The sequence below is a fragment of the Parvibaculum lavamentivorans DS-1 genome, from assembly GCF_000017565.1.
Classification (GTDB): domain Bacteria; phylum Pseudomonadota; class Alphaproteobacteria; order Parvibaculales; family Parvibaculaceae; genus Parvibaculum; species Parvibaculum lavamentivorans.
In genome coordinates this window covers 3149587-3377386 of record NC_009719.1, presented here as the reverse complement: position 1 = coordinate 3377386, position 227800 = coordinate 3149587, and the positions used below count along the sequence as shown (strand labels likewise).

Here is a 227800-nt window from a genome sequence, read left to right as displayed (position 1 = left end):
AGCGGGAAGGGAGCTGGATCATCATGGCGCTGGTCGGCGTGCTCGGCGTCGTCGGAATGCATGATGAGGAAAAAGTCCAGATCCTGGAAATCGGCGCGGGCGAGTGGATCGACATAGGGGCGGGGCTGCCCCGTTCGTGAGGCGCACGCGTAGACGGCCCCCGGGCGGAGGGCGCCGGGGACCGTCCGGTGCAAGCGCGCGAACTGCCCGAACACAACTCACGCTACTCGCCGCTGAGTGCGTCGCATCGGCAGTTACATATTGCCGCCGCCCTGCATCTGCTGGAGATAGGCCGTCACCTTTTCGCGTGTGGCTTCATCGCTCTGCGCCTGCGCGGTGATGGCGTTGTATTCCTCGACGGAAAGGCCGTTGGACGCGATGACGGCTTCAAGGTCGGTATAGGCCTGCTTCTGCACGGCCTCCTTGTCGGCCGGGTCCTGCGCGGCCTGCATCTCCTGCTCCATCGACATGTTGATCTGCTGCACTTCGATCACCGACTTTGCATAAGCCTGGAGCTGCTGATCGGAAAACGCGCCTTCCTGCGGCTGCGCTTGCGCCATGCGATCCATCGCAACGGCGGGCGCGGCGGCCATCGTCGCCGACAGTCCGAGAATGACGGCGCCGAGAACAGTCGTGCGGGCGGTGCCTGGCTTCTTTCGCATAAGATACTCCTTGAATTCATCCCATAGATGCGCCGCCGCAATCTGGCGGTTTGCCGGCGCTGTGAACCAGACAGCAGCGCGAGGGCGAAAGTTCCCGTGCGCGAAAAAAGAATTTCAAATCCTTGCGAACTTTTTCTCGCCATATGTGTCTGTTGGCTTGACGGCATATGAATGACCGGAGCCGCCGCATGGACGATCTCGGCTGGTATGTCGAAAAGGAAATCCCGCATCTGCGGCGATTTGCGAAATCGCTCTGCCGCTCGGCGGAAGAGGGCGACGATCTTGTGCAGGACACGCTGGAGCGCGCCTGGAGCAAACGTCATCAATGGCGGCGCGACGGTTCCGTGCGCAGTTGGCTCTTCCGCATTCTCTACCGCCTGTTCCTGAACTCGCGGCGCGGAACGAAACGGAGCCCGGAAGAAATCGACGACGAGACACTGGCGGATCCGAAACATGCGCATACAACGCCGCAGGAAGCGCAGTTGATGGCGAATGAAATGTCGCGGGCGCTGGCGGCACTGCCGCACGAACAACGCGCGGCGGTGGTGCTGATCGCACTCGAAGGCGCAAGTTACGACGAGGCGGCGTCGATGCTCGACATTCCGATCGGCACACTTCGCTCGCGGCTGTTTCGCGGACGTGAAGCATTGCGCGAAACGATCGACCGCGACGCAATCGACCGCGAGGAGACGGATACCGTCCGCCCGATGCCGGCGCGGTTGAGGAGAGTGAAATGACGGATGAGAGACCGGTCCCGGAAAGGATATTCACGGAAGACATGCTGAAGGCGGGACTTCATGCCTATGCCGACGGAATGCTGGACGACGACCCGGCATTGCGGGCAGCGGTGGAAGCGCGCCTCGCCTCCGATCCCGCTGCGCGGCAAGAGGTCGAAGACTGGCAGGCGATCAACGCCGCCATACGCGCATCCCTCCCGCCCATGCACACTCTGCCGCCACGTCTTGCCAACGCTTTCGGACCGGGGAGGGGACGGAAGCCCCGATATCGTGTCATGGCGGCGGCCTCCGCGATGGCGGCGATGCTGGCGCTTGGTTTCTTCACCGGCCAACATGCGGGCGATGTGCGCGGAAGCGGACCGGAAATGGCTGCGGGCCTGCCCGCAGACGTCGTGGCCGCGATGAGCGAGGAGCGGGGCCTCACCGCGCGGCCGGTCGCAGATGCGGCAATGGCCGGCATGGACGCTGCGCGCGCCGAAAGGATTGGTCTGCCGCGCCTCGAAATGCTGCGCGCCGCGCCAGACCTTTCCGGCGCCGGATTTGGCCTGAAACATTTCTCGCGGATGGCGGCCGGAGACGGACAGCCGATGCTGAGGGCGACTTATGTCAACGCTGATGGCGAGGAGGTGGAACTGCTCGTGATGGCGATGCCGAGCCGGGAGGTTGCACCCGCAGGCGATGGCGGCCGGGTCTTCTGGTCTGACGGACACCTCGCCTATGGCCTCACGGCAGCGCATGGCGCGCCTGACCTCGATATACTCGCCAAGCTGGCCGCCGAGCCGCATAACTGGGACATTGCCCTTGAAACCCGCGAAGCGGCCAATGGCCCCATTCTCTCTTCTCCGGCGGCCAGTTCTCCCGGAATTCAGCCGATCACCACTCCCGGCCCGCCTTCATGAGTGCCGCCTGAAAGAATAATCGGGCCGATCCGGGCCTGTTTTCTCATATTCCTTGTAAGTGTGCGGAGAACGGCCTATATACCCAAAATCGAATTTTACTGGTTCGGCTGCTCTCCACGCTCGCGATCGAGCGCCGGACCTGTCTTTCCCGATCCCGCAAAATTTTGATCTGTTATTCGCGCGTGCGAAGGCAGCACTATCTCAACCTACCTACAAGGAATGCCAAACATGGCGAACGGAACAGTTAAGTGGTTCAACTCCCAGAAGGGCTTCGGCTTCATTCAGCCGGACGGCGGCGACAAGGACGTTTTCGTCCACATCTCCGCAGTTGAACGCGCGGGCATGAGCTCGCTCAACGAAGGTCAGAAGATCGGTTACGATCTGGAGACCGACCAGCGCAGCGGCAAGGTCTCGGCCGCCAACCTGCGCAACGCCTGATTTTGAAGGGGCGCTCCGGCGCCCCTTTTTATTTGCCGGAGAAGAACCCATGGCGAAGAAAAAGCCAATGGATGCGGATTTTATCGCGTTCAACGTCGTCTACGAGGACGGCTCGCTGAGTTCAAACCGGAAAGTCCCGACATCGAAGCTCGAAGGCGCCGACGACACGGCGAATGCGCGCGCGATCATCGAGGCCCAGGATCGCGAAATCGGTGAGAAGTCCGGCAGGCCGCGCAGCCGCGTGAAGACGCTCAACCGTGTTGGCGCCCGGAAATAACCCGACCCGCGACCGAAAGAAGCGAGGACCGGATGGCTTTCAAGCCTAACTACAATCACGAACGTGCGGAACGCAATCGCGCCAAGGCGGCGAAAGCGCAGCAAAAGCTGAAAGACCGCGAGGAGAAGGCCGCGCAACGCAAGGCATCTCCCGATGGCGATGCAGGCGATACCGCCGCACCCGAAGATACGTCCGAGGAATAGATCATGCAGCAGAAGCACAAATTCGAAATCGGCGAGACTGTCGAGTTCAGCCCGGGCGGTTCCTATCCGCCGGCGGCACGCGGAAGCTATGTGGTTCTGCGCCAGTTGCCCTCGGAAGGGCTCGACTATCAGTACCGCATCAAGAGCGTTGCCGATGGTCAGGAGCGTATGGTCCGCGAAGGCCAGCTCGGCTAATCCGCCGGAACCGGGACAGGGCTTGCTGCAATACTCCAAACGGCAATAATCCCAGTACCTTCCAGCCGATTTTTTCAAAGATGCATGAACGCCGGCCGGGCGCTCCCGGCGCGCTTTGAGCTTTTTCGCGGCCAAGCGGTAAAGGGCTGGAAACGCGCGCCCTCATGCGGTACAAACCGCCGCGACCGGCCCGGCCCGCAACGACGAGGCCGGGGCTTTTCTTTTTGCCTGAGGTATCATGGCGACCATCATCCTGATTATCCACCTGATCCTCGCGCTGGCACTGGTCGCGACCGTTCTGCTGCAGCGCTCCGAGGGCGGCGCGCTGGGCATTGGCGGTGGCGGCGACGGCTTCATGTCCGGCCGCGGCGCCGGCAACGCATTGACGCGGGCCACCGCTGTACTGGCGGCGCTGTTCATCACGACGAGCCTGGTGCTCGGCATTCTCGCCTCGCGGGGCGGCTCCGCGGATGGAATTCTCGACCGGATCGCGCCGCCGACGGCGGGTGGCGACGAAACCGTGCCGGACGTGCCGGCGCCGCTTGGCTCGGAATTCCCGGATTTAGAGCAGACGCCGGCCGCAAACCAGCCGGAAACCGCGACGGACGAGGCCCCCGCGGCCCCCGTGCAAGCACCGGAACCGGCTGAACCCGGCGTTCCGCGCGCTCAATAAAGGACAAGGCAGGCCGCCGCCGGGACCGGTGTGAGGCCTGCTTCATTATTTTTCGCCGAAGCTGCGTTTGCCGCTTCGAATCGTTTTGCTTGGTGTAATCTAGGGGCCCATGACGCGGTACATTTTCATCACCGGCGGCGTGGTTTCCTCCCTCGGCAAGGGTCTCGCTTCCGCAGCGCTCGGTGCGCTCCTGCAGGCGCGCGGCTATTCCGTGCGTTTGAGGAAACTCGACCCTTATCTCAATGTGGATCCCGGCACGATGTCGCCGATCCAGCATGGCGAAGTCTATGTGACCGATGACGGGGCGGAGACGGATCTCGACCTCGGCCATTACGAGCGCTTCACCGGCGTACCGGCGAGCCGCGCCGACAACATCACCACCGGCCGCATCTATCAGGAGATCATCCAGCGCGAACGGCGCGGCGATTATCTCGGCGGCACGGTGCAGGTGATTCCGCATGTAACGGACGCCATCAAGGAATTCGTGCTCTCCGGCAATCTCGACGTGGACTTCGTGCTGTGCGAAATCGGCGGCACGGTGGGCGACATCGAGGGCCTGCCTTTCTTCGAGGCGATCCGCCAGCTCGGCAACGAGCTTGACCGCGGCCAGACCTGCTACATCCATCTGACGCTGCTGCCGTTCATTCCCTCGGCCGGCGAGATGAAGACCAAGCCGACGCAGCACTCCGTGAAGGAGCTGCGCTCCATCGGCATCCAGCCCGACATCCTGATGTGCCGCTGCGACCGCCCCATCCCGAAGGACGAGCGCCGCAAGATCGCGCTGTTCTGCAATGTGCGCGAGACGGCCGTCATCCAGGCGATGGATGTCGACACGATCTACGACGTGCCGAACGCCTATCACCTCGAAGGGCTGGACGACGAAGTGCTGTCGGTCTTCGGCATCAAGGGCTCGAAGGAACCGAACCTCGCCAAGTGGCAGACCATCGCCCACAACATCCGCGAGCCCGAAGGCGATGTGACGATTGCGATCGTCGGCAAGTACACAGGGCTGAAGGACGCCTACAAGTCGCTTTCCGAGGCTCTGGTGCATGGCGGCATCGCCAACAAGGTGCGCGTGAACGTGAAATGGGTGGAGTCCGAAGTCTTCGATACCGAGGACACGGCTTTCTATCTGGAAGATGTCGACGGCATTCTTGTGCCGGGCGGTTTCGGCGAGCGCGGCTCCGAGGGAAAGATCCGCGCGGCGCAATTCGCGCGCACGCGCAACGTGCCCTATTTCGGCATCTGTTTCGGCATGCAGATGGCTGTGATCGAGGCGCTGCGCAATGTCGGCGGCCTCGAGGGCGCGAGCTCGACGGAGTTCGGCCCGACCAACGAACCGGTCGTCGGCCTCATGACGGAATGGATGCGCGAGAACGAACTGGTGAAGCGTGCCGCGCATGGCGATCTCGGCGGCACCATGCGGCTCGGGGCCTATGACGCCATGCTGGCGGAGGGAAGCCGCGTCGCGCAGATTTACGGATCGACCGTCATCAGCGAGCGCCATCGGCACCGCTACGAAGTGAACATGACCTATCGCGAACAGATCGAGGCGGCGGGACTTCTGATGTCCGGTGTCTCGCCTGACGGGCTGCTGCCGGAGATCATCGAGATACCGGATCATCCCTGGTATATCGGCGTGCAATATCATCCGGAGCTGAAGTCGAAGCCGTTCGAGCCGCATCCGCTGTTCCGTTCCTTCGTGGAAGCGGCGGTCGAGCAGAGCCGTCTGGTGTAGGCCGACATGCCCGCGAACCAGACCGTCAGGATCGGCAACCTCGAAATCGCCAACGACAAGCCCTTCGTGCTGATCGCGGGACCCTGCCAGCTCGAAACGCGGCAGCATGCTTTCGACATGGCGGGCGCGGTGAAGGAAATCACAGACCGGCTGGGCATCGGCTTCATCTACAAGACGTCATTCGACAAGGCGAATCGCACGAGCCGCAACGCGACGCGCGGCCTCGGCCTCGAACTGGCGCTGCCGATCTTCGAAGACCTGAAGAAGGAACTCGGCCTGCCGGTGCTGACGGACGTACATGAACGCGATCAATGCGCGGAAGTGGCGAGTGTTGTCGACGTGCTGCAGATCCCGGCCTTTCTCTGCCGCCAGACGGACCTGCTGGAAGCGGCAGCGCAGACAGGCAAGGTCGTCAATGTGAAGAAGGGCCAGTTCCTCGCGCCCTGGGACATGAAGAACGTCGTCAACAAGGTGGTGGATGCGGGCAATCCGAACGTGCTCGCGACCGAGCGCGGCGTGAGCTTCGGCTACAACACGCTGGTGAACGACATGCGCGCGCTGCCGATCATGAAAGAGCAGTGCCGGTGCCCCGTCGTGATCGACGCGACGCATTCCGTGCAGCAGCCGGGCGGGCAGGGCACGGCATCGGGCGGCGACCGCCGCATGGTGCCTCATATTGCCACCGCCGCCGTATCGCTCGGTGTCGCCGCCGTCTTCATCGAAACCCACCAGGACCCGGACAATGCACCGTCCGACGGGCCCAACATGGTGAAGCTCGACGAGCTTGAGGCGCTGCTCGCGCGCCTCAGGAAGTTCGACGAGTTGGCGAAGGTGGCCTAGGCCGTCTGCTTCTCGCCCCTGATTTCGTCACGGATGCTTTCGAGCAGGTCCGCGCTGCCAAGCGTGGAGATGGCGGTCTCCGTGTGACCGAGGGCATATTCGGGCGGCACGCTTTCGGGGCCTTCGCCGGGGGCGCCCGGCGGCGAGTAATAGCCAAGCGCATAGCCCCCCATCGAATAGCCGATCAGCGCCTGCAGCTCGCGCGGAAGCGTTCTCGCGATTTCAGGCGGGCAGGAGAGATACTGGTTCTCTTCCTGACGCAGCCAGCCAAGCGTGTAGGTGATGTTGATGCCGATGCGGTCGCCATTGGAGACGTTTGCGCCGCCGCCATGGAAGACGCCGCCGGAATAGACCAGCACTGAACCGGCCGGCATTTCCGCATAACCGATCTGATCTTCCGTCGGCTGATAATCATCCGGCCAGCCGAGGCTGCCGGGGCAGACCTGTGTGGCGCCGTTTTCCTTCGTGAAGTCGCTGATCGCCCAGATCGTATTGAACTGCGGTTCTACATTCTTCAGGTGCGTGCCCCAGGCCCAGCGGTCGCGGTGGATTGCCTGCGCCGTCTGGCCGGGACGAATGCGGATTACCTGCGTCAGATGGAGCTGGATGCGCTCGCAGAAGGGCTTCAGGAAGGTTTCCGCCGCCTTGACGATCATCGGGTGGGAAACGAGGTCGCGGCACTTGGCCGAACGCGCCACGAGCGCGCCGGTGCGCGTCGTCTTGTGACCGACGAAATCATCCGCACCGTTCGGCGTCGCGTCGATATAGGGCATGGTCTCGGCGAGAACCTGATCGAGTTCCTGGCGGCTCAGCACGCCCGTCAGAATGAGGGCGCCGTCGCGTTTCAGCACGTCGAGGATTTCATCGGTAGAGGCGCCCGCGGGCAGCATCTGAAGTTTCGGCATCGGTTCCTCCCTCAGGACTTTCGGCGCGCCGGCAGCAGCGGACGCCGCTGAATGCAATAATTGGCTTTTCAGATATGATGGATAAACAGCTCTTTGGTCCCCTGGGCGATCGCCGATATGCGGAATACATTGTCGACATCAAGGGCGCCGGCATGCATTTATTGTCGTTGGTAAATGATATTCTGGATCTCTCTCGCATTGAACTCGATGGATTGAATCTCAGCCTTCAGGAAATTGATATCGACGGAATCTGCAACAATTGCCTCGCGATCATTCGCGGCCGCGCCGAAGAAAGTAAGATCCGGTTGAATTTTCTGGCGGAAACGCCCTATCCGGAAATCGAAACGGATGAGCGCAGATTGAAGCAGATACTCATCAATCTTCTGAACAACGCGGTCAAGTTTACGCCCGCCGGCGGGACAGTTACGCTTGAACTGCAAGCCAATCCTGATGGTGGCGCCATTATTCGAGTTCGCGACACCAGCATAGGCATGACCCACGAGGAAATCGAGAGGGCGTTGCAACCCTTCTGGCACGCCGATACAGGTCTCGATCGCTCGTTCGAGGGTGCCGGCCTTGGCTTGGCTCTGGTAGGAAAACTTCTGGAGCTGATGCACGGAAACCTGCACATTCAAAGCGAAGTGGGTGTGGGCACCGTGGTTTCGGTGACATTGCCGCAATCGATTGTCCCGAAGGAAGGCGAGTCACCGGCTCTGGCAGCCGTCGCCTGACTCGCCCGCCAACCCTAACCGCAAGCAAGCCCGACATACCGCGCGGTCAAGCGACCGCAGTGCGGGCCGAGGCAGGAATGCTGGGAGGAAGCCCGACTGTAACGAGAGTGCCGGCGCCGCGCTCGCTTTCGATGGTAATGCTGCCGCCCATCAGTTGAAGAAGCTCGCTGACGAGAGCGAGACCAAGCCCCGCGCCCTCGAAAGAGCGGTCGAGCCCGGCATCCGCCTGCCAGAAGGGCCGGAGGGCCTGTTCGACCTCCGTCTCGCTCATGCCGATTCCAGTATCGCGGATACGTATGATTCCCCCGCCATCGGGCGCCGGCCTGACATCAAGGGAGACCGTGCCGCCGGCGGGCGTGAACTTGACAGCATTGCTCAGCAGATTGATCAGAACCTGCTTCAGCCGCCGCTCATCCGTTTCGACTTCCGGAAAAGGCGGCGCGCATTCAAATATTAGCTGAACGCCTCCGCGCTCGGCGCGGCCGCGAACGATGGCAAGGCAGTTGTGGCAGACACCGGAAAAGTCGATCCTCTGCGGCGTGAGGCTCATGCCTTCGAGTTCAATGCGCGACAGGTCGAGAATGTCGTTGACGAGGGATAGGAGGTGCGTACCGGCATGGTGGATATCGTGCATGTATTCGACATAGCGCGGATGACCAAGCGGTCCGAAAAGCTCCATCTGCATGGCTTCGGAGAAGCCGAGGATGGCGTTCAGCGGGGTACGAAGCTCATGGCTCATGTTTGCGAGGAATTCCGTTTTCGCCTTGTTCTCTCGTTCCATTGACGCGTAGAGGCGCGTCTTGGCAAGTGCCTGGGCAAGGCTCCGCTCGCGTTCCGCCGCTTCCTCGCGCATGGAAATCACGCGCCGGTATATTCGTACACGAATTTCCTGCGCCAGAATGGCTATCACCATGCCGAGGAACATCATGAAAGCGAAATGAAAGCCTTCGCCGTTCAGCCCGCCCATGAAGTGGGCTGTGCCGGCCCAGACGCCGAGGATCAGGACAAAGGAAAGCGCGAGATAGAGGCGGGACAGAAAAAAGAGACCCATCGCAACCAGAAGCAGTCCGTAATTGGTCGACTGGTTCTCATCGCCGGTGAGATACATATGCGCTGTGGAATTCAAGAGGCAGAAGGCAACGAGGACGAAACCCGCAACCGGCGCATATGGCGCCGCGATCAGATTTCGTCCGGCAAGAAACGCGATAATTGCCGAGGCTGCCGATCCGGAAAGCGCGACACCGACCATCCAGAGCCGCAGCTCCGGCGGAAGAATGAAGGGATGAATCGCGGCGAAGATGGCAAAGAGAACTGCGATGCAGATGGAGATGGGAAAAAGCGAGTCACGAAAGGTCACGGCCAGATCGCGGGTGACCTCCTCTTCCGTTTTTCTCGCGAGCCGAGCTTCTTGCGACACCGCGGATACTCCAATCGCGCGGCGTTCGAATGCCACGCGGGTCGCCCCCTCGGAGAATAACCTAGGATGTCTGCGTAAAATAAAACTTAACGGAAGGTAAAATGCCTATCCTCGCCCGCGATAGGGCGCAACGCCCTGATCCGGGACCCAAACACCCGCAGGCAGCTTGCCTTTTTGCCAGAAAACGTCGATCGGGATGCCGCCGCGCGGATACCAGTAGCCGCCGATGCGCAGCCATTTGGGAGCCAGGGTTCCGGCCAGGCGCTTGCCGATGGCGAGAGTGCAATCTTCGTGAAACGCCCCGTGATTGCGAAACGATTGCAGATACAACTTCAACGATTTCGACTCGATGAGCCATTTGCCCGGCACATAGTCGATGACAAGGTGTGCAAAATCCGGTTGGCCGGTGACGGGGCAAAGGGACGTGAATTCCGGTACGGTGAAGCGCGCGACGTAGTTGGCGTCCGGATGCGGATTTGGCACGCGCTCCAGCGTGGCTTCTTCCGGCGAGGCGGGAACCGGCGTTGCATGGCCGAGCTGCTTCAAGTCTTTCACGGGCTTCTTTGCCATCACTCTGCCTCCGGACCATCGTAAATGCAGCCTTCGCGACAGGAGGCGCGGTGAACCTCGACGCGCGCAATCTCCGGCAGCGGCGTCGCGAGCGCATCCCATATCCAGGCGGCGATCCGCTCCAGCGTCGGGAATTCAAGGCCTTCGATTTCGTTGAGGAGGTGATGATCGAGCTTTTCGCGCACGGCCATGATCTCGCGCTCGACATCCTCGAAATGGCGTACGATTCCAGTCTCCGCTGCAGGCTTGCCCTTGAGCCAGACGACGACGCGGAACGAATGCCCATGCATGCGCCTGTTCGGATGCCCTTCCTCTGCATAGGGGAGGAAATGCGCCGCGTCGAAAAGGAACTCTTTATATATCTTCATCACGGGATACCGATCAGCTTATGGGTCTGGAGGCTGAGCCGCCATTTCGGGTGCGCGAGACAATAGGCTGTCGCCGCGCGTGTATTCTCCTCCGCATCCGCGCCGTCCATAGGCTGCAGGTAGAAGTACCGGAAATCGAGTTGCTCGAAACGCTCCGGCTGCGCCTTGTGCTGCGGATAGACGAGCTTGAGCTCGTGCCCGCTTGTCTGCTTCAACTCGGCGTCTGCTTTCGGGCTGACGCAGATCCAGTCGATACCTTCCGGCGCCACGATCGTGCCATTAGTCTCGACCGCAATTTCGAAACCGCGCGAATGGAGCGCGGCGATGAGGGGCGCATCGAGTTGCAGCAGCGGCTCACCCCCGGTGCAGACGACGAAGCGGTTATGCGCCGCGCCGCTTTCCCAGGTCTTTTCTATCGCGTCGGCCAGTGCCGCAACATCGCGGAACTTGCCGCCACCTTCACCGTTCGTGCCCACGAAATCCGTGTCGCAGAAGGTGCATACGGCATCCGCGCGGTCCTCTTCGCGGCCCGACCACAGATTGCAGCCGGAGAAGCGGCAGAAGACCGAAGGCCGTCCGGCATTCGCGCCTTCGCCCTGGAGCGTATAAAAAATCTCCTTAACCGAATACATGGGCTTACGCCTTACCCGCCAGATAGGCGGTGTAACCACGGGCCCGCAGCTCGCATGCCGGACAGGTGCCGCAGCCATAGCCCCAGTCGTGACGTTTCGAACGGTCGCCGCGATAGCAGCTGTGGGTCTCTTCTATAATAAGGTCGACCAGTGCGTCGCCGCCAAGCTCGTGAGCCAAGGCCCATGTCGCCGCTTTATCGATCCGCATCAAGGGCGTTTCAAGCGTGAAAGCGCGATCCATGCCGAGACATATTGCCCGCTCAAGCGCGGCGATGGTGTCCGCACGGCAGTCCGGATAGCCGGAGTAATCCGTCTCGCACATACCACCAACGATAACGCTGGCGCCGCGGCGATAGCCGAGTGCTGCCGCATAGGTAAAGAAGAGCAGGTTCCGGCCCGGCACAAAGGTGGTCGGCAGGCCGTTTTCGCCCATCTCGATCTCGACGTCGCGGGTGAGGGCTGTCTCGCTGATCCTTCCGAGTTCCGGCAACGCGATCATGTGGTCCGGCCCGAGCTTCGCCCCCCAGCCTGGAAAGCGTGTGAGCGCGTCGCGCAGCTTCGCCCGGCAGCCGAGTTCCACGGCATGGGCCTGGCCGTAATCGAATCCGACCGTCTCAACCTCGTCATAGCGGGCAAGCACCGAGGCGAGGCAGACAGTCGAATCCTGTCCGCCCGAAAAGAGCACGAGTGCCTTTGTCTTTTCCGTCGTCGCCATATCGTATCGCTCCGTTCCGGGGTGTTGAACAGGAGCCGCCCCGTTGCGTCAAGCGGTCAAACAAAAGCCCCGGAAAGCGTTGGCTTTCCGGGGCTTTGCCTGGGGTCTCAAGCTTTCATCAGAACGAGTAGGAAACGCTCGCCATGACAAAGTCGCGGTCTGTCGTAGCCGGTTCGAAGCCGCCGCCAAAGCTGTTCGTGTAGCTGATATTGCCACGCCAAGTGCTTTGGTAGTCGACGTTCACGCCAAGCGAAACCTGCTTGAGGCCACGAATATAGCCGGCAGTAATCGGACCGGGGGAATAACCGCTCACGTCATGGCGCCAAGAAATGTTGGGGCTGAGGGTGATTGGCAGATTCCACGGGTTATTATAGTCCAACGAGAAGATCGCCCGATAACCGGTGGAGAAGCTGGTGGCATAGACCGGATTGGTCGCACCGTTGGCGAGGACGCCTGCCGCGAAGGGGTTCTCGATACCCGCAACTCGTCCTGAATGGCTCAACGGCCAGTCTCCGGCATCCGGTACATATACGAAGCCAGCATTGACGACGAACACACCACCCTGCGCATTGACGAGAGACGGAATGAGGTCGCTGGTCGAGAGCGAAGTAATCGTGTTGAACTGACCCTGATACGTATCCAGATTAATGTATCGGATTGTGGATTGACCGGGCAGCGTCGACGGCAGATTTGTCCACCGCGGCGAGAGCCCGCCCGACATCGGACCGGAGGCGCCGAGGCCATCGAACTGGCTGGCGTTCATTTGGACGTCCGGGATGGCGAGCGGCATGTCCGGTGAGAAAGAAAGCTCACCGGCAACGGCCAAGCCCGCAATATTGGTGTTGACGCTTGCTCCGATCGTCTCGATACCGTCCGGGAAGTCGTAGAAGTAAGCCCCGTCTCCGGCACCGGCGATGAATGCTGCCTGGATCAAAGGTGCCGTGTTGCACGGGCTCAAGAGATCAGCGCAGACCTGAGCGAAGGTGCGGGGCCCGTTCTGGAAACCCAGATACGGAAGACGGCTCGTATAGCGGACATAATAAGCGCCGAGGTCCAGGCCCGTGCCGATATTCGCCGCGAAGTACCGAACGGCTACACCGAACTGGCCATCATCGTTCTGTCCACGATCGGCCAAACGGGGCAGGGCGATTGCAGCCAAACCCTGGCTGTCATCGATGGGAACAGAATAAGCTGGAAATGAACCGGGGCCGGTGATGTCGTTTACCGAGAAGAAAGAGCCAGGCGCATCCAGCTCGGTCTGTTCATAAGCAAACTGCCAAAAGGCCTCCACAGTGACGTCAGGTGTGACGCCTGCCGAGACGTAGACCATCGGCATCGGTGTCAGAGCTTCGCGAAGCTCTGAACCCGGAAGACGCAATGCAGTCACGTCCACGGCTTGAAACGAGTTGATGCCGCCCGGAATAAGAAGGCTCTCGCCCCAGTTCAGCGCCTGCTTGCCGAAGCGCAACGAGACGGGCATCTCGGCAACGTCGAAATTCGCATAGACAAATGCGTCGAGAATTTCGAAATCATAGGCCGCTGCGCGACGACCGGAATCCGTGAGTTTACGGAAGTCCATGTTGTTCTGGTCGTAGACATAGTCATAGAAAGCGCGCGGACGAATGTAAGGCGCCGTAATTCTGCCAGGTGAGCTGAATGTCGGACGTTGCCTTCACGATGGCGTTCGTGATGTCGCCTTTGTCAAAATTCAGATTGCCGTTGTCGGAGTTAACCCCGGTGGCCTTAGTGCCGGCGGGAGCGCAACCACCATTTGCCACGGAAACGCGCTGGCAATCGCGGTCGCTTGTGCGCATCGTGGCGCCAGCGGAGACTGTCGAATCGATCGTCAGCTTTGCGTCGCCGAAAACGAACGATTCGGCAGATGCCGCTGTCGAAAAGAGAAATGAAGACACGAAAAGGGTGGCGATAGCAGTTGAAGCCCCCAACCGGCGAATGCGTACCGCCGGTTCATTCGTGACAGGCTTGAATCCTGTCGATACTATCATTTTGCTAGTTCCTCCCGATGGATGGGTTTTGTGGTTCTTTGCCCCGAAAAGCTGTTCGGCGGATGGAAGTAGCGACCGGCCCCGCCGGAACCGGCCACAAGTTGGTGAGGGATGCCGACCTTTCGCTGGATCGAGGAGGGAGTTGCGAGGGTCAGTCTTTTATGAGGGTCTCTTATAGGTAAAAATAACCTAATAAAAAACGGGATATAATGAAACGGCACATGAGGCAAGTGCCGTAATCTGCTCTTGGGGAGGAGGCGGATTGAATACCAAGGAACTGTTGCTCAGTGTCCTCATGGCCGGACCGGCCACGGGGTATGACATCAAGAAGATCATGGAGAACGAGGTTTCGACGCTGCTCGATGTGAGCTTGTCTAATCTTTATCCGGCGCTGAACGAACTCGCGGAGGAGGGCCTGGTTACTTGCCGCAAGGTCGAGCAGGACAATCGGCCGAATAAGAAGATTTACGAGCTGACGGAGGCAGGGTGTGCGGCCTGTATGAAAGCGCTCATGACGGGCGAGGCTAAACATCGCCTGCGGTCCGAGTTCTTCTTCATTCTCAGTTTTGCGCCCTTCCTGCCTCGCTGGCGGGTGAAAGAGCTGCTGGATCAGCGGCTGGCCGAAACGGACGGTATCCTGAGGGATCTCGACCGGCGGGAAGCTGATGGCGGACTTTATGAGGGCGCCAGGTTCTGCATCGGTCTCGGGCGCGCGATGATGGAGGCGCAGCGAGACTATCTTCTCGCGCATCGGGCGGACCTGATCAAGGCCTCGCCCGAGGAGGTGTCGGCGTCGATGGTTACCCACGCGTTAGGATGAACGTATCGGGTCGAAAAAAGACGCCCGGGCTGGCACGGCCCGGGCGTCCCGTTCGACGCGGTCTGCGGGACCGCGTCAGAAGGTCAGTTCGAGACCGACCTTCACGAACCTTCCGTAACCAACCTGCAGTTCAATCGGATTGAGCCGTTGAACCGCCAATGTCGCATCGGTACCGATCGGGAAACCGGCGTTGCCCGCAGCGAAATATCGCTGGTCGAGAAGGTTGTAGGCATCGGCCCGCAACTTCACGCCGGGCACGACTTCCCATGACGTCAGGAGATCAAGGATTGCATAGCCGCTCGGTGCAAAGTCGGTGGCGCGATCTTCGACGCGCGTGGTTGCCTTCTGCAGGGTCGACACCAACTCGATGTCGAGACCGTAGGCAGGCTCCACATAATTGAGGCCGATGACGACATTGAGCGGCGGCGCTCCGTTGAATGTTGTTTCCTGCGCGCCCGCCGTGACCTGCTGGCTGCCGCGCATGTGCGCGGCAGAAAAGTTGGTACGCCAGTTAGGTGTGAACTGGTAGCCGCCGGAAGCTTCTATGCCCCAGACATTCACGCGGGAAAGATTGGCATAGGTCAAATCCGTTGCCGATCCTGCCACCGGCACGAAGTTCTGTATGAAATCTTCGTAGTCGGCCTTGAAGTAGTTGATGGAGAAATAGCCGCGCTCGAACGAGCCGCGCAGGCCGGCCTCGTAGTTCTTCACGGATTCGGGACGGAGATTCGGGTTTGGCACCAGGGCGAAAAAAGGCAGACTATTGAGCGACTGGTAGAGCTGCTGCGCGGTAGGCATCTTGAAGCCCTCGCCATACGCACCATAGACGGAATAGGGGCCCCACACGTCGTAGATGGCTCCAAATTTCAGCTGCAGGTCCGTCTCTTCCATCTCGCGCGGTTCGGCGCCGGGTACAATCTGATAGCCGGGGCCGGGGTCTGGTGTGATCTTGTAAGTGGAAAGGCGCGCTCCAGGTGTCAGTGTCAGGCGCTCGCCGAACAGGCCGATTTCATCCTGAACGTAAATGTCGGCGCGGGTGGTTTCTGCATCTGCGAAGTTGAAGCCACCCGCAACTGCAGTTGTCGATGTGCCAGTCGTCAGGTTGTTGGTGATATCGCGGCGAAAATATTCCGTTTCGGCATAGTCGCCATCGAACCCGTAGGTGAGTGCGTGCGAGCTGGCTCCAATATTGAAGCTGGAGTTGAGCTGGATGTCGGCTTCGTAAAAGGTTTCGGAATAGTCCAGCGTATAGAGCAATTGCTGATCGTCGTTGGACGGCAGCAATATCCTCCGCCTGTCGCCCCTATGTTTGATCTCCTGAGGCGAATAGCTGAGCTGCCACTTCAACGCGTCGAGCCAAGGGAGACCAACCTGCCAGTCCTGATCCAGCGCGATGCGCCAACGCTGGATGTCCTGTACCCGGCGATACCCTGTCTGCGTGTATGTCGCGGTTGTTTCCCTGGATGAATTTTGGTCGACCGTTGTTTCCCGGGTGAAGTATTCGCCCGTCAGCCGGAGCTGATTATTCGCCGACGGTGACCAGACAAGCTTTGTGAGAAGATTGTTTGAAGTGATATCTCGCGGATCGAATTCATTGCACGGCGTTGCGGCCGGGTCGCGCGGGCAGGTGGTGCCGTCAGGCGTCGCCACATTGCGCGCGTTGCTGAGTTCAGGTTCTTCCGCGTCGCGCCGCGTGAAAGTGAACAGAGCCTCGAGAGGATTCGGCCCAGTCGTCAGGCGAAAGGCGCCGGTAACGGATTCGACATATGAATTGTCGAGCGAGCTGTAATGAGCGCTTGCATTCCCCGCCACCATATCGTCTGCGTCTTTGAAATAATCCACCGGGTCTTTTGTTATGAAATTGACGACACCGCCGAGGCCATCTGATCCCCATAAAACGGAAGTCGGTCCACGGACGATCTCGACAGCCTTCATGTTGCTTGTGTCGACAACGTCACGCGTGTTGTCGGTGATGCCCTCGAGCGTGCGCGACCCGTCGACGATGATTTGCGTTCGATTGCCGCCGGCACCGCGAATCTGGATGCCGCCATTGCTATCGAACGGATCGGCGCCGCTTACCTGCCGCGGCACGACAATGCCGGGCTCATAGCGGAAGGTTTCGGCGATGGTGTTGTCCATCCGCTTGTCGAGATCGTCAGACGTGATGCGGGTAATGTTGCCGGCCGTATCCAGCAGGGAGCGTTCGTTGCGGGTCGCGGTCACGGTGACTGGCGTGAATTTATAGGCGGGCGAGATCGGCTTTGTGCTCGCCTCAGTCTCCTCGTTCGCTTCGGATTTTTCCTGCTCGTCGTCGATGGCCGCAGGCTCAGCTTCCTGCGCCCAAACGGTTTTTGAAAAGGCGCCGAGCGTGAGGCAAAGCGCGATGGCGGTTCCGGCCAGAAGGCCGGGCGTGAATCTGCATGTGTAGCTTGGTGACATGGAACGCCCCCCGGGGTTCTCTCGAAATGAAGAAATGCCGCCAGTGAGACCGGTGGCCGGGTTGCGGATCGGCGTGCCATTCGAAGCGCGGAAGGACTCATATTGCAATTGAGAATCAATAGCAATTATAAATTGAGAACCAATCGCAACTAAATCATGGCATGTTGCGGCGCCGACGGGGCAGCCGAGAGAAGGTGAGCGTGATGACTTTGATGAAACGTGTGACGAGCAGCGTCCTGAAGAAAGCCGGATGCCGGGATATGCTGCTGCTCGCCGCTGCGCTGACGTTTGCACCATATGGAAGCGCGAACGCGGCGACCGACCTGTTTCACGTAATGGCTTCAGAGGCTCCTGCCTACCCGGCACTCGCAATCGGCCGCGAGCCGCTATACGGCGAGAGCTTCACGCACTTTCCCTGGGCCAATCCGGATGCGCCGAAAGGTTGCCGTCTGACCGAGTCGGCGCGCGGTTCATTCGACAGCCTTAATCCCTGGATCGTGAAAGGCCGCTCTCCGACGCCCATTCACGGGGTCCTCTATGACAGCCTTCTCGCCGGCTCGCCCGACGAGGACATGGTGGCTTATGGCCTGATCGCGAACCGCGTCGAGGTCTTCGAGGATGGACGGCGGGTTGTCTTTCACATCGATCCCCGCGCTGTCTTTCATGACGGCCATCCGGTGACGGCGTCGGACGTTCTCTTTTCCGCGCAGGCCTTTGAAAAGAACGCGCGACCGTTCTGGCAGTTGATGTTGAAACGCCTGGAGGTGCGGGCGCTGGACGAACGGACCGTCGAACTGCGGCTTCCAGCCGACATGGAGAAGACAGCCATTCTGGAATTTGCGGAAATGCCCGTGATCCCCGAGCATTATTGGCGCCAGCATGATTTCGGTGCGACGACGCTCGACCCCTTTCTCGGCGGCGGGCCCTACAAGATCGGCAAGGTGGATGCCGGGCGTCGAGTGATCCTCTCGCGCGTGGAAAACTATTGGGCGCGTGATTTGCCTGTGAACAAAGGCCGCTTCAATTTCGACGAACTTGCCTACGAGTATTTCTTCGACGAGATCAGCGGCTTTCAGGCGTTTCTCGCCGGCGACATCGACAAGTTTGTGGACGGCAATGCACGACGCTGGCAGACGATGTATGACACTCAGGCTGTGCGCGACGGGCGCATTAAACGGTATCTTGTTGAGGCTTGGTGGCCACTCGGCATGAACGGTTTTTTCTTCAATTTACGGGATCCGCGCTTTGCCGACATTCGCGTGCGGCAGGCATTGTCGCTGCTGTTCGATTTCGAATGGCCGAACAAGAACGTGTTCCACGGCGCATATAATCGAACGGAAAGTTATTTTCAGAATTCCGAGTTCGCCGCCACCCAACCTCCTATGAAAAAAGAGAAGGCGCTGATGGAGCGCTGGAGAGATGATTTGCCGGAAGAGGCATTCGAGGAAGCGTGGAAAGCGCCGGTGACGGATGGCAGCGGCCGCGACCGTGAGAATTTTCGCCGGGCGCTCGATCTCTTCGCCGAAGCTGGCTGGCCTTATACGAATGGCGCCATCCGCAACCGGGATACGGGCGAGGTGCTTTCCTTCCGTATACTTACGAACAGCCAGTCGCAAGAGGCGGTGCTTAATCCGTTCTTCAACAATTTAAAACGGGCAGGTGTGGATGCAGGCCTCGAGGTGCTGGATAATTCGGCCTATGAGGCACGACTGAGGGAGCGTCGCTTCGACATCGCCTACCGTTTCTATATTCCTCCGGTCAGTCCCGGCGAAGAACAGCTCCGCATGTGGGGATCGCCCGCGGTGCAGCGCGACGGCGTGGAAAACCTGATCGGCCTCGACAGTCCGATGGTGGATGAATTCGCGGAGAAGCTTTCAGAAACCCGCACGCTCGACGACAAGCGGCTATACGCCCGCCTTCTCGACCGGGCACTCCAGTGGGGTGTCTATGTGATTCCGTCATTTTACGACCCGCACGCCATGGGAAGGATCGCCTATTGGGACCGCTTTGCCATGCCCGCCACCCGCCCGAAAAGCGGCACCGGGGCCGAGACCTGGTGGTGCAAGGCGGCGGAACAAAAGGCGGCGTCCTACCCCGTTGAAAATGACCGCTTCTGACGCTGGAATCCGGAATTGACCCTTTCGCCCACCGCTCCTCTCCGCTATGAAACGGCCATCGGGCGAGTGCCTGGTTGAGCTCACCAACCTGAATCAAAGACGGGACGACATGGCCGCCATCATCGACATCATCGGGCGCGAAATTCTGGACAGCCGGGGCAATCCCACGGTGGAAGTGGATGTATTGCTGGAAGACGGCTCGCTCGGCCGCGCCGCGGTTCCTTCCGGCGCTTCGACCGGCGCACACGAAGCTGTAGAGCTGCGCGATGGCGGTTCCCGTTACAAGGGCAAGGGCGTTCTGAACGCGATCGCAGCGGTCAATGGCGACATCTTCGATGCGATCGGCGGCATGGATGCTTCCGAGCAGATTCAGATCGATCGCACCATGATCGCGCTGGACGGCACGTCCAATAAATCGAACCTCGGCGCGAATGCCATTCTCGGCGTGTCTCTTGCGATAGCGAAGGCGCAGGCCGCCTCGCTCGGCCAGCCGCTTTTCCGTTATATCGGTGGTCCTGCCGCGCGCGTGCTGCCGGTGCCGATGATGAATATCGTGAATGGCGGCGAGCATGCCGACAATCCGATCGATATTCAGGAATTCATGATCATGCCTGTCGCGGCAGGTTCGCTTGCAGACGCGGTGCGAATGGGTTCGGAAGTCTTTCATACGCTGAAGGCGGAACTGAAATCGGCCGGCCATAACACCAATGTCGGCGACGAAGGCGGCTTCGCACCCAATCTCGCTTCGACCGAGGAAGCCATCGGCTTCATCATGAAGGCGATCGAGAAGGCCGGCTACAAGCCTGGCGACGACATCTACCTCGCGCTCGACGCTGCTTCGACGGAGTTCTTCAAGAACGGCGTCTATAATCTCCAAGGTGAGGGCAAGAAGCTCGATGCCGGCGGCATGGTCGACTACTGGGCAGATCTCGTCGGCAAATATCCAATCATCTCCATCGAAGACGGAATGGCGGAAGACGACTGGGAAGGCTGGAAGGCGCTGACGGACCGGATCGGTAGCAAGGTGCAGCTCGTGGGCGACGATCTCTTCGTGACCAACAAGCGCCGCCTCGCGGACGGAATCGCAAAGGGAACGGCGAATTCGATCCTGGTGAAGGTGAACCAGATCGGCTCGCTGACCGAGACGCTCGAATCCGTCGAGATGGCTCACAAGGCAAGCTACACCGCCGTCATGTCGCATCGTTCCGGCGAGACGGAAGACGCAACAATTGCCGATCTCGCGGTGGCGACGAATTGCGGACAGATCAAGACAGGATCGCTCGCGCGCTCCGACCGGCTGGCGAAATACAACCAGCTCATCCGCATCGAGGAGGCGTTGGGGCCGTCGGGAGAATACGCGGGCAAGTCGGTCCTGAAGGGCTGAACCTCATAAAGCCGGAGAGTCGTTCAATTAGCTTGACCGTTGGAATCGCTATGTGATTCCCTCTCATTCATGGATAGTCAGGTCTTGATTCGCACCTCTGAGCCGCTCCGCCTTCGCCAGGCGTTGATCCCGTTCGTCTGCATCATCGTGCTTGGCTATTTCGCCTATCATGCCGTCTATGGCCGCCATGGATTCATCTCCTGGCTCGACATCCAGAATCGTATCGACACGCTGGAACACCAGCTGACAGAGGTCGAAACGAAACGGATGCAGCTCGACCGGCAGGTGGCATTGCTTCGTCCGGAAAGCCTCGATCCGGATTTGCTGGATGAGCGCGCCCGGGCTGCGCTCGGCTATGGCGGCGCGAACGACGTGACCATTTTTCTCGATCGCCAGCAGGATCGGCGGCCAAATCCTCGCTAAGGGATCGGAGGCTGTCAGCGCGCCTCCGGCATAACGCCTGCGTCAGTTAACCGATATCCGGTTAATTATCGATTTTTTCATTGAAACCAAACCTTTAACATACACTTCTAAAGTGTGGTGGACCCGTCCGCGCACTGCCCTATGTATCTGCGGATACCTTAACCTTCGACGTCGAGGCCTCCGGAATGGCGACCAAACCTCCCCAGAAAAAGCCGGCCAAGAAAAGCGACAGCCCAGCCCCGCTCTCCGAAGAAGACGATCTGAGAGCCTATCGCGACATGTTGCTGATCCGCCGGTTCGAGGAGAAAGCGGGCCAGATGTACGGCATGGGGCTCATTGGAGGTTTCTGCCACCTCTATATCGGCCAGGAAGCAGTCGTCATCGGCATGCAGATGGCGATCGAGGAGGGCGACCAGGTCATCACCGGCTATCGCGATCACGGACATATGCTCGCATGCGGCATGGACCCCAAGGGCGTCATGGCGGAACTCACTGGACGTGACGGCGGCTACTCGCGCGGCAAAGGCGGTTCGATGCACATGTTCAGCCGCGACAAGAACTTCTTCGGTGGCCACGGCATCGTGGGAGCCCAGGTGCCACTCGGCACGGGCCTCGCCTTCGCCAATCGCTACCGCGAAAATGATCGTGTCTGCCTCGCCTATTTTGGCGACGGCGCCGCCAACCAGGGGCAGGTCTATGAGAGCTTCAACATGGCGGAGCTCTGGAGCCTGCCGGTCGTCTATGTGATCGAGAACAACCAATACGCAATGGGAACAAGCGTTGCTCGTTCGTCCGCGCAGACGGATCTCTCGAAACGCGGCGCAAGCTTCAACATTCCAGGCGCACAAGTGGATGGGATGGACGTGCGCGCCGTGCGTGAAGCGGGGGCCCGTGCCGTCGAATGGTGCCGTGCCGGAAAAGGCCCCTACATCCTCGAAATGAAGACCTACCGCTACCGCGGGCATTCAATGTCCGATCCGGCGAAATATCGGGCGAAGGAAGAAGTGAGCAAGATGCGCGCCGAGCACGACCCCATCGAGCAGGTGCGAATGCGCCTGCTGGAGTCGAAGTCGCTTTCGGAGGATGACCTGAAAGCTATCGACAAGGAGATCAAGGCCATCGTCAACGAAGCGGCGGAATTTGCCCAGTCGAGCCCTGAGCCCGATCCAAGGGAGCTTTGGACGGACATACTTACCGACGTGGAGGCATGAGCGATGTCGATTGAAGTGCTCATGCCCGCGCTCTCGCCCACGATGGAAGAGGGCACTCTGACGAAATGGCACGTGAAGGAAGGCGACAAGGTGAAATCCGGCGACGTTATCGCCGAGATCGAAACCGACAAGGCCACCATGGAAGTGGAGGCGGCCGATGAAGGCACGGTCGCCAGCATCCTGGTCGCGGAAGGCACGGAGAATGTGAAGGTGAACGCCGTGATCGCGCTTTTGGCCGAAGAAGGCGAAGACGCATCCGAAGCCAAAGCCGCGCCGAAAAAGGAAGCCGCGACGAAAGAGAAGAAAAAGACAGAGCCGGGACAAGGTGAGGCAACAAGCCGGGAGACCGGCGAAAAGACGAAGAAGGAGCAGGATGCGCCGAAGGTCGAAATGAAAAGCGATCCTGATATTCCAGAAGGAACGAAGTTTACGACCAAAACGGTGCGCGAGGCTCTTCGAGACGCGATGGCCGAGGAAATGCGTCGCGACGAACGCGTCTTTGTGATGGGCGAGGAAGTGGCGCAGTACGAAGGCGCCTACAAGGTCACACAAGGATTGCTCGCCGAGTTCGGCGAAAAACGTGTCGTCGACACGCCGATCACCGAGCATGGCTTTGCGGGCCTTGGAGTAGGCGCTGCAATGGCCGGTCTTCGTCCCATCGTCGAATTCATGACATTCAATTTCGCCATGCAGGCGATGGACCAGATCATAAACTCCGCCGCCAAGACGCGTTACATGTCCGGCGGACAAATGTCTTGTCCCATCGTCTTCCGTGGCCCGAATGGGCCCGCCGCCCGCGTCGCCGCCCAGCACAGCCAGGATTATGCCGCGTGGTTCGCGCATATACCCGGCCTCATCGTCATCGCGCCTTATTCCGCATCAGACGCGAAAGGCCTGCTCAAGGCGGCGATCCGGAATCCGAACCCGGTCATCTTCCTCGAAAATGAAGTGCTCTATGGCAAGAGCTTCGAGGTACCGGAACTTGAAGATCACGTGCTGCCTATCGGAAAGGCGCGGATCATGAAGGAAGGCTCGGACGTGACAATTGTCTCGCATAGTCACGGCCTCACCTATTGCCTCGAAGCCATCGGCAAGCTCGAAGAGGAAGGCCTGGACGTTGAACTGATCGACCTCCGTACGATCCGCCCGCTCGACATGGAGACAATCATTCAGTCGGTGAAGAAGACCAACCGGCTCGTGACCGTCGAAGAGACCTGGCCAGTCTGCGGCATCGGGGCAGAGATTGCAGCGGAGGTCCAGGCTAAGGCTTTCGATTATCTTGACGCGCCCATCCTGCGGGTGGCCCAGAAAAACGTGCCTATGCCCTATGCGGCCAACCTGGAAAAGCTCGCGTTGCCGAGCGCCGAAGAAGTGGTAGAGGCGGTGAAAGCCGTCTGCTACCGCTGAGGGGGCGCCGATGCCGACGAACATACTGATGCCCGCGCTCTCGCCGACCATGGAAGAGGGAACGCTTGCCAAGTGGCATGTGAAGGAAGGCGATGAGGTAAAATCCGGTGACGTGATTGCCGAGATCGAAACCGACAAGGCGACGATGGAAGTGGAAGCGGTCGACGAAGGCCGTATCGGAAAGCTGCTCGTAGCCGAAGGCACGGAAGGTGTCGCCGTCAACAAGCCCATTGCCATTTTGCTGGAAGAGGGCGAAGAGGCAGCGGACATCGACAATGCGCCGCCACCGAAAAAGGATGAACCAAAGACATCCGCGAAACCGGAAGCAAAAGAAGTCGAGAAGCCACGGTCCAGCGCAACCCCGTCTTCGGATGGTAACGCTCGTCCCACGCAGGCGACCGGCACGGGGCATCGCGTTTTTGCGTCCCCGCTTGCGCGGCGCATTGCGGAACAGCAAGGCATCGATCTTTCCGCCATCAGCGGCTCTGGTCCCAACGGCCGCATCGTAAAGGCGGACCTGGAAGGTGCGGCGAAGGCCGCGCCGAAGAAGCAAGCGGCGGGCGCTGTTGCCCAGGGTGCGGCACAGAGCATCGACCCCCGTGCATATTATGCGGAAGGAACCTTTGAAGAGGTTTCACTCGATGGAATGCGGCGGACAATCGCCCGCCGCCTCACGCAGTCAATGCAGGAGATACCGCATTTCTATCTGACGATAGACTGCGAGCTGGACGAGCTGCTGAAAGCGCGCAAGAAGTTGAACGACGAAGCAGGCGAGGGCGTCAAGCTCTCGGTAAACGACTTCCTGATCCGCGCTGCCGCGCTCGCCCTCATCAAGGTGCCGGATGCGAATGTGAGCTTTGCCGGCAACGCTCTCCTGAAGCACAAGAGCGCCGACATAGGTATCGCGGTCGCTCTTGAAGGCGGCCTCATCACGCCGATTATTCGCAACGCGGACAAAAAAGGCCTCGCCGAAATATCGAATGAGGCCAAAGAACTTGCCGAGCGAGCGCGTAACAAAAAGCTGAAGCCGAACGAATACGAAGGCGGCTCCTTTTCAATTTCCAATCTCGGCATGTTCGGCATCAAGCATTTCACCGCTGTCATCAATCCGCCCCAAGCCGCCATCCTCGCGGTCGGCAAGGGCGAGGAGCGCCCGGTGGTGAGAAATGGCAAGGTTGAAGTCGCCACAATAATGACGGTCACCATGTCCTGCGACCACCGCGCCATCGATGGCGCACTCGGCGCACGCTTCCTCGAAGCGTTCAGATCATTCGTGGAATACCCGGCAAGGATGCTGCTCTGATGGCGGATCAATACGATGTAGTTGTAATCGGCTCCGGCCCCGGCGGCTATGTCGCCGCTATTCGCGCCTCACAACTCGGATTGAAGACCGCCATTGTGGAGCGCGATGCGCTTGGCGGCATCTGCCTCAACTGGGGATGCATCCCGACGAAAGCCCTGCTGCGCTCCGCTGAACTCTACGAAACGCTGCAAAGGCTCGATGAATTCGGCCTGAAGGCCGACAAGATCGGCTTTGATGCGGATGCCGTCGTGACACGAAGCCGCAAGGTCGCCGAGCAGCTTTCGGGCGGCGTGAAATTTCTGATGAAGAAGAACAAGATCGACGTCATCGAAGGTAGCGGTCGTCTCGCCGGCGCCGGGCGCGTTACGATCGAGAGCAAGGACGGAAAGAAAAACGAGATCGGCTCAAAGAACATCATTCTTGCAACAGGTGCCCGTGCACGAACCATTCCCGGCTTGGAGCCGGATGGAAAACGCATCTGGACTTACCGCGAGGCGATGGTGCCGAAGGAAATGCCGAAATCGCTGATCGTCGTCGGCTCCGGTGCCATCGGTATTGAGTTCGCCAGCTTTTATCGTGCATTCGGAGCGGACGTAACTGTCGTCGAAGTGCTCGACCGGATACTTCCCGTGGAAGACGAAGAAATTTCGAAGGAAGCGGCAAAGGCTTTCAAGAAGCGCGGTATCAAAATTCTTACAGGCGCCAAAATCGATAAAACCGACAATGGCGCAAAAGGCATTGCCGTGACGGTAACAGCCGGCGGCAAGACGGAAACAATAGAGGCCGACGTCGCGATTTCCGCCGTCGGCATCGTCGGCAATGTCGAAAATCTGGGGCTGGAAGAAGCAGGCGTCAAAGTCGAAAAGACGCATGTGACCGTCAATGAATGGCTGGAAACCGGCGTCAAGGGCATCTATGCAATCGGCGATCTCGTTGGTCCGCCCTGGCTGGCGCATAAAGCAAGCCACGAGGGCGTGCTGGCCGCAGAGCGGATAGCGGGCCTCAAGGACCTGCATCCTCTCGATACGACGCGCATTCCCGGCTGCACCTATTCTACGCCGCAGATCGCAAGTGTCGGGCTGACCGAAGCGAAGGCAAAAGAGAAGGGCCACGAGGTCAAGGTCGGCCGCTTTCCATTTCGGGCGAATGGCAAGGCCATCGCCCTTGGCGAAATGGAAGGTTTCGTGAAAACGGTCTTCGATGCGAAGACAGGTGAACTGCTCGGTGCTCATATGATAGGCGCGGAAGTTACCGAACTCATTCAGGGCTACGGCATCGCCATGACATTGGAGACCACCGAGGCGGACCTGATCCGCGCGGTCTTCCCGCATCCCACTCTCTCGGAAATGATGGGTGAAGCAGTACTCGATGCCTATGGCCGGGTGCTCCACACCTGATCGTCCTTTTTTGTGCGTGCTTTCATGAGCTATGCTCCGCGCCGGGCAGCTCGCTGTGCAAGCTGTGGATACCGAAAGTGGAAGTCAAAGAATGACCAATGCGGAAGACGGAACCGGGGATCAACCCAGGAATGCGGTCGTCATACTTCTCGATAGTCTCAACCGGCATATGATTGGCGCCTATGGTGGACGGGAATTCGCAACGCCGAATCTCGATCGCTTCGCCGCCCGCTCCACCCGATTCACGAGGCATTTCACGGGTTCGCTTCCCTGCATGCCCGCGCGCCACGACATCCTGTGCGGCGCGCTTGACTTTCTCTGGCGGCCCTGGGGCTCGGTCGAACTTTGGGAAGACGCGATTACCTACGAGCTGCGAAAAAAGGGCGTGGTGACGCAGCTCATTTCCGATCACCCGCATCTCTTTGAAACGGGCGGTGAAAATTATCACGTCGATTTCACGGCCTGGGACTATCAGCGTGGTCATGAAGGTGACCCATGGAAGACGCGGCCGGACCCGAGCTGGGCCGGGGCGCCGAACTTCATGCGCAAACACATGCCGTATGATGACTCGCGCGGCTATTTCCGCGGAGAGGAGGATTTTCCCGGCCCCCGCACGATGGGTGCGGCAGCACGCTGGCTGAACGAGAATGCTGGCCACCACGGCCGCTTCATGCTGTTCGTGGACGAGTTCGATCCGCACGAGCCCTTCGACACCCCCGAGCCCTATGCTTCAATGTACGACCCGGATTGGGAAGGTGCTCATCTCATATGGCCGCCTTATGTGAATGGCGGTATCGAGAAGAGCGTCATCACCGAGCGTCAGGCCCGCCAGATTCGGGCTTCCTATGGCGGCAAACTCACCATGATTGACAAGTGGTTCGGTAAAATTCTGGATGAGCTCGATGCCAAGGATCTCTGGAAAGACACGCTTGTCATTCTTTGTACGGATCATGGCCACTATCTGGGTGAAAAGGATATATGGGGGAAGCCGGGCGTGCCCGTCTATGAACCCCTCGGGCATATTCCACTGATGATCGCGCATCCAGACGTCGCTCCCGGCACATGCGATGCCCTCACCACAAGCGTGGATCTCTTTGCGACGCTGGCTGAGTTGTTTGGTGTGGAAGCGCGCCAGCGTACACATGGCCGCTCTCTGCTGCCGCTGATGAGGAAGGAGAAGCCGGGTATCCGCGATTGGCTGCTTACCGGCGTATGGGGCCGCGAGGTCCACTACATCGACAATCGCTTTAAATATGCCCGCGGGCCCGCTGGCGACAACGCGCCGCTCACCATGATGTCGAACCGCTGGTCGACCATGCCGACGCATTTTCTGACGCGGGAGCAGGAATTGCCATTGCCGGATGACCGCGCTTTTCTGGACAGAATGCCGGGCAGTGGCGTTCCGGTCATTCACCAGCAATGGGACAGGGATGATCCAGTGCCATTCTGGGCGCGAACACGCTTTGCAGGCCATCATCTTTATGACCTGACCGAGGACCCCGCCGAAGAGCGCAATTTGGCAGGAACGTCAGCCGAAGCGGATTTAGCGGAACGGCTGCGGGCCGCACTCGTCGAAATCGAGGCGCCCAAAAGCCAGTTGGAACGGCTAGGGCTCAACTGAGCACGTTGGTAGCGTTTGTTTAGTGGTGCCGGCTTAAGTTATGATCGAATTGAATATGGAAACTTACCGCCCGGTACATGGGGACGAACAGCGCCGATTTGCTTGAATCGGGTCAAGCGTCTATCCATGTCCTGACAGGAACAGTCGACTGAGTTCATGGTCACGATATTAGACACGCTGAAGCCGGGTGCGGCCAAACCCCGGCACCCGGAAAAGGCGCATCGTCCTGATACGCCCGTACTCCGCAAGCCGGAATGGATTCGCGTCAAGGCGCCGGGCTCCGCCGTCTATGCGGAGACGAAGCAAATTGTCCGCGAGAACAAGCTCGTGACCGTTTGCGAAGAGGCGGGCTGCCCGAACATCGGCGAGTGCTGGACCAAGAAGCACGCGACCATGATGATCATGGGCGATACCTGTACGCGTGCCTGCTCCTTCTGCAACGTAAAAACCGGCCTTCCGGCCCCACTTGATGTGGATGAGCCGGAAAATGTCGCCAATGCCGTTGCGAAGCTCGGCCTCCGTCACGTCGTTATCACATCGGTCGACCGGGATGATCTTGCGGATGGCGGCGCCGCGCATTTCGTCGAGGTGATCGAGGCGATCCGCCGCCGCTCACCCGGCACCACCATCGAAATCCTGACGCCCGACTTCCTTCGCAAGGATGGGGCGCTGGAAAAAGTCGTCGCCGCACGGCCGGACGTGTTCAATCACAATCTGGAAACGGTGCCCCGGCTCTATCTGAACATCCGCCCCGGCGCCCGCTATTTCCATTCGCTGCGTCTTCTCCAGCGCGTAAAGGAAATCGACCCGACAATCTTCACCAAATCGGGCATCATGGTGGGGCTTGGGGAAACGCGTGAGGAAGTCCTCCAGGTCATGGACGACATGCGTTCGGCGCAGATCGACTTTCTGACCATCGGGCAGTATCTGCAGCCAACCAGAAAGCATGCTGCAATAGATCGTTTCGTGACGCCTGATGAGTTCAAGTCGTACGAAACCATCGCCCGGTCCAAAGGCTTCCTGCTTGTCTCGGCGAGCCCGCTTACTCGCTCGTCCTATCACGCGGACGAGGATTTCGCCCGGCTTCGGGATGCGCGAAGTTCCGCGCTCTCGCGAGGATAAATCGCTCGATGGCTGCGCATGAACATGTCCGTGACGTACCCTACGCGCCGGAGGAAATGTTTTCGCTCGTCGCGGGTATTGACCGTTACCCGGAATTTCTGCCGTGGTGTTCCGGCGCGCGCATCCGCCGCCGTGAGATGGAGAATGGCAAGGAAGTTCTTCTTGCCGATCTTATCGTCTCCTACAAGGTTTTTCGCGAGCAATTTACCAGTCGTGTAACGCTCGACAGGGAAGCCTTTATTATCGACGTTGGATATGTGCAGGGGCCATTCAGCTACCTGCACAATAACTGGCGCTTCGAGCCCTTGCCCGATGGCGGAACGCGCATTCATTTCTGCATCGATTTCGAGTTTCGCAGCGCAACGCTGCAGAAGATGATTGGCGCCGTCTTCTCCAAGGCTTTCGGGCGGATGATGGAAGCCTTTATTGCCCGGGCCGATGAACTCTATGGAGTGCGGGAAACATCGGCCGGTATCGTTGCCCCCGCCGGATAAAGCTAGATCATCCGCCGGATCAGTCCGAGCGCAACCTCGATACTCTTCATCCGGACTTCATCGCGCCCGATATCGCCGAGGCGGTGCACCTCATGAAGAATGCTGCGTCCTTTCCGTGCGGCGCCGAAGTGAACGAGTCCCACGGGCTTCATCGGCGTGCCTCCGTCAGGGCCCGCGATACCGGTAACGGATACGGCGAGGTCCGCTCTCGAATTCTTCAGCGCTCCCTCAGCCATCGCCCGCGCGACAGGTTCGGAGACCGCACCGAAATCCGCCAGCATATCCCCCGGCACGCCCAGCATGTCGCGCTTCGCATCGTTCGAGTAAACGACATAGCCGCGTTCAACCACTGAAGAGCAGCCCGGAATTTCCGTAAGCAGCCCGGCAATCAGTCCGCCCGTGCAGCTTTCGGCTGTAACGATGCGGAGTTCAGCTTGACTCGCTTCAGAAAGCGTCAGTTCGGCGAGATGAACAAGGCGGCGAGGGAAAATGCTCATGTCACAACCATCCAGAGAACATCCATCAAGATGAAAGCAAAAACGGCAAGAATTGCGGCGATGATGTCATCGATCATCACGCCGAATCCGCCTTTGAAGCGCCGTTCGACGGCGCTGATGGGCCATGGCTTCAAGATGTCGAACGTACGAAACAAAAAGAAACCGAGCGTCCATGCAACCGGTGTCATCGGCAGGGCGGCGAGGACTAGCCATACGGCCGCCACCTCATCGATCACAACTTCTGCCGCATCGTCCTTCAACGCGGCATTGCAATAGACGCCCGCCGCCCAAAGGCCGGCGGCGAAGGCAATTCCCGAGGCAAGCAGGAGCAGCCAGGGGCCGCCCGCCCAGGAGATAACGAAAGCAAAGGGAAATGCTGCGAGCGTTCCCCATGTGCCGGGTGCGGGGCGCAGCAGACCGGCACCGAAGCACGTAGCCACCAGAACGGCCGGATGTCGGAGTTTGAGGGAAACGGGAAGGTTAGAGAAGCGGATCATGATTTACCCGATGATCAGGGTGACGATTGCCTGTGCGGCCAGTCCCTCGCCGCGTCCGGTGAAGCCGAGACCCTCGGTTGTCGTTGCCTTAACGCTGACGCGTCCCTTTTCGATCCCGAGTATGTCGGCAATCCGCGCTCGCATCGCATCGGCGTGAGGTCCGATTTTCGGCAACTCACATATCAAGGTGACATCGACATTCGACACGCGTGCTCCGGCCTCCGTCGCCAGCTTGGCCGCGTGAGCGAGAAATATCTCTGAAGGCGCGCCTTTCCACTTGGGATCGCTCGGCGGAAAATGCCTTCCGATGTCGCCCGCTCCGATCGCTCCGAGCACAGCGTCGGTTATCGCGTGAAGTCCGGCATCGGCGTCGGAATGGCCGACAAGGCCGGCATCGTGTGGAACCTTCACGCCGCAAAGCCAGACGTAATCGCCTGGGCCGAAGCGGTGAACGTCATATCCAAGGCCTGTTCGCGTCTCGCCGCTCCGCATCAGAATACGTTCCGCCTGCTGAATGTCCGCTGCGCTTGTGATCTTGATATTGTCCTGATCTCCCTCGACCATAGCCACCTTTACCCCCGCCGCCAGCGCCACGGATACGTCGTCGGTATGTTCCCCGCCCGAAGCCTGCCGGTGCGCGTCGAGGATAGCGTTGAACCGGAAAGCTTGCGGTGTCTGCGCGCGCCAGAGCGTATCTCGCGCTACCGTTTCTGCCGCCATGCCCTTATCCGTCCGGCGTATCGTATCGGTAAGGGAGAGGCCTGCCTGAGCCCCCTCGTGGGTGGAGAGGGCGGCGATGCAGGCCGAAATAACCGGAGCGGAAATCAAGGGCCGCGCGCCATCATGGATGAGAACAAGGTCGGGTGCGTCCGCATTGAGCGCCTCCAGCCCGGCGCGCACGGAGTCCTGCCGCGTTGAGCCTCCGAAAACCGGTTCGAGAAGCTTTGGCAGTCCGCCGGATGCAGCTTCGAATGCTGACGCGTCCTCGGGATGGATCACCGTCAGGACCGTCATGATCTCTGGATGGTTGGCAAAAGCGGCGAGGGTGCGCCGAAGGACGGGCTGACCGGCCAGAAGGCGGTATTGCTTGGGCGCGCCCGGTCCCGCGCGGCTGCCGCGGCCGGCCGCCACAATCAGCGCGGCGACTTTCATATTTGCTCATTTCGCACCCCGCGCGGCCGGAGGCAAGCGATTTGCCTTGCCGAAACTTTAGGCAGGCGCTAAATTGGACAAAATTTGTGCAGTATCAGTTGGTGCCTAAAGTTTGACCATATCCCTCGGATCTCATTCTCTGAAAAACCCGGTTTTGCTTGCCCCGATGGCCGGCGTTACCGATCTCCCTTTCCGGCGGGTCGCCCATCGCCTGGGAGCGGGCCTTGTCGTCTCCGAAATGGTGGCGAGCGATGAACTGGTCCGGGCCCGTCCCGATGTCGTTCGCCGTGCCGCCGGCGCGGGCGAGTTTGCGCCCCTCGCAATCCAGCTCGCCGGCCGGGAAGCCCATTGGATGGCGGAAGGCGCTCGCGTCGCCGCCGCTGCCGGCGCCGACATTATCGACATCAATATGGGCTGTCCGGCGAAACAGGTCACAACGGGGCTTTCCGGCTCCGCTCTGATGCGCGATCTCGATCACGCGGAAAGCCTGATCGAGGCGACGGTGGGCGCGGTTTCTCTCCCGGTTACGCTCAAGATGCGGACAGGTTGGGATGATACGAAGCGCAATGCGCCCGAACTCGCGCAAAGGGCTGAGGCCTTGGGCGTGAAAATGGTGACTGTGCATGGCCGAACACGCTGCCAGTTTTACAAGAGCAGGGCCGACTGGAACTTCATTTCCGAAGTGAAGAAGGCCGTCTCGATACCGGTGATCGCCAATGGCGACGTTACGAGCGAGGAAGACGCGCGCGCGATCCTCGATGCCTCCGGCGCAGATGGCGTGATGATCGGCCGTGGCGCCCAGGGGCGGCCCTGGTTCCTTGCGCAGGTCGCGCAATTTCTCTGGACCGGAGAGAAGCGCGCCGCGCCGGCATGGGAAACACAGGCGGAAATCGTTGCCGGCCACTACCGGGACATGCTGGATCACTACGGCGAGGCGCTGGGCATTCGCGTCGCGCGCAAGCATCTCGTCTGGTATCTCGAGGAAGCGTCGCGGCGTCTGCCCGAGGAAGCGATGGCAACGAAGCGCGCAATCGTCCGCATGACGGAGCCACAGGCCGTCCTTGCCGCCATGGGCGCGTTCTACGCACATGCGGCTGAAGTCGCGCCTGCGGATGAAATGGACAGGGAGGCCGCGTAATGTCGCAAGTGGCTCACGCACTTGGCACAGGCGTGCCACCCGAGGCGAATGTAATCCTCAAATCGATGCCGCATCCGGTCATCCTCGTGGACCGCGAAAGCCGTATTGAATATGTGAACGACAGCGCCGAAGAGTTCTTTGCGGCAAGCTCTGCAATGCTGCTCGGCCATCGGTTGAGTGAGGTGGTGGCCTTCGGCAGTCCCGTGCTGGCGCTGATCGAACAGGTGTTCGAGCGCGGCGTATCCGTTAATGAGTACGGTGTCGAAATCGGAACGCCACGCATCGGCGACCGGCAGGTCGACATCCAGGTAACGCCGCTCGCGGAATATCCGGGCCACGTCCTCTTGCTGCTCCAGGTCCGCACCATGGCGCAAAAGATGGACCGGCAGCTTACCCATCGGGGGGCGGCTCGCTCCGTTACCGGCATGGCCGCCATTCTTGCGCATGAAATCAAAAATCCACTGTCCGGCATCCGCGGCGCCGCGCAGCTTCTCGAATTGTCGGGTTCACCGGACGACAAGACATTGACCCGCCTTATTTGCGAAGAGACGGATCGTATCTGCAAGCTGGTCGACCGTATGGAAGTGTTTTCGGATGAGCGCCCCGTGCCGCGCGAGCCGGTAAACATTCATCTGGTTCTCGGCCACGTGAAACAGTTGGCTACCACCGGTTTCGCGAGAGGCATCCGCATTGTCGAGGAATATGACCCCTCGCTTCCTCCCGTACTCGGCGATAAAGACCAGTTGATTCAGGTCTTTCTCAATCTCGTGAAGAACGCCGCGGAAGCGATCGGAAACCCCGATGGCGAGATTGTCCTGACGACGGCCTATCGTCCGGGCGTAAGGCTTTCGATGCCCGGCAGCCGGGACCGTGTCAGTCTGCCTCTCGAAATCTGTGTGATCGATGATGGTCCAGGCGTCGCTGATGACCTGATGGAGCATCTCTTCGATCCGTTCGTCACGACGAAATCTTCCGGAACAGGTCTGGGTCTGGCGCTGGTCGCCAAGATCATTGGCGATCACGGCGGCATCATCGAATGTGAAAGCCTGCCGCGCCGAACAATTTTCCGCGTGTTGCTGCCGATGCATACCGGCGCGACCGCAAATCACAATTAGATTGCTACTAACAGGAGCGTCATAGATGCCCAGCGGAACTATTCTCCTAGCAGACGACGATGCGGCAATTCGTACGGTGCTCAATCAGGCCCTCGGCCGGGTCGGATACGAAGTTCGCTCGACAGGCAATGCGGCAACCTTGTGGCGCTGGGTAAGCCAGGGAGAGGGTGATCTCATTATCACCGACGTCGTCATGCCGGATGAGAATGCCTTCGATCTGATACCGCGCATCAAGCGCGCGCGTCCGGACCTTCCGATCGTCGTGATGAGTGCGCAGAACACGCTCAAGACCGCCATCATGGCGGCTGAGCGCGGCGCTTACGAATATCTTCCCAAGCCGTTCGATCTGAACGAACTGATCCGCGTCGTCGACCGGGCTATGACAGCACCACGCGAACCGGCAATCGGGCGGCAGCAGCCGGAAGAGGGCGAGAAGATTCCCCTGATAGGCCGCTCGCCCGCGATGCAGGATATCTACCGTGTTCTCGCCCGGTTGATGCAGACAGACCTCACCGTCATGATCTCGGGCGAAAGCGGCACCGGTAAGGAACTGGTGGCCCGCGCGCTGCATGATTATGGCCGCCGCCGGAACGGACCGTTCGTCGCCGTTAACATGGCGGCGATACCGCGCGAATTGATCGAGAGCGAGCTTTTCGGCCATGAGAAGGGGGCCTTCACGGGCGCCAGTCAGCGCGCCACCGGCCGCTTCGAGCAGGCCGAAGGCGGCACGCTCTTCCTCGACGAAATCGGCGACATGCCGATGGAGGCGCAGACACGCCTCCTTCGCGTTTTGCAGCAGGGCGAATACACAACCGTCGGCGGACGCACGCCGATCAAGACCGATGTGCGCATTGTCGCGGCGACCAACCGGGACCTTCGGCAGCTCATCAACCAGGGATTGTTCCGCGAGGATTTGTTCTTCCGCCTGAACGTCGTGCCAATCCGCCTGCCGCCCCTGCGCGAACGCACGGAAGATATTTCAGACCTGATCCGTCACTTCCTTGGACAAGCGGAAGACGAGGGCCTGCCGCCGAAGAACATCGACTCCGAAGGCATGGAATTGCTGAAGCGCTACCGGTGGCCCGGCAATGTGCGCGAGCTCGAAAATCTCGTCCGCCGCCTCGCTGCCCTCTACACGGAGGAAACGATCGGCGCCTCGATCCTCGAAACGGAGCTTGCCGAGCCGGACTTTGGAAAGCCCTCCGAGCAACCCTCCATGGATGAGCCTCTCGCTCAGTCGGTGGAGCGGACGCTCAACCGGATTTTCTCTGGCCATGGTGACGACCTGCCGCCTCCCGGTCTTTACGACCGGCTGCTGAAGGAGGTTGAGCGCCCGCTGTTCAGTATGAGCCTCGCCGCGACGCGCGGAAACCAGATCAAGGCGGCGCATCTCCTCGGGATCAACCGCAACACATTGCGAAAGAAAATCCGGGAACTGGACATCCAGGTCATACGCGGACTGAAATAGCCATTTCTCAAGTTTCAGCGGCTCTTCAGGGTGATGTAAACAGGCAACATTGTTGTTGAACGGTATCGCCCGCCGATACAGAATGCGCCCTGCCGCAGAGGGAGCGTGGCGTATTGGGCACAGGACCGGGTGCCGGAAGGGCTGGACCCTTCGATTGTCCTCTGCCGCCCGCAGGAACAGGCATGGTACCGACAGAGCAACCGAGCGAGGCCCGAGAAGCAAGGGCCGAAAGTTGGGAAAGCCGCCTTTGGCAGCTGGTGAGCCGTCGCGGCTTTTCGACCACGCTTTCGGTCGGTCTGGTGGTCGCCGCTATCTGCCTTGGCTCCTTTACCTACATGCTTCTGACCGGACTGACGCCGTTTTCGCCAACACGGCCGGTTCTCATCTCGCTCCTTCTGGCGAACCTGACAGTCGTCCTCATTCTCTTCGCGCTGATCTTCTGGCGCATGATCCGCATTATTCTGGCCCGGGTCAGCGGAACGGCGGGAGCGAAGCTTCATTCCCGGCTCGTCACGATGTTCGCGATCGTCGCGGTCATGCCCGCCATTATCGTGGCCGTCTTCGCCGCGGTCACCTTGAACCGCGGCCTCGATACCTGGTTCGGTGAACGGGCGCAGCTCATCATCTCAAACGCGGAAACCGTCGCTGAGGCCTACCTCAACGAGCATCGTCAGGTGCTGCGCGGCGATACGCTCGCCATGGCAACCGACATCCAGCGCGAGGCCGAATTGCTGACCACGGACCCGGCAATTTTCCAGCGGCTGATCACCGGGCAGATGCGCCTGCGGTCGTTGCAGGCGGCTTATGTCGTCAAATCCGATGGGCGCATTCTCTCCAAGGCCAGGGCGAGCGTCGAGGTCGGGATGCCGGCTGCAGAGTATTTCGAGGTCGCACGCGCGGGCGACGTCGCTCTTTTCATCATGGACGACTACAACCAGATCCGTGCTCTGGTCGCGCTTCCGGCTGTGCCGGATACCTATCTCTACGTGGCGCGCTTTGTGGACGCGCGGGTGCTCAACCACCTTGCCGAGACGCGAGCTGCCGTCAGTGAATATGAAAGCCTCGAAAGCCGCCGCAGCCAGTTCCAGGTTACCTTCGCGCTCATTTATGTAACCGTCGCCTTGATCACGCTGCTGGCGGCGATCTGGCTCGGCCTCTGGGCGGCCAATCGTATCGTGGACCCAATCTCTCATCTCGTCCGCGCAGCCGAGCGGGTCAGCGTCGGCGACCTGCGCGCCCGCGTTCCCGTCGGCGGTAGCGGCGACGAACTCGATATGCTGACCGGTGCCTTCAACCGGATGACCAGTCAGCTCGAAAGCCAGCGCAACGATCTCATCGAAGCAAACCACCAGCTCGACGAGCGCCGCCAATTCACGGAAGCGGTTCTCTCCGGCGTCAGTGCTGGTGTTCTCGGCCTCGACAATGAAGGGCGCATCACCCATGCCAATCGCGCCGCCTTGCGTTTCTTCGCTCTGACGGAAGCCGAACTCATAGGCCGGATGATAGCGGCGGCCGTGCCTGAAATGGCTCTTGCCGTCGCAGACGCCCGCGCGCATCCCGATCGCACGGCGCAGGCGCAGGTAGTAATTCCCCGTGCCGGGCAGGACCGGACGCTCAATTTGCGCGTCACCCGCGAAATGACGGATTCGGGGCAGGGCGGTTTTGTGCTTACCTTCGACGACATAACCGAGCTTGTGCGTGCGCAGCGAACCTCTGCCTGGGCGGACGTCGCCCGCCGCATCGCGCACGAGATCAAGAACCCGCTGACGCCTATTCAGCTTTCGGCCGAGCGGCTGCGCCGTAAATACAGCAAGGAAATAACGACGGACCCGGACGTCTTTGAGCAATGCACGCAGACAATCATTCGTCAGGTGAACGATATCGGCCGGATGGTGGATGAATTCTCATCCTTCGCACGCATGCCGTCGGCGTCGATGAAGCCGCTCGACATCAACGAAATTCTGCGGCAATCGGTATTCCTGCAGCGCGTCGGCCATCCGGACATTGAATATCAGCTCACAATGCCGGAAACGCCGACCATTCTCGAATGCGATGGCCGTCTCGTAAGCCAGGCGCTTACAAACATCCTGAAAAATGCGGCGGAGGCCATCCGCGGGCGCGAAGAGGATGAGGAAGAAGATTCGGCCGGGACAAAAGGCCACAAGCAGGACGATGTCAAACTGGGGCGCATACACATTGCCCTGGCAGCGGACGAGAATAATGTAACCGTCACGGCGACCGATTCCGGTTGTGGTCTCCCTGAAACCGGCAGGTCCCGCCTGACAGAACCCTATATGACGACGCGGGCCAAAGGCACGGGGCTTGGCCTCGCGATTGTGAACAAGGTCATGGAAGATCATGGCGGTGAACTTGTCCTTGAGGACGCGCCGGTGAGCGAAGGCTGGGAAAGCGGTGCGCGTGTGCGGCTCGTATTTCCGCGCAAGCGCGCCGCGGCGAGCGGGTTGGAAAACGGTGCGCATGAAGGCGCCGGTGTAATCGAAGAGGCGGTCGATGGCGTCTGATATTCTGATTGTCGATGATGAAGCCGATATCAGGGAGCTGGTGTCGGGCATTCTGAACGATGAAGGCTATGACACCCGCAGCGCGGGCGACAGCGATCGTGCGCTCGCGGCGATAGAGGCGCGCCGGCCGGGGCTCGTCATCCTCGACATCTGGTTGCAAGGCAGCAAACTCGACGGGCTGGAGGTTCTCGACGTTATCCGTGAGCGGCATCCGGACCTTCCCGTCATCATCATCAGCGGTCACGGCAATATCGAAACGGCCGTCTCCGCCATCAAGAAAGGCGCCTACGACTTCATTGAAAAGCCCTTCAAGGCGGATCGCCTCATTCTGGTCGTGCGCCGCGCGATTGAAACTTTCCGCTTGCGCCGGGAAAACAGTGAGCTGCGCGTCCGGGTCGGTGACGACACCACCTTGATCGGTTTTTCTCCCGCCATGGCGCAGGTGCGTCAGACGATTGACAAGGTTGCACCGACAAACAGCCGCGTCCTCATCACGGGTGCCTCCGGTGCGGGCAAGGAGGTGGTCGCCCGCCTTCTGCATGCCCGCTCTCGCCGTGCGGGTCATTCCTTCGTCGCCATCAATGCGGCAAACATGGCGCCGGAGCGCATGGAGATCGAGCTTTTCGGCACGGAGGAAAGCGCCGCCGGTCCGAGAAAGGTCGGCGTTTTCGAGCAGGCGCATGGCGGCACACTATTCCTCGATGAAGTTGCCGAGATGCCGGTGGAGACGCAGAGCAAGATCCTGCGTGTGCTGGTCGATCAGACATTCGAGCGCGTCGGCGGCGGCTCGCGCGTCAAAGTGGATGTGCGCGTCGTTTCCTCGTCCAGCCACGACCTGCTTGAGGAAATCGCAAAAGGCCGCTTCCGCGAAGACCTTTATCATCGCCTGAACGTGGTGCCGATTTTCGTGCCTCCGCTCGCCTCGCGGCGCGAGGATATCCCCGCGCTTGTCGAGTACTTCATGGAATTGATTTCCAAGGGAACAGGCCTGCCAGCCCGCCGCGTGTCGGAAGACGCCATGGCGGCACTCCAGGCGCATGACTGGCCGGGCAATGTCCGGCAGCTGCGCAATAATATCGAGCGCCTGCTGATCCTGACATCCGGCGATCCGACGGCCGTTGTCACCGCCGATATGCTTCCCTCCGAAGTGGGCGCATCCGCGCAGATGACGGTCAACGGCGCCGGCGGCGAGCACATCATGGCATTGCCGCTGCGCGAGGCACGGGAAACCTTCGAACGCGAATATCTGATAGCGCAGATAAGCCGGTTTGGCGGCAACATTTCACGCACAGCCGCCTTTATCGGCATGGAGCGTTCGGCGCTCCATCGCAAGCTGAAATCGCTCGGCGTCGCCGCCGCCAGCCGCCCCGACGTGCCGGCATGACCTACGCCTTGTCCGAAACGTTGAGAGTTTCATCATGAAGGTAATTGTTTGCGGCGCCGGGCAAGTCGGTTTCGGCATCGCCAGGCAGCTCGCCGCCGAGCAAAACGATGTGACGGTCATCGATCAGTCGCCGCAACTCGTTCACCGGATTTCGGATGCGCTTGATGTGCGCGCCATCGTCGGCCACGGCGCTCATCCAGATGTTCTCGAACGCGCCGGGGCCGCCTCGGCCGACATGCTCATCGCCGTCACCTTTTATGACGAAGTGAACATGATCGCATGCCAGGTCGCGCATTCGGTCTTCCAGTTGCCGACCAAGATCGCACGCGTCCGGGCGCAGAGCTATTTGCAGCCCGGTTTCCAGGATCTTTTCTCGCAGGATCACCTGCCGATCGACGTAATCATTTCGCCGGAACTCGAAGTCGGCAAGGCCGTGCTGCGTCGGCTCGCGGTGCCGGGCGCTTTCGATATTCTGAATTTCGCGGATGGAAAGGTCAGCGTCGTCGGCGTGGCGCTTGAAGAAGATTGTCCGATCGTCAACACGCCGCTCCGCCAGTTGACGGACCTGTTTCCGGATCTGCGGTCGCGCGTTGTCGGTATCGTCCGCAATGGTGAGCTCTTCGTGCCGCAGAGCGACGATTCGATGCTTGTCGGCGATGAAGCCTATTTCGCTGCCGATGTGCGCGACGTAAAGCGCACGCTCGGCATTTTCGGCCACGAGGAAAAGGCCGCCCGGCGTATCATCATCGTGGGGGCGGGAAATATCGGTCTTCACGTGGCGCAGGAGCTGGAGACGAACCATCCCGGTACACGCGTCAAACTGATCGAACGCGACAGGGATCGCGCCGTCCAGGCCGCGGATCGTCTGAAGCGGTCGATCGTCCTCCATGGCGACGGGCTCGATCCGGAACTGCTGCAGGAAGCGGGAATTTCCGAAACTGAAACGCTCGTCACGCTGACCAATAACGACCAGGCAAACATTCTCTCCTGCGTCGTCGCGAAGCGCGAGGGCTGCCAGCGCACAATGGCCCTCATCAACAACAATACCTATGCGCCGCTCATGCGCTCGCTCGGCATCGATGCCTTCATAAACCCGCGCGGCACGACGGTGTCGACCGTGCTCCAGCATGTCCGCCGCGGCCGTATCCGTGGCCTCCAGTCGGTGCATGATGGGGCAGCCGAGGTGATCGAAGCCGAAGCGCTCGAGACATCGACTCTGGTCGGAAAGCCGCTGCGCGAAGTCAACCTCCCGGACGGAATCCTCGTCGGCGCGGTTATCCGCGATGGAGAGGTCATCATTCCGCGCGGGAATACCGAGATCGAGGCAGGCGACCGTGTGGTGCTGTTCGCACGTTCCGATCAGGTCAAGAAAGTCGAACAGATGTTCCGCGTCAGTCTCGAATTCTTCTGAGCGTCCGAAGGATCTCCCGTGTCACGTATCGCCTATGTCAACGGCCGCTACCTGCGCCACGCGGAGGCGAGCGTCCATATCGAAGATCGCGGCTATCAGTTCGCCGACGGCATCTATGAAGTCTGCGGTGTTCGCGGCGGCATGTTGATGGACGAAACGCTGCACCTGGAGCGGATGCAGCGCTCGCTCGGAGAGCTGCGCATCGCCTTGCCGGTAAAGCTCCCCGCCCTGCGGCACATTCTGCGCGAGGTCGTTGCCCGAAACCGGATAAAGAACGGCATGGTCTATTTCCAGATCACCCGTGGCGTGGCGCCGCGCGATCATCCGTTTCCATCCGCCGCAACCCGGCCGGCCCTTGTGGTCACGGCAAAGCGTCTCAACGAAGCCCGTGTCGCAATCGCGGTGGAGAAGGGCGTCGCTGTCGTCACCATGCCGGACCTGCGTTGGGCGCGGCGCGACATCAAGTCAGTGGCGCTGCTGCCGAACATCCTGGCAAAGCAGGCGGCGCGGGAAGCGGGCGCCTACGAAGCCTGGCTTGTCGATGCTGAGGGCTATGTGACGGAGGGCTCTTCCACCAATGCCTGGATCGTGGATGCGGAAGGCCGTCTGGTCACGCGCCCTGCCGGTCCGGATATCCTGAACGGCGTTACCCGGCGGGTTCTGCTTGAGGCGGCAAAGCGGGAAGGGATCGAAGTCATTGAGCGGGCGTTCACCCCCGAAGAGGCAAAAACCTCGCGAGAAGCATTCATCAGCGCCTCATCGGCCGTCCTGATTCCGGTGGTCCGGATCGACGGCGAGCCAGTAGGTAATGCCGCGCCCGGGTCCACCACGCTCCGGCTGCGCGATGCCTATCGGCAGATCGGCGAGCTTTCCTGAGGCGCGACGGTATGCACCGGCGGAAATCGTGCCGATTTGCATGTGCGAAGTGAATTTCGCACTTGCAGCATGAAATGAAACGGCTGACTGTATGAGTTGAGAGCCGCAGCTTCTTTCCCGTCTATGCCGGGAAGGGGTGCAAACAAAAAGCCGGTCCGCGCGGCGAAGGTCCGGTCCACCCAACTCGACAAATGGGGTTTACCCATGAATGAGAAGACCCATAACCTGCAGGATACGTTCCTGAACCACGTTCGCAAGAACAAGACGACCCTCACCATCTTTCTGGTAAATGGCGTCAAGCTTCAGGGCGTGGTCACCTGGTTCGACAACTTTTGTGTGTTGCTGCGCCGGGACGGCCATTCGCAGCTCGTGTATAAGCACGCGATATCGACCATTATGCCGGCCCAGCCCGTTCAGCTTTTCGAGCCTGAAGCCAACGGGGAGGAGGGCTGAAGGACCGTAATTGACTGAAGAACCCAAGGAAGAAGGCGCCGAAAAGCGCGGCGAGCGTGGCTTTCGAGTGAAGCCCGCCGAGTTGACGCGCGCTTTCGTGGTTGTGCCCTGGCTCAAATCCGTCGCGAAGCAGGCAAAGAGAGGAGGGGGCGGACGTTCCCCCGAATCCCGTCTGGACGAGGCCGTCGGTCTCGCTGCCGCCATTTCGCTGAACGTTGTGGGAAGCGTCGTTGTCCCGCTTGCGAGCCCGCGGCCGGCAACGCTTTTCGGCGAAGGCAAGGTCGACGAAATCAAGGGTCAGATTGCGGAACTTCGGGTCGATCTCGTCATCGTCGACGGGGCCCTCGGTCCGGGTCAGCAGCGCAATCTCGAAAAAGCCTGGAACGTGAAGGTGCTCGACCGCACCGGTCTTATCCTCGAAATCTTCGGCGAGCGTGCGCGAACGCGCGAAGGCTCGCTCCAGGTTGAACTGGCGCATCTCAATTATCAGAAGAGCCGCCTCGTCCGCAGCTGGACCCATCTGGAGCGTCAGCGCGGCGGCTTCGGCTTCCTCGGCGGCCCCGGCGAAACGCAGATCGAAGCCGACAGGCGCCTCATTCAGGAGCGCATCGCGAAAATCGAGCACCAGCTCGAAACCGTGAAACGGACGCGCGAACTTCATCGCAAGAAGCGCCGCGAGGCGCCATATCCGATTGTCGCGCTGGTCGGCTATACCAATGCCGGCAAGTCGACTCTGTTCAACCGGCTTACGGAAGCCGGAGTCTTCGCCGAAAACCTTCTCTTCGCGACGCTCGACCCGACAATGCGCGCCCTCGTTCTCCCGAGCGGCCGCAAGATCATCCTGTCGGACACAGTGGGCTTCATTTCGGACCTGCCGACGCATCTCGTCGCCGCCTTCCGCGCCACGCTCGAGGAAGTTCTGGAAGCCGAAGTGATCCTGCATGTCCGCGACGCCGCGCATGAGGAAACCGCGATCCAGAAGACGGATGTCGAAAAAGTTCTGACCTCGCTCGGCGTCACCAGGGAAAGCACAGCGGCGAACGGTCAGCACGTCGTGGACGTCCTGAACAAGATTGACCTGCTGGAAGGCGAGTTCCGCGACGCCGCCGTCAATCTCGCCATGCGCGAGCCGATGACGGTTGCCGTCTCCGCCCTGACCGGCGACGGAACGGAAAACCTCCTTAACCTCATCGACAGCCTGATCGTCGATGACGAACGGCCCGTACATTTCGATGTGCCGGCGAATGAGGGAGAGGCCATCGCCTGGCTTCACGCCAACGCGCATATCCGCAACCGTGTCGATGGAGACGAGGGCATCGTCCATCTCGATCTCGGCTTGACCCCCATCGTTGCCGGCCGTTTCGAAAAGCGGTTCCCGGCGCTCGCCCGGCAGCTCGGTGAAGCCGCCGCTGCGGCCGCAGCTGCGGCGGAATAGCATGGCATCTGTCCGGGAAAAGGTCGCCGCCCTGATGCGGGAAGTGGCCGCGCAGGAAATCATGCCCCGTTTCCGTGCCCTGGCCGAGCATGAGATCGAGGAAAAGACCAAGGGCGACCTGGTCACGGTGGCCGACCGGAACTCGGAACTCTGGCTCGCGCCGCGTCTCGAGGCATTGGTGCCCGGCTCCCGCGCGCTGGGCGAGGAGGCGGTCGCCGCCGACCCTTCGCTTCTCGTCCGCCTCGATGACGACACGCCCCTATGGACCATCGATCCGGTGGACGGCACGAGCAATTTCGTCGCCGGGCGCGAGACATTCGGTGTCATGGTATCGCTGGTCGAAAAGGGCGAAACGACAGGTGCCTGGATATATCTTCCGGTCACGGATGAATTCGTCATTGCCGAGAGTGGCGCTGGAGCGTTCCTGTACGCCGGCGGCGAAACGAAACGTCTAGATGCGGGCGAGGCCGCGCAGGACCCCTCCGGCCAGACGGCAAGCTTCTACGTCCGTTTCATGCCGGATGACTGGCGCAAGGGCATCGAAACCCATGCTGCCACGGTCGGCGGCAAAACCGCCACTCTCTGTTCCGCCTGGGATTACACCAGCATTGCGCGCGGCCGCCACGATTTCGTCACCTACTACCGCATGCTGCCATGGGATCACGCGCCCGGTGCGTTGATCCTCCGCGAAGCGGGTGGCGTCGCTCGCGACATTGAAACCGGCCTCGACTATTCGCCGCGCACCTTGAAGGGCCCGCATCTTCTCGCGCGCGATGAAGAGAGCTGGCAGCGCACGGCGGAACTTATCCGCGCTCACGTGGCCGCCGCCTAGCCTCCGCGCTCCTCGCGCTTCGCCTCGTTCCAGAGCGCGTCCATTTCTTCCAGCGTCGATTGCTCCGGCTTCCGTCCTTCCGCCGCCAGCTTCTCCTCGATCCGCCCGAAGCGCCGGCGAAACTTCGCATTCGCCCGCCTGAGCGCCGCCTCGGGATCGATTTTCAGGTGCCGCGCCAGATTGGCATAAACGAAAAGCAGGTCGCCCATCTCGTCTTCCAGCCGGTCGGCATCGCCGCCCTTGGCCACTTCCGCCGAGAGTTCGAGCATTTCCTCGTTGAGCTTGTCGATGACCTGGCTCGTATCCGGCCAGTCGAAACCGACGCGTGCGGCACGGTTCTGCAGCTTCACGGCGCGTGACAGCGCGGGCAGGGCGAGGGGCACATCGTCGAGGATGCTCGCTTCCGCAGGCTTTCCCTTCGCCGCTTTCTCCTCCGCCTTGATCTCTTCCCAGCTTCCCTTGACGGCGCCCGCGTCGCGTGCCGCCTTGTCGCCGAAGACATGCGGATGCCGCCGGATCATCTTCTCGCAAATAGCGCGCACCACGTCGGGAAAGGCGAAGGCGCCTTCTTCCTCCGCCATCCGCGCATGGAACACGACCTGCAGCAGCAGATCGCCCAGTTCGTCCTTGAGGTCCTGCCTGTCGCCGCGCTCGATAGCGTCGGCGACTTCGTAGGCTTCCTCGATCGTATAGGGCGCGATCGTTGCGTAGGTCTGTTCAAGGTCCCAGGGACAGCCGCCATCGGGCGCCCGCAATTGCGCCATGATGGCGAGCAGCGCGTCGATCTTCCCGTTCTCCGCCTCGCCCAATCCGCTTCTCCGCTAGTCGCCGGATGGATCGATAACGCCGCCCGCCGTGCCGACTGCTGCCACGGCTGCCGCCGCGTCGCTTGCCTCATGCGCTCGGTGCTTGCCGTCCCGCTCCTCGATCTTCCGCCGCAGGGCGAGCTGTGCGGCCCGGTCGAGCGGAAAGCGCCACATCACAAACGCCGCCGCCAGCATCACAAGTGCCGGCATGGCCACATAGAGCGCCATGAACTGGTTGAGCGTCTCCGGCGAGTTTTCGCCGCCAGGCGTAAACTGAATGAGGTCGAGCAGCGGATAGGTGATGCCCACGGCCAGCGCCGCGCCCACCTTCGCTGTCATGCTGAGCAGCGAATAGTAAAGTCCGGTGCGCCTCTGTCCTGTCTCCAGATAATCCGTGTCGATGACATCGGCCATGATGGAGCGCAGCAGAAACGATCCCGCGCCATAGGCGACGCCATAGAGCGAATTGCCGACAAAGAGCCACCAGAATTCGCCGCGCGGAAAAAACACGACGAGGGGCAGGGTGACCGCGCCATAGACCATGGCAATGGCGAGCGTCTTGTGCTTGCCCGCAATGTGGCTCATGCGGATCCACGCCGGAATGCCGACAAAGCCTGCAATGAAATAGATCAGCAGCAAGAGGCTCGCCGATTTCGGCAGCCCCATGACGTGCGATGCGAAGAAGATATAGAGCGAGCCGGTGATCGCGGGCGCAATGTTCACCAGCAGGTCCGCCACCAGCACGCGTTGCAGCAGCCGGTTGCGCATGATCATGCCCCATGCGCGCTTCCACGGGATCTGTTGATGCGGCGCGCTGGGAAATTCAGGCGTCACCCACACAGCAAGCCCGATCGTGATCGGCAGCAATATGATGATGAACCATCCCATCGCCGCGACTTTCTCCGCGCCGCCCGCGCCGGCCTCGGACACGCTTTCGATAATGGCGGGCAGGGCGAGCACGGTGAACATCCCGAAGATCAGCAGGAATTCACGCATCCCCTGAATGGTCGAGCGTTCGTCGTAATCCGCCGACAATTCCGCGCCCCACGACATGTGAGAAATCGTGATGAGCGTCCAGCCGATATAGAGAAAGAACATCCACCCCGCTAGATAGACCCAGGTCACAGGCGGCGTCGGCATGAAAAGCATGTAGGCGGAAATGAGCAGCAGCGGCGCGGAAATGACGATCCAGTGCCGCCTGCGGCCCCAGCGGCTCGGAAACCGGTCGGACACCATTCCGAGCACCGGGTCGGTAATCACGTCCCAGAACCGTGCCATCATGAACACCGTGCCGACAACCGTCAGGCTCAGCCCCATGTCATGGGCATAGAAGGGCGGCAGATAAACGACGATGGGAAGGCCAAGTGCCGAAATCGGAATGGACGGCAATCCGAAGGCCGCGATCTGCCACCGTGTGACCTTGTGCTTCTCCACTCGTTCCCCCATGCCATGTCATGCGCCGGGGCGCCGTTGCGCCCGCTGCGGCGACCGCCCTTTGCGGGCCTTTTATTGACTATTTGTCAGTTGCGTAAGGAAGCCGATTGGGCGCCTTTTGTCCATCGTCTTTCGCAACGGAAAGGCCGGTTTCGTCAGGCGAAATTCTCGTCGGCCACAAAGGGGTTTGTGCGCCGCTCGACGCCAAAGGTCGAAAGCGGCCCATGTCCGGGTACAAAGGTCACATCGTCGCCAAGCGGCCAGAGCCGTTCGCGGATCGAGCGGACAAGCGCGCCATGGTCGCCGCGCGGAAAATCCGTGCGCCCGATGGAGCCCTGAAACAGCACATCGCCGACAATCGCCAGCCGCGACGGTTCATGGAAGAAAACCACATGGCCGGGCGTGTGGCCGGGGCAGTGGCGCACATCGAATGTGAGCCCGGCAAACGTCACCTGGTCGCCATCCTTCAGCCAGCGGTCCGGCCGGAAGGCACCGACCGGCGGAAACCCGTATTTGGCCGCCTGGTCCGGCAGCGCCTCGATCAGGAACAGGTCGTCCTCATGCGGGCCTTCGACCGGCACGCCAAGCTCACGCGCGAGATCGCCGGCCGCCGATGCATGATCGAGATGGCCATGGGTCAGCAGGATTTTCTCGATGGTGACGCCGGCCTCGGCCGCCGCAGCCTTGATGCGCTCCAGATCGCCGCCGGGGTCGCTGACCGCGCCGCGCATGTTTTCATCGTTCCACATCAGCGTGCAGTTCTGCTGAAACGGCGTCACGGGAAGAATGGCGGCCTTGAGACCCATGGAAAACTCGCTTTGTCGGAAATGCCTGTTGCCGGAAAGGTAGGGGCTGCGCCACGCCTTGTCGACGCTGCACTGGCTATGGCAGCGGAGGAGCGCCCATGGCCGCAAGCCACCCCGTATCCAGATAGCCGATAATATATATTATGGAAATAAAACGAACATCCCGGATATCAGCCTGAGCCGCTCTCCAGCCACCGCGCTTCCTCGACATTTCAAGGGGTTGCGCGCTTCCCCAGGGCCTGCAGCCGCCCCAAGCGCCAAGTTTTTCAGCATTTCGTGGACCCGAAATGCACGGTATCCGTTGTTAGGACACATGAGGCTTGGCGGGCACGGACGTATATCTGGAGGAACGATCAGATGACGCGGTTCAAGAAAATTCTCCTCGCCGGCACGGCGACATTCGCCCTGATGGCGGCCCCGGCGATGGCGATCGACGCTCTCAATGGCGCAACCTCGGGCGTTTCCGGCGCCGCCACGGGCGTAACCGGCTCGACCTCCGGCGCGGCCGGCGCCGGTAGCTCCATCGACCCGGGCCGCACTGTGGGTGGCGCTGGCGGCTCGGTTGGCGTGGGCGCCGGTGCTGGCGCTGGGTCCAATGGTGCTTCCGCGGGTGCCGGGGTCACGGGCGCTGGCAATGTGGGCGACAATTCGCTGACCGGCCAGACCGGCATTACCGGCGCCTTCGATACGCCAAGTCCGGCCCAGACCGAAAGCAATGTGCGCGGCGCAGCGGAAGCCGCGCGTGAAACCACCCAAGGCATGACCGGCGGTGCCGCCGCCGGCGTCTCCGGCAAAGGTGCCGTGAGCGCGGATACCGAAGCCGATGACAATCTCGGCGATGGCGCTTCGCTGCCCAATGCCGCAAACGACACGCTCGCACAGGTCGGCGGCACGGGCGGCGCCATGGACACGCTCGGCAGCGGCGGTACAACCTCCCCCGCCAACACGGGCGTCACGGGCACGACCGGCGGCTCCACCGACCGTATCGTTGGCGATGAAGGCGCCGGCAGCGCGGCTGGCGGCGCGGCGGTCCCCGAGATCGATCCGACAAGCGAGCTGACTGGCCAGGGCTACACGAATATCAAGCCGGTTGAAGGCGCGGCGGCGACTGAAGGTCAGGCGATCTACAGTGCCACCAATGCGGATGGCGAGCCCGTGGAAGTCACGGTCGACAGCCGCACCGGCGCCGTCATCAGCGAAACGGGTGCCGATGCTGGTGCCAAGGGCACGATGGAAGCCCGGTAAGCACCTTGGGCTTTAGCGATCTGCGGCACGGGATTTTACGATCCCGTGCCGTCTGATTGTCTTAACCCCTGTGGCAAGTAAGGGGCTCAAGCCGTTTCACCACAAGGCATAACCGGCCCCTCTTCTCTCCAAGGATGAGCCGGAACGCATCGTCTTCGACGGGCGCATGGAGGCAAACGGAACCTGGAGGAAATCCAATGCGCCGCAATTCAGCGCGGCGGCGGCGCGGCCTGCTCCGCACCGCTTCTTTCGGGATTTCCTTATGAATTCCACCTTTCATATGGAGCAATCCACGCGCCGGGGCGTTCTTTCAGCAGACTGCAACAGCAGCATTCGTGATCGAAATCACGGGGCACCGGGGTGCTTGAAAAAAATCTGGAGGATCAGATTCATGAACCATTTCACCAAGGCTCTCCTCGCTGGCGCCGCAAGTGTCGCCCTGATGGCGTCTCCGGCTCTCGCCGAAGGCACGACCGACACGACCACCCCGGGCGCAGCGGGTACGGTCACAGGCACTGGAACGGCCGGCGCCACGACAGGCGCGACGGGCACGACGGGCGCCACCGGCTCGATGGGTGCCACGATCACAGGCCCCGCCGCCGAGCAGCTCACCCAGCGGGGCTATACGGACGTGCAGGAAAAGGCCGGCGCCACCGAAACCGAAGGCCAGGCCACCTACACCGCGCGTGACTCTTCCGGCACCGAGGTTGAGCTGGTGGTCGACACCGAGACGGGCGATGTCATCAGCGAGACGCCCAAGCAGGCGAAAGACCAGTAAGGCTTCTCCGGATTGCACAATAAGAGCGGCGCGGAACTTCGGTTTCGCGCCGTTTTTCATAGTGTACGCTCCTGTTATTTCACATGAGAGAAATGCTGAAAGCCGTTACTGAGAAACGGTTTCTTTTCATATTTCTGTGTCGATATGGAGCGAATGCCTCCGCCGCGCGTTGTTTGTCCGATGGGTTCGGGTGGGCGCAGCAACTGGAGGAATGGACTGATGATTCAGTTGAAGCACGCACTCCTTGTCGGCGCGGCTGGCGCCGCCTTGTTGGCCGCTCCCCTCGCGGCCACGGCTCAGACAAGCACCACGATCGTCACCAATAGCGGCACAACCGTCTATCCCGCTCCCGCGACGACGGGGTCGATAACGACCGTCACCACGACGACCACCATGCCCGGTTCGCCGCACCTCGCGGATCCGGTCGCGCATCTGGAATCGCTGGGTTACTCGGATGTCGAGCAGACCCCCGGCGTCGCGCTTGAAAGCGAGATGGCTTTCAAAGCCGCCAATGAATGGGGTCACCCGGTAACTGTCGTGATCGACAAGGAGACGGGCGATGTTGTGAGGGAAACCTCGAGCCGCACGCTCAACAAACCCTCGAAGCAGTAAAAATCGCTGATGGCAAATGGCAACGGGACGCAATCGCGTCCCGTTTGCCCGTTTGGAAATCGAACTGTTCAGAACTCGAATTCGAGCCGCATCCCGTCATAGCCCGGCTCGACGCCTTCAGGCAGCTCCGCCTTCAGCTTCGCATAATCGAGATCGACATGAAGGTTCGTCAGTACGCCATGTTTCGTGCCGGCGCGCTTCAGCCAGTCGAGTGCCATCTCGACATGTGCATGGGTCGGGTGCGGCGCATAGCGCAGCGCATCGACGATCCAGCAATCTATTCCGTCGATTAGCGCGAAACTCTCATCCGGTATGCCCACCGCATCGGCCGAATAGGCGAGTGGCCCGAAGCGGAAACCGAGCGAACGGATATTGCCGTGATCCTGGTCGAAGGCGACCGCCCTCACTTGTCCGCCCGGCCCGTCGATAACGATCTCCTGGCCGCTCCGCGAAATCAGGTGATCGTTGAGAATGGCCGGATAGCCCGAGCCCGGCTTCTCCCGGAAGCAATAGCCGAAGCGCGTCATCAGCGTGTCATGCGTCGCCGCATCCATCCAGCAGTCCACGCGCCGCCGCTTGTTCAGCGCCACCATCCGCAAATCGTCGATGCCGTGGCACTGGTCCGCATGGTCATGCGTGAAGAGCACCGCATCGACCCAGCCCGTATCCGCGTCGATAAGCTGGTCGCGCATCTCGGGCGCCGTATCCACCAGCACCACGGTCTTCGCGGTCGGGTCGCGGTCCCATTGCTCGATCAGCAGCGAGCAGCGACGCCGCCGGTTCTTCGGCTCCTTCGGGTCGCAGGCGCCCCAGAAGCCGCCGCCCGCGCCGATGCGCGGCACGCCGCCGGAGGAGCCGGAGCCGAGTATCGTCGCCCGCATCTTCATCCGCGCAACACCGCATCGGGCGGCACGCGCGAGAACAGCCTGAGGAAATTGGCCGTCGTCGCCGCCGCCAGCTCTTCCACCGGCACCGCCTTGATCTCCGCCACCTTCGCCGCCGTATGCACCACGAAGGCGGGTTCGTTCCGCTTGCCGCGCTTCGGCACCGGCGCCAGGTAAGGCGCATCCGTCTCCACCAGCAGCCGGTCCATCGGCACCGTCGCCGCCGTCGCGCGCAATTCTTCGGCGCTCTTGAAGGTCACGATGCCGGAAAGCGAGATGTAGAGCCCGAGTGCCAGAGCCTTTTCAGCGAGTTGCGGGCTGGAGCTGAAGCAATGCAGCAGCCCCGGAAAAGCCCCCTTCCCCGTTTCTTCATCCAGTATCTGAGCCATGTCCTCATCCGCGTCGCGCGTATGCACGATCAGCGGCAGCCCCGTCTCGCGCGCCGCCGCGATATGCGAGCGGAAATTCCGCTTCTGCGCCTCGCGGGGGCTGTGCTCATAGTAATAGTCGAGCCCCGTCTCACCGATGCCGACGACCTTCGGATGCTTCGCCATTTCGATCAGCGTCGCCTTATCCGTCTCCGGCTCGCTCGCCGCCTCATGCGGATGGATGCCGACCGTGCAATAGACATGGGGAAACCGCTCCGCCACCGCCCTCACCCGGTCGAACTCGCTCACCTTGGTCGAGATCGTCACCATCAGCCCCACGCCCGCCTCATGCGCGCGCGCCACCACCTCCTCGACCTCCGCCCCGAAATCGGGAAAGTCGAGATGGCAATGGCTGTCGATGAGAACGGGCAGCGTCACGACGACAGGGCCTCCGGCTCCACATAGCGCGGGAACACGCCCGCGGGCGCCGGCAGCGCCGTCCCGGGTGTCAGCGATGCGGCAATGTCGGAAAAGGCCCGCGCGCCTTCCGGCACCGCCAGCAGGTCGAGCAGCTTTGCGATCGACGCCGGCATCACCGGCTGCAGCATCAGCGCACAGCGGCGCACCACCTCCGCCGTCACGTAGAGCACCGTGCCCATGCGTTCGGGGTCGGTCTTCTTCAGCGCCCAGGGTTCCTGGCCGGCGAAATAGCGGTTGGCCTCGCTGACCACCGCGAATACCTCGCCCACATAGGAGTGAATCTCGAGCCGCTCCATCTGCTCGCGCGTCTTCTCCGGCAGCGCCGCCGCAGCATCGAGCACGGCTTTGTCCTCGGCCGTGAACGCGCCATAGGCAGGCACTTCCCCGCCGCAGTTCTTGGCGATCATCGAAAGCGAGCGTTGCGCCAGGTTGCCGATATCGTTGGCGAGATCGGCATTGATCCGGTTCACCACCGTGTCATGGCTGTAACTTCCATCCGCGCCATAGGTCACCTCGCGGCAGAAGAAATAGCGTATCGGATCGACGCCGTAAGTATCGGTGATCGTGAACGGATCGATCACGTTCCCGACCGACTTCGACATCTTCTCGCCGCGGACGTTGAGAAAGCCGTGCCCGAACACGCGTTTGGGCAGCGCCACCTCCGCCGCCATCAGCATCGCCGGCCAGATGACCGCATGAAAACGCACGATATCCTTGCCGATGATATGCATATCGGCCGGCCAGTACCGCTTGAAAAGATCGCCGTCCATATCCGGGTAGCCAAGGCCCGTGATGTAGTTGGTCAGGGCGTCGATCCAGACATACATCACATGGTTCGGATCGCCGGGCACCCCGACGCCCCAATCGAGCTTGGTCCGCGCGCGCGAAATGGAAAGATCGTTCAGCCCGCGTTTGACGAAGGCGAGGATTTCGTTGCGCCGCGACGCCGGCTGGATGAAGTCGGGCTGCGACTCGTAAAGCGCAAGCAGCTTTTCCTGATAGGCGGACAGGCGGAAGAAATAGGTTTCCTCCTCCATCCATTCGACCGGCGTGCCCGTTCCCGGTGCAAGCTTCTGTCCGCCTTCGCCGGTGGTGAGTTCGTCCTCGTCGTAGAACGCCTCGTCGCGCACCGAATACCAGCCCGAATAGGTGCCGGTATAGATGTCGCCCTTCGCCGCGATTTTCTCCCAGAGATGCTGGCACGCCTTTTCATGCCGCGCCTCGGTGGTGCGGATGAAATCGTCATTGGAAATGTTGAGCCGCTCGTCCATTGCAAGGAACTTCGGAGCCATCTCGTCGGCCAGCGCCTGCGGGGTCGTGCCCTTTGCCTTCGCCGTCTGCGCCATCTTCTGGCCGTGATCGTCCACGCCCGTGAGAAACCGCACGTCGTAGCCGTCGAGCCGCTTGTAGCGCGCGATCACATCCGTGGTGATGACCTCATAGGCATGGCCGATATGAGGCGGACCGTTGGGATAGGAAATTGCCGTCGTGATGTAGAAGGCTTTGGGGGCACTCATTAGTCTCTCGAACCTGTACTTCTGTTTCTCCACCCTCCCCCTGCGGGAGGGTCAAACGGCTGCAAGCCGTTTGGGGAGGGGTTACGGAGGGAATCCGGTAACGGACGTTAGCGGATTTGTCGTCGCCCGGCGATCTGCCCTCACGCGCCGGCGCGCTCGCTCGCGGCTGCTTCGAGCATCGAAAACACGTTCAGGATCACGAGCTTGCGATCCGTGTTCAGCGCCTCGCCGCGGGCCGTTGATTGATTGATCTTTTCCCATACCTCGACCCAGCGATCAAGGCTGCCCCCGGCGGCAAGCCGCGCCATCGCCGCGCCCTCGCCGGCCACGATGTCGGGGCCGGGATGAAGCCCCGCGCCCGTCCGCACCAGCCGCTGCAGCCAGTGCGTCAGCAGCTCGATCATGGTCTCATAGGCATCGTCCGCCCCCTTGCGGCCCGCCTTGTCGGCAAAGGCGTGAACCGCCGCAATGTCGAGGCGCGGCAGCCCGGCAAGCAGGCCCGCCAGTTCCTTGTAGAGCCCGAGCCCGCCGCCTGCCGCAATGGAAAGCGCCCTCCCCGCGCTGCCTTCGGCCAGTTGGGCGATCGGTTGCCGCTCCGCCGCCGGCGTCATGGCGAATTTCCGCTTCGCTTCCTTCGCTCGCGCTTCCGCCTGCCGCTCGGCGGGTTCCATCATGCTCACGATGTCGCCCTCCGCCAGCGGCGTCATCCGCAGCGTCCGGCAGCGTGAGCGGATCGTCGGCAGAAGCTGACCCGGCTGATGGCTCAGCACGAGGAAAAGCCCGTTCGGCGGCGGCTCCTCCAGCGCCTTCAAAAGCGCATTGGCCGAATTGGCGTTCATCTCGTCGGCGCTGTCGATGATGACGACGCGCCAGGCCCCGCGCTCCGTCGCCGTCAGCCCGAAGAAATGTCCGATCCGGCGCACCTCATCCACGGGAATAACGGTCTTCAGCTTCTTCGTCTTGTCGTCCCACGGGCGGCGTACGGTAAGCAGGTTCGGGTGGCTCCCCGCAGCTACCTGATGGAACACCCCCTCATCCGGGCTGATGTTCAGATCCCGTGCTCCTGCCGCCCTTGCGGCCTCCGCCGTTCCGTAATGCAGCGCAAATCGCGCCATCCGATAGGCGAGCGTCGCCTTGCCGATACCCTTAGGCCCTGTAAGCAGCCAGGCATGGTGCATCCTGCCGCTCATGAAGGCTTCAAAAAGGGCGCGCTCCGCCGCCTCCTGCCCGACAAGCGCCGCCGCCTCGCGCGGATGCGGGAAGTCGCCAAGCCGGTCGCTTTCGGGAATCTCGGTGTCGCTCATGTCTTTTGGTAGCACGCGCGGGCGCCGCCCGTCATGCCCGGCGGTCCGGGACCGGAATGGCCGAACGAACCCCTCTTTCGTTCGGCAAATGAAATCGCCGGCCGAGTTTGTTCAGGAAGCCGACCTTATTGAGCTTCGGTCAGCCCGCGCGTTCCGGCAACCTTGCTGCTGGGACGGGGTGCCCGCGCGGCCAATATGTTGACCTGCTCGTTGAGATCGTCCGCCAGCGGATCGACGCGCTCGCCGTTGATCGCCACCTCGTAATAGAGATGATTGCCGGTCGCGAGACCCGTCATGCCGATATAGCCAATCACGTCGCCCTTTTTGACCTTCGCTCCGGTTTTGATGCCGGGCGCATAGCCGGAGAGATGCGCGTAGTAGGTTTCGACATGTTCGGCATGCTTCACCGTGACGAGCTTGCCGTAATTGCCGCGCCATCCCGCCATGCCGACAACGCCGTCTTCGGTCGCATAGACCGGCGTACCCTTCGGGGCGGCATAATCGACGCCCTTGTGCATCTTCTTGGTCTTGAGGACGGGGTGCATCCGCCAGCCGAAGCCGGAGGTCATCCTCGCCTTGGTCACGTCCACCGGGTCGATGAAATGAAGGCCGCGCACCGTCCGCTCTTCCGGTTCCACGATCGGCTTCATCAGCGGCACCGACGCCATCTCCGTGATGCCCGTTTCGTTATTGCGGGCCGCTGCAGGAGAAGCTGGAAGGAAGAAGAGAGCTGCGAGAAGGATGGGAAGGGTCGCCTGAAGCAAGGACGGCAAAAATCGGGTCGTGAGGTGTCGTCGTTTCATCGGCGATCCTTGTTGTGGCCGGCGCGGTCGCCGGTTTCTCTTCCGCTGTTAAGTATGTCCCGCTCTCTATAGCGACCAAGCCGGGTCCGGCCAAGTTGTTTAACGCGGCAATTTGTGACGGTTTGTTTGCAGTCTCATGACAGTCGAGGTTTTACTTCTGCCCATATGGCTTCCGCGACCTCGTCTTCGGTCTGGCTCGCATCCACCATGACGCACCGTTCTGGTTCATTTTTGGCAATGGTTTCAAAGGCTTGGCGAAGCGTTTCATGGAAGCGCAAGTCCATTCGCTCATAGCGGTCCTCGGCTCCCTGCCCCCGGCTTCCCGCCCGCGCAAGCCCCGTCTCGACCGGCAAATCGAGGATAAGCGTCAGCCCCGGCATATCGTCGCCGATCACTATCTCCTTCAATTCATTGACTAATTCAGGCCCGAGCCCCTGCGCGAAACCCTGATAGGCCATGGTTGAATCGACAAACCTGTCGCAAATCACCCAGTCCCCCCGCTCCAGCGCGGGCCTGATCGTGCGGGAAAGATGGTCCTCGCGCGCCGCAAAATGCAGCAGCATCTCGGCCTTCGGCGTCCACCGCGCCACGTCGCCCGTGACCAATAAATGGCGGATTGCCTCGGCTCCCGGCGCCCCACCAGGCTCACGGGTGATCGTCACCCGCTGACCGGCCGCCTCCAGCCGCGCCGCCAGCCGCCGGACCTGTGTGGATTTCCCCGCCCCCTCGCCGCCCTCCAGCGTGATAAATCGCGCGCGCGGCACCGTCAGCCGCCAAGGATCATATGCTTCAACGCACCCATCGCACGGCCAAAAATCCCTTGCCGTTCAACGGCTCCGCCCGCAACGAGAGGAAATTCGCGCACCGGCATGTCGGGTGCTTCGATCCGAATGGTGCCGATCCGCTGTCCCGCCGCGACGGGTGCAGCGACGGGCGTGTCATACAGTACGGACACCTTCATGTTCCTGCGCTGCTCGGTCGAAAGGATCACGTCGATATCCGTCTGGCTCACAAGTGGCACTTCTCCATAGGTGCCCTGCCATACAGGCGCGTTCTCAACCGGCGTTCCGGCGGTGAAGAGCTTGTAATGCTTGAACGAACGGAAGCCCCAATCGAGCAGCCGCACGCTCTCATCGGCTCGCGCCCTTTCGCTCGGCAGACCGTTCAATACGAGGATGAGGCGCTGGTCGCCACGTTTGGCGGAAGCGACAAGACCATACCCGGAGGCTTCTGTATGTCCTGTTTTCAATCCGTCCACGGACGGGTCCAGATAGAGCGCCGGATTGCGGTTGCCCTGCTTGATGCCGTTCCAGGTGAAGTCGGTTTCCTTGAAGATCGGGTAGAACTCGGGAAATTCCATGATGATGTGCCGGGCAAGCACAGCCAGATCATGCGCCGTCATCAAATGGTCTTCGTCGGGCCAACCGGTTGAGTTGGTAAAGTTGGAGTTCGTCAGACCGATTGCCTTGCCGCGTTCCGTCAAGGCCTCTGCAAAGGCAGATTCCGAACCGCTGAGCGCTTCGGCAGTTGCGATGCAAGCATCGTTGCCGGATTGGACGATGATGCCGCGCAAAATAGCATGCACAGGAACAACGGTATTGAGATCGGCAAACATGGTCGAAGAACCGGAAGCCGCCCCGCCCTTGCGCCAAGCATTCTCGCTCACCTTGAATTCATCATCGAGCGAAACACTGCCATCGCGGATTGCACCGAACAGCATGTCGAGCGTCATCAGCTTGCTCATGCTCGCCGGATGCATTTGCTCATCGGCATTTTTTCCCCAGAGAATGCTGCCCGATTCATAGTCCATCAGAACCGCGTATTCGGCCGCCGTTTCAAAGGCGAAAGCCCCGCGCGGCAGGGCGACTGCCGTCAGAGCGAGCGAAAGGGCGAATGCGGTAGCGGAAATAAATCGGTTCATCGTCTCACTCTTTTTCCGGCATTTTGTGAACGCCGCCTCAATCGACGACAATTCGGGCGCCTTTATGTCCTTGGGCAATCACATTCTGCAGCGAACTGTCGGCGGCGGGGATATCCGAAAGCGGTCCGACGCGAACGCGGTAAAACGACGTGCCGTCGACCATCGTGGTCTGTATCTCCACGCGTCCGAGACCGGCCAGTTGCTGCCTTACGGATTCAGCATTCTGGAGATTCTGGAATGAACCGGCCTGGACATAGAGATTACCGGTTCCCGTCACCGGCACACGCTGCACCGTCTCAGGTCTTGCTGCGGGATTATCCGGAATAGGATCCATATTCGAGGCGGGAGGCGTCGGCGCGGGAGCGCTTGCAAGCGGCGCGCTCACGGTGCCCGCAGGCGGCGGCAGGCCGGCTGTGGCAACGGTCGCGACTTTTGTCACAGGCGCTGTTCCCTCTACGCGTCTTTCCTCAGGCGGTGTGTCGACGCGCGGGGCGATAAAACTCTCGGCTACGCCCCTGCCATCGCCGAGGCCGCCCTCCAGAGGGGCCCGCCCGACATACTGGACGCGAACCTTGGCCGTTCCCTTCGTCATGAAGCCAAGTTGCTCCGCGGCGTGCTTCGACAAGTCGATTTCGCGACCGGCGGCGAAGGGGCCGCGATCATTGATCCGAACGATAATCGACTTGCCATTTTCCAGGTTCGTAACGCGCGCCAGAACAGGCATTGGCAGCGTCGGATGTGCGGCCGTCATTGCGTTCTGGTCGAATATTTCTCCATTCGCGGTTTGCTTCCCATGGAATTGCGGGCCGTACCACGAGGCAATGCCGGTCGCGTCGTATTTGTCGTCTTCATGCGGGTAATACCAGATGCCGGCGATCTGATAGGGGTTTCCAACCTTGTAGATGCCTCCACCGGTCTTGAGCGGCGCGGGAGATTGCGACGAGGTGCTGGTCCCGCAAGCCGCCAGCGACAATGCCAGCGGAAAAAGCACTGCGTAGATCAAGGCGCGCGGCGCTGCCTGGCAGCGACGATCCATTCTTGGTATTGATACAGACATCGGAAACCTCTGTTCGGAGACTTTGCGGCCGCACACCGGCAGCGAATCACCCCGCGAACACCACGAAATCCTTATAATCAGGGCCGCTTTCGGCGGCAAGGAGCCGAAGAGGCAAGCCGGATTTGCCGGCTAAGGCCGATAGTTACATCATGCGCGGAATATTGCGTCGATCTTCGAAAGAGCTCCCTAGTGAACCATGTCTCTCCCTCCGCTGCCGCACCGGTTTCCCTGACCGGGCAGCTGGTCAAGCTGATCCGTGAAAAACCGGTAACGGCAGCCGATCTCGAAGCCGCCGCCTTGTTTACCCTTGATGCAGTGGCAAACAGCCTCGCCGGCCGGAATTCCGATCCAGGGCGGATCCTGCTCAAATGGTGGCAATCATCGGCTTCATCGAATGCCGCGCCCGAGCCCGAACGGCTGGCTTTTTTGATGGGTGCGCTCTGCCACATTCTCGAAACGGATGATCTGCATCGCATGTCGGTAGTTCATCCCGGCTGCGTCGTCGTTCCCGCAGCCTGGGCGCTTGCGGCCCGGCGGAATGCCGGCGGCCGCGCATTGCTGATTGCGATCCTGCATGGCTTCGAAGCGGCAACGCGCATCGGCATGGCTGTTGGCCCCGCGCATTACCGCATCTGGCATAACACCGCCACTTGCGGACCCTTTGGCGCGGCAATGGCGGCAAGTGAGCTCTTGAAACTCAACAACGAGGCTGCGGTTGACGCGCTCGGAAATGCAGGCAGCCAATCCTCCGGCCTCTGGCAGTTTCTGGAGACCGGCGCCATGACGAAACATCTTCACGCCGGGCACGCCGCGCAGGCGGGCATAAAGGCTGCCGAGCTTGCGGCGTTCGGCTTTACCGGCCCGCCGAAAATACTCGAAGGTGAAAAAGGCTTTTTCCGCGCCGCCTGCCCCGATGCCGATGCGGATGCTGTCATTCGCGATCCCGGCTCACCTTGGCAACTGGTGCAGACATCGATCAAGCCTTGGCCTTCCTGCCGCCACACCCATCCGACGATAGACGCAGGCGAAGAGCTACGCGCGCGGCTGCAGGCAAATGGAGTTGAACCGGGCCGGATCAGGAAAATCGAAGTGGCCACCTATAGGGCGGCGATCGACGTCTGCGACCGGCCGGTGGCTTCCAGCGATTATGAAGCGAAATTCTCTCTGCAGCATGCGGTAGCGGCATCGCTGCTCTGCTCACCGGTGGACTTCGATGCCTTTGGCGCCTCGGCGCGGGAGCGGTGTGCAGCCTTGGCATCGCGCGTCGAAGTGAGTGCGGCAGAGCCATGGGCATCGGCTTATCCCCGGGCGTGGGGAGGCCGCGTTCGCCTGCAACTCGACGACGGCACAGAGTATGTAGCTGAGAGGGCTCACGCGAAAGGCGACCCGGAGGCACCTCTGAGCCGGGACGACATGATCGCGAAAGCCGAAATGTTGTTCCGGCACGGCGGCGTTACCGAGCCGCGCCGGATCGTGGACGATATTCTGGCCATGGCCGCGGACGGCGCTATGCCCGAGCTCGACCTCGTTTAAGACGCAGACGGCAGATCTAGCCTGCGTTGTCGACCATTGGCTTGATGAAGCTCAGATAGGCCTGTCCGAAGAAGCCGATCAGGAACGGCAGCCATATCCATGCCGTCCGCCAACGGAGCTTTCTTTTCTTTTTTTCCGCCGGCTTGCTTTCGACCGCCGCCGGCGTTGGCGCCACAATCACGGGCGCAGGCTCGGCCTCGACGGGCGCGGTGGCCGGTGCGCTGGCTTCGGCGACAGCCAGCACGCGCGCGTCCCGCCGCTCCTGGATAAATTGGCGAACCATAAAAATGCCGAGCAACATAATGATGCCCAGCGGAATCCACGGCGACGTTAAATCAACCGGCACAACGACACTCCCCCCGAAACAACTTCCCCGCAGCCTTTTGACCGCTTTTGTGCCATTTTGGCAAGCCCCGCCCGCACTTGCAAAAGAGATTTCACGTTAACCATACGGAGCAGCCCGGAGAGCCGTTCTGAGTCATCAGAAAAATATGGAAAACTCAGGTTTTGAATGAGCGGCGTGATTTTGGGGCGATGCCGACTCTATTTGCCAGAGATGCTGCGTCGACTGGAGCCCTGACTTTCATGTCATTGTCGAAATAGACAAAGACATCTCGCCCGGTCTTCCGCGGCTTGCTGGCTTTGACAACGCGCGTAGCATCGGCCGGCTCGCTGCCGCGGGCCCATGCCTTTACCCTGCGTGCCCAGTTCCGTAGGTCCTTGTCGCCATAGCCGCTTGCATACAGCTCTTCCGATCCGTGCAATCGGCAATAAACAAAATCGGACGTGATATCCATCAGGCGAGGCCACTCGACGGTATCCGCACAAACCAACGCCACTTTGTAGCGACGCAACAGCTTGATGAACTCCGGCGTGCAAAAGCTATCGCTCCTCACTTCCACTGCGTGCCGCAACGGTCTTTTGGCATCGGTTTTTGTCCAGTTGCGTCCCTTTAACCGCCGGTCGTGGTGCCGCGCCAGAGCGGCCGCATCCTCTGTGTTACGCGGCAGAAGGGCGAGAAAGGCTTCGAAGGTGCCGGGGTCGAATTTCATTCTGGCTGGAAATTGCCAAAGAATGGGACCGAGCTTGGGTCCAAGTTTCAGAACTCCCGACGCGAGAAAATTGGCCACAGGCTTCTCGATATTCTTCAGCCGGCGCATATGCGTAATGTATCGAGGTGCCTTCACGGCGAAAACGAAATCATCGGGCGTATTCTCAGCCCAGCGGGTGAAGCTCTCGGGCCGCTGCAGCCTGTAGAAAGTGCCGTTGATCTCGATCGAACTGAAACGCTCGGCTGCATAATTCAGCTCTCGCTTGTGCGCGAGACCTTCCGGATAGAAGGCCCCGCGCCATGGCGCATAAGTCCATCCGGATATGCCGATGCGAATCTTTCCACCTTTTGCCATCAGCTGCCCGTCTTAGATTTCCTGCCTTTGGGAAAACGGGGCAACACCGGCATCGTTCCTGCGCAGCCGCGCAGCAAATGGAAAGAGGTGGCGGATGGGGTGGGATTCGAACCCACGGTGGGCGTGAACCCACGCCGGTTTTCAAGACCGGTGCCTTAAACCACTCGGCCACCCATCCAGTCTCACTGGTTAGCGGGTGGCGCGCCGTTACTCAACCGGAAACAGCAGCTCTCTGCGTCATATGCCGATCTTGAACGTGGCGCTGCCCTTCGCGACGAGTTCGCCGGCCTCGTTTCGAAGCTCGGCTTCCGCGAAGGCGATCGACTTGCCTCGATGGCGTACCCAGCCTTCTCCGACCAGCTTTCCCTTGTCGGCGCGGCCGACAAAGCTCGTTTTCAACTCGAGTGTCACCTGCGGCGTTCCCGGCTTCTCATGCGTGAGCCGAACAGCATGGCCACACAGCCCGTCCAGCATCGCGGAAAGGAAGCCGCCGAAGATGCGCCCGCCGCGGTTGAGAAACCCGTCGCCTGCTTCAAAAGAGGCGCGGATGTAGCCGCGAGCTGCATCCTTTTCCAACACCTTCTTGCCGAGAGTGACGGCGGCAGGCGATTCCCAGTCGTCGTCCAGAGGTACTGTGTTGCGTCCCGTTGAGCTCACCCGGGTTCTCCTTTGCTTGTCTCAATAAGCGCCGGACGAACCCTTCGCGCACATCAGGACGCGCTGGGGAACGGCGGCGAGAATGTCTTTTTAAAGTCTTCCTTGCATGCCGCATGTGCCTCGCTGAGAAGCGCGTGGCCCTTCTCTGTGCAGGCCTTATCGGCGCGATACTCGGCAACCCCCTTGTTGGTACAGCCACGAAGGTCCGGCTCATAGAGGAAGACACAAACCATTGGAATGTAGCGTTCCTCGCAAGGGAGTTCGCTAATGTATTTCTTTTCTTCCGCCGAACGGCGCCCCCACCAGGCCGCCGTCGCCTGCGGATTGCTCTGCCCGGCTTTATTGGTATCGATGCATTCCGGAACACCTTGTGCCTGAGCTTCTTGCGGCACGCTAAACGCCACAAGCATCAGTCCAAGGCCGAACGCCATACAAACCTGCACGAGATATTTCACGCCACGTCCTCCCAAACTAGCTCCCAAAACTAGTAATGATTTTTTACTAGCTTGGCAGATTTCATCGCGGCTGCAAAGGGCCGATGGGAGAAATACCGGTCCCCGCAAGAAAAGCGGGGACCGGTACAGTCAAATCAGGCGCTTGCCGCCGCAGACGCCCTGCCCTTCATGCGATCGAACCAGGCGGTTATGTTCTTGAAGTCGGGGTTGATCGGCTGACCGACCGCAGCGCCAAAGTCGAGAAAGCCAAATAGCAGAATATCCGCCAGCGTCATGCGCTTTCCCGCAAGGTAATCCTTGCCCGCCATCAGCTTGTCGAGCCATGCAAGCTTGTCCTGCGCGATGGCTTTCATGCCGGCCGCAGCCTCGGGCAGACAGCGCATCCGGTCTTTGAAGAGCGGCAGGCCTTCCGAAAAGCGAAAGCCATTGGCCATCGGTTCGCAAACATTGAGATCGACGCGGCGCGTCCACATGCGGGTTTCCGCACGCTCTTCCGGCGTCGTGCCGATCAGCGACCCGCCCGGAAATTTCTCGTCCAGATATTCGCAAATGGCGGTGATCTCGGCGAGGATCATTCCATTGTCGAGCTCGAGTGCCGGCAGCTGGCCGGCCGGGTTTTTTGCAAGATAGGGCTCCTGACGATTTTCGCCCTTCATCAGGTCGACTTCCGCAAGGGGAAGTTCGATGCCCTTCTCGTGCATGAACATTTTCACGACACGCGGATTTGGCCCGATCGAATTGTACAATTTCATGGCTTGCGCTCCCTTTATCCCCGGTCTCTGAAATGCCGGTATGGCCCCATGATTATCCGAATGCGAGAGACCGCGCCACCGCCCCGCCCATTTCTGTCTTGGCGCGTCGGCCTTGGGTGTTTATCTAGGCAGGGCCTGCTGTCCAGGCACGGGAGACGAAGATGAGCGCAGAAAGCGCCACCAGAAGCGACCAAGAAGAGCCCGCTCCGCGTTTTTTCTACGGCTGGTACGTCGTGGGTGCAGTGCTGGTCATCATGACCGTAACCGCAGGACTCGGTTTTTATAATCTGTCGGTTTACCTGAAGGCGTTTGTCGTTCAGGGCGGGTTTTCGGTAGCGGCGACATCGGGCGCGACGGCCTGTTTCTTCATTGCATCGGGCATTAGCGGATTGGGTGTTGCCGCATTGATAGAGCGCTACGATCCGCGCTGGGTCATCACTGCGGGCGCATTCTTCTCGGCGTTCGCAACGCTCGGCGCGGGCTATGTCACCGAGCTTTGGCAGCTCTATCTTTTCTATATTCTCTTTGGCGTCGGCTATGCAGGTGCGGCACTGATCCCCGGCACCACGCTCGTCGCGCGCTGGTTCGCGCGCCGCCGTTCGGTCGCGCTCTCCTATGCGTCGACCGGTCTCTCGCTCGGCGGAATTTTGCTGACGCCCCTCTCCGCATGGGCGATTGAACATCTCGGTCTGGGCGGCGCTGCGCCCTGGCTCGCGCTCGTCCTCATTGTCGGCATTGTTCCTGTCGCCTGGGTACTCATCCGTCCCTCACCGCAAAGCATGGGCCTTGGGCCGGACGGAGATCCGATTGCGCGCGATGAAAGCGGCGTCCCGCTGCCTGCCGACGGCATCGACTTCGAGCGCGCGATACGCAGCCGTTTCTTCATTTTCACGACCGCGGCCTACATCTTCGCGATGATGGCGCAGGTGGGCACGATCGCGCATCAATACAGTCTCATTTTTGCCCGGTCGGGCGATAGCGGTACTGCTCGCCTCGCCGTTGCTAGCATGGCGGCGGCAAGCATTATCGGACGCCTCGTCGGCGGCCAGGCACTCGCCTACATGCCGTCACGTGGCTTTGTACTGGGTCTGACCGTCGTCCAGGGTGCGGCGCTTGCGTGCTACGCTTTCGCCGAGAGCACGCCGATGTTGATTGCGACCACAATCATCTTTGGTCTTACGGTCGGAAATCTTCTGATGATGCAGCCGCTGATGGTAGCGGAAGCGTTCGGGCTGAAGGCCTATGGGCGCGTTTATTCGCTCACTCAGCTTTTCATGACCGCCGGCGTTGCGACCGGGCCTGCCGCCATTGGTTTTCTTTATACCTGGCTTGGCGGATACGAAGTCGCTTTCCTCATCATGGCAATATCTTCCCTCGTTGCTTTCGGGCTCATCGTTGCGGCCGGCCCCGTTCGCGCGCTTATTGAGAGCAAACAGAATGCGTGAATTTGGCCCCGGCGTTGTCCTCGACAATCCTGCGTTCATTCACGAGACGGCGTTGGTTTACGGCAAGGTCATCATAGGCGAAGGGGCGTCCCTTTGGCCTTATGTGGTCATCCGCAGCGAAATGCATGAAGTCCGGATCGGCAAACGCACCAATGTTCAGGATTTCGTGATGATCCATGTCGGCAATGAGACGCCAACGATCATCGGCGACAATTGCTCCATCACACACCACGTGACGATTCATGGAGCGGAGATCGGCGACAACTGCCTTGTCGGCATCAATGCGACGGTGATGGACGGTGTGAAAATCGGCCGCAACTCGATCGTCGCCGGTCATTCCATTGTCACCGAGGGCACGGTAATTCCGGAAAATTCAATTGTTGCCGGCTCCCCTGCCAAATTCATAAAGACACGCGACAATCGCATCGCTAACGGGATGAATGCGCGTTTCTACTATGAAAACGCGCTCGCCTATGCGCGGGGTGAGCACCGGGTTACCGAAAGCGACCATTTCAGCACTGCCATGGCCGCAGAAATGCGGGCGCTTGCGGAAGCGAAGTAGAATCCGCTTGGGCCAACTGACCGGAAGGACTATTTAGGTCAGATCAAGCCATTCACCTATCGCCTTGCCGGAGTTCTAGAATATGGATGCTGGCCCCGAGCCAGAAGACCCGCGCGCCTCGCCGCGCGGCGGTCTCTTTTACGGCTGGTACATCGTCGGCACGGTCTTTGTCATTCACACCGTGTCCTGCGGCCTGATCTTCTACAACCTGTCGATCTTTCTGAAGGCCTTTGTCGTCGAGGGCGGGTTTTCCGTCTCTGCCACTTCGAATGCCACGGCGCTCTTTTTTATCTCTTCAGGGATTGCGGGCCTCGGCGTCGGCTGGCTGCTGGATCGCTACGATCCGCGCTGGGTGGTGACTTTCGGCGCTTTTCTATCCGCAGGCGTGCTCGCGGGTGCAGGCCATGTGGACGAGCTGTGGCAGCTTTATGGCTTCTACATTCTGTTCGGCATCGGCAATGCGGCGGTGGCCGTCATTCCCGGTATGACCATCGTCGCGCGATGGTTTACGCGCCAGCGATCGAAGGCGATTGCATATGCCTCTACGGGACTTTCGTTGGGCGGCATCGTCTTTACGCCGATTTCCGCCACGCTTGTCGAGAGCTACGGACTTGGCGAGGCGGCATACTGGCTTGCGTTCACGCTCGTACTTGGCGTCGTTCCTGTGGCGTTGATCATGTTGCGCAAAAGCCCTGAATCTATTGGACTTTCGCCCGATGGAGACCCACCTCGCCTCGCTGCGGACGGCAGCCGGTTGCCGCCTGATGGCGTCTCCTTCAACGATGCAATCCGCAGCCGCTTCTTCATTTTTTGTACGGCTGCCTTCGTTTTTTCGATGATGGCGCAGGTCGGATCGCTGGCGCATCAGTTCCGTCTCGTGGCGACGCGGACGGGGGATGACCATGTTGCGGCGCTGGCGGTGTCGATCATGGCGGCGGCGAGCATTGCCGGACGGCTTATCGGCGGATCGCTGCTTTCGCGTGTTGCATCAAAGACTTATCTCTTCGCGATCTATGTGCTGCAGGGCATTTCCTTTGCGCTGTTCGCGTTTGCCGAAGGCGTGGCTGCCCTCTTCATCGTCTCGGCGATGTTTGGCGCGACGGTCGGAAATATGCAGATGATGCAACCACTTATCACGGCGGAAGCATTCGGATTGAAAGCCTATGCGCGTATCCTCTCGGTATCGCAGATGATTACGACCTGCGCGAACGCGGCAGGCCCTGCGCTGCTCGGGTTTTTGTATGTAGCTGCAGGGGGTTACGAGACGGCCTATCTCGCGATAACCGTGTCATCGGTGCTCGGTTTTGCATGCCTTGCCGCGGCGGGGCCGGTGCGGGCTCTGATCGACGCTCAAGAAAAATCCCTACGCGATTGAATGCGTTCATGGATTTGCGATCGAAGCATCGCTAGACTGCGCGCAAATCGCCCTTATCCCCAGTGGACTGTCATGAAACTGCCATCGTTCTTTTACAAACCGCTCGCCATCGGTGCCCCGGCCCCCTACCGGGAGCTGCCCGTCGCCCTCGAACGGATGATCCATTTCTTCCCCGGACACAATGAGAAGCTCCGTTCGCGCCTCGGCGAGATAATCCCGCAGGTCGATGTGCTGCTCGGCAACCTCGAGGATGCGATTCCGGCGGACGCGAAGGAGGCGGCGCGGAAGGGTGTGATCGAGGTCGGCAAGAGCCATGATTTCGGATCGACCGGTTTCTGGGTCCGCATCAATCCGCTGAACAGTCCCTGGATGCTGGACGATGTGACGGAGCTCGTGGCCGAGATCGGCGACAAGCTCGACGTCATCATGCTGCCCAAGGTGGAAGGCGCATGGGATATCCACTATCTGGACCAGCTGCTCGCACAGCTCGAGGCGAAGCATGGGCTGAAGAAGCCGCTTCTCATTCACGCGATCCTCGAAACCGCACAAGGCGTGAAGAACGTGGAGGAGATCGCCTGCGCCTCCCCCCGCATGCATGGCATGAGCCTCGGCCCGGCGGACCTCGCGGCATCGCGAAAGATGAAGACGACGCGCGTCGGCGGCGGACATCCTTTCTACCGGGTGCTCGAAGACCCGAAGGAAGACGGCAGCCCCCGCATCGCCGCCCAGCAGGACCTCTGGCACTACACATTTGCCAAAATGGTGGACGCCTGCGTCGCGAACGACATCCGTCCCTTTTACGGCCCCTTCGGCGACATTCAGGACGCGGAAGCCTGCGAGCAGCAGTTCCGCAATGCCTTCCTCATGGGCTGCGTCGGCGCATGGTCGCTGCATCCGAACCAGATCGCGATCGCCAAGCGCGTCTTCAGCCCGGACCCGGACGAAGTGCAATTTGCAAAACGCATCCTGGAGGCCATGCCCGACGGCACCGGCGTTGCGATGATCGACGGCAAGATGCAGGACGACGCCACCTGGAAACAGGCAAAGGTGATCGTCGATCTCGCAAAAAAGGTCGGGGCCAAAGACCCCGACCTTGCAAAAGCCTACGGCTTCTGAGAAGCGGCGTTACGAGAGCGTCGCGAGCGCCGCGGGATTGAACGGCATCAGCTTGTCGAACGCGCCCTGATGCACCTTCTGCGTCCAGGCCGGATCGACCAGCAGCGCGCGGCCGACCGCGACGAGGTCGAACTCGTCTTTCTCCAGCCGGTCCAGCAGATCGTCGATGCCGGTGGCTTCAGAGCTTTCGCCGCCGAAGGAGGCAATGAATTCACCCGACAGGCTGACGCTGCCGACCGTGATCGACGGCTTGCCGGTGAGCTTCTTCGTCCAGCCCGCGAGGTTGAGATCGGAGCCCTCGAATTCCGGCTCCCAAAAGCGACGCTGCGAGCAATGGAAGACATCGACGCCCGCATCGGAAAGCGGCTTCAGGAAAGCCCCGAGCTCTTCCGGCGTCTGGGCGAGCTTCGCGGTGTAGTCCTGCTGCTTCCACTGCGAGAAGCGCAGGATGAGCGGAAAGTCCTTGCCGGCCTCCCGCCGGATCGCCTCGATGATTTCGACGGCAAAGCGCGTGCGGCCGACAAGATCGCCACCATATTCATCGTCGCGGATATTGGTGCCTTCCCAGAAGAACTGGTCGATCAGATAGCCATGGGCACCGTGAATCTCGACGCCGTCCATGCCGATCGCCCGCGCGTCTGCCGCAGCCCGCCCGAAGGCTTCGATCGTGTCCTTGATTTCCTTTTTGGTCATCGGCTCGGAAACGGCCTTGCCCGGCTTGACGAGGCCCGAAGGACCGTGGCTCGGAAGATCCGGATTGGTGGATTTCGCAGGGTTACGCGTCATGCCGACATGCCAGATCTGCGGCATGATCTTTCCGCCGACATCGTGGACTTCCTCGACCACGCGCTTCCAGCCCTTGAGGGCCTCATCGCCCCAGAACTGGGGTACGTTCGGGTCACCCGTCGCGACGGGCGAGTTGACGGTCGTACCCTCGGTGACGATGAGACCGCATTCGGCAGCCGCGCGGCGCCGGTAATAGGCGGCGACCTCCGGGCCCGGAATGCCGCCCGGCGACTGCGACCGTGTCATGGGCGCCATCACGACGCGATTGGGCAGTGTGAGCCCGTTGATGGTGAAAGGCTCGAACAAGGGAGCGACAGACCTGCTCATCGCGATATCTCCTGGATGATGGAAATTTTCAATGAGCGCCATATTGGGTATTCCGCCACGTATGGCAATCCCATGAAAAATACCCATTCGGCCCACGGGTTTTCGCCCGGCGCTTCAACCTGTTAGAATTGAACGAGTATCGAGGATTGGTAAGCAGGTCATGGAAGTCAATCGGGACGCGAAATTCAGGATCGGACAGATCGTCCGCCACAGGTTTTATCCTTTTCGGGGGGTGATTTTCGACGTGGACCCGACTTTCAACAATACCGAGGAATGGTGGCTCTCCATTCCCGAGGAAGTCCGTCCGCGCAAGGATCAGCCCTACTACCACCTGCTGGCCGAAAATTCGGACACGGAATACGTCGCCTATGTGTCGGAGCAGAACCTTTTGCCCGATGAGACGGGTGAGCCTGTGCGCCATCCGCAAGTGCATGAGCTGTTCGGAGCCCTGAAGGACGGCATCTATTCGATTCGCGCGAAATCGGCCCACTGATCCGAAAGCCGCTTGAATCGCTCTCGTCCTCCCCCCTGCCCCCGTGCTAGTGAGATGCGGTATCCCCCGGGGCGGGGCGAAGGATTGCGGGGAGGAGCTTCGAGGTGCGGCGCGACAGACGACCCTATTTTATCCGCCGGATCATCGATGGCTGGACGCGCTTTCAGGTGCAACATTTCATCGTGCCGGCCTTCGATGCCGTCGGCCCCGGTCTCGACATAACGAGCCCGCGTAACCTGGAAATCTGGGGCGGAGGGATAAGGGCCGGATCGCATCTTCATCTTCATGCCGCGGAAGGCAATCTTGTGCGGCTTGCGACATGGCGTACAGGCGACCGCGAAGGCCGCATTACAATCGGCGACTACGTGCTCATCAGTCCCGGCACGCATATCGTGGCGTCCGATGAAATCACCATCGGCAGCAACACGATGATCGCGAGCGGCTGCTACATATCGGACTCCGACTGGCACGATACCTATGATCGCACTGCGGAACTCGACAAGCACCGGCCGATAAGGATCGGCGAAAATGTGTGGCTGGGCGTCCGCGCGATCATCGGCAAGGGCGTAACGATCGGCGATAACAGCATCATCGGCGCAGGTGCCGTGGTGACGCGGGACATTCCGGCGAACTGCATTGCGGCGGGAAATCCCGCCCGCGTGGTGCGGGAACTCGATCCTGCGCGCGACTTCCGCAAGCGGGAAGTGCTTTTCGCCGACAACAATCTCGAACGCGATATGGACAGGCTGATGCGCTACATGCTGCGCGAGAACACGCTCTTCGGATGGCTCCGGAGCGTGTTCTCGCCTTCGCGCATGGACTAGGACTTCTTCGGCACCGGGACGGCCGCAATGGCCTTGCTGATACCGTCGAGTTTCACGGGCACCTTTGCATCGCCCTGGCCAACGATGCGGAAGCTCATCACCATTTCCTTGCCGCCCTTGAGCGCCTTGAGGCGCGCATCGTCGAGAAGGATTTCCGTCTGGCAGCCGCCGGGCAGGCAATACATGAAGTGCTGTCCGAAAGGTTCGGCGCCGTCGATCGACCAGCCGATACCGGCCGGAAGGAAGGTGCCGAGCGGCGTTATCGCGAACATGAACATGTCCTGCTTGCCGTCTTCATTTCCGTCGCGCGGACCGTAACCGATGCCGAGATAGGCGATCCGCTGCTTCTCCTCGCCGATGCGAATATCGACGAAGGCATGGCAATGTTCCGCGCCGGCTTCGTTCTTCTCGCAGCGAGTGCTCCAGGTACCGAAAGTCTCGATCTTCGCATCCGACTTTTCCGCGCCCGCAGCGCCCTGGGCGTTTGCGGGTATCAGACCGGCCACGGACATGAGCGCAGCGGCGACGCCGGTAATCAAGCGCCGAATTGACATGGTAGAATCCTTTCAGGAATTGCGCATGGGCGGACCTGAATTGCCAGGCCGTCTTTCATGACCCCTAGCCTCGCATTTCGGCATAATCATGGCACCGGGATTCTTTGAAGAATCGACTGTTTTGCTTAACTTTGTTGCCCTGGCGACAGTTTTTGCCGCTCGCGCCGATGAGAGATCGCCTGTCTTGCGCATTAACCAGCATATCATTCGTTTCGGACGGCTGGCGCTCGGCGCCATGTGTCTGCTTTTCATGCTCGTCCCGGCAAGTGCGGCGCCGCCCTCTCCCGGCCCGCGCCACGCCATCGCCATGCATGGCGAGCCACTCTACCCGGAAGGCTTCACCCATTTCGGCTATGCGAACCCGGAGGCGCCGAAAGGCGGCGCCATCGTCTATGGCGCAACCGGCTCATTCGACAGCCTGAACCCCTTCATCGTCCGCGGCACATCCGCCATCGGACTTCGGGAGCATGTCTTCGAAAGCCTGCTTGCACGCGGCTATGACGAGCCCTTCACGCTTTACGGACTGCTGGCTGAAACCGTCGAGGTGCCAGAGGACCGGAGCTGGGTGGCCTTCACGCTGAACCCGGCGGCACGCTTCTCCGACGGCGTGCCGGTGAGCGTCGACGACGTGATCTATTCGCTCGAAATGCTCCGCGACAAGGGACGGCCCAACTACAAGACCTATTACTCGAAAGTCGAACGTATCGAGCGCATCGGCAAGCGCGGCGTGAAGTTTCACTTCATCCCCGATGGCGACCGGGAAATTCCACTTATCCTCGGCCTGATGCCCATCATCCCCAAGCATGTCTACGAGAAACGGGACTTCAGCCGCGCCGGCTTCGAGACACCCATCGGCAGCGGGCCTTATGTCGTGGAGAAAATGCGCCCCGGCGCCAGCATCACCTACAAGCGCGATACCACTTATTGGGGCGAGTGGTTGCCGGTGAATGTAGGCCAGAACAATATCGACCGCATCACCTATGAATATTTCCGCGATGCCAATGCCTCTTTCGAAGCGTTCAAGAGCGGCATCTATCAAGCGCGGCCGGAGGACGACCCCGGACGCTGGAACACAAGCTATGACTTTCCGGCACTGCGCGAGGGAAAGGTCCGGAAGGAAACCTTCGAGAGCGGGATGCCCTCGGGCATGTATGCGCTGGTTTTCAACACGCGCCGGGCCCCCTTCACGGATATTCGCGTCCGGCAGGCACTGATCCAGCTGTTCAACTTCGAATGGGTGAACCGCAATCTCCATTACGGCTCCTATGTCCGTACGCAGAGTTTCTTCGATAATTCGGAACTGGGCTCTCACGGACGCGAAGCGAGCGAGCGCGAACGCTCGCTGCTGGCGCCCTTCGCAGGCGCCGTAGCGCCGGACATCATGGCGCGGGGCTGGCAGGCGCCGAAGGGCGATCCTTCCGGACAGGACCGGGCGAACCGCGCCCGCGCGACGGCGCTGCTGAAGGACGCCGGTTACGAGGTCCGCCGGGGGATCATGACGCAGAAAGAAACGGGACGGCCTCTGGCGTTTGAAATTCTGGTAGCGACGCCGGGCGAGGAACGCCTCGCCCTCACTTATTCGCGGATGGTGAAGCGCATCGGCGTCAATGCCATCGTCCGCAATGTCGACCCGAGCCAATATCAGGAACGGCGCAACAATTACGACTTCGACACGATCTTCAACAGCTGGTTCTCATCTCTCTCGCCCGGTAACGAACAGAGTTTCTATTGGGGTTCCGAGGCGGCGGACCAGCCGGGCACGCGCAACTACATGGGCGCGAAGGAACCGGCCATCGATGCGATGATCGATGCGATGCTTGTGGCGCGGACGCGCGAGGAATTCGTGGCTGTGGTGCGCGCCATGGACCGCGTGCTGCTGTCGGGCGCCTACATGATCCCGCTTTATCACCAGCCGGAACAATGGGTCGCGCTGTGGAAGAAGGTGAAGACGCCGGAGACGAGATCGCTCTACGGCTATCGGAGCAGCACCTGGTGGATCGACCAAGACTAGATTGAACGATTCAAACTTCAAGTGACGCGAAGGACTTCATTCGCAAGTATTTGTTTTAGACAAAACCGTATCCTTCTGTTTATCTTTTCGCCAACCAGCTCGCCGTCTGAAGCTGGGGCTGGTTTACCAGGGGCGAAGTACAGACGTCGGGCCTACCCGCAATCGGGAGGACCGAATGACACAACGATCCATAGGCATTGTACCCGCCGCAGCCACGATAGCCGGTGTTCTCATCATCGGAGCGACAGCGGCACAGGCAGCAGGCTTCGCCATTCGCGAACAATCATCGGCTGCACAAGGCACATCCTTCGCGGGCGTCTCCGCCGGCGGCGACAATGTCAGCTCCATTTTCTACAATCCCGCCACGTTGACGCTTTACGATGGCATCAACATGTCCGGCCAGTTCTCATGGATCATCCCGGATGTGGAGTTCGGCGAATCCTCGGCCTCGACGATAACGGGCGCGCCGATCACCGGCGGCAATTCCGGCAATATCGGTCCGCAGGCCTTGGTGCCGGCATTCTATGCGTCATGGCAGGTTTCGCCGGACTGGTTTCTCGGGCTGGCGGTCACGGCGCCATTCGGGCTGGTCACTTCGGCCGACAGCGGCTGGATCGGCCGCTATCATGGGCTCGGCTCGCGGCTGCGCACCTACAACGTCGAGCCGATGGTGGCGTGGAAGGCGAATGAGTGGCTGTCCATCGGCGGCGGCGTGCAGGTGCAATATTCGGATGCGCGGCTGACAAGCGCCATCGACCTCGGAACGATCGGCACATCGCAAGGCTTGCCCGGAGGCAACCCGGGCGATCCTTCGCAGGATGGCTTCGCGGCCGTCGAAGGCGACGACTGGTCCTATGGTTATTCGCTTGGCGTCCTGCTCACGCCCCGGCCCGATACGCGCATCGGCATCGGCTATCGCTCCTCGATGGATGTCGATCTTGAGGGCGATGCCGAATTCGCTTTGAGCACCTACGGCGAACTGCTTTCGCTGCTTTCCGGCGCGTTGACGCCGACCGGCGGCAGCGCCTCCATCACGCTTCCCGAAATGGTGACGCTCGGCGTGAAGCACGACATCACGCCGACATGGACACTCGGCGCTGAAGTCGCATGGACGCGCTGGAGCCGCTTCGACGAGCTTGTGGTCGAGTTCGACAATCCGGCCCAGCCCGACGAGCTGACACGCGAGAACTGGGAAGACAGCTACTTTCTCGCCCTTGGCGCGACCTACAAGGCGCGGGAAGATCTGCGGCTGCGCGCGGGCGTGGCCTTCGATGAGGGCGTGGTGCCCTCCTCCGATTTCCGCACGCCGCGCATCCCGGACGCCGATCGCTACTGGTTTTCCGTTGGTGCGGGATATGACCTCACGGAGAGCATGACGATCGACACGGCCTATACGCATATCTATTCGCCCAAGGCCAATGTGAGGCTCGATGCGACCGATCCCGGCCATGAAGGGCGCGGCGACCTGAACGGGACATTCACGAGCTCTGCCGACATCCTGACCGCGAGCCTGAGCATGAAGTTCTGATCCGCCGGTCTTTCAGGCGGCGTCCTTCCTGCTATCCTCCGAAAAAAGGATTCGAGAGGGAGGCGGCGAGGATGAGCGAGAGGCTTGGAGGATGGCGCGAGCGGCTGAAGCTGCCGCTGGTGGCGGCGCCGATGTTCCTGATTTCAGGGCCGGAACTGGTGCTGGCGGCCTGCCGGGAAGGCGTCATCGGTTCCTTTCCGACGCCGAACGCGCGCACGGTGGCGGTGCTCGACGAATGGCTCGACAGCATCACCTCGGGCCTCGATGGCAGCCATGCGCCCTGGGCCGCGAACGTCGTCGTCCATCGCTCGAACACCCGGCTCGACGAGGATCTCGATCTCGTCATCCGCTACAAGGCGCCGCTGGTCATTACCGCGCTGGGGAGTCCGCGCGCCATCGTCGAGCGCGTGCATGGCTATGGCGGGCTTGTCTTCGCCGATGTGAACTCGGTTCCCTTCGCGCGCAAGGCCGTGGAGGCGGGCGTCGACGGTCTCGTATTGGTGGCCGCCGGTGCGGGCGGCCACACGGGCAACATGACCGGCTTCTCCTTCGTGCCCGCAGTCCGCGAATTTTTCGACGGGCCGGTCATCCTCGGGGGCGGCATCACCGATGGCGCGGGCATCCGCGCGGCGGAGGTGCTGGGGGCCGACCTCGCCTATATGGGCACGCGCTTCATCGCCTGCGAGGAAAGCATGGCCGCGCCCGCCTATCGCGACATGCTGATCTCCTCCACCGTCGACGACCTTATCCTCACCCGCGCAATCACGGGCGTGGCGGCCAATTGGCTGAAGCCGAGCATCGCGCTGGCGGGATATGACCTCGATGCGATGGAGAAAAGCCCGGATATCGACTTCACCGACCCGCAGTCGGGCGCGAAACGCTGGGCACAGGTCTGGTCCGCCGGCCACGGAGTGGGCATGATCGACCGGACGGAAACGGCGGCGAGCCTGATCGCGAGACTGCGGCGGGAATACGAGGACGCCAAGAAAAGATAAGAGACGAAAGTCCGCGACGTGCTTTGGGAGGAGCGCAGCAGATGATCCTGGCATCGAAGAGCGATATCGAAGCGCATACGAAGGCCGGCTGGTGGGGCACGGAAACCATCGACGCGCGTTTTCGCGCGAACGCTGCGGCGAATCCCGGCCGCACCGCCGTCGCCGATCCGCCGAACCGCGTGGACATTGACGGGCGCGAACCGCGCCGTCTCACCTATCGCGAACTCGGCGCGGAAGCGGACCGGATCGCGACGGCGTTTCTCGATGCCGGGCTGAAAAAGGACGATGTCGTCGCGGTGCAGCTCCCGAATGTGGTGGAGCTCGTCGCGGTCTATCTCGGCGCCTGGCGCGCGGGGTTGATCGTGACGCCGGCGCCCGTGCAATGGCGCGCGCATGAACTGGGCGACGTGCTCGCCTTTGTCGGCGCCAAGGCTGTGGTGACGGCACGCAACATTCGCGGCCACGACCATGCCGCGATGTTCGAGAGCCTGAAGCCCAAACTGCCGGGGCTGAGCAAGCTGTTCGTGATCGGAGAGACTGCGTGGCCCGAAGCCGACAGCGCGCGCCTCGATGCCCTCCCGGCGGCGGATGCGAACGATGCGGCGACGATCTGCTGGACATCGGGCACCGAAGCGCGGCCGAAGGGCGTGCCGCGCAGTCACAATCACTGGATGATCGCCGGGCTCGCCTGCGCGGATGCGGCACAATTGCAGCCGGGCGACACGGTGCTCAACCCCTTCCCGCTCGTGAACATGGCTGCGATCGGCGGGTGCTTCATGCCCTGGCTGCTGACGGGAGGCACGCTCGTGCAGCACCATCCGTTCGATTTGCCGGTCTTTCTGAAACAGCTTGTCGGCGAAAAGATCACCTATACCGTCGCACCGCCCGCCGTTCTCTCGCTGCTGCTGAAGGAAGAGAAGCTCATGGCGAGCCTCGACCTTTCCGCCGTGCGCAGCATCGGTTCGGGCTCCGCGCCGCTCTCGCCCTGGATGGTGAAGACGTGGCAGGAGCAATACGGGCTCCCCATCGTCAATATCTTCGGCTCGAACGAGGGCACTTGCCTTATTTCCGGCGCAGGCGATGTGCCGGACCCCGAAGAGCGCGCCCAGTTTTTCCCGCGTTTCGGCGTGAAGGGCTTCGACTGGCCGGCGAAGATCGCGGGCAGTATCGAGACGAAATTGATCGACCTGCAGTCGGGCGAGGAAATCACCGAGCCGGGCAAGCCCGGCGAATTGCTCATCAAGGGCGCGACCGTCTTTGCGGGTTATTACCGCGCGGGCGATGGCGGCGGCCCGGCGGAGGCTATCGACAAGGACGGCTTCTTTCATACGGGCGACGTTTTTGAAATCGCGGGCGACGGTAACCGCTACTACCGCTTCGTGGAGCGGGCGAAGGACATCATCATTCGCGGCGGCATGAACATCTCGCCCGGCGAGATCGATGGATTGCTGGCGGGAATGCCGAAGCTCCGTGAGGCGGCCGTTGTCGGCTATGCGGACGGCGTGATGGGCGAACGCATCTGTGCCGTAGCCGTCCCTGCCGAAGGAGAGAGCGTGACGCTGGAAGATGTCCGCGCCCACCTGATGAAGAGCGACATTGCCGCCTACAAGCTCCCCGAACGGCTGGAACTCGCTGAAGCCCTGCCGCGCAACCCGCTGGGCAAGGTGCTGCGCCGGCAGCTCAGGGAGATGATCGGGGGCTAGCGCGGATCCTTCGAGAAGATCGCCTCGAGGCTCGTCATGTTCATGCCGTGCTTGACGTAATTATACGGCGTGACATTGACGGATTTGATGATGCTGCGCTGGATTTCGGTGCCGACGCCGCCATCTGCGGCAGGCACCATGTCGAAGTCGATGACATTGATGCAAGCGGGATCCTGCTCGAACGCGCGGACTGCGCTCAAGGCCCGCTCCACCGAACAGCCCGTCGCCGCCCAGCCGAGGAGAAGCCGGTTGATCCCCTCATGCGCGGCAATGAGCGCCGTGTGCCAGCCCGGCTCCGCGAGGAGCCGTTTGACAGCACCGACAGCACGCAAGAGTGCATCGCCGAAGACCTCGCCGCCTTCGAGCATGGTAGCGCCCGGCTCTTCCGCCGTTTCGAAATAGAAGGCCATCTTCGCCGCAAGCTCTGTCCGGCTCATGATCTTGCCGAAGCTGCCGCCATGAATTTCGACAAGAGCGGGTTCTTCCTCGAGGACAGGCGCTTTCTCCTCCTGCGCCGCGAGAACCCATTCCGCCGTCTGCCGCGTGCGCGGAACGCCGGAACAAATTGCCCGGTCGAGAACAACGTGTGAAAGGGCCTTGCCGGCGGCCTTCGCCTGTTCCTGCCCGAGCGGCGTCAGCGGCACCACTTTCGTGTCGCCGCCGGCCGCCATGATCTCGGGCCCGAAATAGTCGACATGGCCGTGACGCATCAGATAGATGCGCCGCCGCCCTGTCGTGCCGGGAAGTGCGCTCAAATCGCTTCCGCCTTTTTCAGCCCTTCGATGTCGCCGGCCGAGAAGCCCCAATCCTTCAGGGCACTCTCCGTGTGTTCGCCGACTGTCGGCGCCGGACCCTGGATTTTTGACTCCGTGCGCGAGAAACGTGGCGCGATGTTGGGCTGCGCCACACCGTCAATCTCGACGATGGTCTGGCGCGCCTTGTTGTGCGGATGGTCGATGGCTTCGCTGATCGAGAGAACCGGTGCGAAGCAGATGTCCGTGCCTTCCATGATCGAACACCATTCGTCGCGGGTCTTCGTCTTGAAGACGGCTTCGATCTTCTTTTTCATCTCGGGCCACTGGCCGCGATCCATCTGCGCATCCCAATAGGCATCGGTAAGCCCGGCCTTCTCGCGGAGAATGGCGTAGAATTGCGGCTCGATCGAACCGATCGAAATCCACTTGCCGTCCTTCGTCTCGTAGGTGTCGTAAAAATGCGCGCCGCCATCGAGCATGTTGGTGCCATGCGGCTCCTGCCACATGCCGGATGCCGTGAACCCGTAGAACATGGCCATCAGCGAGGTTGCACCGTCGGTCATGGCGGCGTCGACCACTTGCCCCTTGCCGCTGCGCTGCGCCTCGACAAGCGCCGCGAGCATGCCCATGGCGAGATAAAGCGCGCCGCCGCCGAAATCGCCCACGAGGTTGAGCGGCGGAACGGGCTTTTCACCTGGCCGGCCGATGGCGTGAAGCGCGCCGGTGAGCGAAATGTAGTTGATGTCGTGTCCGGCAGCATTCGCCAGTGGGCCGGTCTGGCCCCAGCCGGTCATGCGGCCATAGACGAGCTTCGGATTGCGCTTGAGGCATACATCGGGGCCGAGGCCGAGACGTTCCATCACGCCGGGACGGAAGCCTTCCTGCAGGATGTCCGCATTTTCGATCAGCTTCAGACAGGCCTCGACCGATTCCGGCTTCTTGAGGTCCAGCGCCACCGAGCGTCGGCCACGGGAGCCGATATCGTATTTGGAGCCGCCGCGTCCGCCCTTGCGGTCGATGCGGATAATATCCGCTCCCATATCGGAGAGCAGCATCGCGCAGAAGGGCCCCGGCCCAATTCCTGCGAATTCGACAACCTTGATGCCGCTCAGCGGTCCGCTACCCATGACGTGCTCCCTTGGATTCAGCCGTTTGCCGTTTTGTTGGCCCTGATTTGTACAGGGTACAAAAGGAGCCGTAAACGGCAGGCGATCTGACGCAGCGTCCCGCTTGCGCGGGCCGTCATGCGCTCGTACAAACGCGGGATCATGCCCCTGCCCGCACCTCACATCGCTCGCGGCTATACCGGCGAGCCCGCGCCTGAGCGCCTCAACATCGCCCGCTATTGCCTGGCACGCGCAGCGGCGGAGACGCCTGATAAGACGGCGCTGCTCGTCGTGTCGGACGCCGATGCACCCCTCGACGCGGCGGAGTGCTGGAGCTATGGCGCGCTGGACGATGCCGTACGGCGCGTGGCGGCCGGGCTGCTTGCGGAAGGCTTCAGGCCGGGCGAGCGGTTGATGATCCGTATGCCGAATACATCCGAATATGCATTGATGTTTTTCGGCGCATTGGCGGCAGGTCTTGTGCCCCTTCCTTCATCGTCGCAGCTGACGCCCGCCGAGGCAGACTTCCTGCTGCAGGACTCTGCCGCCTCCGCGGTGGCGCTGGCTCCGGGGATGACGATGCAAGCAAGCGGCAGACGCGTGATAGACGAGGCAATGCTGGCACGGCTGAAGCTTCATCCGCCGCTCGATGCCTATGCCGATACCGGGGCAAACGACCCGGCCTTTCTCGTCTATACATCCGGCACCAGCGGAAAGCCGAAAGGCGTGCTGCATGCGCATCGTAGCGCCTGGGGACGCAGGCCCATGTACAAGGGCTGGTATGGCATCGAGGCAGACGACGTCATGTTGCACGCCGGAGCCTTCAACTGGACTTATACGCTGGGCGTCGGCCTGACCGATCCCTGGGCGAATGGTGCGACGACCGTTCTCTACAACGGCGAAAAGGACGTGGCCGTCTGGCCAAAGCTGATGGCAAAGACCGGCGCAACTCTTTTTGCGGCTGTCCCGACGCTTTACCGGCAAATCCTGAAATATTGCGACCTGTCTTCCTTCGATCTCTCCAGGCTGAGGCACGGACTGACCGCCGGGGAAGCTCTGTCGGCCACACTGCTGGACCACTGGCGCGAAGCAACTGGGAAAGAATTATACGAGGCGCTCGGCATGAGCGAATGCTCGACCTATGTTTCGACCGCGCCCGGCATGGAAATCCGCATCGGCAGTCCCGGACGGCCGCAACCAGGACGCTGCGTGGCGGCGCTGCCGGTGGAAGGCGGGACGGAACCTCTGCCTGCCGGCAATGTGGGATTGTTGGCGGTGCACCGCTCCGACCCCGGATTGATGCTCGGCTATTGGCGGCGGCCGGACGAGGAAGCAGAAGTCTATCGTGGCGAATGGTTCATCGGCGGCGATCTCGCGAGCTTCGATGAAGACGGCTACATGCACTATCACGGGCGCGCCGACGACCTGATGAATGCCATGGGATACCGCGTTTCGCCGCAGGAAGTGGAAGCCGCGCTGGCCACCCACCCTGACGTGCAGGAAGTGGCGGTGACGGAGATACATGTGCGCGAGGATGTTTCGATCATCGCGGCCTTTGTCGTGCCGAAAGAAGCGAGCGAACCGGATGCGGCCGCTATTCTCAAATGGGGCGCGGAGCGTCTTGCCGCTTATAAATGTCCCAGGGAAATCATATTTGTCGACACCCTGCCCCGCACCGCGAACGGCAAGGTCATGCGCCGCACATTGGCACGCAAATAATCAGGGTGCGGCAGGTGCGGGCGCATCACCTGCATCCACATGCTCCGTCGCCGTTTCACGTGCAGGCTCGGCGGCGAAGCTCACCTCGACCTGCCGGACGCGATCGACAAGCGCAATCGTGGCTGTGACCGGATTCGCATCGAGAACCCAGACGCAGATAAAAAAGCCCACAACGATGCCAACCAGCAAATTGGACATACCAGCCGGACCCTCCATGTCCCTGCAAGGCGCCGAATCATGCTTAACATTGCGTTTAGGGGCTAAAAAAGACAAGTAAAATCAATGGCTTGTCTCAAAACGGGACGGCGGGCGAGATCAGCCTGCGGCCACGGAATCATGTAAATCCACGACCTCGGGCCCCGGCGCGCGGCCGAGAAGACTGACGCCGGCAATGGCGATGCTCGCGAAAATGAAACCGGGAAGAATTTCGTAGATTTCGAATATGCCGCCCGAGAACTGTTTCCAGACGATGACAGTTACCGCGCCGACGACCATGCCGGCCAGCGCGCCGTCACGCGTCATGCGCCGCCAGAAGAGCGAGAGCACGACGACCGGCCCGAAGGCAGCGCCAAAGCCTGCCCAGGCATAGGCGACAAGGGAAAGCACGCTGCTGTCGCGGTCGAGTGCCAGCAGGAAGGCGGCGATCGAAATGACAAAGACGGAGCCGCGGCCGATATTCAGCAACTCCCCTGCTTCCGCTTGCGGCCGCAACAACCGCTTCCAGAAATCTTCTGCGATGACGCTCGACGAAACCAGCAGCTGCGAAGAGACCGTGCTCATGATAGCGGCGAGCACGGCGGCGAGGAGAATACCTGCTATCCACGGATTGAAGAGCGACTGGGAAAGAGAGAGGAAAACCGTTTCCGGATTGTCGAGCGGCGCGGCGGCGAAATAGCCGATGCCGGCAAGCCCCGTCGCAATCGCACCGTAAAGCGCCAGCACCATCCATGTCATGCCGATCATCTGCGCCGCGGGCATATCGCGCTCGTCGCGAAGCGCCATGAAACGCGCGAGGGTGTGCGGCTGACCGAAATAGCCAAGGCCCCACGCCATCAAGGAGACGGCGCCGATTACACCCGTATCGTGAAAGGCATCGAAAACGCCTGCGGGAGCGACGGCGGATGTTGCCGTCATGGTGGCGCCCCAGCCGCCCATGCTCGTGATGGCGACGGCGGGCACGATGAGCAAGGCGAGGAACATCATCACGCCCTGCACCGTGTCCGTCCAGCAGACGCCGAGGAAGCCGCCGATCGCCGTGTAGGAGAGGATGCTGACGGTGCCGACGAGAAGCGCGATCCGGTAGTCGAGGCCGAAAACCTGTTCAAAAAGAATGGCGCCGGAGACAAGCCCGGCAGAGGTGTAGATCGTGAAGAAGATGAGAATGACGAATGCGCTGGCAACGCGGAGGACGCGGCTTCTATCGGCGAAACGGTTTTCGAAGTAATCCGGTATCGTGAGCGCATCGCCAGCCCGCTCGGTATAACGCCGCAGGCGGCGCGCAATAAAGCGCCAATTGAGAAGCGCGCCCGCGACAAGGCCGACCGCGATCCAGATCTGATTGAGGCCGGAGGCGTAGATCGCGCCCGGCAGGCCGAGCATCAGCCAGCCGCTCATGTCGCTGGCGCCCGCCGAAAGCGCCGCGACGGCGCCGCCGAGCTGGCGGCCGCCGAGGATGTAATCCTTGAGGTTGCGGGTAAAGCGATAGGCGGCCACGCCGAGAGCGAGCATGGCGAGGAGATAGAGGATGATTGTGACGGCGGTGACTTCCATCACCGCCGCGCCCGCAGCCAGGTGATGGCGGAAGCCACGATGGCAAGCGACGGCAGCGCAAGCACCAGCCAGGTTTCGATAGTCAGTCCGCCGATCATAAGCTCCCCGCGCGGGTCGCCTACATCGTCGGCGGCCCTCCCGATTGACTTAGCCAATAACCGGCGCGAAGTGCAAGGGAATCAACGGATTCGGGCTGCGGGGCGGCGCTGCTGCTGTTGAAGTTCCGGTACTGCCCCTTGTGGCCGAGCGACGGGTCGACCCTGTACTCGTCCTGAATACGCTCATGAGTCACGGAAATCTTGTGACCGAAGCCGAACGCGGCCTCTGTCGGGTTCAGCCCATATGTCCAGACACAAGCCAGAAAGCCCAGGACAAATCCGCCAACAAGTTTTCCCACGATGGTTTCCTTCGGTTGCACCTCACGCAACATTCTGGAAACTATGAGCCGTTATACTTAACGAAAGGTTACCTGCTGCCTAGGTATAAATCCGTACTCAGAGCGACTGACCGTCATCTATCGTGAACAGCGAACCGGTGATGAACCGTCCGTGGTCGGACGCAAGCAGAAGCAAGGTGCCGTCCAGGTCTTCTTCAAGGCCAAGCCTGCGGCGCGGCCATGTCTTGATCTGCTTTTGTCCGCCCTCGGACTGAAACCAATCGGAATTGAGCTCCGTCTCGATGAAGCCGGGGCACATGGCGTTCACATTGATGCCCTTGCGCGCCCATTCCTTGCCGAGCGACTTCGTCATCATCGCGATGGCCGCCTTGGTCATGCAATAGATGGTGAGACCCGGAAGCACCGTATGGGCGCCAATCGAGGCAATGTTGATGATGCGTCCCCCGGCACCCCGGGCCATCATCGAACGGCCAGCCGCCTGCGCCATGAAGAAGGCACCGCGTACATTGGTATCGAACATGGTGTCGAAGCCTTCCGGCGTCACTTCGGCGGGCAGCGCCTGCACATTCATACCGGCATTGTTGACGAGAATGTCGAGGGGCCCGAGAGATTTCTCCGTCTCGCTCATGCAGGCGGCGATGCTTCCCGTATCCGTGACGTCCAGCGCAATGGCCGCCGCCGTACCGCCGAGACTTTCGATTTCGCGCTTGAGTTCATCGAGACGCTCCAGACGGCGGCCGGTAATCGCAACCTTCGCGCCGGCCTTCGCCAGAACCAGCGAGAAACGGCGCCCGAGGCCACTTGTCGCGCCCGTCACCAGCGCCACTTTACCCGTCAGATTGTAATCCGGGAGGTTGATTTCCGTAGCGTCGCCCATATGTCACCTGGTTCGTTAGCCGATTGATTTTGCGTGAATTTTTTCCGCCTGCGGCATCCTAGGTGCCCGTGTTCGAGCGTCAAGCCGCGCCGTGCCTTGCCTCCGCCGGGCAAGCCGTCATAATCCCGAAAGCAAGACATCAAGCAGGAGCGAGCCATGCAACTCGACGTCGTCTCCGATACCGTTTGCCCCTGGTGCTACATCGGCAAGAAGCGGCTGGATGAGGCACTGACCATGCAAGGCGGCGACGGCATCACGCTTGTCTGGCGTCCCTTCCAACTCGATGCATCGATCCCCGAAGGCGGCGTCGATCGCAAGAGCTACATGGAAAAGAAATTCGGTGCCGAGAAGGCCCGCACCGTCGGCAATACGATCCGCGAGTTCGGCGAGGCCGTCGGCATCGACTTTCGTTTCGACAAGATCGAACGCTCGCCGAATACGCTGGACAGCCACCGCCTCATCCGGTGGGCCGGCACCGCGGGCTGTCAGAACGAAATGGTGGATATCCTCTTTCGCCGCTATTTCGAGGATGGGGAGGATATAGGCTCGCATGACATTCTCGCCGATGCGGCGGCGGAAGCGGGGATGGATGCCGACATCGTGCGCGACCTCTTGTTGAAGGACGCCGACAAGGCGCTTGTCCGCCGTGAGGATACGCTGGCCCGGGAGATGGGCATTTCCGGCGTGCCGAGCTTCGTCATCAATTCCAAATGGGTGATGGTCGGCGCGCAGGAACCGGAAACCCTTGTACGGATGTTCAACAAGCTGCTGGCGCGCGAAGCCGAGGAAACGGCCGCAGCGCAGTAGGCGTCAGGCTGCCTTTGCCGGCGCGGCGAGCTTTGCCAGCGTCGTCATCAGACGGTGCGTGCCGGCAAGGCGCTCTTCCGGCGTATCCCAATCGCGCTTGAAGACAAGCTTGTGATCCGGCCGAAGCTTCGCGTTGCCGCGTTCGTCGTTGATGACCTCGACAAGCGCGGCTGGATTGGGAAAGCTGTTCTCGCGGAAAGAAAGTACGACGCCTTTCGGGCCCGCTTCGATCTTTTCCACATTCGCCGTTCGGCAAAGCCCCTTGATCTCCACAATCTTCAGCAGGAACTCGACTTCCTGCGGAAGCTTGCCGAAACGGTCAATGAGTTCCGCCGCAAAACCGTCGATCTCCGATCTTGTTTCAACGTCGGAAAGCCGCCGGTAAAGAGCCATCCGCGCATCGAGATCCGGCACATAGCCGTCCGGAATGAGGACGGGTGTTCCGACACTGATCTGAGGCGACCAATGGCCTTCCTCGTCGGCACCGGCGCCGCCGCCACGCATCGAGGCAACCGCCTCTTCCAGCATCTCCTGGTAAAGCTCGTATCCGACTTCCTTGATATGACCCGATTGCTCGTCGCCAAGAAGATTGCCCGCACCGCGAATATCGAGATCGTGGCTTGCAAGAGAGAACCCCGCGCCCAGCGAGTCGAGCGACTGCAATACGCGAAGCCGCTTGTCGGCGCCTGCTGTAAGCGTACGGTTCGCAGGCACAGTGAGATATGCATAGGCGCGCGCCTTGGACCGGCCGACGCGACCGCGCAACTGATAGAGCTGCGAGAGCCCGAACATATCGGCTCGATGCACGACAAGCGTATTGGCGGTCGGAATATCGAGGCCGGACTCCACAATGGTCGTCGAAACGAGCACGTCGTACTTCCCGTCGTAGAAGGCCGTCATCTTGTCTTCGATTTCACCCGCCGCCATCTGGCCATGAGCCAAAACAAATTTCACTTCAGGCACATACTGCCGAAGGAACTCTTCTGCTTCCGCAAGGTCGGCAATGCGCGGCACGACATAGAAGCTCTGCCCGCCGCGGAAATGTTCACGCAGAAGCGCTTCGCGGACCACCACAGGATCGAAGGGCGAGACATAGGTGCGGACGGCAAGCCGGTCGACCGGCGGCGTCGCAATGAGAGAGAGTTCGCGCACGCCCGACAAGGCGAGCTGCAAGGTGCGCGGAATCGGTGTCGCTGTCAGTGTCAGGACGTGAACTTCGGCGCGCAGCTTCTTCAACTGTTCCTTGTGAACGACTCCGAAATGTTGCTCCTCGTCCACGATCACCAGACCGAGGTTACGAAACTTGACCTGTTTGCCGAGCAGAGCATGCGTACCGATGACGATATCGACCTGCCCGCTTGCAAGTCCTTCCTTCGCCTCCGCCATGTCCTTCGCGGAAACAAGACGCGACATCTGCCGGACCCTGACCGGCAAGCCCTGGAAGCGGGCGGCAAAGGTCCGGTAGTGTTGTCGCGCAAGAAGTGTCGTCGGAACGACAACGGCAACCTGGAAACCGGCGAGAGCGGCGACGAAGGCCGACCGCAGGGCGACTTCAGTCTTGCCGAAACCGACATCGCCGCAAACGAGCCGGTCCATGGGCCGGCCGCGCGCCAGATCTTCCAGCACAGCATCGATTGCCTGTTCCTGGTCTTCCGTTTCCGTGAAGGGAAAGCGCGCGCAGAACTCGTCATAGGCACCCGGCTGCGGCTCCATTGCGGGAGCGGTTTTGAGCTCACGCGCGGCAGCGATCTTGATGAGCTCACCCGCCATCTCGCGAATACGTTCTTTAAGCCGCGCCTTCCGCGCCTGCCAGCCGGTGCCGCCAAGGCGGTCCAGCTGCGCATCCAAATCATCAGAGCCGTAGCGCGACAGAAGCTCGATATTCTCGACCGGCAGATAGAGCTTGTCCCCGCCGTGATAAATGAGGAGCAGACAATCATGCGGCGCGCCCATGACCTCGATGGTTTGTAGACGCTCGAACCGGCCGATGCCGTGATCGACATGGACAACGAGGTCGCCCGGCGAAAGGCTGGAGGCTTCGGTGAGGAAGTTTTCCGCTCTTTTTTTGCGGCGCTGCCTGACAAGGCGGTCTCCGAGCACATCCTGTTCGCTGATCAGCGCGATCTCATCCGTCTCGAATCCGGCCTCAAGTCCGAGAACAATCAGTGAAACAGTGCTTTTGTTAACGCCGTTAACATCCGCCCAGCTATCGGCGATGAGAACATTTCCGATACCATGATCGGACAAGACATGCTGCAGACGGTCCCGAGCGCCTTCGCTCCAGCTTGCTATCGCGACGCGCTTGCCTGCGCGGCGCAATCCTAGGATGTGCCCGCCCAGCACCTCGAACACATTCACGCCATCCTGCGCGCGTTCCGGTCCAAAATTGCGGCCCTGCTTGCCGCCGAGATTTATCCCCGCCGTTTCTGGAACGCTGAACGGCGTCAAGGCACGCACGCGATGTGCGCCCATCGTTGCCCCCCACTCTTCCTCGGTCAGATAGAGGGCCTCGGGCTTGAGCGGCTTGTAGCTTGGGGCGTCGACAGCGAGCTTGGCTTCGCGGGCCGTCTTTCGTGCATCAACGCGGGCTTCGTAGTAATCGCCGATCAGTTCGAGACGGGCTGCCTTCGCATCCTCCGCCTGCGCATCGAGCGTGACCAACGCGCCGGGCACATAGTCAAACAAGGTCTCGAGCTGTTCATGGAAGAGCGGCAGCCAGTGTTCCATACCGGCATGCTTGCGCCCCTCGCTGACAGCTTCGTAGAGCGGGTCGCCATCGGTCACCGCGCCGAGCGTTGCAACATAAGCTGCCCGGAAACGGCGGATGGCTTCCTTGTCGAGATGAACCTCGCTCGCGGGAACGAGATCGAGCCCATGCAGCTGACCGACCGTGCGCTGCGTAACGGCGTCGAAACTGCGAATGGCATCAAGCGTGTCGCCAAACATGTCGAGCCGGACCGGAAGTTCAAATCCGGATGGGAAAATATCGACGATACCGCCACGAACGGCAAACTCACCCGCCTCCCGGACGGTACCTGTGCGGCTGTAGCCATTGGCCGCCAGATAGCCGGTGAGCTCATTGAGATCGATGCGATTGCCCGTTCGCGCCGACCAGGCGGAGGTCCGCACGGTATCGCGCGCGGGAACACGCTGCAGAACCGCATTGACTGTCGCGAGAAGGATGAGCCGCTTTCCCTCCCCTTTCTGCTCTCTCGCGACGAGCCGCGAGAGGGCCGCCATTCGCCGCGCGCTGATCTCCGCGTTCGGTGAGACACGGTCATAGGGGAGGCAATCCCACGCGGGGAAGATTTCAATCTCGATATCCGGCGCAAAGAAGGCGAGCGCCTCGGCCAGCGCGGCCATGCGGGCATCATCGCGCGCCACATGGAGCAGCGTTAGTCCGCTATCCGCAGGCATCTGGCGGGCCATATCGGCCAGCACCAGCGCATCGAAGCCCTCGGGCGTTTCGCCCAGGGTCAGCCGGCCCGGCGCCGTGACGATTTCGGTGAGTTTCTTCAAGCAGATGGCTGCCCGGCTATTGCTGCCAGAGCGGTCCCTTCATGTGATTGAACGTGCGAATCCGGGTCAAAAGCCCCGTGTCATGCTCGGGGGCCACGTTTTCGCGCCCGGTGACCCAGTTGTAAAGCACCGTGTCCTCGACCTCGATCAGCGCCTCATATTGGTCTAACTCTGAATCGGTCAATGATTCCAGTGCGCTATCGGCGAAATGGCCGAGAATGAGGTCCATCTCCTTGATGCCCCGGTGCCATGAGCGGAACTTGAGCCGCCGAAGACGCACATCGCGCCCGGGGCAGTCCTCGTGGGTTTCACTGTCGGCCATATGGATCTCCGCAACGTATGGCCGGGATATAGACCGTGGAGGCTTCCATGTCATTAGAATGGCGCCATGATTCCCGACTGTCCCAGGAGCGCCGCCGATGCGGCCTGAAATCCTTTTCCCGCTTTTCGCGCCGGCACGCTCGCTGCCGGGCATCGGGCCGCGCCTGGAAGCACTGGTTGAGAAGCTCGCCGGTCCAAAGGTCATAGATATTCTCTGGCACCTGCCCTCAGGCCTTATCGACCGCCGGCACCGTCCCTCGATTGCCGATGTGCGCGACGGGGAGATAGCTACCATGGAGGTAACGGTAGGCCTGCATATTCCGCCAAGAACGAAGCGTCTGCCCTACCGGGTGCATGTCTTCGACGATACCGGCGAAATGCAGATCGTTTTCTTCAACGCACGTGCGGAGCATCTCGCCAAGATATTGCCGGAGGGCCAACGCCGCATCATTTCCGGCCGCGTGGAGTTCTATCAAGGTACGCCACAGATGACGCATCCCGACCACATGATCGGGCTCGACGAGTTGGCGGATCTTCCGCTCATGGAACCCATATATCCACTCACGGCAGGCCTGCCGCTCAAATCCATCCAGAAGGCTGTTCGCGGCGCGCTGCCGCGGCTGCCGGAACTGCCCGAATGGCAGGACGGACCGTGGCTCAAGGCACGCGGATGGACCAACTGGCGGCAATCGCTGATCGCCGCTCATGAGCTGCAATCTGCCGCCGATCTCGGCGCTGACGCCCCCGCACGGGCGCGCCTCGCTTATGATGAATTGCTCGCGAACCAGCTCGCGCTTGGCCTTGTCAGGCTGAGGATGCGCCGTCTGCCCGGCCGATCCATTTCCGCACCGGGGCAGCTGAGGAAAAAGGTCGAGGCTGCCCTGCCCTTTGCGCTCACAAATGCGCAGATACGGGCGCTTTCGGAAATCTCCGCCGATATGAAAAGCAATCACCGTATGTTGCGATTGTTGCAAGGCGATGTCGGTAGCGGCAAAACCGTCGTCGCGCTTCTCGCCATGCTCGATGCCGTGGAAGCAGGATTTCAGGCCGCCATGATGGCCCCCACGGAAATTCTCGCGCGCCAGCATTATGCAACATTGGCGCCTCTTTGCGACGCAGCGGGCGTGCGGCTCGAACTCCTGACGGGGCGGGAGAAAGGCAAGCGGAGGGAAGAAATCCTCGCGAGGGCTGCCGCCGGCGAGATCGACATACTCGTGGGCACGCATGCGTTGTTTCAGGAAGACGTCGCCTTCCGCGCCTTGGCATTTGCCGTCGTGGATGAACAGCACCGCTTCGGTGTGCATCAGCGCCTCATGCTGACTTCCAAGGGAGGAACCGGGACGGATGTGCTGGTAATGACCGCAACGCCGATCCCGCGAACACTGACGCTGACGGCCTACGGGGACATGGACGTCTCGAAGCTCGATGAAAAACCGCCTGGACGGAAGCCCGTCGACACGCGGGCCTTGCCGCTGGATCGGTTGGGTGAGGTGGCTGCGGGGCTCGACCGGGCATTGGCGCGGGGCGACCAGATCTATTGGGTCTGCCCACTTGTGGAAGAGTCGGACGAGGTCGATGCCGCTGCAGCAGAAGAACGGCACCGGCATCTGCAGTCGATCTATGGGGAGAAGGTCGGCCTTGTACATGGCCGGATGAAAGCCGCCGACAAGGACGCCGTGATGGCGCGCTTCCAGGCGGGAGATATCCGTATCCTCGTTGCCACCACCGTCATTGAAGTCGGCGTGAATGTGCCGACGGCGACTGTCATGGTAATCGAGCATGCCGAACGGTTCGGCCTCGCACAACTGCATCAGCTGCGCGGGCGTGTCGGACGCGGCGGCGACAAATCAAGCTGCCTGCTCCTCTACCAGGCTCCCTTGGGGGAGACCGCGGCGGCGCGGATCAAGATCATGCGGGAAACCGAAGACGGTTTCCGCATCGCCGAGGAAGATTTGCGGTTGCGCGGCGCAGGCGAGCTGCTCGGCACTCGCCAGAGCGGCCTGCCGGAATTTCGCCTGGCCAATATAGAGACGCAGCAGGAATTGCTGGCGGTTGCCTATGACGATGCCCGGCTCATTCTCGATCGCGACCCGGAACTTGAAAGCCCGAGAGGAGAAGCGCTGCGCACGCTCCTCTATTTGTTCGAGCGCGACGAAGCGATCCGCTACCTACGTTCGGGGTGATGTCACGGACGAGTTGGAGACCGCGACCTTTTCTGCCGGCTCAGTCGCAATTTTCCGCGACGGCTCGACAAGTCCGGCGGAGATAATGAGCTTTGCGCCTTCTTCAATCGTCATATCCAGAACTTGCACATCCTCGCGCGGTACAAAAAGCAGAAACCCCGAGGTCGGGTTGGGCGTCGTGGGCAGGAACACGCTGACGAGCTCATGACCCGTCCGGTCGACGAGCTCCCCGCTGGTCTGTGTGGTGATGAAGACGATGCAGAAAATGCCTTTGCGGGGATACTCAATCAGCCCGACTTCGCGAAACGAAGCATTGGATTGGGAGATGACCGTTTCGAAAATCTGCTTGAGCGCGCCGTAAATGCTGCGCACGACAGGCATGCGCGCCACCATGCGTTCGCCGAAATTGAGGACGGCGCGCCCGAAGAAATTGGCAGTGAGCGCCCCGAGCAATGTCAACAGAACGAAGGCGATGATGAGACCGAGACCGGGAATATCGAACGGAAGGTAGTTGTCTGGCTGATAGCGATCGGGAATAAGAGGGGTGAACCAGGTATCGACAAGATCGATGAACCAGCTCGTGATCCAGATGGTGAGCCCTATGGGTGCCGCGACCACGAGGCCGGTGAAAAAATAATTGCGGATCCGGGTGGTAAACCGTGAGGGCTTTCCCGGCAGAATCAAATGGGGCTCTGTACCGGGCCGCTCCGGGTCTTCGCTCTGCTGATCGCTCATTCAGACTGCCGCATGCCTCGCTTTGTCCACCGGCGCTCCCGATTGACGCCGGGGCGGGCTTGGCCTTGAGCTCGCCCTCTCCTTCATAGCATCGTGGCCCTTCCCTGTCAGGCCCATGCACTTCATCATATAGGCAATCGGCATAAAGGGAGGCTCTCAGCACCTCCCGAAAAACACGCTTTTGGGAGAGATAACATGGCTAAACCACAGCCTGGAACGAAGGTCCGCCTGGCGCCGGAAGACGAGTATACCCATACCCCCGACGCGGCCTCGAACTATAACGAGAGCATGTATTTCAACATGTTCGATCCGGTTCGGAAAACCGGCGGCTGGTTTCGGCTCGGCAATCGGCCGAACGAAGGATATGCCGAGATGTCCAACTGCCTGTACCTGCCCGATGGACGCGTGGCCTTCATGTATGCCCGTCCGAAGATTACCAGCAATGAGGCGATGAACGCAGGCGGCATGAAGTTCGAGGTGATTGAGCCGTTCAAGCGGTTGCGTGTCACCTATTCCGGCAAGGCAGTCGTGCTGGCCCGGCCTTTCGACATGGCCGACCCTGCGAAGGCGTTCAAGGAAAACCCGGTGGTGCCCTGCGAGGTGGAACTCGACTATGAAGGCGTTTCCCCCATGTTCGGTGGCGAGACGGTTAAGGAAGATGGAAGTCCCCTCGACATCGACCCTGAAAAGTCCTTTGCCAAGGCCCATTACGAACAGCACATGGCCGCGAAGGGACACTTCAAGGTAGGCGACGAAAAATTCGAAGTGTCCGGTTTCGGCCTGCGCGACAAGAGCTGGGGCCCCCGATACTGGCAGGCAATTCACTGGTATCGCTGGTTGCCGATGAACTTCGGACGCGACTTCGGCATGATGATTTCCGTCGTGACAAATGCCGAAGGAAAGCAGCACCAGGGCGGCATGGTGTTGAAGGACGGGAAATATGACCTGATCAAGTCCTGCCGGATCGAAAGCGACTGGGATGAAAACTGGTATCAAACCGCCCTCCGCGCGCATGTCGAGACGGAAGCCGGCGCGGTCTACGATGTGGAAGGCCGCGTGCTGTCGCTCATCCCGCTCCGCAACCGCCGGAAAGACGCCAACGGCGAAGACCTGAACACCCGTATCACAGAGGGCATGACCGAATATCGGTGCAATGGCATGACTGGATATGGGCTCTCCGAGTATCTCGACCAGATCGTCGACGGAAAACCGGTCGGCGCGGGGCATTGATATGGAGGCAGAACGCAACCCCATGGCGGCAGCGCTGACGCAGACAGTGCTGCGCCATATCAATGGAGCGACGGGGGCGGACGGCCTCAAAAGGCTGTCGGGCGGCGCAAGCCAGGAAACCTGGTCGTTCGACGCAACGACAGAGGGACAACCGATCCCGCTCATCCTCCGGCGCGCACCCGGCGGTGAGCGCGCACCGAGCGCAACCGCGGTGCCGCTTGAAACGGAGGCCCAGCTGATCGGCCTGGCGGGTGCCGCGGGTGTGCCCGTCCCGACGGTGCGCCATACGCTCAGCGCGGAAGACGGCCTCGGCCATGGCTTCATCATGGACCGGATAACAGGCGAAACGATCGCCCGAAAAATACTGCGCGACGATGAGTTCGCGGACGCCCGGCCGAAGCTCGCCCGGCAATGCGGAGAAATCCTTGCCAGACTGCACAGCGTGGACAAGAAATCCCTCCCGCCACTGCGCACTTCGCCGGCGCGGTCGGAAATCGATCAATATCTTGGCGTCTACAAGACGCATGGCCACCCGCACCCGGTTTTCGATCTCGCTCTGAGATGGCTGAAGGAAAACGCCGCTCCCGAGACAACGGCGCATACGCTTGTCCATGGCGACTTCCGGCACGGCAATCTGATGATCGGGCCGGACGGCATACGCGCCGTTCTCGACTGGGAACTCGCGCATATCGGCGACCCGATGGAGGATCTCGGCTGGATATGCGTCAACTCATGGCGCTTCGGGAACATCGACCTGCCTGTGGGTGGCTTTGGTAGACGCGAAGACATGTTCGAGGGGTACGAAGCGGCGGGCGGCGCGAAGGTGGACCCCGCCCGCGTCAAGTTCTGGGAAGTGCTCGGCACGCTCAAATGGGGCATCATGTGCACGATCATGGTCACCGCATTCAAGAGCGGCGCGGACCGCTCCGTGGAGCGCGCCACAATCGGCCGCCGTTCATCGGAAACCGAAATAGACCTGCTGCGTCTTCTGGCGCCGCGCGGGAAGGAGGCGTGAATGCAGGACCAGCCCACAGCAAAGGAACTTATCGAGGCGGTCGCTGACTTTATCCGCAATCACGCCATGCCTCAGCTGCAAGGCCACGCAGCGTTCCACGCGCGTGTAGCCGCCAATGCACTGGACATCGTGAAGCGCGAGCTCGAAGTGGCTCCCGCCGCTAACTCTGATGAAATCTCGCGACTGACGGAATTGCTCGGCCATGGCGGCTTGCTGGAAGATTTAAACCGGGAGCTGTGCGAGAAAATCGAACAGGGACAGATCGGGCTCGATACGCCGGGACTGGCTGACCACCTTTGGAAGACAACACTTACAAAGCTCTCCATCGATCAGCCCAACTATTCGGGCTATCGGCGGGCAATTGAGGAATTGGGCGGGGGATAAAGATGCTACGCAAGAGCCTATGGGCACTTCTCGGTTTTGCCGCGCTTGTCATGGTTGGTGGCGGCATCCTCTACTTCAACAAGCCTGCCCAGTATTACGTTTTGTTGAAGCCTTGGAGCGATTTCGACGCGGCCAAGTCCCCGCCCTCCCCTGACTACTCGCTGGAAGAAGCTTGGGCCGCACTGCCAGAACGCGACGATAAGGCGGATGTTGTTCCCGCCTCCAGCGAGGCTGTCGACAATCAAGCCTCCGCCGAAGTCGACGTATTCTTTCTGCATCCCACCACCTACTACGGAAAGGCAGGCTGGAACGCGCGCTTCGACGAACCGGGGTTCCCCGTCGACAGACTCGAAAATGGCGTACTGCGCTTCCAGGCAAGTGCATTCAACGGATGCTGCCGTGTCTTCGCGCCGCGCTATCGGCAGGCGACGGTCTATGCATTTCTGGGTAAGGGAGAGAATGAACACGCGGCGCTTGATCTTGCCTATCAGGACGTCGCGCGCGCCTTCGAAAATTTCATCGCAGAGCGGAATGATGACCGCCCCTTCGTTCTGGCCGGGCATAGTCAGGGTGCGCTGCATGGCTCGCGCCTGTTGCAGGAGAAGATCGCGGGAACGCCGCTGGCGGAGCGCATGATTGCCGCTTACCTCATCGGCTCGGCGTTACCCGCAGATCTCGGCCTGAGTGGCGTTGTTCCGTGTGCGAGTCCAACCGACACTGGATGCACCATAAACTGGAATTCCGTCAACGATGCCGCGCCGAGAGCCGGCTGGACGAAGGAGGGAACGACATGGATCGGAGGTGAGTACCGAATGATACAAGATGCCCCTCTGGCCTGTATCAACCCACTGAACTGGATAGCGGGTGGAGTGGCCGAGGCGCCGGAAAATCTGGGCAGCCTGCCCTTCGTGGGGTCCGAGGATAAGTTCCCCGCGCCGCGCCCTGCGCTCACCGGCGCCAGATGCGAAGAGGGTATGTTGATCGTTTCACCGCCAGAAGATGCGGAAGGCTTCACCTATGGCGTCCGTTCCGGCGATTACCATATCTATGACTACAACCTCTTCTACATGAACATCCGTGCGAACCTGGAGGAACGTGTCGCAGCCTATCTCCAGAAGAGAGGGTAGCGGCCGCCGGGCGGCAGGTGACAATTTGGTAAGCGTTTTGGGCTTAACTGCAAAATCGCCGCGCATTGTGTGGCTTGTCAGTACGAGTACCCGCAGGTTGTTCCTTGCCCTACACCGAAATCGATATATCGGCCATCTCGTCCCGGCACCCTGTGTGGGCCTTCAATGCCTACTGGACTCAACAGGCGCGGGCGACCGGCGTGCCGTGCCGCCAGCAGATAAACCCTGCTGAAATTGCCGGAATTTTGAGTTGGCTTCTGGTGCTCGAAGCGATATCGCAGCGCACCGGCACCGAATACCGCTACCGCCTTGCGGGAACCGGTTGCACGGAATTATTCGGTGTCGACTATACCGGCAAAACGCTGGGTGAAAATCTCACCCCCGAAGGTGCCGAGATCCGCCGGCTTGAATTTAGCCGTGTGCTCGTGACGTATCGCCCAATTTTCTCGATTACTCACCTCCCGATCAAGAAACGCGAGTTCATTACCGTGCATCGCGGTGTCTTTCCGGTCTCATCTTCCGGGGCGGAGGTGGATCAGATTTTTGTGGTGATAGCCCCGACAGCGACCGAATGCATCTCCAGGAGCACGCTCGCCGCTTAATGCGAAAGACCCGCCTGGATTTTCGCGTCGTAAAAATCGAGGCGCTCCCGGTATGTCGTCAGCATTTCTTCGGCCGAGAGGGCTTTCACATTCAGAGTATCTTGCATCCCTCCTGAAAGAAGAGACTGGGCAACAGCGGCATTCGCTGGTTCGGAATAATGAGTGCCGTCGTAAGTGTTCTCGACGTCGATGGTGAGCTCGGAAGGCACGCCATAGTCGAGAAAGCGGTCGAACTTCTCGGAAGCAAGTTGAAGTGCGCGCACATAGCCATCCAGCCAACCGGCATCCGCATAAGACTTGATCGCCCACGCAGAAATTGGCGGCACATAACCGACAAGCTCCGCATCAGGAAAGATACCGCGCATATCGTCATAGAAACGAACACGCTGCGTTCCTGTGAACTTACCGGCCATCAGATCCCGGAGCGGAACTTTCGGATCGTAGGCGGGTGCCCCCGGAGCTACCTTGCAGTTGAAGTCCCTGTCATACACGCGGTCGAGAGGAGACGGCCCGAATAGCGTCTGCCAAGACATGGAGACGGCATCAAATGAAAGATAAGAGAGATAAGCGGACTTCGGCTCTCCACCCTCCTTTATGAAGGGAGGAATATTGACGCCGCCGATGCGCTCGCGAAATGCCGCTGCCGGAACGCCCATGATGACGAGCCTGGGCTTGAAGCCGCGCTCCTCGACATAGCGCGCGAAGGCGACGGCTTCTTCCGCCTTTCCCGCCGAGAACGCGAAATTGAAACAGCGATAACCCTTGATCTTGTCCTCAGGGAGCAGCGTCACCCGGCTATCGCCAAAGATAAGGCAGTCATAGGAATCGGGATCCGCGAGAAACCGGTTGGTTTTGCTCAAACGCTCGTTGAACGCGTAATTCACGGTTCCGAGCTTGTTCCCGCCAAAATACCACATCGGGTCGACGGCCGCATTGAAGCCCAGGGCCACCGCGCCAACGACAACCACCGTCGCGAAGAGCGTCATCAGATAGGCGGGTGCGTGTTGGCTCATATTCATGGATCAGAACTGGAAATAGAGGAATTCGCTGATGCGCTGAAGGCTCAGGAATGAGGCCGCAGTCATAAGTCCGACGGCTATGGCTACCCTTTTGCTTGGCCGCCAAAGCGCCAGACGCGCAAAGCGTGTGCCGTCGATCGGAAGCAACAAAGGATCGGCGCGGCGATCCGCCCATTTGTAGTTGAAAGCGGGCCGCACCATAGCCAACCATTGCTGCGTATTCGGCCAGAACCAGACGATACCCATCCAGAAAGCGAGCCAGGCGATATTCTCGATCACGCGTTCAGCCGTGAATTCAAACGGGAATGTGACCAGCCCGCTGTAAATCGCGGTCGCGGCATCAAGGTCCGCTGCACGGAAAAGAACCCAGGCAAGCGCGACACACAGAAACGTCAAGGCGCGCGCAATGCCGCGCGACCACCAGGTATTGATCGGCTTTCGTGGCAGCGCGTTCCAGCCATGATTGACGATGAGCATCAGCCCGTGCGCCGCACCCCAGAGCATGAATGTCCATGCGGGGCCATGCCAGAGCCCTCCAAGCGCCATGGTGATAAACAGATTGAGATAGCGCCTCACCTTGCCACGCCGGTTGCCCCCGAGCGAGATGTAGAGGTAGTCACGCAGGAAACGCGACAGCGTCATATGCCAGCGCCGCCAGAAATCCGTGATGCTGACAGCCTGGTACGGCGAATGGAAATTCAGCGGAAGCTTGATGCCGAATATGCGCGCGGCGCCGATTGCCATGTCCGAATAGCCGGAAAAATCGAAATAGAGCTGGAAGGTATAGGCAAGCATTCCCTCCCATGCGTCGAAGAAACCTATCTCGTTGCCGGCCGCTGCACTGTTGAAGACAGCGGTCGCAACCGGCGCGATATTGTCCGCGAGTACAACCTTCTTGAAGAGCCCGATAAAGAAGATCGTGAGGCCGATAGCGATGTTCATTCTGTCGAAGGCGAAGCCGCGGGCCTTCTTGGTCTGCGAGAATATTTCCTTGTGATGCACAATCGGCCCCGCAATGAGCTGGGGAAAGAACATCACGAAGAAACAATATTCAAGAAAGCTGTGGGGCTCGACCTCGCCTCGCCGAGCATCCACCAGATAGGCAATCTTCTGGAAGGTGAAGAAGGATATGGCCAACGGCAGAACGATGTGCTGAAGCGGAAAATCCGTATCGAGCACCGCGTTGGACGTTCCGATCAAAAAATCCGTGTATTTGAAAAACCCGAGTGAAGCGAGATCGACCGTCACTCCGAAGGCCGTGAGGACGGTCGCTGTCCCGCCGCCGGGCTTGAGCCGCTCGGTCATGATGGCCTTCGCCATCAGAAAATTGAAGATCGCGAGGCCGATCAGCAGCGGCAGATAGACCGGGTTCCACCAGCCGTAAAAGAAGAGAGAGGCCAAAACCAGAAAGCCAAGGCTTGCCTCCCGGCCCATATAGGCGCGGATGAGGAAGCACAGCAAAGCTGTCAGTGGCAGAAAGCCAAAGAGAAAGATGGGTGAGTTGAACAGCAATTACGAGACGGGCTCCGGCCCGGAAGGGCTGAACTAAGCGGGAATCGGGGACATCCTCATGTCGGGACCAGAATGTCAGGTCCAACCAAGGCATAAAAAAGGCCGGGAAGAACCCGGCCTTTTCTATTGTAGTTCGTTCACGCGCCTTGCGCGCCGATAATCGTCACCGAACAGACATTCTGGGAGGGGGCCCCGCCCAGATTGTGCGTCAATCCAATCTTCGGATTGGCAAGCTGCCGCTCGCCTGCCCGGCCCTGAAGCTGGAGATACATCTCATAGGCCATGCGCAGGCCGGATGCCCCGATGGGATGCCCGAAGCATTTCAGGCCGCCATCGATCTGGCACGGGACCTTGCCATCGGCATCGTAGAACCCGTCCATGACGTCCTTCACGGCCCCACCTTCCGGCGAGATAAAAAGATCTTCCATTGTAACAAGTTCGGTGATGGAGAAGCAGTCATGCACCTCCATCATGCTGACTTCCTCGCGCGGATTGTCGATGCCGGCCTCCTTGTAGGCCTTCTTGGCCGCGATCCGCGCCGTGTGGAAATAGCTGCCATCCCAGCTGTTGTGCTGGGATTCGAGGCCGTTCGAGACCGAAAGCTGCATCGCCTTCACGGTGACGATGTCCTTCTTGCCCATGGCCTTGGCGATTTCCGGCGTGGTAACGATCACCGCTGCCGCACCGTCGGACACGCCGCAGCAATCGAAGAGGCCCAACGGTTCGGCGATCATCGGGGCGTTCATCACCTGATCTTCCGTCACCTCATTGCGGAGATGAGCCTTCGGGTTCTTCGCGCCATTGGCATGGCTCTTCACGGAAACATGCGCGATCGCGCGCTTGAGGTCTTCCTTGCTGACGCCATGCTTCGCCCGGTAGGCGGAAGCAAGCTGCGCGAAGTTGCCGGGTGCGGAACCCGACGGCGACCACTGCGGATTGAGCGTCCCCATGTTGCCGACCGGCAAGCCGCCATAGCCTGTGTCCTTGAGCTTCTCGACGCCGACCGCGAGCGCAATATCGGCAGCTCCCGAGGCGACCGCGTAAACGGCACCGCGGAAGGCTTCCGAGCCTGAGGCACAGAAGTTTTCCACGCGCGTTACCGCGATGTTCGGAAGCCTGAGCGCGACCGAAAGCGGCGTGCCGCCCTTGCCGGTGCCGATTTCGTCGATATGCGTCGAAAACCAGGCCGCGTCGAGCTGCGTCGGTTCGATGCCGGCGTCCTGCATGGCTTCGAGATAGGCCTCGACCATCAGTTCCTCAGGGCCTGCATCCCAGCGTTCGCCGAATTTCGAGCAACCCATGCCGAGGATCGCGACCTTGTCCTTGATACCTGCCGCCATGTCCGTGTCTCCCTATTCGGCCGCCTGGCCCGTTTGTGATTTTGCTGTGCTCGCCGCGACAGGAACTGCCTTCCAGAAATATCGGCGGAAACCGCGCTTGTCGTCGAATTCCTTGATCCGGAAGACGAGCTTCACTTCCATGCCGGAATCGACAGTGCCGGCTTCGACATCCGTGAAATCCATCATGATCCGGCCGCCTTCGTCGAACACGACCATGCCGTAATGGTTCGGCGGGTTCATGCTGAAGGAGAGGAAGTCCGCCGACCAGGATAGGATTTTCGCCTTCTTCTCGGCGAATTTGTAAGGCTCCTGCGTGTCGACCGTGTGGTTGTTCGGATTGACCGATATGCGGGACCTGGGGAACTGGATGACACCCGTTTCCGTGCACCGGCCGCCCACGAGACCCATCAGCATGTCCTCGTTGCGGTAGAGCGTGGTGAGAGCGGTCTTCTTGTCCTGCTCGGCGCGCATTCCCTTTTCCCATTCAATGAGGCCATTGAAGGTCAGGAATTTGAGGTAGTTGGTTTCCTCTGTGCGATTGGCGAGCGAACCGACGATGCCGCGTTTCCCGGCCTGGCTCGAAAGCTTGTCGGTCACTTCGAAGACGAGAGCGTCGCAACCGCCGCCGAAATGGAGAACCATCACCTTGTCGCCAGGCTTTGCTTCCTTCTGCAATGTGTGAACGAGCATGACGAGCGAATGGGCCGCGCCGGTCTCGCCGCAATTCGCCGCGAGCGTATCCCGCGCCGCTTCGGGCGCGATGCCTGAACGTTTCGCAAGCTGTTGGACAAACTTGTCGCCGAAACTACACGGGAGAACAAAGTGCTTGATCTCTCCAGCACTTACGCCGGAGTTCTCAAGTGCTGCCTTCACCGCGCGCGGAACGATCTTTGCGAAGCCTTCGTCGCGGATCCAGCGTTCTTCCCAATTATAGTCGAACTCTTCGCTGTCGCCCCGGAAGTGATCGACGAAATCCACGGTCAGGCTTGCGCCGCCGAGATATGCAGCAATCACATTTTCAGTGCCGACGGAGACGGCCGCTGCACCGTCGCCAAAATCCAGTTCCTGCGCGGTGACTGCTTTGGTCTTGCGGTGATCGGACGCGAGGACCAGCGCGTGCTTCGCCTCGCCCGCCTTGACTGCGGACAGCGCCTGCATGAGGGCCGAGGTGCCCGCTCGCTGAGTGGACGCCACATCGACGGCGCGAACCCGCTCATCAAGCGTCAGGGCGGCCGCAACGATGCCGCTGTTCAGCCGGTCTTTGAAGGGCAAGGTCGTCGACCCGAGATAGAGCGCATCCACATGGCTCCGGTCGTCGTCGGGCCCCAGCAGGTCCCGCGCCGCCTCTACCGCCATGGTCAGTGCATCTTCGTCCCAATTGGCCATGGAGCGCTCGCCCTTCCCCTTGCCGAGGAAGTTCGGGGCGACCCATGCGTTCGCCTGTGCTACCGCTTTTCGCTGCAGGCGAAGGCGCGGGATATATCCGCCAAATGCTGTAAGTCCCACCGTCTGCTGGGCCATACGTCTCCCTTTCCCAAACCGTCTGGTTATTGTTGGCGGGGAGTTTATCGATGAATGGCAGGCCGCGACAACCGTCGAGACGGTTCGGCATTCGGCCGCGGCGGCGCCGCTACGTCAATGACGGGAACGCTCCGGAAGCCGCCGCCTAGCCATCAACGACAATGCACTCGATCTTGTGCGCTTCGAGCGATTTGCATGTAGTCCGTGCTTCGCCAATCCCTGCAAAGCCGCCGGCTCTCAGCCGATAGAAGATGCCGCGTGACCCGAGATCTGCTTTCTGGATGGCGTAATCGAAGCGGCCAATAATGCCCGGCGCCTGCCTCGAAATTTCTTCCCATGCCTGTGCTGCCACGTCCGGTTCCCTGAAAGCGCCAAGCTGCAGACGGTAGCGCGCTTGCTCGGCGGATGACGGGCTTTTCGAAGCGGCAGCGGCCTGCTTTGCAGCTGCCGGGCTGTGTTCGGGTGCGGGAAGTGCTTCCGCTGGCCTGAGCGAGCCGGTTACGAGGGTGTCATTGCCGTCGGCCGCCGCCATGGCCTTCGCTGCGGGCTCCGGCGCCGGAAAACGGGTCGCCGTCGTCCTCCATCCCCCGACGCTGGCGATCCTGATGACTTTTCCTGCTTCCTGACCGGATGCAGCGGTCTGGAACGGCGCCACGGTGGACGGCACAATCTGAGGGGAAAGTTCAGCTTCTTCGCTCTGTGCCGCTGCGGACGGCAGCTCGTCGACAGCGGCAAGCTGCGGCGAGATCGCCGTGAGCTTCGCTTGGGCGAGCTCGAATTCCGGATCGAGGATGAGCGCCTGCCTCAAATCGGCGGCGGCACGCTCAAGATCGCCCGACTGCTCCAGCGCCAGGGCTCGCCCAAAGAGCGGTAGCTTCCGCTCCCTACCCTGCATGTTGTCGATCGCCGCTGTGTAATGGAGGATCGCGTCGTCATAGGCATGACGCCGCCGCTCCAGGTTTGCGAGATTGTGATAGGCCGCAGCGTAATCCGGCGTCAGCTCGATGGTCTTGAGATAGTCGCGCTCGGCGGCATCCACCTTGCCCGTGTTACTATAGGCAATGCCGCGATTGTAATAGGCCCGTGCCAGCACCATGGCCGGCAGCGCATTCGCGGTAATGGCGCGGGTGTAATCGGCAATGGCCGCATCCTGCTGGCCGACCTTCAGAAATGAGACGCCCCTGTGGTGATAGGCGAGAGCGCGGCCTTCCGGCGTCAGCCCGCCACTATCAAGTGCATTCGAGAAGTCGACGGCTGCCTTGTCGTACTGGCCGCGTTCGATGGAATCCGCCCCCGCCTTCATCAAGGCTGCGGCTTCATCCTCCGCGCTGCTCGCGCTCGCCGGATAGGGCGCCGGGAGCAACAGGGCCACAAGCATTACAAGCAGGGAAATGGCAATTCCTCGCCTTCCGCCGCGCATCAAACGTCGCATTCTGGATGCCGCATCGACCGGCCCTCCCCGATACGCGATGGCCTGTTGAATCTCGCGCAAATCTTATCACGCCAGACCTGCCGACCGCCGCGATCGGGGATATGCAAATAATATCAATGGATTACAGCGCCTCAGGCTTCGTCTTTGGCGTTAAAAGTGCCCGAATCGCCCTATTCCACAGTCACCGATTTCGCCAGATTACGCGGCTGGTCGACGTCGGTGCCCTTGGAAACGGCGGTGTGATAGGCGAGCAGTTGCACCGGGATCGCATTGACGATGGGGGCAATCAGCGGATCCACCGGCGGCACTTCGATTTCGGCCCAGAGACCATCCCCGGCACGCGCAATCCCCGCCTTGTCGGAAATCAGGACCACCCGGCCGCCGCGCGCGATTACTTCCTGCATGTTCGAAATCGTTTTATCGAACAGCTCATCGACAGGTGAGATCACCACGACCGGCACTTCCTCATCGATAAGCGCGATGGGACCGTGCTTGAGTTCGCCGGCGGCATAGCCTTCGGCGTGGATATAGGAAATTTCCTTGAGCTTCAGGGCGCCTTCCAACGCGATCGGATAGTTATGCCCGCGCCCGAGATAGAGTACGTCCCGCGCCTTGGCGAGGTCCGCGCTCAATGTCTGAATATGTTCATCGCTCGCCAGAGCTTCGGCGACGTGACGCGGTATTTCCATCAGTGTACGCACCAGCCGCGCTTCATCTGTCTTGTCAACCGCCCCACGTGCAATGCCCGTGCGAATAGCCAGCACCGCCAGCGTCGTGAGCTGGCATGTAAAGGCCTTTGTCGAAGCGACCCCGATTTCAGGTCCGGCAAAAGTCGGCAGGATCGCGTCCGAGGCGCGCGCGATGGAGGATTCAGTCACATTCACGACCGACAGGATCTTTTGTCCCTGTGCACGGCAATATTGAAGGGCGGCCAGCGTGTCGGCCGTCTCGCCCGATTGTGAAATGAAGATGGCGAGGCCGCCTTCCGTCAGCGCCGCATCGCGGTACCGGAACTCGGAGGCAATATCCACCTCGACGGAGACCCGGGCATATCTTTCGAACCAGTACTTCGCCACGAGGCCGGCGTAATAAGCGGTACCGCAGGCCACGATGGTGATGCGGGGGACGGATGCGAGATCAACGGGCAGGTCCGTGTTCCGGATCGTATCGTCGAGCGGGTTCACATATTCCGAAAGCGTGTGTCCGATGACCTCGGGCTGTTCAAAAATTTCCTTCGCCATGAAATGGCGGTGATTGCCCTTGTCGACCAGGGCAGCCGAGACATCGGCAATCCGGATGGGACGTTTGACCGGTTGCCCATGGACATCGAAAACCGCAACCGAGGTACGAGTGATCTCTACCCGGTCGCCATCTTCGAGGAAGCTGACACGGCTGGTCATGGGGGCAAGTGCGAATGCATCGGAGCCGAGATACATGGCGTCATCGCCATATCCGACGGCCAAGGGAGGGCCGCGACGCGCACCGATGATCAGATCTTCCTCGCCACGAAAAATGATGCCGAGCGCAAACGCGCCCTCCAGTTCCGTGAGCGCGGCGCTGGCGGCCTCCCGGGGAGAAATCCCCTGGTCGAGATAATGGGTCACGAGATGCGCGATGACTTCGCTGTCCGTTTCCGTCGTGAAAATGGCTCCCCCGGCAGTCAGCCTCTCGCGCAGCTCCCGAAAGTTCTCGATAATGCCGTTATGGACGATAGCGACACGGTCCGTCACATGAGGATGCGCGTTCCTTTCGACGGGAGCGCCATGCGTTGCCCAGCGCGTATGGCCAATGCCTATAATGCCGTCGAGCGGATTGTCGTCGAGCGCACGTTCCAGATTTGCGAGCTTGCCTTCCGCGCGCCGGCGAATGATTTCCCCGCCCGACAGCGTTGCAATCCCCGCACTGTCATAGCCGCGATATTCGAGACGTTTCAACGCCTCCAGAATAATGGGCGCAACAGGCTTCGTTCCAATGATGCCGACAATGCCACACATGCTATTCGCCTGAAGCCTTCTTCTTGTCTTTGTGTTTCGCGTGGAACGCCGCCGCCCAGCCCGGTTTTTCGAATTGTCTTGCGCGGGCAACGCCCAAAGCATCCGCGGCTACATCTTTTGTCACGACACTGCCGGAGCCGAGATAAGCCCCATCGCCGATGCTGACCGGAGCGACCAGCGAACTGTTGGAGCCGATAAAGGCGCCAGCACCGATATCCGTGAAAAACTTGTTATATCCGTCGTAATTGCACGTGATGGTACCCGCGCCGATATTGGCGCCCGCACCGACGCGCGCATCGCCGATATAGGACAGATGATTGACCTTGGCGCCGTCCTCGATCCGCGCCTTCTTTGTTTCCACGAAGTTGCCGATCCGCGCCTTGCGGCCGATTTCGGAACCCGGCCGGATGCGTGCAAAAGGACCGATCTCCGCTCCTTCTGCAACATGCGCACCTTCGAGGTGAGAGAAAGCCTTGATAGTGACGCCGTTGGCAATGACGCAACCGGGCCCGAAAACAACATTCTGGCCCACCGTCACGTCCTCTCCGAACTCGGTATCCATGCTCAAGTAAACGCTCGACGGATCGAGCATCGTAACGCCACCGGCCATGGCGGCCATGCGCAGCCTTTGCTGCATGGTGGCTTCGGCCGCCGCCAGATCAGCGCGGCTGTTGACACCCTGCATATCCGCTTCGAGACAGAAGACCGCGCTGCAGACAAGACCGGCGGCGCGGCCATGCGCGACGAAGTCCGTCATGTAGAATTCACCCTGAGCGTTCTTGTTGGTGAGCTTGGCGAGGAGCGCCGGCAGATGCGCGGCGCGAACCGCCATCGGCCCGCCGAAACAGAGCTTGTTCTTGCGCTCTTCCTCGCTCGCATCCTTGTGCTCGACAATCCTGACCACATCGTTGCCATCGAGGATGAGCCGTCCGTAACCGGTGGGATCGGCCGCCTCAAAACCCAGAACGACGATGTCGCTGCCTTCTTCGCAACGCCGCGTCATATCCGCCAGCGTTTCCGCGCGGACAAGCGGCGTATCGCCAAAGACGACGAGGACCACACTTTCTTTCTTATCGATATGCGGTGCGGCGGCACGAACCGCGTCGCCCGTACCGAGCTGCTTTTCCTGGACCGCAATAGTAAGACCGGAAACGAGACCACGGGCATAAGTGGCGACTTCGTCCATGCCCGGTCCGACAACCAGCACCGGACGTTCGCTGCCAAGCGCGCTGACAGCGGACAGAACATGGCCCAGCATGGGCTTGCCGGCGATGGGATGCAGCACCTTGGGCAAGCGCGATTTCATCCGCGTGCCTTTGCCCGCGGCAAGAATGACGGCGCCGGGAGCGTTCGTCGTCATGGGCTCGATAGTCTCCACTTAAACCCGAGGAACGGGAGCGCCAAAAATTGCACAGCGCCCAGTTAATACGGAAATGAATTTATATTTCGCTATGTTGCCCCGATTCCCTGAGGCCCGGGTAGAGCAATGGCGCCTCAGCGGTTGGGCTCCAAAAGCCGTTTTTCCCAGGCAAGTGCATGCGCAACGATCACGTCCAGATCGTCGAACGCAGGCTTCCAGTCGAGCGTGCTTTTGATCAGCGCCGGATTGGAAACCACGGAAGCCGGGTCGCCAAGACGGCGTGGTGCCCTGCGGATTTCATAACCATGGCCTGCCGCCCGCTCGACAGCATCCAGCACTTCGAGGACCGAGAACCCATGCCCATAGCCGCAATTGGCAACGAGGCTGGAGCCGCCTTTCCTGAGATAGCCGAGGGCGGCGGTATGCGCCGCCGCGAGGTCGCTCACATGGATATAATCGCGGATACAGGTGCCGTCGGTTGTCGGATAATCGTCGCCGAAAATCTCGATATGAGGCCGCTGGCCAAGGGCCGTCTGGCAGGCGACCTTGATGAGGTGGGTCGCATTTGCCGTCGACTGTCCGACACGGCCCTTCGGATCCGCGCCGGCAACATTGAAATATCGCAAGGCCGCGTAGCTCATGTCATGGACCGCGGCGACGTCGCTCAACATCCATTCGGTCATCAGCTTCGAGCGGCCATAAGGCGACATCGGCCGCAGCACGGCGCTTTCATCCACCGGCGATTGCTCCGGCATTCCGTAGACGGCGGCAGTGGATGAGAAAATGAAATGCTTCACGCCGCCCGCCACGCATCTCTCGATGAGGGTGCGCGATTTGGCGGTGTTGTTGAGATAGTATTTGAGCGGGTCTGCCACGGATTCCGGCACGATGATCGAGCCGGCAAAATGGATCACCGCCTCGATTTCATGTGTCGCGATGATCCTGTCGACAAGCGCCTCATCCGCTATGTCGCCGATATAGAGAGCCTCCGGCTCCTGAACCGCCCAGTCAAAGCCGGTCGAAAGATTGTCGAGAACGACAACCTTTTCGCCGGAACTGGCCAGATCGAGGGCTGTGTGGCTGCCGATATAACCCGCACCGCCGGTAACGAGAACGCTCATGGAGGACCCTGCTCAACTATTCCACCAGGGTCTTATACCTTGAACTTCATCTCCACATAGTTGACGAGTTTCTCCACCGCCTCGTCTATCGGCGTGATGGCCGTATCCACGGTCAGTTCGGCGCTCTCCGGCTCCTCATAGGGGGCGGAAATACCCGTGAAATCCTTGATCTCACCAGCTCGGGCCTTCTTGTAGAGGCCCTTCGGATCGCGCGCCTCGCAGGTGGCGACGTCCGCCTTGACGTAGATTTCGTGGAAATCCGCCTCTGCCGCAGCTCGCGCACGGTCGCGATCCGACCTGTAGGGCGAGATGAAGGAGGTGATGGCAATCATGCCAGCGCGCGCGAACAGCGCCGAGACCTCCCCGACGCGGCGGATATTTTCCGCGCGGTCTTCGGGCGAGAAGCTCAGGTTGGCATTGAGGCCGTGCCGCACGTTATCCCCGTCCAGAACGAAGACGTTATAACCCTTCTCGAAGAGCTTTTTCTCGAGTGCGACGGCGAGCGTCGACTTACCCGCGCCGGAGAGGCCGGTGAACCAGAGCACACCGCCCTTGTGACCGTTGCGGAAGGCGCGCGCCTCATTGGTGATGCCATGCTCGACGCGGGTGATGTTGGTCGAACGCGACGTAATGAGGTCGCGCTGGTCGGCATAGCCTTCCATCGAAATGATGCCGCCGCCGGCGATGTCGTATTTGTCGATGAGAACGAAACGGCCGCTTTTCGGCGCCTTGGTGAACTCGTCGAGAGCGAGCATGCGGCGCGCACGAATGACGATTTCGGCAACCTGGTTGCGTTCAACCTGATGGGAAGAGGAGTTGGAAAGATCGCTCGTATCGACAATGCTTTCAATCGACTGAACGGTAACCGGTGCCTCGAGCGTGCCGAGTTTGATGCGGTAGCTCTTGCCCTTTACCAGAGGCTCATGGCCAAGCCAGAAGATGCGTGCACGGAACACATCCGTCTCGATCGGGGGATTTTCGGCATGGCTGACGAGCTCGCCGCGTTCGACGAAAATCTGCTCATCGAGCGTGATGCCGATGGATTCTCCCGCAACGCCTTCAGTGGGGGCCTGCTTGCCGGGAACTGTCGACCAGTACTCGATGGACTTGACCCGCGCCGTCTTGTTCGACGGCGAGAAAACGAGTTCGTCGCCGACCGCGAGCCGGCCTTCCTCGATACGCCCCGCGATAATGCGGCGATGGTCGAACTTGTATACGTCCTGCACCGGGAACCGCAACGGCCGGTCGACGGGCGACGCGGCGGGCAGAAAGCTGTCGAGGGCCTTCACAATCGTCGGCCCCTTGTACCAGGGCATCGCGCCTGTCTGGTTGACGATATTGTCGCCCTGACGCGCGGAAACCGGAATGACGAAGGTCGGCGTCACGCCGATGGAGGTGAGATAGTCGCGGTATTCCTGCTCGATCAGGTCGAACTGATCCTTTTCGTAGTTGATCAGGTCCATCTTGTTGACGGCGACCGCGACCTGCCGGATGCCAAGCAGATGCAGCAGGTAGCCGTGACGGCGGGACTGCTCGCGCACGCCTTCGGCCGCGTCGATGATCAGCAGCGCGGCGTCCGATTGCGCGGCGCCGGTGATCATATTCTTCAGGAATTCCTTGTGGCCCGGCGCATCGATGATGGTGTAGTCGCGCGCCTCGGTCTTGAACCAGATCTGGCTGGTGTCGATGGTGATGCCCTGATCGCGCTCCGCCTGCAGTGCATCCATGAGGAAGGCCCATTCGAACGGCACGCCGCGCCGCTCGCACATCGCCTTGATGGACTCGTATTTGCCATCCGGCAGGGAGCCGGTGTCATGAAACATACGACCGACAAGCGTGGACTTGCCATGGTCGACATGGCCCACGATGACGATGCGCAGGAGATCGCGATAGGAGGCAGGATTGGTGTTCACGGCGGCCAGCCTGACCTTGGCTTCGGATACTTCGGACATGATCGAATTCCCTTACAGGTAGCCGTCGGCGCGGAGACGCTCGAACGCGTCTTCCGACTCGTGATCCATCGCGCGGCCCGAACGCTCGGAAATCCGCGTCGTCCTCAGCTCCTCGATGATTTCCTCGACGGTCGTCGCCGTGCTGGCGACAGGCGAGGTGATGTCCTTGTCGCCGAGCGAACGGTAACGCTTGCCGTCCTTGGCGAAATAGAGCGGGATCGTCGGGATCTGTTCGCGCTGCGTGTAGAGCCAGATATCGACTTCCGTCCAGTGCAGCAGCGGATGGATGCGGATATGCGTGCCCGGCGGGAAATCGGTCTTGAACTGGTCCCAGAACTCCGGCGGCTGATCCTTGAAGTCCCACTGGCCAGTAAGGCCGCGCGGGCTGAACACACGCTCTTTCGCGCGGGTCGCCTCTTCGTCGCGGCGGATGCCCGCGAAAAGCGCGTTGAAGCCATGCTTCTTGATCGCGAGCTTCAGGCCTTCGGTCTTGCGCGCGGCGGAACGCGCGGCAGGCGGCAGCGTCTCGTCGATCGTATCGAGCGGCGGGCAGAGCTCGCGGATGAAGTTCAGATTCCACTCCGCCGCATAGCGGTCGCGGAATTCGTACATTTCAGGGAATTTCTTCTCGGTATCGACATGCATCACGGGAAACGGCACGTGACCGAAAAAGGCCTTCCGCGCCAGCCAGATCATGACGTTGGAATCCTTGCCCAACGACCACAGCATCGCGATGTTCTCGATCCGGTTGAACGCCTCCCGGAAAATGAAAATGCTTTGGCTTTCAAGCTGGTCCAGACGATCCATGGCTGCCTTCCTGCCGGGGGCGCCATGCGCCGGCCCGCCAATATACACAAAAACAACGGGATTAAAAATCTAATCCCATTTGCGATTGTGATTTAATGCGCCCACTTGCCATTTGCAAGCGCGAAATGGCGCAAAAGTCAGCCGTCAATCGTCGACGTCTTGCCCGCTCAGCGGCGCGAAGCGCGCTTTGCCGGTGCCGGGCAACGCGAGGCCGGAACGAGCTTTTCCGCCGTACGCCGCACCGGCCGGGCACTGACCACAGCGGAAGTGATGCGGCCGCCGCGGCCAAGACTCTTGCCCTCGAGTTTTCTCATCAGCGCGTCGATGCGAGCCTTGATTTCCCGCTCCGAGCGCGCGGCTTCCTGCTCTCTCTGGTTCCGCAGGCTGTTCATATGCAGCGCGGTCAGAATAACGAACAAAAGTATCAATCCACCCACGGAAATCTGGGTCTCCATGGACATATTCCCAAGGAGTTCAGCAACCGTCATATCGTTCCCCATCGTCAGTTCAACGCAGCCCTTGCGCGCGACTCTATGCAGATTTCGGGCCTTTGCCAGTGCATCGTTGCATCAGCATTTGAGAAATGGCGGGTGCCTTTCAGGCGGCTAAATTTCAGGCAAATGAATGGGTTTTGGGCAGGAATACGCCACTTTCCTATCCGGCCCGGCATCGTGTATGTAGGCCCGACAGCTTTTCCGCGCACCAGCAAGAGTATGACAGCATGGACGCCATCGACAGCTTGATAGAAGGTTACCGCTCGTTCCGCGCCGGAACCTACAAACAAAATGAGGAGCGATATCAGGCACTTGCGGCGAAACGCCAACAACCCAAGGCGCTGATCATCGCTTGTTGCGACAGCCGCGCTGACCCCGCAATGGTGTTTTCGGCGGATCCCGGAGAGCTTTTCGTGGTGCGGAACGTGGCCAACCTGGTGCCGCCCTACCAGCCCGACAGCCACTATCACGGCACCAGCGCGGCACTCGAGTTTGGCGTCAAAGGCCTTGAAATTGCTGACATAATCGTAATGGGCCATGCCGGCTGCGGCGGCATCGAGGCGCTGTACGAGGCAGGTTGCGGACACCCGCCGGAAGGCGATTTCATCTCCAACTGGATGTCGCTCGCAACCGGCGTCGAAACCGCCATCCGCACCAAGCATGGCGACCTCGAAAAGCCCGGCCTGCTCCGCCTGATGGAACAAGGTGCCGTGGTGCAATCCCTTGATATGCTTAGGACTTTCCCCTTCATCGCGGAACGGGAAAAGGCCGGAAAGCTGCGCCTCCACGGCTGGTTCTACGGCATCGGGACAGGCATTCTCTCGATCTACGACCCCGCCACGGAACGCTTCGACGCCGTTCCCGAATAAGCAAAGCCGCCGATTGTCACAATTCAAAAGCCGCGGCTTTCCGCCATCGTTCCGGTACCGGATTCGACTGTCGTCAAACCGTCATCAAACCGTCATGGCGATTGCGGGCAACGCACCTCCGGTCAGCGCGAAAGCGGCGGGGATAAATCCGATACGGGGATAAATGCCCCTGCCCGCCCGTTACGAGCAACCGGCGGCCTTGTCCCCGACATATCTGCGGAAGACCCAGCCGGCGGTCCCATCCGCCCGCTCGATCCGGTGCCACTGCGCACCCTCATCCTGACCGACAAGCCGCAACGGCTCGCACGCATCAAGCACGCCGATCACCTCGCCCGCATTGCCGGGCGACGCACGGAGATAGACGTTCGAGATGGCGAAGGCATTCGCGTCTTCCATCGGCGCGACGGTGGCGGCTTCTTGAGCGGGTGTAGCCTCCACAGCGGGACGCGACAGGAGAGCGGCGAACTCAGCCGTGACGGGAGACGATCCGCCCACGGATGAAGGAGCGGAAGGCGCAGGCGCCGCCGAGATGGCAACGGGAGCGGGAATGGCAGGCGCGCGCGGCTCGGCACTCGCGATGGGCATGGAGCGGACCGGCTCGCGCATCGGCAGGGGTTGCTGCTCGAAAAGACCTTCGGCTGCGGCAACGGCTTCGTTGATCTCATCGCGCGGCACACCGAAATCGAACAGCAGCGCGGCAAGAACAACCGCGCCGATGAAAGCGCCGGTCACGACATAAGCGATACGCGCGCGCGACACCTGCGACCAGGGCAACTCCGGCTCGGAATAATCCGCGCTTTCGATATGCTTGTGAACTTCCTCGCCGAGACGCGACAGCGGCCTCTCGACATCGACATCGAGAAACTTCGCATAGGCGCGCGTGAAGCCGACGGTCTGCGGCAATGCCGGCAGCAGCTCGAACTGTCCTGCCTCGATCGCCTGCAGATAGACCGGCCTGATCCTGAGCCGGTCGGCAATATCCTTCAATGACAATCCGGCCGCTTGCCGCGCGTCGCGCAGCGTCTCGCCGATTTCCTGTCTGTGTTCTGCCATACGGGTCATCCAAAAGTCCGACGTTCCGTAATCAGGCTAGCGGGACATGGTTACCAATAATGTACGATTTTGTCTCGCTTTGAGGTGCCATCCATATTTACGGGGCGGATATGGCGGCAGTGAGGCAGCGTTAACCAATCGGCAACCATAAATGGCGGGCTGTAATGCCGCGGAGCACCGGCTTTGACAATCCGCGGACAAGGGTTACTCTCTCCTCATTATGCGCAAAGCACAGACACGCATTATTCTGACGCCGGGTACGTTGCTCGCGGGACATTAGCCCCGGGCTGACGCCGCATTTCCATGCGCGCACCGTCCGGGGACCGACCTCAACCTTCATTTTTTCTTTCCGCCGGCAGGCTCCATGAGCCGCGCCGCCACGAGGTATGTGCATGTCCACTCACAAGGGCGGCGCGAGCCGTCCGCAACTCATCCTGGCCGCCACCCCGCCGCCCGAGCAAAGGCCCCTTCTCACCCGGCATGATTTTGCGCGGCTCGAACTTGCCTGCTTCGAGCAGCTCGACCTTCTGAACCCGATGCAGCCCTTCGTGCGCGCGAAGCTCGAAGAGGCACGCATTGTGTCCGGCAACGAGATAGCGGAGACGGTTGCGACACTTGGCAGCATCGTCCGCTACCGCATCGAGGATCGAATGCTGGAACGGCGCCTGCTGCAGCTCGACAACCGGCACGCGCCCAACGGGCAATATCTGAGCGTGCTGACGCCGATCGGCCTCGCCTTGCTCGGACGTTCGACGGGCGATCTCTGCGAGGCGGAGCTTTTCAACGGCGCGAAACTGACAATCAGGATCGCGCTTATCGAACACCAGCCGGAAGCCGAAATCCGCCGCCGCGTGAAATCGCGGCAGCAGGACGAGCTGCCGGACGACCCCGGACCGGAGGCCGCGTGACATGGGAAGAATGATGCAAACGATTGTCGTGGACGATCTTCCGCAGATCGTCGTGGCGGAAGAGCAATTCGACGCGCTGTCGGATATTGCCGAAGGCCTGACCGGCGTGCTGCCGCATGTCGCGGGCTTTCTCGACCGCGAACTCAACCGCGCCCGGCTGCTGCCGCTGGCGCATGTACCGTCCGATGTAGTGAAGGTGAATTCCACCGTCGAATTCACCCTCGACACCAGAGGCGAGCGCGTGGAAAGGCTGAAGCTTGCTTTTCCGGCGGAAAGCACAGCCGGTGATGGATATGTTTCCATCGCTTCGCCGGTTGGCGTCGCCCTTCTCGGTCTTCGCGAAGGACAGTCCATTGAATGGACCTCGCGCTATGGCGAGCGGCGTTCGCTCAAGGTCCTGAAGGTGACGGGATAGCGGCAAGGCGGCGCGCGGAGAAATCCGCGCGCCGTCTTTCACGCCGTCCGGTAAGGCTCGGGCGAGCCTTCCGGATATTGCGGCAGGCCATCGCTCAACATGAGCCACGGCACCTTGGCGGAAACCCAGATGTGCATTTCGGGATTTATGGATTGCGGATCGTCGAGCGTCGCCAGCGGGAAGCCGAGACGGTCGCCGTCGAGCGGTTCGAGCGTCACGCTTGACCCGCATTTCGGACAGAAATGACGCCAGAGCCGCTCGGACGAGCGCCAGCGCGCGGTCTCGCCCGTGACCGTCACAGCTTTTTTCGGAAAGGAAGCAACGGCGAGGAACGGCGATGCCATCGCCTTCTGACAGATACGGCAGTGACAGACGCGCGAGCCGATCGTCTCCGCCTCGATGCGATAACGCACGGCGCCGCAGGCACAGCCGCCTTCATAGGGCGGCGGGGTATTGAAGGGATTTGCGGGCATGAACTATTCCGTCGAACTTACATCTTCATGCGCAGCGGGCCGATGAAATCCGCCTTGCCGATTTTTACGCCGCGTGCGCGCAGGATGTCGTAGGCCGTGGAGGCGTGGAAATAGAAATTCGGGAAGGAGAAGGAAAGCAGGAAATTTTCCGCCGTGAAGGGAAGCTGGTGCTTGCCGAGATGGAAGATGACGTCCTTGCCCTGAAAGGCGTCGAGCGCATCCGGCGTTACTTTTTCGAGACCGGCTTTCGCGTCATCGACCAGCTTCTGCAGGCTCGCATAATCATGCGTGCCGGGGTCTTTCGGCGGCGAAAATGTACCGCTCTGGACGCCCTCGACGGCACCGAAGGAATGATGCGCGATGGAGGCGATCTGGAAGCTGAAAGGCAGCATGTCGTCGATCACGCGCGCGGCGACGATGTCGTTCGGATTGGTGCCCTGCTCCTCGCAGAAGGCGGCGCCCTTTTTCAGGAAGCCGGAGACGGCGGTGAGCGTCTGCAGGTAGTTCGGAACGGCAATTTCATAAAGCGAGAGCGACATGTTTCCCCCCGGGATGCACCGCCCTGGCGGCGCGTTTGTTTCGGTGGCGGGATGCTCTATCAGCGAGAGCGAAAACTCAACCGCATCACCGACGGAAACGCGCGGAAAACGCGAAAAGTGGTGAGCCCTGATGGGATCGAACCATCGACCTACTGATTAAAAGTCAGCCGCTCTACCGCTGAGCTAAGGGCCCGCCGGAGGAGCGGAAAACGGGGCCGCGCCTCGAAAGGTGGGCGGAACTTAAGGGGCGCGCTGCATGGGGTCAACACCGGATGGCGCCCGGGCCAAGTCCTTTTGTCCTCTCGCATTTTTCATGACGGCCGAGCCCCGCCGGTCATGTTTGCGCGAATCCCCTTCCGGCATGATGGCGAAGAAGGTCCCCGCCCCTGCGGCGGATGGAACCCTATGGAACCCATTGAGCGGCAGAACCGTTCTCTCTCATGGGAAATTCATTCGATCCATGGGGGAGTTTCATGACAGAGATGCCGCAAACCGGCCAACCCACCCGCCGCCCGCAAGACGAGTGGTGGGTGCCCGAGAAGCCCCGGCGCGGCTTCGGCTGGTGGTGGAGCGGCTTTATCGGCGCGGTGATCGCGCTGACGGGGCTGCTGCTCGCGGGCGGCGGCTTCTGGCTGCTTCTGCTTGGCGGCTCCTGGTATTACGTCATCGTCGGCATCGCGCTCACGGCTGCGGGCCTGCTGATGATGTTCCACGACATGGCGGGGCTCTGGACCTATCTCGCTGCATGGCTCTTCACGCTCGCCTGGGCTTACTGGGAAGCGGGCCTCGAGCCTTGGGCGCAAGTGCCGCGCCTTGTCGCGCCGACGGTGCTGCTTCTGCTGGCGCTCACCGCGATACCGGGCCTGCGTAAACCCCGGATGGATCGGCGATACCCCTCCTCCGGCACGGCGCTGAGCATTCTCGTGCTGCTCGGTCTTGGCGGGGCGCTGCTGCTGCGCGATGTGGCGCCGCCCGCCTTCGCGAATGGCGGCCAAAGGCAGCAAAGCATGGAGCCGGTGGAGGAAGGCGGGAACGGCGGCGAAAACATCGACATGCCGCCTGAAGTGACGGCGGCGCCCACCACTGCGGTGGAAGCGGACCGCATTTTCAGCGCGGGCGCCGACTGGCCGGCCTATGGCGGCTCGAATGCCGCGACGCGCCACTCACCCCTGACGCAGATCACGCCGGAGAATGTGTCGCGGCTACGGGAGGTCTGGACCTATCGCAGCGGCGACATGCCGAGCGAGGCGGCGGCGGGCGAATATGCGCCGGAGAACACGCCGCTCAAGATCGGCAATAATCTCTATCACTGCACCGCGAAGAACATCATGGTGGCGCTGGACGCGGCAACCGGCGAGGAAATCTGGCGCCACGACCCGGAAGTGCCCGATGCCGCCATTCCCTATGGCGCGACCTGCCGGGGCGTCGCCTATTACGAGGCGCCGCAGGCGGCTGCCGGCGAGACCTGCGCCACGCGCATCATGGAAGCGACGCTCGACGCGCGGCTGATCGCCGTCGATGCCGCGACGGGCGCGCCCTGCCCCGGCTTTGGCGAGAACGGCACGGTCGATCTCAATGAGGGCATCGGCGAGACGGTGCCGGGCTGGTATTCCGTGACCTCGCCGCCGACCATTGTGCGCGGCATTGCCGTTGTCGGCGCGCAGGTGAAGGACGGGCAGGCTGAAGACGCGCCATCGGGCGTCATCCGCGGCTATGATGCGGTGAGCGGCGAACTCGCCTGGGCATGGGACATGGGCCGACCGGACCGCAAGGGCGCACCGCCGGAAGGCGAGACCTATACGCGCGGCACACCCAACATGTGGACCATCGCCGCCGGAGACAGCGCGCTCGGCCTTGTTTATCTGCCGATGGGCAATTCCTCTGTCGATTACTGGGGCGCCGACCGGGCCGATTACGAGAATGAATACAGCACTTCGCTTGTGGCGCTGGATGTGACGACCGGCGATGTTGCCTGGCATTTCCAGACGGTTCATTACGATGTCTGGGACTACGATCTCGGCTCGCAGCCAACGCTGATCGATCTGCCTACGGAGGATGGCGCGGTGCCTGCGCTGATCCTGTCGAGCAAGCAGGGACCGATCTATGTGCTGAACCGCGCGACGGGAGCGCCGCTCTTCCCGGTCGAGGAGCGGCCGGTGCCGCAAGGCGGCGTCGAGCCCGAGAACCTGTCGCCGACGCAGCCTTATTCGAGCTATGCGACGCTGAGCAAGGAAAGGCTCACCGAAAGCGACATGTGGGGCATGACGCCGCTCGACCAGCTTTGGTGCCGCATCCAGTTCCGCCGCGCATCCTATGAAGGCGAATACACACCGCCGACCGCCGACCGGCGCTTCATACAATATCCGGGATATAATGGCGGCTCCGACTGGGGCAGCGTCGCCGTCGACACGGAGCGCGGCATCCTGATCGCAAATTACAACGACATGCCGAACTTCAACCGCCTGATCCCGCGCGAGGAAGCCGACGAGATGGGCCTGAAGGGCATTCATGAAGGCGGCGGCGAGGAAGGCGAGAAAGGCAGCAGCAGCAGCCGCGCGGAAGGCGAAGGCGACGCGCAGGCAGGCGCGCCCTATGCGGTGCATGTCAATGCGGGCTGGCGGATGCCGACGGGTCTCCTCTGCAAGAAGCCGCCCTATGGCCATATCCGTGCCATCGAACTTGCGACCGGCAAGACGATATGGGACCGGCCGCTCGGCAGCGCCGAGAATAACGGCCCCTTCGGCATTCCGACGATGCTGCCCTTCACCATCGGCACGCCGAACAATGGCGGACCGCTGCTGACGGCGGGCGGGCTGATCTTCATCGCGGCGACGACGGACGACAAGTTCCGCGCCATCGACATCGCGACCGGCGAGACGCTGTGGGAAACCAAACTGCCGGCGGGCGGCCAGACGACGCCGATCACCTATGAGGTGGAGGGACGGCAATACATCGCCATCGCACCGGGCGGGCATCACTTCATGGAAACGAAAATCGGCGATTACGTGATCGCCTATGCGCTGCCGGAGGACTGAGCCTCAAAGGGGCTCGATGTCGCCACCGGCCTGCGCCGCCTTGAAATCGGCGACGAAGGCCGCGAAACGCTGCTCGGCGATGGCGGCGCGCATACCGGCCATGAGGGACTGGTAGTAATGGACGTTGATCCAGCTCACCAGCATGGAGCCGAGCATCTCGCCCGACTTGATGAGGTGATGAAGATAGGCGCGTGAATAATCGCGCGCGGCGGGGCATGTGCTGGTCTCGTCGAGGGGGCGCTTGTCGGCGGCGTGGCGCGCATTCTTCAGGTTCACCTTGCCGCGCGAGGTGAAGGCGAGGCCGTGGCGGCCATTCCGCGTCGGCATCACGCAATCGAACATGTCGATACCGCGCGCGACGGATTCCACGAGGTCGTCCGGCGTGCCGACGCCCATGAGGTAGCGGGGCTTGTTTTCGGGAAGCGCGGGGGTCGTGAAATCGAGAACGCGGAGCATTTCCGCCTGGCCCTCGCCGACCGCGAGACCACCGACCGAGTAACCGTCGAAGCCGATCTCCTGCAGGCCGGCGGCAGACGCCTTGCGGAGCGGCTCATAGGTGCTGCCCTGCACGATGCCGAAAAGCGCCATGCCTTCGGTGCGGTGGGGCTGTGCCTCGAAGGCGGATTTGGAGCGCGCGGCCCAGCGCAGCGACAGCTCCATCGACTTCTTCGCTTCCGCCTCCGTCGCCGGAAAGGGCGTGCATTCGTCGAGCTGCATCTGGATGTCGGAGCCGAGCAGGCATTGGATTTCGATGCTGCGCTCGGGCGAGAGGAGATGGCGCGAGCCGTCGAGATGCGACTGGAAGGTGACGCCCTCCTCCGTCATCTTGCGGAGCTTGGAGAGCGACATGACCTGGAAGCCGCCGCTATCGGTGAGGATCGGATGCGGCCAGTTCATGAAGGAATGGAGGCCGCCCAGCGCCGCGATCTCCTCCGCGCCGGGGCGGAGCATCAGATGATAGGTATTGCCGAGCACGATGTCGGCGCCGGTGGCGCGGACCTGCTCGGGATATAGCGCCTTGACGGTGGCGGCGGTGCCGACCGGCATGAAGGCGGGCGTGCGGATAGTCCCACGCGGCGTGTCGATGGCGCCGGTGCGGGCGCGGCCGTCGGTGGCGGCGAGGGTGAATTTGAACTGGCTCATGACGCGCCATATATCAGGCAGGCGTCGCCATAGGAATAGAAACGGTATTTCTCCGCCACCGCATGGGCATAGGCACGCTTCATCTCCTCCGTCGACCGGAGCGCCGAGACGAGCATGAAAAGCGTCGAGCGCGGCAGATGGAAATTGGTCATGAGGACGTCCACGGCGCGGAAACGGTAGCCCGGCGTGATGAAGATATCCGTCTCGCCGCGAAAGGGATGGACAGTGCCCGCCTCGTCCACAGCACTTTCGAGGAGGCGGAGTGAGGTGGTGCCGACGGCGACGATGCGGCCGCCCTTCGCCCGCGCCTCATTGATGGCGGCGGCTTCCGCTTCCGTGATCTCGCCGCGCTCCGCATGCATTTTATGGGTATCGGTGTCTTCCGCCGTGACCGGCAGGAAGGTGCCCGCGCCGACATGGAGCGTGAGGCGGACGGTCGAGACGCCGCGCGCTTCGATGGCAGCCATGAGCGCGGGCGTGAAATGGAGGCCGGCGGTGGGCGCGGCGACGGCGCCCGGTTCGTCGGCATGGAGCGTCTGATAGTCGGCAACGTCTTCATCATCCGCCGCGCGCTTGCGGGCGATATAGGGCGGCAGCGGCATTTCTCCCGCCGCAGCGATGGCGGCATCGAGCGCGGGGCCGGAGAGCGAGAAGCGAAGTCCCGCCTCGCCGCCCTCGCCTTTTTCCTCGACGGCGGCGGAGAGACCGCCCGGGAAATCTATCGTCTCGCTGAGGTTGAGCTTTTTCGCCGGACGGAGAAAGGCGCGCCATTCATCGGCGCTTTCGCGCTTGTGGAGCATGACCTCGATACGGGCCGACGCCTCGCCCCGCCGCCTCGTGCCGAAAAGGCGCGCGGGGATAACCTTCGTGTCGTTGAAGACGAGGATGTCGCCTTCGCGGAGATGAGACGGCAGGTCGGAGACGGATTTATCGGCAAGCGCGTTTTCCGCCGGGCCGATGACGAGCATCCGGGCACTGTCGCGCGGCCTTGCGGGCCTGAGCGCGATCAGTTCCTCCGGCAGATCGAAATCGAAATCCGAGACGCGCATTGAGGCAACCTGCTCTTACCCACCCTCCCCCTGTGGGAGGGTCAAACGGCTGCAAGCCGTTTGGGGAGGGGTAACGGCATGGCCCGCCATCACACTCGATAGCGAGTTCACTTCATCGAGTCAGAGCCCCCTCCCCGAAAAATCCTCGCGCTGCTCGAATTTTTCGACCCTCCCACAGGGGGAGGGTGGGAAGGAAAGGGCTCCGGAATTTTTAACGGCGCGTCTTATGCCGCGTCGGCGGCGACGCGCATGGAGACGATGCGGTCGGGGTCGCGGACGGGTTCGCCGCGCTTCAGCTTGTCGACGGCGTCCATGCCAGAGACGACCTTGCCCCAGACGGTGTACTGGTTGTCGAGGAAGCGCGTGTCGCCGAAGCAGATGAAGAACTGGCAGTCGGCGCTGTTCGGGTCCTGCGTGCGGGCCATCGAGCAGATGCCGCGCACATGCGGCTCCTTGGAGAATTCGGCCGGGATCTTCTTGCCCGAACCGCCGGAGCCGGTGCCGGTCGGATCGCCGCCCTGCGCCATGAAGCCGTCGATGACGCGGTGGAAGGCAACGCCATTGTAGAAGCCCTCGCGCGCCAGTTCCTTGATCCGCGCGACATGCTTCGGCGCGAGATCGGGGCGCATTTCGATGATGACTTCGCCATGGGGAATTTCCATGACGAGGGTGTTTTCCGGGTCTTTGATATCGGTCATTTGGTATCGGTCCTCGTGTAACTTACTGAGCGTCTGCCGCGACCTGCATCTTCACGATCTTGTCGGGATTGGCAGGCGGTTCGCCGGCGGCGATGTTGTCGACATGCTCCATGCCTTCGACCACGCGGCCGAACAGCGTGTATTCGCCGTCGAGGAAGCTCGCATCGTCGAAGACGATGAAGAACTGGCTGTTGGCGCTGTTCGGGCTCTGCGAGCGCGCCATGCCGAGCGTGCCGCGCTGGAAGCTTTCCTCGCGCGTGAACTCGGCACGGAGATCGGGAAGCATCGAGCCGCCCATGCCGGTGCCGGTCGGATCGCCCGTCTGGGCCATGAAGCCCGGGATGACGCGGTGGAAGACAATGCCATCATAGAAGCCCTCGCGCGCGAGGGTCTTGATCCGCTCGACATGCTCCGGCGCGATTTCCGGCAGCAGCTCGATAACGACGCGGCCATCCTTCAGGTCGAGATAGATGGTGTTTTCGAGATCGGCGGCGGAGGCACGGCCCGGCAGCACGGCCATGCCGGCGGCGAGAACGAACGCCATCATTATATGTGTCAGTCTCGCCATGAAAAACTCCTGTCAGCGAGTTGCGAGGGAGCCGCCTTCAGCGGCTTTTCTTCTGCTCGGCGACGCGCGCCAGCACCTTGGCTTTCACATGAGGCGGCACGAAGGGCGAAATGTCGCCATCCATGCCCGCGATCTGCCGGACGAGCGTGGAGGAGATGAACTGCGTATCCGGCGAGGCGGCGAGAAAGACCGTCTCCACATGCGGGTTCATGACACGGTTCATGCCGACCATCTGTGTTTCGTACTCGAAATCGACCGCGCCGCGCAATCCGCGAAGGATGACAGTTGCGCCATGTTCGTCCGCCGCATTGACGACGAGGCCGGAAAAGGAGGCAGTCGAGATTTTCGAGCCGAGTTCCTTCGCGATCGGCCCGGCCTCCTGCTCGATGAGCTGGAACCGCTCTTCAAGCGTCAGCAGCGGCGTCTTGGTGGCGTTGACGCCGATGGCGACGATCAGGTGATCGACGAGCTTGAGGCCCCGGCGGATGATGTCGAGATGCCCGTTGGTCATCGGATCGAAGGTGCCGGGATAGAGCCCGATGCGCGCCATGGTTCGCTCTCCTATTCCTCGTCCGAGCCGGTTTCCTCGACCCGCTCGACCGAGACGACGCGCTCATCCGGCGCGGTACGGAAAATCGTGACGCCTTGCGTCGCGCGTCCCGCGGCGCGTACATCGTCCACCGGGCAGCGAATGAGCTGGCCGGCATCTGTGACGAGCATGATCTGGTCCTGCACATCGACCGGGAAGGAGGCAACGAGATTGCCGTTACGCGGCGTGACGGCCATGGCGATGATGCCCTTGCCGCCGCGGCCCGACGTCCGGTAGTCGTAGGAGGAGGACCGCTTGCCGAAGCCCTTTTCGCTGACGGTGAGCACAAACTGCTCGCGGGCGCCAAGCTCGGAATAACGCTCGGTCGAGAGCGTCATCTCTTCGGCTGCTTCCTCTTCGCCCTCTTCCGCCTCGACGATTTCGGCTTCCGGCTCCTCGCCCTCGCCGGAAACGGCACGGCGCATGGCGGCGGCCTGCTTCAGGTAAGCGCGCGCCTCCGCCGGCGTGACGTCGACATGACGCATGATGCTCATGGCGATCAGCTTGTCGTCATCGCCGAGACGGATGCCGCGCACGCCAGTTGATTTGCGGCTGGAGAAGACGCGAACCTCGGTAACGGGGAAGCGGACGCAGCGGCCATTCGCGGCGGTGAGCAGCACGTCGTCTTCCTCCGTGCAGATCTGCACGCCGACAATGGCGTCATCCGCATCGTCGCCTTCGAACTTCATCGCGATCTTGCCGTTGCGGTTGATCTGCACGAAGTCCGACAGCTTGTTGCGGCGAACGCTGCCCTTGCGGGTGGCGAACATAACGTGGAGGCTGTCCCAGCTCGCTTCGTCTTCCGGCATCGGCATGACGGTGGTGATGTATTCGCCGTGGTCGAGCGGCAGGATATTGATCATCGCCTTGCCGCGCGCTTGCGGCGTCGATTGCGGCAGACGCCAGACCTTGAGCTTGTAGACCATGCCCGTGGACGAGAAGAAGAGCATGGGCGTATGCGTATTGGCGACAAAGAGACGGGTGACGAAATCCTCGTCCTTGGTCGACATGCCGGACCGGCCCTTGCCACCGCGGCGCTGCGCGCGATAGGTCGAGAGCGGCACGCGCTTGATATAGCCCTGATGGCTGACCGTGACGACCATGTCCTCACGCTGGATCAGGTCTTCATCCTCGAAATCGGATTCGGACTCGGCAATCTCGGTGCGGCGCGGCGTCGCGAACTCGGCTTTGATCGCCGTCAGCTCGGTACGCATGATGTCGAGCACGCGGGCACGCGAACGCAGGATCGAGAGATAATCCTCGATCCGCTCGCCCAGACCCTTCAGTTCGTCGCCGATTTCATCGCGGCCAAGCGCGGTGAGGCGCTGCAGGCGGAGTTCGAGAATGGCGCGGGCCTGCTCCTCCGACATGCGGATGGTGCCGTCTTCACGCAACTGGTGGCGCGGATCGTCGATCAGCGCGATCAGCGGCGCAATGTCCCGCGCCGGCCAGTCGCGCGCCATCAGACTTTCGCGGGCCGATGCCGGGTCTGGCGCGGTGCGGATGAGCTTGATGACCTCATCGATATTGGCGACGGCAATGGCGAGGCCGACAAGGACATGGGCGCGGTCGCGCGCCTTGTTGAGCTCGAACTTGGTTCGCCGTGAAATCACTTCCTCGCGGAAAGCGACGAAGATTTCGAGGAACTGCTTCAGGTTCATCAGCTCGGGACGCCCGTGATCGAGCGCGAGCATGTTGCAGCCGAAGCTCTGCTGCAACGGCGAGAACCGGTAGAGCTGGTTCAGCACCACATCCGGCACGGCATCGCGGCGAAGCTCCACCACCACGCGCATACCGTTGCGGTCGGACTCGTCGCGCAGATCGGCGATGCCTTCGATGCGCTTCTCGCGCACGAGGTCGGCGATCTTTTCCACCATCGAGGCCTTGTTCACCTGATAGGGAATTTCGGAAATGATGATCGCCTGACGGTCTTTTCGCACTTCCTCGAACTCGACGCGGCCGCGCACCACGACCGAGCCCTTGCCCGTGTGATAGGCAAGACGCGCGCCCTGCCGGCCGAGCATGATGCCGCCGGTCGGAAAATCGGGCGCGGGAACATGCTCGATCAATTCATCTATCGTGATGTCAGGATTGTCGATCAGCGCGATACAGGCGTCGATCACCTCGCCGAGATTATGCGGCGGGATGTTGGTCGCCATGCCGACGGCGATACCGTTCGCGCCATTGACGAGAAGGTTCGGCAATTCGGCGGGGAGAACGACGGGCTCCCTTTCGGTGCCGTCGTAATTGTCCTTGAAGTCGATCGTGTTCTTGTCGATGTCGTTGAGCAGCGCATGGGCCGTCTTCGCCATGCGCACTTCGGTGTATCGCATGGCGGCGGGCGGGTCGCCGTCCACCGAACCGAAATTGCCCTGCCCATCCAAGAGCGGCAGGCGCATGGAGAAATCCTGCGCCATGCGCACCAGCGCGTCGTAAATCGACTGGTCGCCATGCGGATGGTATTTACCGATCACGTCACCGACGACGCGGGCCGACTTGCGATAGGGCTTGTTCCAGTCGTAGCCGTTTTCGTTCATCGAAAAGAGGATGCGGCGGTGCACGGGCTTCAATCCGTCCCGCGCATCGGGCAGCGCGCGGCTCACGATCACGCTCATCGCGTAATCGAGATAGGAACTGCGCATTTCATCTTCGATGGCGATGGGAGCGACGTCGCGCTCGGGCGGCGGACCGCCGGCGGAAGGACCGCCCGGACCGCCGGGCGGCGTGCCCGAACCGTTCAAACTATCCATGCCGGTATCGTCGCCCGGGCCTGGCTCGTCACCCGGAATGTCGCTGTCTTGCGTATCGGACAAGTGTTTTTCTGACGTTGAGGGCGCTGTCGCGAAGGCCTGTGAAAGCGGCTCGCGCAACCCCTGAAAGGAACGAAAAAGAGGACATCCGGCAGGCGCCGAATCCCTCTCGTTGACTGCCCGCGAGATTAGCAGTTCCGCCCTATCACGGCAACTTCAAACGCGCCGGATAGCGCCTTGTAACCCACTGAAATAAAAGAGAAAAATCCGCCCGAAGAAAGCCTTCGCCGCAGCCTCTCATTCGACGCGGAAAAGGACCGCCGTCGCGTCGTCATGGCGCTTGAACCGGGGGTGTTCGAGACAGTCGGGATCCTCCATTGCCTCGATGCGACGAACCTCGTCAGCGATGGAGCGGAGGCCGCCAAGCGCGGCACGGCGCACCAGCGCCGCCGGGTCCATGCGGTGATAGTCGAAGACGATGGAGCCGAACCCGTCGCTGAAGAGAAGGCCGGTGACGGGGCGCGAGAGCGGAATGTCCCAATGGCGCATATGGGAGACGGCTTTCGGGTCTATGCCGAGGATCCAGTATCCCTCTTCCGTGTTCTGGCGGCGACGGCTTTCGCGCAGATAGGCCATGATGGCTTCATTGTCGAAAGGCTTCTCGCCGGATGCGAGCGCGGCGATCAGTTCCGCCGTGCGGCTCACGGCCCGCGCCTCGCGCGAGGTGTGCTGCACACCGAAGACCCGCGCCTCGCCGCTGTCATCGTCGAGAAGGATAAGGCCGCAATCGGCGAAGTTCGCACAGGCGAGCTTTCCCTCGCCGGCGTGGAGAAGCGCCATGGCCGCGCTCGGCCATTCGTGGCGCCCGTTCGGCGGGCGAAGACGTTCCTGCTCGAAGCGAAGCGCCAGCGTCTCGATGGTGAAACGGACAAGGCCGTGAAGATCGGCGCCATAACGCGCGGCATGGGCAGCGAAGAGCGCACTCGCCTCCCGCGCAAGCCAGTGCGCCCCGGTCTCAGAGCCGATCAGCGGACCGTCGGCGACATCGGTCGCGCCGTCGATCACCCAGGCATGGGCGCCGGCATGACCGAAGGCGTCTTCATTCGCCTTGTCCGGATTGCCGGGGTCGCTCAAGGTCTCGACGATGCGAAGCATGAGGCAGCCCGGGAAAGGGAGCTCTAGAACGGAATTTCGTCGTCGAGGTCCTGGCTGAAGCTGCCGCGCGAGGAACCGCCACCGCTGCCGCCGCCGAAATCGTCGGAGCCGCTGCCGTAATCGCCGCCACCGCCCGAAGAGCCGCCGCCACCCTTGCCGTCCAGCATGGTCAGCGTCGAGTTGAAGCCCTGCAGCACGATTTCGGTGGAGTATTTCTCGACGCCGGACTGGTCGGTCCACTTACGGGTCTGGAGCGCGCCTTCGATGTAAAGCTTGGCGCCCTTCTTCACATATTGCTCGATGACCTTGCAGAGGCCTTCGTTGAAGACGACGACGCGGTGCCACTCGGTCTTCTCGCGGCGCTCGCCCGTGTTCTTGTCGCGCCAGCTTTCCGACGTCGCGATGCGGAGGTTGGCGATCGGCCTGCCGTCCTGCGTGCGGCGGATTTCGGGGTCGGCGCCTACATTGCCGATCAGGATGACCTTGTTGACGCTGCCTGCCATGTTCTCGCCCTCGCCGGTTGGATGTTTATTGCGCGGACCCTAGCCGCAGGTGCGGTCATGGGCCAGCGATCTCGATAAAAAAGCTGTGGATCAAACGACAAGAGGAATGGCAGCAAGCAGCAAAGTCATCGCGCCAGCGATCATACCGCCAAACAACAGGGTCATTCGCAGGCCATGTCTGGCCATCGTGGCTTCCAGCTCGGACTTCAGCGCATTCATGCCGGCCCGGAAATCCTCTTTGGTAACGAGATCGGCGATGACCATGTCGCGCGCCAGCTTTGCATGTTCGTCGGCCAGCTGCTTGGAAGCGCCAGCCGATTGGAGCCTTTCGGAATAAGTGAGCGTATCAAAATTCAAACCCATCTGTCCCCCGCCGCCTTGAAAGCCTGTTTGTTCTTATTATGTTCTCACAACATGCAATTTGAGGCAAGATGCTTCCCGGGTCCTGCGATTCTTTTATGTCGCGGGGTCTTGGCCCTTGAAGCTGCCCCTGCGGCCCTACATACATGATGCCTGAGACCAAGCCACATTCCCCGTAGCGAAAGATGCGCGCCGCCCGCAAGGCAGTCCGCGCCCGTGAGAGTTCCGGCCCGATGAGCACCGCCTCGAAGAAATCCGCGCCCAACAAGCATAGCGACGTGCAGAACCGCTTTATCCGGGTGGTCGGCGCGCGCGAGCACAATCTGCACGATGTAAGCGTGGAACTGCCGCGCGACGAGCTGATCGTGATTACCGGCCTGTCGGGTTCCGGCAAGTCGTCGCTCGCCTTCGACACGATCTATGCCGAGGGCCAGCGCCGCTATGTCGAAAGCCTGTCGGCCTATGCGCGGCAATTCCTGGAGATGATGCAGAAGCCGGATGTCGACCAGATCGACGGCCTCTCGCCCGCCATCTCCATTGAGCAGAAGACAACCTCGCGCAACCCGCGCTCGACGGTCGGCACCGTCACCGAAATTCACGACTATATGCGCCTCCTCTGGGCCCGCATCGGCATTCCCTATTCGCCCGCCACGGGGCTGCCCATCGAAAGCCAGACCGTGACGCAGATGGTCGACCGCGTGATGGCGCTGCCGGAGGGCACGCGGCTCTTCCTGCTGGCGCCGATCGTGCGCGGCCGCAAGGGCGAATACCGCAAGGAATTCGCCGAACTGCAGAAGAAGGGCTTCCAGCGCGTGAAGGTGGACGGCACTTTCTACGAGATCGCGGACGTGCCTGCGCTCAACAAGAAGCTGAAGCACGATATCGACGTGGTGGTGGACCGCATCGTCGTGCGCGGCGATCTCGGCAACCGGCTGGCCGACAGCTTCGAAATCGCCCTCGATCTCGCGGACGGCATTGCCGTGATCGAAATGGCGGATGCCCCGAAAGACGACAAGAAAAGCGCGGACGCGGAGCGGATCATTTTTTCCTCGCGGTTTGCCTGTCCCGTCTCCGGCTTCACCATCGATGAAATCGAGCCGCGGCTCTTTTCGTTCAACAACCCGTTCGGCGCCTGCCCGGAATGCGACGGGCTCGGCACGCAATTCTATATGGACCCTGACCTCGTGGTGCCGGATCACGGCCTATCGCTGAAAAAGGGCGCCATCGCACCCTGGTCACGCTCGACCTCGCCCTATTACACGCAGACGCTGATGGCGCTAGCGAAGCAGTACAAATTCTCGATGACGGCGCCCTGGTCGCAACTGCCGGAAGAAGCGCAGGAGGTGATCCTCTACGGCTCCGGCGATGAAGTCGTGACCTTTGCCTATGATGACGGCATGCGCTCCTACAAGACGAAGAAGCCGTTCGAGGGCGTGATCCCCAATCTGGAGCGGCGCTGGAAAGAAACGGACAGCGCCTGGGCGCGAGAGGAAATCGAACGCTATCAGGGCATCACGGATTGCGACGCCTGCCACGGCTTCCGCCTGAAGCCGGAGGCGCTCTCCGTGAAGATCGCCAAATGCCATATCGGCGAAGTCTCGCAGATGTCGATCCGCGCGGCCGACAAATGGTTCGCCGAACTCGGCGGCCACCTGACGGCGAAGCAGAACGAAATCGCCGGCCGGGTGCTGAAGGAAATCCGCGAACGGCTGCATTTCCTCAACAATGTCGGCCTCGAATATCTGACGCTGGCGCGCAATTCCGGCACATTGTCCGGCGGCGAGAGCCAGCGCATCCGGCTCGCATCGCAGATCGGTTCGGGCCTGACGGGCGTTCTCTATGTGCTGGACGAACCTTCCATCGGCCTTCACCAGCGCGACAATGACCGGCTGCTCGAGACGCTGAAGCGGCTGCGCGACCTCGGGAATACGGTGATCGTGGTGGAGCATGACGAGGATGCGATCCGCGTCGCCGATCACGTGGTCGACATGGGGCCGGGCGCGGGCGTGCATGGCGGCCGTGTGGTGGCGGAAGGAACGCCCGAAGACATCATGGCGAATCCTGAAAGCCTCACCGGGCAGTACCTGACGGGTTTTCTGCAGATCCCCCTGCCCGCCACACGCCGCCCCGGCAATGGCAAATGGCTGAAGGTGACGGGCGCGAAGGAAAACAATCTGAAGGATGTGACGGCGGAAATTCCGCTCGGCACCTTCACCTGCGTTACCGGCGTGTCGGGCGGCGGCAAGTCGACGCTCCTGATCGAAACGATCTACAAGGCCGTGTCGCGGCGCCTGAACAATACGCGCGACCACCCGGGCGCCTTCGACGAGATTTTCGGGCTCGAACATCTCGACAAGATCATCGACATCGACCAGTCGCCCATCGGCCGCACGCCGCGCTCGAACCCGGCGACCTATACGGGCTCGTTCACTTTCATTCGCGACTGGTTCGCCGAACTGCCGGAAAGCCGCGCGCGCGGCTACAAGCCGGGACGCTTCTCCTTCAACGTGAAGGGAGGCCGCTGCGAAGCTTGCCAGGGCGACGGCGTCATCAAGATCGAAATGCACTTCCTGCCCGACGTCTATGTGGAGTGCGATGTCTGCCACGGACACCGCTATAACCGCGAGACGCTGGAAGTGAAATTCAAGGACAAGTCGATTGCCGACGTGCTGGAAATGACGGTGGATGAGGCGGCGAGCTTCTTCAAGGCCGTGCCGGCGGTGCGCGACAAGATGGAAATCCTCCAGCGCGTTGGCCTCGGCTATATCAAGGTCGGCCAGCAGGCGACGACGCTTTCGGGCGGCGAGGCGCAGCGCATCAAGCTAGCCAAGGAACTGTCGCGGCGCGCGACCGGCCGCACGATCTACATTCTCGACGAGCCGACCACGGGACTTCATTTCCACGACGTGGCGAAGCTGCTTGAAGTGCTGCATGAGCTGGTCGAGAGCGGCAACACGGTGGTCGTGATCGAACACAATCTCGAAGTCATCAAGACCGCCGACTGGATCCTCGACCTTGGCCCCGAAGGCGGCGACGGCGGTGGCGAGATCGTGGCGGCGGGTACACCGGAAGATGTCGCGGCCGAACCGCGCTCCTATACCGGGCACTATCTGAAAGAGCTCTTCAAGCGCCGGCCCGGCAAAAGCGCCGGAGCGAACGCAAAGACACGCAAGGCAAGCGCCGCGGCGAAGAGCAAGACAAGTGCCCGCAAGGCCGCGCCCAAACCGGCGGCCCGCGTCAAGGGCCGAAAAAAGATCGGCTAGCGCCGTTCCCGCCCGCACCCAAAGTCTCTATAACTGCGCCCGTAACCGGTGAAGAGTGTGGGGTACAGGGACTTATGTCGGGGGCGTCGCTAGACCGTCGCGAATTTCTGAAGCTGTTTGCGGCAACGGCGGGATGCTTCGTCGCCACCGCGATGACCACGCCCTTTGTGCCGTCACTTGGCACGGCAAGAGCGGCGCGCGGCGCCTTTCATTTTCCGCAAGGCCTGGCCTCCGGTGACCCGCAGCCGGACGCCGTCATGCTGTGGACGCGCGTCGAGGCAATCGACCCGGAGGCGGCGTTGCCGAACGGCGATATCGACCTTTACGTGCAGGTCGCGACCGATACGGATTTCGCGCGCGTGGTCGTACAACAAGCGGTACGGGCGACACGCGCCTCCGACCACACCGTCCGCGTCTTCGTGCGCGGGCTCGCTCCCGACACTGTTTACTATTATCGCTTCTATGCCGGCGGCGACAGCTCGGCCGAGCCGGGCCGCACGCGCACCGCGCCACGCCCCGGCACCAAGCGCGACGTACGCTTTGCCGCTGTCTCCTGCCAGAACTACGAGCAAGGCTATTACGGCGCGTTGCGGCGGCTGGTGAATGACGACATTGCCGCCGCGCCGGAGCAACAGATCGACTTCGTGCTGCATCTTGGCGACTTCATTTACGAACGCACTGGCGATGTGCCGGAAGACCGGCGGCCGTCGCGGCTGGCCGGCCCCCTGCCCGACGGCACGGAACCCTGGGTGCCGGACGGCACAAGACCGTGGTGGCAGAAGGGCGGACAGGCCGCCGTTTCGCTTGCCGATTACCGCGCGCTCTACAAGACCTATCTCACCGATCCCGACCTGCAGGCGGCACGGGCACGCTTTCCTTTCGTGCATACATGGGACGACCATGAATTCACGAACGATGCCTGGCAGAGCCACGACACTTATTTCGGCGATGGCGGGCCCGCGGCAAAGCGGAAGCTCGCCGCCAACAAGGCGTGGTTTGAATTCATTCCCGCAGTGCTCTCTCAAACGCCGAAATTCAACGGCATCGAACGCGCGGCGCATGACTTCCGGAATGTGCGTGTCGAGGATGGCGAGCTGGGCGAACCGGACGAGAACTATCTCTATCAGGGTACGGACAACCTGAAAGCCATATCGAGCCTCACCATTTACCGGACGCTGCGCTGGGGCGCGATGCTCGACATGGTGATAACAGACCTTCGGAGCTATCGGAGCCCACCTGTCATTACCGAAGAGATAAAGGGTTTCATCAAGGGCGCACCCGTGCCACCCGTCCGCCTGGTCAAACTGCTGGATGCCGGACGCAGCGCGAATGACGGCAACCCGCCCGAGACACTCCGCTATGGCGGCAAGGAAATGCCGAACCCGCGCGTCAAGGCGCCGCGCGGCACGCAGCTGGGCGGACCGCAAAAGGCATGGTTCAAGGCCGCGATGAAAGCCTCGACGGCGAGATGGCGGATCTGGGCCAATAGCGCCCCCGCATTGCAGATGCGGCTCGATTTCGCGCGCATCCCCTTCGCGGGGCTTGAGGACGGCTATGTCGGGACCGATGCCTGGCAGGGCTATCCCGGCGAACTCGCGGAGCTGATGTCTTTTCTGAAGGAAGAAAAGATCGGCAATGTCGTTTCCCTGGCGGGCGACTATCACGCCTTCGCGGCGGGCCGCTTGCCTGTCGATCCCGATGCGGATGAACTCACCTTCGCGGCGCTCGAAATCATGACGGGCGCGATCAGCTCCGGCTCGATGTATGAAGGCGCCGCCCGCGCGACGCGCGACAGCGGCTTTTTCCATCGTGCCGTGGTGCTCGATGACGAGGGGACAAAGCGCGAGAACTGGAACAACACGCTGGTGAACGGCCTGCGCGCCGGCATTCTCGCGAATTATTCGTCCTCCGAATATATCCACAACATGTTCCGCAACGAGCGCGCGAGCCCCGGCCTCGACTACATGGATGCCGATGGCCACGGCTATACGCTTGTAACGCTGACCGACACCACAATGCAGGTGGAGCAAGTGAATGTCGGCGACGTGACGAGGGATGCTGGCCCCGAAGGAGCGGCCGTTCTGCGCCGCGCCCGCTTTTCGGCCAAGCCATGGGACGGTGGAGGCGAACCGGCACTTGAAGGCCCGGTCTTCGAGGGCACCCCTCCCTATCCCTGGATTGCGAACGAGAAAGACAAAGAGACCTGACCTCCGGCCCTGACCGTTTGACGCGCGGCAGTCAGCGGCTAAGCTTCTGCCCGGTGAAACGCGGGGGCGGGAGAAGCGGATGAGCTTTGGCGAATATACGCGCTATGACGGACTGGGGCTCGCCGAGCTGGTGCGCAAGGGCGATGTAAAAGCGGAAGAGCTTGCCGAAGAAGCCATCGCGCGGATCGAAAAGCACAATCCTGCCATCAACGCGGTCGTATCGAAGCTCTATGACATTGGCCGCGCCGCTGCAAAAGCACCCGTCGACGGCCCCTTCAAGGGCGTGCCTTTTCTGCTGAAGGACGCATTCGGCGACCTCGCCGGCACGACAACGCGCCTCGGCTCACGCTTTCGGGCAGGCACTGCGGCGACGGAAGACGCGGCACTGGCGAAGCGCTTCAAGAAGGCGGGGCTGAGCATTCTCGGCAAGACGAATGTGCCTGAATTCACGCTTCTGCCGACCACCGAAAGCGCGCTTTACGGACCCGCGCGCAACCCCTGGAACGTGAACCATTCGACCGGCGGCTCCTCGGGCGGCGCGGCGGCAGCTGTCGCCGCCGGCCTTGTTCCGTTGGCTCACGCAAATGACAGCGGCGGCTCCATCCGCATTCCGGCTTCTTCATGCGGGCTGGTGGGATTGAAGCCGACAAGGGCACGGACCTCGCTCGGACCGGATTATGGAGATGTGCTGAGTGGGCTCTGCCATGAACATGTGGTGACGCGCAGCGTGCGTGACAGTGCTGCGATGCTCGACTGCACACACGGCTATGAACCGGGCGCGCCCTATGCCGCGCCGCATGTGGAGCGGCCTTTTCTCGAGGAAGCCGGACGCAAGCCCGGCAAGCTGCGCATCGCTTTCAGCAAGACGAACCCGGCGGGAAACCCGCTTCACGCCGACTGCGTGAAAGGCGTGGAAGAGACGGCGAAGCTGCTCGCCGATCTCGGCCACGAGGTTGTGGAAGCGGCGCCGCCGCTGAAGCCTGAGGAACCGGGCAGCATCTTTCTGCCCATGTGGGCCTCCTGGCTCGCCTCGGAAATCGAGGGCGAGGCACTGCGGCGCGGGCGCGGGCCGAAGGAAGATGAACTGGAAGGGCTGACCTGGGGACTTTATGAAATCGGCAAGCAGGTGAGCGCCGCTCAATACCTGATGCTGGTGAAGGAGGCGCAGGCCATGACCCGGCGCGTAGCGGGCTTCATGGAAAGCCACGATGTGTGGCTGACGCCGACACTGGCCTCCCCGCCCATTCCGCTCGGCCTTATCGATATCAATGAGCGCGATCCGCTGAAGGCATTCGCCCCGGCTGTCGACTATGTGCCTTTCACGCCGATCCAGAACCTGACGGGACAGCCGGCGATTTCGCTGCCGCTTGCCATGTCTTCGGACGGGCTGCCCGTCGGCATGATGTTCTCGGCCCGCTTCGGCGACGAGGCGACGCTGTTCCGCCTCGCGGCGCAGCTTGAAGAAGCGCGGCCCTGGAAGGACAGACATCCGGCGATCTGGAACTGACGACGACAATCGGGAGAGAGATGATGGCTTTTACGGAATATGCGGACCATGACGGACTGAGCCTCGGCGAGCTCGTGAAGAAGGGCGAGGTGACGCCGCTGGAACTTGTCGACGCCGCCATAGAGCGCACCGAAAAGCACAATGGCACGCTGAACGCGGTGGTCTATTCCGCCTTCGACGAGGCGCGCGAGACCGCGAAGGGCAAACTGCCGGACGGACCTTTCAAGGGCGTTCCGTTTCTCATCAAGGATCTCGGCACCGAAGTGAAAGGCTGGCCGCGCACCAGCGGCAGCAAGTTCGTCGCGAAGATCGTCGACGATCACGACAGCGAGCTGGTGAAACGCTACCGCGCGTCGGGCACTGTGCTGTTCGGGAAAACCAACACACCCGAATATGGCATCACCGGCACGACGGAATCCCGCCTGCTCGGGCCTTGCCGCAATCCCTGGGACCCGAACCGTATTTCCGGCGGCTCGTCGGGCGGCGCGGCCTCGGCCGTGGGTGCGGGCATCCTGCCGCTCGCGCATGCATCGGACGGGCTCGGCTCGATCCGCATTCCGGCGGCCTGTTGCGGCCTTGTCGGCATGAAGGTGACGCGTGACCGCAACCCGCAAGGGCCTGACGATTTCGACCGCGCCATCGGCTTCAGCGTCGACCATGTCGTGAGCCGCACCGTGCGCGACAGTGCCGCGATGCTGGACGCGACCGGCTATCCAGAACCCGCCTCGCCCTACGCGCCGCCGCCGAAAGAGCGGCCCTATATGGAGGAGATCACCCGGAGCCCCGGCAAGCTGAAGATCGCCTGGTCGAGCGAGACGCCGGGCGGCAAACCCATCCATCCCGAAATTCAGGCGGCGCTGGAGAAGACGGCCGATGTGCTCGCGAAGCTCGGCCACACCGTGACGCCGCGCGGCCTCGGCATCGACTATCGCCAGCTCTACCGTGCGCAGGGCGCCGTTTCGGGCTCGAATTTCGCGGCCGGCATGCTGCGGCGGATCGAGGCGATGGGCCGCGAGCCGGAACAGGACGAGCTGGAGCCGCTGACCTGGGCTGGCTTCAAGAACGGCAGCAAGCTGACCGGCGCACAGGCCATGTGGGGCTGGCAGCAGCTTCGGCTGATGAACCGGCAGGTGCTGTCGGTATTCGAGGATGTGGACGTCTATCTCTGCCCGGTGCTCGGCCAGTTGCAGCCGGAAATCGGCCACCTCGGGCCGGACCAGGAACCGCGCGAGCTGAACAAGAAGCAGGGGCAGGTCTTCCCCTTCACCCCGCCCTTCAACTTCACCGGCCAGCCCTCGCTCTCGCTGCCGCTCTGGCAGTCCGAGAATGGCCTGCCCATAGGCATGATGTTCACCGGGCGCTACGCCGATGAGGCGACGCTGTTCCGGCTGGCGGCACAGCTGGAGAAGGAACTGCCGTGGAGCGGGCGGAAGCCGAAGGTGTGGAACTGAGAGAAGTGATTCGGATGCACACCAGCCAAAATAACTCGCTCTAGCACGGACTCATAAGTTGTTCCTGAAAGTTCTGCACCCCCCTTTCAAGGGCTATGCAACACCGGTTGCAACGCCCCCGTGCCGAAAACTGGGTGTTCAAAGCTGATAGCTTTTAAAAAGTAGCAGGATTGGCAAACTGGCTCGCATGACCCGCGAGCATAACAACCTCGATATCCCCGAACGGAAAACACCACGCCACCATCGGCGTGACTGCCGTTGTTTGGAGTGCCGCCGCAAGTCCGCAGAAATCTGGGAAATCAGAAGCAGAGCCTTCAAACAATCCGCAGAGGGCGTTTGGCGGCTCTGGCCGATCCTACTTCCGGTATCGATCTCGCTCCTTGGCATAACATCTATCGTTGGCACCAAGCTTGGCCCCTCTTGGGAATGGCTCAGTTCCGCGTTACAAAGCGCTCCATGACAAAAGACATCAAACCAGTTCACGTGATCGGTGCCGGCATGGCCGGCTCCGAGGCCGCATGGCAGCTCGCGCAGGCGGGCGTACCCGTGGTGCTGCACGAGATGCGGCCCTTGGTGAAGACGGACGCGCACCACACGGACGGCTTCGCCGAACTCGTCTGCTCGAACTCGTTCCGCTCCGACGATCACGAGCTGAACGCCGTCGGATTGCTGCATGAAGAGATGCGGCGCGCGGGCTCGCTGCTGATGGAAGCCGCCGCCGTTGCACGCGTGCCGGCAGGCGGCGCGCTCGCCGTCGACCGCGACAATTTCTCGAATTACGTGACGGAGAAACTGACGGCGCATCCGCTGGTGACAGTGGAGCGCGGCGAGATCGACGGGTTGCCGCCCGCGGATTGGGACAATGCGATCATCGCGACAGGGCCCCTCACCTCCGACGCCCTGGGCAAGGCCATCGGCGAACTGACCGGCGCGGACGAACTCGCCTTTTTCGACGCCATCGCCCCCATCGTCTACCGCGACAGCATCGACATGTCGGTGTGCTGGTTCCAGTCGCGCTACGACAAGGAGAGCGCGGGCAGCACGGCGGGTGCAGGCGGCGCCGGCAAGGACTACATCAACTGCCCGATGACGCGCGAGCAATACGAAGCCTTCATCGACGCGCTGCTGACCGGCGACAAGACCGAATTCAAGGAATGGGAAAAGGACACGCCCTATTTCGACGGTTGCCTGCCCATCGAGGTGATGGCGGAACGCGGGCCCGAGACGTTGCGCTTCGGACCGATGAAGCCGGTGGGTCTCACCAATCCTCATGCGCCGGACGTGAAGGCCTATGCGATCGTGCAGCTTCGCCAGGACAACGCGCTCGGCACGCTCTACAACATGGTCGGCTTCCAGACCAAGCTGAAGCATGGCGAACAGACGCGCGTCTTCCGCACCATTCCGGGCCTCGAAAAAGCGGAGTTCGCGCGGCTTGGCGGGCTGCACCGCAACACATTCATCAACAGCCCGAAACTGCTCGATCCCGTCATGCGGCTCGCGAAGGAACCGCGCCTGCGTTTTGCCGGACAGATCACCGGCGTAGAGGGTTATGTCGAGAGCGGCGCCATGGGCCTGCTCGCCGGGCGCTTCGCCGCGGCGGAACGGCTTGGCCGCCTGCCGCAGACGCCGCCGCGCACGACGGCATTGGGCGCCCTCCTCGCCCACATCACCGGCGACGCGGACGCAACCACCTTCCAGCCGATGAATGTGAACTTTGGCCTCTTCCCGCCTCCCGAAGTACCGCTCGACGAGAACGGCAAGCGCCCAAGGGGCAAAGCCAAAGCCCCGGCACGGAAACGTGCCTATACGTCGCGCGCGCTGGCGGACCTCGAAGCCTGGCTGCGGCCGAGGGCGGAAGCGGCCGAATAGTCAGATTTTTTTCCTGAAGTTTCTTCCAAGCAGCCTGAGCTGGCGGCGGAAGGCGGGAACATCCGTTCGATCGCGGAACGGATCGAAGCCGGGCGCTGTCATCATGTCGAGATAGCGGTCGCAAAGCGATGCCGGCATAAGCGCGGGGAGAAGCTGCGGATCGAAATGCGCCATGCGCGCCGCCGAGAGATGGCTGCGGGCATGATCCGCGACATCCTGGATCACGGCACGAAGGCCCTCGGTCATTTCACCGGCCAATACCGTATGTGGATCGACATTGCACCGGAGCAGCACATCGGCGGGCATTGTCAGCCGCCCCTGCGAAGCGTGAACAGGAAGCGCCCGGAGAAGCCCGGTCAGTGCATAGGCGATGCCCGCATGGCGGATGGCATCCGCCGCAGCATCCGCCTTCTCCTCACCGCCGAGCGCCCGCGCCGCGATATCCATGACGGCGGCGGATGTTTTCTCCGCATAGCTGTCGAGCATGGCGACGTCTTCAAATACATCTTCCGAAAGATCACGCTCCCGCGCGTCGATCAATGCCTGCAGCCTCGGGATTTTCAGATCCGCCTCGGCAACGGCAGCAGCAACGGCATGCCCCCTCGTCTCGCCGTTCGGCAGGCCTTCGAGAGTTTCCCGCCACCATTGCAGGCGGATATGACCCATCATCGGCTCGGTAACGTTTTCCGCGACACGGGCAATTTCCAGATTGAAGGCATAAAGCGCAATAAGCGACAGGCGTTGCGGCATCGGCGCGAAGAGCAGCGTCAGGAAACGGTCGTGATCGTACCGTCGAACCTCGTCGAGGCTCGTTTTCATGCTGACGCTCATTGCTTCATCGGCCATGCCTGATACCTAAAGCAAACGGGGCCGCCTTCAAGGCGGCCCCGTCCGGTTTCCGATCCCGAAGGATCAGTAGATGTTCTGTGCCGACACCATGGCGAAAAGCATCGGGATCGAGAGCATCGTGTTGGTCCGCGAGAAGAGCATTGCGGTCCGGGCGGCGGCGGGTTTGGATTCCGCCGGCGCCTCGACGATGCCGAGCGCGATCTTCTGGTTCGGCCAGATCACGAACCAGACGTTGAACCACATGATCGTGCCGAGCCACATGCCGATGCCGATAGCGATGTTCTTGGGGACAGCAAAGCCTTCGATCGCACCAAGCGTATAGGCCGAAACAAGATAGCCATTCATCATGGCAAGGATAATGCCGGTGACGATGGTCGCCATGGCGCCCCAGCGGAACCAGAAAAGCGCGGCCGGCGCGATCACCTTGCCGATGGCGGGCTTCTGCTCGTCCGGAATCTTCGGCATGTTCGGGATCTGCACAAAGTTGAAATACCAGAGCAGGCCGATCCACATCACGCCGCTGATCACATGCAACCAGCGGAAGATGAACGCCCAGAAGGCATGTCCGAGGGAGACGCCGTCCCAGTCGTTCCAATTGAGATACATGAGCAGCAGAACTGCCGCGAGTACGAAACCGGCTATCACCGTGTTTCGCAGTGACGTGAGAATTGATGCCATGGAGTTTCCCCTTCTGAATGCCATACGACCCGTGGGCGGGCCGTAAAGGATGGCAAGACGTGCCCCGGCCCCGGGTCGGCGTCCGCCTCGTCATCATGCGACTCAACGTCGCGATACTGCGTTGAAAGCTAGGAGTTTCTGGAGAAAAAGCCAAGCCTGACGGCGGCCCTGCTATGCAACCGCGATCAACGCGGCAGCCACGCGCCGGTTTTCCGAGAGCATGAGATTGTAGGTACGGCACGCTGGGCCGGTTGCCATTACATCGGGAAAGATCGCAAGGGAGGTGAGTCGCGCAAGCGCGGCGCCGGGGAGCGATGCCATATGTTCGCCCGTGCCGACAATCAGGAAGTCAAAAGCACCGGCTGCTTCAACGACGGGAGCAAGCGACTCCGGCGTGATGCCGGAAACGGAAGTCAGGTCCCATGGATAGACGCCGACTGGCGTTACAATGAGCGAGCCTTCGAAACGCTGCCCGTTGAGGCGAAAGCCGCCATCTCCATAAGCCTCGAGCGCGGGCTGTCCCTCGAAACGCGGCTTCATCGCCATCGTTCACGCCTTTTCGGGCGCCTTGTCCTTGGCGGCGCGGCCCAGACCGCCGGTCGATGCATCGCGCGTGACGCCGACGGTAAGCAGAACCGGCGCCGCGATGAAGATAGACGAATAGGTGCCGATGAAAATGCCGAAGATCATCGCGAAGGTGAAATCGCGCAGCACTTCCCCGCCAAAAATGAAAAGTGCCAGAAGCGCGAGAAGCGTAGTACCCGAGGTCATGACGGTGCGCGACAAGGTCTGGTTTATCGAAAGATCGATCAAGGCACCGAGATCCATCTTCTTGTATTTTCGCAGGTTCTCGCGCACGCGGTCGAAGACGATAACCGTATCGTTCATCGAATAACCGACAATGGTGAGGATGGCCGCGATCGAGGTCAGGTTGAACTCGAGCTGCAGGATACAGAACAGTCCAAGTGTTGCCATGACGTCATGAACGAGGGCTATGACCGAACCCAGGCTGAACTGCCACTCGAAGCGGAACCAGATATAAACCAGCATCAACGCAATGGAGATGACGACAGCGAGAATCCCGTCCTGGACAAGCTCACCACTCACCTGCGGACCCACAACCTCGACGCGCCGGTATTCGACCGTGTCACCGAGCTGGCCTCTGATTTTGTTGACGACTTCCTGCGAAGCTTCTTCTCCGCCGTCCCTGGGCGACTGGACGCGGATCAACACGTCGTCGGCCTGGCCGAATTCCTGAATCTGGACTTCACCGAGATCGAGACCACCAATATCGGCACGAAGCTGAGAAATATCGGCCGGACCGTCAGTCGAAATCTCGATGACAATGCCACCCTCGAAATCGATACCGAAGTTCAGTCCGCGTGTAATCAGAAGCGCGCTTGAAACAACCATCACTAGAAGCGAGAGGCCGACGGCGATATAGCGCCATTTGACGAACTGGAAATTCGTGTCGTCCGGAATGAGTTTCAGATGTCTCATGATTGGGTTCCCCTCCGGCCGGTCACAGATACAGCGTCTTCGGACGGCGGCGGCGCAGCCACACCGACACCATGAGACGGTTTACGGTGAAGGCAGTAAAGACCGAGGTGATAATGCCTATGCCGAGTGTGACCGCGAAGCCGCGCACAGGCCCCGAGCCCATCTGGAAGAGGATTGCCGCGGAAATAAGCGTGGTGATGTTCGCATCGAGAATGGATGAGAGAGCTCGATTGTAGCCAGCCTCGATGGCCGGTATCGGCCCCTTCCCCGCTGCTATTTCTTCCCTTATGCGCTCATAGATGAGCACGTTCGCGTCCACTGCCATGCCGATCGTCAGCACAATGCCCGCGATACCCGGCAGCGTCAGAGTCGCCTGAAGAATCGAGAGGGCGGCGAAAATCATCGCGACGTTGAGGAAGAGCGCGATATTCGCCAGCAGGCCGAAGAAGCCGTAGCTCGCGATCATGAAGACGACGACGGCGACGGAACCTATAACGGCCGCAATTTCACCCGCGCGAATGGAGTCCGCGCCGAGACCCGGACCGACTGTCCGCTCTTCAAGCACGTTGAGGGGCGCAGGCAGAGCGCCGGCACGCAGCAAAATGGCGAGATCGTTCGCCGCCTGCACCGTGAAACTGCCGCTGATCTGGCCGGAGCCACCCATGATCGGTTCATTGATGCGCGGCGCGCTGATAACCTTGTCGTCGAGTACGATGGCGAAAGGACGGCCGACATTGTTGCGAGTGACCTCGCCGAACTGGCGTGCTCCCGAAGAATCGAAGCGGAAATTGACCACAGGCTGTCCGTTGCGCTGATCGAAGCCCGGTTGTGCGTCGACGAGACGGTCGCCGCCCACCATAATCCGCCTCTCGACCAGCACCGGCGCGCGCGGCTCATCCGCCGTATAGAGAATTTCAGTTCCTGATGGAACGGTCCGGCTGGCCAGAGCCTGCTGGCCCGACATGGCGTTGCTCACCAGCCGGAAATTCATTTTCGCTGTCTGGCCGAGCAGTTCCTTCAGGCGCTGCGGATCGTCAAGGCCCGGAACCTGAACGAGGATCCGATCCGTGCCCTGCTGCTGGATCACCGGCTCGGTGGTGCCGAGTTCATCGATACGGCGGCGGACGATCTCGATCGACTGTTGCACCGCCGATTGAGTCCGCGCGATTTTTTCTGCCTCGGTCAGTGCCACAGTGATTTGACGTTCGGTCGTAACGATAGCCAGATCCCGCTCCGGCAATGTCGAGAACGCGTTGCCGGAAACGATGGTGGACAGACCCTCGATTGCTTCCCTCGCCTTTTCAACATCTTCCGGGTTGGTGATGCGGACGCTGACGCCCTCCCCTTGCAGGCCAAGCCCGGTATAAGGGATACGCTCGCTGCGAAGCGCATTTCGCACATCGTTCACGAGGCTTTGCTGCCGGTCTCGGACAATCGATGCGGTATCGACGGCAAGGAGCAGATAGGACCCGCCTCGCAGGTCGAGCCCGAGATTGATCTGCTGGTGGGGCAACCATTCCGGAACGCCCTGAAGCGAGGCCTTCGGAATGAAATTCGGCGCCGAATAGGCGAGGCCCGCGAAACAGACCAGAAGTATCAGAGCGACCTTCCAGCGATCGAAATGCAGCATATCGTTTTGCTCCCCTCCCGGGCGGCGCAGGCGATGGGCTTAAGAAGGGGTATTCGTGTTGGCCGGAACGGGCTCGGACTTCGAGCGCACATCGGTAAGCGTGCTCTTGACTACGCGGACGCGAACATTGTCGGCAATTTCGACCGTCACTTCCAGGTCGTCGACCTTGGTCACTTTTCCAATCAGCCCGCCGGCGGTCACCACAACGTCACCGCGGCGCACATTGGTCACCATCTCGCGGTGCAGCTTCACGCGGCGCTGCTGCGGACGCAGGACCAGGAAGTACATGATCGCGAAAAGGGCGATGAACGGAAAAAGCTGAATCATGAATTCCGAAGCGCCGCCACCACCCATCGATGTCTCCTGTTTTCTGTCGCCAGCATGGAACGACCGCGCAAAACGGCCGCCTTTGCATTGATTTGCGGCGGACTATACCGGCAGGCCGGGCTTTTGCAAACCGGGGCCCATTCGCGGCGCTATCGGCGCTAAGTTTTGGGATATACAGACATTTCCGGGCGGCGACCGAGGTGTTACGGTCGCCGCCCCTGAGGCCCTCCTGCCACCTCCACGAGCCCTTACCCATGACCGAGAAAACCGGCACAGACATGTTCCTGAAACGGATAGCAGAGGCCCTTGAGCGTCTCTCGCCGCCTCCCGTGGAGAGCGCCGGTCTCGACAAGGCCGATGCTTTCGTCTGGAACGCCGAAAGCGCCCGCCTGGACCCGGTGCCGGAGGTGGCACGTGTCGACCTATCCCTCATCAAGGGGGTGGACCGCGTGAGGGACATTCTACTCGACAACACGCGCCGTTTCGCCCGGGGTCTGCCCGCGAACAACGCCCTGCTCTGGGGCGCGCGAGGCATGGGCAAAAGCTCGCTGGTGAAAGCGGCACATGCGGCCGTCAACGCGGAAAGCCCGGCGAGCCTTATCCTGATCGAAATCCACCGGGAGGACATTGAAAGCCTCCCGCGCCTGATGACCCAGTTGCGCGGACAGGACCGGCGCGCGGTGATCTTTTGTGATGATCTTTCCTTCGATCATGACGATACCAGCTACAAATCGCTGAAGGCGGTGCTCGAAGGCGGCATCGAGGGCCGCCCGCGCAATGTCATTTTCTACGCTACTTCCAACCGCCGTCACTTGATGCCACGCGACATGATGGACAACGAGCGTTCGACGGCGATCAACCCGTCGGAAGCGGTCGAAGAGAAGGTTTCGCTGTCGGACCGTTTCGGCCTCTGGCTCGGCTTCCACAATTGCAGCCAGGCGGAATATCTCGGCATGGTCGACGGCTATGCGGCGCATCACGGCCTGAAGATCGATTCCGATGCTCTTCACGCCGAAGCCATCGAATGGGCGGCAACACGCGGCGCGCGCTCCGGCCGCGTGGCATGGCAATTCATTCAGGACATTGCAGGCCGGCTCGGCCAGACGCTCGATTGAGCGGTCGCCCTAGCGGCCGATTACGGTCAGCGGATCTAGCGCTTTCGAGCCCTTTCGCACTTCAAAATGAACCTGGGGCGTAACCACGCTGCCGCTGTTGCCAGCGAGCGAGATCGTCTGGCCGCGCACGACCTTGTCGCCCCGCTGCACGAGCAGCTTGCTGTTATGGGCATAAGCCGTGATCCAGTCATTCTCGTGCCGGACGAGCAGGAGATTGCCATAGCCCTTGAGCTCATTGCCCGCATAGGCAACGACGCCGCTTTGCGACGCCTTGACGGGCGCCCCAGTCTCTGCGGCGATATTGACGCCGTCATTATGAAGCCCGTTGGCTTTCGGCCCGAAGCTCGAGAGGATTTTCCCTTGAACCGGCCATTCGAAGCTGCCCGTTGCGGCCGGCGGCTCCGGTAGCGGCGACTTCGGAACCGTCACGGCAGTTGTCGTGGTTGCAGGCGCGGATGATGGCGCCGCAACAGCGCCCGGACGGGCAAGCGGCGTACCGGCGCCCGAAGGCGATGCAGCCGTCTGAGTGGCACGCGACGGCACCTGCAGCTTTTCGCCCACCTTGATCGTATAGGGCGGCTGAATGCGGTTCAGGCTCGTCAGCGATGTCGTGTCGACATTGTAAAGGCGGGAAATGCTGTAGACAGTCTCACCGCGTTGCACGACGTGGAAGCGGCCCGCGGGTATGCTGAGCTTCTGCCCCACGCGAATATCATAAGGCGGTCTCAGGCCGTTCGTGTCGATGATGGAGCGAAGCGGCACGTCATGCGCGCGGGCGATGCTGTAGACCGTGTCACCGCGCTTCACGACATAGGTGCCGCCGGGAGACACCCGTTCGATCGGCCGCGGCGCGGCGGCGGAGGAGCCCGATTGCGCCCCGGAAGGGCCGCCATCCCACCAGGGACGCTCGCGGCTGCCGCAAGCGGCGACGAAAAGAGCGAGCGCAAGTACGCCCGCCCATCTCCCCATTCGCCGCATATGATCGTGCCGCCGCATCGTCTCGCCCGCCTCCGGTCCGAATTCGCCGCTCAGGATTCCTTGGCAACACCTTCCACGAGCGGTACGAACCGCACCGGCAGAAGCTCTTCACGCTTCACACCATCCCCTGTCCGCTCGATCCGGACAAGTTTCTGTTCGCCCCGGGCACCGGAAACCGCCACGGGAACAATCATCAAGCCGCCTTCCTTCAACTGATCGACGAGCTTTTGCGGCACTGAAGGCGCTGCGGCGGTGACAATGATTCGGTCGAAGGGCGCCTGCTCCGGCCATCCCTGAGCGCCATCGCCGACCTTCGCCGTCACATTGTGGATATGCAGATCCTCAAGCCGTTTCACCGCATCCTTGAGGAGCGTCCGGTAGCGCTCGATCGTATAGACGCGCCGGCAGAGACGGGAGAGAACGGCAGCCTGATAGCCGGAGCCCGTGCCGACCTCGAGCACCTTCATGCGCTCCCCGACATGAAGCTGCTCGGTCATGTAAGCCACGATATAGGGTTGGCTGATCGTCTGCCCGCACTCGATCGGCAGCGCATGATCTTCATAGGCCTGCTTGCGGAAAGTCGCGCTGATGAACTTCTCGCGCGGGACGCGCTCCAGCGCGGACAGCACGCGTTTGTCACGGATGCCCTGCCGCCGCAGCCCCATGATCAGTTCGATCTTTTCCTGTTCGCCTTCGTCCATGGACGTTTCTTCGTTCATGGGAACAACTATTTCTTGCGCGACGCGCTGCGTGGGCGCCGCTTCGGCTGCGCCAGCGTGCCAAGGGCATCGTTGAGCGCCTTGGCCGTCTTCTGGTGCGTCAAATCCATATGGAGCGGCGTGATCGAGATGCGCGATTCGTATATCGCGCGCAAATCCGTTCCCTGCGGCGGATTGCTGAGAATGCGCTCGAAGCCGAGCCAGTAGTAGGGATTGTTGCGCGCGTCGATGCGCTCCTCCACCCGCACGAGAGACTGGTCGCGCTTCCCCTGCCGCGTCACCTCGATGCCGGTGACGGACCCGGGCACGACATCAGGAAAATTGATGTTGATGAGAACTTCTTCCGGCCAGCCGGCGGCGATGAGCTTCTTCAGGATATCCGGCGCAAAATGCTCCGCCGTGGACCATTTGACGTTGGCGCTGCCGCTGAAGCCGAAGGCCTGGCTCAAGGCAATGGAGGGGATACCGAGCTGGGTTCCCTCCATCGCCGCCGCGATGGTGCCCGAATAGGTCACGTCATCGGCGATATTCTGGCCGCGATTGATGCCCGATACTACGAGGTCCGGTTGCTCGTCCTTCAGGATATGACGGACAGCCATGAGCACGCAGTCAGACGGCGTACCGCGCACGGCATATTTGCGTGCGGTGAGCTTGCGGACGCGGAGCGGATTGGCGAGCGACAGGGAATGGGCCGAACCGCTTTGCTCATCCTCCGGCGCAACAACCCAGACATCTCGCGAGAGCTTGTGCGCGATCTTTTCCAAAACCTTGAGGCCCGGAGCGTGAATGCCATCATCATTGGTGACGAGGATGCGCAGTGACTTGGTGCCGGATTTAGCCATGAACGGCGATAACCTCCTGCCCGCCCATATAGGGTTGGAGCGCCGTGGGAACAGTGATGGAGCCATCGGCCTGCTGGTAATTCTCCATCACCGCCACAAGCGCGCGCCCGACGGCAAGGCCGGATCCGTTCAACGTATGCACGAAGCGCGTGTTCTTCTCGCCCTTGGGCCGGTAGCGCGCATTCATCCGCCGCGCCTGGAAGTCGCCGCAGACGGAACAGGACGAAATTTCCCGGAAGGCGTTCTGCCCCGGCAGCCAGACCTCGATGTCATAGGTCTTGCGCGAGGCAAACCCCATGTCGCCGGTGGACAGCGTCATGACGCGATAATGCAGATCGAGCCGCTTCAGCACCTCTTCGGCGCAGGAGAGCATCCGCTCGTGTTCCTCGCGTGACTTCTCCGGCGTCGTGATCGAGACGAGTTCAACCTTGGAAAACTGATGCTGGCGGATCATGCCGCGCGTATCGCGCCCGGCGGATCCAGCCTCGGCGCGGAAACAGGCTGTGTAAGCGGTAAACCGTTTCGGCAGCTCCTCTTCGGAGAGGATGCTCTCGCGCACGAGATTGGTCAGCGGCACTTCGGCTGTCGGGATCAGCCAGTATTTTTCCTGATCGTCACGCGCCAGACCTTTGAATGTCGCGAACTGGTCGTCCTCGAACTTCGGAAGCTGTGCGGTGCCGAACATGGCGTCGTCGCGCACCATCAGGGGCGGCGCGACTTCCTCATAGCCGAACTCGGTCGTGTGGAGATCCACCATGAAATTGCCGATGGCGCGTTCGAGCCGCGCGAGCTGGCCCTTGAGCACTGTGAACCGCGCGCCGGACATCTTCGCAGCCGCCTCGAAATCCATCAGGCCCAGGGCCTCGCCGAGATCGAAATGCTCTTTCGGCGCGAAGTTCATCTCACGCGCCTTGCCATGGCTGTGGCGGATGACATTGGCGCTCTCATCGGGACCGACAGGAACATCGTCGAAGGGAATATTGGGAATGGAGGCCAGCGCCGCTTCAATCTCGGCATTGGCGGCGCGTTCCTTCTCCTCGCCCTCCTGAATGGCGCTTTTGATGCTCGCCACCTCTTCCATCAGGCTTTGAGCCAGCGCGTCGTCTTTCTTCGCCTTCGCCTGGCCGATTTGCTTGGAGGCATCGTTGCGGCGCTGCTGCAATTCCTGAAGGGAAGTTATGATGGCGCGGCGGCGCTCGTCGATCTCGATAAGGCGCGCGGCCTGCGGCGCGAGCCCGCGTTTCGCAAGCCCGGCATCGAATGCCCCAGCGTCGTCGCGAATGGCCTTGATGTCGAACATGACACCCCAGAAGTGGTGAGATTTCCCGGATCAGGGATAGATCAAGCGCGCGAATCGGCCGCCCGACCATCCAGCCCCGTTTCGGCGCTCTGTATACGCGCGAAGGCGGGAAGCGTCCAGACGAAGGCCGAAACTCACGCCTCGTCGGGTGAGCCGGTTTCTTCCGCCTCGGACCGCTTTTTCTCCGTCCAGGCGACGCTGAAAATCGAAATTTCGTAGAGAAGCAGGGTTGGAATACCGAGCGCCAGTTGGCTGAAGAAATCAGGCGGGGTCAGGAAGGCGGCGACTGCGAAAATGATCACAATCGCGTAGCGCCGGCCCCGCCTCAGCTTCGCCGCGTTCACGATGCCGGCCCGCGCCAGAAGGGTCAGAATGACCGGCAACTGGAAGCAAATGCCGAAGGCCAGAATGAAAGCCGTGACGAGGTTCAGATACTCGCTGACGCGCGGCAGCAATTCGATGGTGGCTTTTCCGTCCTCGCCGATCTGCTGCATGCTCATGAAGAAGTTGAGCGTAATCGGCAGCGCCCCGTAATAGACAAGGCTCGCACCCAGCAGGAACAGGATGGGGGTCGCGATGAGATATGGAACGAAGGCGCCGCGCTCATGCTTGTAGAGGCCGGGCGCGACGAACATGTAGATCTGCGCGGCAATCACGGGGAAGGCCAGGAAGATCGCCCCGAACATCGAAAGCTTGAGCTGGGTGATGAAGAATTCCTGCGGCGCCGTATAGATCATGTGCGCCCCGCCCTCGGACGCCACGATGCGGTTATAAGGCTCGACCAGAATGTTGTAGATGTCCTTGGCGAAGAAGAAGCAGATGCCGAAGCCAACCGCGAAGGCCAGCAATATCTTGATAAGGCGGGAGCGAAGCTCGATCAGGTGATCGAGAAGCGGCGCGCGCGAAGCCTCAATCTCGTCTTCGGGAGCCGGATCGGCGGAAGGTGCGCTCATTCCCCTTCCCGCTTCGGTTCGACTGGCGCCGGCGCCGCACCGGCATTGACAGGATCGCTCGCTCCGTATGCCTCAACGGCTTCGGCATCGCGGACGGCATCGGCCATTTCCGCCGAGAGACCATTGGTATCGGGGGCAGCCTTTTTCTCTTCCTCGGCTCGCGCCGCCGAGGCTGCAGATGCCGCAGCCCCCGCACCGCCACCGCCGATGGCGAGCGGTTTGTTCATTTCCTGCTGAAGGGAGCGGAGAGGCGCGACCGCCTGATTGCGAAGGCCTGTCACCTCCTTGCGCAGTTCCTCAAGTTCAGTTTCGCGGGCCAGGTCTTCAAACGAGGTCTGAAATTCACGCACCATGGCCCGCGCCTTGGCCACGTATTGGCCAACCGTTCGCATCATCCGCGGCAAGTCCTTCGGACCGACGAAGATGATGGCGATGGCTGCGATAGCAAGCAGCTCTGACCATCCGATGTCGAACATGAGGAAACCCGATTGCCTCGGCCCGCCGCCGCCGCAAGTCCGGCGGCAAGGCCTTAAATGCTAGCCGTTGGACGCCTTGTTCTTCGCTTCGGCGCTTTCCTCGTGCGACACGGTTGCGTCGATCGTCTTGGGATGCGGCTGAGCAGTCTGGTTCTCGTCCTCGTCCGACAGCCCCTTCTTGAAGCTGCGGATACCCTTCGCGACATCACCCATCATGTCCGAAATCTTGCCGCGTCCGAAGAGCAGCACAATCAATACGATGACGATCAGAATTTGTGTCCAACCCGGCATATCAATCTCCAACGGCGTGAACTCGCCACGCCTCGGTCCAAAGGCACTACCTGACGCCAATATGGGCGTTCCCGGTGCAAATTGCGACAGCAATCCTACCTCGGCGCGGCGCCTGCACAGCCCAAAGCATATAGTTAACAGAGCGGCGTAACCAGCTTGCCGGCCTATAAAATCACGGCCACTTCAGATATTGGACGAAGCAGCCTCAATCTTCTTCGGCGGCATCTTGTGCGATGTGTTCGTCCAGCGCGTCGCCATATTCCTCTTCGTCGGAGAAATCGCCGTCGCCATCGCCGCCCGCTTCGCTCGGGGTCGGAATGTCGAAACCGGGCGGCAACCGGCCATCGAGAAGGCCCGCCGCCTTCAACTCGTCCGCGCCCGGCAGGTCACCGACATTCTCGAGCCCGAAATGCACAAGAAAGGCTTCCGTCGTTCCATAGGTCACGGGCCGCCCCGGCGTCCGCCGGCGTCCACGGAGCCGCACCCAGCCCGTTTCCATCAGCACGTCGAGGGTGCCCTTGGAGACGGAAACACCGCGAATTTCCTCGATCTCGGCCCGTGTAACCGGCTGGTGATAGGCGACGATCGCCAATGTCTCCATGCCGGCGCGGGACAGGCGGCGCTGCTCTACCGCCTCACGTTCCATGAGGAAGGAGAGATCGTCGGCCGTGCGAAACATCCACTTGTTGGCGATGCGGACGAGGTTTACGCCACGTTCCTGATAAGCCGTTTGAAGGTCTTCGATGACGGCGCCGACGTCGGCACCCTCCGGGAGGCGTCCGGCAATACTATCAATGTCGAGCGGTTCGGCCGCGGCAAACAGCAATGCCTCGGTCATGCGCATGAGCTGTGCATGCTCCGTCGCATTGCCCGGGAAGCGAACGACATTCTCAGACGTCTCCGCCTCGTCATCCTCTTCAAGTTCCGGCTCGTCCGATGCCATCTCGATACCGTCTTCCAGTTCCGTTAAACTCGTCTCGTCGTTCATTCTTCAGTCTTCTCAGGCGTCTCGGCCGTGGCGAACGGCGGGTTGTCGGGGGGCGTTTCGCGGCGGCGGACAAAGAGCGGTCCAAAGGCGCCGGCCTGCCGGATTTCCATTACGCCGTCCTTGGCCAGAACCAGCGCTGCGCTCAGCGTGCTCGCTATGGCCGAACGGCGAAGCTGCGGAGTCATTTCTTCCATGGGGAGATAGACGTCGATCCGGCCCCAGTCGAACATCATGCCCATCATGCGCTCGAGACGATGCCGGGCGGCTTCGATTGCCATGATCGGCAGCCGCTTCGGTTCCCACTTCGTCTCATGGCCTTTGAGGCGCTGGTCGGAATATGCCTTCAGGAGCTCGAAGAGCGTGCCTGAATATTCGCTTGTTTTGATGAGGCGGATGCCTTCCGGCCGGCCGCGCGGGAATACGTGAATCCCCATGCGGCACTGGCGCGCGAAAAGCTCCTGCGACACCTTCCGCATGGCCTCGAGGCGCTGCAACTGGAAGGCCAGCCGCGCCGCCAATTCGGCACCTGACGGCCCTTCTTCTTCCTCCGGCGGCGGCAGCAGAAGCTTCGACTTGAGATAGGCCAGCCAGGACGCCATCACCAGATAATCGGCGGCAAGATCGAGCTCCACCCGCCGCGCCTGGGTGATGAAGTCGAGATATTGCTCGGCGAGCTTGAGGATCGAGATGCGCGTCAGGTCGACCTTCTGATTGCGCGCAAGCGCCAGCAACACATCGAGCGGACCTTCGAATCCATCGAGGTCCACGATCAACGTGTTCTCGTCCGCCTCCGGAAGCGCACGTGGCGGCCCTTCCTCGAAGGACGCAGCATTTTCCTCGGCGGCAATCCCTTCGGGTTGCGCGCCGTCTGCGTCACCTGGAGTAGGCGCCTCGGTCATGACAGCCTGTTGCATTCGATCCGAAATATTGAGTGTCCCGTGCTCCCGATCCGGTTTCCCCGCCGGATTGGGAGATTGGCCTTTATACCCCGCACCTTCCGGGGCGGGTACCCCGTTTCTCAGCTTATCCCCAGCGATCTCATCAGGCCGTTGCAAGCATTTCGCTGAACTTTGCATAAGCCGAATCGGCCTCGAACGGCCCAACGGGTGCCTTGCGGCAGGCCAAGGCGGCTTCGGAGCGTAAAAGCGCGGCACCGGACAGAAGCGGCACCTCGGCGGCCACGGCCTCCATTTCCGCCAAATGGCCGTTGCAATGAAGGGCGAGGTCACAGCCGGCCGCGAGGCTTGCCCTTGCCCGCTCGCCGAGCATGCCCTTGAGCGCCTCCATGGATAGATCGTCGGACATGAGGAGCCCGCCAAAGCCGATGACGCCGCGAACGATGTCGCGGATGATCCGGGCCGAGGTCGTGGCTGGATGCGCCGGATCGAGCGCCGTGTAGACGACATGCGCGGTCATGCCGAGCGGCATGTGGCGCAGCGCGCGGAAGGGCTCGAAATCCGTTCGCTCGAGCTCCTCTCTTGCCGCATCGACAACCGGCAGCGACTTGTGGCTGTCGACCCCGGCACGGCCATGCCCCGGAATGTGTTTCACGATCGGCAGCACGCCGCCGGCGAGCAAGCCTTCGGCGGCGGCGAGGCCAAGCGCTGCAACAGGACCGGGCGCTTGCGCATAGGCCCTGTCGCCAATGACATCGTGGGCTCCTGGCACAGGCACGTCGAGCACGGGCAGGCAGTTCGCGGTAATGCCGGCGGCATAAAGCTCAGCCGCGATCAAACGCGCGCCGAGCCATGCCGCTGAGCGGCCAGTCTCCGCATCGCGCTCATAGAGTTCGCCATATCGCCTGCCCGCCGGCCATGCGCGCCAATGAGGCGGCCGCAGGCGCTGAACGCGGCCGCCTTCCTGGTCGATCAGGACAAGTGCGTCATGGCCTGCGGCATCGCGCAATTCGTCGGTGAGGACCCGGACCTGCGCCGGGTCCGAAACATTGCGCGCAAAGAGAATGACCCCCCAAGGGCGAACGTCGCGGAAGAACGCTTTTTCAGTCTCGGCAAGAACCGTTCCCTGACAGCCATATATCGCCGCGCTGATACTCAACGCGGCCTCACAAAGCAGCCCTGCCCCCTTGCTTCGAGCTGGCCGCACAATGCGTCTGCTGCCGCCTTGTCCAGGTAACCCGCACGGAGGCGGTAATAGATGCCTTTATCGCCGAGATCGGCGCGCTGGATGTCTATGCCGAGCGAGCCCAGCAGGTCCGGATATTTTGCCTGCAGCTTGCCGAAGGAGTCGCGCGCCGCAGCTTCATCGCGAAACGCCGCAAGCTGCACGACATGCGCACCCGTGGCGGGGGCAGGCGCTGCTTGCTCTTGTTCGACAACAGGTGCCGGCGCTGCGACCGGTGCTTCCTCTTCTACAGGCGCCGCGTCCTCGACGCGTGCGCCGGACGCCTGCTCATCCATGGGCGCAAGAGGTGCGCTGTCGATCGCCTGAGCCATGCGGTCCAGCGCCTGCCGGTCGGCAGCGGGAACCTGCGGGTTTTCCACGACCAGAGGCTCCTCAGCCGGCGGGAGCAATTGTTCGCTGTCGCCCGCAACTGCCTTCTCGTCGCCCGCGATCCTGTTGTAGACGCCAGCATCCTGATGCGGAAATTTCTTGCCGCCGGGATTTTCAGGCACCTCCTTCGAGGGCTCGCCATCCGCGCGCAGAACGGGCGGCATACCCGTCAGCCCCTGATCGTTGCCCTGCTGATAAGCGAGGAACACCACGCCGGCGAAGACCGCCAGCAAGGCGATGACGCTGAGAAGCATGAGGCTGCGGCGATTGCCGCCCGCCGGCTCATCGTCGTCATAGCCTTCATAGTCCTCGATATCGGGATCGATGTCGTATTCCGGGTCTTCGTCCCAATCACCGTCCTTGTTGGACATCAACGCATCTCCTCGGTCGGTTCGACCCCCAGAATCGCCAAGCCTGCGGCTATCACATAGGCGGCGGAACGAATCAGCGCGAGCCTTGCAAGCGTAACATCCCGGTGGTCGGCGCGAATGAAGCGGAGCGAGTGATCGTCCTTGCCCTTGTTCCACAGACCGTGAAAGGCAGCAGCCAGATCGTCCAGATAGAAGGCGATACGGTGCGGCTCATGCGCCAGCGCTGCTTGCTCGACCAGGCGCGGGAAGCCCGCCATCAGCCTGACAAGCGCCATCTCCGCCTCATCGGTGAGAAGCGTGAAATCCGCATTGGCGAGCGCGCCATCGGAGAGATCGTAAGTGCCCTCCTCCGCCACATTGCGCAGTACCGAATGAATGCGCGCATTCGCGTATTGAACATAGAAAACCGGATTGTCGCGCGACTGCTCCATCACTTTCGCGAAGTCGAAATCGAGCGGCGCATCGTTCTTCCGCGTCAGCATCATGAAACGCACGACATCCTTGCCGACCTCGTCCACGACTTCGCGCAAGGTGACGAAATCGCCGGAGCGTTTCGACATCTTCACCGGCTCGCCATTGCGGAACAGGCGAACGAGCTGGCAGATCTTCACATCGAATTCGGCATTGCCATCCGTCACGCCCGCAATCGCCGCCCTCATGCGCTTGATATAGCCGGAGTGATCGGCACCCCAGACATCGATCAAGGTGCGGTAACCGCGGTTGTATTTGTCGAGATGGTAGGCGATGTCGGGCGCGAAATAGGTCCAGCTGCCGTCGGACTTCTTCAGCGCCCGGTCCGTATCGTCGCCAAACTCCGTCGACCGGAAAAGCGTTTGCGGCCGGGCTTCCCAATCGTCCGGCACCTCGCCCTTCGGCGGCTCAAGCTCGCCGATATAGATGAGGCCCTTGTCCTCCAGCACCTTCAGCGTCTGCTCGACGAAACCGGACCTGTGGAGCGCCAGCTCTGAAAAGAAGGTTTCATGGACAATGCCGAGCACGCCGAGATCGCCCCGGATCAGCTCCATCATTGCTTCTACGGCAGCTTCCCGAACGATGGAAAGCGCTTCCGGCTCGTCCTTTTCAAGCAAGCTCCTGCCATGCGCGGCGACGAGCGCCTGGCCGACCGGCTTCAGATAGCCGCCCGGATAGAGACCTTCTGGAATCTGACCGATGTCTTCGCCCAATGCTTCGCGATAACGCAGGAAGGCGCTGCGGGCGAGAACTTCGATCTGACCGCCGGCATCGTTGATGTAATATTCGCGGCAGACGCGGTACCCGACCTTCTCCAGAAGGTTGCAAAGCGCATCGCCAAAGACCGCGCCGCGCACATGACCGACATGCATTGGCCCCGTCGGATTGGCCGAGACATATTCCACATTGACCGCTTCGCCCGCACCGACATCGCTCGCGCCATATGCGGGCCCCGAGCGGAGGATTTCCGGAATGCGCGCCTGCCAGAAGGCTGGGTTGAGCCTGAGGTTGATGAAACCGGGACCGGCTACATCGACTTCGGTGACAGCTTCCTCGCCGCCGAGTTTGACTGCCAGCTGCTCCGCAAGTTCGCGCGGCTTCATGCCCGCAGGCTTTGCCAGCACCATGGCGGCATTGGTCGAAAGGTCGCCATGCGAGGGATCGCGCGGCGGCTCGACCGCGACGCGCGTCAGATCGAGGCCGGAGGGTAAAACGCCCTCCTCCTCAAGACTGCGCAATGCAGCCTCCACGCGACCTTCGAAAAACCGGAAAATATTCATTGTTGCCGTCACTTACCGTTCTGCGCGGGAATCTGCCGCGCGGCGCGCACTCTAGCCGCGCGCCCTCCGGGTTTCCAGCCCCGGTTCAAGCGCGGGGGTCGTGGAGGTCGAAGAGCCGTGCATGCTCCTCAATGGCGAATTTGTCGGTCATTCCGGCGATGAAATCGCAGACCCGCCGGGCCGTCTTGATGCCGCCGGGCCCGTCGCAGCCTGCCTGCCATTCCGGCGCCAACTGATCCGGCTCTCCATGGAGCAAGGAGAACAGGTCGCGGACGATCCGCTGCGCCTTGCTCATGGAACGGTTGACCCGGTAGTGCCGGTACATGCGCTCGAACAGGAACGCCTTGAGGGCCGCATTGTGCTCCGTCATTTCCGCCGTGAAGCCGACCAGCGGCCGGCTCATCGCGCGGACATCCGCCGCCGATCGGGGCCGGGCCTCGGCAAGGCGGCTTCTGGTCTCGCTGAGAAGGTCCTCGATCATCGTGCCTATAAGCTCGCGCACTGCCTCATGGATCACACGCGTGGTTTCGAGGCCTGGATAGCGATCCATCACGCGCTGAAACACATCGCCAACGAGCGGCAGAGCCATCAGGTCCTCGATGTCGAAAAGGCCGGCACGAAGCCCGTCATCGATGTCGTGGTTGTTGTAGGCAATGTCGTCGGCCAGCGCAGCGACCTGTGCTTCCGGGCCGGCATAGGTGGCCAGTTCGAGATCCTGCGTCTCCGCATATTCGGCAATGGCGCGTGGCAAATCCGCGATGCTGCGGCCCGGCGTCACCACCGGCCCATTGTGCTTCACGAGCCCTTCCAGCGTTTCCCAGGTGAGATTGAGACCATCGAAACGCGCATAGCGATGTTCGAGCTTGGTGACGATGCGAAGCGTCTGGGCGTTGTGATCGAAGCCGCCGAAGTCGCGCATGCAACTGTCCAGCGCGGTTTCGCCGGCATGGCCGAAGGGCGTGTGGCCCAGATCGTGCGCCAGCGCCAGCGTCTCCGAGAGGTCTTCATCGAGACCAAACACACGTGCGACGGACCGCGCGATTTGCGACACTTCGAGAGAGTGAGACAGGCGGGTCCGGTAATTGTCGCCTTCGTGATAGACGAAAACCTGCGTCTTGTATTTGAGGCGCCGGAAGGCGCCGGAATGAATGATCCTGTCGCGGTCCCGCTGAAAGGCCGTGCGGGTGGCGCTTTCCGGCTCCTGAAAGAGCCGTCCTCGCGTCTCCTCGGCTCGCGTGGCATAGGGCGCGGTCGCGGCGGGATTGGCTATCGGCACGGAAAAACCCTCGGCTTTCTAGGGAGTTAGCGGCAGCACGGCTGGATGACGGTTTGAAATGCAGCCCGGCACCCCTTACATATCTGCTAAGCTAAATCGGCTAGACTTGAAAGCTGAAAGGCCGGCTGCCGCAGGATTGGGATATGACGGATACCGCCACTATCGAACCGACGACCATTACCGTGACCGACAACGCCGCGAAACGGATCGCCCGCATCCTCGAGGGTGAAGGCGAAGGCGTGATGTTGCGCGTGGCTGTGCAAGGCGGCGGCTGCTCCGGTTTCCAATATGGCTTCACACTGGATGACCTGCAGAACGACGACGATCTGGTTATCGAAAAAAACGGCGTGAAGGTTCTGATCGATTCCGTCTCCGTCGAATATCTGGCCGGATCGGAAATCGACTTCGTGGACGACCTGATCGGTTCGGCATTCAAGATCAATAATCCCAATGCCACAGCAGCCTGCGGCTGCGGCACGTCGTTCTCCGTTTAGTCCGCTTATTCTTCCGCAAGAAGAACCCGATATTTTACTGGCTGCTCGCGCCGCGTATTCTTCCTTTCACGAGGTTGATTCTGCGAAACCGGGGGTGCAAGGACAGTAGATGAGTACGGGGTCAAGGGCTGAGGCCGGCAAGAAACTCGAGCAGTACTGGAATTCAATCGCGAGCGGAGATGGATCGATACCGCTTCGCAGTGCCTTCAAGCTGAGTTCTGCCACCGCACCGATCCTTCCTTACACAGTCATTTTCGAAGTGTGCGAGGGCGACCTCGTTTTCCGTCTCGCGGGGACCGGCATCGCCGCGCATCAAGGCATCGACATCACCGGCAGACGCTATGGCGAATTCGCTGCGCCCGATCAGGTTGTGCGTGCGATTGCGCGCGTGAAGGCGTGTCACGCGCTCCCCTGCGGTTTCGTATCGGTTCACCGCGAGGAATATGGACGCGGCGATGCCTCGGAGGTCGAAGTGACAGGTCTGCCTTTACGCGGCGATGAGGAAGGCGGAGAGATGATGGTGCTCGTTGTGACACCGATCGAACGCGGACTTTCGGCGCGGCGGGCGGAGCCGCTTTTCATGCGGCCGGCCTCGCGGATCGAATTTATCGACCTCGGTTCGGGCACGCCGGACGATGCTGCTATCATCGCCACCCTGCAGAAACAGCAGCCGCACAGAACCGAAGGCGCGCCATGAAGATCGCAAGTTTCAACGTCAACTCCATCAAGGCCCGCCTGACCAACCTCACCGACTGGCTGAAGGAGGCGGAGCCCGACATCGTCTGCCTGCAGGAACTGAAATGCATCGACGAAAACTTTCCGCATGGGCCTATCGAGGAGCTTGGCTACAACGTCGCCGTCAACGGACAGAAGACCTATAACGGCGTTGCCATTCTTTCCAAGCATCCGCTCGAGGATGTGAGCCGCGGCCTGCCGGGCAATGACGGCGACGACCATGCCCGCTATATCGAGGCCGTGGTGAGCGCGAATGGAAGCGTTGTGCGCGTGGCATCGATCTATCTGCCGAACGGCAACCCCGTGGATACGGACAAGTTCACCTACAAGCTGGGCTGGATGGACCGCCTGATCGATCATGCCCGCGAATTGCTTTCCTATGAAGAGCCACTGGTGCTGGCGGGGGACTACAATGTTATTCCGACAATCGACGATGTGCACAACCCGGCGGCATGGGTAAACGACGCCCTTTTCCGGCCGGAAACGCGTGCGAAGTTCCGTGAGCTGATTAATCTGGGTCTCACCGATGCCTTCCGCGCATGCCACCGCGAGGCGCACAGGTATACGTTCTGGGACTATCAGGCGGGCGCCTGGGCGAAGGATAACGGCATCCGCATCGACCATCTTCTCCTGTCGCCGCAGGCCGCCGACCTGCTGAAGGCAAGCGATATAGACCGCGCCGTGCGAGGCCGCGAAAAGCCCTCGGACCACGTGCCGATATGGGTGGAACTCGACCTCGGCTGAGACTTGTCCTCCCCGCGAAAACGAGGGGCAACGGGACCGACCGTCATCGAACTGTCATCAAACTGTCATGATATATTTTCTGGCTCTCCCGGCGCACTTGTCTCCCCGCACTCATGCGAATTTATCCCCGCCGGAATCAGCGTGTGCATGACAGGAAAGCCAGCCGGAAACAAATCGGTGCGTAAAAATTTCTGTCTTCGGAGATGAGATTTTTTATCCCCGATTTTGTCCATGCCCGCGTTACCCTCTCGCGAACCGGAAATGCTTTCCAATTGGCAGGAGGCCCCGCTATGTCCGATTTCCCACTTAAAGGCGGCTGCTTCTGCGGCGCGGTACGCTATGAAGTGTCCGGCTATGAGAGCTGCGCCCATTGCCACTGCCGGATGTGTCAAAAGGCGGCCGGCTCGCCGGTGGTGACCTGGGTCATGATCGTGGGCGACCATTTCCGCATCGTCGAAGGCGCCCTCAAAATTCGCAAATCGTCAGACATCGCCGAACGCGGCTTTTGCGAAGAATGCGGTACACAGATCACTTTCCAGTATGAAAAGGAAAAAGGAAAAAGCATCGACGTGACCGCGGCATCCCTGGACGACCCCGAAGCCGTCGAGCCGGCCTCTCAGATATGGACGGCGTCGCGGCCCTCCTGGATGCATGGCTTCGATGCGACTCTGCCCGAAGAAGAAGACCCCAACGCCGGTTGATCCCGGCACCATTCCAGCCGCCATGCGGCCCCAATATCACCATGAATCACAGGCAGAAATCGTCCCGGCAGCGGTATTCATGAAAGGGCCTGGAATGGGTTTGGCTTTGTTGCGGGCGGGACTCGCCGCCACTCTTCTTTTTGCCGTTGCCGGAAATGCGGCGGCAGGCGAACGCACCGATCTCGAAACGCTGTTCGAGGCCGAGGGCGTGAACGGCACTTTCGTTCTTTTCGATGTGGAGAAGGATGAACTCACGGCGGTCGATGCCGAACGCGCGGAACGGCGCTTTCCACCCGCTTCGACCTTCAAGATCGCCAACAGCCTGATCGCGCTTGAAACCGGCGCCGTGGCGGACGTGGACGAGGTGCTGCCCTATGGCGGCAAGCCGCAACCCTTCAAGCAATGGGAGCGGGACATGAGCCTGAGGAAGGCCATCGCCGTTTCAAACGTGCCGGTCTATCAGGAAGTCGCGCGGCGGATCGGCCTTGAGCGCATGAAAGAGATGCTGTCAAAGCTCGATTACGGAAACCGCGATCCGGGAACGGTCGTCGACCGCTTCTGGCTCGATGGGCCGCTTGAGATCAGCGCCAACGAACAGGCGCGCTTCGTCACGGCGCTTGCGACGAACACGTTGCCGCTGTCGAACCGCAGCCAGGAAATGGTGCGCGAGATATTGCTGATGGAAGAGATCGGCGGCGCGAAGCTCTACGGCAAGACCGGCTGGCTCTTCCACGACGACGAAGTGGATATCGGCTGGTTCGTGGGCTGGGTGGAGCGCGAGGGAAAGATTTACAGCTTCGCGCTCAACATCGACATGGATGATAAGGAACAGGTCGGTTTGCGCGTGCCGCTGGCGAAGAAGCTGCTGCGGGAACTGGATGTGCTCTGACGGCTTCGTTCAAACTGCAGCGCTTGCTTCCGGCGCGGCGCGGAGGCGCTCGGCATCGCGGATGGGCGGGGCGCCGAAAAGGCGGTTGTACTCGCGGCTGAATTGCGACGGGCTGTCATAGCCGACGCGATGCGCGGCTGTCGCCGCATCGACGGCCTCGCCGACGATCAGGCGGCGCGCTTCCTGCAGCCTGATCTGCTTCTGATATTGCAGCGGGCTCATGGCGGTGACGGCCTTGAAATGTTCATGCAGCGAGGACGGGCTCATGCGCGCCTCCGCCGCGACCGTCTCGATGCGGAAGGGCCGCGCATAATTCTGCTTGATCCAGGAGATGGCGCGGTTGACCTGATTGAACTTGCTGTCGGCAAGCGCGATCTGGCGGAGACGGATCGCCTGGTCGCCGATGAGGAGCCGGTAATGGATCTCGCGCTCGATGAGCGGCGCAAGGATCGGCGCGCTGGCCGGGTCATCGAGAAGACGGACAAGCCGGATCGCCGCATCGAGCAGCGGTTCGGTGAGCGGGCTCATGAGAATGCCGGAGCCGGGTGCGTCGCTCGCTTTTCCGTTACCATCCATTTCGAGCATGAGGGCCGCGAGCGCCGCCGGCGACAGGTCGAGGCGCATGCCGAGATAGGGCTTCTCCGGGCTCGCCTCCATCACGCAGCCGACGACCGGGAGGTCAGCCGAGACGAGAAGGTAGTGCGACGGCTCGTAGGAATAGAGGCGGTCGCCCAGGATCATCTGTTTGCGGCCCTGCGCCGCGATGCAGAGCGCGGGCTCCTGGAGAATATGCATCGGGTCGGTCGGCTTCTCCATGCGGGCGAGATGAAGCCGGGGCAGCGCCGTCGGTGCGGAACCATGCTCCGGCGCGTATCGATCAATCAATGAAGCCAGTTCGGAAAGCCTGTCCATTGTCGTCGGCCTCGTGTTTATGTGTAAAAACAGCGGGTTGCCACCCTGCCGATTGACTTCAATATACGCCGCTTTTGCCACCCCGTCCCGCCCAGCAGGCCAATGGCGGAGGATTGTGCAAGAACCGCCGAGTTCCGGTCTATCCGCTATGGCGACCCGTCCTGCATATTAGCCTCAACAGGCCGACGCATCCCCGCGCGCCTGTCCGACCCCGAGGATCATGCCATGATCGAAATCACGAACATTTCCTTCGTTCGCGCGCTTCCCGGCAAGACGCTTGCTCTCGGCCGCGAACTTTGCACCCTCATCCAGCCGACCCGCACCGAGCCGGGCTGCCTCTGCTTCGAGATCCATCAGTCGCATGACGACGCCGACATCTGGTTCATCTATGAAAGCTGGCGCTCGGAAGAAGATTTCGACGCGCATTTCGAAACCGCGCATATGACTGCCTTCGGCAAGGCGGCGAATGCGCTCGTCGAAGGCGAACTGGCTCTTCATCACTTCTCGCGCTACTCGGCGCAGGAAACGCTGGAACTCTCCGTCGCCTAACGCTATGCGCCGAATGCCTTGCCCATCGGCATGACGCGAATGCCCTTGCGGAGTTTCGTGTAGGGAAGCTTCGCCAGGTCCGCGATGTTCGGACCCGGGCTTTCGACGACGAGAACTTCCTTTGCCATCGGCCCGAAATCCGCGCGGAAGTGGACGGAGCTTTTGACGACGAGGATGCCGAGCTCCGTTGGCTCGATGCCGGTGTGGCGGAGCATCTCGCGGTCGGCGCATTGCCCCTTGCGCGAGGCGACAACGACTTCGACACCGCCTGTGCGCAGACGGACCGTGGTGCCGAGCGACATGCGCGAGCCGCCATAGAAGGGGCCGGTGGCGAGAAACTCGCCATCGGTGACGCGCACGACTTCAAACTCATGTTCGATGGGCTTTTCCTCCGGCGCGCCACCCGTCTTCGCGCCGAGGCGGAGAGAAAGACGCGCGCCCTCGCCCGCCGCCGCTGCCTCCGCGGTACTCTCGGGATCGAACAACACGCCGAGCGCGGCCGATTGCGCATCCTGCGCGATCAGCTCGGCGAGGATGCCCACGGTGTCTCCATTACCGCCAGCGCCGGGATTGTCCTGCGTGTCGGCCAGGATGACCGGGCCCTTGCCCGGCTCGGCATTTGCGATGGCATAAGCGACGCCGTCGCGCGCGCTCCAGAGCTTTTCACTGAAATCCTTTTCGCAGGCGACGATCTCACCCGCGATGCGCGCGACCGCTTCTTCCGCCGCCGCTTCCGTATCGGCATAGGCGATGACGGCAGGGCCGCAGCCGGGAATGTCCGCAGGCGCGAAACCGCCACAGAATGAAACGCTGCTGACGCGGCCATTGCCGATGGTCTTGCCGTCAAGCGCGGCAACTTCCGCATAAATATGCGCCGAGGGCTCGGTGAGCGTGCATTGCGCGGTGAGCGGCATCAGGAAATCGAGCTTGCGCATGGCCTTTGCCTGATGCGGCAGGCCGGCGAACATCGCATCGAGATGGGCCGCGGCGCGCGCGCCGGTCTCCGCCATATCGACATGCGGATAGGTGCGGTAGGCGATCAGCGCATCGGAAAAGCCGACCATCTCCTCCGTCACATTGGCATGGAGATCGAGGCTGGCGACAACCGGGACGCCCTCGCCAACCGCCTCGCGCACACGGCGCAGCAACTCGCCCTCGCCGTCGTCGAAATGCTCCGTCACCATGGCGCCGTGGAGATCGAGATAGACGGCATCGAGCGGCCCGGCCGATTTCAGCTCTTCGATCATCATGGCGGCGATGCGCTCGAACGCATCTTCGGTGACTTGCGCGGAAGGCGTGGCCGAGCACCAGACGAGCGGCACGAGCCGGTGGCCGGATGCGCTTGCCGCGTCGATGAAGCCGGCGACCGGCACATTCATGCCGGTGAACGCGGAGAGAAGCGCCTCACCGCGCTGCAAGGCCGGCCATGAATCAGCCTGTGCGAAGGCGGCATAGTCGGCCTTTGACGGCGCGAAAGTGTTGGTCTCGTGCTGGAAGCCGCCGACGGCGATGCGCATTCCGGTTTGCTCCATCTTTATTTTTGTCGTCATGCCCGGGCTTGACCCGGGCATCCAGGGTTATCGAGCAAGACCGATAATGACAGTATGCAGTAAGATTTGCTCGGGTCGCGACCGCAAGTTGGGCGGCAACCCGGAGATTCCTAGCACTGGATTGCCGGGTCAAGCCCGGCAATGACAGGAAAGAAAAACGGGACACCATGATCAAGCTCACCTTCTGCCTGACCCGCCTGCCCAGGCTCTCGCTCGCCGAATTTCAGGATTACTGGCGGAACAAGCACGCGCCGCTGGTAAAGAGCCACCGCGAGGCGCTGCGGATCAGGCGTTATGTTCAGCTTCATTCATGGGAAGAAAGTTTGAGCGACGGCATCCGCGAGGCGCGGGGCGGCGGGCTCGACAAGGCGCCCGCGATCTATGACGGCGTGGCGCAGCTCTGGTGGGAAAGCGCCGAGGACCTCGCCGCCGCGCTCGCCTCGCCCGAAGGCGTCGATGCCGGGCGGCAGCTTTACGAAGACGAGGCGAAATTCATCGACTTCACGAAGTCGCCGCTCTGGTGGGGCGAGGAGAAGGTGGTGTTCGGGTAGGGAACTCAAATGCCATCATTTCCCAACCTCCCCCTGAGGGAGGGTGGAAGAATAGGTACAAAAACGAAGGTTTGCGGCCTCACGCCCCGCCATGGGCGGAGACCCAGGTGTCGGCCATGTCGCGGGCGCTGTCTTTTTCGCCGCGCTTCATCCAGCCATCGTATTTCTCCATCAGCGCGTCGGCTTCGGCGCCCTGTTCCGGCGTGCCGAAGCGTTTGCCGAGGAGGAGATAGCTCCAGCCTTCGACACGATCTCGCTCCACGCCCTCGCCTTCCATGTAGACGCGGCCGAGTTCGGTGAGGGCGGGACCGTAACGCTTCTTTGCGGAGAGGAGGAGCCAGCGCAGGCTTTCCGTGCGGTCGACCGGCGTGCCCCAGCCCCGGCGATGCATGATGCCGAGATAATATTGCGCATCGGCCCGGGGCGCGAGGGAGGCAGCCTCGAAGGAGCGCAGCGCCTGCTCGTAATTGCGCTTCAGCCCGATGGCCTCATTGCCGCTGAGATAGATGACGCCGAGGCGGACGGCGGCTTCCGGCTGGCCGCCGCGCACGGCGAGCAGGTAATATTCATAGGCTTTCGCATCCGACTGCGCGACGCCGCCGGCACCCTTGTCGTAGAGATTGGCGAGGAGCCAGGCAGCGCCCGTGTGCCCGCCTTCAGCCGCTTCCTTCCACTCATCCACCGCACCCTCGGCATTGCCCGAGCGATAAGCCGCGACGCCACGATCGAACGCAGCCTGCGTTTCCGGCAGCGGATCGGCAAAGACGCCGCCCGCCAGCGTGAAGCTGAGGCCAAGCGCGGCGGCAAGTGCGGCGAGACTTTTACGGGCGGTCATGAGCACCTCGGGAGAACCACAGGATTGGCCAGTGTGCCGGAAAAAGAGGGCGGCGTCATGGCCGGAGGCAATAACGCCCATTTCCAGCGTCCTGCCACCCTCCCCTTGGGGGAGGGTCGAAATTTGAGGCGCGCCAGCGGCACAAATTTCGGGGCGGGGTAAGCCGCAAGGCAGAGCCCCCGCCCTGAAAAATTCTTCGCTTCGCTCGAATTTTGTCGACCCGCCCCTAAGGGGCGGGTGGAAATCAAAGTATCCGCTCAGATATCCGCATAGACATGTTTCTCCGCCTTGCCGCCCGGATGGGTGACGGCGCCCTTGCGGGCGGTGCCGACGAGCTGCGCGTATTTCCACAGCGCGCCGGAGGCGTACATGGTCTCCCGGGGCTTCCAGTTCGCGCGGCGCTTTTCGAGCACGGCTTCGTCGACTTCGAGATCGATGGTGCCGTTCTCCGCGTCGATGGTGATGATGTCGCCATCCTCGATCAGCGCGATGGGGCCGCCGACGGCGGCTTCCGGGCCGACATGGCCGATGCAGAAACCGCGCGTGCCGCCGGAGAAGCGGCCATCGGTGATGAGCGCGACCTTGTCGCCCATGCCCTGGCCGTAAAGCGCGGCGGTGGTGGAGAGCATTTCGCGCATGCCGGGGCCACCCTTCGGTCCCTCGTAGCGGATGACGAGAACCTCACCTTCCTTGTACTGACGTTTGTCGACCGCCTCGAAGCATTCCTCTTCGCTGTCGAAGCAACGCGCCGGACCGGAGAAACGGAGATGATCCTTCTCCATGCCCGCGACCTTGACGATGGCGCCATCCGGCGCGAGCGAGCCCTGCAACCCGACAACGCCGCCGGTGGGCGAGAGCGGATTGGACAGCGGATAGACGACCTTCTGGTCCGGGTTGAACTTCACGTCCTTGAGGTTGTCTGCGAGCGACTGGCCGGTGACGGTGAGGCAATCGCCGTGGAGATAGCCGCCATCGAGCAGCACCTTGAGGACCATCGAAACGCCGCCCGCCTCGTGAAGATCCTTCGCGACGTAATTGCCGCCGGGCTTCAGGTCGGTGATGTAGGGCGTCTTCTTGAAGATTTCGGCGACTTCCATCAGGTCGAAATCGATGCCCGCTTCATGCGCGATGGCCGGGAGATGAAGCCCGCCATTGGTCGAACCGCCCGTCGCCGCGACGATGACGGCGGCATTCTCGAGCGCCTTGCGCGTGACGATGTCGCGCGGCCGGATGTTGTTGGCGAGGAGGTGCATGACGGCGCGGCCCGAGGCTTCCGCATATTCGTCGCGGCTCTCATAAGGCGCAGGCGCGCCCGCCGAACCCGGCAGCGCGAGGCCCATGGCTTCCGAAACGCAGGCCATGGTGTTGGCCGTGAACTGGCCGCCGCAGGCGCCGGCGGAGGGACAGGCGACGCATTCGAGCGCATGCAGCTCTTCGTCTTCCATGTTGCCCGCCGAGTGCTGGCCGACCGCCTCGAAGACGTCGACCACGGTGACGTCCTTGCCCTTGAAATGGCCCGGCAGGATCGAGCCGCCATACATGAAGACGGAGGGGACGTTGAGACGAACCATCGACATCATCATGCCCGGCAGCGACTTGTCGCAGCCGGCAAGGCCGACCAGCGCGTCGTAGCAATGACCGCGCATGGTGAGCTCGACCGAATCCGCGATCACGTCGCGGCTGGCGAGCGAGGATTTCATGCCCTGGTGGCCCATGGCGATGCCGTCCGTCACCGTGATGGTGCAGAATTCGCGGGGCGTGCCGGCGGCGGCCTTGACACCCTTCTTCACCGACTGCGCCTGACGCATCAACGCGATGTTGCAGGGAGCCGCCTCGTTCCAGCAGGTCGCCACGCCGACGAAGGGCTGATTGATCTCTTCCTCGGTGAGGCCCATCGCATAGTAGTAGGACCGGTGCGGCGCGCGCTCCGGCCCGACCGTGACGTGGCGGCTCGGCAGTTTCGATTTGTCGAATGTCTTGGCGTCCATGTGACTCGCGCACCCCTTTGCAGGGGGCGCCTCCGGCTTCTCGGGATGAAAGTTGGCCGGATACTAGGGGGAAGGCCGCCGGGGATAAAGCCCCAAAGCCGCCACGTTTTCGCGAGGGATTCTCGAAATCGCCTTGTTGACCGGGGCGGCGCGGCGGGGGAACATCGCGGCCAACCGGAATTCACCGAACCACATAATCCGGACACAGGGAGAAATTGCCATGAAAGCCGCCGTTCTGCGCCAGGTGGGCCAGCCGCTCGCCATCGAAGATGTGAAAATCAACAAGCCGGGGCCCCATGAAGTGCTGATCCGCACCGTGGCGGCGGGCGTCTGCCATTCGGACCTCCATTTCGTGGAAGGCTCCTACCCCTACCCGCTCCCCGCCGTGCTCGGCCATGAGAGCGCCGGCGTCGTGGAGCAGGTGGGCTCGGAAGTCCGCACGGTCAAGCCGGGCGACCACGTCATCACCTGCCTCTCCGCCTTTTGCGGCCATTGCGAACATTGCCTGACCGGCCACCTGTCGCGCTGCGTGAGCCCGGAGACGAAACGGCAGGCGGAAGAAGAACCCCGCCTCGGCGCCGTGCCCGGCGCGATGAACCAGTTCCTCAATCTCTCCTCCTTCGCCGAGCAAATGCTGATCCATGAACATGCCTGCGTGGCGATCCGCAAGGACATGCCGCTCGACCGCGCGGCGCTGATCGGCTGTTCGGTGACGACGGGCGTGGGCGCCGTCATCCATACGTCGAATGTGCGGCCGGGCGAGACCGTGGCCGTGCTCGGCTGCGGCGGCGTCGGCCTGGCCTGCATCAACGGTGCGGCCATTGCAGGCGCGGGCCGCATCATCGCCATCGACACGCAAGGCTCGAAGCTGAACCTTGCGAAGGAATTCGGCGCGACGGATGTCGTGAACGCGAAGGATGGCGACCCGGTGAAGCAGGTCATGGACCTCACCAATGGCGGCGTGCATCACTCCTTCGAGGCGATCGGCCTCAAGGCGACGACGGAACAGGCGTTCAGGATGCTGGCGCGCGGCGGCACGGCGAATGTCATCGGCATGATCCCCGTCGGCGTTCACATCGAATTGCACGGCGCCGACTTCCTCGGCGAGAAGCGCATCCAGGGCTCGACCATGGGCTCGAACCGCTTCCCCGTCGACATGCCGCGCTTCGTCGATTTCTACATGTCGGACAAGCTGAAGCTCGACCAGATGATCTCGCGCCGCATCAAGCTCGACCAGGTGAACGAAGCCTTCGACGAACTGAAGCGCGGCGAACTGGCCCGCTCTGTCATCATGTTCGACGCATAAGCAGCAATTCGCGGACTAGGAAAAGGCGGCCTGCGGGCCGCCTTTTTTTCGTTTGGCAGAAAGCCATGCGGCTTTGGCGGAAAATCGGCGTGCGGCGCCTTGACGCAGGGGACGGCAATATCCACCTGTCATCTGTGTTCAATTCGGAACCCACTGGAGGACCCCTCGATGCCCACCGCCGCAATGCTGGACGACCTGCCGAAAGGCGCATGGATTGCCATGATGGTGATCGGCTTCATCGTCTTCTGGCCGATCGGGCTCGCCCTTCTCTTCTACATGATCTGGAGCGGAAAAATGCAGGGATGGAAACGCGACGGCATGCGCGGCTGCGCATCGAACTATCGCCGTCATCGCCGGTCGAGCGGCAACACCGCCTTCGACAGCTACCGGGACGACATGCTGAAAAAGCTGGAAGAAGAGCAGAAGGCTTTCGGCGACTTCATGGAGCGCCTGCGCCGCGCGAAGGATCAGCAGGAGTTCGATCAGTTCATGAACGAACGCCGCACGCAGGGCGACGCGCCCGCCGCCTGAAATTCAGTATGCGAGTTAAGAAAGGCGGTTCCCGAGGGAACCGCCTTTATTTTTTGATTCGATTGAGAATGAAATCTCCGATCCGCAGGAACCCACTGACTCTTCCGGGCGTTTTCGTCACAGTTGCTCCGCCAGAAGGAAACCTGGCATGCAGGGATATTTGTTTGTTCTCGATCCGATTGCGCTGATTGCAATCGTCGCGGTGTTGGTGATTCTGCTGCCGGTTTTGCTCTGGCTCGGCATCACAGTCTTGTGGATCACACTCGGCCTTCTCGGCGGCGCCTTCTCGTATTTCTTCCTGCTCTATCTTTTCGGTATTCCCGCACTTGCCATCATCGGCGGCATCACCGTGGCACTGATGATATGGGGGGCGCTGTTGCGGGGGTGAGGAACGCGGGAAGCACCACCCCATAGGTGTCATCCCGGCGAAAGCCGGGACCCATTGGCTCCCTCAGCAAGAGCGGCTGTGCACGGCCTTAAAAGCCACACTCCATCCTCATCTTCGGAACAAGGCTCAATGTGGATTGGGTCCCGGCTTTCGCCGGGATGACACTATTTTTCAGGCAGCGCCCGCGAGCCGCTTCAGCGCCTCGTTGAACTTCGCCATCGCCGCTTGTGCGTCGGCCTTGCGTTCGCGCTGCTCCTCGACGACCTGCTCCGGCGCACCCGCCAAGAATTTGGCGTTGCCAAGCTTCGCGTCGATCTTCTTCACTTCGTCTTCGAGCTTGCCGAGTTCCTTGCGGAGACGCGCGGTTTCGGCGGCCACGTCGATGAGGTTTGCGAGCGGCAGGATCAGCGTCGCTTCGTCCAGCACGAGCTGAAGCGCGCCTTCCGGAACGGATGTCGTCACCACAGCGCTTTCGAGACGCGCGAGGCGCATGATGAGGTCGCGGTGACGCTCGAAGCGCGCGAGGCTTTCCTCGCTCGCATCCTTGATGAGAAGCGCGATCTTGGCGCCCGCCGGCACATTCATCTCGGCACGGACGGAACGGATTTCGGTGATGAAGCGGATCACCCAATCCATCTCCTTGTCGGCCGCGGCATCGCCGAGCCCTGTGTGAAGCGGCCATGCCGCCTTGACGAGCAGCGTCTCGCGCTTCGGGCCAACTTCGCCCGTGCGCTGCCAGAGCTCTTCGGTGACGAAGGGCATGAAGGGATGGAGCATCAGCAATATCTGGTCGAGAACCCAGGCGGCCGTGGCGCGGGTTTCGGCTTTCGCTTCCTCATTGTCGCCCATCAAAAGCGGCTTGATGAATTCGAGATACCAGTCGCAGAAGACGTTCCAGACGAATTTGTAGGCCGCGTTCGCCGCGTCGTTGAAGCGGTAGGCTTCGATGGCTTCCGTGATTTCGGCGGCGGTGCGCGCAACCTCGCCGACGATCCACTTGTTGACCGTCTGGCTGAGCTTCGCGGGATCGAAACCCTCTACGCGGGCGCATTCGTTCATCTCGCAGAAGCGCGCGGCGTTCCAGAGCTTGGTGCCGAAATTGCGGTAACCTTCGACGCGGGATGTCGCAAGCTTGATGTCGCGGCCCTGCGCGGCCATGGCGGCCAGCGTGAAGCGGAGCGCGTCGGCGCCGTATTCGTCGATGAGTTTCAGCGGGTCGATGACGTTGCCCTTCGTCTTCGACATCTTCTGGCCCTTCTCGTCGCGGACCAGCGCATGGATATAGACGGTGTGGAACGGCACTTCCTGCATGAAGTGCAGACCCATCATCATCATGCGGGCGACCCAGAAGAAGATGATGTCGAAGCCGGTGACGAGCACGTCGGTCTTGTAATAGCGCGCGAGTTCCGGCGTCTTGTCCGGCCAGCCGAGCGTGGAGAAGGGCCAGAGGCCGGAGGAGAACCATGTGTCGAGCACGTCTTCGTCGCGCGTGAGTTCGACGCTTTTGCCGTAGTGCTTTTCCGCTTCGGCGGCGGCCTCTTCATCGCTATAGGCGACGAAGACATGACCGTCCGGCCCATACCATGCCGGAATGCGATGCCCCCACCAGAGCTGGCGCGAGATGCACCAGGGCTGGATGTTGCGCATCCACTCGAAATAGGTCTTTTCCCAGTTCTTCGGCACGAAGACGGTCTGGCCGCGCTCCACCGCTTCAATGGCGGGCTTCGCCAGCGTCGCCGCGTCGACATACCACTGGTCGGTGAGATAGGGCTCGATGACGACCAGTTTTGATTTCTCGTCATGCGGAACCATGACGATCTTGTCCTCGATGCGGTCGAGGAGACCGAGCGCCTCGATGTCAACGACGACCTGCTTGCGCGCCTTGAAACGGTCCATGCCGCGATAAGGCTCCGGCACTTCGTCGTTGAGCTTGCCGTCGGGGTTGAGAATGTTGATCTGCTCAAGTCCCTGCCGCTTACCGACCTCGAAGTCGTTGAAGTCATGTGCGGGCGTGATCTTCACCGCACCGGAACCCTGCTCCGGGTCCGCGTGTTCGTCGCCGACGATCGGAATGCGGCGGCCGACCAGCGGCAGCTCCACGAACTTGCCGATGAGGGACTTGTAACGCTCGTCTTCCGGGTTCACGGCGACACCGGTGTCGCCCAGCATCGTTTCGGGGCGCGTGGTGGCGACGACGATGTAGTCGCGCGTTTCGGTGCCGGCGGGATTACCCTCCTCGTCGAAAAGCGGCCACTCATAGGTGACGCCATCCGCGAGCGGATAGCGGAAATGCCAGAAGTGGCCCTTCACCTCGATATTCTCGACTTCGAGATCGGAGACGGCGGTCTGAAGTTCCGGGTGCCAGTTGACGAGGCGCTTGTCGCGATAGATGAGGCCTTCGCGGTAAAGCTCCACGAAAACTTTCAGCACGGCTTTCGACAGACCTTCGTCCAGCGTGAAACGCTCGCGGCTCCAGTCGCAGGAGGCGCCGAGGCGGCGGAGCTGGCCGATGATGGTGCCGCCGCTCTCGCCTTTCCATTTCCAGATGCGCTCGATGAAGGCATCGCGGCCCATGTCGCGGCGGCGGATATTGCCCTCGCCTTCAAGCTGGCGCTCGACGATCATCTGAGTGGCGATGCCCGCATGGTCGAGGCCCGGCTGCCAGAGCACGTCCTTGCCGCGCATCCGCTCGAAGCGGATCAGCACGTCCTGCAGCGTGTTGTTGAGCGCATGGCCCATATGCAGGCTGCCGGTGACGTTGGGCGGCGGGATGACGATGCAATAGGGCTTGGCGCCCGCTTCTACCCGCGCGGGGTCGCCGGCCTGGAAAGCGCCGCTTTCCTCCCAGAGCTTGTAAAGCCGGGCTTCGGCATCCTGCGGGTCGAAGGTCTTGTCGAGCATGAGATTTATCCGTGGAAAAGCGCGCAAAAAAGGGCGGCGCTGCGCCTGTGTTACACAGGCCGCGCCACCCTATCAAGCATTGGAGACTATGAAGCGAGAGGGGGCGTCAGCCTTTGCGACGCGCTACCCGCTCGATTTCCTCGGCGACGAGCCGCTCGACCAGCGAGGGCAGGTTCTCGTCGAGCCATTCCTTGAGCATGGGGCGAAGCAGGTCGCCCACCAGCTCTTCCAGCGTGCGTGAGCCGCCGGATGAGGTCATGAGGGAATTGGCCAGGGCACCAAAGGCCGCGGAAGCGGCGGATTCGGTGTCGCTCGACAGCAGCGGGGAAGCTTTGCTCGGGGCCGAATCGGCACTCATGACAGGCTCCTCAAAGGCGGTTTCAGGTTCGTCTTCGGCAACCGGCTCGGGCTGCGGCGCGATACCGGTGGCAACCGCCGGGGCGGGCTCCGGTTCCGGCTGATAGACCGGTTCCAGCTCCGCCACGGGCTCCGGCTGAGGCTGGGGGACCGGATCGGCGAACTGGATGTCATCGTCGTTGAAATCGGGTTCCGGCATATAGGTCGGCGCGGGCGCGGCCGGCTCCTCCGGCAGGGCCTCGGTCAGCTCCAGAATGTCGTCTTCGACAGGCTCCGGCTCCGGTGCGGGCTCTTCATAGAGGGATTCGGGAGCCGGCGGGGGCGCAGCAACCTCGGACGCCTGCGCACCCTCCTCGGGCCCGCTGTCTTCCGAGATAATCCGCCGGATGGAGGCGAGAATCTCCTCCATCGTCGGTTCCTGTGCCGAGCCTTGATTACTCATCCGTCGTTCCGTCCAGCTTCGAGTCCAGCGGTTCCGCGCTTGTCCGCAACCTCATAAATAACAAGAGAACCTTAGGAGAAGTTGAACAAATTTGCCAACTTCCCCTTAATTCTCCCGGAATTTATCTGTGGACGGTATGCCTATTCGCCGCTGGCGGTACCGAAGCCGATCCACTTGTTGCGGACCTCGCCATAATTCGCTTCGGGATCGTAATACTCGACCGGCAATTCAAGATTGCGCGCCGTCAACTGGCCCATCGCGGCGAGAAGCCCATATTCGGCGACCGCCAGATCGCGCTCGGCACTGACCAGCGCAACGCGCGCATTCAGGAATTCCTGCTCCGCATCGAGCACGTCGAGCGTGGTGCGGGCGCCCACTTCGGATTCCTGCCGCACGCCTTCCAGCGCGATATTGCTCGCATTGGCCTGCTCGGAGGTGGAAGTGATGCTGGCGCGGCTGGCGCGAAGCTGCTCCCAGGCATTCCGCACCGCTTCATCGACCTGGCGCTGCACGGCATAGATCTGGAGGCGGCTCTGATTGTTGATTTCCTTCGCCTCGCGGACCCGCGAATACTCGACGCCGCTCTGGTAGAGCGGGATGGTCAGCACGCCGAGCAGCGAGCTTTCCTCGACATCGCGGATCGTGGACGAGGGATCACGGCCATATTGGTATTGGGCCTGAACGTCGAAGCTCGGCAGCAGCGCACCTTTGGCAACCTTGATCGCCTCACGGCTCGCTTCTTCCGAATAGCGCGCGGCACGCAGTGACGGGTTGTTCTGCGCGGCCAGTGCCCTGGCTTCTTCCTCGGTGGCCGGCAGTCCCTCGAGACGGTTCGGCTTCTCAAGCGTGCCCGGAAGCTGGCCGACGATGCGCTCGTAGAAGGCGCGGCTCGCAGTGAGCTGCGCCTCGGCGGCGATGAGATTGGAGCGGGCAAGGCTGAGACGGGCTTCCGACTGGGCGGTATCCGTGCGCGTGAGCTCGCCGACACGGAAACGGTCCGTTGTCGCATCGAGCTGGCGTTTCAGCACTTCAACGTTGTTACGGTTGAGCTCAAGAACGCTCTGATCGCGGATCACGTTCATATAGGCCTGCACGGCATTCAGCAGCGTCGTCTGCTCGACGCTCAGCAGCGACTCGCGGCCGGACTGCACCGAGGCCTCGGCCTGATCGGTCGCGTTGACCGTGCGCCCGCCCGCAAAGAGGTTCTGGCTGAGCGTGACGGAACCGGAAAGCGGACGGAGATCGTCGCGCGCGCTGGCGCCGTTATTGAGCGTGGTGTCGGTGCTGGTAACGCCATATGCGCCCTGCGCCTGCAGGTTGGGCCGCCAGCCGGACAGCGCCTGCGGCACCAGTTCGTCGGTGGCGCGCAACTGGGCGCGCTGCGCCTGCAGTGTCGGGTTGGTGGCATAGGCCGCGGTCAAGGCATCGATGAGGTTTTCGGCGGAAGCCGGCGTAACGGCAAGAAAGCCTGTCAGGGCCGTCGTGCCGAGGGCGAGCGAAAGGAGGCGGCTCAGGGACTTAGTGGGTCGTTTCATTATCGTTGCTCTCGCAAAAGAGGCGGCTTCGTCCCTCAACGCTTCCGCAGTGAACCAGTCTTCGGCAGGCTAAAGGTAGGAAGAGAGAATTGCTATTGCCAGAGGGCCGAAGAATTGTCTGGAATAGATGCAAAGTGCCATCACTTCTCAGAAAACAAAGCTCTCGACCGGCTCGAACCCGGGCAGGAAGCCGATATTGGCGTCGAAGGCATCGCGTCCGCTGAAGGTTTCGCCCGAGCGGACATAGAGCCGAGCGCGGCCGGAAATGCCGTCGCCGACAACGGCAACGAGACGGCCCCCGTCGCGCAGCTGGTTCTGCAATGCATCCGGCACCGAACCGATCATGCCGTTGATGAAGATGACATCGTAGGGCGCCTGCTTCGCGCAACCTTCCGTAAGCGCACCGGGCAGGACCGCCGCATTGTCGACACCGAGATCGGACAGCGTGGCGCCAGCACTGGCGGCGAGGTTTTCGTCGCATTCGAGAGCGACGACAGTACCGGCAAGGCGCGCGAGAACCGCCGTCGAATAGCCCGTGCCGCAGCCGACATCGAGCACCAGGTCTTCCGGGCCGATTTCCGCGAGCTGCACCATCTTCGCGAAAACACGCGGTTCCATCAGGAAACGCGGCGGCTTGCCGCCGGCGATACGGACGTCCTCGTCCATATAGGCGATGCCCTGGCTCGATTGCGGAACGAAACGCTCGCGCGGGATCGCCGACAGGGCGTCGATCACGCGCCGGTCCGTCACCGAATTGATGCGCACCTGGCTTTCGACCATGTTGTGACGGGCGGCGGCAAAGTCGGTCATGAGCTGTCCTAGAGGGCTGTCCCGGAAATGGCGCGAAGAGGATGGTTCCCGGCGCTTTATACTGGCCCGGACGCCTAAACTCAATTCGCCGGAGCGCGAAAGAGCCCCGCAAGGGCCCGTTAACGGCCCGGAAATGTGCGCGGTCTAATGATCGTTGTACCCGGGCGGCGGAATTGCTATACCCCGCCCGCCCTACCCGGCTCGCGCCGGAGGGAAAGGCCACGTGGCGGAGTGGTTACGCAGCGGACTGCAAATCCGTGCACCCCGGTTCGATTCCGGGCGTGGCCTCCACTATCCCGATCCGGAAAGACGCTAGACGCGGAAGCCGGAAACCGCCGCCGATGCACCCGAAATTCCGGGCGCGGCGCGCGGGGCGGTCATTTGCCGCCGGGCAACGCCCCGCCTCTCGGCGGCGAGCACAGCCCCCCAGAGCATCCCCAGAAGCAGATAGAAGTGCCGCCAGCTGTCGATGTCGATGATCATCGCCTCGGCGATATGGCCGATGAAGGCCGCATAGACGACGATCAGCAGCCCCTGGAACTGATTCTCCATCGAGATTGCCCGCCAGCCCCTGACCGCCGTCATGAGCAGGAAGGCGATGAAGGCAAGGCCCGACAGGAAACCGCCGGCCACCAGGACATGCAGATAGACGTTATGGGTGTCCAGATTGTTGAGGATGGCCCATTGCGCCGGGCCGATGCCGAACGGCCGGTCGAGCGCCATCTGGAAGGCGCGAGCCTGGCTCTCGAAACGGCCATGCTGCGGATCGGTGTCGTAATTCTGCGTGAGCGACGCACGCTCGCTGAAGAGCGCCGAGACTTTCGGGCTCGACAGTGCAACGCCGACAACCGCCACCATGATGAAGGCCGCGAGCGCACCGAAGCCGATGAGACGGAAGGTCTGGCGCGGCGACCGCGAGGTGGCGAGCGTCAGCACGAAAAAGAGAATGCCGGAAAGCAGCAGATTTCCCCACGCGCCGCGCGAGAAGCTGAGAAGCAGTCCGAGCACCAGCAGGCCGAGCGGCGCCACCATCCAGAGCGCGCGGAGCGAACGGGCCTCGCTCAGCTTCAATCCCAGAAAGAGGACCGGCGCGACAAGGAAAGGGCCGAAGACGTTCGGATCGTTGAAGGTGCCGGTGGCGCGGCCGAAGACGAGGAAGCTCTCCGACCCCGGCAAGACGCCGAAATATCCGCCGACACCTAGAAATGCCGCGACGCAGGCCGCCGCCGTATAGGCCCAGAACATCTGCGTGAGACGCCGCGCCGGATCCGCATAGACGAAGGAAGCGAAGAAGAGGAATGAACCGATCAGATAGACCGTCACCATCAGAGACGGCTTCACGCGGTCGAGAAAAAGCGCATCCATCGCGCCGATGCCATAGCCGATAACGACGAGACCCCATAGCGCCGCCGGCCAGCCGAGACCGCGCGGCAGCCTGAGCCCGAGAAGAAAGAACAACCCGACGGTTCCGACCATCAGGATGTCGTAAGGCGTCGGCTGATCCTGTCCCTGCTGCGACTTCACGTAGAAGCCGGTCAACAGAACCAGGAAAAGGAAAGCTTCGCCGATACGGATTGCGAGCGAGGGGCCGCGCATGGGCCGCGCGGGGGCGGAGCCGCCGGTTTGCCAGCCGTCCACGCTATTGCCCCGCACCCGTGAGGCCCGGCGCGACAGGCGCTGCTGCCAAACGCCCGGTATGCGCGAGAAGCCGCGCCTTCCGCGCTTCGAGCAGGCGGTCGTAAAATCCGTTCACACCCTCGACCATCTGGCTCGCCGAAAAATGCGTCATGACGCGTGCGCGCAGACGAGCGGCGGAAGCTGCAGCCGCTTCGGGATCGGCAAGGGCAGCCATCATGGCGGCGGCAAGCGCCGAAGCGTTTTGCGCAGGTACGAGACGTGTCGCATCCGGGCCGAAGATTTCCGCCATGCCGCCGACACGCGTCGCGATGAGCGGGATACCGGCAGCGGCGGTTTCGAGCGCGACATAGGGAAGCGATTCATTCCAGGACGGCATGACCGCAATGCGGCCGAGCCTGAAAGCTTCGCGCGCCGGCATCGCGCCCATGAACTCGAACCGGGCGGCGGAGCCGGCGGTCTTCGCCAATTCCTCGAAACGCGCGCGGTCCGGCCCCGCGCCCACGATACGGATATGCACCGGGCGCGAAAATGTCGAAGCAGCTTCGATCAGTGTGGAGACGCCCTTCAGCATCCGAAGTTCGCCGATGAAGAGAAAGTCGGCAGCCATGTCGCCATGAGGCACCGGCAGGAATTCGTCTTCCGTCAGCCCGTTGTGAATGACGGCGGTAGGCGCACCCGGACGGCCGATCTTGGCGAGATAGGCGGCGCGGCTGAATTCGGATTCGAAGATGAGACCATCCGTGCGGCGGCGCATCAGGCGTTCGGCCGTGTGATAGACGAAGCCCTGCGGGCTCAATGCATTGTAGTGCAGCGAACCGCCATGAGGCGTATAGACACGGACGACGCGGGCGCCGTCGCGCGGCGCAAGGCGCGCAAGCATACCGCCCTTGGCGCCGTGGCCATGAAGAACATCGGGCTTCAGCCAATCGGCCAGCGCCCGAACTTCACGAATATTGACGGCATCGCCGACGCCCGGCAGCCGCCCCATCGGTATGACATGGAGACCGAGGCCGCATTTCGGCGCAAGCTCGGCAAGCCGCCTCGCGGAGACGCCATCATCCGCCGGCGGTTCCGCGCAGATGACGCCCGCCGCGATGCCCGCGGCCTGCTGTCCGGCCACCAGATCCCGCACATGACGGAAGAGCCCGCCCATCGGCAGGCGCATCACATGCAGCACCTTGCGCACGGCGTGCGGATTTTCGCTATGCGCGGGAGACGCCATCAGAAATAGCGCTCCTTCACAAGGATCGTATCTCCCGGCATTACCGGCGCATTGCTGTCGACGCCGAGTTCGACGATACGGTCGCCCCGGTTGCGGGTGATCTTCACCCGGTCGGCATCCGCCCGATAGGTGAAGCCGCCGGCAATGGCCGCGGCGCTCTGCACCGTCATGCCGTTTACAAAGGGATATTGCCCGGCGCGCTGAACCTCGCCGAGAATGAAGAAGGGCCGGAACTGCGTGACCTGGACGCTGACATTCGGGTTGCGCAGCAGTTTTGCGCCTAGTTCGTCCGCAACGGCACGCTCGAACTCATCCGTCGTCATTCCCCGCGCAACAAGCGGCGGCAGCAAGGGCATCGAGATCGCGCCCGTACCGTCGACCGTGAAATCGCCGCTGAGGTCGCTCTGTCCGAACACCACAACGCGAAGCTGGTCGCCCGTGTCCAGCCGGTAGATTTCGCTTTCCGGGACGATCGGGCGCTCCGCGATCAGGCCGCGCTCCGCGCAGCCGGCGGCAAAGGCGCCGATGACCATCAAGACGAGTGCGAGACGGGCGTTCATGGGGCAGACTCTCTTACCGGGTACCGGGAATTCCGGAACAGACGCTAATGCCGGAACGGTTAATTTTTTGGCAATTCGGGACTGCTCCCTCACCCCCGGATGGCGAAATCGCCGGGCTCTCCCTTGGCTTCCGCCATTATCCGGCCTCTACCGTTAAGTCTTCCGTTACCAAAAACCCGTCTACTACGGGCTGGATTTGAACGTGGCGCCACGACCGTTTTCGCAACCCTGTCGCGCGGACGGGAACGGCGCCTGCGAGCGGAACGTATGACCGATACTCCTATCAGTCCCGTAGTCTCATTCGGCGACCGGCGCAGAGCGGCGCCGGATGAAAACGCCGTGGGCGACATTTCGCCATGGGAAGTGCTGCGCGGCGTCTGGGCCCGCAAGGAGATCATCGCCTGTACCTTCGTGGCTTTCATGGCCGTCGCGATCTTCTGGCTGATGACGGTCGTGCCGACCTACACAGTCGAGACACGCATCATGCTGTCGCCACGCGCTGGCGAAATCTCGACATTCGACGCGGACAGCACGCCATCGCTGCCCGACAACGAGACCCTTCAAAGCGAAATTCAGGTACTGACGTCGCGGCCTCTGGCAGCGCGGCTGATTACCGATCTCGGACTGGCAGCTCATCCCGAGTTCAATCCGGCCTTGCGGGCGCCGGGCTTCCTCGGCCGTATTGCGGTGGCCTTCGGCCTCCGGGACCGGCAGCAGCCCACCGACATCGAGGAAATCACGGATGTCGTGCTCTCGCGGCTCGAGGTCTTCCAGAAGATCAATTCACGCGTGATCGCGATCGTCTTCACCTCCGCCGATCCGCGCATGGCCGCCATCGTACCGAACCGTCTGGCGGAGCTTTACATCGCGCAACAAGTGGAACAGAAAGCCGGCGTCAACAGCGAGGCCGCCAGGTGGCTCGCCAGCCAGATCGCGGAACTGCGCGTCAAGGTGCAAGCCTCGGAAGCGGCCGTGGAAGCGTTCCGGGCCAAGTCCGGCCTCTTCCTGACAAACGGCTCGACCTTGCCGCAACAGCAGTTGACCGACCTCAACAGCCAGCTCTCGGTCGCCGAGGCAGACCGCGCCGCCGCACAGGCCAAGCTCTCCAATGCGCGCTCCCTTCTCGCCTCCGGGAATGCGGTCAACTCCGCCGCGGAAGTATTGCAGTCGCCGCTGATCCAGAACCTGCGCCAGCAGGAAGTCGCGCTGCGGGCGCAGATCGCCCAGATGTCCGAGACGTTGCTGCCGACGCATCCGCGCATGCAGGAAAGCCAGGCAAACCTGGACGACCTCGGCAGGCAGATCGAAAAGGAAGTCCACAAGGTCATCGACGCGCTGGAAAACGAGGCCCGCGTGGCCGGGGCGCGCGTCAATTCGTTGCGCGACAGCCTTAATCGCCTTCAGCGCCGAATGGGCGAGGTGAACCAGGATGAAGTGAAGCTGCGCGCCCTGCAGCGCGACGCCGACACCAACCGGTCACTTCTCGAGTCCTTTCTCCGCCGCTACGAAGAGGCCAATGCCCGCGCCGAAGCGGACAGCAAGGCAGCGAATGCACGCATCGTTTCCCGCGCACAGCAGCCGAGCGAGCCGACATTTCCGCGCACGGGCGCCGCGCTGACACTCGCCACCATCGCCGGGCTCATCTTCTCGTTCCTCGTTGCCTTCCTCCTTGAAGCCTTCTCACGCGGCTTCCGCGCCGGCGACCAGATCGAGCGGGCGACCGGCATGCCTTTCCTCGGACTCGTGCCGGAACTTGAAACGCAGAAAGGCAGCGTCTATCCGGCTCTCGACATCGTGCGCGATCCGGCCGGGCTCTATGCCGAAGCCATCCGTGCCCTGCAAGGACACGTGCTGCTGGCTCGCGTCGGCGACCGCCGCGCGCGCACCGTTCTCGTCACATCCGCCATCGCAGGCGAAGGCAAGACGGCGACGGCGGCAAGTCTTGCCCGCGTCTTTGCGATGGGGGGCTATCGCACCGTCATCATAGATGCCGATCTTCGCGATCCCTCGCTTCATGAAGCACTCGGCGCTCGGCGGCAGCCTGGCCTTGCGGACCTCCTTGTCGGCCGCGCTGCCTTCCAGCACGTGATCCGGCAGGACAATGCAAGCTATGCGCATGTCATCCAGGCGGGCACGCCGGTGCCGAACCCGACGGCGGCCCTTGCCTCATCGCAGATGCTCTGGGTATTGAACGCGCTTCAGCAGACCTATGACTACATCATCATCGACTCACCCGCCGCGATGGCGACCGCCGACGCGCAGGTGCTGGCGAAGATTACCGACGTGACGGTGTTGGTGGTGAAGTGGTCGTCGACCAACCGGCGCATCGTGGCCCGCGCGCTGAAGCTGCTGTCGGCAGCGAGCAGCCGCCGCGTCGGCCTTCTGCTGACACGGGTCAATCTCAAGCGGTATCGCCGCTACGCCACCGACGGTCTCAACGAATATCCGCCTCATACCTCGCGGCCGGCAATCGCCGCCCGCTAAACGGGGGTCAGACCGTCGCGGGCGCCGCCGCCTTGCGGCCGAAGAAAAGCGCGAGCGCCTTTCGTTTGTCGCCGACCAGTTTCTTCACGGCGTCATAGACCGGGCGAAGCGTGTTGTAGGCAGCAACCTTTACATCGTCCCATGTTTCATGCGTGCCCGCATCCTGCTGCGGCCAGCCGAGCTTTCGCAGGACGGCATTGACATAGGCGAGCTTGACGAGGCGCTCTGTCTCTTCCGTCTGCCAGGTAATCGAAAATGAAATCGATACGGCATCGCCATTCTTCACCCAATGCGGGTCGAAGATCGGCACGAAGATGCCTTCGCCCGGCGCGATATGCTGATGCGTCGCTTTCGCCTCGAAACCGTCTTCATATGGCAGATTGCGGTGCTTGCCCGGGAAGAGCTCGGTGTTCTCCGCGCTGACGACCTCCCTGTCGCGATGGTCGAAAATCGACATGCGCTTCGAGCCGCGCACCTGAAGAAGAAAGTTGAGTTCAGGGTCCGAATGATAAGGCGTCACATTGCCTGGCGACGTGACGAAAATAAATGCCTGCCGCTGGCGCGCGCCGCCCATCAAACCACCCGTCTGCTCCGCGACCTGATCGAGACAGGCATCGAGCAGCGCCTTGTATTCGGGATCGGCTTCGACATTCTTGATGACCATCCAGGATTTCGTCTCCTCGATGCGCCGCACGGTCTCTTCCGGCGTCAGGCCGTTCGACGGCGTGAGGTTCGGATCCTGGTTCGGCATGACCGGTCCGTTGAATTCAACCTGATCGGCCGGCAGCGACCCGGCGAGGCGGGCAAGCCGGTCGAGAGAGAAAAGCGGATGATCGGCAAGGTGATGCCCAACGCGAAAGGTTTTGAGCGGCATCGGCGTTGTGACGCTGCCTTGTTCGATCTCAATGAGCCTGGTCATGCTCTATCTCCTTGCGGATCCGGGCGTAGACGACACGCAGCCTGGCGCGCGCCAGATCGGCGATGCGCATCATGGCGGCGACATAGGAAACAAGCGGTTTGCTGAAACGATTACCGGATGACACGAGCACACTGCGCATCGGACGGCGCTGCGCCCAGATGTGGTCGATCATCGGGTGATTGGGGATGGCGCAGGAATCCACCCATGCCGTGCGTTCATCGCGAAGAAAAGTGCCGATCAGCTTCATCATGAGAAGCGCGCCGGGCGAGTATTTCGCATAGCTCTCATCAAAGGCTATCTTGAACGTATAGACACCGGCACCGGCGCGGAAACTCGCCAGCATCGCCAGCGGCTTGCCGTCGAGCGTAATTTCAGTGCAATGAAGTTTGCCTTCCGCGGCAGCGCCGATACAGATTTGCTCGAAATATTTCCGCTCGTCGGGGCGAGCCTTCAAGGCGGTGCCGCGCTTGCCTTTCCATCCGCTGGCTTCGAGCTGGAGGAACGCCTTCACCCAGCCGCCGACATCCGCGCCGCCATCATGCGTCGTGAAATCGAGATCGCCGAGCTCCGCAAGCCGGTTCCAGAGACGATTGAACTCCTTGCGCTTCTTCTTGCGCATATGCGTGGCGAGATATTCCTCTTCGCCGAGGTCCGACTGAAGGAAAGCCCGCTCGTGCCGGTCCGTCTCGCGGCAGACGCGGTGCTGCAGTTCGACGACATCCCGAAGCGCGCGGGCAAAGGCGCCATCCGCCTCGAAATTCGGAAACTGGATGAGTGCCGCGCCCGAACGGTCGGCGAAAGAAAGAAAACGGCGAATAGCGAGCTGCTCGTACCCCATACGGAGGAGCGGCGTGGAGATGAAGCTGTGGATATGTTCCCAGACGCGTATGACCGGAACGGGAAGGCCGAAATATCCGCGCGGCGCAACGTAGGGAACAAGGCCGATCAGGACGCGCATACCGTCGCCCGCCGCATCGCTCCACAGCAATGCAACGCGGACGGAGCTGCCCCCTTGCAGATTTTCCATCGCCGCCGCGAGCGTCACGCTTTCGAACTGCGTATTGGTGTCTGTGGAGGTCGCCGCAAGCGCATCGATCTCCTTGCGATATGGCGCAAGCGCATCCGCGCTTTCGAGTACGATCACATCCGCGCTTGGCGGGTGCCCATACATGTAGCGCGCCGCGTGGCTCAGCCTCACAACGGAGAGCGCCTCATCGTCGGCGGCGGAGGTCCGCAGGAAGCCCGGCAGGAACGAATGATGTCGAAGATCTGTCATGAGGTTCCTTTTACGCAGCCGCCAGCAAGCGGCGCGGCACGCCGGCAAGAACAAAAGCGGTGATACCGAGACGGCGGCGCACGATGACCGCCAGACAAACCGTCGAGCCGACGATCGTGATGGCGGTGGCGGCGGCGGCGCCCATAAGCCCGAACGAGGGAACGAGCGCGATGTTGAGAACAATGTTTCCGACAGCGGCAGCACCATAGACCCAGGCAACCGCATTCTGGTGGCCGGTCATGTTGAGCAGATACTCAGTCGGCCCGGTCGAGGCACGCGCAAGAAAGCCGAGCGTCAGAAGCCAGAGCAGCGGATAGCCCGCCTCGAAGCCTTCGCCAAAAAGGCCGAGCGCAAAAGGACCGATCAGCAACAGGAAAACACCAGCGGCAAGCGTCGGCCAGAAGATCCACTGGATGACGCCCTGCATGAAGGTCTGCAACTCCTCGCGCTTGCCCGCCCCATGCAGCTCGGCGAATTTCGGCACTGCGAGCGCCGAGAGCGAGAAGCAGATAAACGCCATCAGGTTTGCGATGCGCGTGGCCGCAAAATAAACGGCGATCTGGTCTGGCTCGACGAAATAGCCGAGCAAAACGATGTCCGTGTTGACGAGGATGAGGAAGAGACCTTCCACCAGCACCAGCGGCGCCGAAATCGCGACCCAGTGACGGAGATGATAGACCGGCCGCGCAGGCGGCACTGTGCGCGCCACCCGGCGCGAAAGGAAAAGGCGCTGCGCCACAAGGGTGAGAAGCGTGGCGCCGAGCGCGCCGAGCGTGACCTGCAGGCCCGTCGCCTGACCGGTGAAAAGCACGATGCCGCCGGCGATCAGCACGATGCCGAGCGGACGAATGATGTAGGACGGGATATAGGCGAGGTTGACCCACCCAAAGGCGCGCGCGGCGCCCTCCTGCCAATCGGTGAGCGCGAAGGCGGGAACGCAGAGAAGCGCCACCACCAGAGGCAGGAAATAATAACTCTCGACGTGATCGCGCACAGCCCAGAGCAAGGCGACGCCGAGCAGCGCCGTGACGAGCCCGAGCGCGAGCACGACGAAGGTCGAAGCGCGGAGAACGCCCGCGAGACGCCGCCACCGTTCCTTCGTCCGGTACTCGGGCACGAAACGCAAAACCGAGGTGCCGAAACCCATCGGCACGACGATGCCGAGGATGACGACCCAGACCCAGACATAGGCGAAGATGCCGTATTCGAAAGCACCCATCCAGCGGGCGAGCAGAACCTGACTGAGAAGCGCAATACCGGCGCCCGCAACGCGGATGCCCATGACGAACGCGGCCCCGCGCACGACGCCCGCAAGGTGAGCATCGGCGAGCCGCGAGGAGATCGCCTCGCCGATCCGCCTCAGCGGTAGCGGCAGGGTGTCAGGTTTCATAGCAAGCGCCCTCAGGCCCGGTGAAAGCGCGCGATGGAGAGACCGGCCTTGGCCGCGCGCAACCGGGTAAACCAGTGCCAGAGTACCGGCGTCTGCTTGATGAATCGTTTAGCCTGGAGATAGGCGATCCGGGGCCCGAGCTCCATCCAGCCGATAAGGTTGTTGGGCTCCACAAGGTCGAAAAGCGGGATTTCGACCTCGCACCACTGGTCCTTGTAGGTCTCGTCGCCGATGGTGAAATCGAACTCGGTGTGGCCGGTGCCGGCCGCATGGGCCATCAGCTCCATGAGCTGGGCCATGCCCGGACCAAAACGGGAGGCTTCGGCACCTTCATCGTAGCTTGCGAGCACATAGCAATAGCGCCCGCCGAAGCTCACGCCCCAGTTCGCCGCGGCAATCGTATCGCCGACCGCGAGATGGCCGACATGGATCAAACCATTGGCATCCGGGTCCGTCGCCAGGTCGCGATAGAAGTCGCGGTAGCCGGGCCGGTCAAACAGGTTGGAGATACCCATCCGCGCGAAGCTGACAGACTTCTGTGCCATCAGCGCATCCAGCGTGCGGAGTTTCTCCTCGTCGGTCTGAGCGGTGACGAAAGCAACATCGCCAAGCTCCTCGAGCTTGCGGCGCTTCTGCTTGTCGCGCTTCTTGCTGCCGGAAGACCGCTTTTCGGCATAGTAAGAGGCCCAATCGCCTTTGAGCCGCGTCATATGGGCCGAGGACGCATGGCGGCGGAGGCCGTCCAGCGTCATGAAGGGATTGGCCTGGTCGCCGACGCGTTCAGCCATACGGCTCAGCGCCACCATGTGGTGGGTTGGCAGGATTTCGCGGATATCCGCCCAGAGCGCGGGAAACTGCGCCGCCGAAACGGTGCGGGAGAAGGCTTTGGAGAGAAGCGGCCCCTGATAATCGCAGAGATCGCCGCCGAGCCAGACCAGCTTGTTGCAGAGAAGGCCGGATTCGAGCCCCAGCGGCATGATGAAGAGCGCACTGCCCTCGCTGTCCCATCCCACGACAATGGCCGGCGTCACGCCCTGCTTCGTCCCGATATGGCGCTGCCATGCCGAGACCCAGGCAAAGGTCTGGAAAGCGGTGCAGTCACCGGATCGTTCCAGCGCCTGCCAGACCGCCTTGAGCGGCTCAAGCTCTTCATGAACGGATACCAGCACCTGCGGCTTCGGCGCCTCCACCTTGCCGAATTTGGCAGTATTCCGCCGCTTTTCAGAAGGCTGGAAAGCCGGAAAACCGGCAATATCCTGGAATTTGCTTGTCAGTTGGGTCACGGGAGATGTCACGGCGGCCTCGCCTTGCACAGGGGTTCTCATCTGAGGGCGCACGACCGACCGGTTCCCGATTCTGGACGCCGCTTCCTCTTCTGACCTCATGGCTGCAAGGCCCGTGCAAGTCGCTTCGCGTTAACCTTTGTCGGTCAAAATCGCCTCGATGAACCACTCAAGCTCCATTGCCGGCAGGCGCACAGGCGCTCCGAAACCCTCGCTTATGGGCAGGGCTCTGCTTGCCCTGCATGCGGCCGGAGCCCACCGCCTCGCCCCGAAATCGCTGGCAGGCACGGGGGTCATCTTCATGCTGCACCGGGTGCGGCCCGATGACGGCGCCGACTTCGCGCCGAACCGCCTGCTGGAAGTCACGCCGGATTTTCTGGAAGAGACAATCGCGACCGTCCGGGCACTGGGCTATAGCTGCCTGTCGCTCGACGACGCCGTGTCGAGGCTCGATGCAGGCGAAAGCACCGAACGCTTCGCCGTTTTCACGCTGGATGATGGCTACCGGGACAACCTGACCGACGCCCTGCCCGTTTTCGAGCGGCACGACGTTCCCTTCACGGTTTACCTGACCACAGGCCTGCCGGATGGCGATGCTGAGATCTGGTGGGTGGCGCTCGAACGGGTCATCTCCTCCGCCATCGCCGTGCATGTAAAGCTGCCGGACGGCGAGATCGCGATGTTCACGCGCGACGCCGGCGAAAAGACGGAAGCCTGGGGCAAACTTTATTGGGCGCTGCGCGCTCTGCCGGAAGAGCTGCTGCGCGCGGAGATACGCCGTCTCGCCGCCGAACACGGCATCGACATGGCGGCGCTGACGCGGGAACTGGCAATGAACTGGGACGAGGTGAGAACGCTCGCCGCTCATCCTCTTGCAAGCATCGAAGCCCATACCGCCAACCACTTCGCACAGTCGGGACTTTCGTCGGCCGCTGCAAAGCAGGACATCGAACGTGGTGTGGCGAGAATGGAAGCCGAACTCGGCCGCCGCCCCACGCATTTTTCATATCCTTATGGAGATCACGGTTCGGCCGGGGAGCGCGACTTTGAACTTGCGCGGGCACTCGGCTTCCGCTCTGCCACCACGACGCGCAAGGGCCTCATTCATGCCTCCCATGCCGGAAGGCTTCACAGCCTGCCCCGGCTGTCCCTGAATGGAGAGTATCAGGACCGCAGGATGCTGGAGGTCTTGTTGAGCGGACTGCCCTTCGCGCTGGGCCGCCGGATACGCGCCCTCGGCATCGACTAGCGGCGCTCCCGACGCTTGCGCTGGCGCCGCCTGCCCCACCACACCTCAATACGGCGGCGCATCCGCCGGACCGGGTGCAGATCCACCGACAGGACCAGCACGCCAAGCGGCAACATCCAGAACCCGAGGATGGGAAGAAAGCCAACCGTTCCGCCAAGGATGAGCAGGATCCCGACAACGATCCTGAGTAGAGGTGGGCCGGGGACGTGAACCCTTTTGCCGCCGAAGCGAACCGCCGCCATGCAGGACCGTCTCCCAACGATTATGTAATGCGCATCTGCGCCCGAACAGGAAACGGCAGATAGGCACAAAAGGTGGCAACAACAAGACATTTGCGCTGGCACGGGCCAAACGTCTTTGCTATATGCAGCCCTCATCGGTGTGGTCTTTTTGAAGATTCGCCGATTGATCCTCGGTAGCTCAGTGGTAGAGCAATCGGCTGTTAACCGATCGGTCGCTGGTTCGAATCCGGCCCGGGGAGCCAGTTTTCGAGAACCCGGTTGCGCAAGCGGCCGGGTTCTTCTTTTTCAGGCTTATCTAAGCCACCTCCGCCACCACCGCGAGGAAGGCTTCGCCATAGCGGGCGATCTTGGCGCCGCCGACGCCGGGGATGTCTGTCATGTCCTCGACACTGGCAGGCCGACGCCGTGCCATTTCCCGAAGCGAAGTGTCGTGGAAGATCACGTAGGGCGGGACGCCCTGCTCGCGGGCGAGCCGCAAACGCTCCGCGCGCAGCGCCTGGAAAAGCGCTTCCTCCTCGGGGTAGGCCAAGGGGTCGGTCGACGCCGCCGCAGCAGCTCTTTGCCGCCGCTTCGAGACCGGGTCGCGGCGAAGCTCAACCGGCTGCTGACCCTGCAATACCGGCCGCGCACTTTCCTCAAGCTTCAGCGCGCCATAGGCGGTGTGGTCGATTGAAATGATGCCGCGCGCGGCGAGCTGCCTGAAGACGGATTGCCAGCTCTTCTGATCGAGGTCTTTTCCAACCCCGAAAGTCGGCAGATCATCATGCTGGCTGCGTTCGACCTTCTCCGTCTTGTTGCCACGCAAAATGTCGATGAGATGCCCTGCGCCGAAACGCTGGCCTGTCCGGTAGATCGCGGAAAGAGCCTTGCGCGCCGCTTCGGTTCCATCCCACATTTCGGCGGGCGTAAGACATGCGTCGCAATTGCCGCAAGCGCCTGCATGGCTCTCACCGAAATGGGCGAGCAGCGCCTGGCGCCGGCATGTGGCCGTCTCGCAGACATGAAGCAGGGCGTCGAGTTTGGTGCGTTCTACCTGTTTCACCAATTCCGGCGATGCGCCTTCGTCGATCATGCGGCGCCTGAGCGAGACGTCGCTCATGCCCCATGCCATCCACGCATCCGATGGCAATCCATCGCGCCCTGCCCGGCCCGTTTCCTGATAATAGGCCTCGATGCTTGACGGCAGGTCGAGATGCGCGACGAAGCGTACATCGGGTTTATCGATGCCCATACCGAACGCGATGGTGGCGACGAGTACAGGCCCCTCATCCTTTAGAAAGGCATCCTGATGCTTGTCACGAATGCTGCGATCGAGCCCCGCGTGATAAGGCAGCGCAAGAATGCCCTGCGCAGTCAGCCAATCGGCGGTTTCCTCGACTTTCTTGCGGCTGAGGCAATAGACGATGCCGCTCGCGCCTTCATGTGCCTTCAGAAAATCGCGCAACTGGCTTTTTGCGTTGTCCTTGCGGACGATCGTGTAGCGGATATTCGGGCGGTCGAAGCTCGCTGAAAAAATCCGGGCATCATCAAGCTGCAAGCGGTGAACCAGATCGTCGCGCGTTTGCGGATCGGCCGTTGCCGTAAGCGCAAGGCGCGGCACATCGGGGAAACGCTCCTTGAGCCGTCCCAACTGCAGATATTCTGGACGGAAGTCATGCCCCCACTGGCTGATGCAATGTGCTTCGTCGATGGCGAAGAGCGCCAGGGGCACGCGCGCGAGGAAGCTTATGAAACCGTCGCTTGCAAGCCGCTCCGGCGTTACATAGAGAAGGTCGAGTTCGCCTGCCGTCAGCGCCTCGCGAATGTCGCGCGCTTCTTCCTGCGTCAATGTGGAGTTGAGCGCCGCCGCTCGGACGCCGGACTGACGGAGCGCCTCCACCTGATCGCGCATCAACGCTATGAGCGGCGACACCACAACCGCCACCCCCTCGCGACAGAGCGCCGGTATCTGGTAGCACAATGATTTGCCGGCCCCTGTCGGTAACAGGACCACGGCGTCACCGCCATCGACCACATGGCGGATGATCTCGGCCTGCTCGCCGCGAAACGAGGGAAGGCCGAATATCGACTTCAGCACCTCCTCCGGGTGAGGCAGCGGCTTATCCGCGGTATTTATGGGGCTGGGCATTGGCGACTCGGTAGAGGAAACATCTCGCGCCGCGAAACTACCATCTGTGGCCCTGGAATGAACCCGCATAGATTGAACCACCCGGGGGCCTCGAGCGTATTTGACATAATGGTACCGGCTAGGAGTTGCGGGATGCAGCCGCTATAGTCGGGGGACTGACGGAGGGAGGCGACACATGACCCAGATCCCCGTTGACGGACGGCGCGACGGAGCGACCGCTCCCATGAGCATCGATGTGACGCCCGCGAATTTGGGCTCGATCACCGGTATTCCCCCTCTTGCGCGGCTTGCATTCCGGGCGCTGCTGAAAGTGCGCCACGGGTCGATCCTCATGATATTGCCCGATGGCAGGCAGCTCCGTTTTCAAGGTGAGGAGCCCGGCGAGCACGCCGTCATGGTCATTCGCGATTTCGGTCTGGCGCGGCGCTTCTTCGCCAATGGCGATCTCGGCGCGGCCGAAGCCTTTCTCGACGGCATGTGGGATAGCCCGAACGTGACGGCCTTCCTGCAGTTCTTCCTCCGCAATAGCGAGGCATTGCAGGACAAGCTGAAGGGGATGCCGATCGCTCGCTTCGTCTCACGCCTTGGACACATGATGCGGCGCAACTCGAAACGCGGCTCGAAGCGCAACATCGAGTATCACTACGACCTCGGCAATAATTTCTACCGGCGCTGGCTCGACCCGACGATGACCTATTCCTCCGCGCGCTTCGCGCATGCCGGGCAGGACCTTTCAGCCGCGCAGATCAACAAATACCGGTCGCTCGCAGAAAGCATCGATCTCAAGCCGGAGCATCACCTGCTCGAAATCGGCAGCGGATGGGGCGGCTTCGCGGAATATGCCGCGAGTGAAATCGGCTGTCGTGTTACCGGCGTCACGATCAGCAAGGAACAGCTCGCCTTTGCGCGCGAGCGGATGGAGAAAAAGGGCCTGAGCGACAAGGTCGACATCCGCTATCAGGACTACCGCGACATCGACGAACGCTTCGACCGGATTGCCTCCATCGAGATGTTCGAGGCAGTGGGCGAGGAATATTGGCCGACTTATTTCGAGAAGGTGAGAAACTGCCTGAAGCCGGGCGGCAAGGCCGGCCTCCAGATCATCACCATCGCCGACCGCTCCTTCGCCGCCTATCGCAAGCGCGCGGATTTCATTCAGCGCTATATTTTCCCGGGCGGCATGCTGCCCTCGCCTTCCATCCTGAAGCAGCAAGTCTCGAGTGCGGGCCTGACCTGGGTTGGCAATCTGGATTTCGGGCTCGACTATGCCGAAACGCTCAACCAGTGGCGAACCCGCTTCCGCGCCGCCTGGCCGGAAATCCAGCATCAAGGCTTTGACGAACGCTTTCGCCGCATGTGGGAATATTATCTTTCTTACTGCGAGGCAGGCTTCCGTGCAGGCAATATCGATGTGACACAGGTGACGCTCGCGCGGCCTTGAATCACCCTGCTAGACTGGGCTCCCACCTGCTTCGGAGCCCTTCATGAAATCGCCTCTTGTTCCCACGCCGCGGACGCTTGCCGACATCGAAATCCGCTCGCGCGACATCGTCGGCCGCGGTTGGGGCAAGCTGGAGCGTTTCGTGTTCCGGCATCGCCGCTTCGATGGCGGCTGGTCGGACGAGGTCACCCGCGACATCTACACCATCGGGCGGGTGGCGATGGTCCTTCCCTACGATCCGGCGCTGGACGCGGTATTGCTGATCGAGCAGTTCCGCACCTGCGGCCTCGTCTGGGGCGAGGCGACCTGGCTCTTCGAGGCGGTGGCGGGCATCGTGGACGAGGGAGAGACACCGCCCGAGGTGGCCGCACGCGAAGCCTGGGAGGAGGCCGGTTGCCGGATCGGCGAACCCGTTCCTATCTCGACCGTCTGGTCCTCGCCTGGCGGCTATGGCGAGCGGAGCTGGCTCTATACGGCGAAGACCGACCTCGCCGGCATTGGCGGCATTCACGGCCTCGCCGACGAACATGAGGATATACGGGCTGTCGTCGTCGGACTTGATGAGGCTCAAGCGGCGATTGCCGACGGACGCATTCAGGACGCAAAAACTATCCTTATGATTCAATGGCTTGTGCTGAACAAGTCCAGCATCGGTTGAAAGCGGGTTTCGACCAGTTCGGCTTGAACCCGAGGGCCCCCATCCGTATGTTCCAATTCACATCGGGCTCGTCCGGGCCGCCCCACCTTTTCAAGAACAGATAACGAAGCCCAACTCATGGACATCAAGAACGGCCTCGTCGACTCGATCGGCAACACACCCCTGCTTCGCCTGAAGCGCGCGTCGGAAGAAACCGGCTGCGAGATTCTCGGCAAGGCTGAATTTCTGAACCCCGGCCAGTCCGTGAAGGACCGCGCGGCGCTCTACATCATTCAAGATGCCGTGAAGCGCGGTACGCTGAAACCCGGCGGCGTCATCGTTGAAGGCACGGCCGGGAACACCGGCATCGGCCTTGCGCTTGTCGGCAATGCGCTCGGTTTTCGCAGCGTGATCGTGATCCCGGAGACGCAATCGCAGGAGAAGAAGGACATGCTGCGGCTCTGTGGTGCGCAGCTGATTGAAGTGCCGGCTGTGCCCTACAAGGACCCGAACAACTACGTGAAATATTCCGGCCGCCTTGCGGAAGAACTGGCGGCGAAGGAACCGAACGGGGCCATCTGGGCGAACCAGTTCGACAATGTCGCGAACCGCCTCGCCCATATCGAGACGACGGGACCGGAAATCTGGACGCAGACAGATGGCAAGGTGGACGGCTTCATCTGCGCCGTCGGCACGGGCGGTACGCTCGCCGGCACCGGCATGGCGCTGAAAGAGCGCAACAGGAATGTGCAGATCGGCATTGCCGATCCGATGGGCGCTGCGCTCTACCATTTCTACAAGCATGGCGAGCTGAAAGCCGAAGGCACCTCAATCACCGAAGGCATCGGCCAGGGCCGGATCACCGCCAATCTGGAAGATGCGCCTATCGACCAGGCCTTCCAGATTCCCGACGAGGAAGCGCTGCCCATCGTTTTCGATCTTCTCAAGGAGGAGGGCCTCTGCCTCGGCGGCTCAAGCGGCATCAATGTCGCGGGGGCCATTCGCCTCGCGCGCGAGATGGGCCCCGGCCATACAATCGTCACCGTGCTTTGCGACTACGGCACGCGTTATCAGAGCAAGCTCTTCAACCCTGCCTTCCTGAAGGAAAAGGGATTGCCCGCGCCGGACTGGCTTTAAGAAGAAGGGGTCGTACAAAGACCATGTTTGAGGCCACCTCACCGCTCGTTACGACCGAATGGCTGGAGGAGCATCTGGATGCACCGGATGTTCGCGTCGTCGATGCTTCGTGGTACCTGCCACAGATGCAGCGGGACGCGCGTGCCGAATATGAGCGCGAACATATTCCCGGTGCCGCCTTCTTCGGTATCGATGAAATTTGCGATCTCGCGAGCCCCTACCCACACATGCTGCCCGCGCCTGAAAAGTTTTCGTCGCGCGTCCGCGCCATGGGCCTCGGCGATGGCAACCGTATCGTCGTCTATGACGGCGCCGGACTATTCAGCGCCGCGCGCGTCTGGTGGATGTTCCGCGTAATGGGGCATGACGATGTCGTGGTGCTGGATGGCGGCATGAAGAAGTGGAAGGCCGAGGGCCGTCCGACCGACGACATGAAACCGCGCGCTTCCGCTCGCCATTTCGCCGCGCGGCGAAACACAGGGCTCATCCGCGATCGAGCGGCAATGCTGCAGAACATCGATACCTGCAACGAACAGGTGCTCGATGCGCGGAGCGCGGGGCGCTTCAACGCCACCGAGCCTGAGCCCCGGCAGGGCCTGCGCGGCGGGCACATTCCCGGCAGCCTCAACCTGCCCGCCGGCATGCTCGTCGCGGCTGACGGCACGCTGAAGAAGCCAGACGAACTGCGGGCGCTTTTCGAAAAGGCCGGGATCGATCTCAGCCGTCCGGTCGTCACCACCTGTGGCTCCGGCGTCACCGCCTCGATCCTTGCGCTCGGCCTCGCGGTACTCGGCAAGCCGCAGGTCCCGGTCTATGATGGTTCGTGGGCCGAATGGGGCGCCGTCACGGAGATGCCCGTCGAAGTCTGAGCCGGTGGGACACATGGGGAAGAAGCACAAAACGACCGTCACTCACCTCGAAATGACGGCCGAGCCGCGCTTGCCGCCAGTGCCGCGGCCTCGCGGAAAATATGCATTGATGCGTGCAGACAAGCCGCCGGTGCACTTCTACCGCTACCTCTACGATACGATCGGCCGGAACCACGTCTGGGTGAACCGCAAGCGTCTCTCCGATGCGGCGCTCGCCATCATCATCCAGCATGAGGAAGTCGAGATTTACGTGCTCTATTGCGGTGGCGTGCCTGCTGGATATTTCGAGCTCGACTTCCGCGCCATGCCGCGCGTCGAACTCTCGTTTCTGGGCGTGATGCCGGAGCATATCGGTAAAGGTCTTGGCCGGTTTCTCCTCGGCGAAGCAATCGCGCTCGCTTGGGGCCGCCATCCCAACCGTCTGATCGTGCAGACCTGCACACTCGACCACCCGCGCGCCCTGCCCCTCTACCAGCGTTTCGGCTTCTCGCCCTGCGGACAGGAGGAAGTCGAACTGGAGGAGCTGGACTGACGTCAGTGCGCCAGTATCTGAGCGAGAAATTCCTTTGTCCGCGCATTTTTCGGGGCCCTGAAGAATTCCTCCGGCGGCGCTTCCTCGATGATCTCTCCCTCGTCCATGAAGACGACCCGATTCGCCACCTCCCGTGCGAAACCCATCTCATGCGTCACGCAGAGCATGGTCATGCCCTCCTGCGCGAGCTCGACCATCACATCGAGCACTTCCTTGATCATTTCAGGATCGAGCGCGGAGGTCGGTTCGTCGAACAGCATGATCTTTGGGTTCATGCAGAGCGCCCGGGCAATCGCCACGCGCTGCTGCTGACCGCCCGAGAGCTGCCCCGGATATTTGTTCGCCTGTTCGGGAATGCGGACACGCTCCAGAAATTTCATGGCAAGATCGCGAGCGTCCTTCTCCGGCATCTTGCGCACCCAGAGTGGCGCCAGCGTGCAATTCTCCAACACCGTCATGTGGGGAAACAGATTGAATTGCTGGAAAACCATGCCAACCTCGCGCCGAACCTCGTCGATGCGTTTCAGATCCTCGGTCAGCTCCACTCCGTCGATAATGATGCTTCCCTCGTCATGCGGCTCCAGATGGTTGATGCAGCGGATCAACGTCGACTTGCCCGAACCCGATGGCCCCGCAATAACGATACGCTCGCCCTCCTTCACCGTGAGGTCGACATCCTTCAGCACGTGAAAGTCGCCGAACCATTTGTTCACGCCCTTTATCTCGATCATCATCTTGTCCGAGACCTTGAGGCGTTTTCCGTCAGCGTCTGACATGGGCTTCTCCTAGCGCTCGCGCGTCGTATCGAGGCGCCGTTCCATGAAGTTCGAATATTGCGACATCCCGAAGCAGAAGACCCAGAAGACCAGGGCCGCGAAGATATAGCCTGTCAGTGCGCCTTGCGGGATCGTCCAGTTCGGATCGCTGAGCTGCGCGCGCACCTGACCGAGCAAATCGAAAATGCCGACAATCAGCACCAGCGTCGTATCCTTGAAGAGGCCGATGAAAGTGTTGACGATGCCGGGAATGACATGGCGCAGCGCCTGCGGCAACACCACCTGCCCCATCGCCTGCCAATAAGTGAGCCCGACTGCTCGTGCGGCTTCATATTGTCCGGCCGGGATCGCCTGCAAACCGCCTCGCACCACTTCCGCCATATAGGCAGACGAAAAAAGCGCCACGCCTACGAGACAACGCAGCAGGTTGTCCGGGTTAACCCCTTCCGGCAGAAAGAGCGGCAGCATCACGCTCGCCATGAAGAGTACGGTGATGAGCGGCACCCCGCGCCAAAACTCTATGAAGATAATGCAGAGCATCCGGATCGCCGGCATGTCCGAGCGCCGCCCGAGCGCCAGCAGTACGCCGAGCGGCAACGACGCAACGATACCGGTCACGGCGACTACGAGCGTGACCAGCAGCCCGCCCCATTCGCTCGTCGGGACCGGCGGCAGACCGGGTCGGTCGCCCGCCAGCAGCACGATCGCCACAAGCGGATAGACGATCAGCAGAAGAACAAGATTGAGCCGCCGCGCAGGCAACCCCGGAATGAGCATCGGCACGATGACGGCCACACCAAGCGCGAAGGTAAGATTGACGCGCCAGATTTCCGACGGCGGATAGCGGCCATAGATGAACTGATCGATATTTGCCCATACGAAGGGCCAGCAGGCGCCCGCCCCTGGTTCAAGGCAGGCCTCGCGTGTGGTCCCCGTCCACACAGCGCTGAAGATCGTGAAGTCGAGAGCCGGTGGGATCGTCAGCCAGAGCAGATAAAACGAGGCGAGCGTCAGGATCGTATTTCCCACGCTCGAAAACAGATTGCGCTGGGCCCACGCGAGAGGCGTCAGGCTCTTGCTTCGTGGCGCCGGCCGGCCGGTGACATCTTCCATCCCCATGAGCTCACCGCTCTTTCAGCGCAATATGCGCATTGTACCAGTTCATCAACAAGGAGGTGATGAGACTGAGCGTGAGATAAACGGCCATGGTGAGTGCGATCACTTCGATCGCCTGCCCCGTCTGGTTCAGCACTGTGCCCGCGAATACCGCCACGAGATCGGGATAGGCGATTGCGACAGCAAGTGAGGAGTTTTTTGTGAGATTCAGGATCTGGCTCGTCAGCGGCGGAATGATGAGCCGAAGTGCCTGCGGAATAACGACGAGACGCAACGTCGTGCTGTCTTTCAGACCGAGCGCCGCCGCCGCTTCTCTCTGACCTTTGCTGACTGAAAGAATGCCTGCCCTTACAATCTCCGCGATAAAACCCGCCGTATAAAGCGTGAGGCCGAGGACCAGCGCCACGAATTCCGGCAGCAGCCGCATTCCCCCGTCGAAATCGAAACCTGCATGCCTGGCGAATGCGAGTTCGAATGGTGCGCCCGCAACGAGCCAGACAAGGCCCGGCAGAACAACGAGCAGCGCCACTGCGGTTCGCCATGCGGGAAACAACTGCCCGGTCGCAACTTGCCGCTTTCGCGCCCATCGAATGAGAAGGAAACCCGCAGCAAGCGCCACCGCAATGGCAATAAAGAAGGCGCTCGCCGTCGCACCAAAAATTGGCTCCGGCAGAATGAGCCCGCGATTATTGATGAAGACGCCTGGCAAGGGCGAAATGCTCTCTGCTGGGCCGGGCAAGGGGCGGAGCACCGCGAAATACCAGAAGAAGAGATGCAGCAGCAGCGGAATGTTCCGCATGATCTCGACATAGCCGGCCGCTATCTTCGCGATCAGCCAGTTCCGTGACAGCCGCATCACGCCGATAAAGAAGCCGAGCATTACAGACAGCACAATGCCGATCACGGCCACGACCAACGTATTCAACAGACCGACGAGGAAAGCCCGGCCATAGCTTGACTGTTCGGTATAGGGGATCAGCGTCTGGATGATGCCAAACCCCGCCGTGGTGTCGAGAAAGCCGAGGCCGGAAGAAATGTTGAGCCGCGCGAGGTTTTCCTGCGCCGTCGTTGTGAAGAACCAAACGATCGCAATGACCGAGCCGAGCACGGCGGCTTGATAGACGAAGGAACGCACACGCGGATTGTTCCAGCCGAAGGGCACCTTGCCCCCCTGTCCACGCCGCTTGGTCCGTTCCGCCCCCATGCTCATCGCTTATCGCACCGGCGGCGCATATTGCAGCCCGCCATCCGTCCATTGCGCATTCAGTCCGCGTTCAATGCCAAGCGGCGTATTCTTGCCCACATTGCGCTCAAACATCTCGCCGTAGTTCCCGACTGCCCGGATTGCATTTGCTGCCCAGTTGGCATCGAGCCCGACCGAGCCGCCATAAGCCCCTTCCCGGCCAAGCAGCCGCTTCACGCGCGGATTGTCGCTCTCGAGCATTTCGTTGATATTCGCGGACGTGATGCCGAATTCTTCCGCCTCAAGCAGCGCATTCAGTGTCCAGCGCGCAATATCTTCCCATTGCGGATCGCCCTGCCGCACTGCGGGGCCAAGAGGTTCCTTCGAGATAATCTCCGAAAGGATTGTGTTGGCGTCGGGGTCGGCGAGCTTCAGCCGTGTGGCATAAAGGCCGGAAGCATCGGTCGTATAGGCGTCGCACCGCCCCCGATCATAGGCAACGATCGCCTCGTCGTTCTTCTCGAAAGAAAGAACCCGGTAGCTGAGCCCGCGGCTGCGAAAATAATCGGCAAGATTGAGTTCCGTCGTCGTGCCCGTTTCCGTGCAGATCGTCGCCCCGGCGAGATCTGCCGTCGTCTTTATCCCGGCAGCCTTGCGCACCATGAAGGATTGACCGTCGTAGTAGGTCACGCCGACGAAGTTAAAGCCGAGCTGCGTATCGCGCGACATGGTCCATGTCGTGTTGCGCGACAGAATATCGATCTCGCCCGACTGCAGCGCCGTGAAACGGTCCTTCGCAGAAAGCGGCCGGAAGCGAACCTGGTCGGGGTTGCCGAAAATCGCCGCCGCGATGGCCCGGCAGAAATCCACATCGATACCGGACCAGCGCCCACGCTCATCAGGGTTTGAAAAGCCGGGCAGCCCCTGGCTCACGCCGCACTGAATGAAACCGCGCTGCCGCACCCGCCGCAGCGTGTCCCCGGCCGCGATGCGTTCGCCATCCTCGGCCTGGAGCGAAGCATCCGCACCGGCAGACCCCCTGCCCAGCGTCAGCGGGTCGTAAGGCAAAAAGAAATACAGGCCGCCGACACCGATCAGGATGCCCACGATGAGCGCGACCACGGGATTCTTCATGGATCTCCCTTTGAAGGATCAGAACGGCAGGACGCCGGTTTCGATTCTCCCGAGACTACCCGGCGGCGCCCACGACGCAAACCCTTGGCTGCCATCGGGCATCTTCGGTGGAATTTTACTTTATGCGCCGTTTTACCGTTAAATGCGCTTGAGATAAATACGCGCGCGCAGGCATGCGGCCGCAAGGGGATCAAGGCGGATGAAGAAAAAGCAGGACACGCTGATCGTGACCGCAGGCCGCGATCCCGAAGCGAACTTCGGTATCGTCAATCCGCCGGTTTATCACGCTTCAACTGTGCTTTATCCGACTCTCGAAGCTGTGAAGACGCGCGCGCAGCCAGTCACCTATGGGCGGCGCGGCACGCCTACGACCTTTGCGCTTCAGGACGCCATAGCCGAACTTGAAGGCGGCTATCGCTCGCTGCTCACGCCCTCCGGCCTCGCCGCCGTCACCACCGCCTTGCTGGCTCATCTGAAGAGCGGCGATCACCTGTTGATGACCGACAGCGTGTATGAACCCTCCCGCCAGTTCTGCGACAAGGTGCTGACGCGCTATGGCATAGATGTCGAATATTACGATCCCCGCATCGGCGCCGGCATCGCCGCGCTTATCCGCCCCGAGACGAAAGTGATATTCACGGAAGCCCCCGGCTCCGTCACATTCGAGGTGCAGGATATTCCCGCCATCGCAGCTGCGGCTCATGGGGCGGATGCCCTGCTGATGATGGACAATACCTGGGCCTCACCGCTTTATTTCAAGCCGTTCGAGCATGGCGTCGATGTCTCGATCCAGGCGGTGACGAAGTATCTCTGCGGTCACTCCGACGTGATGATGGGCGCTATCACCACCACCGAAGCAGCCTGGAACGAAACGCTTGCGACGCATGGCGCGCTCGGTGTTTGCACGGGCCCTGATGACATCTATCTCGTGCTGCGCGGCATACGCACATTGTCGGTCCGCCTCGAACGGCACATGGAAACAGGCCTCAAACTGGCCCGCTGGCTTGCCGCACGGCCGGAAGTCACGCGGGTCATTCACCCTGCTCTGCCCGATCATCCCGACCACGCAATCTGGAAGCGCGATTTCACGGGCGCCAGCGGCCTTTTTTCCATTGAACTCATCCCATGTTCCGAAGCGGCGCTCGCGGCATTCCTCGACGGTCTTGAACTGTTCGGCATGGGTTATTCATGGGGTGGCTTCGAGAGCCTGATCATTCCGCAATATCCGGCGAAAATCCGCACCGCGACGAAGTGGAACGGTACCGGCCAAATACTACGCCTTCATGCCGGGCTGGAAGACGCGGACGACCTGATTGCCGATTTGGAAGCAGGCTTTGAACGCTTTCACACCGCATGAAAGCCAGCAAGATGCATCGGTGAACATCCGCTGGCGAACTGAAACAGGAAGAAGAGAATGGCAACGGTCGAAGTAAAGAGTGAGATCGCCGGCAAGGTCTGGAAGATCGAAACGAAATCCGGAGACACGCTGGAAGAAGAAGACCCCATCCTCATCCTCGAGTCGATGAAGATGGAGATTCCGGTTTGCGCGCCCGCGGATTGCAAGCTGGTCGAAATCCTGGTTGCCGAGGAAGAGTCCGTCGCCGAAGGCCAGATCGTCGCAATCGTCGAGGAGGTGTAACGTTCACTCCTCGCCGAAAATGCGTTTGAGATGAGCGTTGAGAAACTTGCCGGTTGGATCGAGCCGCCTTCTCAACGCGCAAAAATCGTCCCACTTCGGATAAAGTGCTGCGAAATCGGATGCGCCGAGCGTGTGCAGCTTTCCCCAATGCGGACGGCCCTCGTAGCGGCGGAATATCTCTTCAACGCCGGCGAAGAGCTCCTTGTAGGTCTGCCGGTGGTATTGGTGCACCGAAATCGTGACACTGTCGCGTTTGTAGAAAGGGCTAAGCCAGGCGTCATCCGCCGCCACGTAGCGGAACTCGAGCGGAAACAGAAAATTGATTCCGCATTTCCGCATGTACTCGCCCACCTCGCGAATACATTCCGGTCCTTTTTCCGCAGGAACGGCATATTCCATTTCATTGAACCGCACATTCCGGTCGCTTGGAAACGCATCATGCGACCATCGGACTTTCGTCTTCTGTTCCCCGTTTACCGTTTCACCGCCGGAATAGCGTGACCCGCTTGCCGAGGTCATGAATTTCTGAATCGGTCCCCGCAGGAAAGGCAGCAGGCGCGAAGCTTCGCAAGCCCACATCATCGTCTTGTCGTCACGCGCCATCTCGCCATCGGGCCTGCGGCGGCGAGGCCGTGCTTCCTTGTCCGTCTCCTTCAGTATTTTCACCAAGGCATGATCGGCAAACGGAAACCAGAAGAACTCGAAATGCCGGTTCGCATCGCGCAATTCGGGCGCGCGGGACAAGGCTTCGGCAATCGGCATCCGGCCGCCCGTCTCCTCCAGAGCATAGATAGGCCGGCATTGCATGGTGATCTCGGTCATAACGCCGAGACTGCCGAAGCTCACACGCCCGGCGTCGAAGACATCCGGGTTCTCGGTGGCATTGCAGGTGAGGATATCGCCGCTCGCCGTCGCAAGACGAAAGCCACGAACGGCCGCCGAAATGGAGCCCAGACCGCCGCCCGTTCCGTGGGTGCCGGTCCCGACAGCGCCCGCCAGAGCCTGCCTGTCGATGTCGCCCTGATTGATGAGCGCCAGCCCCCGTTCGAAAAGCTCCGGCCCGAGATCCTGAATCGTCGTGCCAGCCTTGATCCGTGCTGTCTGCCCTGTCTCGTCATGGTCCACGACACCTCGCAAGCCCCATAACGTCAGAATTGTCCCGCTGCTCTCGACAAGTGGCGTGAATGAGTGTCCCCTGCCGGCAACCCTGATGGGCGATACGGCACTCCGCAGCAGCTCGGCCACCTCTTCCTCGGTCGAAGGCGCGGCGAGCGCTCTCGGCCATGCTTTCACCCAACCAGACCAGTTCGACCAGACGTCCGTCATATCGCCTCCGTTCGTATAACGGAGGCGATGATAACGGAGCCCAGACGTCAAGGCGCGGGAAAACGGAACGGAGCGGCCTGCTTACTCGGCGCGACCGGCTTTTTCGACTTCAGCAAAGCTTTGAACTTCCGCCGCGCTTTGCTCGCGCGTCAACGGTTGGAAATCGCGAGCCATGATGCTTGCCTTCTTGATTTCGGCAGGCGTCATGTTTTCCGCGAGATTTTCGATTGCCTCTGTCGCAAACTTGGGGAAACCGCCTTGGATGGCGAGTTGATAATATTGGTATGCCTTGACCTTGTCGGCCTCGACCCCCACACCCTCTTCGTACATCGTGGCGATATTATACTGGGAACTCTCAAGTCCCTGCTTCGCCGCCGCCTCATACCATTGGGCAGCCTTCTGCAAATCCTGCGGTACGCCCCAGCCCTTGTCATACATGGAGGCAAGGTCCATCTGCGCCCTCTTGTCACCGCCAAGAGCGCCTATGAAGTAATATTTGATGGCGGTCTCTACGTCTCGCTCGACGACTTTCGCGTCGAAATGCTCTTCACCCAGCCGAAACGCCGCCCCCGGATCCTTGTTCTGTTCGACGGCTCGTTTCCACTCGGCCAGCGCTTGCGGGTAAAAGCCGCGCGTATAGAGATCCTGACCGGATTCCTCGTTGGGCGCCCCCTCGATGGACGGGTCGGGCTTGGTCGGATCCGCCAAAACTTTGTCGGCCGCCCAGGCGCCCGCACTGAATGCAATGATGAATATCGTCAGCAGAAACAGCCCACCGAACAGACGAGTGTCAAAACGCTGTCCGGGCACCATTGCGGCCGCAGATCGGTCTCCTATATCACGCATCTCTTCCTCCCACCGGTCGGCCACGCTCCGCCATTTTCGGCGTGTTCGTCGACCTTATCTTTCCCTCCATGATCGTGAAGCCATCGTATATCCACAAGTTAAAGCTTGGTCAGACAGATCATTATGGTAATTATTTTTCGCCAGAACCGTCATTTTCAGGCTCAATTGTCAGGTCATTCTCAACCCTGACGACATTGGGGGTGCTTGAAGCAGCCTCCTCGGCGAGTTTGCGTTCAGCGTCGGTCTGCACAACGCCGCTGATCCTCACATTTCCGCCTGAAACGGCGACAGCGATTCCCGATGAATCGAGCCCTGCGGCATCAATCAACCGCTTTTCCACTTCATGCTGGACCGTCCCGGCAGAAGCAGGCTCTTTTGGATTAGGCAGCCCGCCATCTTCTTCGCCATGAACGGACTCATAGTCGGTGTTGGAGATGCCGTAGCCGGGTCTCTCTTTATCGGGATTGTAGTTTTCTTTCTCTTTACCCACTTCCGCCTCCGGATCGGCCCGCCAGCTCACCTGAAAAACTAGAACTCTCCGGCGCCATTCCAAGTTCCTCCTTTCCTCAGCCGCCGAAATGGAACTTCCGCCTCCTCCGGCGCGTTTTTAAAGCTTCATCACAGCGGTCTTATCCGCATGGAGCCTATGTCCGCATGGCAAAACGCAGCACATCCACCCGCAGCGCCGCGGAAAAAAAAACGACACCCAGAAGCAAGGCTCGAAAGAAGTCGCCCGCGGCGGCTATCACGTCGGCTCGCGCCGCATGGAGCGGGAACATACGGCTGGCGCTCGTCTCGCTGCCGGTGAAAATTTTTCCCGCTACAAAGACCGGTGCGCGCATTGAATTTCATCAGATCCACGAGCCCTCGGGCAAACGTATCCGTTATCAGAAGGTCGTGCCCGGCATAGGCCCTGTCGACATGGACGAAATCGTCAAGGGCTTCGAGTTGGAAAAAGGCCATTATGTCCTGCTGGAACAAGACGAGATCGAAAACCTGAAACTCGAAACCAAGAGAACCCTCGATCTCGTCCAGTTTGTTAAACAGGGCGAAATTGAGCCTTTGTGGTTCGACCGTCCTTACTACGTCGTGCCCGACGACAATCTGGCGGAAGAAGGCTACCGCGTTCTCCGCGATGCATTGCGCGCCTCCGGCAAGGTAGGCATCGGACAGTTCGTCATGCGGGGTCGCGAGCATATCGCCACATTGAAACCCTGCGGAAATGGTCTCCTGCTCGAGACACTGCGCTTTTCCGACGAAGTCCGAAGCGCCACCCCCTACTTCACGGCATCGGACGACGAAGAGCCTGAGAAAGAGCTGCTGTCTCTTGCCGAAGAGCTCATTGAGCGCAAGACCGCGCCTTTCGAGCCGCGGGAGTTCAAGGATCAGTACACTGAAGCCGTCCGTGAATTGATAGATGCCAAGGCAAAGAAAAAGAAACCAGTTGCAGTGGCAGAAGAAGAAGCACCAGGCGGCGCCGAAGTTATCGATCTTGTCGAAGCGTTGAAGCGGTCTGTCAAAGGCGGCAGCAAGACGGGATCGGCGAAGCGCGCGCCAGCGAAGCGCAAGGCAGGTTAGCGACCGATGTCGCGCAAGAGTACGTCCAGCCTCGAAACCTATTGGGCGAAGCGTCATTTTGACGAAACACCTGAACCTCGCGGCAAGAAAGCGCGGCGCAAGGGCCATCGCTATTCGATCCAGATGCATCATACCCGTCGGCTGCACTACGACCTTCGCCTGGAACTCGATGGCGTTCTGAAGAGCTGGGCCATCACGAAAGGTCCGAGCCTCGATCCTTCTGTTAAGCGCCTCGCCGTCCGCACAGAGGATCACCCGGTCGACTACATCGCCTTTGAGGGAAACATCCCGGAAGGTCACTACGGCGCCGGGACGGTGCTTCTATGGGATCGCGGCGAATGGCAACCGATCGGCGATCCGCATGAAGGCCTGAAGAAAGGCAAGCTCGCTTTTGAAATTCATGGCGAGCGACTGAAAGGACGATGGGCACTCATCCGTTTCAAGGGCGAACGCGACCCGAAGCGGGAAAATTGGCTCCTCATAAAGGAGCGCGACGATGTCGCAAGCAGCAGCAAAGACCCTGTCGAAGAATACAAGACAAGCGTCTCTTCTGGTCGCGGCAAAAAGGAAGTCTCGGACGCACCCGATCGTGTCTGGGAAGACGGCAAGGCGAAGAAGGCCAAGTCGAAGCGGGTTACATCGAAGGGCCCGAAACATCCTTTGCCCGGCTTTGTCGAACCAGCCCTGGCAACGCTCGTGGATGAGCCACCGTCAGGAGATGATTGGCTGTTCGAAATGAAATACGACGGATACCGCGCTCTCGCCTCTGTAACGGGAGAAGAGGTCCGCATTTTCACCCGAAGCGGCCTCGATTGGACTGAACGCTACGGCGCACTTGGTTCTGCGTTTTCTGACCTTGGTCTTGATGGCGCGCTGATCGATGGTGAGATCGTCGTCACCGACGCGAAAGGCCGCTCGAGCTTCAGCGATCTGCAACGCACATTGAAAGGTGAGAAAAAGGGACGCTTGTCTTTTTTCGCCTTCGATCTCCTCCATTCCGAAGGCGAAGATCTGCGCAAAAGACCGTTGATCGAACGCAAGAAGCAGCTGAAAGCACTGCTCGGTGCGGCCGGGAAGAAAGGCCCCGTCTATTACACCGACCATGTGGAAGGTGAGGGAGAGATGATGCTCGAAGCGCTCTGCACGCGCGGCTTCGAAGGGGTGATCGCCAAACGCGCCGACCGGCCGTATCGCTCCGGACGTGGAAAGTCCTGGCTGAAGATCAAATGCCAGCATGAACAGGAGTTCGTCATTGTCGGTTGGTCTCCCTCGGAGCGCGGCCGGGCATTCTCCTCGCTCCTGCTGGCTCTTCGGGAGGATGGCGAGCTACGCTATGCAGGCAGGGTCGGCACAGGCTTTTCCGAGGCCGACCTGAATGCACTTTCAAAGCGTTTCGCCTCTTTGGCGCGGCGCACCTCACCGCTCAAGGGCGATGTGCCCGCCGAGATCAGGCGCAACGTGCGTTGGCTGCGGCCCGAACTCGTGGCCCAGATCGGATTTGCCGAGTTTACCCATGACGGCGCCGTGCGGCAGGCGCGCTACTTGGGCTTGCGCGAGGACAAGCCCGCAAGTGCCGTCACGCGCGAGAGCGCCGTTCCGGTGGAGAAGATCGAAAAAATGACAGCAACCGACAAAACCTCGAAAGATGCCGACGACGACGCAGTCATTGAAGGTGTCCGTATCACTCATCCGGACCGCATTCTTTTTCCAGAGCAAGGCGTCACCAAACTCGCGCTCGCGCGATACATGCAAAAAGCCGCACCGCTTATGCTGCCGCACCTGGCAAACCGCCTGCTCAGTCTCGTGCGTTGCCCGCAGGGACCGCAGAAAAAATGTTTCTTCCAGCGACATGCCGGCTCGAGCCTTCCCGAAGGCTTCAAGGAACTGCCGGTAAAGGGATCGAAAGAACGGCAGGACTATCTCTATCTGACGGATGCCAAGGGCCTTGTCGCCGCCGCACAAATGGGTGTGCTGGAGCTCCATCTGTGGGGCTCTCATATCGACGATGTCGAACGCCCTGACAGGATTGTTTTCGATCTCGATCCGGACCCCGATCTCCCTTTCGACACGGTGATCGAAGCCGCGCGGCGAATGCGCAATGTGCTGGAAGCTCTGGAGCTGCAGAGTTATCCCATGCTTACCGGTGGCAAGGGCGTCCACGTCGTCGCGCCTTTGGTGCGCCGCCATGAATGGCCGGTCGTGAAGGCTTTCACGCGTGCGCTCGCTGAGCGGCTGGAGGCAGACGCCCCGGAGCGTTATGTCGCGAAAATGACCAAATCAAAGCGCACCGGCCGCATATTCATCGACTACCTGCGAAATGACCGCTCATCTACCGCCATCGCGCCCTACTCGCCCCGCGCACGAAAAGGAGCGCCGGTCGCATGGCCGGTAACCTGGGAGGAACTCGACGAGGCGAACTCCGGGGGCGACGTGACGATAGAAACTGCCTTTGCCAAGCGCCGCACCGATCCATGGAAGGGTTATGGCTCCCTTCGACAGTCACTCAAGGCATCGGCCTTGCGTGCACTCGATGTCGACGCCTGATGCTGGTGATCCCGGCAGGACTCGAACCTGCAACCGACAGATTAGAAATCTGTTGCTCTATCCGGTTGAGCTACGGGACCGGGAAGCGGCCTTAGTGGGTCCAGAGGCCTTGCCGGCCGAACTTGAAATTATCGGCATAGGCCTTGATCGTCCGGCGCCGCGGCTTCGGCTCAAACAACTGATATTCGACGCCGTGCTTTTCCGCGTAGGCGACAGCCTCTTCCTTGCTGTCGAAACGGAGCAGCACCTGGGCGTTGGTATCCCGGGAACTCGTCCAGCCCATCAATGGCTCCACATCGCGCGCACTGCCGGGCTCGAACTCGAGAACCCATTTCCTGGTCTTCGCCTGGCCCGACTGCATGGCCGTTTTGGCGGGTTTGTAGATGCGCGCGCGTGCCAAATTCACACCCTCGAAGCCTGATCCCCGGATGCGGGGATGATCGTCGTGAAACTTTATTCTTATCGCCCTAAAAGAGCCGAATTTGCAAGCGACAACAAGACCATCGCAACGGCGGGCGCGAAGCTGAAAACAGCTTCCCAAGAGGCCAACCCCCCGTCTGCGACTGCCGAAAGAAAAACCGCTCAAGGTCGAAGGAGTCCCCCCATGAGTATTCCGCCCCGTTATCTCGACCGAGACACCGCTACCCGCCTTCTCGCCGCCCAAGGCTTCAACAGCCTGGACATCGAATGCATCCTGGACCTGACAGGCCCCGCCCGGCGCGGCGGCACAGCATGCTGGTCCACCCATGGCATCGAACGCCTCGCTTCCCGCGCTTGGTGGCTCGACAAGACAGACATCGGCCAAGCCGCCCAAGCGGCCTGAAACCTGAATGCACCCATGACGCAAAAAGGGAGTCCGTGGCCGGGCTCCCTTTTTTGTATAGGACTTATACTAAACAATGGTCGGGGCGGAGAGATTCGAACTCCCGACCCTCTGGTCCCAAACCAGATGCGCTACCAGGCTGCGCTACGCCCCGACATCCGCCGACTATGGCTGGCCCTGCAATACACCCGATATGGTTGGTGCCGCAACTGCTTGACGCGGTCAGTTCACGTCCTTGTGGCGTTGCATCAGCTTGAAAACGCCGCTGGCCTTCAACACGGCGCGCCCGCCGACGTAAAGCTCGGCCTCGCAGAACGCCACAGACTTCGTCGCCTTCGTCACCCGGGCGGTGCCTTCGAGCCATTCGCCTGGCCGCGCGGAGGACAGAAAGTCCGAATTCATGCGGACCGTCAACGCCACGGTCTGCGTTTCCCGCCAGACGGCTGTTCCAAGAAGCCCATCGGCAAATGCCATCAGCATCCCGCCATGTGTGATGCCGCGCGAGTTGCAGTGCCGTTTCTTGACCCGCACACCATGCACAAAGCCATCTGCCGTAACCTTATGAAAAAACGGACCGTTGTGGCTGGTGTAGGGGCCACGGCTTGTGGAAGGCACGAAGCCTTCCGGCGGATTGTCGTCGTCATTGTCCATGAGAGCTTGGATATTGTTGTGCGGAGTCCGCAATGTCGATTGCGGTCCTATAGCACGGACGGGAAATTCGGCGAACCCGTTTACCGCGCCTTATTCCGGCGCGATTTCCGCCACCATGAGCCCTTTTGGGCCCTCGCCGAACCGCACATTTATCTGCTGGCCGGGCAACAAGTCGCGAATGCCGTAGCGGCGCAACGTCTCCATATGAATGAAAATATCCGGCGTGCCCTCACCCCGCGTTACGAAACCATAGCCACGCGCGCGGTTGAACCACTTCACGATCGCGACCTCGAAATCGCCGATGGGTACGACGCCTGCGACTGGCGAGCGGCTCGCCGCACGCGCGCTTCCAGATGTTGGTTTGATTGCGGTCGTATCATCGACATCGACGACACGAATAGCCTGGGCGCCCTTGGGCCGTCGTACGGCCTCACAGGTAACGGTCGTTCCCTCGTCCAGCGCTTCGAGCCCGGCCTGCTTCAGGCAGGACAAATGTACAAGTACATCGTCCCCGCCGTTTTCCGGAATGATGAAGCCGTACCCCTTGACCGCATCAAACCATTTAACGACGCCTGTGATCTCGAAAGACACGTCGACGGGATCCGTCGCACTTTCTAAACGCTCTTCCATCCCCACCACGATAGACATCCGGTCAGTCAACAAAGGTTTGGCCTCAAATATTGGCCGCACCGGAATTTCCTTACTGGTCCGTGGCTCCTCCCCCAGACCCCCCATTAGGTTATGACAACTATAACAGTGTTGGTTAAGCATTGAAAGCGGCGAGAATATCCGGAAATCGACATGAGGCGTTCCGGTCTTTCTTGCCCTGCCCACAAGCGCATTGCATATTGGCGCCCATCAAGGGATTCCGACGCACTCGGCGAATGGCGGCCCTCACAATGGCCAGCCACGATGTGTGGTTCTGGCCGAACGGGACCGGCAGACGGTGTCGTTTCATGGCTATACGTGTTGCAGGGAGAGCATGGCAAAAGCGGTTGGACTACTGGTAGCGCTCTTCGCCCTCTGGCTGGCTTTATCGGGATACTTCAAGCCATTACTGCTGACTCTCGGCGTACTTTCCTGCCTGTTTACCGTCTTCCTCGCATTCCGGATGAAGTTGCTCGACGACGAGGCGGTGCCGATTCAGCTGCGCCCGTCGCTGCTGCTCTATTGGGGATGGCTTGGGGGCGAAATCTTCAAATCGGCGGTTGCCGTATGCCGGATCATTCTTTCCCGCGACATGCCGGTCAGCCAAAATCTCGTTGCTGTCGACTGTCCTCCTAAAACGGAAATGGGTCACGTCATTTTCGCCAATTCGATCACGCTGACGCCCGGCACAATCACCGTCGAAGCCGGGAACGGCAAGTTTCTGGTCCAGTCCCTGACCGACGAAGGCGCCCGTCCCGAGGGGTTTGCCGAGATGGGTCGCCGTGTCGCCCATATCGAGGGACGTTGATATGGTCATGTTTCTCGCGGTTGCAGCGGCACTTTTTGTCGCGATCCTGCTCGTCCTGATAAGGCTTTTTGCCGGGCCGACGGTTTACGATCGCGTACTGGCGGTCAACACTTTCGGAACGCTGACCGTGCTCTTCCTCAGCCTTCTCGGATTCATCGGTGAACGTCCGGATTTCCTCGATATAGCCATCCTGTACGCACTCATCAATTTCGTCAGCACAATCGCAATTCTCAAATTCTTCCGCTATCGGGCCCTTGGCCAAGCGACGCTCAATACCGAGGATTCGTGATGGATGCTTTTTCACTCGATCTCCTGCGTGACATTGCGAGCGGCATTTCCTTCGCGGTTGGCAGCGTCTTCTTGCTGATCGGTGCTTTTGGGCTCGTCCGCCTGCCGGACGTCTGGTCGCGCCTTCACGCCGCCGGTGTCGTCGACACGGTAGGTGCCGAACTCATCCTCCTCGGCATGATCATTCAGGCGGGCTTCACACAGGCCACACTGAAACTCGCCCTTATCGGCCTCTTTCTCTTCGTGACGAGCCCCACTGCAACACATGCGGTGGCGAACGCGTCGTTCATCGCGGGCATTCGTCCCATGCGGCTGCGTCGCAACGAAACGGCGGACGTTGTGGGCAAAAAAGTCAAAACGGAGACGGGGTCATGAGTGCCAACCTGATCGGCATCGCCGTAATCGACATCCTCCTCTTCACGTTTCTCGTCATCACCGCCATAGCGATCACGCGCCTGCGCAATCTTTTCGCGGTGGTCATGCTGGCGGGTGTTTTCAGCCTTCTCTCCGCTGCCCTTTTTGCCACGCTCGACGCGATGGACGTGGCCTTCACCGAAGCGGCTGTAGGTGCCGGCATTTCCACGGTACTTTTACTTGGCACGCTCGCCCTGACCGGACGCGAAGAAAAGAAGCCGGTGCATTCGCCATTCCTTCCTCTTCTTGTCTGTCTCGTTACCGGAGCGGCGCTCATCTACGGCACGCTGGATATGCCGACATTCGGAGCGGCCGACAATCCATCACAAGAGCATCTCGCTCGTGAATATCTCGAGAGAACACCGGTGGAAACCGGGATTCCAAACGTGGTGACCGCCATTCTGGCAAGCTATCGAGGTTTCGATACTCTGGGCGAGGTACTGGTGGTGTTTACGGCTGCGGTCGCCGTGCTGCTGTTGCTGGGCGCCTCCAGCAAGCGTCCCGCGTCGAACGGCCGGAAGGACGAATAGCCATGGAACATCATTCCGTACTCCGCGTCGTCTCGAAGCTTCTTATCCCGCCGATCATCCTTTACGCGCTCTATGTGCAATGGCATGGCGACTACAGCCCTGGCGGCGGCTTTCAGGCCGGCGTCCTCTTCGCCGTCGCCTTCATCCTCTATGCATTGGTGTTTGGCATCGATGCGATGATGAAGGTTCTCCCTCCCCGTGTCTGCCATATCTTCGCGGGCATAGGTGTCCTCATCTATGCGGGGACGGGCGTCCTCACCATGCTGCTGGGCGATGCATTCCTGGGCTACAACGTGCTCGCCGACAATCCCGCCGATGCGCAGGTATGGGGCATCATCGCGGTTGAGTTCGGCGTTGGTGTATGCGTCGCATCGGTCATGATCGCCCTTTTCGTCGCCTTCGCGCGGCACAATCCGCCGCTCAAGGACGAGGATTGGTAATGTCTGAGATTATTCTCGATCTGGAATTTGTCGTCGGTCATTACAATTACTGGATGTTCGTCATTCTGATGATGACCGGAATGTACGTGACCGTCAGCCGTGGCAATCTCGTAAAAAAGATCGTCGGCCTGAACATCTTTCAATCATCCGTCTTCATGCTCTACATCTCGATGGGCAAGGTCATCGGCGGCACGCCCCCCGTGCTTATCGACGATCCGGATGCGGTCTATTCAAATCCCCTGCCCCACGTCCTGATCCTCACCGCCATCGTGGTCGGCATTGCAACAACGGCGCTTGCGCTCGCTCTGGTCGTTCGCATCCGGGAAACCTATGGCACCATCGAGGAGGACGAACTTCTCGTCATGGAGCATGAGATGGAATTCGCCGAAGGCGTTCTTCAGGGTGAGGTATCCCGCTGATGCTCGCCATGATAGAGGCAAATCTCCCGGCTCTTCAGGTCGTCCTGCCGCTTGTCGCGGCGCCGGTCTGCGCGATGCTCGGTTCGGGCACCCGGGCCTGGGCCTTTGCAACGCTCATTTCCTTTTTCACATTCGCGATTTCCATATCGCTTTTCATTGCCACTTCCGGAGGCACCATCATTTCTTATGAGATGGGTGGTTGGGCTCCTCCGGCAGGCATTGAATATCGCGTCGATACGCTCAACGCATTCGTGCTCGTGATCGTGTCGGGCCTCGCTGCGCTGGTGTTGCCCTATGCGCGAAAAAGCGTCGATTACGAAATACCTGCCGAGCGCCAGGTTCTCTTCTATACCGCCTTCCTTCTTTGCCTGACCGGCCTTCTCGGCGTCACAATCACCGGCGATGCGTTCAACGTATTCGTATTTCTCGAAATTTCTTCGCTCTCGACTTATGCCCTCGTCGCCGCAGGTGCGTGGCGCAACAAGCGCGCCCTTACCGCCTCCTACAATTACTTGATCATGGGCACCATCGGAGCAACCTTCTTCGTCATCGGCATCGGCATGCTCTATATGGTCACGGGCACGCTCAACATGGCCGACCTAGGAGAGAGAATAGCGGCGCATGGCGATAGTCGAACCCTGCGCACAGGCTTCGTCTTTATCCTCATCGGCATGGGGCTGAAGCTTGCGATGTTCCCGCTGCATCTGTGGCTACCTAACGCTTACAGCTTCGCGCCTTCGGCGGTGACGGCTTTCCTCGCTGCGACCGCCACAAAAGTTGCCGTCTACGTGCTGCTGCGCTTCATGTTCACGGTCTTTGGCTTCGACTACGCCTTCCAGGCGGCCACCCTGAAAAATGTTGTCTTGCCGCTCGCTATCGTTGCGATGTTTGCGGCTTCCCTCGTCGCCATTTTCCAGGATGACCTGAAGCGCATGCTCGCTTACTCGAGCATCGCACAAATCGGCTACATTCTGCTCGGCCTCGCCTTTCTCACGCATACGGGGCTTACAGCATCCATTATTCATCTCTTCAATCACGCGATCACAAAGGGAGCCCTCTTTATGGTCGCCGGCTGCTTCATCTTTGCGACCGGCAGCAGCTCTATCAAGTCACTTCGCGGCGTCGGCCGCGACATGCCATGGACGACTGCCGCCTTCGTAATCGCCGGCCTCAGCCTGATAGGCCTCCCGCTGACCGTTGGCTTCATCAGCAAATGGTACCTGGTGCAGGCGGCCATAGAACTGGGATGGTGGCCGGTTGCTCTTCTCATCATGGGCTCGTCATTGTTGGCCATTATTTATGTCTGGCGCGTCGTCGAACAGGCCTATCTCCAACCCGCGCCGGAAGGTGTGTCCAGGAGAGAAGCGCCGCTCTCCATGTTGGTACCAACATGGTTTCTCGTCGCCCTCACAGTGTGGTTTGGAATAACGGCGACCATGACAACGGGTGCTGCCAGCCGGGCGGCCAACTCGCTCATCAGTTCCTCTCATATAATGTGGCAGTGAGGAGAGCATGATGACCGATACGACCGCCCTCCTGATCGCTCTCGGCCTGCCGGCTGCGGCGACCTTTATGATCGCCGCTCTCGGCAGCCGTCCCAATCTGCGCGACGCCACCAGCGTCATCGCGTCCCTCCTGACTTTCGCCGTCGTCCTCTACCTGCTGAATGGCTTTCTCGACGGAGCGCGTCCTTCGATCACTCTTTTCGAGGTCATGCCGGGACTGGTCGTGAATTTCGCGATAGAGCCGTTAGGGATGCTCTTCGCGACGGTTGCCTCCGGCCTCTGGATCGTGACGGCCATTTATTCGATCGGCTATATGCGCGGCGCCGGCGAAAAGAAGCAGACGCGCTTCTATATCTGCTTCGCCATAGCGATCTCGGCCGCACTCGGCATCGCCTTCTCCGGCAACCTTTTCACGCTCTTCATTTTCTACGAAGTGCTGACCATCTCGACCTATCCGCTGGTCGCCCACAAGGAAACGCCGGAAGCGCGGCGAGGCGCGCGTATATACCTGGCGATCCTGATGACCACGTCGATCCTATTCCTGCTGGTCGCCGTCATCTGGACATGGAATCTGGCGGGCACGATGGATTTCCGCCCCGGCGGAATTCTGGAAGGCCGGATCGATCCGGCCTACGTGCCGCTGCTGCTCGCACTCTTCGCCTTCGGCATCGGCAAGGCAGCTCTGATGCCGTTCCATCGCTGGCTTCCTGCCGCCATGGTCGCGCCCACGCCCGTCAGCGCCTTGCTGCACGCGGTGGCGGTCGTGAAGGCCGGCGTCTTCACGATGCTCAAGGTGGGCACCTATATTTTCGGGGTCGGTTTTCTCTCTCGCACCGGCGCGGCTGAATGGCTTGTCTGGCTTGCCGCGGCGTCGATCCTCATTGCCTCCATCATCGCCCTCACCAAGGACGATTTGAAGGAGCGTCTCGCCTACTCGACCGTCAGCCAGCTCTCCTACATCACCCTCGGCATGGCGCTCGCAAATCAGATGGGCGTCGTGGGTGGCGGTATGCATATCGTCATGCATGCTATGGGCAAGATCACACTTTTCATGTGCGCCGGTGCCATCTACGTCGCAGCTCACAAGACGAAGGTCAGCGAGCTCGACGGTCTCGGCCGCAAGATGCCTTTCACCTTCATCGCCTTCACACTCGCATCCCTGAGTATCATCGGCCTGCCACCATTCGGCGGCGCCTGGAGCAAGTGGTATCTCATGCTTTCCGCCGCTGAGGCAGAGCATCTCATTATCATCGGCGTGCTGATGGTGAGTTCGCTGCTGAATGTCGCCTATCTTTTGCCGGTAGCCGCCCGTGCCTTCTTCGCTCCACCAAAAGGTGGTGTCGCTCATTCACTTGGCGCAGCCGCTTCTCCGCAGGGGGGCCTCGCGGAAGCACCTGCCTTGTGTGTCGTACCCCTCTGCATAACGGCGATAGGCTGCATCTTTCTCTTCTTCACCGTGAACGGATTGTACGAGTTCCTGCTTCACGTCCCGATTTTGCCGGAGAGTGCGCCATGACCAGTCGTTCCGAAAACGGCGCCAGACCCCTTCCCTTTTTGAGCCGGCTGATCCAGCGCGTCGGCACAAGTCGCTTGGCTTCGTATTTCCTTTGGCTGCTCGTCATCCTCTGCCTTGTCCTCGGCCTCGCGGACTTTGCCTATCACAAGCATGTGGAATTCCCGGTCGAGGAGTTTCCTGCCTTCTATGGCCTCTTCGCTCTCATCGGCGTCTTCGTCCTCGTCGTCGCATCAAAGGGCCTGCAGGTGCTGCTCAGACGGCCGGAAAATTATTACGCGTCCAAGTCGGTGGATGCCGAGCCTCATCCCGACTTTGACCTGAAGCGGAAGACGTTCGATGCCTGAGTTTTTGAGCCCCGCTCTCGTCTATGTTGCGGCTGCTGTCATCTTGCCGTTCATTCCCCACGGCATCGGCCGGAAGCTGCTCCTGCTTGCGACGCCGCTCGCCGGTGTGGCAATTTTCTGGGGCCTTCCCGACGGCACCTACAACACCCTCAATCTCATGGGGATGCATGTCGGCCTGATGCGTGTGGACACGCTTTCGGTCGCGTTCGGGCTGGTCTTCTCGCTCGCCGCTTTCCTCGCCGCGATCTATGCATGGCACCTTCGCGATATGGTCCAGCAGGTTGCCGCCTTGCTCTATGCGGGTTCCGCCATCGGCGCGGTCTTCGCCGCCGACTTCGTAACCCTGTTTGTCTTCTGGGAAGGCACAGCCATCGCCTCGGTCTTCCTCGTCTGGGCCCGCCGCACCGAGGGCGCCTATGCCGCGGGCATGCGCTACCTGACCGTTCAGATCAGCTCGGGTCTGCTGCTGCTCGCCGGCGTAATTCTCCTCTACCTCGAAACCGGCTCAATAGGTTTCGGCTCCATGGAACTTGGCAGCCTGGCCACATGGCTGGTCTTCTTGGCCTTCGGCATCAAATGTGCGTTCCCTCTGCTGCATAACTGGATGCACGACGCCTATCCGGCTGCAACGGTGACCGGCACAGTGCTTCTGTCGGTCTTCACGACCAAGCTCGCCGTCTACGCGCTTGCGCGCGGTTTCCCCGGTACGGAACTGTTGATCTATATCGGTGCGACGATGGCACTCTTCCCCATTTTCTTTGCATTGATTGAAAACGATCTGCGCCGCGTCTTGTCCTATTCGCTCAACAGTCAGCTCGGCATCATGGTGGTTGGCGTCGGCATCGGCACCCCACTGGCGCTGAACGGCACGGTCGCCCATGCCTTGAGCAGCGTGTTCTATCAGGCCCTCTTGTTCATGAGCGTCGGCGCCGTTCTCTTCCGTACCGGTACATCCAAGGCTTCAGAGCTTGGCGGCCTCTACAGGACCATGCCCTGGACGATGCTCTTCTGCCTCGTCGGCGGCGCATCCATTGCGGCCTTCCCGCTCTTCTCGGGCTTTGTCTCCAAATCTCTCATCCTCAGCGCCAGCGGCAAGGAAGGGTACTATTACGTATGGCTCGTCCTGCTCCTCGCCTCCGCCGGTGCGTTCGTCCATTCCAGTTTGAAGGTTTCCTATTTTGCCTTTTTCGGTACCGACAGCGGCAAGCGCCCCTCGGAAGCGCCTCGCCACATGCTTGTGGCAATGGGCGCTACGGCTCTGATTTGTATCGGTATCGGTATTTATCCCGCAGTCTTGCGGCCTCTGCTTCCCTATGACGTTATCTACGAATCCTACACGACAGCGCACGTCATAACCCAGTTGCAGCTTCTGTTCTTCACCGCCCTCGCCTTTGCGGTCCTCTTGCGCTTCCGGCTCTTCCCCACCAGTGCGGGATCGATCAATCTGGATTCCGACTGGATCTACCGGCGTCTCCTGCCCGTGATTGCGGGCGGGCTTACGCGTGCCGTGCAAGCCGCCTGGCGCTTCTCTGTCCGTGTCACGGATGTCCGTCTCGAGCGCCTGTTGAGCGGTGTCTACCGCGCGCACGGCCCGCAAGGCGCATTGGCGCGCACATGGCCCACAGGCTCCATGGTATTGTGGATCGCGGTTCTGCTCGGTGTCACACTGATGCTGACCTATATTTAAGGCACGCGCTCGCGCAGCCTGCAGAAAGACAAAGGAGACGCCCCGATGGAAATGTCCGGTGAATACAAGATTCCGGCGCCGCGAGAGGAAGTCTGGGCCGCGCTCAACGATCCTGAAGTTCTGCGCAAGTCCATCCCCGGCGCGGAATCCGTAAACAAGACCGCTGACGATGAATTCGAAGCTGTCGCCAAGGCCAAGGTCGGCCCCGTCAGCGCCCGCTTCAAGGGCAAGGTCAAGCTCACCGACATCGACCCGCCGAACGGCTACACCATTTCCGGCGAAGGCAATGGCGGCGCGGCGGGCTTCGCCAAGGGTTCGGCCAAGGTATCGCTCACCGACGCGGAAGGTGGCGGCACCCTCCTTTCCTATTCCGTCACGGCCCAGGTCGGCGGCAAGCTCGCCCAGATCGGCCAGCGCTTCATCGATTCCACAGCCGCCCGCATGTCGGAGGAATTTTTCGACAATTTCTCCCGCCTCGCCGGCGGCAGCAAGGTTCAGCCGATGGACGAAAAACCCGAACTCATCGACGAAATGGAACATGGTATTCCGACGAAATCGCCGGACCGCGATGCCATCTCGCCGACCGGCGTCCCCCTTGTTCCGGACGAGGAAGCGGGCATGAGCTTCTCGCCCTGGCTCTGGGGTCCACTGGTGATAATCGCTCTCATTGCAATCGTCTGGCTCGTCGGCTTTTAGCCCGCGCTTGACGGCGGCGAGCCGAGAGCCGAGACTCGGAAAAACGCTGCGGAAGTCCATTATTCCGCCAGAGACCAAGCCAATCAGGGAGGTTAGTGCATGCCCGTTGTCGCCATGACGGTCAACGGCAAGCCCGCAAGCGCCGATATTGAGGCGCGCATGCTGCTTGTCCAGTTCATCCGCGAGCAGCTCGGTCTCACCGGCACCCATGTCGGCTGCGATACCAGCCAGTGCGGCGCCTGCGTCGTCCATGTCGATGGCCGTGCCGTGAAGTCCTGCACCATGCTTGCGACGCAGGCCGAAGGTGCCGAAATCCTCACGATCGAAGGCCTCGCCCCGGATGGCGACCTCCACCCGGTCCAGAAAGCCTTTCGCGAACATCATGGCCTGCAATGCGGCTTCTGCACGCCCGGCATGATCATGACGGCTGTCGACATGATCCGCCGCAAGCCGGACCTCGACGAGGAGACCGTCCGCGACGAACTCGAAGGCAACATTTGCCGCTGCACCGGCTACCATAACATCGTGAAGGCGATACTCGCCGCCTCGCAGGAGATGCGCTGAGCGAAGACAGGACGAACCTCACGGGAGGAGGCCACCCATGTCGGACCAAGCTTCAGGAGAAGGGATCGGCCAGCCGGTCCGCCGCAAGGAAGATTTCCGCTTCATCACGGGTAACGGCCATTATACGGACGACATCAGCCGCCCGCGTCAAACCTGGGCCTATTTCCTTCGCTCGCCACATGCCCATGCGCGCATCCGCGCCATCGATACTGCGCAAGCCGAACAGGCGCCAGGCGTCGTCGCCATCTTCACCGGGAAACATGTCGCCGCCGACAAGCTTGGCGGCCTGATCTGCGGCTGGACCGTCAGCTCCAAGGACGGCACACCGATGAAAGTCGGTCCTCATCCCATTCTCGCGCTCGATACCGTCCGCTATGTCGGCGATCACGTCGCCATGGTCGTCGCCGAAACGCTGGCAGACGCTCGCGCCGCATCCGAATTGATCGAAGTCAACTACGAACCGCTCCCCGCCACGGTTTCGCTCGACACCTGCCAGAGCGGCAACGCAGAGCAGGTCCACCCGGAAGCGCCGCGCAATACCTGCTTCGAATGGGAGCTTGGCAACAAGCCGGAGACGGAAGCCGCATTCGCGAAAGCCGCGCGGATCGTCAAGCTCGACCTGAAGAACAACCGCCTGATCCCGAACGCGATGGAGCCGCGCGCCGCGCTCGGCGAATATGACAAAGGCTCCGGCATCTACACGCTCCACACCACAAGCCAGAACCCGCATGTCGCCCGTCTCGTCCTCTCCGCCTTTGTCGGCGTCGCACCCGAGCACAAGCTCCGCGTCATCGCGCCAGATGTCGGCGGCGGCTTCGGCTCCAAGATTTTCATCTATGCGGAGGAAACCGCCTGCGTCTGGGCGGCGGCAAAAGTCGGCCGCCCGATCAAATGGACAAGCGACCGCTCCGAAGCCTTCCTGTCGGACGCCCATGGCCGCGACCATCTGAGCCACGCGGAACTGGCGCTCGACGACAACGGCAAATTCCTCGCCCTTCGCGTCAAGACGATCGCCAATCTCGGCGCCTACCTCTCGACCTTCTCGGCTTCCGTCCCGACCTATCTTTACGGCACGCTGCTTTCCGGCCAGTACGACATCCCGGCCATCTATGTCGAAGTCGATGGCGTCTACACCCACACAGCACCCGTCGATGCCTATCGCGGTGCAGGCCGCCCGGAAGCGACCTATCTTGTGGAGCGCATGGTCGAAACGGCCGCCCGCGAAACCGGCATCAACCCCGCCGAAATCCGCCGCCGCAACTACATTCGGACTTTCCCGCATCAGACGCCCGTCATCATGAATTACGACGCCGGCGACTACGAAGCCTCGCTCGACGCCGCGATGAAGGCGATCGACTATGCAGGCTTCCCCGCCCGCAAGTCGGAAGCCGCAAGACGCGGCAAACTTCGCGGCATAGGCATGTCCTCCTATATCGAAGCCTGCGGCCTCGCGCCTTCCGCCGCCGTCGGCTCACTCGGCGCGGGTGTCGGTCTCTGGGAAAGTGCCGAAGTTCGCGTGAACCCGACCGGCAATGTCGAAGTCCTCACCGGCTCGCACAGCCACGGCCAGGGCCACGAAACCACCTTCGCCCAACTCGTCGCCTCACGCCTCGGCATCCCGATGGAACAGGTGGAGATCGTCCATGGCGACACCGACAAGGTGCAGTTCGGCATGGGCACCTACGGCTCGCGTTCCGGCGCCGTCGGCATGAGCGCCATCGTGAAGGCGCTCGACAAGGTGGAGACCAAGGCAAAAAAGATCGCCGCCCATCTGATGGAAGCTGCGGTCGAGGACATCGTCTTCGAGAACGGCACCTTCACCGTGCAGGGCACCGACAAGTCCCTGCCCTGGGCGCAGCTTGCGCTCTCGGCCTATACCGCGCATGGCTTCCCCTCCGCCGACATCGAACCCGGCCTCAAGGAAGGCGCCTTTTACGATCCCACAAATTTCACCTTCCCCGCCGGCTGCCACATCTGCGAGGTCGAGATAGATCCCGATACCGGCATCACCCGGATCGAAAAATTCGTCGCCGTGGACGACTTCGGTACAATCGTCAATCCGATGATCGTCGAGGGACAGGTTCATGGCGGCATCGCCCAGGGCATCGGCCAGGCGTTGCTCGAACACGGCATCTACGACGCCGAATCCGGCCAGCTCGTCACCGGCTCCTACATGGATTACTGCATGCCCCGCGCGGATGACCTGCCGAGCTTCACCCTCGGTTTCACGAAAACGGTCTCTCCGTCCAATCCGTTGGGCATGAAAGGCTGCGGCGAAGCGGGCGCCATCGCCTCGCCTCCGGCCATTGTGAATGCTATTACGGATGCGCTCGGCATCCGCGACATCGAAATGCCGGCAACGCCCGCGCGTGTCTGGTCCGCTATCCAGGCCGCCACCCCGCGCGCCGCCGCCGAATAAGGAGAGCCGTCATGTACCAGTTCAACTACGAACGCCCGAAATCGCTTGCCGACGCTGAAGCCCTGCTCGCGAAGGCCGACGATCCGAAACTGCTGGCGGGCGGACAAACCCTGATCCCGACGCTGAAGCAACGTCTCGCCATGCCGAGCGACGTGATCGACATCGGCGGCCTGAAGGAACTCGATTTCATCCGTGCGGAAGGCGACGCTGTCATGATCGGCGCCGCGACGAAGCACGCGACCGTGGCGAACTCCGCCGATGTGAAGAAACACAACCCGGCCCTCGCCGCCCTCGCCGGCGGCATAGGCGACCCCGCCGTCCGTCATATGGGAACGCTGGGCGGCTCTCTGGCGAACAATGATCCCGCCGCCGACTACCCCGCCGCCTGTCTCGCGCTCGATGCCAAGATCCACACCACCAAGCGCCTCATCGAAGCCGATGAATTCTTCAAAGGCATGTTCGAAACGGCATTGCAGGACGGTGAGATCATCAAGGAAGTCACCTTCCCGCATCCGGAAAAAGCCGCCTACATGAAATTCCGCAATCCCGCCTCCCGCTATGCCATGGTCGGCGTCTTCGTCTCGAAGGGCCCATGGGGCGTCCGCGTCGCCGTCACCGGCGCCGGCCAGAATGGCGTCTTCCGCGTGAAGGAGATGGAGGAGGCGCTGACAAAGAACTGGTCGCCCGATGCGGTCGCGAACATCAAGCTCCCGGCAAAAGGCATGAACGCCGACCTGCATGGCAGCGCCGAATACCGCGCCCATCTCGTGACCGTCATGGCAAAGCGCGCCGTCGCGGCGGCGGGCTGACTTTGCGCTTGCGGGCGCTACCGCATAGATTGAGCTTATGACGATACCTTCCAGCATCGACGAAACCGTCGACCTTCTCGCGCGTGGCAATTACGTCGCCGACCGTTCACTCGCGACCGTAATCTTCCTCGCGCTCAAAATGGGCCGCCCGCTCCTGCTTGAGGGAGAAGCCGGCGTCGGCAAGACGGAGATCGCCAAGGTACTGGCGGATGCGCTCGGCCGCCGCCTCATTCGCCTGCAATGCTATGAGGGCCTCGACACCGGCGCCGCCGTCTATGAATGGAATTATCAGGCCCAGATGATCGAGATCCGCCTCGCGGAAGCCGAAGGCGTCGAGGATCGGACTGAGCTCGGCAAGGACGTCTTCTCCGAACGCTTCCTCATCCGCCGCCCGATCCTGCAGGCGCTCGAACCCGCCATCGAAGGCCCGCCCGTCCTGCTGATCGACGAACTGGACCGCACCGACGAGCCCTTCGAGGCCTATCTCCTCGAAGTCCTCTCCGATTTTCAGGTCAGCGTTCCCGAGATCGGCACCATCAAGGCCGGGCACCCGCCCATCGTCATCGTGACGTCGAACCGCACGCGCGAAATCCACGACGCGCTGAAGCGCCGCTGCCTCTATCACTGGGTCGACTACCCGGACGCGGAGCGCGAATTGGCGATCCTGAAGCTCAAGGCGCCCGCGACGCCGGAAAAACTCTCCCGCGATATTGTCGCCTTCGTGCAGAAGCTGCGGGCCATGGACCTCTACAAGAACCCCGGCATCGCCGAGACGATCGACTGGGCGCAGGCGCTGACCGCGCTCGACGCCGTCGCCCTCGACCGGCAATCCGTCAACGACACGCTCGGCGCGCTCCTGAAATATCAGGACGACATCGCCCGCGTTTCCGGCAGCGAGGCTGCCCGCATCCTGGAAGAAATCAGGATGGCCGCGCGGGCGGCCGACTGATGCCCGCTCGCCCTGCGGAGAATCATGGCCGCCTGGCGGAAAACATCGTCCATTTCGCCCGCGTGCTGCGCCGCGCCGGTCTCCGCGTCGGTCCGCGCCAGGTGCTCGATGCTGTCGAAGCCGTCGAGGCGGCAGGCATCGGCCCCCGCGCCGACTTCTACTGGACCCTCCATGCGACACTCGTGAAGCGCCACGAGGAACGCGAGATTTTCGATCAGGCGTTTCACGTCTTCTGGCGCGACCCGAAGCTCCTCGACAAGATGATGTCGCTGATGCTTCCCGAGATCGAAACGCCGCCAGGTGCAACGGACGAAGAAAAAAGCCGCCGCCTCGCCGAGGCCCTGTTCGGCGAAACCCGTCCGCAGGCGCCGGAAGAGCCGGATATCGAAATCGACCGCAGTGAAACCTTCTCGGCCGAGGAGTTGCTCCGGACAAAGGATTTCGAGCAGATGTCCGCCGCGGAACTGGCGGAAGCCAAAGCCGCGATCTCCCGTCTCCACCTCTCGCATGACGATATCCGCACCCGCCGCACGCGCCCCTCCTCGCGCGGCCAGATGATCGACATGCGAGCGACCTTGCGTGCGACGCTCCGCTCTGGCGGCGTCATTCCTCTGAAACGCCGTACCTTTCGCCGCCGCCGCCCGCCGCTCGTCATCCTCTGCGACATCTCCGGCTCCATGTCGGTCTACGCGCGCGTCTTCCTCCACTTCCTGCATGTGCTGGCGAACGGCCGCGACCGGGTCCACATCTTCCTCTTCGGCACCCGCCTCACCCATGTCACCCGGGAGCTGAAACACCGCGACATAGACGAGGCGCTGGCCCGCGTCGCCGCCCGTGTCGAGGATTGGGATGGCGGCACACGCATAGGCGAGACGCTCCACCGCTTCAATGTCGATTGGGCCCGCCGTGTTCTCGGTCAGGGCGCCACGGTCCTCCTCGTGACTGACGGTCTGGATCGGGATGCCGGCGAAGGCGTCGGCCCGGAAATCGCCCGCCTCCACCGCCAGGCCCGCCGCCTCATCTGGCTGAACCCGCTTCTGCGCTATGAGCGTTTCGAGCCGAAATCCCTCGGCATCCGCGCGCTCCTCCCCCATGTGGACGAGTTCCGCCCGGTCCATAATCTCGCCTCGCTTGCCTCTCTGGTCGAAGCCCTCTCCGATGCCCATATCGGCAGGAAGCCGGAAAGGCCGGGAAGGAAGGAAGCCGCATGACCGAACCCGCCGCAAACCACGATCAGGTGCTGGAGGAGGCCGCCCGCTGGCGCGCGGAGGGCCACAAGGTCGCCCTCGCCACTGTCATTGAAACCTGGGGTTCGGCCCCGCGTCCGGTCGGCAGCCAGCTCGCCATCCGCGACGACAGCGAATTCGTCGGCTCCGTCTCCGGCGGCTGCATCGAAGGCGATGTCGTCACCCGCGCCCTCGACGCGCTCGCCACCGGCAAGCCCGAAATCGTCGAATATGGCGTCAGCGACGCCATGGCCTGGGAAGTCGGCCTCGCCTGCGGCGGCCGCATCCGCGTCATGGTCGAACCGGTATCGGGCTGAAATGGAAAGAGAAGTTCTCGAACAGCTCGTCCGCGACCGCCTCGAAAAGCGCGCCGTAACGCTCGCGACAAGGTTAACGGATGGAATCCAGAAACTTGTTTATCCATCTGATAAATCAGAAGAAACTTGGTTAATTAAAGCTGTTTCTGAAGTGCAGTCGAGCGACAAGGCGGCGGTTGTTGCCGGCCCGGACGGCGACTGGTTCCTCAACCCCTTCAACCCGCCGCTGCGCCTCATCCTCGTCGGCGCCGTCCATATCGCCCAGCCGCTGGCCCGCATGGGCGCGCTCGCCGGCTACGACGTGACGGTGGTCGATCCCCGCACCTCCTTCGCTTCCGAAGCCCGCTTCCCGGACATGGCGCTGGTCACCGACTGGCCCGACGAAGCTATGGCCGCCCTCGCGCCGGATGCGCGCACCGCCATCGTCACCCTCACCCATGATCCGAAGCTCGACGATCCCGCGCTGGTCGCCGCTCTCCGCAGCCCCGCCTTCTATATCGGCGCGCTGGGCTCGAAGAAGACCCATGCCGCCCGCGTCGCCCGCCTCACGGAAGCAGGCTTCACGGAAGAGGAAATCGCCCGCATCCACGGCCCCGTCGGCCTCGCCATCGGCGCGAAAAGCCCCGCCGAAATCGCCATCTCCATCATGGCCCAGATAACGGAGACGCTCCGCAAATGATCTTCGGCCACATGCCGCCCGACGATGCCGAGGGCGCGATCCTCGCCCATTCGCAAAAAGCCGGAACCGGAACCTTCAAGAAAGGCCGCATCCTCAGCCGCGCGGACATTGCCGCCCTGAAGGAGGCTGGCGTCACGAGCGTCGTCGCCGCCCGCCTCGAAGTCACGGACGTCCCCGAGGACGAAGCCGCCGCCGCGCTGGCGGATGCGCTCGCCGGCAAGTCCATCCGCGTCGCCGCGCCCTTCACCGGCCGCGCCAATCTCTACGCCACGGGAAACGGCGTCCTCGAAATCGACGCCGCCCGCATCCACGCCATCAACGCCATCGGCGAGGCGCTCACCGTCGCCACCCTCGCCCCCTTCGAGACCGTGGCGGACCGGCAGATGCTCGCCACCGTGAAGGTGATCCCCTTCGCCGTTCCCCGCGCCGAACTCGACAAGGCGCTCGATATCGCCCGCTCCGGCCCCGCTCCCATTGCGCTCAGCCGCTTCGAGCCGCACCGCATCGGCCTCGTCGCCACCCAACTCCCCGGAACGAAGGAAAGCGTTCTCACGAAAAGCCGCGCCGTCCTCGACGCCCGCCTCGCCACCATGGGAAGCACAATCGCCCGCGAAATCCGCGCGCCCCACGACACCGGCGCCATTGCGGATGCCGTGCGCGCGCTTGCGGCGGACGGCCTCTCCCCCATCCTCGTCTTCGGCGCCTCCGCCACGGTCGACCGGCGCGATGTCGTACCCGCGGGCATCGTCATGGCAGGCGGCGACATCCTCCATTTCGGCATGCCGGTCGACCCCGGCAATCTCATGCTCCTCGCCCGCCTCGGCGAGACGCCCGTCATCGGCCTCCCCGGCTGCGCCCGCTCGCCAAAGCTCAACGGCTGCGACTGGGTGCTTGCCCGCCTCATCGCGGGACTGGAAGTCACGCCGAAAGACATCATGGGAATGGGCCTGGGCGGCCTCCTGAAGGAAATCCCCTCGCGGCCCCAGCCCCGCGAGGGCCGCGCCCCCGCCGCCGGGTCGCAGCCCCGTATCGCCGCCATCATCCTCGCGGCCGGTCGCTCGACGCGCATGGCCGGACCGCAGAACAAGCTGCTGATGCCGCTCGGCGGCAGGCCCATGATCGCCCATATCGTGGAAGCCGCCCTTGCCAGTGCCGCCCGCCCGGTCATCGTCGTCACCGGCAATGCAGACAATGAAGTCCGCGCCGCCCTCGCCGGCCAGGACGTCACCTTCGTTCACAACCCGGACTATGCGGACGGCCTCTCGACCTCGCTCCGCACCGGCCTCGCCGCACTGCCCGACGACGCGGATGGCGCCCTCGTCTGCCTCGGCGACATGCCGGACATCAAGGCGTCCCACCTCGACCGCCTCATCGCCGCCTTCGACCCGGAAGAAAACCGCACCATCTGCGTGCCCACCGTCGCCAGCAAACGCGGCAACCCCGTCCTCTGGGGCCGCGAATGGTTCGAGGCCATGATGGAAACCAAGGGCGACACCGGCGCCAAACACCTCATCGGCGAAAACCCCGACGCCCTCTGCGAAGTCCCCATGCCGGATGACGCGCCGCTTACCGACATCGACACGCAAGCCGAGATGGAATCCCGGCGCAGCGATTAGTCTCAAACCTTGAAGATCGCCCCGCTCCTCGGCTGAAGCGCCAGCGCCGCAGCATCCCGTGTCACGCCCCCAACCTCGAACACCGCCGCGCCCGCACTCTCCGGCAAATCGAAGCTCGCCGCCTCCTTGCCGAGATTGAACACGCAGAGCAGCCGCTCGCCTTCTCCCTCGCGTGTGAAGGCGAGCACCTTCCCCTCAGCGTCGAGACACGACATCGCGCCCGTCTTCAGCGCCGGATGCGCCTTCCTCAGCGCGATAACCTTCTTCGCATGCGCCAGTACGGAGCCTTCATCCGCCTGCTGAACATCCACCGCCCGCATTCGGTGATAATCCGGTATCGGCAGCCAGGGCGTACCGATGGTGAAGCCTGCCTCCGCCCCGCCGCTCTCCCACGGCATCGGCGTCCGGCAGCCGTCACGCCCCTTCACCCACGGGAAATAGAGATCGCCCACCGGGTCCTTGATGTATTTCCGCTCAAGGTCCACCTCCGGCAGTCCCAGCTCCTCGCCCTGGAACATCAGCACCGTGCCGCGCAACGCCACGAGCAGCGTCAGCGCCAGCTTCGCAAGCCCGTCATCGCCTTGTCCGCCGCCCCACCGCGTCACCGGCCGCACGATGTCGTGGTTCGAAAACGTCACGCAGGGAAAAAGATCGCTGAGCGGCGCCAGCAGCTTCTCGTAATAGGCGCGGAACACCGGCGGCTCGAAACTCCAGTCCTCCAGAAAATCGAACGTATACCCCGTATGCAACCGTTCGACACCGCCCGCATAACGCCCGAACATCTCGGGCCGCTCGGAAAACTCGCCAAAGGCCAGCCGCTCCTCATACTCGTCCATCACCTTCCGCACGCGCTTCATCGCCCATTCGTTCTCGGGCATGTTCGCGTCATGGATATGCTGCTGCAGCCGCGGTGCATGCGCCCAGTCCATGAATGTGCGCTTGTCCATCGGCAGCGGCGGATTGTCGGTCAGCGCCGCATCGTGCAGATAGGCATTCGCCACATCGAGCCGGAACCCGTCCACGCCCCGGTCGAGCCAGAAGCGCAGCACATCCATGCAAGCATCCACCACCTGCTCATTGTGGAAGTTGAGTTTTGGCTGGCTCTTCAGAAACTTGTGATGGTAGTACTTCCGCCTGACCGGATTCCACGACCAGGCCGGACCGCCGAATGCCGACAGCCAGTTGTTCGGCACCGTCCCGTCTTCCTTCGCATCCGCCCAGACATACCAGTCCGATTTCGGGTTGTCGGCGGAGAGCTGGCTCTCCTGAAACCACTGATGCTGCTCGGATGTATGCGCAAGCACCTGGTCGAGAATGAGCTTCATGCCCCGCCCATGCACCGCCTCGACCAGCCGGTCGAAATCCGCCATCGAGCCCATCTCGGGCGCAATCGCGCAATAGTCGGAAACGTCGTAGCCGAAATCGCGATTGGGCGAGGGATAGATCGGCGACAGCCAGATCGCGTCCGCCCCCAGCCCCGCCACATGGTCGAGCTTTTCCTCGATGCCTTTCAGGTCGCCGATGCCGTCGCCATTTGTATCGTGAAAACTGCGCGGATAGATCTGATAGACCACCGCGCCCTTCCACCATTCGCTCTTCTCTCCCGCCACGTCCGCTTCCTCTTGTTCTTGACCTTGCCGTCCCGCCGACACAGTCTCACGGCGGCAACAGGGCTGACAATCGGGTTTTCACTTCATCGGGGGCATTCATGGCGCGCAGCATTCTCATCACCGACATAGCGCATTTCGTCGGCGGCCCGTCCGCCCGCGCCCTCCTCGCCGAAGGCGCCCGCATCTATGGCGTCGATGCAAGCTTCGCGGATGCCGCCGCCCGCGCCGCCTTCGAGACGAAGATACCCGGCGTGAAAGCACTCTCCGCGCAAGACCCGCGGGAAGCCGTCGCCGCGGTGCTGGAAGCCGAGGGCCGCCTCGACGTCCTCATCAACAATGATGCCTGGCCCGCTATGCGCGGTCCCGTGGACGAAGCAACCGACAAGGACCTCCACGAAACCTTCGAGGCGCTGGTCTTCAAATCCTTCGCCATGACGCGCGCCGCCGTACCGCAGATGAAAAAGCAGCGCGCGGGAAAAATTCTCTTCCTCTCCTCCGCCGCACCGCTGAACGGCATCCCCAACTACAGCATCTATGCCGCCGCGCGCGGCGCCGCCAATTCGCTCGCGCTGACGCTGGCAAAGGAACTCGCCCCCTCCAACATCCAGGTGAACGCCCTCGCCTTCAACTTCATCGAAAGCCCGGACTACTTCCCCGCATCGCTCCTTGAAAATCCGAAATCGCGCGACAAGATATTGTCGAACATTCCGCTCGGCCGCCTCGGCAAGCCGGAAGAAGCCGCCGCCATCGTCGCCTTCCTCGCCGGCCCGACATCGGATTTCATCACCGGCCAGTTGATCCCGGTCGCCGGCGGTTGGGCCACCGCGCGCTAGTTCAACCCCGTCAATTCAACATCGCAATCGGCGCCAGCGTCGGCCCGATTTCGTCATGGATCACGAGATCGGCAATCTGGTCGAGTTCAGTCGGCTCGCGGTTGAGGATCGCCAGCATCGCGCCGTTCCGTTTCGCGAGAACCGGAAATCCCGCCGCCGGATAGACCTGCAGCGAAGAGCCGATGGCGATGAAGAGATCGCAGCCGAGCGTCGCCTCATGCGCCCTGTTCATTTGCTCTTCCGGCATCGCCTGCCCGAAGGAGATCGTCGCCGATTTCACGATGCCCCCGCAGCTCCGGCAATCCGGCGCCGCGCCCGATGCGTCATAAATCTCGCGCACCCATGAAAGCTCGTGCCGCTCGCCGCAGTCGAGGCACTTCGCATAAGTGCCGTTGCCATGCAGCTCGATCACCTTCTCCGCCGGTATGCCGGAGTTCTGATGCAGATTGTCGATGTTCTGCGTGATGACATGGCTCGCCTTGCCCTCGTCGATCAGCTTCGCGATCGCCATGTGCCCCTTGTTCGGCTCGGCGCTCACGATCGTCTTGTCGATCTCGAATTTCCGCCGCCATGCTTCCGCGCGAATTTCCGGCGAGCGTAGAAAATCCTGAAAGTCGATGGGCGCCATCTTCGTCCACAAGCCGCCCGGACTGCGAAAATCGGGAATGCCCGATTCCGTGCTGATCCCCGCCCCGGTGAATATCACCACGCGATAAGCGTCCTCTATGGCCCGTTTCAGCTCTTTCGACATGCGCAACCTTTGACCTTGCCCCCGTGATGTTGAATCATGCGGCAATTCCGGCATCGATCAAGGACCCAGGATGAAATATCTCCACACCATGGTGCGCGTCAGCGATCTCGACAAGTCGCTCGATTTTTATTGCGACAAGCTCGGTCTCGAAAATCTCGGCCGCTTCGACATCGAAGCGGGCCGCTTCAGCCTCGTTTTCCTCGCCGCCCCCGGCCAGAAGGAAGCGCAGGTCGAACTCACCTGGAACTGGGATCCGGAGACGCTTGGCGAAGGCCGCAATTTCGGCCACCTCGCCTATGAGGTCGACGACATCTACGAAACCTGCGACCGCCTGCTGAAGAAGGGCGTCACCATCAACCGGCCCCCGCGCGATGGCCGCATGGCCTTCGTCCGCTCGCCGGACAATATCTCGATTGAGCTGCTGCAGGCCGGCACGCCCCTGCCGCCGAAGGAGCCCTGGGCTTCGATGGAAAACATCGGCAACTGGTAGCCGCCTCGTATGAGTTGAGTTACGGACTTTTCCTCTTCACGGGACGAAATGCTTATCCGCATAGCGGGTTATTAACCCGTTATGCCTTATTCCTCTTGCGCCAATGCCGGAACTACATGAAGCGGCAGTAAAGCGTAAGTATAATTGGAATATGTCAGGATATTCTGTGCCAATACATCTCGCCGGCTGGGCAGACACTCCCGCTCATGAAAGCGCCAGCCTGTTTCAGGATGTGCTCGACAGCAATCCGGATCCCGTCCTTGTGGTCGGTTCAGGTCTCGA

The 227800-nt window shown here is 61.5% G+C and carries 218 protein-coding genes, 6 tRNA genes and 1 pseudogene (2 of these 225 running past the window's edge); 110 read left to right on the top strand and 115 right to left on the bottom strand.

Annotation, left to right across the window (positions count from 1 at the left end):
- Positions 1-140 carry the final stretch of a PAS domain-containing protein gene (locus PLAV_RS16095; RefSeq protein WP_012112094.1) on the top strand. 391 nt of this gene lie to the left of the window's left edge, so the window shows 140 of its 531 coding nt (coding positions 392-531); the start codon falls outside the window, past its left edge; it ends in the stop codon at positions 138-140.
- Positions 141-254: 114 nt separating this feature from the next.
- On the opposite strand, the gene PLAV_RS16090 is transcribed toward PLAV_RS16095, so the two are convergent.
- Complete coding sequence (locus PLAV_RS16090) at positions 255-662, bottom strand: DUF4168 domain-containing protein (RefSeq protein ID WP_012112093.1); 408 nt, start codon at positions 660-662, stop codon at positions 255-257.
- Between the two features lie 188 nt (positions 663-850).
- Here PLAV_RS16090 and PLAV_RS16085 point away from each other — a divergent pair, with 188 nt between their 5' ends.
- From PLAV_RS16085 to kdsA, 9 genes are all read left to right on the top strand, one after another.
- Entirely contained in the window at positions 851-1399 is a 549-nt protein-coding gene (locus PLAV_RS16085; RefSeq protein ID WP_012112092.1) for an RNA polymerase sigma factor, read from the top strand.
- The gene (locus PLAV_RS19110; RefSeq protein WP_012112090.1) at positions 1396-2298 is read left to right on the top strand and encodes an anti-sigma factor family protein; all 903 of its coding nucleotides are present in this window, start codon (positions 1396-1398) and stop codon (positions 2296-2298) included. Before PLAV_RS16085 ends, PLAV_RS19110 begins: the two co-directional genes overlap by 4 nt.
- 228 nt (positions 2299-2526) lie before the next feature.
- On the top strand, positions 2527-2736 hold the full coding sequence (locus PLAV_RS16075) for a cold-shock protein (protein WP_012112089.1): 210 nt from the start codon (positions 2527-2529) through the stop codon (positions 2734-2736).
- A gap of 49 nt (positions 2737-2785) precedes the next feature.
- Positions 2786-3013 carry a hypothetical protein gene (locus PLAV_RS16070; protein WP_012112088.1) on the top strand — a complete coding sequence of 76 codons (228 nt, stop codon included), beginning with the start codon at positions 2786-2788 and terminating at the stop codon, positions 3011-3013.
- Positions 3014-3045: 32 nt separating this feature from the next.
- Positions 3046-3216, top strand: a complete 171-nt coding sequence (locus PLAV_RS19705; RefSeq protein ID WP_012112087.1) for a hypothetical protein — start codon at positions 3046-3048, stop codon at positions 3214-3216.
- Between the two features lie 3 nt (positions 3217-3219).
- Entirely contained in the window at positions 3220-3411 is a 192-nt protein-coding gene (locus PLAV_RS16065; RefSeq protein WP_012112086.1) for a hypothetical protein, read from the top strand.
- A 238-nt stretch (positions 3412-3649) separates the two neighbouring features.
- Entirely contained in the window at positions 3650-4084 is a 435-nt protein-coding gene (gene secG, locus PLAV_RS16060) for a preprotein translocase subunit SecG (RefSeq protein ID WP_012112085.1), read from the top strand.
- Positions 4085-4193: 109 nt separating this feature from the next.
- Entirely contained in the window at positions 4194-5822 is a 1629-nt protein-coding gene (locus PLAV_RS16055) for a CTP synthase (RefSeq protein WP_012112084.1), read from the top strand.
- A 6-nt stretch (positions 5823-5828) separates the two neighbouring features.
- Positions 5829-6662, top strand: coding sequence for a 3-deoxy-8-phosphooctulonate synthase (kdsA, locus tag PLAV_RS16050; protein ID WP_012112083.1), 834 nt, complete (start codon positions 5829-5831; stop codon positions 6660-6662).
- On the opposite strand, the gene PLAV_RS16045 is transcribed toward kdsA, so the two are convergent.
- Positions 6659-7567, bottom strand: coding sequence for a phytanoyl-CoA dioxygenase family protein (locus PLAV_RS16045; RefSeq protein ID WP_012112082.1), 909 nt, complete (start codon positions 7565-7567; stop codon positions 6659-6661). The genes kdsA and PLAV_RS16045 overlap by 4 nt on opposite strands.
- A 47-nt stretch (positions 7568-7614) precedes the next feature.
- Here PLAV_RS16045 and PLAV_RS16040 point away from each other — a divergent pair, with 47 nt between their 5' ends.
- Complete coding sequence (locus tag PLAV_RS16040) at positions 7615-8298, top strand: sensor histidine kinase (protein ID WP_281032327.1); 684 nt, start codon at positions 7615-7617, stop codon at positions 8296-8298.
- Positions 8299-8344: 46 nt separating this feature from the next.
- On the opposite strand, the gene PLAV_RS19105 is transcribed toward PLAV_RS16040, so the two are convergent.
- The 7 genes from PLAV_RS19105 to PLAV_RS19985 all read right to left on the bottom strand — a co-directional run bounded on the left by PLAV_RS19105 (position 8345) and on the right by PLAV_RS19985 (position 14006).
- Positions 8345-9715, bottom strand: a complete 1371-nt coding sequence (locus PLAV_RS19105) for a sensor histidine kinase (RefSeq protein WP_143710244.1) — start codon at positions 9713-9715, stop codon at positions 8345-8347.
- 105 nt (positions 9716-9820) lie between these two features.
- Entirely contained in the window at positions 9821-10285 is a 465-nt protein-coding gene (gene queF, locus PLAV_RS16030; RefSeq protein ID WP_012112079.1) for a preQ(1) synthase, read from the bottom strand.
- The gene (locus PLAV_RS16025; RefSeq protein WP_012112078.1) at positions 10285-10653 is read right to left on the bottom strand and encodes a 6-carboxytetrahydropterin synthase; all 369 of its coding nucleotides are present in this window, start codon (positions 10651-10653) and stop codon (positions 10285-10287) included. The genes queF and PLAV_RS16025 overlap by 1 nt, the downstream gene beginning before the upstream one ends.
- On the bottom strand, positions 10653-11285 hold the full coding sequence (gene queE, locus PLAV_RS16020) for a 7-carboxy-7-deazaguanine synthase (RefSeq protein ID WP_012112077.1): 633 nt from the start codon (positions 11283-11285) through the stop codon (positions 10653-10655). Before queE ends, PLAV_RS16025 begins: the two co-directional genes overlap by 1 nt.
- Before the next feature lie 4 nt (positions 11286-11289).
- Positions 11290-12000 carry a 7-cyano-7-deazaguanine synthase QueC gene (gene queC / locus PLAV_RS16015; protein ID WP_012112076.1) on the bottom strand — a complete coding sequence of 237 codons (711 nt, stop codon included), beginning with the start codon at positions 11998-12000 and terminating at the stop codon, positions 11290-11292.
- 118 nt (positions 12001-12118) lie between these two features.
- Positions 12119-13579, bottom strand: a complete 1461-nt coding sequence (locus PLAV_RS16010; RefSeq protein ID WP_041536076.1) for a DUF1302 domain-containing protein — start codon at positions 13577-13579, stop codon at positions 12119-12121.
- A gap of 22 nt (positions 13580-13601) precedes the next feature.
- Positions 13602-14006, bottom strand: coding sequence for a DUF1302 family protein (locus PLAV_RS19985; protein ID WP_041536075.1), 405 nt, complete (start codon positions 14004-14006; stop codon positions 13602-13604).
- A gap of 262 nt (positions 14007-14268) precedes the next feature.
- Between PLAV_RS19985 and PLAV_RS19100 the strand changes: the two genes are divergently transcribed.
- Complete coding sequence (locus PLAV_RS19100; RefSeq protein WP_012112075.1) at positions 14269-14826, top strand: PadR family transcriptional regulator; 558 nt, start codon at positions 14269-14271, stop codon at positions 14824-14826.
- A 75-nt stretch (positions 14827-14901) separates the two neighbouring features.
- On the opposite strand, the gene PLAV_RS15995 is transcribed toward PLAV_RS19100, so the two are convergent.
- On the bottom strand, positions 14902-17265 hold the full coding sequence (locus PLAV_RS15995; protein WP_012112074.1) for a TonB-dependent hemoglobin/transferrin/lactoferrin family receptor: 2364 nt from the start codon (positions 17263-17265) through the stop codon (positions 14902-14904).
- 203 nt (positions 17266-17468) lie between these two features.
- Here PLAV_RS15995 and PLAV_RS15990 point away from each other — a divergent pair, with 203 nt between their 5' ends.
- From PLAV_RS15990 to PLAV_RS15945, 10 genes are all read left to right on the top strand, one after another.
- The gene (locus PLAV_RS15990; protein ID WP_012112073.1) at positions 17469-19382 is read left to right on the top strand and encodes an extracellular solute-binding protein; all 1914 of its coding nucleotides are present in this window, start codon (positions 17469-17471) and stop codon (positions 19380-19382) included.
- A gap of 109 nt (positions 19383-19491) precedes the next feature.
- The gene (gene eno / locus PLAV_RS15985; RefSeq protein ID WP_012112072.1) at positions 19492-20766 is read left to right on the top strand and encodes a phosphopyruvate hydratase; all 1275 of its coding nucleotides are present in this window, start codon (positions 19492-19494) and stop codon (positions 20764-20766) included.
- 84 nt (positions 20767-20850) lie between these two features.
- A complete protein-coding gene (locus PLAV_RS15980; protein WP_202943986.1) occupies positions 20851-21189 on the top strand; it encodes an FtsB family cell division protein in 339 nt (112 codons plus the stop codon).
- Positions 21190-21374: 185 nt separating this feature from the next.
- On the top strand, positions 21375-22400 hold the full coding sequence (gene pdhA, locus PLAV_RS15975) for a pyruvate dehydrogenase (acetyl-transferring) E1 component subunit alpha (RefSeq protein ID WP_012112070.1): 1026 nt from the start codon (positions 21375-21377) through the stop codon (positions 22398-22400).
- A 3-nt stretch (positions 22401-22403) separates the two neighbouring features.
- A complete protein-coding gene (locus tag PLAV_RS15970) occupies positions 22404-23807 on the top strand; it encodes a pyruvate dehydrogenase complex E1 component subunit beta (protein ID WP_012112069.1) in 1404 nt (467 codons plus the stop codon).
- Positions 23808-23817: 10 nt separating this feature from the next.
- Positions 23818-25110, top strand: a complete 1293-nt coding sequence (locus tag PLAV_RS15965) for a pyruvate dehydrogenase complex dihydrolipoamide acetyltransferase (protein ID WP_012112068.1) — start codon at positions 23818-23820, stop codon at positions 25108-25110.
- Entirely contained in the window at positions 25110-26507 is a 1398-nt protein-coding gene (gene lpdA, locus PLAV_RS15960; RefSeq protein WP_012112067.1) for a dihydrolipoyl dehydrogenase, read from the top strand. The genes PLAV_RS15965 and lpdA overlap by 1 nt, the downstream gene beginning before the upstream one ends.
- 91 nt (positions 26508-26598) lie before the next feature.
- Positions 26599-28128, top strand: a complete 1530-nt coding sequence (locus PLAV_RS15955) for a sulfatase (protein ID WP_012112066.1) — start codon at positions 26599-26601, stop codon at positions 28126-28128.
- Positions 28129-28284: 156 nt separating this feature from the next.
- Positions 28285-29250: a lipoyl synthase gene (gene lipA, locus PLAV_RS15950; protein WP_012112065.1), complete on the top strand. Its 966-nt coding sequence runs from the start codon at positions 28285-28287 to the stop codon at positions 29248-29250.
- A gap of 8 nt (positions 29251-29258) precedes the next feature.
- Complete coding sequence (locus PLAV_RS15945; RefSeq protein ID WP_012112064.1) at positions 29259-29744, top strand: type II toxin-antitoxin system RatA family toxin; 486 nt, start codon at positions 29259-29261, stop codon at positions 29742-29744.
- 2 nt (positions 29745-29746) lie between these two features.
- On the opposite strand, the gene PLAV_RS15940 is transcribed toward PLAV_RS15945, so the two are convergent.
- The 3 genes from PLAV_RS15940 to PLAV_RS15930 are packed head-to-tail and all read right to left on the bottom strand — an operon-like array spanning position 29747 to position 31890.
- Complete coding sequence (locus PLAV_RS15940) at positions 29747-30241, bottom strand: CinA family protein (protein ID WP_012112063.1); 495 nt, start codon at positions 30239-30241, stop codon at positions 29747-29749.
- Entirely contained in the window at positions 30238-30681 is a 444-nt protein-coding gene (locus PLAV_RS15935) for a phosphatidylglycerophosphatase A family protein (RefSeq protein WP_206769801.1), read from the bottom strand. The genes PLAV_RS15940 and PLAV_RS15935 overlap by 4 nt, the downstream gene beginning before the upstream one ends.
- Before the next feature lie 60 nt (positions 30682-30741).
- On the bottom strand, positions 30742-31890 hold the full coding sequence (locus PLAV_RS15930; protein WP_012112061.1) for a bifunctional 2-C-methyl-D-erythritol 4-phosphate cytidylyltransferase/2-C-methyl-D-erythritol 2,4-cyclodiphosphate synthase: 1149 nt from the start codon (positions 31888-31890) through the stop codon (positions 30742-30744).
- Between the two features lie 112 nt (positions 31891-32002).
- Here PLAV_RS15930 and dusB point away from each other — a divergent pair, with 112 nt between their 5' ends.
- From dusB to PLAV_RS15880, 10 genes are all read left to right on the top strand, one after another.
- On the top strand, positions 32003-33028 hold the full coding sequence (gene dusB, locus PLAV_RS15925) for a tRNA dihydrouridine synthase DusB (RefSeq protein ID WP_012112060.1): 1026 nt from the start codon (positions 32003-32005) through the stop codon (positions 33026-33028).
- Positions 33028-34143: a two-component system sensor histidine kinase NtrB gene (locus PLAV_RS15920; RefSeq protein ID WP_012112059.1), complete on the top strand. Its 1116-nt coding sequence runs from the start codon at positions 33028-33030 to the stop codon at positions 34141-34143. Before dusB ends, PLAV_RS15920 begins: the two co-directional genes overlap by 1 nt.
- Positions 34144-34168: 25 nt before the next feature.
- Entirely contained in the window at positions 34169-35611 is a 1443-nt protein-coding gene (gene ntrC, locus PLAV_RS15915) for a nitrogen regulation protein NR(I) (protein ID WP_012112058.1), read from the top strand.
- A 257-nt stretch (positions 35612-35868) separates the two neighbouring features.
- Positions 35869-38133 (top strand): sensor histidine kinase NtrY-like, encoded by a 2265-nt coding sequence (locus PLAV_RS15910; RefSeq protein WP_168713211.1) that lies wholly within the window; start codon positions 35869-35871, stop codon positions 38131-38133.
- Complete coding sequence (gene ntrX / locus PLAV_RS15905) at positions 38123-39517, top strand: nitrogen assimilation response regulator NtrX (RefSeq protein ID WP_012112056.1); 1395 nt, start codon at positions 38123-38125, stop codon at positions 39515-39517. The genes PLAV_RS15910 and ntrX overlap by 11 nt, the downstream gene beginning before the upstream one ends.
- 34 nt (positions 39518-39551) lie before the next feature.
- Positions 39552-40928: a Trk system potassium transporter TrkA gene (gene trkA, locus PLAV_RS15900; protein ID WP_012112055.1), complete on the top strand. Its 1377-nt coding sequence runs from the start codon at positions 39552-39554 to the stop codon at positions 40926-40928.
- An 18-nt stretch (positions 40929-40946) separates the two neighbouring features.
- The gene (locus PLAV_RS15895; RefSeq protein WP_012112054.1) at positions 40947-41804 is read left to right on the top strand and encodes a D-amino-acid transaminase; all 858 of its coding nucleotides are present in this window, start codon (positions 40947-40949) and stop codon (positions 41802-41804) included.
- 204 nt (positions 41805-42008) lie between these two features.
- The gene (hfq, locus tag PLAV_RS15890; RefSeq protein WP_012112053.1) at positions 42009-42257 is read left to right on the top strand and encodes an RNA chaperone Hfq; all 249 of its coding nucleotides are present in this window, start codon (positions 42009-42011) and stop codon (positions 42255-42257) included.
- A gap of 10 nt (positions 42258-42267) precedes the next feature.
- Positions 42268-43692 carry a GTPase HflX gene (gene hflX / locus PLAV_RS15885; RefSeq protein ID WP_012112052.1) on the top strand — a complete coding sequence of 475 codons (1425 nt, stop codon included), beginning with the start codon at positions 42268-42270 and terminating at the stop codon, positions 43690-43692.
- A 1-nt stretch (position 43693) separates the two neighbouring features.
- The gene (locus PLAV_RS15880) at positions 43694-44524 is read left to right on the top strand and encodes an inositol monophosphatase family protein (protein ID WP_012112051.1); all 831 of its coding nucleotides are present in this window, start codon (positions 43694-43696) and stop codon (positions 44522-44524) included.
- Here the strand turns inward: PLAV_RS15880 and mazG are convergent.
- The 3 genes from mazG to PLAV_RS15865 form a co-directional block, all read right to left on the bottom strand.
- A complete protein-coding gene (gene mazG, locus PLAV_RS15875; protein ID WP_012112050.1) occupies positions 44521-45333 on the bottom strand; it encodes a nucleoside triphosphate pyrophosphohydrolase in 813 nt (270 codons plus the stop codon). The genes PLAV_RS15880 and mazG overlap by 4 nt on opposite strands.
- Positions 45334-45345: 12 nt before the next feature.
- Positions 45346-46764 carry an MFS transporter gene (locus PLAV_RS15870; RefSeq protein ID WP_012112049.1) on the bottom strand — a complete coding sequence of 473 codons (1419 nt, stop codon included), beginning with the start codon at positions 46762-46764 and terminating at the stop codon, positions 45346-45348.
- 155 nt (positions 46765-46919) lie between these two features.
- Complete coding sequence (locus PLAV_RS15865) at positions 46920-47570, bottom strand: MBL fold metallo-hydrolase (protein ID WP_012112048.1); 651 nt, start codon at positions 47568-47570, stop codon at positions 46920-46922.
- Positions 47571-47927: 357 nt separating this feature from the next.
- Between PLAV_RS15865 and PLAV_RS19095 the strand changes: the two genes are divergently transcribed.
- The 3 genes from PLAV_RS19095 (at position 47928) to PLAV_RS15850 (ending at position 50205) form a co-directional block, all read left to right on the top strand.
- Entirely contained in the window at positions 47928-48815 is an 888-nt protein-coding gene (locus PLAV_RS19095; RefSeq protein ID WP_012112047.1) for a hypothetical protein, read from the top strand.
- Positions 48816-49206: 391 nt separating this feature from the next.
- Complete coding sequence (locus PLAV_RS15855) at positions 49207-49593, top strand: hypothetical protein (RefSeq protein ID WP_012112046.1); 387 nt, start codon at positions 49207-49209, stop codon at positions 49591-49593.
- Between the two features lie 219 nt (positions 49594-49812).
- On the top strand, positions 49813-50205 hold the full coding sequence (locus PLAV_RS15850) for a hypothetical protein (protein ID WP_012112045.1): 393 nt from the start codon (positions 49813-49815) through the stop codon (positions 50203-50205).
- 68 nt (positions 50206-50273) lie between these two features.
- On the opposite strand, the gene PLAV_RS15845 is transcribed toward PLAV_RS15850, so the two are convergent.
- The 8 genes from PLAV_RS15845 to PLAV_RS19700 all read right to left on the bottom strand — a co-directional run bounded on the left by PLAV_RS15845 (position 50274) and on the right by PLAV_RS19700 (position 58539).
- Positions 50274-51092, bottom strand: a complete 819-nt coding sequence (locus tag PLAV_RS15845) for an MBL fold metallo-hydrolase (protein ID WP_012112044.1) — start codon at positions 51090-51092, stop codon at positions 50274-50276.
- Complete coding sequence (locus PLAV_RS15840; RefSeq protein WP_012112043.1) at positions 51089-51895, bottom strand: TatD family hydrolase; 807 nt, start codon at positions 51893-51895, stop codon at positions 51089-51091. The genes PLAV_RS15845 and PLAV_RS15840 overlap by 4 nt, the downstream gene beginning before the upstream one ends.
- Positions 51892-53454: a methionine--tRNA ligase gene (gene metG / locus PLAV_RS15835; protein ID WP_012112042.1), complete on the bottom strand. Its 1563-nt coding sequence runs from the start codon at positions 53452-53454 to the stop codon at positions 51892-51894. Before metG ends, PLAV_RS15840 begins: the two co-directional genes overlap by 4 nt.
- A gap of 140 nt (positions 53455-53594) precedes the next feature.
- Positions 53595-54758 (bottom strand): DNA polymerase III subunit delta', encoded by a 1164-nt coding sequence (locus tag PLAV_RS15830; RefSeq protein WP_012112041.1) that lies wholly within the window; start codon positions 54756-54758, stop codon positions 53595-53597.
- A 125-nt stretch (positions 54759-54883) separates the two neighbouring features.
- Entirely contained in the window at positions 54884-55561 is a 678-nt protein-coding gene (locus PLAV_RS15825) for a M23 family metallopeptidase (protein ID WP_012112040.1), read from the bottom strand.
- Between the two features lie 134 nt (positions 55562-55695).
- Positions 55696-56325 carry a dTMP kinase gene (gene tmk, locus PLAV_RS15820; protein ID WP_012112039.1) on the bottom strand — a complete coding sequence of 210 codons (630 nt, stop codon included), beginning with the start codon at positions 56323-56325 and terminating at the stop codon, positions 55696-55698.
- 2 nt (positions 56326-56327) lie between these two features.
- Positions 56328-57482, bottom strand: a complete 1155-nt coding sequence (locus PLAV_RS15815) for a D-alanyl-D-alanine carboxypeptidase family protein (RefSeq protein WP_012112038.1) — start codon at positions 57480-57482, stop codon at positions 56328-56330.
- A 37-nt stretch (positions 57483-57519) separates the two neighbouring features.
- On the bottom strand, positions 57520-58539 hold the full coding sequence (locus PLAV_RS19700) for a septal ring lytic transglycosylase RlpA family protein (RefSeq protein WP_012112037.1): 1020 nt from the start codon (positions 58537-58539) through the stop codon (positions 57520-57522).
- 189 nt (positions 58540-58728) lie between these two features.
- On the opposite strand from PLAV_RS19700, the gene PLAV_RS15805 reads away from it, so the two are divergent.
- On the top strand, positions 58729-60072 hold the full coding sequence (locus tag PLAV_RS15805; protein WP_012112036.1) for an MmgE/PrpD family protein: 1344 nt from the start codon (positions 58729-58731) through the stop codon (positions 60070-60072).
- A 16-nt stretch (positions 60073-60088) separates the two neighbouring features.
- Here PLAV_RS15805 and PLAV_RS15800 read toward each other — a convergent pair whose 3' ends face one another.
- The 6 genes from PLAV_RS15800 to PLAV_RS15775 all read right to left on the bottom strand — a co-directional run bounded on the left by PLAV_RS15800 (position 60089) and on the right by PLAV_RS15775 (position 63342).
- The gene (locus tag PLAV_RS15800; protein WP_143710240.1) at positions 60089-60355 is read right to left on the bottom strand and encodes a hypothetical protein; all 267 of its coding nucleotides are present in this window, start codon (positions 60353-60355) and stop codon (positions 60089-60091) included.
- A gap of 217 nt (positions 60356-60572) precedes the next feature.
- Entirely contained in the window at positions 60573-61478 is a 906-nt protein-coding gene (locus PLAV_RS15795; protein WP_012112034.1) for a DUF72 domain-containing protein, read from the bottom strand.
- Between the two features lie 88 nt (positions 61479-61566).
- Positions 61567-61656, bottom strand: a tRNA-Ser gene (locus PLAV_RS15790).
- A gap of 59 nt (positions 61657-61715) precedes the next feature.
- A complete protein-coding gene (locus tag PLAV_RS15785) occupies positions 61716-62135 on the bottom strand; it encodes a PaaI family thioesterase (RefSeq protein ID WP_012112033.1) in 420 nt (139 codons plus the stop codon).
- Between the two features lie 53 nt (positions 62136-62188).
- Positions 62189-62590, bottom strand: a complete 402-nt coding sequence (locus tag PLAV_RS15780) for a hypothetical protein (protein WP_143710239.1) — start codon at positions 62588-62590, stop codon at positions 62189-62191.
- A gap of 134 nt (positions 62591-62724) precedes the next feature.
- Positions 62725-63342, bottom strand: a complete 618-nt coding sequence (locus PLAV_RS15775; RefSeq protein ID WP_012112031.1) for a glutathione S-transferase family protein — start codon at positions 63340-63342, stop codon at positions 62725-62727.
- A 161-nt stretch (positions 63343-63503) separates the two neighbouring features.
- Between PLAV_RS15775 and PLAV_RS15770 the strand changes: the two genes are divergently transcribed.
- The 4 genes from PLAV_RS15770 to PLAV_RS15755 all read left to right on the top strand — a co-directional run bounded on the left by PLAV_RS15770 (position 63504) and on the right by PLAV_RS15755 (position 67840).
- A complete protein-coding gene (locus tag PLAV_RS15770) occupies positions 63504-64787 on the top strand; it encodes an MFS transporter (protein ID WP_012112030.1) in 1284 nt (427 codons plus the stop codon).
- Entirely contained in the window at positions 64780-65349 is a 570-nt protein-coding gene (locus tag PLAV_RS15765) for a gamma carbonic anhydrase family protein (protein ID WP_012112029.1), read from the top strand. Before PLAV_RS15770 ends, PLAV_RS15765 begins: the two co-directional genes overlap by 8 nt.
- An 82-nt stretch (positions 65350-65431) precedes the next feature.
- Positions 65432-66724 carry an MFS transporter gene (locus PLAV_RS15760; protein WP_012112028.1) on the top strand — a complete coding sequence of 431 codons (1293 nt, stop codon included), beginning with the start codon at positions 65432-65434 and terminating at the stop codon, positions 66722-66724.
- Between the two features lie 72 nt (positions 66725-66796).
- Positions 66797-67840 (top strand): HpcH/HpaI aldolase/citrate lyase family protein, encoded by a 1044-nt coding sequence (locus tag PLAV_RS15755; RefSeq protein ID WP_041536071.1) that lies wholly within the window; start codon positions 66797-66799, stop codon positions 67838-67840.
- A 9-nt stretch (positions 67841-67849) separates the two neighbouring features.
- Here the strand turns inward: PLAV_RS15755 and PLAV_RS15750 are convergent, their stop codons facing one another.
- Entirely contained in the window at positions 67850-68953 is a 1104-nt protein-coding gene (locus tag PLAV_RS15750; protein WP_012112026.1) for an NADH:flavin oxidoreductase, read from the bottom strand.
- A gap of 160 nt (positions 68954-69113) precedes the next feature.
- Between PLAV_RS15750 and hspQ the strand changes: the two genes are divergently transcribed.
- A complete protein-coding gene (hspQ, locus tag PLAV_RS15745) occupies positions 69114-69446 on the top strand; it encodes a heat shock protein HspQ (RefSeq protein WP_012112025.1) in 333 nt (110 codons plus the stop codon).
- 104 nt (positions 69447-69550) lie between these two features.
- Positions 69551-70270 (top strand): acyltransferase, encoded by a 720-nt coding sequence (locus tag PLAV_RS19935; RefSeq protein WP_012112024.1) that lies wholly within the window; start codon positions 69551-69553, stop codon positions 70268-70270.
- On the opposite strand, the gene PLAV_RS15735 is transcribed toward PLAV_RS19935, so the two are convergent.
- Complete coding sequence (locus tag PLAV_RS15735; protein ID WP_012112023.1) at positions 70267-70824, bottom strand: invasion associated locus B family protein; 558 nt, start codon at positions 70822-70824, stop codon at positions 70267-70269. The genes PLAV_RS19935 and PLAV_RS15735 overlap by 4 nt on opposite strands.
- Before the next feature lie 184 nt (positions 70825-71008).
- On the opposite strand from PLAV_RS15735, the gene PLAV_RS15730 reads away from it, so the two are divergent.
- From PLAV_RS15730 to PLAV_RS15715, 4 genes are all read left to right on the top strand, one after another.
- Positions 71009-72835 (top strand): extracellular solute-binding protein, encoded by a 1827-nt coding sequence (locus PLAV_RS15730; RefSeq protein ID WP_245545160.1) that lies wholly within the window; start codon positions 71009-71011, stop codon positions 72833-72835.
- A 175-nt stretch (positions 72836-73010) separates the two neighbouring features.
- Entirely contained in the window at positions 73011-74363 is a 1353-nt protein-coding gene (locus PLAV_RS15725; RefSeq protein WP_012112021.1) for an OmpP1/FadL family transporter, read from the top strand.
- A gap of 71 nt (positions 74364-74434) precedes the next feature.
- Positions 74435-75358, top strand: a complete 924-nt coding sequence (locus PLAV_RS15720; RefSeq protein ID WP_012112020.1) for an NAD(P)H-dependent flavin oxidoreductase — start codon at positions 74435-74437, stop codon at positions 75356-75358.
- Between the two features lie 41 nt (positions 75359-75399).
- Positions 75400-77061, top strand: a complete 1662-nt coding sequence (locus PLAV_RS15715; protein WP_012112019.1) for a class I adenylate-forming enzyme family protein — start codon at positions 75400-75402, stop codon at positions 77059-77061.
- Here PLAV_RS15715 and PLAV_RS15710 read toward each other — a convergent pair.
- On the bottom strand, positions 77058-77816 hold the full coding sequence (locus tag PLAV_RS15710; protein ID WP_012112018.1) for a histidine phosphatase family protein: 759 nt from the start codon (positions 77814-77816) through the stop codon (positions 77058-77060). The genes PLAV_RS15715 and PLAV_RS15710 overlap by 4 nt on opposite strands.
- A complete protein-coding gene (locus PLAV_RS15705) occupies positions 77813-78943 on the bottom strand; it encodes a CaiB/BaiF CoA transferase family protein (RefSeq protein WP_012112017.1) in 1131 nt (376 codons plus the stop codon). Before PLAV_RS15705 ends, PLAV_RS15710 begins: the two co-directional genes overlap by 4 nt.
- A 141-nt stretch (positions 78944-79084) precedes the next feature.
- Here PLAV_RS15705 and PLAV_RS15700 point away from each other — a divergent pair, with 141 nt between their 5' ends.
- Positions 79085-80641, top strand: coding sequence for an acetate--CoA ligase (locus PLAV_RS15700; RefSeq protein ID WP_143710238.1), 1557 nt, complete (start codon positions 79085-79087; stop codon positions 80639-80641).
- On the opposite strand, the gene PLAV_RS15695 is transcribed toward PLAV_RS15700, so the two are convergent.
- The 4 genes from PLAV_RS15695 to PLAV_RS15680 all read right to left on the bottom strand — a co-directional run bounded on the left by PLAV_RS15695 (position 80642) and on the right by PLAV_RS15680 (position 83685).
- Entirely contained in the window at positions 80642-80839 is a 198-nt protein-coding gene (locus PLAV_RS15695; RefSeq protein WP_041536070.1) for a hypothetical protein, read from the bottom strand.
- 117 nt (positions 80840-80956) lie between these two features.
- Entirely contained in the window at positions 80957-82411 is a 1455-nt protein-coding gene (gene putP / locus PLAV_RS15690) for a sodium/proline symporter PutP (protein ID WP_012112014.1), read from the bottom strand.
- A gap of 118 nt (positions 82412-82529) precedes the next feature.
- On the bottom strand, positions 82530-82808 hold the full coding sequence (locus PLAV_RS15685) for a hypothetical protein (protein ID WP_041536069.1): 279 nt from the start codon (positions 82806-82808) through the stop codon (positions 82530-82532).
- Between the two features lie 97 nt (positions 82809-82905).
- Entirely contained in the window at positions 82906-83685 is a 780-nt protein-coding gene (locus tag PLAV_RS15680; protein WP_012112012.1) for an SDR family NAD(P)-dependent oxidoreductase, read from the bottom strand.
- A gap of 156 nt (positions 83686-83841) precedes the next feature.
- Between PLAV_RS15680 and PLAV_RS15675 the strand changes: the two genes are divergently transcribed.
- Positions 83842-84492: a DsbA family oxidoreductase gene (locus tag PLAV_RS15675; RefSeq protein WP_012112011.1), complete on the top strand. Its 651-nt coding sequence runs from the start codon at positions 83842-83844 to the stop codon at positions 84490-84492.
- 3 nt (positions 84493-84495) lie between these two features.
- Here PLAV_RS15675 and mfd read toward each other — a convergent pair whose 3' ends face one another.
- Both mfd and PLAV_RS15665 read right to left on the bottom strand, forming a co-directional pair.
- Entirely contained in the window at positions 84496-88011 is a 3516-nt protein-coding gene (mfd, locus tag PLAV_RS15670; RefSeq protein WP_012112010.1) for a transcription-repair coupling factor, read from the bottom strand.
- 16 nt (positions 88012-88027) lie between these two features.
- Positions 88028-88333, bottom strand: coding sequence for an FAD assembly factor SdhE (locus tag PLAV_RS15665; RefSeq protein WP_012112009.1), 306 nt, complete (start codon positions 88331-88333; stop codon positions 88028-88030).
- Between the two features lie 97 nt (positions 88334-88430).
- Between PLAV_RS15665 and recG the strand changes: the two genes are divergently transcribed.
- Entirely contained in the window at positions 88431-90515 is a 2085-nt protein-coding gene (recG, locus tag PLAV_RS15660; protein ID WP_012112008.1) for an ATP-dependent DNA helicase RecG, read from the top strand.
- On the opposite strand, the gene PLAV_RS15655 is transcribed toward recG, so the two are convergent.
- Entirely contained in the window at positions 90501-91250 is a 750-nt protein-coding gene (locus tag PLAV_RS15655) for a DUF502 domain-containing protein (protein ID WP_012112007.1), read from the bottom strand. The two genes, recG and PLAV_RS15655, sit on opposite strands and share 15 nt — an antisense overlap.
- Before the next feature lie 195 nt (positions 91251-91445).
- Between PLAV_RS15655 and PLAV_RS15650 the strand changes: the two genes are divergently transcribed.
- From PLAV_RS15650 to PLAV_RS19430, 5 genes are all read left to right on the top strand, one after another.
- Positions 91446-92480 carry a DUF7064 domain-containing protein gene (locus tag PLAV_RS15650; RefSeq protein WP_012112006.1) on the top strand — a complete coding sequence of 345 codons (1035 nt, stop codon included), beginning with the start codon at positions 91446-91448 and terminating at the stop codon, positions 92478-92480.
- 22 nt (positions 92481-92502) lie between these two features.
- Positions 92503-93495 carry a phosphotransferase family protein gene (locus tag PLAV_RS15645; protein ID WP_041536811.1) on the top strand — a complete coding sequence of 331 codons (993 nt, stop codon included), beginning with the start codon at positions 92503-92505 and terminating at the stop codon, positions 93493-93495.
- Positions 93496-93879 carry a DUF6285 domain-containing protein gene (locus tag PLAV_RS15640; RefSeq protein ID WP_012112004.1) on the top strand — a complete coding sequence of 128 codons (384 nt, stop codon included), beginning with the start codon at positions 93496-93498 and terminating at the stop codon, positions 93877-93879.
- A 2-nt stretch (positions 93880-93881) separates the two neighbouring features.
- Complete coding sequence (locus tag PLAV_RS15635; protein ID WP_012112003.1) at positions 93882-95006, top strand: DUF3089 domain-containing protein; 1125 nt, start codon at positions 93882-93884, stop codon at positions 95004-95006.
- A gap of 104 nt (positions 95007-95110) precedes the next feature.
- Positions 95111-95608 carry a PAS domain-containing protein gene (locus PLAV_RS19430; protein WP_012112002.1) on the top strand — a complete coding sequence of 166 codons (498 nt, stop codon included), beginning with the start codon at positions 95111-95113 and terminating at the stop codon, positions 95606-95608.
- Here PLAV_RS19430 and PLAV_RS15625 read toward each other — a convergent pair.
- From PLAV_RS15625 to PLAV_RS15575, 11 genes are all read right to left on the bottom strand, one after another.
- A complete protein-coding gene (locus tag PLAV_RS15625; RefSeq protein WP_143710237.1) occupies positions 95605-96621 on the bottom strand; it encodes a hypothetical protein in 1017 nt (338 codons plus the stop codon). The genes PLAV_RS19430 and PLAV_RS15625 overlap by 4 nt on opposite strands.
- A gap of 9 nt (positions 96622-96630) precedes the next feature.
- Positions 96631-98139, bottom strand: coding sequence for an MBOAT family O-acyltransferase (locus tag PLAV_RS15620; RefSeq protein WP_012112000.1), 1509 nt, complete (start codon positions 98137-98139; stop codon positions 96631-96633).
- Between the two features lie 137 nt (positions 98140-98276).
- Entirely contained in the window at positions 98277-99479 is a 1203-nt protein-coding gene (locus PLAV_RS15615; RefSeq protein WP_012111999.1) for an acetyl-CoA acetyltransferase, read from the bottom strand.
- A 12-nt stretch (positions 99480-99491) separates the two neighbouring features.
- Positions 99492-101000 carry a hydroxymethylglutaryl-CoA synthase family protein gene (locus PLAV_RS15610; protein ID WP_012111997.1) on the bottom strand — a complete coding sequence of 503 codons (1509 nt, stop codon included), beginning with the start codon at positions 100998-101000 and terminating at the stop codon, positions 99492-99494.
- A 145-nt stretch (positions 101001-101145) separates the two neighbouring features.
- Entirely contained in the window at positions 101146-102372 is a 1227-nt protein-coding gene (locus tag PLAV_RS15605) for an SPOR domain-containing protein (RefSeq protein ID WP_168713210.1), read from the bottom strand.
- Positions 102373-102602: 230 nt separating this feature from the next.
- The gene (glmS, locus tag PLAV_RS15600; RefSeq protein WP_012111995.1) at positions 102603-104426 is read right to left on the bottom strand and encodes a glutamine--fructose-6-phosphate transaminase (isomerizing); all 1824 of its coding nucleotides are present in this window, start codon (positions 104424-104426) and stop codon (positions 102603-102605) included.
- Position 104427: 1 nt separating this feature from the next.
- Positions 104428-105786 (bottom strand): bifunctional UDP-N-acetylglucosamine diphosphorylase/glucosamine-1-phosphate N-acetyltransferase GlmU, encoded by a 1359-nt coding sequence (gene glmU / locus PLAV_RS15595; RefSeq protein WP_012111994.1) that lies wholly within the window; start codon positions 105784-105786, stop codon positions 104428-104430.
- 134 nt (positions 105787-105920) lie between these two features.
- Positions 105921-106907: a UDP-glucose 4-epimerase GalE gene (galE, locus tag PLAV_RS15590; protein ID WP_012111993.1), complete on the bottom strand. Its 987-nt coding sequence runs from the start codon at positions 106905-106907 to the stop codon at positions 105921-105923.
- A 32-nt stretch (positions 106908-106939) separates the two neighbouring features.
- Positions 106940-108859 (bottom strand): adenylyl-sulfate kinase, encoded by a 1920-nt coding sequence (gene cysC, locus PLAV_RS15585; RefSeq protein WP_012111992.1) that lies wholly within the window; start codon positions 108857-108859, stop codon positions 106940-106942.
- A gap of 12 nt (positions 108860-108871) precedes the next feature.
- The gene (cysD, locus tag PLAV_RS15580) at positions 108872-109666 is read right to left on the bottom strand and encodes a sulfate adenylyltransferase subunit CysD (RefSeq protein WP_012111991.1); all 795 of its coding nucleotides are present in this window, start codon (positions 109664-109666) and stop codon (positions 108872-108874) included.
- A gap of 167 nt (positions 109667-109833) precedes the next feature.
- On the bottom strand, positions 109834-110154 hold the full coding sequence (locus PLAV_RS15575) for a hypothetical protein (protein ID WP_012111990.1): 321 nt from the start codon (positions 110152-110154) through the stop codon (positions 109834-109836).
- Positions 110155-110249: 95 nt separating this feature from the next.
- Between PLAV_RS15575 and PLAV_RS15570 the strand changes: the two genes are divergently transcribed.
- A complete protein-coding gene (locus tag PLAV_RS15570) occupies positions 110250-111029 on the top strand; it encodes a carbonic anhydrase (protein ID WP_083762602.1) in 780 nt (259 codons plus the stop codon).
- Between the two features lie 180 nt (positions 111030-111209).
- Here PLAV_RS15570 and PLAV_RS15565 read toward each other — a convergent pair whose 3' ends face one another.
- A complete protein-coding gene (locus tag PLAV_RS15565; protein WP_041536066.1) occupies positions 111210-112082 on the bottom strand; it encodes a helix-turn-helix domain-containing protein in 873 nt (290 codons plus the stop codon).
- Positions 112083-112474: 392 nt separating this feature from the next.
- On the opposite strand from PLAV_RS15565, the gene PLAV_RS15560 reads away from it, so the two are divergent.
- Together PLAV_RS15560 and rnk are read left to right on the top strand one after the other, a co-directional pair.
- A complete protein-coding gene (locus tag PLAV_RS15560; protein ID WP_012111987.1) occupies positions 112475-112990 on the top strand; it encodes a GreA/GreB family elongation factor in 516 nt (171 codons plus the stop codon).
- Position 112991: 1 nt separating this feature from the next.
- Positions 112992-113405 (top strand): nucleoside diphosphate kinase regulator, encoded by a 414-nt coding sequence (gene rnk, locus PLAV_RS15555; RefSeq protein WP_049767808.1) that lies wholly within the window; start codon positions 112992-112994, stop codon positions 113403-113405.
- A gap of 38 nt (positions 113406-113443) precedes the next feature.
- Here the strand turns inward: rnk and PLAV_RS15550 are convergent, their stop codons facing one another.
- From PLAV_RS15550 to PLAV_RS15540, 3 genes are all read right to left on the bottom strand, one after another.
- Positions 113444-113878: a GFA family protein gene (locus PLAV_RS15550; RefSeq protein WP_012111985.1), complete on the bottom strand. Its 435-nt coding sequence runs from the start codon at positions 113876-113878 to the stop codon at positions 113444-113446.
- 17 nt (positions 113879-113895) lie between these two features.
- Positions 113896-114417 (bottom strand): DUF1993 domain-containing protein, encoded by a 522-nt coding sequence (locus tag PLAV_RS15545; RefSeq protein WP_012111984.1) that lies wholly within the window; start codon positions 114415-114417, stop codon positions 113896-113898.
- A 118-nt stretch (positions 114418-114535) separates the two neighbouring features.
- Positions 114536-114610, bottom strand: a tRNA-Lys gene (locus PLAV_RS15540).
- Positions 114611-114890: 280 nt separating this feature from the next.
- Here PLAV_RS15540 and PLAV_RS15535 point away from each other — a divergent pair.
- Positions 114891-117452, top strand: a complete 2562-nt coding sequence (locus PLAV_RS15535) for a membrane-bound PQQ-dependent dehydrogenase, glucose/quinate/shikimate family (RefSeq protein WP_012111983.1) — start codon at positions 114891-114893, stop codon at positions 117450-117452.
- Between the two features lie 3 nt (positions 117453-117455).
- Here PLAV_RS15535 and tgt read toward each other — a convergent pair whose 3' ends face one another.
- The 9 genes from tgt to PLAV_RS15490 all read right to left on the bottom strand — a co-directional run bounded on the left by tgt (position 117456) and on the right by PLAV_RS15490 (position 126270).
- Positions 117456-118595 (bottom strand): tRNA guanosine(34) transglycosylase Tgt, encoded by a 1140-nt coding sequence (gene tgt, locus PLAV_RS15530; protein ID WP_012111982.1) that lies wholly within the window; start codon positions 118593-118595, stop codon positions 117456-117458.
- Positions 118592-119644 (bottom strand): tRNA preQ1(34) S-adenosylmethionine ribosyltransferase-isomerase QueA, encoded by a 1053-nt coding sequence (gene queA, locus PLAV_RS15525; RefSeq protein ID WP_012111981.1) that lies wholly within the window; start codon positions 119642-119644, stop codon positions 118592-118594. Before queA ends, tgt begins: the two co-directional genes overlap by 4 nt.
- Positions 119645-119868: 224 nt before the next feature.
- On the bottom strand, positions 119869-120342 hold the full coding sequence (locus tag PLAV_RS15520; RefSeq protein WP_012111980.1) for a peptidylprolyl isomerase: 474 nt from the start codon (positions 120340-120342) through the stop codon (positions 119869-119871).
- Between the two features lie 22 nt (positions 120343-120364).
- Complete coding sequence (locus PLAV_RS15515; RefSeq protein ID WP_012111979.1) at positions 120365-120910, bottom strand: peptidylprolyl isomerase; 546 nt, start codon at positions 120908-120910, stop codon at positions 120365-120367.
- Positions 120911-120947: 37 nt separating this feature from the next.
- Positions 120948-121460 (bottom strand): pantetheine-phosphate adenylyltransferase, encoded by a 513-nt coding sequence (gene coaD, locus PLAV_RS15510; protein ID WP_012111978.1) that lies wholly within the window; start codon positions 121458-121460, stop codon positions 120948-120950.
- An 11-nt stretch (positions 121461-121471) separates the two neighbouring features.
- Positions 121472-124249, bottom strand: a complete 2778-nt coding sequence (gene gyrA / locus PLAV_RS15505) for a DNA gyrase subunit A (protein WP_049767889.1) — start codon at positions 124247-124249, stop codon at positions 121472-121474.
- Between the two features lie 297 nt (positions 124250-124546).
- The gene (locus PLAV_RS15500) at positions 124547-125404 is read right to left on the bottom strand and encodes a protein phosphatase 2C domain-containing protein (protein ID WP_012111976.1); all 858 of its coding nucleotides are present in this window, start codon (positions 125402-125404) and stop codon (positions 124547-124549) included.
- A 23-nt stretch (positions 125405-125427) separates the two neighbouring features.
- Positions 125428-125907 (bottom strand): single-stranded DNA-binding protein, encoded by a 480-nt coding sequence (locus PLAV_RS15495; RefSeq protein WP_012111975.1) that lies wholly within the window; start codon positions 125905-125907, stop codon positions 125428-125430.
- A gap of 90 nt (positions 125908-125997) precedes the next feature.
- Positions 125998-126270, bottom strand: coding sequence for a hypothetical protein (locus PLAV_RS15490; RefSeq protein WP_012111974.1), 273 nt, complete (start codon positions 126268-126270; stop codon positions 125998-126000).
- 230 nt (positions 126271-126500) lie between these two features.
- On the opposite strand from PLAV_RS15490, the gene uvrA reads away from it, so the two are divergent.
- From uvrA to trmFO, 5 genes are all read left to right on the top strand, one after another.
- Complete coding sequence (uvrA, locus tag PLAV_RS15485) at positions 126501-129530, top strand: excinuclease ABC subunit UvrA (RefSeq protein WP_049767888.1); 3030 nt, start codon at positions 126501-126503, stop codon at positions 129528-129530.
- A gap of 74 nt (positions 129531-129604) precedes the next feature.
- A complete protein-coding gene (locus PLAV_RS15480; protein ID WP_012111972.1) occupies positions 129605-131737 on the top strand; it encodes an alkaline phosphatase D family protein in 2133 nt (710 codons plus the stop codon).
- 79 nt (positions 131738-131816) lie between these two features.
- Positions 131817-133244 (top strand): amidase, encoded by a 1428-nt coding sequence (locus PLAV_RS15475; protein ID WP_012111971.1) that lies wholly within the window; start codon positions 131817-131819, stop codon positions 133242-133244.
- A 23-nt stretch (positions 133245-133267) separates the two neighbouring features.
- Positions 133268-134695, top strand: a complete 1428-nt coding sequence (locus tag PLAV_RS15470) for an amidase (protein ID WP_049767807.1) — start codon at positions 133268-133270, stop codon at positions 134693-134695.
- 456 nt (positions 134696-135151) lie between these two features.
- Entirely contained in the window at positions 135152-136564 is a 1413-nt protein-coding gene (gene trmFO / locus PLAV_RS15465) for a methylenetetrahydrofolate--tRNA-(uracil(54)-C(5))-methyltransferase (FADH(2)-oxidizing) TrmFO (protein WP_041536064.1), read from the top strand.
- Here trmFO and PLAV_RS15460 read toward each other — a convergent pair whose 3' ends face one another.
- The 6 genes from PLAV_RS15460 to yajC form a co-directional block, all read right to left on the bottom strand.
- On the bottom strand, positions 136565-137410 hold the full coding sequence (locus PLAV_RS15460) for a phytoene/squalene synthase family protein (RefSeq protein ID WP_012111968.1): 846 nt from the start codon (positions 137408-137410) through the stop codon (positions 136565-136567). It abuts the gene before it with no gap.
- 66 nt (positions 137411-137476) lie between these two features.
- Positions 137477-138091 carry a urate hydroxylase PuuD gene (locus PLAV_RS15455; protein ID WP_012111967.1) on the bottom strand — a complete coding sequence of 205 codons (615 nt, stop codon included), beginning with the start codon at positions 138089-138091 and terminating at the stop codon, positions 137477-137479.
- Between the two features lie 171 nt (positions 138092-138262).
- A complete protein-coding gene (locus PLAV_RS15450) occupies positions 138263-138637 on the bottom strand; it encodes an Mth938-like domain-containing protein (RefSeq protein WP_041536063.1) in 375 nt (124 codons plus the stop codon).
- Between the two features lie 3 nt (positions 138638-138640).
- A complete protein-coding gene (gene secF / locus PLAV_RS15445; protein WP_012111965.1) occupies positions 138641-139591 on the bottom strand; it encodes a protein translocase subunit SecF in 951 nt (316 codons plus the stop codon).
- A gap of 22 nt (positions 139592-139613) precedes the next feature.
- Positions 139614-141221, bottom strand: coding sequence for a protein translocase subunit SecD (gene secD, locus PLAV_RS15440; protein WP_012111964.1), 1608 nt, complete (start codon positions 141219-141221; stop codon positions 139614-139616).
- 39 nt (positions 141222-141260) lie between these two features.
- Complete coding sequence (gene yajC / locus PLAV_RS15435; protein ID WP_012111963.1) at positions 141261-141575, bottom strand: preprotein translocase subunit YajC; 315 nt, start codon at positions 141573-141575, stop codon at positions 141261-141263.
- A 227-nt stretch (positions 141576-141802) separates the two neighbouring features.
- Between yajC and PLAV_RS15430 the strand changes: the two genes are divergently transcribed.
- Positions 141803-142663: an ATP-binding protein gene (locus tag PLAV_RS15430; protein WP_041536062.1), complete on the top strand. Its 861-nt coding sequence runs from the start codon at positions 141803-141805 to the stop codon at positions 142661-142663.
- Positions 142664-142672: 9 nt separating this feature from the next.
- On the opposite strand, the gene PLAV_RS15425 is transcribed toward PLAV_RS15430, so the two are convergent.
- The 13 genes from PLAV_RS15425 to PLAV_RS15365 all read right to left on the bottom strand — a co-directional run bounded on the left by PLAV_RS15425 (position 142673) and on the right by PLAV_RS15365 (position 155119).
- Positions 142673-143659 carry a M23 family metallopeptidase gene (locus tag PLAV_RS15425; RefSeq protein WP_012111961.1) on the bottom strand — a complete coding sequence of 329 codons (987 nt, stop codon included), beginning with the start codon at positions 143657-143659 and terminating at the stop codon, positions 142673-142675.
- A 32-nt stretch (positions 143660-143691) separates the two neighbouring features.
- Positions 143692-144360, bottom strand: coding sequence for a protein-L-isoaspartate(D-aspartate) O-methyltransferase (locus tag PLAV_RS15420; protein WP_012111960.1), 669 nt, complete (start codon positions 144358-144360; stop codon positions 143692-143694).
- An 8-nt stretch (positions 144361-144368) separates the two neighbouring features.
- A complete protein-coding gene (surE, locus tag PLAV_RS15415; protein WP_049767887.1) occupies positions 144369-145178 on the bottom strand; it encodes a 5'/3'-nucleotidase SurE in 810 nt (269 codons plus the stop codon).
- A 16-nt stretch (positions 145179-145194) separates the two neighbouring features.
- Positions 145195-146502: a serine--tRNA ligase gene (gene serS / locus PLAV_RS15410; protein ID WP_012111958.1), complete on the bottom strand. Its 1308-nt coding sequence runs from the start codon at positions 146500-146502 to the stop codon at positions 145195-145197.
- A 134-nt stretch (positions 146503-146636) separates the two neighbouring features.
- Positions 146637-147455: a twin-arginine translocase subunit TatC gene (gene tatC, locus PLAV_RS15405; RefSeq protein ID WP_012111957.1), complete on the bottom strand. Its 819-nt coding sequence runs from the start codon at positions 147453-147455 to the stop codon at positions 146637-146639.
- Positions 147452-147931: a Sec-independent protein translocase protein TatB gene (tatB, locus tag PLAV_RS15400; RefSeq protein ID WP_012111956.1), complete on the bottom strand. Its 480-nt coding sequence runs from the start codon at positions 147929-147931 to the stop codon at positions 147452-147454. The genes tatC and tatB overlap by 4 nt, the downstream gene beginning before the upstream one ends.
- A 60-nt stretch (positions 147932-147991) precedes the next feature.
- Positions 147992-148222, bottom strand: coding sequence for a twin-arginine translocase TatA/TatE family subunit (locus PLAV_RS15395; RefSeq protein ID WP_012111955.1), 231 nt, complete (start codon positions 148220-148222; stop codon positions 147992-147994).
- Positions 148223-148427: 205 nt separating this feature from the next.
- Positions 148428-149210, bottom strand: a complete 783-nt coding sequence (gene scpB / locus PLAV_RS15390; protein ID WP_012111954.1) for an SMC-Scp complex subunit ScpB — start codon at positions 149208-149210, stop codon at positions 148428-148430.
- Positions 149207-150109: a segregation and condensation protein A gene (locus PLAV_RS15385; RefSeq protein ID WP_083762708.1), complete on the bottom strand. Its 903-nt coding sequence runs from the start codon at positions 150107-150109 to the stop codon at positions 149207-149209. The genes scpB and PLAV_RS15385 overlap by 4 nt, the downstream gene beginning before the upstream one ends.
- 142 nt (positions 150110-150251) lie before the next feature.
- Entirely contained in the window at positions 150252-151265 is a 1014-nt protein-coding gene (nagZ, locus tag PLAV_RS15380) for a beta-N-acetylhexosaminidase (protein ID WP_012111952.1), read from the bottom strand.
- Positions 151262-152092 (bottom strand): SPOR domain-containing protein, encoded by an 831-nt coding sequence (locus PLAV_RS19090; protein ID WP_012111951.1) that lies wholly within the window; start codon positions 152090-152092, stop codon positions 151262-151264. Before PLAV_RS19090 ends, nagZ begins: the two co-directional genes overlap by 4 nt.
- Entirely contained in the window at positions 152092-153843 is a 1752-nt protein-coding gene (argS, locus tag PLAV_RS15370; protein WP_012111950.1) for an arginine--tRNA ligase, read from the bottom strand. The genes PLAV_RS19090 and argS overlap by 1 nt, the downstream gene beginning before the upstream one ends.
- Positions 153844-153928: 85 nt before the next feature.
- Entirely contained in the window at positions 153929-155119 is a 1191-nt protein-coding gene (locus tag PLAV_RS15365) for a deoxyguanosinetriphosphate triphosphohydrolase (protein ID WP_012111949.1), read from the bottom strand.
- Positions 155120-155262: 143 nt separating this feature from the next.
- On the opposite strand from PLAV_RS15365, the gene erpA reads away from it, so the two are divergent.
- The 5 genes from erpA to blaOXA all read left to right on the top strand — a co-directional run bounded on the left by erpA (position 155263) and on the right by blaOXA (position 158682).
- On the top strand, positions 155263-155613 hold the full coding sequence (gene erpA / locus PLAV_RS15360; protein WP_012111948.1) for an iron-sulfur cluster insertion protein ErpA: 351 nt from the start codon (positions 155263-155265) through the stop codon (positions 155611-155613).
- Positions 155614-155722: 109 nt separating this feature from the next.
- Positions 155723-156310, top strand: coding sequence for a PAS domain-containing protein (locus PLAV_RS15355; protein WP_012111947.1), 588 nt, complete (start codon positions 155723-155725; stop codon positions 156308-156310).
- Positions 156307-157092, top strand: coding sequence for an exodeoxyribonuclease III (gene xth, locus PLAV_RS15350; RefSeq protein ID WP_012111946.1), 786 nt, complete (start codon positions 156307-156309; stop codon positions 157090-157092). The genes PLAV_RS15355 and xth overlap by 4 nt, the downstream gene beginning before the upstream one ends.
- A gap of 290 nt (positions 157093-157382) precedes the next feature.
- Complete coding sequence (locus PLAV_RS19425) at positions 157383-157793, top strand: GFA family protein (protein ID WP_012111945.1); 411 nt, start codon at positions 157383-157385, stop codon at positions 157791-157793.
- Between the two features lie 109 nt (positions 157794-157902).
- On the top strand, positions 157903-158682 hold the full coding sequence (gene blaOXA / locus PLAV_RS15340; protein ID WP_041536797.1) for a class D beta-lactamase: 780 nt from the start codon (positions 157903-157905) through the stop codon (positions 158680-158682).
- A gap of 9 nt (positions 158683-158691) precedes the next feature.
- On the opposite strand, the gene PLAV_RS15335 is transcribed toward blaOXA, so the two are convergent.
- On the bottom strand, positions 158692-159594 hold the full coding sequence (locus tag PLAV_RS15335) for an AraC family transcriptional regulator (RefSeq protein WP_012111943.1): 903 nt from the start codon (positions 159592-159594) through the stop codon (positions 158692-158694).
- 225 nt (positions 159595-159819) lie between these two features.
- On the opposite strand from PLAV_RS15335, the gene PLAV_RS15330 reads away from it, so the two are divergent.
- Positions 159820-160143 (top strand): putative quinol monooxygenase, encoded by a 324-nt coding sequence (locus PLAV_RS15330; protein WP_049767805.1) that lies wholly within the window; start codon positions 159820-159822, stop codon positions 160141-160143.
- Between the two features lie 2 nt (positions 160144-160145).
- Here the strand turns inward: PLAV_RS15330 and PLAV_RS15325 are convergent, their stop codons facing one another.
- Positions 160146-161693: a M81 family metallopeptidase gene (locus PLAV_RS15325; RefSeq protein ID WP_012111941.1), complete on the bottom strand. Its 1548-nt coding sequence runs from the start codon at positions 161691-161693 to the stop codon at positions 160146-160148.
- A 167-nt stretch (positions 161694-161860) separates the two neighbouring features.
- Between PLAV_RS15325 and PLAV_RS15320 the strand changes: the two genes are divergently transcribed.
- Entirely contained in the window at positions 161861-162244 is a 384-nt protein-coding gene (locus tag PLAV_RS15320; protein WP_012111940.1) for an EthD domain-containing protein, read from the top strand.
- A gap of 79 nt (positions 162245-162323) precedes the next feature.
- Here the strand turns inward: PLAV_RS15320 and PLAV_RS15315 are convergent, their stop codons facing one another.
- Together PLAV_RS15315 and ilvD are read right to left on the bottom strand one after the other, a co-directional pair.
- Positions 162324-163079: a tetratricopeptide repeat protein gene (locus PLAV_RS15315; RefSeq protein ID WP_168713209.1), complete on the bottom strand. Its 756-nt coding sequence runs from the start codon at positions 163077-163079 to the stop codon at positions 162324-162326.
- 257 nt (positions 163080-163336) lie between these two features.
- Positions 163337-165067, bottom strand: a complete 1731-nt coding sequence (gene ilvD, locus PLAV_RS15310; RefSeq protein ID WP_012111938.1) for a dihydroxy-acid dehydratase — start codon at positions 165065-165067, stop codon at positions 163337-163339.
- 220 nt (positions 165068-165287) lie between these two features.
- On the opposite strand from ilvD, the gene PLAV_RS15305 reads away from it, so the two are divergent.
- The 3 genes from PLAV_RS15305 to PLAV_RS15295 all read left to right on the top strand — a co-directional run bounded on the left by PLAV_RS15305 (position 165288) and on the right by PLAV_RS15295 (position 167292).
- Complete coding sequence (locus tag PLAV_RS15305; RefSeq protein ID WP_012111937.1) at positions 165288-166373, top strand: Zn-dependent alcohol dehydrogenase; 1086 nt, start codon at positions 165288-165290, stop codon at positions 166371-166373.
- Positions 166374-166541: 168 nt separating this feature from the next.
- Positions 166542-166904, top strand: coding sequence for a DUF2852 domain-containing protein (locus PLAV_RS15300; protein ID WP_012111936.1), 363 nt, complete (start codon positions 166542-166544; stop codon positions 166902-166904).
- Between the two features lie 148 nt (positions 166905-167052).
- The gene (locus PLAV_RS15295; protein ID WP_012111935.1) at positions 167053-167292 is read left to right on the top strand and encodes a hypothetical protein; all 240 of its coding nucleotides are present in this window, start codon (positions 167053-167055) and stop codon (positions 167290-167292) included.
- A gap of 171 nt (positions 167293-167463) precedes the next feature.
- On the opposite strand, the gene PLAV_RS15290 is transcribed toward PLAV_RS15295, so the two are convergent.
- The 4 genes from PLAV_RS15290 to PLAV_RS15275 all read right to left on the bottom strand — a co-directional run bounded on the left by PLAV_RS15290 (position 167464) and on the right by PLAV_RS15275 (position 173337).
- Positions 167464-170193 (bottom strand): valine--tRNA ligase, encoded by a 2730-nt coding sequence (locus tag PLAV_RS15290; protein WP_012111934.1) that lies wholly within the window; start codon positions 170191-170193, stop codon positions 167464-167466.
- Positions 170194-170299: 106 nt separating this feature from the next.
- On the bottom strand, positions 170300-170959 hold the full coding sequence (locus tag PLAV_RS15285; protein WP_012111933.1) for a DUF2497 domain-containing protein: 660 nt from the start codon (positions 170957-170959) through the stop codon (positions 170300-170302).
- 173 nt (positions 170960-171132) lie between these two features.
- Complete coding sequence (locus tag PLAV_RS15280; protein ID WP_012111932.1) at positions 171133-172527, bottom strand: TolC family outer membrane protein; 1395 nt, start codon at positions 172525-172527, stop codon at positions 171133-171135.
- A 147-nt stretch (positions 172528-172674) separates the two neighbouring features.
- Entirely contained in the window at positions 172675-173337 is a 663-nt protein-coding gene (locus PLAV_RS15275) for a protein-L-isoaspartate O-methyltransferase family protein (RefSeq protein WP_012111931.1), read from the bottom strand.
- Positions 173338-173554: 217 nt separating this feature from the next.
- Here PLAV_RS15275 and PLAV_RS15270 point away from each other — a divergent pair.
- Positions 173555-173628: transfer RNA gene (locus tag PLAV_RS15270), tRNA-Cys, on the top strand.
- A gap of 21 nt (positions 173629-173649) precedes the next feature.
- On the opposite strand, the gene PLAV_RS15265 is transcribed toward PLAV_RS15270, so the two are convergent.
- The 3 genes from PLAV_RS15265 to PLAV_RS15255 are packed head-to-tail and all read right to left on the bottom strand — an operon-like array spanning position 173650 to position 176757.
- Complete coding sequence (locus PLAV_RS15265) at positions 173650-174975, bottom strand: O-antigen ligase family protein (RefSeq protein ID WP_012111930.1); 1326 nt, start codon at positions 174973-174975, stop codon at positions 173650-173652.
- A gap of 1 nt (position 174976) precedes the next feature.
- Positions 174977-176197, bottom strand: coding sequence for a glycosyltransferase (locus tag PLAV_RS15260; protein ID WP_012111929.1), 1221 nt, complete (start codon positions 176195-176197; stop codon positions 174977-174979).
- On the bottom strand, positions 176197-176757 hold the full coding sequence (locus PLAV_RS15255; RefSeq protein ID WP_012111928.1) for a polysaccharide biosynthesis/export family protein: 561 nt from the start codon (positions 176755-176757) through the stop codon (positions 176197-176199). The genes PLAV_RS15260 and PLAV_RS15255 overlap by 1 nt, the downstream gene beginning before the upstream one ends.
- A 267-nt stretch (positions 176758-177024) precedes the next feature.
- Between PLAV_RS15255 and PLAV_RS15250 the strand changes: the two genes are divergently transcribed.
- The gene (locus PLAV_RS15250; RefSeq protein ID WP_012111927.1) at positions 177025-179241 is read left to right on the top strand and encodes a GumC family protein; all 2217 of its coding nucleotides are present in this window, start codon (positions 177025-177027) and stop codon (positions 179239-179241) included.
- A 7-nt stretch (positions 179242-179248) separates the two neighbouring features.
- Here PLAV_RS15250 and PLAV_RS15245 read toward each other — a convergent pair whose 3' ends face one another.
- The 4 genes from PLAV_RS15245 to PLAV_RS15230 are packed head-to-tail and all read right to left on the bottom strand — an operon-like array spanning position 179249 to position 184109.
- Positions 179249-180160: a cupin-like domain-containing protein gene (locus PLAV_RS15245; RefSeq protein ID WP_012111926.1), complete on the bottom strand. Its 912-nt coding sequence runs from the start codon at positions 180158-180160 to the stop codon at positions 179249-179251.
- Positions 180144-181436, bottom strand: a complete 1293-nt coding sequence (locus tag PLAV_RS15240) for a GNAT family N-acetyltransferase (protein WP_012111925.1) — start codon at positions 181434-181436, stop codon at positions 180144-180146. The genes PLAV_RS15245 and PLAV_RS15240 overlap by 17 nt, the downstream gene beginning before the upstream one ends.
- A 10-nt stretch (positions 181437-181446) precedes the next feature.
- Complete coding sequence (locus tag PLAV_RS15235; protein ID WP_012111924.1) at positions 181447-182826, bottom strand: lipopolysaccharide biosynthesis protein; 1380 nt, start codon at positions 182824-182826, stop codon at positions 181447-181449.
- Positions 182827-182837: 11 nt separating this feature from the next.
- Positions 182838-184109 (bottom strand): GNAT family N-acetyltransferase, encoded by a 1272-nt coding sequence (locus PLAV_RS15230; RefSeq protein WP_168713208.1) that lies wholly within the window; start codon positions 184107-184109, stop codon positions 182838-182840.
- A 217-nt stretch (positions 184110-184326) separates the two neighbouring features.
- Here PLAV_RS15230 and PLAV_RS15225 point away from each other — a divergent pair, with 217 nt between their 5' ends.
- The gene (locus PLAV_RS15225; RefSeq protein ID WP_041536058.1) at positions 184327-185358 is read left to right on the top strand and encodes a polysaccharide deacetylase family protein; all 1032 of its coding nucleotides are present in this window, start codon (positions 184327-184329) and stop codon (positions 185356-185358) included.
- Here PLAV_RS15225 and PLAV_RS15220 read toward each other — a convergent pair.
- The gene (locus PLAV_RS15220) at positions 185355-185600 is read right to left on the bottom strand and encodes a hypothetical protein (protein ID WP_049767803.1); all 246 of its coding nucleotides are present in this window, start codon (positions 185598-185600) and stop codon (positions 185355-185357) included. The genes PLAV_RS15225 and PLAV_RS15220 overlap by 4 nt on opposite strands.
- Before the next feature lie 167 nt (positions 185601-185767).
- On the opposite strand from PLAV_RS15220, the gene PLAV_RS15215 reads away from it, so the two are divergent.
- Positions 185768-185842 (top strand) — tRNA-Asn (locus PLAV_RS15215).
- A 53-nt stretch (positions 185843-185895) separates the two neighbouring features.
- Here PLAV_RS15215 and recQ read toward each other — a convergent pair.
- Positions 185896-187797: a DNA helicase RecQ gene (gene recQ / locus PLAV_RS15210; RefSeq protein ID WP_012111919.1), complete on the bottom strand. Its 1902-nt coding sequence runs from the start codon at positions 187795-187797 to the stop codon at positions 185896-185898.
- Between the two features lie 106 nt (positions 187798-187903).
- Between recQ and PLAV_RS15205 the strand changes: the two genes are divergently transcribed.
- The 5 genes from PLAV_RS15205 to PLAV_RS15185 all read left to right on the top strand — a co-directional run bounded on the left by PLAV_RS15205 (position 187904) and on the right by PLAV_RS15185 (position 192344).
- A complete protein-coding gene (locus PLAV_RS15205) occupies positions 187904-189169 on the top strand; it encodes an SAM-dependent methyltransferase (protein WP_012111918.1) in 1266 nt (421 codons plus the stop codon).
- A gap of 43 nt (positions 189170-189212) precedes the next feature.
- Complete coding sequence (locus PLAV_RS15200; RefSeq protein WP_012111917.1) at positions 189213-189827, top strand: NUDIX domain-containing protein; 615 nt, start codon at positions 189213-189215, stop codon at positions 189825-189827.
- Between the two features lie 117 nt (positions 189828-189944).
- Positions 189945-190943 carry a cysteine synthase A gene (locus PLAV_RS15195; RefSeq protein ID WP_012111915.1) on the top strand — a complete coding sequence of 333 codons (999 nt, stop codon included), beginning with the start codon at positions 189945-189947 and terminating at the stop codon, positions 190941-190943.
- A gap of 23 nt (positions 190944-190966) precedes the next feature.
- Entirely contained in the window at positions 190967-191812 is an 846-nt protein-coding gene (gene sseA, locus PLAV_RS15190; protein WP_012111914.1) for a 3-mercaptopyruvate sulfurtransferase, read from the top strand.
- Between the two features lie 109 nt (positions 191813-191921).
- Positions 191922-192344 carry a GNAT family N-acetyltransferase gene (locus PLAV_RS15185; RefSeq protein WP_342612876.1) on the top strand — a complete coding sequence of 141 codons (423 nt, stop codon included), beginning with the start codon at positions 191922-191924 and terminating at the stop codon, positions 192342-192344.
- A 2-nt stretch (positions 192345-192346) separates the two neighbouring features.
- Here PLAV_RS15185 and PLAV_RS15180 read toward each other — a convergent pair whose 3' ends face one another.
- The 4 genes from PLAV_RS15180 to PLAV_RS15165 are packed head-to-tail and all read right to left on the bottom strand — an operon-like array spanning position 192347 to position 196553.
- Positions 192347-193120, bottom strand: coding sequence for an amino acid ABC transporter ATP-binding protein (locus tag PLAV_RS15180; RefSeq protein ID WP_012111912.1), 774 nt, complete (start codon positions 193118-193120; stop codon positions 192347-192349).
- 9 nt (positions 193121-193129) lie between these two features.
- Positions 193130-194239, bottom strand: a complete 1110-nt coding sequence (locus PLAV_RS15175) for an amino acid ABC transporter permease (protein WP_012111911.1) — start codon at positions 194237-194239, stop codon at positions 193130-193132.
- A gap of 4 nt (positions 194240-194243) precedes the next feature.
- On the bottom strand, positions 194244-195440 hold the full coding sequence (locus tag PLAV_RS15170) for an amino acid ABC transporter permease (RefSeq protein WP_143710341.1): 1197 nt from the start codon (positions 195438-195440) through the stop codon (positions 194244-194246).
- Positions 195441-195449: 9 nt separating this feature from the next.
- Positions 195450-196553 carry an amino acid ABC transporter substrate-binding protein gene (locus PLAV_RS15165; protein WP_012111909.1) on the bottom strand — a complete coding sequence of 368 codons (1104 nt, stop codon included), beginning with the start codon at positions 196551-196553 and terminating at the stop codon, positions 195450-195452.
- Positions 196554-196752: 199 nt separating this feature from the next.
- Between PLAV_RS15165 and metC the strand changes: the two genes are divergently transcribed.
- Both metC and PLAV_RS15155 read left to right on the top strand, forming a co-directional pair.
- Positions 196753-197910 (top strand): cystathionine beta-lyase, encoded by a 1158-nt coding sequence (metC, locus tag PLAV_RS15160; RefSeq protein ID WP_012111908.1) that lies wholly within the window; start codon positions 196753-196755, stop codon positions 197908-197910.
- A 57-nt stretch (positions 197911-197967) separates the two neighbouring features.
- Positions 197968-198192 (top strand): acyl-CoA carboxylase biotin carboxyl carrier protein subunit, encoded by a 225-nt coding sequence (locus PLAV_RS15155; RefSeq protein ID WP_012111907.1) that lies wholly within the window; start codon positions 197968-197970, stop codon positions 198190-198192.
- A 3-nt stretch (positions 198193-198195) separates the two neighbouring features.
- Here the strand turns inward: PLAV_RS15155 and PLAV_RS15150 are convergent, their stop codons facing one another.
- From PLAV_RS15150 to PLAV_RS15140, 3 genes are all read right to left on the bottom strand, one after another.
- Positions 198196-199518, bottom strand: a complete 1323-nt coding sequence (locus tag PLAV_RS15150; RefSeq protein WP_012111906.1) for a D-arabinono-1,4-lactone oxidase — start codon at positions 199516-199518, stop codon at positions 198196-198198.
- Positions 199519-199599: 81 nt separating this feature from the next.
- Positions 199600-200364 (bottom strand): tetratricopeptide repeat protein, encoded by a 765-nt coding sequence (locus tag PLAV_RS19085; RefSeq protein WP_012111905.1) that lies wholly within the window; start codon positions 200362-200364, stop codon positions 199600-199602.
- A gap of 130 nt (positions 200365-200494) precedes the next feature.
- On the bottom strand, positions 200495-200917 hold the full coding sequence (locus PLAV_RS15140; RefSeq protein WP_012111904.1) for a BON domain-containing protein: 423 nt from the start codon (positions 200915-200917) through the stop codon (positions 200495-200497).
- 101 nt (positions 200918-201018) lie between these two features.
- On the opposite strand from PLAV_RS15140, the gene ku reads away from it, so the two are divergent.
- Positions 201019-201942, top strand: coding sequence for a non-homologous end joining protein Ku (gene ku, locus PLAV_RS15135; RefSeq protein ID WP_012111903.1), 924 nt, complete (start codon positions 201019-201021; stop codon positions 201940-201942).
- Positions 201943-201948: 6 nt separating this feature from the next.
- Entirely contained in the window at positions 201949-204486 is a 2538-nt protein-coding gene (ligD, locus tag PLAV_RS15130; RefSeq protein ID WP_012111902.1) for a DNA ligase D, read from the top strand.
- Positions 204487-204489: 3 nt separating this feature from the next.
- On the opposite strand, the gene PLAV_RS15125 is transcribed toward ligD, so the two are convergent.
- Both PLAV_RS15125 and PLAV_RS19930 read right to left on the bottom strand, forming a co-directional pair.
- Positions 204490-204566 (bottom strand) — tRNA-Arg (locus PLAV_RS15125).
- Positions 204567-204577: 11 nt separating this feature from the next.
- On the bottom strand, positions 204578-204892 hold the full coding sequence (locus PLAV_RS19930; protein WP_281032305.1) for an ETC complex I subunit: 315 nt from the start codon (positions 204890-204892) through the stop codon (positions 204578-204580).
- A gap of 198 nt (positions 204893-205090) precedes the next feature.
- On the opposite strand from PLAV_RS19930, the gene PLAV_RS19925 reads away from it, so the two are divergent.
- Positions 205091-205309: a hypothetical protein gene (locus tag PLAV_RS19925; protein ID WP_041536053.1), complete on the top strand. Its 219-nt coding sequence runs from the start codon at positions 205091-205093 to the stop codon at positions 205307-205309.
- A 77-nt stretch (positions 205310-205386) separates the two neighbouring features.
- Here the strand turns inward: PLAV_RS19925 and PLAV_RS15110 are convergent.
- From PLAV_RS15110 to PLAV_RS15100, 3 genes are all read right to left on the bottom strand, one after another.
- Positions 205387-205463 (bottom strand) — tRNA-Pro (locus PLAV_RS15110).
- A gap of 68 nt (positions 205464-205531) precedes the next feature.
- Positions 205532-205960 carry a PaaI family thioesterase gene (locus PLAV_RS15105; RefSeq protein WP_041536052.1) on the bottom strand — a complete coding sequence of 143 codons (429 nt, stop codon included), beginning with the start codon at positions 205958-205960 and terminating at the stop codon, positions 205532-205534.
- 90 nt (positions 205961-206050) lie between these two features.
- Positions 206051-206650, bottom strand: coding sequence for a cold-shock protein (locus tag PLAV_RS15100; protein WP_012111899.1), 600 nt, complete (start codon positions 206648-206650; stop codon positions 206051-206053).
- 292 nt (positions 206651-206942) lie between these two features.
- Here PLAV_RS15100 and PLAV_RS15095 point away from each other — a divergent pair, with 292 nt between their 5' ends.
- The 19 genes and pseudogenes from PLAV_RS15095 to PLAV_RS15005 all read left to right on the top strand — a co-directional run bounded on the left by PLAV_RS15095 (position 206943) and on the right by PLAV_RS15005 (position 223834).
- Complete coding sequence (locus PLAV_RS15095) at positions 206943-207416, top strand: Na+/H+ antiporter subunit E (protein ID WP_012111898.1); 474 nt, start codon at positions 206943-206945, stop codon at positions 207414-207416.
- A 1-nt stretch (position 207417) separates the two neighbouring features.
- Positions 207418-207705 (top strand): MrpF/PhaF family protein, encoded by a 288-nt coding sequence (locus PLAV_RS15090; RefSeq protein ID WP_012111897.1) that lies wholly within the window; start codon positions 207418-207420, stop codon positions 207703-207705.
- Positions 207705-208079, top strand: a complete 375-nt coding sequence (mnhG, locus tag PLAV_RS15085; RefSeq protein WP_012111896.1) for a monovalent cation/H(+) antiporter subunit G — start codon at positions 207705-207707, stop codon at positions 208077-208079. Before PLAV_RS15090 ends, mnhG begins: the two co-directional genes overlap by 1 nt.
- Complete coding sequence (locus PLAV_RS15080; protein WP_012111895.1) at positions 208076-208648, top strand: DUF4040 domain-containing protein; 573 nt, start codon at positions 208076-208078, stop codon at positions 208646-208648. Before mnhG ends, PLAV_RS15080 begins: the two co-directional genes overlap by 4 nt.
- Positions 208649-208650: 2 nt before the next feature.
- Positions 208651-209088: a Na(+)/H(+) antiporter subunit B gene (locus tag PLAV_RS15075; RefSeq protein WP_012111894.1), complete on the top strand. Its 438-nt coding sequence runs from the start codon at positions 208651-208653 to the stop codon at positions 209086-209088.
- Positions 209088-209507, top strand: coding sequence for a cation:proton antiporter subunit C (locus PLAV_RS15070; protein ID WP_012111893.1), 420 nt, complete (start codon positions 209088-209090; stop codon positions 209505-209507). The genes PLAV_RS15075 and PLAV_RS15070 overlap by 1 nt, the downstream gene beginning before the upstream one ends.
- Entirely contained in the window at positions 209507-211012 is a 1506-nt protein-coding gene (locus PLAV_RS15065; protein ID WP_012111892.1) for a monovalent cation/H+ antiporter subunit D family protein, read from the top strand. Before PLAV_RS15070 ends, PLAV_RS15065 begins: the two co-directional genes overlap by 1 nt.
- 10 nt (positions 211013-211022) lie before the next feature.
- Positions 211023-212528, top strand: coding sequence for a monovalent cation/H+ antiporter subunit D family protein (locus PLAV_RS15060; RefSeq protein WP_012111891.1), 1506 nt, complete (start codon positions 211023-211025; stop codon positions 212526-212528).
- On the top strand, positions 212525-212872 hold the full coding sequence (locus PLAV_RS15055; protein ID WP_012111890.1) for a hypothetical protein: 348 nt from the start codon (positions 212525-212527) through the stop codon (positions 212870-212872). Before PLAV_RS15060 ends, PLAV_RS15055 begins: the two co-directional genes overlap by 4 nt.
- Positions 212865-214559 (top strand): Na(+)/H(+) antiporter subunit D, encoded by a 1695-nt coding sequence (locus tag PLAV_RS15050; RefSeq protein ID WP_012111889.1) that lies wholly within the window; start codon positions 212865-212867, stop codon positions 214557-214559. The genes PLAV_RS15055 and PLAV_RS15050 overlap by 8 nt, the downstream gene beginning before the upstream one ends.
- A 45-nt stretch (positions 214560-214604) precedes the next feature.
- A pseudogene (locus tag PLAV_RS15045) lies at positions 214605-215045 on the top strand (SRPBCC family protein); the annotation flags it as partial.
- Between the two features lie 309 nt (positions 215046-215354).
- The gene (locus PLAV_RS15040) at positions 215355-215819 is read left to right on the top strand and encodes a (2Fe-2S)-binding protein (protein WP_012111887.1); all 465 of its coding nucleotides are present in this window, start codon (positions 215355-215357) and stop codon (positions 215817-215819) included.
- 37 nt (positions 215820-215856) lie between these two features.
- On the top strand, positions 215857-218238 hold the full coding sequence (locus PLAV_RS15035) for a xanthine dehydrogenase family protein molybdopterin-binding subunit (RefSeq protein WP_012111886.1): 2382 nt from the start codon (positions 215857-215859) through the stop codon (positions 218236-218238).
- A gap of 11 nt (positions 218239-218249) precedes the next feature.
- A complete protein-coding gene (locus PLAV_RS15030) occupies positions 218250-219047 on the top strand; it encodes an FAD binding domain-containing protein (protein WP_012111885.1) in 798 nt (265 codons plus the stop codon).
- A 37-nt stretch (positions 219048-219084) separates the two neighbouring features.
- Positions 219085-219996, top strand: a complete 912-nt coding sequence (locus PLAV_RS15025) for an AAA family ATPase (protein WP_012111884.1) — start codon at positions 219085-219087, stop codon at positions 219994-219996.
- The gene (locus PLAV_RS15020; RefSeq protein ID WP_012111883.1) at positions 219996-221207 is read left to right on the top strand and encodes a vWA domain-containing protein; all 1212 of its coding nucleotides are present in this window, start codon (positions 219996-219998) and stop codon (positions 221205-221207) included. The genes PLAV_RS15025 and PLAV_RS15020 overlap by 1 nt, the downstream gene beginning before the upstream one ends.
- Positions 221204-221539: an XdhC family protein gene (locus tag PLAV_RS15015; RefSeq protein WP_012111881.1), complete on the top strand. Its 336-nt coding sequence runs from the start codon at positions 221204-221206 to the stop codon at positions 221537-221539. The genes PLAV_RS15020 and PLAV_RS15015 overlap by 4 nt, the downstream gene beginning before the upstream one ends.
- Position 221540: 1 nt before the next feature.
- Positions 221541-222218, top strand: a complete 678-nt coding sequence (locus PLAV_RS15010) for an XdhC family protein (RefSeq protein ID WP_012111880.1) — start codon at positions 221541-221543, stop codon at positions 222216-222218.
- Positions 222215-223834, top strand: a complete 1620-nt coding sequence (locus PLAV_RS15005; protein ID WP_012111879.1) for an NTP transferase domain-containing protein — start codon at positions 222215-222217, stop codon at positions 223832-223834. The genes PLAV_RS15010 and PLAV_RS15005 overlap by 4 nt, the downstream gene beginning before the upstream one ends.
- Before the next feature lie 2 nt (positions 223835-223836).
- On the opposite strand, the gene PLAV_RS15000 is transcribed toward PLAV_RS15005, so the two are convergent.
- A complete protein-coding gene (locus PLAV_RS15000; protein ID WP_041536050.1) occupies positions 223837-225444 on the bottom strand; it encodes an alpha-glucosidase family protein in 1608 nt (535 codons plus the stop codon).
- Positions 225445-225542: 98 nt separating this feature from the next.
- On the opposite strand from PLAV_RS15000, the gene PLAV_RS14995 reads away from it, so the two are divergent.
- Complete coding sequence (locus PLAV_RS14995; RefSeq protein ID WP_012111877.1) at positions 225543-226277, top strand: SDR family oxidoreductase; 735 nt, start codon at positions 225543-225545, stop codon at positions 226275-226277.
- 10 nt (positions 226278-226287) lie between these two features.
- On the opposite strand, the gene PLAV_RS14990 is transcribed toward PLAV_RS14995, so the two are convergent.
- Positions 226288-227028: an SIR2 family NAD-dependent protein deacylase gene (locus tag PLAV_RS14990; protein WP_041536049.1), complete on the bottom strand. Its 741-nt coding sequence runs from the start codon at positions 227026-227028 to the stop codon at positions 226288-226290.
- A gap of 70 nt (positions 227029-227098) precedes the next feature.
- Here PLAV_RS14990 and PLAV_RS14985 point away from each other — a divergent pair, with 70 nt between their 5' ends.
- Both PLAV_RS14985 and PLAV_RS14980 read left to right on the top strand, forming a co-directional pair.
- Positions 227099-227518 carry a VOC family protein gene (locus PLAV_RS14985; protein ID WP_012111875.1) on the top strand — a complete coding sequence of 140 codons (420 nt, stop codon included), beginning with the start codon at positions 227099-227101 and terminating at the stop codon, positions 227516-227518.
- 166 nt (positions 227519-227684) lie between these two features.
- On the top strand, positions 227685-227800 hold the 5' end (the start) of the coding sequence (locus PLAV_RS14980) for a PAS domain-containing protein (RefSeq protein WP_012111873.1). It continues 664 nt past the right edge of the window; the window shows 116 of its 780 coding nt (coding positions 1-116); the start codon lies at positions 227685-227687; the stop codon falls past the right edge of the window.

Bases quoted from the DNA above. Each gene is read 5' to 3' on its own strand.
- PLAV_RS16090 (WP_012112093.1), bottom strand. From the start codon at position 662: ATGCGAAAGAAGCCAGGCACCGCCCGCACGACTGTTCTCGGCGCCGTC.
- PLAV_RS16085 (WP_012112092.1), top strand. From the start codon at position 851: ATGGACGATCTCGGCTGGTATGTCGAAAAGGAAATCCCGCATCTGCGG.
- PLAV_RS19110 (WP_012112090.1), top strand. From the start codon at position 1,396: ATGACGGATGAGAGACCGGTCCCGGAAAGGATATTCACGGAAGACATG.
- PLAV_RS16075 (WP_012112089.1), top strand. From the start codon at position 2,527: ATGGCGAACGGAACAGTTAAGTGGTTCAACTCCCAGAAGGGCTTCGGC.
- PLAV_RS16070 (WP_012112088.1), top strand. From the start codon at position 2,786: ATGGCGAAGAAAAAGCCAATGGATGCGGATTTTATCGCGTTCAACGTC.
- PLAV_RS19705 (WP_012112087.1), top strand. From the start codon at position 3,046: ATGGCTTTCAAGCCTAACTACAATCACGAACGTGCGGAACGCAATCGC.
- PLAV_RS16065 (WP_012112086.1), top strand. From the start codon at position 3,220: ATGCAGCAGAAGCACAAATTCGAAATCGGCGAGACTGTCGAGTTCAGC.
- secG (WP_012112085.1), top strand. From the start codon at position 3,650: ATGGCGACCATCATCCTGATTATCCACCTGATCCTCGCGCTGGCACTG.
- PLAV_RS16055 (WP_012112084.1), top strand. From the start codon at position 4,194: ATGACGCGGTACATTTTCATCACCGGCGGCGTGGTTTCCTCCCTCGGC.
- kdsA (WP_012112083.1), top strand. From the start codon at position 5,829: ATGCCCGCGAACCAGACCGTCAGGATCGGCAACCTCGAAATCGCCAAC.
- PLAV_RS16045 (WP_012112082.1), bottom strand. From the start codon at position 7,567: ATGCCGAAACTTCAGATGCTGCCCGCGGGCGCCTCTACCGATGAAATC.
- queF (WP_012112079.1), bottom strand. From the start codon at position 10,285: ATGGCAAAGAAGCCCGTGAAAGACTTGAAGCAGCTCGGCCATGCAACG.
- PLAV_RS16025 (WP_012112078.1), bottom strand. From the start codon at position 10,653: ATGAAGATATATAAAGAGTTCCTTTTCGACGCGGCGCATTTCCTCCCC.
- queE (WP_012112077.1), bottom strand. From the start codon at position 11,285: ATGTATTCGGTTAAGGAGATTTTTTATACGCTCCAGGGCGAAGGCGCG.
- queC (WP_012112076.1), bottom strand. From the start codon at position 12,000: ATGGCGACGACGGAAAAGACAAAGGCACTCGTGCTCTTTTCGGGCGGA.
- PLAV_RS16010 (WP_041536076.1), bottom strand. From the start codon at position 13,579: ATGGACTTCCGTAAACTCACGGATTCCGGTCGTCGCGCAGCGGCCTAT.
- PLAV_RS19985 (WP_041536075.1), bottom strand. From the start codon at position 14,006: ATGATAGTATCGACAGGATTCAAGCCTGTCACGAATGAACCGGCGGTA.
- PLAV_RS15995 (WP_012112074.1), bottom strand. From the start codon at position 17,265: ATGTCACCAAGCTACACATGCAGATTCACGCCCGGCCTTCTGGCCGGA.
- PLAV_RS15990 (WP_012112073.1), top strand. From the start codon at position 17,469: ATGACTTTGATGAAACGTGTGACGAGCAGCGTCCTGAAGAAAGCCGGA.
- eno (WP_012112072.1), top strand. From the start codon at position 19,492: ATGGCCGCCATCATCGACATCATCGGGCGCGAAATTCTGGACAGCCGG.
- pdhA (WP_012112070.1), top strand. From the start codon at position 21,375: ATGGCGACCAAACCTCCCCAGAAAAAGCCGGCCAAGAAAAGCGACAGC.
- PLAV_RS15970 (WP_012112069.1), top strand. From the start codon at position 22,404: ATGTCGATTGAAGTGCTCATGCCCGCGCTCTCGCCCACGATGGAAGAG.
- PLAV_RS15965 (WP_012112068.1), top strand. From the start codon at position 23,818: ATGCCGACGAACATACTGATGCCCGCGCTCTCGCCGACCATGGAAGAG.
- lpdA (WP_012112067.1), top strand. From the start codon at position 25,110: ATGGCGGATCAATACGATGTAGTTGTAATCGGCTCCGGCCCCGGCGGC.
- PLAV_RS15955 (WP_012112066.1), top strand. From the start codon at position 26,599: ATGACCAATGCGGAAGACGGAACCGGGGATCAACCCAGGAATGCGGTC.
- lipA (WP_012112065.1), top strand. From the start codon at position 28,285: ATGGTCACGATATTAGACACGCTGAAGCCGGGTGCGGCCAAACCCCGG.
- PLAV_RS15945 (WP_012112064.1), top strand. From the start codon at position 29,259: ATGGCTGCGCATGAACATGTCCGTGACGTACCCTACGCGCCGGAGGAA.
- PLAV_RS15940 (WP_012112063.1), bottom strand. From the start codon at position 30,241: ATGAGCATTTTCCCTCGCCGCCTTGTTCATCTCGCCGAACTGACGCTT.
- PLAV_RS15930 (WP_012112061.1), bottom strand. From the start codon at position 31,890: ATGAAAGTCGCCGCGCTGATTGTGGCGGCCGGCCGCGGCAGCCGCGCG.
- PLAV_RS15920 (WP_012112059.1), top strand. From the start codon at position 33,028: ATGTCGCAAGTGGCTCACGCACTTGGCACAGGCGTGCCACCCGAGGCG.
- ntrC (WP_012112058.1), top strand. From the start codon at position 34,169: ATGCCCAGCGGAACTATTCTCCTAGCAGACGACGATGCGGCAATTCGT.
- ntrX (WP_012112056.1), top strand. From the start codon at position 38,123: ATGGCGTCTGATATTCTGATTGTCGATGATGAAGCCGATATCAGGGAG.
- trkA (WP_012112055.1), top strand. From the start codon at position 39,552: ATGAAGGTAATTGTTTGCGGCGCCGGGCAAGTCGGTTTCGGCATCGCC.
- hfq (WP_012112053.1), top strand. From the start codon at position 42,009: ATGAATGAGAAGACCCATAACCTGCAGGATACGTTCCTGAACCACGTT.
- PLAV_RS15880 (WP_012112051.1), top strand. From the start codon at position 43,694: ATGGCATCTGTCCGGGAAAAGGTCGCCGCCCTGATGCGGGAAGTGGCC.
- PLAV_RS15865 (WP_012112048.1), bottom strand. From the start codon at position 47,570: ATGGGTCTCAAGGCCGCCATTCTTCCCGTGACGCCGTTTCAGCAGAAC.
- PLAV_RS19095 (WP_012112047.1), top strand. From the start codon at position 47,928: ATGACGCGGTTCAAGAAAATTCTCCTCGCCGGCACGGCGACATTCGCC.
- PLAV_RS15855 (WP_012112046.1), top strand. From the start codon at position 49,207: ATGAACCATTTCACCAAGGCTCTCCTCGCTGGCGCCGCAAGTGTCGCC.
- PLAV_RS15850 (WP_012112045.1), top strand. From the start codon at position 49,813: ATGATTCAGTTGAAGCACGCACTCCTTGTCGGCGCGGCTGGCGCCGCC.
- PLAV_RS15845 (WP_012112044.1), bottom strand. From the start codon at position 51,092: ATGAAGATGCGGGCGACGATACTCGGCTCCGGCTCCTCCGGCGGCGTG.
- metG (WP_012112042.1), bottom strand. From the start codon at position 53,454: ATGAGTGCCCCCAAAGCCTTCTACATCACGACGGCAATTTCCTATCCC.
- PLAV_RS15830 (WP_012112041.1), bottom strand. From the start codon at position 54,758: ATGAGCGACACCGAGATTCCCGAAAGCGACCGGCTTGGCGACTTCCCG.
- PLAV_RS15825 (WP_012112040.1), bottom strand. From the start codon at position 55,561: ATGAAACGACGACACCTCACGACCCGATTTTTGCCGTCCTTGCTTCAG.
- PLAV_RS15815 (WP_012112038.1), bottom strand. From the start codon at position 57,482: ATGAACCGATTTATTTCCGCTACCGCATTCGCCCTTTCGCTCGCTCTG.
- PLAV_RS19700 (WP_012112037.1), bottom strand. From the start codon at position 58,539: ATGTCTGTATCAATACCAAGAATGGATCGTCGCTGCCAGGCAGCGCCG.
- PLAV_RS15800 (WP_143710240.1), bottom strand. From the start codon at position 60,355: ATGGTTCGCCAATTTATCCAGGAGCGGCGGGACGCGCGCGTGCTGGCT.
- PLAV_RS15795 (WP_012112034.1), bottom strand. From the start codon at position 61,478: ATGGCAAAAGGTGGAAAGATTCGCATCGGCATATCCGGATGGACTTAT.
- PLAV_RS15775 (WP_012112031.1), bottom strand. From the start codon at position 63,342: ATGAAATTGTACAATTCGATCGGGCCAAATCCGCGTGTCGTGAAAATG.
- PLAV_RS15770 (WP_012112030.1), top strand. From the start codon at position 63,504: ATGAGCGCAGAAAGCGCCACCAGAAGCGACCAAGAAGAGCCCGCTCCG.
- PLAV_RS15765 (WP_012112029.1), top strand. From the start codon at position 64,780: ATGCGTGAATTTGGCCCCGGCGTTGTCCTCGACAATCCTGCGTTCATT.
- PLAV_RS15760 (WP_012112028.1), top strand. From the start codon at position 65,432: ATGGATGCTGGCCCCGAGCCAGAAGACCCGCGCGCCTCGCCGCGCGGC.
- PLAV_RS15755 (WP_041536071.1), top strand. From the start codon at position 66,797: ATGAAACTGCCATCGTTCTTTTACAAACCGCTCGCCATCGGTGCCCCG.
- PLAV_RS15750 (WP_012112026.1), bottom strand. From the start codon at position 68,953: ATGAGCAGGTCTGTCGCTCCCTTGTTCGAGCCTTTCACCATCAACGGG.
- hspQ (WP_012112025.1), top strand. From the start codon at position 69,114: ATGGAAGTCAATCGGGACGCGAAATTCAGGATCGGACAGATCGTCCGC.
- PLAV_RS15735 (WP_012112023.1), bottom strand. From the start codon at position 70,824: ATGTCAATTCGGCGCTTGATTACCGGCGTCGCCGCTGCGCTCATGTCC.
- PLAV_RS15725 (WP_012112021.1), top strand. From the start codon at position 73,011: ATGACACAACGATCCATAGGCATTGTACCCGCCGCAGCCACGATAGCC.
- PLAV_RS15720 (WP_012112020.1), top strand. From the start codon at position 74,435: ATGAGCGAGAGGCTTGGAGGATGGCGCGAGCGGCTGAAGCTGCCGCTG.
- PLAV_RS15715 (WP_012112019.1), top strand. From the start codon at position 75,400: ATGATCCTGGCATCGAAGAGCGATATCGAAGCGCATACGAAGGCCGGC.
- PLAV_RS15705 (WP_012112017.1), bottom strand. From the start codon at position 78,943: ATGGGTAGCGGACCGCTGAGCGGCATCAAGGTTGTCGAATTCGCAGGA.
- PLAV_RS15700 (WP_143710238.1), top strand. From the start codon at position 79,085: ATGCCCCTGCCCGCACCTCACATCGCTCGCGGCTATACCGGCGAGCCC.
- PLAV_RS15695 (WP_041536070.1), bottom strand. From the start codon at position 80,839: ATGTCCAATTTGCTGGTTGGCATCGTTGTGGGCTTTTTTATCTGCGTC.
- putP (WP_012112014.1), bottom strand. From the start codon at position 82,411: ATGGAAGTCACCGCCGTCACAATCATCCTCTATCTCCTCGCCATGCTC.
- PLAV_RS15680 (WP_012112012.1), bottom strand. From the start codon at position 83,685: ATGGGCGACGCTACGGAAATCAACCTCCCGGATTACAATCTGACGGGT.
- PLAV_RS15675 (WP_012112011.1), top strand. From the start codon at position 83,842: ATGCAACTCGACGTCGTCTCCGATACCGTTTGCCCCTGGTGCTACATC.
- PLAV_RS15665 (WP_012112009.1), bottom strand. From the start codon at position 88,333: ATGGCCGACAGTGAAACCCACGAGGACTGCCCCGGGCGCGATGTGCGT.
- recG (WP_012112008.1), top strand. From the start codon at position 88,431: ATGCGGCCTGAAATCCTTTTCCCGCTTTTCGCGCCGGCACGCTCGCTG.
- PLAV_RS15655 (WP_012112007.1), bottom strand. From the start codon at position 91,250: ATGAGCGATCAGCAGAGCGAAGACCCGGAGCGGCCCGGTACAGAGCCC.
- PLAV_RS15650 (WP_012112006.1), top strand. From the start codon at position 91,446: ATGGCTAAACCACAGCCTGGAACGAAGGTCCGCCTGGCGCCGGAAGAC.
- PLAV_RS15645 (WP_041536811.1), top strand. From the start codon at position 92,503: ATGGCGGCAGCGCTGACGCAGACAGTGCTGCGCCATATCAATGGAGCG.
- PLAV_RS15640 (WP_012112004.1), top strand. From the start codon at position 93,496: ATGCAGGACCAGCCCACAGCAAAGGAACTTATCGAGGCGGTCGCTGAC.
- PLAV_RS15635 (WP_012112003.1), top strand. From the start codon at position 93,882: ATGCTACGCAAGAGCCTATGGGCACTTCTCGGTTTTGCCGCGCTTGTC.
- PLAV_RS15625 (WP_143710237.1), bottom strand. From the start codon at position 96,621: ATGAGCCAACACGCACCCGCCTATCTGATGACGCTCTTCGCGACGGTG.
- PLAV_RS15615 (WP_012111999.1), bottom strand. From the start codon at position 99,479: ATGGCGGCAGGTATCAAGGACAAGGTCGCGATCCTCGGCATGGGTTGC.
- PLAV_RS15610 (WP_012111997.1), bottom strand. From the start codon at position 101,000: ATGGCCCAGCAGACGGTGGGACTTACAGCATTTGGCGGATATATCCCG.
- glmS (WP_012111995.1), bottom strand. From the start codon at position 104,426: ATGTGTGGCATTGTCGGCATCATTGGAACGAAGCCTGTTGCGCCCATT.
- glmU (WP_012111994.1), bottom strand. From the start codon at position 105,786: ATGACGACGAACGCTCCCGGCGCCGTCATTCTTGCCGCGGGCAAAGGC.
- galE (WP_012111993.1), bottom strand. From the start codon at position 106,907: ATGAGCGTTCTCGTTACCGGCGGTGCGGGTTATATCGGCAGCCACACA.
- cysC (WP_012111992.1), bottom strand. From the start codon at position 108,859: ATGTCCGAAGTATCCGAAGCCAAGGTCAGGCTGGCCGCCGTGAACACC.
- cysD (WP_012111991.1), bottom strand. From the start codon at position 109,666: ATGGATCGTCTGGACCAGCTTGAAAGCCAAAGCATTTTCATTTTCCGG.
- PLAV_RS15575 (WP_012111990.1), bottom strand. From the start codon at position 110,154: ATGACGGTTGCTGAACTCCTTGGGAATATGTCCATGGAGACCCAGATT.
- PLAV_RS15570 (WP_083762602.1), top strand. From the start codon at position 110,250: ATGGCGGGTGCCTTTCAGGCGGCTAAATTTCAGGCAAATGAATGGGTT.
- PLAV_RS15565 (WP_041536066.1), bottom strand. From the start codon at position 112,082: ATGGCAGAACACAGACAGGAAATCGGCGAGACGCTGCGCGACGCGCGG.
- PLAV_RS15560 (WP_012111987.1), top strand. From the start codon at position 112,475: ATGTCCACTCACAAGGGCGGCGCGAGCCGTCCGCAACTCATCCTGGCC.
- rnk (WP_049767808.1), top strand. From the start codon at position 112,992: ATGGGAAGAATGATGCAAACGATTGTCGTGGACGATCTTCCGCAGATC.
- PLAV_RS15550 (WP_012111985.1), bottom strand. From the start codon at position 113,878: ATGCCCGCAAATCCCTTCAATACCCCGCCGCCCTATGAAGGCGGCTGT.
- PLAV_RS15545 (WP_012111984.1), bottom strand. From the start codon at position 114,417: ATGTCGCTCTCGCTTTATGAAATTGCCGTTCCGAACTACCTGCAGACG.
- PLAV_RS15535 (WP_012111983.1), top strand. From the start codon at position 114,891: ATGACAGAGATGCCGCAAACCGGCCAACCCACCCGCCGCCCGCAAGAC.
- tgt (WP_012111982.1), bottom strand. From the start codon at position 118,595: ATGAGCCAGTTCAAATTCACCCTCGCCGCCACCGACGGCCGCGCCCGC.
- queA (WP_012111981.1), bottom strand. From the start codon at position 119,644: ATGCGCGTCTCGGATTTCGATTTCGATCTGCCGGAGGAACTGATCGCG.
- PLAV_RS15520 (WP_012111980.1), bottom strand. From the start codon at position 120,342: ATGACCGATATCAAAGACCCGGAAAACACCCTCGTCATGGAAATTCCC.
- PLAV_RS15515 (WP_012111979.1), bottom strand. From the start codon at position 120,910: ATGGCGAGACTGACACATATAATGATGGCGTTCGTTCTCGCCGCCGGC.
- coaD (WP_012111978.1), bottom strand. From the start codon at position 121,460: ATGGCGCGCATCGGGCTCTATCCCGGCACCTTCGATCCGATGACCAAC.
- gyrA (WP_049767889.1), bottom strand. From the start codon at position 124,249: ATGGATAGTTTGAACGGTTCGGGCACGCCGCCCGGCGGTCCGGGCGGT.
- PLAV_RS15500 (WP_012111976.1), bottom strand. From the start codon at position 125,404: ATGCTTCGCATCGTCGAGACCTTGAGCGACCCCGGCAATCCGGACAAG.
- PLAV_RS15495 (WP_012111975.1), bottom strand. From the start codon at position 125,907: ATGGCAGGCAGCGTCAACAAGGTCATCCTGATCGGCAATGTAGGCGCC.
- PLAV_RS15490 (WP_012111974.1), bottom strand. From the start codon at position 126,270: ATGGGTTTGAATTTTGATACGCTCACTTATTCCGAAAGGCTCCAATCG.
- uvrA (WP_049767888.1), top strand. From the start codon at position 126,501: ATGAGCACCGCCTCGAAGAAATCCGCGCCCAACAAGCATAGCGACGTG.
- PLAV_RS15480 (WP_012111972.1), top strand. From the start codon at position 129,605: ATGTCGGGGGCGTCGCTAGACCGTCGCGAATTTCTGAAGCTGTTTGCG.
- PLAV_RS15475 (WP_012111971.1), top strand. From the start codon at position 131,817: ATGAGCTTTGGCGAATATACGCGCTATGACGGACTGGGGCTCGCCGAG.
- PLAV_RS15470 (WP_049767807.1), top strand. From the start codon at position 133,268: ATGGCTTTTACGGAATATGCGGACCATGACGGACTGAGCCTCGGCGAG.
- trmFO (WP_041536064.1), top strand. From the start codon at position 135,152: ATGACAAAAGACATCAAACCAGTTCACGTGATCGGTGCCGGCATGGCC.
- PLAV_RS15460 (WP_012111968.1), bottom strand. From the start codon at position 137,410: ATGGCCGATGAAGCAATGAGCGTCAGCATGAAAACGAGCCTCGACGAG.
- PLAV_RS15455 (WP_012111967.1), bottom strand. From the start codon at position 138,091: ATGGCATCAATTCTCACGTCACTGCGAAACACGGTGATAGCCGGTTTC.
- PLAV_RS15450 (WP_041536063.1), bottom strand. From the start codon at position 138,637: ATGGCGATGAAGCCGCGTTTCGAGGGACAGCCCGCGCTCGAGGCTTAT.
- secF (WP_012111965.1), bottom strand. From the start codon at position 139,591: ATGAGACATCTGAAACTCATTCCGGACGACACGAATTTCCAGTTCGTC.
- secD (WP_012111964.1), bottom strand. From the start codon at position 141,221: ATGCTGCATTTCGATCGCTGGAAGGTCGCTCTGATACTTCTGGTCTGT.
- yajC (WP_012111963.1), bottom strand. From the start codon at position 141,575: ATGGGTGGTGGCGGCGCTTCGGAATTCATGATTCAGCTTTTTCCGTTC.
- PLAV_RS15430 (WP_041536062.1), top strand. From the start codon at position 141,803: ATGACCGAGAAAACCGGCACAGACATGTTCCTGAAACGGATAGCAGAG.
- PLAV_RS15425 (WP_012111961.1), bottom strand. From the start codon at position 143,659: ATGCGGCGGCACGATCATATGCGGCGAATGGGGAGATGGGCGGGCGTA.
- PLAV_RS15420 (WP_012111960.1), bottom strand. From the start codon at position 144,360: ATGAACGAAGAAACGTCCATGGACGAAGGCGAACAGGAAAAGATCGAA.
- serS (WP_012111958.1), bottom strand. From the start codon at position 146,502: ATGTTCGACATCAAGGCCATTCGCGACGACGCTGGGGCATTCGATGCC.
- tatC (WP_012111957.1), bottom strand. From the start codon at position 147,455: ATGAGCGCACCTTCCGCCGATCCGGCTCCCGAAGACGAGATTGAGGCT.
- tatB (WP_012111956.1), bottom strand. From the start codon at position 147,931: ATGTTCGACATCGGATGGTCAGAGCTGCTTGCTATCGCAGCCATCGCC.
- PLAV_RS15395 (WP_012111955.1), bottom strand. From the start codon at position 148,222: ATGCCGGGTTGGACACAAATTCTGATCGTCATCGTATTGATTGTGCTG.
- scpB (WP_012111954.1), bottom strand. From the start codon at position 149,210: ATGAACGACGAGACGAGTTTAACGGAACTGGAAGACGGTATCGAGATG.
- PLAV_RS15385 (WP_083762708.1), bottom strand. From the start codon at position 150,109: ATGACCGAGGCGCCTACTCCAGGTGACGCAGACGGCGCGCAACCCGAA.
- PLAV_RS19090 (WP_012111951.1), bottom strand. From the start codon at position 152,092: ATGTCCAACAAGGACGGTGATTGGGACGAAGACCCGGAATACGACATC.
- argS (WP_012111950.1), bottom strand. From the start codon at position 153,843: ATGAATATTTTCCGGTTTTTCGAAGGTCGCGTGGAGGCTGCATTGCGC.
- erpA (WP_012111948.1), top strand. From the start codon at position 155,263: ATGACGGATACCGCCACTATCGAACCGACGACCATTACCGTGACCGAC.
- PLAV_RS15355 (WP_012111947.1), top strand. From the start codon at position 155,723: ATGAGTACGGGGTCAAGGGCTGAGGCCGGCAAGAAACTCGAGCAGTAC.
- xth (WP_012111946.1), top strand. From the start codon at position 156,307: ATGAAGATCGCAAGTTTCAACGTCAACTCCATCAAGGCCCGCCTGACC.
- PLAV_RS19425 (WP_012111945.1), top strand. From the start codon at position 157,383: ATGTCCGATTTCCCACTTAAAGGCGGCTGCTTCTGCGGCGCGGTACGC.
- PLAV_RS15335 (WP_012111943.1), bottom strand. From the start codon at position 159,594: ATGGACAGGCTTTCCGAACTGGCTTCATTGATTGATCGATACGCGCCG.
- PLAV_RS15330 (WP_049767805.1), top strand. From the start codon at position 159,820: ATGATCGAAATCACGAACATTTCCTTCGTTCGCGCGCTTCCCGGCAAG.
- PLAV_RS15325 (WP_012111941.1), bottom strand. From the start codon at position 161,693: ATGACGACAAAAATAAAGATGGAGCAAACCGGAATGCGCATCGCCGTC.
- PLAV_RS15320 (WP_012111940.1), top strand. From the start codon at position 161,861: ATGATCAAGCTCACCTTCTGCCTGACCCGCCTGCCCAGGCTCTCGCTC.
- PLAV_RS15315 (WP_168713209.1), bottom strand. From the start codon at position 163,079: ATGACCGCCCGTAAAAGTCTCGCCGCACTTGCCGCCGCGCTTGGCCTC.
- ilvD (WP_012111938.1), bottom strand. From the start codon at position 165,067: ATGGACGCCAAGACATTCGACAAATCGAAACTGCCGAGCCGCCACGTC.
- PLAV_RS15305 (WP_012111937.1), top strand. From the start codon at position 165,288: ATGAAAGCCGCCGTTCTGCGCCAGGTGGGCCAGCCGCTCGCCATCGAA.
- PLAV_RS15300 (WP_012111936.1), top strand. From the start codon at position 166,542: ATGCCCACCGCCGCAATGCTGGACGACCTGCCGAAAGGCGCATGGATT.
- PLAV_RS15295 (WP_012111935.1), top strand. From the start codon at position 167,053: ATGCAGGGATATTTGTTTGTTCTCGATCCGATTGCGCTGATTGCAATC.
- PLAV_RS15290 (WP_012111934.1), bottom strand. From the start codon at position 170,193: ATGCTCGACAAGACCTTCGACCCGCAGGATGCCGAAGCCCGGCTTTAC.
- PLAV_RS15285 (WP_012111933.1), bottom strand. From the start codon at position 170,959: ATGGAGGAGATTCTCGCCTCCATCCGGCGGATTATCTCGGAAGACAGC.
- PLAV_RS15280 (WP_012111932.1), bottom strand. From the start codon at position 172,527: ATGAAACGACCCACTAAGTCCCTGAGCCGCCTCCTTTCGCTCGCCCTC.
- PLAV_RS15275 (WP_012111931.1), bottom strand. From the start codon at position 173,337: ATGACCGACTTTGCCGCCGCCCGTCACAACATGGTCGAAAGCCAGGTG.
- PLAV_RS15260 (WP_012111929.1), bottom strand. From the start codon at position 176,197: ATGGCGTCTCCCGCGCATAGCGAAAATCCGCACGCCGTGCGCAAGGTG.
- PLAV_RS15255 (WP_012111928.1), bottom strand. From the start codon at position 176,757: ATGAACGCCCGTCTCGCACTCGTCTTGATGGTCATCGGCGCCTTTGCC.
- PLAV_RS15250 (WP_012111927.1), top strand. From the start codon at position 177,025: ATGACCGATACTCCTATCAGTCCCGTAGTCTCATTCGGCGACCGGCGC.
- PLAV_RS15245 (WP_012111926.1), bottom strand. From the start codon at position 180,160: ATGACCAGGCTCATTGAGATCGAACAAGGCAGCGTCACAACGCCGATG.
- PLAV_RS15240 (WP_012111925.1), bottom strand. From the start codon at position 181,436: ATGACAGATCTTCGACATCATTCGTTCCTGCCGGGCTTCCTGCGGACC.
- PLAV_RS15235 (WP_012111924.1), bottom strand. From the start codon at position 182,826: ATGAAACCTGACACCCTGCCGCTACCGCTGAGGCGGATCGGCGAGGCG.
- PLAV_RS15225 (WP_041536058.1), top strand. From the start codon at position 184,327: ATGGGCAGGGCTCTGCTTGCCCTGCATGCGGCCGGAGCCCACCGCCTC.
- PLAV_RS15220 (WP_049767803.1), bottom strand. From the start codon at position 185,600: ATGGCGGCGGTTCGCTTCGGCGGCAAAAGGGTTCACGTCCCCGGCCCA.
- recQ (WP_012111919.1), bottom strand. From the start codon at position 187,797: ATGCGGGTTCATTCCAGGGCCACAGATGGTAGTTTCGCGGCGCGAGAT.
- PLAV_RS15205 (WP_012111918.1), top strand. From the start codon at position 187,904: ATGACCCAGATCCCCGTTGACGGACGGCGCGACGGAGCGACCGCTCCC.
- PLAV_RS15200 (WP_012111917.1), top strand. From the start codon at position 189,213: ATGAAATCGCCTCTTGTTCCCACGCCGCGGACGCTTGCCGACATCGAA.
- PLAV_RS15195 (WP_012111915.1), top strand. From the start codon at position 189,945: ATGGACATCAAGAACGGCCTCGTCGACTCGATCGGCAACACACCCCTG.
- sseA (WP_012111914.1), top strand. From the start codon at position 190,967: ATGTTTGAGGCCACCTCACCGCTCGTTACGACCGAATGGCTGGAGGAG.
- PLAV_RS15185 (WP_342612876.1), top strand. From the start codon at position 191,922: ATGCGTGCAGACAAGCCGCCGGTGCACTTCTACCGCTACCTCTACGAT.
- PLAV_RS15180 (WP_012111912.1), bottom strand. From the start codon at position 193,120: ATGTCAGACGCTGACGGAAAACGCCTCAAGGTCTCGGACAAGATGATG.
- PLAV_RS15175 (WP_012111911.1), bottom strand. From the start codon at position 194,239: ATGGGGATGGAAGATGTCACCGGCCGGCCGGCGCCACGAAGCAAGAGC.
- PLAV_RS15170 (WP_143710341.1), bottom strand. From the start codon at position 195,440: ATGGGGGCGGAACGGACCAAGCGGCGTGGACAGGGGGGCAAGGTGCCC.
- PLAV_RS15165 (WP_012111909.1), bottom strand. From the start codon at position 196,553: ATGAAGAATCCCGTGGTCGCGCTCATCGTGGGCATCCTGATCGGTGTC.
- metC (WP_012111908.1), top strand. From the start codon at position 196,753: ATGAAGAAAAAGCAGGACACGCTGATCGTGACCGCAGGCCGCGATCCC.
- PLAV_RS15155 (WP_012111907.1), top strand. From the start codon at position 197,968: ATGGCAACGGTCGAAGTAAAGAGTGAGATCGCCGGCAAGGTCTGGAAG.
- PLAV_RS15150 (WP_012111906.1), bottom strand. From the start codon at position 199,518: ATGACGGACGTCTGGTCGAACTGGTCTGGTTGGGTGAAAGCATGGCCG.
- PLAV_RS19085 (WP_012111905.1), bottom strand. From the start codon at position 200,364: ATGCGTGATATAGGAGACCGATCTGCGGCCGCAATGGTGCCCGGACAG.
- ku (WP_012111903.1), top strand. From the start codon at position 201,019: ATGGCAAAACGCAGCACATCCACCCGCAGCGCCGCGGAAAAAAAAACG.
- ligD (WP_012111902.1), top strand. From the start codon at position 201,949: ATGTCGCGCAAGAGTACGTCCAGCCTCGAAACCTATTGGGCGAAGCGT.
- PLAV_RS19925 (WP_041536053.1), top strand. From the start codon at position 205,091: ATGAGTATTCCGCCCCGTTATCTCGACCGAGACACCGCTACCCGCCTT.
- PLAV_RS15105 (WP_041536052.1), bottom strand. From the start codon at position 205,960: ATGGACAATGACGACGACAATCCGCCGGAAGGCTTCGTGCCTTCCACA.
- PLAV_RS15095 (WP_012111898.1), top strand. From the start codon at position 206,943: ATGGCAAAAGCGGTTGGACTACTGGTAGCGCTCTTCGCCCTCTGGCTG.
- PLAV_RS15090 (WP_012111897.1), top strand. From the start codon at position 207,418: ATGGTCATGTTTCTCGCGGTTGCAGCGGCACTTTTTGTCGCGATCCTG.
- mnhG (WP_012111896.1), top strand. From the start codon at position 207,705: ATGGATGCTTTTTCACTCGATCTCCTGCGTGACATTGCGAGCGGCATT.
- PLAV_RS15080 (WP_012111895.1), top strand. From the start codon at position 208,076: ATGAGTGCCAACCTGATCGGCATCGCCGTAATCGACATCCTCCTCTTC.
- PLAV_RS15075 (WP_012111894.1), top strand. From the start codon at position 208,651: ATGGAACATCATTCCGTACTCCGCGTCGTCTCGAAGCTTCTTATCCCG.
- PLAV_RS15070 (WP_012111893.1), top strand. From the start codon at position 209,088: ATGTCTGAGATTATTCTCGATCTGGAATTTGTCGTCGGTCATTACAAT.
- PLAV_RS15065 (WP_012111892.1), top strand. From the start codon at position 209,507: ATGCTCGCCATGATAGAGGCAAATCTCCCGGCTCTTCAGGTCGTCCTG.
- PLAV_RS15060 (WP_012111891.1), top strand. From the start codon at position 211,023: ATGACCGATACGACCGCCCTCCTGATCGCTCTCGGCCTGCCGGCTGCG.
- PLAV_RS15055 (WP_012111890.1), top strand. From the start codon at position 212,525: ATGACCAGTCGTTCCGAAAACGGCGCCAGACCCCTTCCCTTTTTGAGC.
- PLAV_RS15050 (WP_012111889.1), top strand. From the start codon at position 212,865: ATGCCTGAGTTTTTGAGCCCCGCTCTCGTCTATGTTGCGGCTGCTGTC.
- PLAV_RS15040 (WP_012111887.1), top strand. From the start codon at position 215,355: ATGCCCGTTGTCGCCATGACGGTCAACGGCAAGCCCGCAAGCGCCGAT.
- PLAV_RS15035 (WP_012111886.1), top strand. From the start codon at position 215,857: ATGTCGGACCAAGCTTCAGGAGAAGGGATCGGCCAGCCGGTCCGCCGC.
- PLAV_RS15030 (WP_012111885.1), top strand. From the start codon at position 218,250: ATGTACCAGTTCAACTACGAACGCCCGAAATCGCTTGCCGACGCTGAA.
- PLAV_RS15025 (WP_012111884.1), top strand. From the start codon at position 219,085: ATGACGATACCTTCCAGCATCGACGAAACCGTCGACCTTCTCGCGCGT.
- PLAV_RS15020 (WP_012111883.1), top strand. From the start codon at position 219,996: ATGCCCGCTCGCCCTGCGGAGAATCATGGCCGCCTGGCGGAAAACATC.
- PLAV_RS15015 (WP_012111881.1), top strand. From the start codon at position 221,204: ATGACCGAACCCGCCGCAAACCACGATCAGGTGCTGGAGGAGGCCGCC.
- PLAV_RS15010 (WP_012111880.1), top strand. From the start codon at position 221,541: ATGGAAAGAGAAGTTCTCGAACAGCTCGTCCGCGACCGCCTCGAAAAG.
- PLAV_RS15005 (WP_012111879.1), top strand. From the start codon at position 222,215: ATGATCTTCGGCCACATGCCGCCCGACGATGCCGAGGGCGCGATCCTC.
- PLAV_RS14995 (WP_012111877.1), top strand. From the start codon at position 225,543: ATGGCGCGCAGCATTCTCATCACCGACATAGCGCATTTCGTCGGCGGC.
- PLAV_RS14990 (WP_041536049.1), bottom strand. From the start codon at position 227,028: ATGTCGAAAGAGCTGAAACGGGCCATAGAGGACGCTTATCGCGTGGTG.
- PLAV_RS14985 (WP_012111875.1), top strand. From the start codon at position 227,099: ATGAAATATCTCCACACCATGGTGCGCGTCAGCGATCTCGACAAGTCG.